We start from the raw sequence: 230686 nt of genomic DNA, 5'->3' as shown, positions 1-230686 counted from the left end.
TCTTGGCGTGCCGCTTCTCGCCTCATTTCTTGAGGGCGGCCTGGCGGAATTCGGCGAGAGTTGCGAGCTTTTCGCCGCCGACCGGCAGTGATGGCTCCCGCGACGTCGAGAATGCCGGACAGGACCTCGATACTAGAGCGAAAGCGACCATATTTACGTCATGCGGCGAAACAATTGAGGAGACGTCCATGAATCGCAGAATTTTTGCAACCGCTTTGGCTCTATCCCTCGCGGCCTTTTTCGCCCCTCGGTTGGCCTATGCGGAAGATCATCTGGGTGAAGCCATCACCCACACCAAACAGGCGATCAGCGAAGGCAAGCAGGGAAAGGCCGAGGCGCTGACGATGCATGCGGAAGAAGGCTTGAAGCACGCCAAGGCGTCCGAGGCCGAGAAGCCGAACGAGCATACCAAACAGGGCGTTTCGCATCTTGAAATGGCCATCGACCACGGCAAGCAGAAGCATGCCGACGTCGCGACGAAACACGCCGAAGAGGCGCTGACGCATCTCGAGGCCGCCAAGAAATAGGTCGCCAAGAAATAGGTCGCCTGACAAAACGAAAGAGCGGCCGCTGGCCGCTCTTTTTTGCGCCTGCATGACGCCCCGGCCGCAATGACAGCGCCGCCGGGATCGCCTATGGACGTCGTGGCGGACACGCCCGCCGACGGGCCATTTTGATGAAGCTTTCCTCCTCGCTGCTGCGCGCCAAATCCATCGAATCGCTGCAAGCCGAAGCCGACCAGCCGGGCGGATTCCGTCGCGTGCTGGGGGTCTGGCAACTCACCGGCATCGGCCTTGGCGGGCTCATCGGCGTCGGCATTTTCGTGCTGACCGGCGTGGTGGCGGCGACTCAGGCCGGCCCTGGCGTCGCCCTCTCCTTCCTGATCGCCGGCGTCGCGAGCGCCGCGGCGGCGCTCTCCTATGCCGAATTCGCCGGCATGATTCCCGTCGCCGGCAGCGCCTACACATATGCCTACGCCGTGCTGGGCGAACTCGCCGCCTGGATCATCGGCTGGGACCTTCTCCTCGAATACGCGCTGGTCGTCGCCGTGGTGGCGATCGGCTGGTCGGCCTATTTGCAGGCGCTGCTCGCGCAATTCGGCCTCGCGCTTCCTGAATGGGCGAGCGGCGCGCCGGGAACCGGCGCCGGCCGCGTCGTCGATCTTTTCGCCGCGCTCGGCGCGCTTGGCGTCGCCGGCCTGTTGACGCTGCGCGTGGAGCTTGGCGCGCGCTTCAACACCGCGATGGTGATCGTCAAAATCGCCGCGGCGCTGTTGGTGATCGTGGCGGGCATTCCCTATGTGCGCGTCGAGAACTGGTCGCCCTTTATGCCCTTCGGCTTTTCCGGCGTGGCGCAGGGCGCCGCGGTCGTGTTCTTCGCCGTGTTCGGCTACGACACGCTGACGACCGCCGCCGAAGAAGCCCGCGCGCCGCAGCGCGACGTGCCGCGCGCCGTCCTTCTGTCGCTTGTCGTGGCGCTGACGCTCTACATCGCCATGTCGCTCGTGCTCACCGGAATCGTGCGCTACGACACGCTCGACAATCCGGCGCCGGTCGCGACCGCTTTCGCGTCGCTCGGCCTGCCCTGGGTCGCTTTCGTCGTCTCGCTTGCGGCGGTCGCGGGCATCGCCAGCGTGATGCTCGCTTTTCTCCTCGCCTGCGCCCGCATCTGGTTCGCCATGAGCCGCGACGGTCTGCTCCCGGCCTGGTTCGCGAGGCTGCATCCGCGCTTTCAGACGCCCTACCGGCCGACGCTAATCGCCGGCGCGCTGACCGCGCTCGTCGCCGCGCTCTATCCGATCAAGGAAGTGGCGGAGCTGGTGAACATCGGCACGCTCTCCGCCTTCGTCGTCATCTGTTCGGCGATCATCGTGCTGCGCCGCACCCGCCCGGACGTGCCGCGCAGCTTTCGCGCGCCTTTCGTCCCCTTCACGCCGCTCGTCGGCATCGGCTTCTCGCTGTGGCTGTTGTCACGCCTGCCGACGGTGGCCTGGGAGCGCTTCGCGATCTGGATGGCGATCGGCCTCGCCATCTATTTTCTCTACAGCCGCCATCGCAGCCGGCTGGCGCAGGGCGTCAACGCGGCGCAAGACCGCAGGTAAATTTCGCATTGATGAGGCGCAAGCGCGCTTCCTTGCGCCATTCACGAAGGGTCACATTCAATTGGCCATCGTCGCCAGTTCCGCCGCTCGATCCCCCGATCGTATCGAGCCCTCGATCGTCGCCGGCAGGCCGGTATTCGTCCAGTCGCCGGCAAGCCAAAGATTGTCCCAGCGCGTCTTCGCATCGGGCCGGCGCTTCTCCTGCGCCGGCGTCGCGGCGAAGGTGGCGCGCTTCTCCTTCACGATCTGCCAGGGCGGCAGCGCCGCCGGCAGGCCGGTCGCAGCGGAGACCTCCGCCCAGATTTTTTGCGCAAGCGCGTCGCGCGACTCGTCGATCAGGCGGTCGGCGCCGCTGATCGTCACCGACAGGCGATCGTCGAAGGCGAAGAGCCATTCGGTGAGCGTGCCGATCATGCCAAGAAGCAGCGGCTGGCCCGGCGGCGGCGCGATCTTGAAATGCGCATTGAGGATCGCGCGAAAATCGTCCGGCGCGACGAGACCGGGGAGAAGCTCCTGCGCGATCCACGGCGGCGTCGCGAGGACAATCGCGTCGCCTTTTTCAAGCGTCACTTCCGCGTCGCCGAAACGCAGCGCAGCGACGCGAGACTCGTCGAGAGCGATGTCGCGCAGGCGCGCCCCGAAGCGCGGCTCGACGCCTTTGGCGCGAAGCGTGCGCAGCGCCGGCTCGATGAAGGCGTCGCCGAGGCCGCCTTTGGCGACCATGGGGCGGCAGGCGTCGCCGCCCGCCGCGAGCGTCTCTCGCAGCACGGCGCCTGCGAGCGTGGCGGACGCCTCTTCAGGCTCGGTGTTCAAAGCGGAAAGCAGAACCGGGCGCCAAAGCTTCTCCCACAGCGCGCCGTGGCAGCGCATGGTGTCGCCGATGGTCGCGCCGTCCTTCGCAAAGAGAAGCTTGCCGGCGCCGAGATAGTCGAGCGGCCCCGTGCCGGGGACGCGGCGGTTGGCGACAAACACCCACCAGGGAATGCGCGAGGCGTTCGGGCGCAGCGTCCAACGCTCAGCCGTGCGCGCGTCGAGAAAGTCGAAGGCGCATTCGCTGGGTCCAACGAGCGCCTCGCTCGCGCCGATGCGCTTCGCATAGTCGCGCGCGGCTTGATTGCCCGAGAGCAGCAAATGATTGCCGTTGTCGATCGTCAGGCCGAGCGACGCGTCGAAATAGGAGCGGCAGCGTCCGCCGGCCATGCGCGCGGCTTCGTAAAGCGCGACGCGGCGACCGGCGCCGGCAAGACGCAGCGCGCAGGCGAGCCCCGCGAGGCCCGCGCCGACGACATGAACCGTTTCGCTCACGTGAAGGCGTGTCGCAGGAAGGCGCTGACGAGCTTGAGACGCGACGCCCGCACCGGCGCGCGCGGCGCCGAAAAGCCGCGAGCGGCGAGATTGTCGAGGATCGAACGATAGCCGGCGGCCATGAGATAGGGCGCTTTCACCGCGCGCTTGGGCAGCCCCGCCATCACCAGATCCGCCTGGTCATAATGTTCGCGGGCGCGGCTGAGGACCGGCGTGCACACCTCTTCGAGCGAAGGATGCGACAGCACGGCGTGCGGCGCGAAGCTCATGACCCCCGCGGACTCAAGCGCCTCTCGTGGCAAATACAGCCGCCCCCGCGCGGCGTCCTCGTCGAGATCGCGCAAAATGTTGGTGAGCTGCAATGCGCGCCCGAGGTGGTAGGCGAGCAGTTTCGGCCCCGTCGGCAAATCGCATTCGGCGCCCGGCTCCTCCTCCGCGAGACCGAAAGCGCGCACCGACAGCCGTCCCACGGCGCTCGCGACTCGGTCGCAATAGAGCTCAAGCTTTTCCCAGTCGGGCGCGCAAATATCCTCCTCGACGTCCATGGCCATGCCTTCGATCACCGACTCGAAATCGGCGCGCTCCAGCCGGAAACGGCGGACGGGTTCGGAGAGAAAGCTGACGCGCGCGCGGATGCGGCCGGCGTAAAGCTCATCGAGGTCGGCGCGCCACTGGCCGAGCGCGGCGCGGCGCACGGCGCGGTCGCCCTCGTCGTCGGCGATGTCGTCAACGGCGCGACAGAAGGCGTAAATGGCGAACATCGCATCGCGGCGCGGCGGCTCGAGGATGCGCATCGCGAGATAGAAGGAGCTTCTGGTCGCGATAGCGCGCGTGCGCAGCGTCGTGGAATCGGCAAGCGCGTCCATGGTCATTGGCGCGCCCCTGGGCGCGTGCTCGGGAGGGTGCCGGAATCTGCGCGGCGCGGACGCGAAATGCGGCGAAGAAGCGCGCCCAGCGCGCCCGCCGCGCCTTTGAGCGCAAAGCTGAACTTGCCGTCGTGAACCTTGTCGCGAAGCGGGTCGGCGACCGCAAGGCGCGCAACGAGCTGTTCGGCCAATGTCTGGATGGCGCCGATCTCCATGGCGAGCCGCACGTCGTCGATCAGATCGGCGAAGGGACGCGACTGCGCGAGCAGACGCCCGGTCTTCTCGTTGAGGTCGCGGATCGTCGCCAGGAGCGGGGGCGACGCGCTTTCCTGCGCGAGCATCTCGACGGTCGCGCCATGCGCCGCGAGCGCGTCCTGCGGCAGATAGACCCGGTCGAGGTTGCGGTAGTCCTTGCCGCAATCCTGCAGGTGATTGATGATTTGCAGCGCCGCGCAGAGCGCGTCGTTGGCCGGCCAGACCCGGGCGGGGTTCTCGCCGTGAAGATCGCAGACGAAGCGTCCGACGGGCATGGCCGAATAGCGGCAGTAATCGATGAGATCGTCCCAGTCGCGGTAACGCGATTGCGTCACGTCGCGCTTGAAGGCGAGGATCAGATCGCGCGCATGCTGCGGATCGAGGCGGCGCTCCCGGCAGGTCTCGCGCAGGCGACGCGCCACCTCCGCATCCTCTCCGGCCTCTCCGATCAGGGCGGCGTCAAGCGCGTCCAGCAGATCGAGCTTCTCTTGCGCGGAAAGCGTCGGGTGGTCGGCGATGTCGTCGGCGGCGCGAACGAACTCATAGAACGCCAGAATCGGCGCGCGATGCCGCGGCGCAATCAGAAAGGAGGCGACAGGGAAATTCTCGTCGCGATGGGTCTTTCCCGAACTCGTCTGCGCAATATCCATATGACGCCGTCTTGCCGCTCCACGGCGCTGGCGCGCCCTATACCTCGATGTGGCGGTTCGCCTCGATCTCGCCGGGCGTTTCGAAGCGCTGCGCCGACTTTTGCGCGCGCGGCGCCTGATAGCGGCCTTTCCATTCGCCGCCGCGGCCGCTTAGGTGCCGCCAAGCCGATTCAACCGTAAACCACGTATAGCATGCCGCGACGCCTGGCAAAGCAAAGGCGCGCCACCGCGACAGGCCGTAAAAGCGCAGTGTCGGCATATAGGCCTGCGCCATCAGGAGCCATGAGACGAGCGCCGTCTCGCGCGCCGGCGATTCGCCGAACAGCGCCAGATAGGGCGGCGCTAGGTAGGCGGCCGCCATGCCGATGAGCGCGCCGGCGAGACGCCAGGGGGAATAGCTGAGCTGCGCGTAGGCGGACCGCACGACCATTCGCGAAATATCGGCAAGGCGCGGATAGGCGCGCAGGCTGTGGACGTCTTCGGTCAGACCCAGCCAGATCGGACCTTGCGCCTTCATCAGCGCGCCGAGCGCGCAATCGTCGATCAGCGCGCCGCGAATGGCCCGCAGGCCGCCTGCGGTCGCGAGCGCCTCAGGCCGCAGCAGCATGACCCCTCCCGCGGCGCCTGCCGCGGGGTGATCCGGATCATTGATGTTGCGGAACGGGTAAAGCTTCTGGAAATAGAAAATAAAGGCGGGAACGAACCAGCGCTCCGCGAGGCTTTCGCAGCGAAGCTTGACCATGAGCGAGGTCAGGACGGCGCCACGCGCCGTCGCGCCCGAAGCGAGGCGGGCGAGCACATGCGGCGAAAATTCGATGTCCGCGTCACAAAACAGCACGAAATCCGGGTCGATCGGCAAGCTCCGCACGTAATCGAACCCGCGCTGCATCGCCGCGAGCTTTCCCGTCCAGCCCGCATCTGGTCCGCGCGAGGAGAGAACCGTCAGGCGGCTCGAAGCGCCATTGGCGGCCGCGCAGCGCCGGGCCGCCTGGGCGGTGCCGTCGTCGCTCTCGTCATCAACGAGAACAACCTCAAAGCGGCCATGGAACTGTTGCGCGAACAGCGACGCCAGGCTTTTGTCGATGACATCGGCTTCGTTTCGAGCCGGAACGATCGCCACGACATGGGTCGCCGGGACCGCGGCGTGACCGCCCAGGTTCCGGTCATGTTCGGTCAGACGCCAGAACCCGCCGCGAAGCGCGATCAGATAGAGCCAAACGAACAGCCCGAGGGCGGAGATGACAATCGCGAGCATGGGCGAATCGGGGTAAGGATTCGGTAACACCCGAGTTTTAGCACTCACGCTCAAGGCAGGCCAGCGCGCCTTCCGATCCTTCCTATCGCCTTGTCCAGCCCGCCTCGGTCTTGACGTAGCCTCGCTTCACGGCGGCCCAGGCGATGCGGTGCGCCGTCTCTTCCTGCCGCGGGTCGCCGCGGTGGGCGTCGAAGGCGTGATTGAAGGCTTCGCGATAAATATCCTGCGCGTGCTCAGGAAGGATGTGCTGGAGATTTTCAGGCAGGTCGGCGTTGCTGGCGTAGGGCATGCCGCGACCTCCTGTCAGGCGCCGTCCATCTCGCAGCCGATCGCCTCGGCGGCCGCTGCGGGGTCGGCCGCCCGCGTGATCGGCCTTCCGACGACAATATAGTCCGCCGAGGCGGCGATCGCCTGTCGCGGCGTCATGACGCGCTTCTGCACTCTTATGTAGCTGATGCAAGGACGCCCCATTCAAGCGACTAGAAAGCTAAGAGCGGGGATATACGCCAGACAGCTTGCTATGTCGGCCCTGAGCAAGCTATATGCTCGCTCATACGATTCTAAAGGGGCCCCTTGATGACAATCGATAACAAGCAGAGCAAAGGCGGGAAGGCCCGCGCCGATAAACTGAGCCAAGAGGAACGCAGCAGGATCGCGGCCGAAGGCGGGAAGGCGCGGGCTCTTGCGGCAGCATCTCTGCCAAAAGTCGAATATCCTGGGGTGCTGGAACTCGGTGAGGCGAACATTCCTTGTGCAGTGTTAAGTGATGGGCGCCGAGTTCTTACGGAAAATGGAATTACATATGCGATCCTTGGCGAGCGCAGCGGCGCGTCAAAAAGGCTGAAACGCGCCTCTCAAGAGGCTGGGGGCCTTTTGCCGCTATTTATCGCTCCGAGCCAGCTAAAACCATTTATCGACAACGCCTTACTTGAAGGGCCTCTTCAGCCGATCCAGTACCAAGATGGCAAGCGGACTGTAATTGGCTACGACGCCCGCATTCTTCGTGCCGTTTGCGAAGTCTGGCTTCGGGCGCGCGAGGCGAAGGCCCTCCAAAAGCAGCAACTCGACAAAGCGCAGCGTGCCGAGACATTGATGCGTGCATTGGCCGATGTCGGCTTGATCGCGCTTGTTGATGAGGCCACAGGCTATCAGAAGTTTCGCGCACGCGATGAGCTCCAGAAGATCCTTGCAGCGTATATCTCACCAGAGCTTCTTCCTTGGGCCAAGCGCTTTCCAGATTCCTTTTACGAAGAGTTGCACAAGGTCCGGGGCTGGCAATACAAACCAGGCAGCAACGCTCGCAACGCGTACATCGGGAAGCTGACAAAGGCCTTGATTTACGACCCCCTGCCGCCCGGCGTTGTTCACGAGCTTGAGCGGCGCAACCCGTACGATCCAACAAAAAAACGTCGCAGGCACCTTCACCATCAATTGCTAACCAAGGAAGTCGGGCACCCGCACCTCGAGAAGCAAATTGTGTCAGTCACGACGCTATTGAGCGTGTCAGACACTTGGGAGGAGTTCGCGAAGCTTTTTACGAAAAAATTCCCGCCAGGCCCCGGCGACTTGTTCGGACTGCCACCCCCTAAAGAGGACGAAGGCTCAGACGCGCCCTGCGCTTGAGCCTCGTGGGGACGGCTGGCCGGGCAAGGAACGATTTGCAGCGTTTCCCCTGGGATTGCCCCCCACGACTCTACCCTTCTGGGTACCAGAGTCAGGTTCGGCGGCGCAGCCGCTAGATTATTCCTATCGGAACTTGGTTAGTGGCGTTGGTTATTGGCAGGGTTAGTCAGCCGCTAAAGCGCTTGCCATCTCGACCACGATCTCGTGCGCAGATTCGACGGGGTTTCTTGCTTTAGTGATAGGCCGACCGATCACTAGATAGTCTGCCCCAGATCGAACCGCTGCGAAAGGCGTCGCGATACGCTTTTGGTCGTCCAGAGACGCTCCGAGCGGGCGTATACCTGGGGTGACTACCATGAGCCTATCTTCAAATTCGTTCTTGAGTTTTTCAACTTCATGGGCAGATGCGATCACTCCATCCACACCAGCCTTGAAGGCATTTCGAGCGCGATGAACAACCAACTCCTCCACAGACATGGACGTAGGGAATCCCATCTCCTGAATATCTTTGGCGTCCATGCTAGTAAGCACAGTAACGGAAAGAATTTTCAGGTCGGAATTCCCGCGGCCTGCAACGGCGCTTTCTAGGATGCCGCTAACGCCGTGAACCGTGAGGAAATCCACCCCGAATTCAGCCGCCTGCGAAACAGCCCGCTTAATTGTTTCGCCGATGTCATAATATTTGTAATCTAGAAAGACCTTTTTTTTCAGATCTTTAAGCCAACGCGCGAATTGGTCGCCTCCAGCAAGTTGAAGCCCAAGCCCCACCTTGTAGAATTCGACTTCATCCCCAAGAGCTTCGACGAGTTCTCTTGCCGACTCTACGGTGTCAAAATCCAGAGCGACGATTAGGCGCCGACGAGCTTCTTGGAGTTGCTCATCTGCAACAAAATTCGTATCGGGTCGAATCAATTCGGCCACGGCTGACATCTCTTGCGCTCCAGGCGACCTGCCTCTCGGATTAAACGCGGGATACGCTGAATCCACGCGATTGTGGCTTGACGCGAGCGCTGCGAGGCAGATTCGAAGCCGAGTTCTGCATTAGCCAGAGTCATAAAGCAAGCATTTACTGCTTTGAAATTACGCGCTCAGACTAGCCTTTCTGCGATATCGTCCAAAGGAGACGCCCATCCTCGTCAGGAGTGCTGATGAGTAACCCACGGTCTCTTAACCCCCTTAGGGTTCCATAAAATGCACTCCGTAGCGTCTGCCAGAGCTTTCCGATCAGCCGGGTCTTGTCCACAATTTTATAATGTTTTTTCGATCGGTCGCTCCCGCGCCTTCACGCCTTACGCTTTCCGGCGAAGCCGGCGTAACCCGCCTTGCGATAGCGCCAGACGCGCGCGGGCGGAATGTTGAGCACGACCGGCGGCGATCCCTTCCCGACATAGGCGCCGTTGACGCCGTTGGCGTGCATGGGCATCGGCGATTTGGTCAGGCCATAAGTGAACTGGATGAAGAGCCCCTCGTCGCCCATCAGTTCGAAGGCCTGGTTCAACAGCTCGACCCGATCGCGCTCCGGCCGCACCAGGAGCGGCAGGCTGGAGACGACGGTGGCGATCTTCCCAGGCACCTTGCCGTCGAGAGTCGCCTTGAGGCCATAGGCGTCGCCTTGCACGATGTTGACGCCAGGAAAGCGTTCCGACAGCAGATGGCAGAAACGGCTCTCATATTCGACGAGGACGAGGCGCTCGGGCGCGATTCCGCGCGCGAGCAGCGCCTGAGTGACAGGACCGGTGCCGGGCCCGAGTTCGACGATGTGGCCCTCTCGATCCAGTTCGACGAAGCCAGCCATCGTCTTGGCGAGCGCGCGTCCGGACGGCGAAACGGCGCCGATGAGGCGCGGGTTTTCGATCCATTGACGGATGAAGCGCGCGTTATCGACGAGCCTCGCGCGCCCACTGGCTTTCTGCATTTTGTGCGGCAACGGAGCCCCTCCCGACCGGCGCGATGAAACGCGCAAACGGCCCCCGCGATCGGAGGGCCGTTGGGCCGATGATAGGAGAGGCGCGCGTCAAAAACAACGCGGCGTCATAGAACTCTCTGCCGCCTAACCGCCGAACAGATCCTTCATCCGCGCGAAAAAGCCTGTCTCTTCGGGATGCGTGTCGTGCGAAGACTCCTCCTCGAATTCAGCGAGGAGCTCTTTCTGGCGCTTGGTGAGCTTTTGCGGCGTCTCGACGCTGATCTGCACATGCAGGTCGCCTTGGTCGCGCCCGCGCAGCACCGGCATGCCCTTGCCCTTGGCCTTGAGCTGGCGTCCGGACTGCGCGCCCTCGGGAATTTTGAGCTTCACCTCGGAGCCGTCGAGCGCATGGACCTTGATCTCGCCGCCAAGCGCCGCACGCACCATCGAGATCGGCACGCGGCAATAGAGATCCGCTCCATCGCGCTGGAAGAACGGATGCGGCTTCACCGACAGGAAGATATAGAGGTCGCCGGGCGGACCGCCGCGGAGGCCCGCCTCGCCTTCGCCGGCGAGCCGGATGCGCGTGCCGTCCTCGACGCCCGGCGGCACATTGACGGACAGCGAGCGTTCGATCGTCTTGCGCCCGGCGCCGGCGCAAGCGGGGCAAGGATTTTCGATCGTCTCGCCGCGCCCCTGGCAGGTCGGACAGGTGCGCTCGATTGCGAAAAAGCCCTGCTGCGCGCGCACCCGTCCCATGCCGCCGCAGGTCGCGCAGGTCTTGGGCTTGGAGCCCTTTTTCGCGCCTGTTCCCGAGCAGGGCTCGCAGGTCGCCGAGGTCGGGATTTTCAGCGAGGCGGCCTTGCCGTGATAGGCCTCGTCGAGGGTGATCTCCATGTTGTAGCGCAGATCCGAGCCCCGCTCGCGGCCGCCCGAGCGGCTGCGCCGCCCCATCACGTCGCCGAACAGATCCTCGAAAATATCGGCCATGGAGGCGCCGAAGCCCTCGCCGGCGCCGAAGCCGCCGCCCTGCTCAAAGGCGGCATGGCCGAAACGGTCATAGGCGGCGCGCTTCTGCTGATCGCACAGACACTGATAGGCTTCGTTCAATTCCTTGAAACGCGCTTCCGCCTGTTTGTCGCCAGGGTGCCGATCGGGATGACACTGCATCGCCGCCTTACGGAAGGCGATCTTCAATTCGACTTCCGTGACCGTGCGGCTTACGCCCAGAACTTCGTAGTAGTCGCGTTTGGACATGCTTGATTTCTGATGGTGCGCGGCGGCGGGCCTGGCCGCGATCACATGAACGCAAGGGAACCCGGCGTATTCGCGCCGGGTTCCCGTTTCGCTACCGCATCGAAGCGGCTATGGCCAGTCCCGGCTTACTTCTTATCGTCGCCGACGTCCTTGAACTCCGCGTCGATCACGTCGTCCTTGGGCGCCTCCTCGGACGCGCCCGTCCCTGAGGCGTCCGCCTGCTGCGCCTTATACATCGCCTCGCCGAGCTTCATCGAGGCCTGACTCAATTCGTTCGTCCTGGCCTTGATCGCGTCCGCGTCGTCGCCCTCGACGGCGCTCTTCAGCGCGGCGATAGCGGCTTCGATGGCGCTCTTGTCCGCGGCCGAAACCTTGTCGCCGAATTCGGCGACGGATTTCTCCGCAGCGTGAACCGCGGCCTCGCCATGGTTCTTGGCGTCGACGAGTTCGCGGCGGATTTTGTCCTCCGCAGCGTGCTCCTCGGCGTCCTTGACCATTTTGTCGATGTCGGTGTCGCTGAGGCCGCCAGACGCCTGGATGCGGATCTGCTGTTCTTTGTTGGTCGCCTTGTCTTTCGCCGTGACGTTGACGATGCCGTTCGCGTCGATGTCGAAGGTCACTTCCACTTGCGGCATGCCACGCGGCGCCGGCGGAATGCCGACGAGGTCGAACTGGCCGAGCAGCTTGTTGTTCGCCGCCATCTCGCGTTCGCCCTGGAAGACCCGGATGGTGACGGCGGTCTGATTGTCTTCGGCCGTCGAGAACACCTGGCTCTTCTTGGTGGGGATCGTCGTGTTCCGGTCGATGAGGCGCGTGAACACGCCGCCGAGCGTCTCGATGCCCAGCGACAGCGGCGTCACGTCGAGCAGCAGCACGTCCTTCACGTCGCCCTGCAGCACGCCTGCCTGCACCGCGGCGCCGATGGCGACGACTTCGTCAGGGTTGACGCCCTTGTGCGGCTCCTTGCCGAAGAACTGCTTCACGACCTCCTGCACTTTGGGCATACGGGTCATGCCGCCCACAAGCACCACTTCGCCGATGTCGGCCGCCGACAGTCCGGCGTCCTTCAACGCCTTGCGGCAGGGCTCCACCGTGCGCTGAATAAGATCGTCGACGAGCGCTTCGAATTTCGCGCGCGTGAGCTTCAGCGTCAGATGTTTGGGGCCCGTAGCGTCGGCGGTGATGTACGGCAGATTGATTTCGGTCTGCGTCGCCGACGAAAGTTCGATCTTGGCCTTTTCGGCGGCCTCCTTGAGGCGCTGCAGAGCGAGCTTGTCCTTCGTGAGGTCGATGCCCTGCTCTTTCTTGAACTCGGCCGCGAGATATTCGACGAGGCGCATGTCGAAGTCTTCGCCGCCAAGGAACGTGTCGCCGTTCGTCGACTTCACCTCGAAGACGCCGTCGCCGATCTCCAGGATCGACACGTCGAACGTGCCGCCGCCGAGGTCATAAACCGCGATCGTGCCCGACTGCTTCTTGTCGAGGCCATAAGCGAGCGCCGCCGCCGTGGGCTCGTTGATGATGCGCAGCACTTCAAGGCCGGCGATCTTGCCGGCGTCCTTGGTGGCCTGGCGCTGAGCGTCGTTGAAGTAGGCGGGGACGGTGATGACGGCTTGGGTGACCGTCTGGCCGAGAAAGGCCTCGGCCGTCTCCTTCATCTTTTGCAGAATGAAGGCGGAAATCTGAGAGGGCGAATATTGCTTGCCCGAAGCCTCGACCCAGGCGTCGCCATTATTCGCCTTGACGATCTTATAGGGGACGAGACCCATGTCCTTCTTGGTCATCGGGTCGTCATAGGTGCGGCCGATCAGCCGCTTGATGGCGAAAAAGGTCTTGTCGGGATTCGTCACCGCCTGACGTTTGGCGGGTTGGCCGACGAGGCGCTCGCCGTCATCGGTGAAGGCGACAATCGAAGGCGTCGTCCGAGCGCCTTCGGCGTTTTCAATCACCTTGGGGCTCGACCCTTCCATGACGGCCACGCAGGAATTGGTCGTGCCGAGGTCGATGCCGATAATTTTGCCCATATCGTTTCCTTTCGCTGGTGAACGCCGGACCCCGAAGCGGTCCGGTTCAAAAGGCGAAGGACGGCGGCTCGCCATGAGCCCGCCGCGCGATCCTTCACGCTTAGCTCTCCCAAGATTGTGTTGCGCTCACCCGGCCGCAAGAGCAGGCCGCATATAGAAGAATCATTTCCATGCGACAAGGCGTCCGGTCTGCGCTGCGGCGCGTCCAGTAACGGACCAGGCCGGTTTAGCCAGCGCCTGGAACAAGATTTCGCTTCAACAAAATTTGTCTTGCCTGTTGACCAATTGCTGACGACTGACGATTATTGAAACTCGTCAGAAGAACTAGACGCGGCTCTGGCGTCAATGGACGGAGTTCAATGCTCAGCTATCGCTCGAGGCTTTATGCGCTCGCCGCAGTTCTCACTGCGGCGCTCGCCGGCTGTGACGGCAAGGGCGAACGGTCCGCCGAAGAGAGCGAGCGCTCCGAGCGGCCGGTGCTCGTCGCGCCGGCGCGCTACGCCGCGCAGTCGCAAGCGCGCGAATTTGTCGCCACCATTCGTCCCCGGGTCGAGTCCGACCAAGGTTTTCGCATCGGCGGGAAGGTGGTCAAACGCTTTGTCGAAGTTGGCCAGCGGGTGAAGGCTGGCGACCCGATCGCGGCGCTCGACGAGCAGGATCTGCGGCTGCAGAAGGAGCAGTCCGACGCCGAATTCGCCGCGGCGCGGGTGGCGCAAACTCAGGCCGTCGCCGATGAACGGCGCGCCGCCGAACTGCGCGCCAAGGGCTGGACCGCCCAGGCGGCGCTCGATCGCGCGCGCTCGGGCGGCGAGGAAGCGCGCGGGCGGTTCCGACGGGCCGAACGCGCGGTCGAACTCGCCCGCAACGCGCTGGACTACGCCATGCTGCGCGCCGGGGCGGACGGCGTCGTCACGCAAACGCTCGTCGATTCCGGGCAAGTGGTCGCGGCGGGGCAGCCTGCCGTGCGCATCGCCCATGCCGGCGAACTGGAAGCCGCCGTCTCCTTGCCGGAGGCGTTCGCCGCGGCGGCTGGAAAGGGCGAGGCGACCTTGACGCTCTGGTCGAAGCCCGGCGCGGTCTATCGCGCCAAGCTGCGCGAACTGAGCCCCGCCGCCGATCCGGTCACGCGCACTTTCGCGGCGCGCTTCTCTATCCTCAATCCCGATGCCGCCGTCGCGCTCGGAATGAGCGCGACGCTGCACATTTCCGCTTCGGATGCGCAGCCCGTCGTCAGCGTGCCGCTCTCGGCGATCTACAATCAGGGGACAGGCCCTTCCCTCTGGAAGGTTGACGGCGAAGGGAACTTGCAGCTCGTCCCGGTGACATTGGTGCGCCTCGAAGCCGACGCCGCGCTTGTCTCTGGCGGCGTCAAGGACGGCGACAACATCGTCGTTCTCGGCGTCCACAAGCTCGATCCCAATACAAAAGTCCGCGTGATCTCGCGGCAATCGCTTTGAGGGTCTGGCCATGGCTGGCGTAAACCTTTCGCGCTGGGCCGTCCAACGGCCGACGCTGATGCTGTTTCTGATGATCGCGATCAGTCTGACCGGCGTCTATTCATACATGCGGCTGGGACGCGCCGAGGATCCGTCATTCACCATCAAGGTCGCCGTCGTGACGGCCTCATGGCCAGGCGCGACAGCTACCGAGATACGCGATCAGGTCGCGGATCTGATGGAGAAGAAGCTTCAGGAGCTGCCCTTCCTCGACAAGATCGAGAGCTACACCAAGCCCGGCTTTCTGGCGATGCAGGTGACCTTCAAGGACACGACGCCGCCAAAGGACGTGCCGCAGCTCTTCTATCAGTTGCGCAAAAAGCTCGACGACATCGCGCCGACGCTGCCCGCCGGCGTGCGCGGCCCGCAAGTGAACGACGAATATGGCGACGTCGACACGGTGATGTATGCGGTGACAGGCGACGGCGCCGACTACCATGTCCTCGACAAGGTGGTCCAGACGCTGCGCCAACGACTGCTCGCCGTGCAGGACGTGATCAAAGTCGACGTCTATGGCGATCAGGGACGCCGCATCTTTGTCGAATTCAGCGAGGCGAAGCTCGCGAGCCTGGCGATCCAGCCTCAGGCCGTCTTCGATTCGCTCTCCAAGCAGAACGCCATCAACGACGCCGGCGTGTTCGAGACCTCGTCGAACCGCGTGCGGGTTCAGGTGACGAGCGATCTCAAGGGCGCCGACGCGATCGCCGCGATTCCGATCGAAGCGAATGGCAAGGTGATCCGCCTCGGCGACATCGCCAATGTCTACGCCGGCTTCGAAGACCCGCCGAGTTTTCTCGCGCGCTTCAAGGGCCAGCCGGCGATCGTCGTCGGCGTCGTTATGGGAAAAGGCGCCAACGTCCTCAAATTCGGCGAGAACGTCGGCGCAGCGGTCCAGGAGATACGCGACAAGACGCCGATCGGCATTGACATCGACCAGGTCGCCGATCAGCCGAAGGTCGTCGAGGAGGCGATCGGCGAATTCACGCGTTCGTTCCTCGAAGCTCTGGTGATCGTGCTCGGCGTGAGCTTTCTCTCGCTCGGCTTTCGGACCGGCATCGTCGTCGCGCTCTCCGTGCCTTTGGTGCTCGCCATCGTTTTTATCTTCATGGGGCCGCTCGGCATCGATCTCCAGCGCATCTCGCTTGGCGCGCTGATCATTGCGCTCGGTCTTCTTGTCGATGACGCGATCATCGCCGTCGAGATGATGATGGTGAAGATGGAGCAGGGCTTCAATCGGATCAAAGCTGCGACCTTCGCCTGGGAGTCGACGGCCTTTCCGATGCTCACGGGGACGCTCGTGACCGCTGCGGGCTTCCTGCCGGTCGGCTTCGCCAATTCCGGAGTGGGCGAATATACGGGTTCGATGTTCTGGGTGTTGCTCGTCGCGCTGATCGCCTCATGGTTTGTCGCGGTGATGTTCACGCCCTATCTCGGCGTGAAGCTTCTTCCCGATTTCGCCAAGCTGCATCCGCATCGCGATCCGGACGAGATCTACCGAACGCCCTTTTATCGCTGGCTCCGCGCCGTCGTCACCTGGGCGGTCGACTATCGCGGCGTGGTGATCGCAGGCGTCGTCGGCGTTTTCGCGCTCGCTGTTTTCGGCTTCTTCGTCGTGCCGAAGCAGTTCTTCCCCTATGCAGAGCGCCTGGAGCTCTTCCTCCAGTTGCGCCTTCCCGAAGGTTCGTCCATCGGCGCGTCGCTCGAGGCCGCGAAACAGGCCGAGGCGCTCCTCAAGGACGATCCGGACGCGGCCCTCTACACGAGCTATGTCGGACAGGGGCCGCCGCGGTTCTGGCTCGGCCTCAATCCGCAGCTCCCGAATGAAGCCTATTCCGAGATCGTCATCGTCGCCAAGGACATCGCGGCGCGCGAACGCTTGAAGAAGAAGCTGGAGACCGCCATCGCCAATGGCGCTTTGCCGCAGGCGCGCGCGCGCGTCGATCGCTTCTATTACGGGCCGCCGGTGGGATTTCCCGTGCAGTTTCGCGTGGTCGGCTCCGATCCCGCGACCGTCCGCGCCATCGCCTATCAGGTGCGCGACGTCATGCGCGGCGACGAGGGCGTCGACGATCCACATCTCAACTGGAACGAGCAGACGCCGCGCGTGCGGCTGGTCATCGATCAGGATCGCGCGCGGCTTCTCGGGCTGACGCCGCAGGATGTGTCGAACAGGCTGCGTCTGGCGATTTCCGGCGTGACGATCACGACATTGCGCGACGGGATCGATCAGGTCGAAGTGGTCGCGCGCGCCATTCCTCAGGAGCGCGGCGATCTCTCGAGGATCGGCGACATGGTGATCTATGCGCGCGACGGCAAGGCGGTGACGGTCTCTCAGGTCGCGAAGGTCGTCTACGACCACGAAGAGCCGATTTTCTGGCGGCGCAATCGCGACATGAGCATCACGGTGCGCTCCGGCGTCAAGGACGGCGTGCAGGCGCCGGATGCGACGATGCGCATCTGGCCGCAGCTTGCGCAGATTCGCGAGCATCTTCCGCCCGGCTATCGCATCGAAATGGGCGGCGCGATCGAGGAATCGAAAAAGGGCAACGCGTCGATCTTTGCGGTTTTTCCGCTCGTCGGCCTTGTCATGCTGACGATCGTAATGTTCCAGCTGCAGAACTTCACGCGCGTCGCCCTCGTAATGGTGAGCGCGCCGCTCGGCGTCATCGGCGCCTCGCTCGCGCTCAATGTCGCTCACGCGCCGTTCGGCTTCGTTGCGCTGCTTGGCCTCATCGCGCTCTCGGGCATGGATATGCGCAATTCGATCATTCTCGTCGATCAGGTGCGACAAGATCTCGAGCGCGGCGAGAAATATCGAGAGGCGATCATCGGCGCGACAATTCGGCGCGTGCGTCCCGTCGCGCTGACGGCGCTGGCTGCGATTCTCGCCATGATTCCATTGTCGGGCTCCGCCTTCTGGGGGCCGATGGCGCTGACCATCATGGGCGGGCTTTTTGTCGCCACTTTTCTCACCGTTCTGTTCCTGCCGGCGCTTTACGCGACATGGTTCCGCCGTCATCTTGGCGAGGGATTGGCCGAAGCCAAGGGCGCGCGGGCCCAGACTCTGGCCGACGGGCTTGCGAGGGGAGCGGCCGAATGAGCGTGATGGGGGCTAGCGCGCAGAACGCGCGCGAGACCGAGCAGCGCGCGAGAATCATCGCCACCGCAGAGCGGCTCTTCCGCGAGATCGGCTTCCAAAAGACCACGGTCGCCGATATCGCCCGCGAATTGCGGATGTCGCCGGCGAACGTCTATCGCTTCTTTGGCGCCAAGTCGGAAATCAACGGCGCAGTCGCTCGCCATCTGATGAACGAAGTCGAGCAGTCGGCGCAGAGCATCGCGCATGGGCCGGGTTCGGCGGAACAGCGGCTGCGCGCGCTCATCCTGTCCAATGAGGCGATGAACGCCGAGCGCTACGTCGCCGACCGCAAGCTCCACGACATGGTGGAAGCGGCGCTCGACGAGAATTGGCCGATCATCTCGGATCACATCGATCTTATCGACGCCGCGCTCGAGGACGTCATACGCTCGGGCATGGAGAGCGGCGAATTCGCTAAGGGGGATGCGCAGCTCGCGGCGCGGCTGGTGCATGCCGCCTGTATTCGCTACTGCCACCCGCGGCTGATGGTGGAATGCGCCGATCGCCCAACGCCGACCAGCGCGCAAATGGTCGAATTTTGCATTGCAGCGTTGCGCGCCGGCTTTTGCCCCAACCGATCGACGACATCGCGCTAATCGCGATTCGACCTATACCTTCGGCGCCAGCGACGTATAATGAACGGGCGGCGCTATTCGTTAGGATGCGACTTTGGGTCGCGGGAGCAACAGCGAAACAATCGGGCGGTCGATGAAGGTTACTCTGGTTCAGATGAATTCCGTTGGCGATAAGGCCTTGAACCTCGCCAACGCCCGCGCTTTGATCGAGCGCGCCGTGGTTCAGGAGCGTCCCGACTGGATCTGTCTTCCTGAGGTCTTCGATTTCATCGGCGGCTCGCGCGCCGAGAAGATGGCGGCCGCCGAGGAGCTGCCGGGCGGCCCCGCTTATGAAATGTGCCAGGCGCTCGCGCGAGAGCACAAGGTCTTCATACACGCCGGGTCCATTCTTGAAAAAGCGCCTGGCGAGGAGCGGTTGCACAACACCAGCGTCGCCTTCAACCGCGAGGGCGAGGAGGTGGCGCGCTACCGTAAGATCCACATGTTCGACATCACGGCGCCGGACGGCGCCAAATATCACGAGAGCGCCGCGTTTAAGCCGGGCGACTCCGTCGTCACCTATGATTGCGAGGGCGTCACCGTCGGCTGCGCGATCTGCTACGACCTTCGCTTTTCATATCTCTTCCAGGCGCTCGCGGATAAGGGCGCGGATATCGTCGCGCTGCCGGCGGCGTTCACGCTGGTCACCGGCAAGGACCATTGGGAAGTGCTGTGCCGCGCGCGCGCGATCGAAATGCAGGCCTATCTCTGCGCGCCGGCGCAGACGGGCGCGCATAAGGCCGGGCATGAGACGCGCTTTACGTACGGCAATTCTCTGATCGCCGACCCGTGGGGCCAAGTCGTCGCGAAAGCTTCCGAGGGGCCGGGCCTCGTATCGTCCTATGTGGACGTCGACCGCATTCGTAAAATACGCGCCATGATCCCGGTGGCGCAGCACAAGGTGAAATTGGCCGTTTGAGGGTTCCGCTATCGCCTGCGCGCAGGTCAGAGTTTGATCGTTTGGTCGGGACGTAGAACACGTGATCGCCCTTGCATATCGGTCGTTTATGCGTACTATGCGGCCACGGGCGCAGCGCCCATTTATTGCCATGTTGCGATTGCCAGAAGCTTCGAGGGGGAGTTGTGTTCAGCCCAGTCCCGACAGAACGATCATTGGGCGCTCTTTTCGCATGGTAAGGAGAACCGCTCCAGGCAGCACCCTAACGCGGGCGGCGCTGCGAGAGGCCGTCTATGGCTGCTGCCCATCGCTGTCCCGCTCCGAAGCCCGCAAGATCTTGGACGCGACTTTTGATGAGATCAGCGAAGCTTTGCTGCGCGGCGAATCCGTAAAATTGCGTTCCTTCGGGACTTTTAACGTGCGCGCCAAGCGTGAGCGCATCGGCCGCAATCCCAAAACCGGCGTCGAGGCCACGATAACATCGCGCCGAGTGTTGACCTTTAAGGCCTCGCCCGTGCTTGTCGCGCATGTCAATGGCGACGCGGTCATTCCTGAAGAGGACTGACTCCTCTATCATGGGGCTAGACGGCAATCGCCGGCGACGCGGTCGCGGCGAGCCGAGCGGCTTCTCACATCCAAGGTGAAAGATGCAGAAATTGAGCGTGGCGGTCGCGATCTTCGCGGCGCTTACTGCGCTGGTCGGCGTCCATAAGGGCGACTCCAGCCTATTCGTTCTCGTCGCCGCGACGGCGCTCTGCGCCTATACGACGTGGCGCGCCGCCGACATGTCGAGCTTCCTGAAAATCTTCGCGTACATCTTCTCAACCGAGACGATCGTCTTCGGGCTCATCGGCCTGGCGCAGGCGGAAGGCCTGTGGCCCGAGTCTTTGAAAGACTATGCGCCGCCCGAAACCATGCCGCTCACCGTGGCGGTGTTCTCGATCATTGTCTACGCGATCTCGCACATTCCAGTCGTGCGGGAGATGACGCGCATCGCCGATCTCTACTTCAGTTCGCGCGACCGTGGCGAAGGGCGCGTGTGGCCATTCCAACCCTTTGCGGCGCGAGAGAGCGCGATCGCCATCGCCATGGTGGTCGTCTTGGTGCTGCTCAATCAGGGCCAGGTCGGCATCACCGTGCGCCTGTCCTTCTTCAATCGCGACTGGTTCAACGCCATTCAGGAGAAAAACGCCGGGGAATTCTGGCGGCAGCTTCTTTACGTGTTCACGCCATGGGCGTTCGTTTACGTCGCCTCGGTGATCATCGAATTCGTTCTGCAGTCGATGCTGATCATCCGCTGGCGTCGCTGGCTGACGGAACACTATGTCGAGCGCTGGCTCGGCGCGCATACGCATTACGGTATGGCGCTCGCCGGGAGCGGCGCTGACAATCCGGACCAGCGCATCGCCGAAGACGTCAATCGCTTCATCAGCGGCGGGGAGGAAGGCTATGGCGTCTACTCCTATTCGATCCTGCTGATCGCCACCTTGAGTTCGCTTGTCTCCTTCGCCTATGTGCTGTGGGATTTGTCCGGCAATTATCCGCTGCCCGGAACTGACATTTATATTCCCGGTTTCCTGTTCTGGGTTGTGCTGCTCTATGCGGCGGTGGGAACGCTGGTGACGCATCTTATCGGCCGCTCTCTCACCGGGCTCTATTTCGATCGGCAGAGACGCGAGGCGGATTTCCGCTTTTCCCTGGCGCGAATGCGCGAATACAGCGAGCAGATCGCCCTGCTTGGCGGCGAGCCCGCCGAGCGCGGTTCGCTGCTGCGGCGGTTCGCCGGCATTATCGTCAACTATCTGGCGATCGTGCAGAAGCGCAAGCAGCTGATGGCGTTCACCTCGACGTACGGACAGCTGTCGCCGATCATTCCTTACGTGATCACGGCGCCGTTCTATTTCGCCGGGCGCATTCAGCTCGGCGTCATGACGCAGACGGCGAGCGCCTTCGGGCGGGTGGAGAGCGCACTGACCTTCTTCATCAACTACTACACCTCGCTCGCCAATTTTAAGTCCGTGCTCGACCGGCTGACATCCTTCGACCACGCGATCGACACGGCGCGTGGCCAGATGTCTGCGACGCAGATCGTATCTCCGACCGACGGCGCTGATATTCGCCTGCGCGGTCTGACGCTTGCTTTGCCCGACGGACGCCAAATCGTGACGGTCGACGACCTGACGCTCGCCGCCGGCCAGTCGGCGCTGCTTACCGGCCCATCGGGTTCCGGCAAGTCGACGCTGTTTCGCGCCATCGCCGGCATCTGGCCTTACGCTTCGGGCGAGGCGCTGACGCCGCGCGGCGCGAAGGTGATGCTGGCGCCGCAGCGGCCCTACATCCCCATGGGCGCGCTCGCCGATGCGATCGTCTATCCGGGCCACGTCGGCGACTACTCGCGCGCTGAAGTGCAGGAGGCGCTGCGCGCGGCGCGGCTTGCGCCTTTCGTCGAGCGCCTCGACGAGGAAAACAACTGGGGTCAGCGGCTTTCAGGCGGCGAGCAGCAGCGCGTCGCAATCGCCCGCGCGCTTCTCGCCAAGCCGGATTGGCTTTTCCTCGACGAAGCCACGTCGGCTCTCGACGAGCAGCTCGAAGAAGACATCTACGCCATGATGCGCGAGCGGCTGCCCGGCACGACGATCGTCTCGATCGGCCACCGGTCGACTCTGCACGCCTTCCATGATCGAGACATCGTCATGGAGCCGGCGCCCGGCGGCGTCTTCAGCCCGCGCGACAAGGTGCACGCGTGACGAAAGAGTCGGGACGCGAAGGCGGGCGATCGCTCAAGACGCGGGTCAAGACCGCGCGCAAGCGGTCGCTCTCCTCGACGCTCTGGCTGGAGCGCCAGCTCAATGATCCTTATGTCGCGCGCGCCAAGCGCGAGGGCTACCGCTCACGCGCCGCCTATAAGCTCATCGAGATGGATGATCGCTATCATCTCTTTAAGCCGGGCGGCCGCATCGTCGATCTTGGCGCCGCTCCCGGCGGCTGGTCACAGGTCGCCGCCGCGCATGTGAAGGCGAAAGAGGGGAAGGGCAAAGTCGTCGCGGTCGATCTGCTCGACATGGAGCCGGTCGACGGCGTCGAATTCGCGGTGAAGGATTTCAACGATCCCGATGCGCCGGAATTCATCAAGAACATGCTCGGCGGCGCCGCCGATGGCGTGATGTCGGACATGGCCGCGAACGCCACTGGCCACAGGGCGACCGATCATCTGCGCATCGTGGCTCTCGCCGAGCTTGCCGCTGATTTCGCGTGCGACGTTTTGGCGGAAGGCGGCTTCTTCATCGCGAAGGTGCTGCAAGGCGGAACCGAAGGCCAGCTGCTCACACGCCTCAAGCGCGATTTCGCGACGGTGCGGCACGTCAAGCCGGCGGCGAGCCGCGCCGGTTCGGCCGAGCTCTATGTGCTGGCGACAGGCTTTCGCGGGCGACACGGCGACTAGGCGATGCGCTTAAGCGCCATGCGCTTGCGCATAGGCGTCGACCTCGGCGATCCTCTCTTGCTTTTCGTCGTCAGAAAGAAATGACGCCGAGAAACTGTTTTTCGCGAGCTGCGTCAGTTCGGCTGTTCCTAATGTGAAAGCCTGCTGAACCGCGCGGTAGTTCTCGTTCACATAGCCGCCAAAATAGGCCGGATCGTCCGAGTTGACGGTCACGACGACGCCTGCTTCGAAGAGCCGCTGAATCGGATGCGCGCGCATATCGGGATAGACGCAGAGGCGTATATTCGACAGCGGGCAGACGGTCAGCGGAACCCGCTCGCGCGCGAGCCGCTGAACTAGGGCCGCGTCATCGATCGCGTGAACGCCGTGATCGATGCGCTCGACCTTCAAGCGATCCAGAGCTTCGGAGACATAGGCGGCGGGTCCCTCTTCGCCCGCATGGGCCACGGCGCGCAGACCAAGCGAACGGGCGCGCTCATAGACCTCGGTAAACTTGCCCGGCGGATTTCCGGCTTCTGCGGAATCCAGTCCGACACCGGTGATGCGATCGAGCCAGGGACGCGCCGCTTCGAGCGTGGCCATGGCGTCAGCCTCGTCGAGATCGCGCAGAAAGCACATGATGAGTCGCGACGTCGGCCCGCCCTCGCGCGCGGCGTCGTTCAGAGCTGCGCTCAATCCCTCCACGACCGGGCCGAAGGGAACGCCGCGACGCATATGCGCTTGCGGATCGAAGAAGATTTCGACGTGGCGGATGTTCTCTCCGCGGGCGCGGTCGAGATATGCACGCGCCAGATCGTAGAAGTCTCGCTCGGTCAAAAGCGCCTGCGTCGCCTGATAATAAAGATCGAGAAAATCCGCGAGGTTTTGAAAATCGTATAAGCGGCGCATCGCCTCGACCGAAGCGTACGGGAGCTTGACGCCATTGCGCTCGGCGAGCGCGAAGGCCGTTTCGGGCTCGAGCGTCCCCTCGATATGAAGGTGAAGCTCCGCCTTCGGGAGTCCGGCGATAAAGTCTTGGGCTGCGCTCGACATAAGGTCCTCGTTTCAGTCGATTTGGCGCTCGCGATCCTCATCGACAAGAGCTCTTCGCCGTCGATCCCCCTGAGGTTACACGCGTTTTCGGCGCCCGGTCAGGTCGTCGCCCGCATTGGGCGCGAGCGGCAGGAAGCTCATCACCGAAAGCGTCGAGATCAGCGCCACGACAATGAAAGCCGGCGTGAAATCCGCCGCCTGCAGCGCGCCGCCGCCGCGCAGCGCGCGCGTCGCCTCCAGCGCCGCCGCGCCAATCGCGACGCCTGTCGACAGCGACAACTGCTGCGCGACGGAGGCGAAGCTCGTGGCGCGGCTCATGGCGTCCTGATCGACGTCGGCGTAGGCGATGGCGTTGAGCGCCGTAAACTCGAGCGAGCGGAAGAAGCCGCCAACGAGCAGCACGCCCATGATGACCAAGTGCGGCGTCGCCGCCGAAAAGGTGGCGTTGAAGGCGAGAAAGCCGGCGGAGATAAGCGCATTGACGATCAGCACCCGCCGAAAGCTGAAAATCCGCAGGATCGGCTGAGCGGTCGTCTTCATCGCCATCGCGCCGGCCGCCGAAACGAAGGTCAGAAGTCCCGCTTCATAAGCGGAGAGTCCGAAGCCCGCTTGCAGCAGCAGCGGCAGCAGGAAAGGCGTGGCGCCAAGTCCGATGCGAAACAGAAAGCCGCCGAAGACCGCCGCGCGGAACGTCGGGATCTTCAAGAGATCGAGGTCGACGATCGGATAGGGCGTGCGTTTGGCGTGGCGCGTATAAGCGAAGAGCGCCCCTGCCCCGAGCGCGACGATCAAAACCACGACCGGCGCCGGCGCGAAGCCGCGCCCCGCGATGGTAAAGCCGAAGACGAGGCAGGAGAGGCCGACGCCTGAAAGGATCGCGCCGGCGATGTCGAGCGGCGGCGTCCATTCTTCGCGCATGTCTGGAATAAAGCGCGTGACCAGCATGACGCCGAGCGCGCCGATCGGGACATTGATCCAGAAGATGTAGCGCCAGTGAAAATAGGTCGCGATGAAGCCGCCGATCGGCGGACCGATCATCGGGCCCATGAGCGCCGGAATGGTGAGATAGGCCATGGCGCGCACAAGTTCATGGCGCGGCGCGGTGCGCAGCAGCACGAGGCGTCCGACCGGCGTCATCATCGCGCCGCCGAGGCCTTGCACGATCCGAAACGTCACGATCGCGGCGAGCGAATTGGACAGGCCGCAGAGAATGGAGCCGAAGGTGAAGACGATGATCGCCGCGCGAAAGACGCGCCGCGCGCCAAAGCGATCCGCCGCCCAGCCCGAAAGCGGAATGAAGACCGCGAGCGATAAAAGATAGGACGTCAGCGCGAGTTTCAGCGCCACGGGATCTTCGTGAAGATCGGCGGCCATCGCCGGCAACGCCGTCGCGAGCACGGTGCCGTCGAGCTGCTCCATGAAGAGCGCGGTGGCGATGATCAGCGGCGTGACGAAATAGGACAATGCGCTCAGCCCGCTTTTGAAAGTGTCGCGTCAATCCTGACGCCTGTGGACGGACTTCGCGTCAAATGAGCTTCAGCCCTCTGAAGCTCGCATGGCCATGACGGCCAACAATGAGGTGGTCGTGGACCGTGATGTCGAACGGCTGCGCGATGGCGGCGATGTCCTTCGTCATGCGTATGTCCGCGGCCGACGGCGTCGGATCTCCGGATGGATGGTTATGCGCCAGGATGAGCGCGCTCGCGCCAAGCTCCAGCGCACGTCTGACGATTTCGCGCGGATAGACGGGCGTATGGTCGATGGTGCCGACGCCCTGCACCTCGTCGGCGATCAGCGCGTTGCGCTTGTCGAGGAACAGGATGCGAAACTCCTCCCGCTCGGCGAAAGCCATCGCCGTCCGGCAATAGTCGAGCACCTCCATGAATGAGGAAAGCACAGGACGCTTCTGCAAGGCGCCGCGCGCCAGGCGTTTCGCCGCAGCCTCGACGAGCTTGATTTCGACGATCGCCGCTTCGCTGAGACCGCCGACTTCGCGAAGCCGCTCCGGCCGCGCCGCGACGGTCTCGGCGAAGGAGCCAAAGCGCGTGATCAAGGCCTTTGCGAGCGGCTTCACGTCGCGGCGCGCGATGGCGCGAAACAACAGCAGCTCAAGCATTTCGTAATCGGCGAGCGCTGCTTCGCCTGCATCCATGAAGCGATCGCGCAGACGCTGTCGGTGACCGTGGAAATGAGGCGCAGAATCGCGCAGGCCTGAGCCGTCGCTTGTCGCGGCGTCAGCCGCCTTCTTCATGCGTCGGCGCGCGCGGCAGAGGGATTGTCGAGCCCCGCCGGCGATTTGGTGAAGACTTCCACGCCCGTTTCGGTGACGCCGACCGAATGTTCGAACTGCGCGGAAAGCGAGCGGTCGCGGGTGACGGCCGTCCAGCCGTCCGACAGGATTTTCACCTGCGACCGGCCGAGATTGATCATCGGCTCAATGGTGAAGAACATGCCCGGCCGCAGCTCGACGCCCTCGCCCTTCACGCCATAGTGCAGAATATTCGGCTCATCGTGGAATACGCGCCCGAGCCCGTGGCCGCAAAAATCGCGCACGACCGAACAGCGCTCGCTTTCGGCATAGTGCTGAATCGCCGCGCCGATGTCGCCGGTCGTCGCGCCAGGCTTCACGGCGGCGACGCCCCGCTCAAGCGCCTCATAGGTCACGTCGATCAGCCGCTGCGCCCGCCGCGGGATTTCGCCGACGGCGAACATGCGGCTGGCGTCGCCGTGCCAGCCGTCGAGGATGAACGTCACGTCGATATTGACGATGTCGCCTTCGCGCAGCGGCTTGCTGTCCGGCACGCCATGGCAGACGACATGATTGATCGAGGTGCAGATCGACTTCCGGTAGCCGCGATAGTCGAGCGGCGCGGGATAAGCGCCATGCGCCATGGCGAAGTCGAAAACCAGATCGTCGAGCGCCTGCGTCGTCACGCCCGGCTGGACATGTTCGACCAGCATGTCCAGCGCCTCCGCCGTCAGCTTGCCAGCGGCGCGCATGCCCCCGAAATCATTAGGACCGTGCAGCTTGATCTGTCCGCTTTTGCGCGCGGCGGGCGCGAGATGAGATTCGATAAAGGTCATGTAACGTGGCGGCTCGGCTTTCCTGGGCGAAGGGTATGCTCGACAAGGTAATGGTTTGAGGCGGCAAAGCAAGGCTGGCGAGCCGAACTGCAATTGCCGCAGCAAGGCCTTCTCAGCCCTGGTCGGGGCCTTGCCGATAACGAGGCGGCGCCAGGGCTGGCGTTCGCGGCCGCCATGGTCATAATCGGCGACAGGGAGGCCGGTAATGGCGCAAGAAACGGCGGGCGACAGGCCGGCAAGCGCGGCGGTTCTCGTGATCGGCGATGAAATATTGTCCGGCCGCACGCAGGATGTGAACACAAGCTATATCGCGAATTATCTGGCGCAGATCGGCGTCGATCTTCGCGAGGCGCGAATCGTGCCCGACGAGACGGAGGCGATCGTCGAGGCGCTGAATGCGCTGCGCGCCCGCTACACCTATGTCTTCACGACCGGCGGCATTGGTCCCACCCACGACGACATCACCGCCGATGCGGTCGCCCGCGCCTTTGGCGTCGACATCGGCGAGGATCCGCGCGCCATAGCGCTGCTTCGGGAGCGCTTTTCGGAAGGCGAGCTGAATCCGGCGCGCCGGCGGATGGCGCGCATTCCAAAAGGCGCGGAGCTGATTTTCAACGCCATTTCCAAGGCGCCGGGATTCTGGATCGGCAATGTCATCGTTATGGCCGGCGTGCCGATGATCATGCAGAATATGATGGACGTGGTCGGCCCGCGGCTCGCGGCCGGCCCGCCGGTGCTCGTCGAGACGGTCGAGGCGTACGGCGTTCCGGAAGGCGCCTACGCCGAGGGTTTGGAAGCGATCGCGCGCGGCCATGAGGGCGTGAGCGTTGGCTCCTATCCGTCCTTTACGAGCGCGGGATTCAGGAATCAGATTGTGCTGCGCAGTCGCGACGCGGCGCTCTTGGCCCGCGCGACGGCGGCGGCCCGTGCGATGATCGCATCGCTAGCGAAGGAAACCGCGCGCTGACGGCGTGACCGGGGGAGGCTTGAAGCTGATGTACGGGTCCGACAAGATCTTTCCGGTCTCCTGGGACATTTTTCACCGCGACGCGCGCGCGCTCGCCTGGCGTCTCGCTTCTATCGGCGGATTCTCGGCGATTGTGGCGGTGACGCGCGGCGGTCTGGTGCCCGCGGCGATCGTGGCGCGCGAGCTCGGCATAAGGGTCATCGAAACCATCTGCGTCGCCAGCTATCACGAGGAAACCGAGCGCGGCGAGATCCAGGTGCTCAAGCCTCTGACCGACACGATTCTGGCGCGGCCAAGCTCTGAAGTGCTCATCATCGACGATCTCGTCGACACCGGCGCCACGGCGAAAGCCGTGCGGGACACGCTGGCGAACGCGCATTTCGCCACTGTCTACGCCAAGCCGCAGGGCCTGCCGATGGTCGACACCTTCGTCACCGAAGTCTCGCAGGACACCTGGATCTTCTTCCCCTGGGACACGGGCCTGTCGTTTCAGGCGCCGATCGGCGCGCCGAACGCCAAGCCCGAGGGCCGGCGACGACGGCGCATATAATCCGCTTGGCGGCGTCGGGTCCGCGCCCCTATAAACGAGCGCTCCGCGGGCGTGGCGAAACTGGTAGACGCAACGGACTTAAAATCCGTAGGGCCGCAAGGCCTGTGCCGGTTCGATTCCGGCCGCCCGCACCAGAAAAATGCTTATGCGATCGTTGTCTTTTCGCCTCGCGCGTCGCCGAGTCGCAGGGTTTCGCTGGTCCGTAACTTGCTATCGCCTGTCAATGTTGAATCTTGAAGGCGATCACGATGGCGTTCACCGCGATCTGTAACACCGGCGCCGTGAGCGAAGGCGGCATGGGCCTCTTTCACGCCGGCAAAAAGAGCGTGCTTCTGGTCTGGCCGACCGGCGGCGAACTCAAGGCCTATCGCGGGCGCTGTCCGCATGCGGACATGCCGCTGAGCGAGGCGACCTTCAACGGGCAGACCGTCACCTGCCCGCACCACCAATGGGGGTTCGACAGCACAAGCGGCAAATGCGTGACGCATCTCGTCCGCAATGCGCTCCACCCCTATGCGCTTCGCGTCGAGGGCGACGAGATTCAGGTCGACGTCGGACCGGTCAAGCCCGCGCGCACGCCCGCGCACGCGTGATTGCAAACTGCAGTCGCGCGCACAGACTTTCGCTCAGGTAACAGACTTGCGCTCAGGTAGACGCAGCGGACTTAATCCGTAGCGCCGCAAGTCCCGCGCCCGTCAGGTCGCGCGGCCAGCGAGCAGGCGCAGCTTTGCGCCTGCCCCGCGTCGGATTTACGCAGCCTTTTTTTGCAGCTCGGCAATATAAGCCGTCGCTTTTTCAACGAGCGCGGCGATCCGCTTCTGCACGACCGGCAGATTCTCCTTCGCCTTGAGAAGTGCCGACTGCAGCTCGCCCATAGCCTTTGTCGTCAGTGGATGCGTCTTCAGCTTCGTCCACTCGGCGCGCAGATCAAGATTCGCCAGCCCGGCAAGCGTCTTCTCGGTCAGCGGATGCGCCTTCACCGCCTCGACCTTGGCCTGAAGATCAATCGTTGAGAGATAGGCCAGCGCCGCCTTCGAACTTTCCTCGGCATGCTTGCGCGCGACGGGAAGAAATTCGACGAATTTCACGGCGCCGCGCTTCGTCTCGCGCAGGGCGATCTCCGTCAGAACATTGGCCTTCAGGAGAGCGTAGAGTCTGGCGTTCAGCTTGCGCAGCTCTCCTTCGAGCCGCAGGATCGTAAACTCCTGCTGCCTGAGCTGGTTGACGGCGCCCTCATGCAGCGAATTGACGCGCTGCAGCTCCGTCCTGACGCGTTGCAGCTCGGCGTCGAGCTGATTCATATGATCCCTGATGGAGTCGACCATCGGGAAAGAAAACTTGCCGGCCTCGAGGTCGGCCAGTGCGCGTTCGCCTTCCGTGTTCGTAGCCATGCTCACTCCTCTCGCTCCGTTCAAACGACCATCGGCGGCCGATGGTTAAGACTTCGTTTCGCCCGGCAAAACATTGGCGGTTTTTTCAGTCGACCGATCGTCGCGGCGCTAAGGCGCGGCCTACACCCGCCGCGACAGCGAGCGCAGAAAACCCTGCATCTCGTCCGTAAGATCGGTCTCGATCGCCGGGGCCATCTTCAGCAGCATATTGGCGATGAAAGCCTGGTCATTGCGCGTTTCGGCGAGGCATTCCTGCAACACCGGCACGCTGTCCTCGATATGGGCCATGAAGGCGACGCCCTTCTCTAGCGTCTCGGTCCATTTGGCGCGCGTCCACAACGCCAGCGGATAGACGATCTCGTTCACGAAATTCGATTTGCGCGCCTTTTCGAAGAAACGCAGGCCGGCGTTCCAGTTCTCGCGCGCGCGCATAGGCGGCGGCGGGATGTCGCCTGCAAGCATTTTCTGCGCGGCCTGCCCGACATGATCTTCAAGGCTCATCGGCGAGGCGATGGGCGAACGAAAGCTCCACAGCGCCGTCGACCCTGGATACTCGGGGCCGAGCTGCTCGGTGAGCGCCGCGTCGATCTTTTCAACGGCGGCCTTGTCGCCCTTCAGCGCCGCCGCCATGCAAAAGGCGAAGAGCGCGTCTCCCCCGTAGTTCACCGCCGCCGCGCCTTTGATCTGCTGCGGCGTCAGCTTCGGCGTCGCGCCGTCGGCGGGGACCTCGACGTCGCCAGCGCGCAGCGCCGTGATAAAACTCGTGATCTCGAGCCACGGCAGGTAATTCGCGATGAAAGCGTCGGGATCGCCGTGGACGATCGCGAGATTGAGCGGTTGCTTACGTTTTTGCAGTTCCGCCATATCGGTCATAGAGCGCCTTTCATTCTTCGGCGAGCAGCACGCCGGTGAGGCAGACGTCGCCCTCGTCGACGACGAGTTTGATCGGCGTCAGCCGTTGGCCCTGACAGGGGCCGATGAAGCAGTGGCCGGTGTCGATGTCGAACTGCGCATGATGCCTGCCGCATTCGAGGAAATTGCCTTCCTCGTCCATGAACTGGCCAGGATTGACGTCGAGCCGCTCGCCTTCATGCGGGCAGGCGTTCTCGAAGCCATAGAAGTTGTTGCCCTTGCGCGTAATCAGGATCGGATAGGGGGCGGCGTCGCCGCTCGCCTCGGCGCGCATCAGGACGAATCCCGTGGCCTCGGAGTCCTCGATCTCGTCTGTCCGACAAATCACATAGAGTTCGTCCATCGGCTCACCTTTCGGACAAAGTCGCACGCCGCACCGGCGCCAGGCGCCCTCACCCGCCCCTGTAGCAATCGATGAGCCAGACGCGGCTTGACGATATAGTCATTTCACTATAGCTCACGCTGATCGGCGCGAAATGGGCGTCAACCACATTTCCCGAACCCGAAATGACCGAAGACTCTCCCGCCGCCAAGGCGGCGCCCGACGACCACCTCCTCAAGGCGCAGCTCGTTCGCAAGATCGAAGCGCTGCTCAAGGAGCGCGGGTTGAAGCAGGTGCAAGCCGCGAAACTCTTCGGCGTGAAGCAGCCGGACGTGTCGAAGCTGCTGCACGGCGATTTCCGGCAGTTTTCGCTGGAACGGCTCATGCGATTTCTCGTCGCCTTGGGGCAGGACGTCGAGATCGTCGTGAAGCCGCATCATGAGACGGCCAAATCCGCGACGCTGAGCATCGCGTGACCGCACATACAAAGGAATTGTAATGAACGTCGCCGCGCGTATTGACGCTAATTTCGCCGCCGTTTCCACCGAGGCGCTGGAGACGAGCATTCAAAACGCCAAGCGCGCGCTTCTGTCGCTCGGCAAAGGCGATGGACATTTCTGCTTCGAGCTCGAAGCCGACACCAGCCTTTCGGCTGAATATGTGCTGATGCGCCATTTCCGCGCCGAGCCAGTCGACGCCGAACTCGAGCGCAAGATCGCGGTTTATCTGCGCCGCTGTCAGGGCGATCACGGCGGCTGGCCGCTCTATCAAGACGGGCCTTTCCACATCAGCTCCAGCGTGAAAGCCTATTTCGCGCTCAAGATGATCGGCGACGATGTCGATGCGCCGCATATGGCGCGCGCGCGCGCGGCGATCCTCGCCTATGGCGGCGCCGCCAAGAGCAATGTGTTTACGCGCGCGCTGCTGGCGCTTTACGGCGAAATTCCATGGCGCGGCGTGCCGGTGATGCCGGTCGAAATCATGCTGCTGCCGAAGTGGTTCCCCTTCCACCTCGACAAGATTTCCTATTGGGGCCGCACCGTTCTCGTGCCGATGCTGGTGCTGATGACGAAAAAGCCCCGGGCCAAGAACCCGAGGAACATTCACATCGCCGAACTCTTCACGACGCCGCCGGAAGAGGTGAAGGTGTGGCCGAAGGGCGAACACCAGACCTGGCCTTGGGCGAATATTTTCGGAAAGATCGACAAGCTTCTGCGTCTGATCGAGCCGCATATGCCCAACGGCCCGCGCGAGCGCGCGATCGAACTTGCCATGAACTGGACGACCGAGCGCCTCAACGGCGTCGACGGACTGGGCGGCATCTTTCCGTCCATGGTCAACAGCCTGCTGATGTATGACGTGCTCGGCGTGCCGGACGCCGACGAGCGTAAGAAACAGGCGCGTGAGGCGATCGAACGGCTGCTCGTCGTGCAGGACGCGGAAACCTATTGCCAGCCCTGCGTTTCGCCGGTGTGGGACACCTGTCTGACCGCCCACACGCTGCTTGAGACGGGCGACGAAGACGCGCGCGAACAGGCGCGCCAGGCCTGCGAATGGCTCGCGCCCTTGCAGGTGCTCGACGTCAAGGGCGACTGGGCGGCGCAGCGGCCCGACCTTCGGCCCGGCGGCTGGGCGTTTCAATACGCCAACGCCTATTACCCGGACGTCGACGACACGGCCGTCGTCGTGACGGCGATGGATCGCCTCACGGCGAATGACGCGTCGCGTCCCTATGACGAACGCATCGCCCGCGCCAAGGAATGGATCATCGGCATGCAGTCGAAGAACGGCGGCTGGGGCGCCTTCGACGCCGACAACACATGCCATTATCTGAATCATATTCCCTTCGCCGATCACGGCGCGCTGCTCGATCCGCCGACGGCGGACGTTTCGGCGCGCTGCGTGTCCATGCTGGCGCAGCTCGGCGATACGATCGACTCGAGCGAATGTCTCAAGCGCGGCGTCGATTATCTGCTCAAAGAACAGGAAAAGGACGGCAGTTGGTTCGGCCGCTGGGGCGCGAATTACATTTACGGGACTTGGTCGACGCTGTGCGCGCTCAACGCCGTCGGCCTGCCGCATGACCATGACGCTTACCGTCGCGCCGTCGCCTGGCTTGTGGCGATCCAGAACGAAGATGGCGGCTGGGGCGAAGACCTCGCGAGCTACAAGCTCGACTACAAGGGCTATGAAAAATCCCCCTCGACGGCCTCGCAAACCGCCTGGGCGCTGCTCGGGCTGATGGCGGCGGGCGACGTCGACCATCCGGCGGTCGCGCGGGGTATCGCCTATCTGCAATCGACGCAGAACGACGCCGGCCTATGGAATGAGGCGCGATTTACCGCGACGGGTTTTCCGCGCGTCTTCTATCTGCGCTATCATGGCTATGGAAAATTTTTCCCGCTCTGGGCGCTCGCGCGCTATCGCAATATGAGGCGCGCCAACAGCAAGCGCGTGCAGGTCGGGCTCTAAAAACATTCTTTCAATGACGCTGATACGGCCTCGGCCGGAGGAGCCATGGCGCGCGCGACTGGCCGTAGAAAAACCGCCGAACTGAGCGCCCTCGCGCCGATTCTCGTCATCGTCGGCATGAAGCGCGAGGCCGCCTGCGCCGCCGGCGAAGGCGTCACGACGCTGTGCAGCGGCGCGAATGTCGGGCGCCTGCGGCAAGCGCTCGATGCGCTTGGCGGAACTGATTTTTCCGCCGTCGTCAGCTTCGGACTCGCGGGCGGACTGGATTACGCGCTGCGGCCGGGCCATGTCGTCGTGGCCGACGCCATCGTCGGCGGCGACGCGCGGCGCGACACCCATCCGCGTCTCTCGTCAGTGCTGATGAAAGGCGCCGCGGCCGCCGGCTGCAAGGTTACGCCGGGGCCCATCATCGGCGTTGACCAGCCAGCGATGAACCCGGGCGCCAAGGCGGCGCTGCGCGAAGGCGCGCAAGCTGTCGCGGTCGACATGGAATCGCATCTTGCCGAAGAATTCGCGCGGCGGCGCGACATTCCTTTCGTCGCGCTGCGCGCGATCAGCGATCCGGCGGCGCGCGCGCTGCCGCCGCTCGTCGCCAAAGCGCTGACGCCTGAAGGCGACATTCACGCCCTCGGCGTCGCCCGCGAACTGATCCGCGGGCCGCATCAACTTGGCGGCATGATTCGGGCGGGCCTCGACTCCCGCGCCGCCTTCGTCTCGCTAAGCCGCTGTGGACCGTTGCTCGGCCCGCTGCTGCGCCTCGTGCTCGCGGATCTCTGAAAGCCTGGCGATATTTTCGTCATAGACATATTCGGCCGGGCGCTGATTCTCCAGCGAGACGTCAGGCGCCATCGGCCCCTCGGTGCGCACCCCAAAGAGCGCGACGGCGGCCGCCCGCCAGGGCCGGCGAACCGAATCGGCGACGGCGGTCGCCTCAAAGCCGGAGTGCACCATGCAGTCGGCGCATTTCTCGTAATTGCCGACGCCGTAGGCGTCCCAGTCGGTCTCCTCCATCAGCTGCTTGAACGTCGGCACATAGCCTTCGCCGAGCAGATAGCAGGGACGCTGCCAGCCAAACACCGTGCGCAGCGGCATCCCCCAGGGGGTGCAGCGATAGCTCACATTGCCGGCCAGGAAATTCATGAACAGCGTCGACTGGGTGAGTCCCCAGGCTTTCCCGCCCCGGCCGCGACGCAGAATGGCGCGGAACAATTCCTTGGTGCGGGTGCGATTGAGGAAGTGAGTCTGATCCGGCGCCCGCTCATAAGCGTAACCCGGGGAAAGCGTCATCCCGTCGACGCCGAGCGCCGTCGTCGCGTCGAGGAATTTCGCGACGCGCTCCGGATCGGCGTCGGAAAAGAAGGTGCTGTTGGTGGTGACGCGGAAGCCCTTGGACTTGGCGAGTTTGAGCGCCTCGACGGCGCGCTCATAGACCCCGTCCTGGCAGACCGCGCGGTCGTGCATCTCCTTGTCGCCATCGAGATGGATCGACCAGGTGAAATAGGGGCTCGGCTTGAAGTGGTCGATTTTTTTGGCGAGCAGCAGAGCATTGGTGCAGACGATCGCGAATTTACGCCGCGCGACGATGCCTTCGACAATCTCCGGCAAATCCTTGTGCAAAAGCGGCTCGCCGCCGGCGACCACCACCACCGGCGCGCCACATTCGTCCACCGAGCGCAGCGCGTCCTCGACCGAAAGCCGCTTGTTGAGGATATGATCGGGGTAATCGATCTTGCCGCAGCCGGCGCAGGCCAGATTGCAGCGGAACAGCGGCTCCATCATGAGCACGAGCGGATAACGCCGCACGCCCGTGAGGTGCTGCTTGACGAGATACGCGCCGATTTTTGCGATATAGCGGAACGGAATGGCCACGGCTGACCCCTTGATGACTTGACGGGTTCAAGGCCCGTCAGCGCGAGTCGCGGCCGAACGGCCCAGCCGCAGACAATAATCTCGCCGTCTAGCACGAATCGTTCAGGAAGGGGAAGCGGGGCGCCGCGCCGCACCAACCCAGGTCCGATAAGCGGCGCGCATCCGCCGGGAGCGCCGCCGACACGCTGCGCCGCAGCGGCGGTCCGCCCTTGCGCCGAGGCGCAAATCCGTCTCAATTCGCCGTCAACGTCACCAACCCGACATTGCTTTTTCTAAGGGAGCGGACATGCGCAGCCGGCTGGTTCCAGCGTCGAGAGCGTCCGCGCGATGACCGTCTCTGCGCAGCAGGCGCGCGTCGTCGACGCCTCGGCCCCGCAGCGGCGCTTCGGTCTTTTCGACGCTCTGATTTCGCCGCTGTCGCGCCTGTGGAGCGGCGATCTCAACCTCGGCCGTGTCGGAATGGCCGCCGCCCTGCCCGTTCTGGGCTGGGTCTTCTACACAACCTCGTCCGGCATGATCGACATCATGCAGCGAGAGCCCGGAGACGTGATCGGGATCGCGGGCACGCTGATCGCGACGACCGCCGTCCTCACCATGCTCGCTGCGACATCCTGGTCGCTCGGCGTCGATCTGGCGGCGCTGATCGCGCGGCGGCGCATGGCCCGCGAACGCATGATCATCAAGACCGGCGTGACGGCGCTGGTCTTCGCCTTCGTCTTCTCGATCTCCGCCTTTTTTTCATTCACCTACTACTACAACAACATCTTCAAGCTCTCCTCCCGCAAGATCGTCGCCGAGCTGCAGCCGATGGAGCTTGCGACGGAAGTTCTGCTGCCGGCGACGAAAGACATCGCCGCCGCTTACGAAGCGGCCTCGGCGCGCATCGCCGCGACGCCCAGCTACAAGGCCTATCTCGATTCGATCGACGGCCTTATAAACACCGCGCGCCAGGCCGGGCCGGCCCTGCGCGACGCCATTCGTAAGCGGCAGGAGGCGCAGCAGGCGGTCATCGCGCAGGCCGCGAGCCAGGCCGCGCTGGAAATGGAAAGCGCGCAAGCGGCGACGCGTCAGCTCGAGGATGCGCGACGCGACATCGAAGCGCTTGAGCGCAGCATCGCCGAGCTCGACGTCATCATTAAAGCGAAGCAGGACGAGATGACGTCGATGGCCGCCGCCGCGCGTCAGGAAGAACAGCTCGCCGTCGACGCCGCGCACGGACTCGATGGGCTGGGCGCGACCTGCGGTCCCAATTGCCGCGCGCATCAGGAGAAGGCGGCCGAAGCGATGCGACGCGTGTCGGCGCTCAGGCAGACGCTCGCGGGCCCCGCGAACGAACGCGCCAACGCGGTGAAGCGGCGCGACGCGCTCAACGCTCAGACGATCACGCTAAAGCAGAAGGCCGAGACCGCGAGCGCCGCTTCCGGCAAGCCGATGCCGAAGGGCGAAGCCGCGCTCGATCTTGACGCGACGTTGCGCGATCTCGCCGCGCTGCGCGACCAGCTGCGCCTCGAGCCGACATGGCGCGCCGTGCGCGAAGCGAAGCCCCTATGCGAACCGATTCTCGCGGCGGCTCGGCAATCCAATGCGCTGCCGGGAAGCGTGCCGCCCGACTTCACCTGCGAACCGCAGGGGGAGGCGCGCGATCTGCTCTCGGCGCGCGACGACACGATCGCCGCGCGCGCGGCCTTTGATAAAAAATGCGGGCTGGAAGCCGGGCTGCGCGACGAACTCTCAGCGATTGTCGCCAAGATCCGCTCGGCGCCGGCGTCTGACAGGGGCGCCGCGGCAAACGGCTTCAACGACGCCAAAACCCTCGTCGACGCCTGCGTCGTCTCCGGCAAGGCGGCTGGGCTGACAGACGACGAGGTGCGCGAGCTTTTGAAAAAAAGCGACGCCTATCTGCGCACGCACAGTTCCGAGCGCAATAAATTCGAACTGGCGCGCGAAGCCTTCTGGAGCTTCACCCCCGATTCGACGATGGCGATCGGCGTCGCGATGGCGCAGGACGCCTTTCTGTTCATCATGAAATTCCTGTCGGAGATTTTCAAACGCGGCTATGAGGCGCGCGAGCGGCGTCAGTTCGCAGCGCCGATCGATCTTTCCGACGACGAGGAGCAGCCCGTCGACATCCGTGCGATGAAAGCAGTGCTACGCGCGGCGCGGCCGGTTCACGGCGACATGAGCGAGATCGACCCTGACGCCGAAGCAATGTCGGCGCTGCCGCCCAATGTGCGCGACAATATCATGGCCATCCTCAATCGACTCGTGCGCGACGAAATCGCTCACGTCGACCGCAAAGGCGCCTATCTCGTCGACAATATCACCGTCGGGCAGATTGAGGCGCGGCTGTTCGCGGCGCTGAAGCCGCGCTCCGCCCGCGCCTTGCATTACGCTGCCGACGGCGTCATCGCCAGCGGCCCCCGCGCCTATTACGCGGACGCCGCCGCCGCGAACCTGCCACGGCGGCGCTCCGGCGCGCTCGAACGCTATCTGATCGCTGAACCGAGTCCGATGGACAGGCGTGCGCCCGGTTAGGCGGCGACGGGAGTTGCGCGCGCTGCCGCGCGTAGCGACGGAAGGTAGCGCAGGCAAAGACCCTGCGGCGCGTGAAGCAGACCGGAAACGACGCTGATCTCGCGCCAGCGGGGATAGCTCGACGGCAAAAACTGCAGCGCGAGGCCGACGGCTCCGAGAAACTCGGTTTCGCTCGCAAAATCGTCGGCGCCAAAGGTCAGCGTCGCGTCTTTGCCCGTTTCGGCGCCCCGCGCCAGAAATTCGAGCGTTGGCGTCGCCCAATGGGTCGCTTTCAGCGCATCTTCGAGCGCGCTCCAAACGTCCCGCGGATCGATGAAGCGAACGAGGTAACGCGCCGGCGCGGCGTTGTAGCGCGTCGCCTCGTCTTCGGTCACCAGATCCGGTAGCGCGTCGAGCTCGGAGTCCGCCATGGCGAGCAGCGCCGCCGGATGTTGGCGCCAGTCCGCCGCGCTCACGCTCCATACGGCGCTCTGCTGATAGAGGCGTCCATGGCCGCTTTCGCCGTCTTCGGGCCGGAAGCGGGCGCGCAGAAAAATCGCGCGCCGAGAATTGGGCTCCGGGGCGACCCGCGCGATGAAGGAGCCGCGTCGTCGAGACGCAGGATCGACAAGATCGGGCTCGAAGCGGCGAAGCGCCATCAGACGCGGCGGCGAAAGCAGCCGGTCGTCGGCCGGCTGCAGATTGCAACTGCGCAAGGTCACGCCATAGCCCGCGGTCGCCGGCACGCGCAGCGTCGCGCCAAAAGCGAGCTTCCCATAATGCAGCCTTTCGAGAGAGATCTCGGCCGTTTCGTCGCCATTCGGCGCAGCTATGCGCATCGCGCGTCCTTTCGCGCGGGAAATCCGCGCGATCACCCTATGCGCAGAGCCTTAAGCAAGAATTGACGAAAATTCGCTTTAGAGCAGGTCCCGAAAAAGTTGAGAGACTTTTTCGATGAGGACCTGCTCCAATATTTTGATTTGAGCGATTCCTTATCGATCACATGATTCCATGTGACCGGAATGCGCTTCAGGCGATCTCCTCGATGCGCGCGTCGAGCTGCGCATAGGAGAAGGTGAAGGCGCTGTCGAGGCCAAGCGCGGCGTATAGAAACGGCTCGGCGGTGAGAAACGGCCGCCAATATTCATTATAGGCGCGGGCGCCTTCGAGGCCCGCGCGACGAAACCGGCGCTCGCCAGGCTGATGCGGATCGATGTTGGGATTCTGAAAGCGCTTGACGAAGCCATAGGCCGAGCAGACCGTGAAGCGCACCGATGCGCCGCCGTTCGGCGCCTCCAGAGCCCGCAGCCGATCCAGCCATTGTGCCGCGCGCAGCGATTTGCGCAAGGCGTGCAGCGCCACCGCCGGATCGCAGGCATAGGTGAAGGCGCTCGGCCCGAGGCGCGCGAACAAGCGCTCATATTGAGAGAAAACGACGACGAGCCGCTTGAGCTTTTTCTCAGGCGCCAGCGCCAATCGGTCGATGAGGCGCGCGAGATTGCCCGACCAGCCGGAATCCTCGAGCCGCACCAGCGGCAGCACGATCACGATCGCGTCCGCCTCAAGCATCTGCCTGGCGAGCTTGGCTTTGACGTCATTGAGAATGGCGACTTCGGCGCCGTCCGGCGGCACGGCGATCTCCCCCGCCGAGTCGATGATCTCCAGGAGCCAGGGACCCCGGAGCACCGCCGCCGGCGGGGCTTCTCCGTTGACCGTCAGGCGGAAGCGATATTCGTAGGTGTCGAGCGTGTCGGTGGCGAGGCCGCCCTCGGCGAATTCGCGCCGCAGCCGCTCATAGTCGCCCTGTTCGACCGACAGCAGATTGGCTTTCTTCGGCTCAGCGCTCTCGGCGAAATATTCCGCCTCGGTGATGGGCTGCAGCGCGGGGCGCAGGCGCGGCGAATAGCCAAAGGCGCTTTGCGCGACGCAGTCGACGAGCGAGGCGAGCAGCGACGACTTGCCGCCCTTCTTGGGGCCGATCAGACAAATCGAAAGTCTTTCGGTCATTCACGCCTTCAACTCGTTGGAACCAGCCTCTAGCGCGACAATACAGGCGGCTGGCGCCCAGCGAAAGGTGACGCGCGCGCCCCGGCCGTGGTAAGCGCGCGCATGCTTGAAGGCCTTCCCCCCAATAACGCCAGCCACATGCTGCGCCTCGATTGCGACGAAAAACGCGCCCGCGCCGTCGCCGACCTCATCGTCGAAACCTTCGAGCCGACACAGACCGCCGCCGCCGCCTTCGAGGTGGATGACGGCCCCCAATGGTCCGTCGAGGTCTATTTCGCGACCGCGCCCGACGAAGGGCAGATCCTTGCCCTGATCGAGGCCGCCGCCGACGCCGAAACGGCGCGGGCGGCGCGCTTTTCGACAATCGCCGAGCAGGACTGGGTGGAGAACGCTCTTGCCGGATTGGCCCCCGTCCGCGCCGGCCGCGTGCTGGTGCATGGCGCTCATGATCGGAGCCGGCGGCGCGCGAACGACATCGGCGTCGAGATCGAGGCGGCGCTCGCTTTCGGCACCGGCCATCACGGCACGACGCTGGGTTGCCTTAGAGCGCTCGAGAGAACCGCCAAGCGCCGGCGCCCACGCCGCATTCTTGATGTCGGAACCGGCACCGGCGTTCTGGCGATCGCCGCCGCGCGGCTCTTTCACCAGCGCGTCGCCTGCGGCGATATCGATCCCGTCGCCGTGGCGACAGCCTCGGCCAACGCCCGCGCCAATGGCGCCGGGGCCGATGTTCGCCCGGTCGTCGCGACCGGGCTCCGCCACGCGTCGCTGCAAGGCCAATACGATCTGATCTTCGCCAACATCCTGGCGAAGCCTCTGCGCCTGCTTGCGCCGGAGATCGCCGGCGCCGCGACGGCTGACGCGGAGCTGGTGCTTTCGGGACTGCTGGCGCGCGACGTGCGCGGCGTGCTCGACGCCTACCGCGCCCAGGGCTTTTTCCTGGCCGAGCGGGGCGACATCGACGGCTGGGCGACTCTGGTGTTGAGGCGCGGCGGGGCGTCCTGCTCACCCTCCCTGCCCTTTCCCCTTTAAAGCGGGAGAGGGATGGGGTGGGGAAAGGCGCGCGCAAAGCATTGCCCTGTGGCAGGCGCGCGACTAGCTTTGCTCCATGTTCGAAGCAAAATTCCAGACATTCGTCGACGACGCCATGCGCGGCGACAGTGCGGCGCGCCTCACGGCGCTGCGCACTGAGCTGAAACGGCAAGGACTCGACGGCTTTCTCGTTCCGCGCGCCGACGTCCATCAAAACGAATATGTGCCCAAATGCGCGGAGCGCCTCGCCTGGCTGACAGGCTTCACCGGTTCGGCCGGCTTCGCCGTCGTGCTGGAGAAAGAGGCCGCGCTCTTCGTCGATGGCCGCTATGTCATTCAGGTGCGCGGCGAGATCGACGCGAAGCTCTTCAAGCCGCTCGACATCGCCGAAACGACGCCCGCCGTCTGGCTCGGCGGACAGGCGCGCGAAGGCGCGCGCATCGGTTATGACCCCTGGGTGCACACCAGCGCGCAGATCGAACGCTTCGGGAAAATTCTCGCGGAAAAGAAGATCGAACTCGTTCCGCTCGACGCCAATCCGATCGATGCGCTTTGGATTGACCGGCCGGCCGAGCCGATAGGCGCGGTGGCGATTCATCCGGCGCGTTACGCCGGCGAGAGCGCCGGCGCGAAGATCAAGAAGCTGCGCGCCGCGCTGAAAGATGCGGACGCGGCGTTGATGTCCGATCCGCATGCGATCTGCTGGGCGTTCAACATTCGCGGCGCCGATGTGGCGCATACGCCGATCGCGCTGTGCTTCGCGCTGCTGCCGAAGGACGGCGCGCCTGCGCTCTATGTCGACGAGGCGAAGCTCGCGCCGAAGGTGCGCGCGGCGCTTGAAAAATTTCTGACGCTGAAGACGCCTGAAAGCCTCATCGAGGATCTCGTGCAGTTCGGCAAGAGCGGCGCGAGCATTCTCTTTGATTCCGCGACGGCGCCGGCGAAACTCGTCGAAACCTTGCGCGCGGCCGGCGGCAAGCCGCGTCTCGCCGACGATCCGGCGACGCTGCCGAAAGCGATCAAGAATGAAAGGGAGCTTGAGGGCGCACGCGAAGCTCATATCCGCGACGGCGCGGCGCTGACGCGATTCCTCGCCTGGTTCTCCGAAGCCGCGCCGAAGGGCGGATTGACGGAAATCTCCGCGGCGGAAGCGCTCGAAACCTTCCGCCGCGAGAACGGCGACCTGCGCGACATCTCCTTTCCGACGATCTCGGCGTTCGGCGAACATGCGGCGATCCCGCATTATCGGGTGACGGAAACGAGCAATCTCAAGATCGGTCGCGGCGTCTATCTCGTCGATTCCGGCGCGCAATATCTCGACGGCACGACCGACGTGACGCGCACCGTGGTCGTCGGCCCGGCGTCGAAACAATTGCGCGAACATTTCACGCGCGTGCTCAAAGGCCACATCGCCATCGCCCGCGCCGTCTTTCCCAAGGGCGTCTCGGGCGCGCAATTGGATGCTTTCGCACGCCGCGCGCTGTGGGAGGCAGGGCTCGACTTCGATCATGGGACGGGCCACGGCGTCGGCGCTTACCTCTCGGTGCATGAAGGGCCGCAGCGCATCTCGAAGCTCGGGACGACGCCCCTGCAGCCGGGCATGATCCTCTCGAACGAGCCCGGCTACTACCGCGCCGGCGAATATGGAATCAGGCTCGAAAATCTCGTCATCGTCGAAAGGCGCGAGATCAAAGGCGCGGAACGTCAGATGTATGGTTTCGAGACCATCACGCTTGCGCCTTTCGATTTGAATTGCGTCGAACCAAAATTGCTGTCGCCGGAAGAAATCATCTGGCTCAACGCCTATCACGCCCGGGTGCGCAAAATCCTATCGCCGCTTGTGGACGCAAAGACACGCAAATGGCTGCGAGAGGCGACGACGTCGATATGATGAATCTCGAAACGGATGACGTTGATCTGTTGATCCTCAGACTCCGCTCGCTCGGAGGAAAATGTCATGAGCGCTGGCGCAGAATCGACTCGGAACGAACCCATCGCGGCATTGGCCGGCGAGGCCTTCGCTAAAGCCGTCACGACGCTGGCTCGCGGACGCATGCTGACGCCCTTCGGCGTGGCGCGGTCCGACGACGGCGTCGCCCAGCCGCAACAATTCGTCGTGAGCGAGGCAGGCAAGATCGATGTCGCCGAAAGCGTCGAGGCCGCGCTGCAATGGCTGGAGGACGAGGCGCCAAACGCCGACGTCTGCCTGATTATCCTCGACGGGTATTTCAGCAGTGATGACGGCCGCATCGACGCGGTGGTCGGCCGCGCTCTGTCGCTGAAGCGACAGTTGATGGTCGAGATCGCGCTGCCTTACGAGAGCGCCGAAGACGAGGAAGGTCTCGAGTTTTCAGACCCGCAATATCGCTTTTCCGGCGTCGCCGAAGACGGCGTGGAGATCGAAACGGTCGACGTCGACGCCGACGCTTTCGACGCGGTGTTTCGCAGCGCGTTCGCGAAACACGCGCCGGCCTAGAGCAGGTTCCGAAAACGTTGACAGACTTTTTCGGGAGAGAACCTGCTCGGACGTTTTGATTTTGAGCGATTCCTTATCGATCACATGATTCCATGTGATCGGGAGGCGCTCTTGCTGCGTCATCAAATCATCACATAAACGTCACGCAACCTCTACCCCAACGTCACCGAAACGCAGCCTCCGCGTCGCGAAACCGAAGCGTGCGTCGCGTAGCGTTGCGTCATGGCGTTCACATCGGACCAGCTGGCGAAGCTGACGCGAGACGCGTCATCAGAGCCGCAAGCAGACATCGGCGTCGCCGCCACTTGGGGCCAACGTCTCCTCGACCTTGATCTCGCGGCGGTTCATCTTTTCTCACGAACGGCGCGCTCCGCGATCGGCAGATTCCTCGCCGTCGCGATCAGCAAGCTCGGCAATGGTTGGATCTATCTGATCCTCGCGCCCATCGTCCTCGTCGGCCTCGGTTGGCATGGGCTGCATGTCGCGGCGCTGGCGGGATTGAACGCCGCGCTGCTGCATATGCTCTATCCGATCATCAAGCGTCGCTTCGGCCGCAGGCGTCCGTTCCATGTCGACGCGCGGCTGCCGTCGCTGTTGAAGACGCTCGACGATCACTCCTTCCCCAGCGGCCACGCCATGACGCTCACCGGCGTGCTCGCGCCCATCGTCATCGCCTGGCCGGCGACGACGCTATCGGCCGGCCTTCTTCTGCTGTCGATGGCCTGGTCGCGAATCGCGACGGCGCACCACTATCCGAGCGACGTCGCGGCCGGCGTCGCGCTCGGCGCCGGCCTCTCCTACCCGCTCGCGCGCGGCATTCTCGCCTATTGGTGAGCGTCGAGCAGGTTCCGAAAAAGTTGACAGACTTTTTCGATGAGAACCTGCTCCAACATTCCTTATTTGAGCGATTCCTTATCGATCACATGTTCCATGTGATCGGGAAGCGCTCTAAGCCGCCTGCGGCAGGGTGATGGCAGGCGCGGCGGCGGGAACGACGCGTCCGCGCGCGGCCGATAGCGCGCCGTCGACAAGCTCCACTCCGAGAAAGCGCGCGCGCTCGACCGGGCCCGGCATCGTCAGCCGCTCGGTGAATCGCCGCTCGAAACCGAAGCGCGCATAATAAGGGGCGTCGCCGACGAGCAGCACGGCGCGATGGCCGAAGTCGGCCGCGCGCACGAGCGACTCGCGAATCAACGCGCCGCCGACGCCGAGCGAACGCGAACGCGCCGCGACGGCGAGCGGACCCAGCAGCAGCGCCGCACGCCCGCCGGCGAGAACCGGCCAAAGCCGCAGCGTGCCGATGAGCGCGCCGACGCCGTCGGTCGCGACCAGCGCGAGGCCCGGCGCCGGCGCCGATCCGTCGCGCAGCCGCTGGCAGGTCTTCAAGAACCGCACGGGACCGAAGGCGTCGTCGAGCAAAGCTTCGCGCGCGGCAAGGTCGCTCGGCGCTTCATCGCGAATCTCGAACGGCGCAAGGTCGACAAGCGCTGCCGGCGCGACGCGCGACGCGTGGACGTGATTGGGGGATGCAAGTTCAAAGGCCATCTTTTCCTCCCTTAAGAAGGACAAGCGACCCTCGCGCCTGGCGCATGACGCGCCCGCCGAACGGGACTGACAGTAGTGTGAGGCGAATCCTTCTCCCGCTTGCGGGAGAAGGATTGAGGGCCCTCACCCGTCACGCGTTCCGCGTGACACCCTCTCCCGAACTGAAGTCGGCTGTCGCCGACTTCAGCGCTATCTGTGCAAACCGGGAACACCCGGTTTGCAGCGGGAGTGGGTGAGCGCCGGCTCAGATCACATGCGTCTCGAGCGGCGGGAAGCCGTTGAAGCCCACGGCGGAATAGGTCGTCGTATAGGCCCCGGTTCCTTCGATCAGCACTTTCGCGCCGATCTCGAGCGAGATCGGCAGCTGATAGGGCTGCTTCTCGTAGAGCACGTCGACGCTGTCGCAGCTTGGACCCGCGACGACGCAGGGACTCGTCGGCGCGCCGTCCGCCGGCGTGCGGATCGGATAGCGGATCATCTCGTCGGTCGTCTCGGCGAGGCCGTTGAACTTGCCGATGTCGAGATAGACCCAGCGAATCTCGCTGTCCTCCTCCGACTTCTTCGAGATCAGCACGACTTCCGCTTCGATCAGCCCGGCGTTGCCAACCATGCCGCGGCCTGGCTCGATGATCGTCTCCGGAATGCGGTTGCCGAAATGCTTCGACAGCGCGCGGAAGATCGCGGCGCCATATTGCTTCACCGCCGGCACGTTCTTGAGATATTTCGTCGGGAAGCCGCCGCCGAGATTGACCATCTGCAGATTGATTCCGCGCTCCGCGAGTTCGCGGAAGATCTCCGACGCCGACTTCAGCGCGGCGTCCCACATGCGCGGATTGGTCTGCTGCGAGCCGACATGGAAGGAAACGCCATAGGCGTTGAGCCCGAGGCGATGCGCATGTTCGAGCACGCCCGTCGCCATCTCGGGGACGCAGCCGAACTTGCGCGACAAAGGCCATTCGGCGCCCGAGCCGTCGCAAAGAATGCGGCAGAACACTTTGGAGCCGGGCGCGACGCGCGCGATCTTTTCGACTTCCGCCTCGCAGTCGACCGCAAAGAGCCGCACGCCGAGCGCATAGGCGCGCGCGACGTCACGCTCCTTCTTGATCGTATTGCCGAAGCTGATGCGATCCGGCGTCGCGCCGGCGGCGAGGACCTGCTCGATCTCGACGACGGACGCCGTGTCGAAGCACGAGCCGAGCGAGGCGAGGAGCGAGAGCACTTCCGGCGCCGGATTGGCTTTCACGGCATAGAAGACGCGCGTATCCGGCAACGCCTTGGCGAAGCCGACATAGTTTTCGCGCACGACGTCGAGATCGACGACGAGGCAAGGTCCGTTGTCGCGCCCATTGCGTCGGCGCTCGGCGAGGAAATCGAGAATACGGTCGGTCATTGTGGCCCCCTTGCGCGGCGAACCGCGCCCAGATCGTTGAGCGTCAACGGACACGCCGCTCCGTTCGCCCGCGCGCGATGGAGACGCGACGAACGTTGGGTTTAGCTGTCCAAGGCCACGCGAGCGCAAGCGCTCACACGGCTGGTTGATGCGCCGTTGACTGGACCGATGCGAAATGATGCACGCCTGAGCGCGCACGCTTCCGCGGGTACAGCCATCGATTGGAAGGGGAGAATCCCGATCCGCACGCCCGGCAAGAAAGACAAGCCTCTTCGGTACGCCGACCTTTGGAGGGTCGACAGAGACGAAAAAGCCCGGTCCGTCGTTGCTTTAAGTCGCGATCCTCCGCAGAGACGGAGTTCGCCGGTTCGCCTCCGGCTGCCGGTTTTACGCTGGCGGTTGACCGGCCTCTTGTCCGGATCCCCGCCTACCGACACACGACCACAGGCACGTGCGATTTGGGCAAGGACTTAGATACGCGCTTTTGCCGCTGTGACAAGCGGTTTTTGCCCCATGCGATTATTTTTTCAGCGGGTGATGCATCTTGGTCGCGCGAGCCCACGTTGAGCCGCCGGCTTCTTGCGCAAGCGAGACGATGGGGCTAGAGCAGCAGTCAAATAGTGAAGGCAAGACCTTGGTTCGGACGCGGGAATGACGCGAATAACACGGCGCCAATTCGCCGGGGCGCTCTCTGCAATAGGCGCGCAATTTGCCCTCAAAGTCCCGGCGCTGGCGGCCTCAGACGTTCCCAAGCCGCGGTTCGGCTTTGAGAACGTCGTGCAGCGGGCGCACGACCTGGCGCTGGCGCCCTTCGACGCTGTGGTTCCGCCGCGTCTGCCGGATCCCTTCGACGCTTTGGACTTCGACACATGGCGAGGGATTCGCTTCAAGCGCGAGCATGATATTTTTGCGGGCGCGGACGGCGGCTTCCGGCTAGAGACGTTCCATCTCGGCTTTCTCTATCGTCGCCCGATGACGGTGAATATGATCCGCGACGGCATCGCGACGCCGATTCCCTATTCGCCGGCGCTCTTCGACTATGGTCGCCTCAAGGTCGAAAAGGCTCCCCCGGTCAACACCGGCTTCGCCGGCTTTCGCCTGCATTTCCCGGTCAACGAGCCTCATGTTCACGACGAGGTGATCTCCTTCCTCGGCGCGAGCTATTTCCGCTTTCTCGGCCGCGATCAGAAATATGGGCTTTCCGCGCGAGCGCTTTGCGTCGAGACCGGCTCCGAGCATGAGAGCTTTCCGTTCTTCCGCGAATTCTGGATCGAAACGCCGGAGAAGGGCAGCAATCACGCGACGCTCTATGCGCTGCTCGACGGCGAGGCTGCGACAGGAGCCTTCAGATTCGATCTCTTCGCTGGACAGGAGAGCGCGCTCGAAATCCAGGCGACGCTTTTTCCGCGGCGTGCGGGGATGAAGCTTGGCCTCGCGCCGCTCACGTCGATGTATCTGACCGGCGAAAACGACCGGGATGTGCGCGACGGCTTTCGCACGGAATTGCACGATTCCGACGGGCTCTTGATCCGCACCGGCGCCGGCGAATGGCTGTGGCGTCCGCTCACCAATCCGCCGCGAACGCGGATCTCGTCCTTTCTCGACAACAACAATCGCGGCTTTGGGCTGCTGCAGCGCGACAGAACGTTCGAATCCTATCAGGATCTTGATCTCGCCTATGAAAACCGCCCGAGCTATTTCGTCGAGCCTATCGGCGACTGGGGCGAAGGCCGCGTCGAACTGCTCGAACTGCCGACGCGTGACGAAACCAACGACAATATCGTCGCGAGCTGGACGCCGGCAAAGTCGCCTGAGCCCGGCGCGCCCTTCGTTTACGCCTATCGTATCACCGCCGGGCTCGACATGCCGCAGCTCGCGCCCAACGGCATGGTCGTCAACACCTTCGAGGCGCCGGCGCGGGCGCTTGGCTCGGCCGAACCTCTTGATCCCGACGCACATCGTTTCATCGTCGATTTCGCCGGCGGCGATCTCGCCTATTACGTGGTCGATCCGGGTCAGGTCGAAGCGGTGGCGACAACGAACGCCGGGCGCGTGTTGCGCGCCAGCGTCGTGGCCAACGCGCATATCGGCGGACTGCGGGCGCTCTTCGACGTTTCGGTGCAACCGGGCCAGACCGCCGATCTTCGGCTGTTTTTACGCGCGCACGGGCGGACGCTGACCGAGACCTGGACCTATCCGTGGACAGCCCCGGCGGCGTAACGCTCAGTCGTCCATGCTCTTGAGCCGCGTGGGGTCGAACGCCTCGACGTCGCGCAACAATTCAACGAAAGCCGTCGCCCAATAATCCGCCACCGCTTCGCCTTTCTCGGCGCTGGCTTTGGACGCGTCGCCCATGGCGCCCGCAGGCGAGAGGTCCTGCGCCATCCAGCCGAACCCCGCGGGGCGGTCGGCGCGCAACCAGGCGAAATCGCGCTCGAAGTCGAGCGTCGCCGGCGGGAAGTTCTTGGCGCGCGCCATGTCGACGAGTTCCGGCCGGAAAGCGAGCATGAGCGACGTTTCGATTTCGCCGCCATGAATCCCGTGGCGCAGCTCCCCCGCAGAGAACAGTCCATCCGGATAGCCGAAACGCGCCCAGGAGACGATGACCGCCAGCGCGCCGAAACGGGCGCGCAGATCAAGCGCCGCCTGCGAAATGAGCGCGGAATTGCCGCCATGCGAATTGAGAATCACCAGCTTTCTCACGCCGGTGCGCAGGACGCCCTCTGCGATCTCGAGGAGGACGCGCGACGCGGTCTCATTCGTCAGCGTCAGCGTGCCGGGGAAGTCGCGATGCTCGGTCGACACGCCGACGCTCTGGATCGGCAGAAAAACCGCTTCGAGGTCTTCGGGCAAGCGCGCCGCGACACGCTCGACGCATCCCTCCATGATCATCGCGTCGACGCCAAGCGGCAGATGCGGCCCGTGCTGCTCCACCGCAGCGATCGGCAGAACGGCGATGACGCGCGACATGTCATGCGCGCGCATGTCGCGCATCGAGAGCTCGGACCAGAAGGGCGACTGGAGCATGGCGCGCAGCATATGCGTCTTGCCTCCCGAGGGGAATGCGGCGCGCCCAACGGAACGCCTTAATGTTCGTCAGAGTCCCGTCAGTTTCATGAAGAGCTTTTGAGCCATCTCGGCGACAGGATATTTGAACAAGAAGAGTGGCGGCATCGGCAGCAGCGCAGCGGCGAGAATGATCGCCAGCAGGCGAATGCTGACAGGCGCCAGGCGCATATTTCGCACAACGCCGACGCTATTGCCGAGATCGGCAAGCGATTGCAGGTCCGGCGTCCCCAGCAAAGGCTCTCGGTCAGGAGACGCTTCACCAAACCATTTGCGCTCGAAATCCTCGACGTATCGCGCGGCAAGCACAGTGTAGTCGCGCAGTCCCCGTTCTCTGCATTCCATTAGCTTGAAGGCGAAGAAACAGGGCGGACCGAGAAACAGCACGATGTCGATGATCACAATGATGGCCGTCGCCAGATAGATCGGGTCAAACGACGCGCCGGCCGACATTTCTTCGGCGAAACCGGCGGCGACAAGCAGAGAGATGGCGAACGCCAGAGGCGCCAGATGGGTTTGGACGACTTCGAGATATCCGAGGCCCCCAACCCCGTCGGGATGCGTCGGCGTCAGGTGAAGCTCCATTCGAGCCAAGCGCCACAGGAATCGCCACCAGATCGCGAGCCGCCAAACCCAGCGAAACGCCAGAAAGCGAAAGAGCGGCAGACAGACCATCCAGTACCACAAGCCCGCAAGCGGCATGAGGGCCAAGGCTCGGCCTGATTCGGGCGACGCGGTCTTTCCAGACAGATGAAGCTGCGCCGCGAAAAGAAACATCAGCACTGTCGCCGCGAGCGAGGTCGCATCCGGAATCCAGGAATTGCTCCAGCGGGCGAGGCTTCGAACTTCAGCCTGTAAGGCTGGTAGAGTAGTTCTCGACGCCACGCCGGAACGCAGAAGGGTCGAGAGAAACTCCCTCGCTTGCCGATCAAACGTGGTTTCGCAAAAGAACAGCAGCGGAATGACCGCCAGCAACCGAATGTGCCCGCCGATGACCGAGAGCGTAAAGAACTTTCCGCGATCGCCTTCAAGCGCCGCCAAGGCGACGAGGACGATCCAGGGGACCAGCCCGAGGGCGATCCCCAGGGGGAGCGTATTCGGCCCCGGACGGACGAGGCCGAGTCGCCTTCCCAGCCTCTGAAGGGGGCCGCCAAGAAGCGAGAATTCGCTGAGCAGGTCGTCGGCGTTTTGCGGGCTGGCGGCGGATTGGCTCATGCACCCCTTCCGATGGTAAGCGCTGGGTTCGTTCGGGCGACGTCTTGCCGCTTTTGCCGGCGACAACGACATACTACCGCAAGCGACTTCGCGCGAATGCCGTTCCGACGATGCGCCCGCCTTCCGAACGGGCGCGCATGGAGCGCGCGAGACAAGGACCGACGCTCATGGCGAATAACCCCTTCACCCGACGCGAGACGCTGCGGCTCGCCGCCGTCGCGGCGCTTATCCCCGGATGGGCGCGCGCCGAAGGCGCGACGAAGGTCGTGATGCATAAGAGCCCGACCTGCGGATGCTGCGGCGCGTGGAGCGCGCGCATGCGCCAGGCCGGCTATGTCGTCGAGGAGATCGTCGAAGCCGATATGCCATCGGTGAAGAAGCGCCTCGGCGTGCCTGAGCCGCTGTCCTCCTGCCACACGGCCGAGATCGACGGCTACATCGTCGAGGGCCATGTTCCCCCGCAGGCGGTCGCGCGGCTCTTGAAGGAGCGGCCGAAAGCCGTCGGCCTCGCCGCCCCCGGCATGCCGGCCGGATCGCCGGGCATGGAGGGCGGCGCAGCGGAGGTCTACAGGCTGTATTTGTTCGACGCTTCCGGATCGCGCCCATTTGGCGACTGGCGGGGCGATAAGCCCGTCTGATCGGGCGCGGACGGCGCGATCGATTGATCCTGCGAAAGGCCGAGATAGCGGGCGGCGCCGCGGCCGGCCGCCAGTCCGGTGGCGAAGGCCGCCTGCAACAGGTAGCCGCCGGTCGGCGCGTCATAGTCGAGCATCTCGCCGGCGACAAAAACGCCCGGCAGCTTCTTGAGCATCAAATTTTCGTCGAGCTCGTCGAAGGAGACGCCGCCGGCGGTCGAGATGGCGCGCTCAAGACCGCCGACGCCCGTGACGGTGAGCGGCGCATTCTTGATGAGCCCGGCGAGCGTTTCCGCATCGCGCGGCAGGCCCTCCCCGCGCCCCTCGCGCAAGAGCCCGATCTCGACTTTCGAGAACCCGGCCTTGCGCAGAAAATTTGCATGCGACTGTTTCTGCGGGCGACGCGACAGCTTGCGCGTCAGGCATTCGAGGCTGGTGTCGGGCCGCAGATCGATCGACAGCGTCGTCGGGCCGTGTTTTTGCGTGACGTCGCGCAGCTGCGAGGAGAGCGCGTAAACCGGGCCGCCTTCGAGTCCGGCGCGCGTGACGACGACATCGCCGCGCGCCGTAGACGCGCCATGGCGCAGCAACGCCGTCTTGATCGGCTGGCCTTCGAAATCGTCGCGAAAGATCGCGCTCCACTCGATCAGGGCGCCGCTGTTGGCGGCGGCGAGCGGCGTAACGCGCACGCCCTGCGCGCCAAGCCGCGCCGCCCAGGCGCCGTCGGAGCCGAGCCGCGGCCAGGACGCGCCGCCGAGCGCCAGGACCAGGGCGTCGACCTTGCGGGTGAATTCGCCATCCGGGCCGATCAGGCGCAGCGCGCCCGATTCGGCGAAACCCGCGAAGTCATGGCGGGTCACGATCGTGACGCCAAGCCGCGACAGCCGCCGCAGCCAGGCGCGCAGCAGCGGCGAGGCCTTGAAACTTGCCGGAAAAACCCGGCCGCTGGAGCCGACGAAGGTCGTCTCGCCAAGCTCGGCGCAGAAGTCGCGCAGCGCCTGCGGCGTCCAGGCGCGGATGAACGGCGCAATTCTCGCGGCCGCCGCGCCATAGCGGGAGATGAAGCGCTCCAGGCCTTCGCTATGGGTGATGTTGAGCCCGCCCCGCCCCGCCATCAGGAATTTGCGCGCGGGGCTCGCTTTGTGCTCATAGATAACGACGCGCGCGCCGGCGCGCGCGAGCGCATCGGCGGCGAAAAGGCCGGCGGGGCCCGCGCCGATGACGGCGCAGAACGGAGCCTCGGCGTCGCTAATGGAAGAGCCTCCCTTGGGCGGCGTTTTTCGGTGCGCATAATGGCGAAGGTTCACGCCTCCGCTCGCGCCACGCCCGCGTTTCGGTGGCTCTCATATCATGTGCGCGTCGGCGCGCGGAAAAAAAGCTGAAATGACAGTCAAGGCTCTGCCTCAAATTGACGCATCCGCCGAGCGCTTCGAATTTCTCGTTGCGCCGCAGCATGCCGGCGCCCGGCTCGACCGCTTTCTCGCCGAACAGCCGGAGATCGTCGCCGCGCATCTGTCGCGCAGCCGCATCAAAGGGCTGATCGAGGACAACCGCGCGACCCTTGCCGGCGAGACGGCGCGCGATCCGGCCAAGAAGCTCGGCGCCGGAGATCACGTCACGCTCGACGTGCCGCCGGCGACTCCGGCCGAGCCGCAGGGCGAAGATATCGCGCTCGCCATCGTCTATGAGGACGAACATCTCCTCGTCATCGACAAGCCGGCCGGCCTCGTCGTGCATCCGGCGAGCGCGCATGAGAGCGGCACGCTGGTCAATGCGCTGATCGCGCATTGCGGCGACAGCCTTTCCGGCGTCGGCGGGGTGAAGAAGCCCGGCATCGTGCATCGCATCGACAAGAATACGAGCGGCCTGTTGGTCGTCGCCAAGACCGACGCCGCGCATCATGGCCTCTCGCGCCTCTTCGCCGACCACGGCCGCAAACTGTCGCTGACGCGCGAATATTTCGCCTTCGTCTGGGGCGTTCCCGACCGCGCGCATGGAACGGTCGACGCGCCGCTCGGCCGCCATTCGACGCAGCGCGAAAAGATGGCGGTGGTGCCGGAAGCGCGCGGCCGCGAAGCGATCACGCATTGGGAGAAGGTCGAAGATTACGGCGTCGCGGCGCTCATGCGGTGCCAGCTGGAGACCGGCCGCACGCATCAGATCCGCGTGCATATGGCGCATATCGGCCATCCGCTGATCGGCGACAAAACTTATGGCGCGGGATTTAAAACCAAGGTCGCGAAACTGACGCCCGCCGCGCGCGAGATCGTCGAGCGTTTGGACCGCCAGGCGCTGCACGCCGCGACGCTCGGGTTCGAGCATCCGGTGACGAAAGAGGAAATGATGTTTGAAAGCGAACTGCCGGAGGATTTGGCCGAGTTAAGGGAAGCGTTGCGTGAGCAGTGACGCGTCATTATCGTTCGGGCTATTTTTTGGGGAGCGCGTGATCCGTTGTCGAAAACACACGGCGCATATGGTTGATCGAGATTCTGCGGCAAAGCGGATTGGTCTGGCGATCATCGCCGCGATAGCATGCGCCTACGCGGCGGCTGGAGCAGGCGTTTCCGACGCGCCGTCTGTGGGGGCGATTTGCGGAGCGGCTGGATTTTCGATTGTGAGCGCCAAATACGGCGTGCCGAGTTTATCCCAGGATATCGCCAAAGAGGATTTGTGGGCCGCCGGTTTGATGGCCGCGATCGCGTTTGTTTTTCGGACCGACAGCCTCGATCTGCCTGACACAACGCGAGCTGCAATCGTTGCTGCAATGGTCGTCGCCGGAGCGACGGAAATTGTAAAGGGAGCAGGCGTGTTGGCCGGTTTCCACGCGCTGATGGCGACAGCCGTCGTTGCCGTCCTTTGCAGCGTCTTCGGCGGAGGAATTGGCGCTTTAGGCGGCAACGATCTTTTGATCGGCGCAGGCACTGGATTTGTCGTCGCCGTAATAGGCCTGAGCCCGATCGCTGCTTACATTGGCGCAATTCTGGGAGCGTCACTTCGCATCGGAGCGGACAATGGCTTTCAAGCCATTGCGCATCTCTTCCGCTAGGCGGAACTATTGTTTCTGCGAACTTGAGTTGAACGAGCTCTCTGGAATTACGCCTGAATACAACTGAGGAGAGCGGCAGGAGTTTCATCTTCCTGAGATGTCGCCGTCGCGGAAGTCGGAACAGTCGCGCAAGCAGACGCTGCTTGCTCAGGCACGCCGCCCAGCGCTACCATTCAGCGGGTTTTTATTATTGGAGGCGTCGCCTTGCGCAAATTTGCTCGTCCCTTCTTGCTTTGCTCGTCATTGTCGCTCGTCGCCTCAGGCGCGACGGCGGATACGCCTGCATCGGGAACTTTCGTCGCCCGTCAGTCCTGTCCCGCGCTTCAATCGATCAGAACCGGCGCCAATCCGGGCAATGTCAGCGTCGAGCCGAATGGGCATTATTCCATTTTCGCCAAGAACAAGCCGAATGCGACGCATTATCTCATCGATGTCCCCGACGCTCAGCCGGGGCGCCGGTGGGTCGCGGTCGGATGCGGCGAGGCGACGCTCGCTGAGGGCGGCGGCCAGCCGGGGAGCGGCGGCGAAGAAGCCTCCGGCGGGCAAGAGCCTGACGGCGGCCCCGCGGCGCAAAAGCCGGATTACATCCTCGCCGTGAGCTGGCAGCCGGCCTTTTGCGAAGGCAAGCCCGACAAGACGGAATGCGAAACGCAAAGACCCGACCGGTTCGACGCGACGCATTTCACGCTGCATGGGCTCTGGCCCAAAAAACAATATTGCAACGTCGATCGCCACATCGTCGCCGCCGATAAGGACAACAGATGGAACGGCCTGCCCGAGCCCGAACTCTCCGACGCGACAAGGCATGCGCTTTCAGAAGTCATGCCGGGAACGATGTCGCTGCTCGAACGGCATGAGTGGATCAAACATGGCACGTGCTTTCCGGGAAGCGCGGCGGAAATCTATTTTTCACGGATGCTCGCGCTGATATCTCAGCTGAACAGCTCCAAGGTTCAGGGGCTTTTCGCGGCGCATATCGGCGAGGAAGTCACGCGCGACCAACTCAAGGCGGCGTTCAATGAGACGTTCGGCGACGGCGCCGCGGATCGCGTGCGCGTCAGCTGCAAGCGAGACGGCGGCCGCAATCTCATCGTCGAGATGACCATCGGATTGGTGGGCGACGTCAAACCGGACAGCAAACTCGCCGATCTCATCGCCGCCGCGCCGGCGACGGACCCCGGCTGCCCAAGCGGGGTGGTCGATGCAGTGGGGTTGCAGTAGGCGGGGCTAGGAAAGCTTTGGACCCGAGCATCCGGCTCTCGCTCAGTACGCCGTAATGCCCGCGCTTGTCGCGGGCATCCACTTGGCTCACAGCGCGACCTCGTCCTTCCAAAAAGTTACTTGACTAACATGAAAAAGACGGCCCAACTTTTTGCAAAAGTTAAGGCCGTTGATGTCTGATTCTATTGAAGCACTCAGAACCGTTATATCTGGCGCGAAAGCTCTAATCGTTTGCGGCGCAGGGGTAAGCAGGGCCGTCACTGGGGGAGCCGCGCCCGGCTGGAAAAGCCTCATTGAGAGTGCGATCGATTCGGCTCCCAAAGAACCTGGAGAAGATTGGAGCGAACATTGCCGACAGGGACTGAAGCGGAAAGATCCTGACGCTTGGCTCACCTCAGCCGATATGGCTCAAAGAAAATTGGGAGGCTTCTCGAACAATAGCTATCGCGCTTGGCTGATGAAAAATGTCGGCGAGCTACAGGCGAGTGAACCCGCTCTACTCGACGCAATTATCGCACTGAACTGCCGTCTCGCGACAACCAATTACGATGGCCTGCTTTGCACGAAGAAAGGGGTGCAGCCCAAGACCTGGCGTAATCCCGACTCGGTCGCCGAAATTTTGACGGGAAAATCCCAGAATGTTTGGCATATCCATGGATATTGGGATGACCCAGAGTCCGTAATCTTTTCGACGGCTGATTACGATCGGGTGGGACGTAGTGATCGTACGCAATTTCTTCAGCAGCAAGCCGCCTTCGCCGATACGCTTATCTTCATAGGCTGCTCTGCGAGTGGCCTTGCGGATCAAAATGTCGGGCGTCTGTTAAATTGGTTCGGTTCGTCGTGGGGCGGGTTAGACAAGAAACACTTTGCATTAGTCACCGACGACGAGGTGGAAACGCCGGACTGGCCAGACAACGTCACTTTAGTTCCTTATGGGCCAAAGCACGAAAAACTGCCGGAATTCCTCCGAAGTTTAGCTCCCGAAAACTCGGAACCTCAAACCTCAGCGACCAAAGTCAACCGCATCGATTTGGCAATCCCCAATCCGCATCCGGTCGGACGTCGCGACGAAATCAACAGGGTCGTCACAGCCGCGACAGAAGGCCGTCCATGCCTCATCACCGGTGGGCCGGGTATGGGAAAATCAACGGTTGCGGTCGCCGCGAGTTATGATGAGAGGCTAATCAAAAAGTTTGGCGAAAGACGCGTGTTCGTCAATCTCGAAAATCGCACGGACCCTCTTGATATACTCATTCTTTTTGCCGCTGAACTCGGACTGAGTCCGGAACCGACACAGAGCGCCACTCTTGCGGCCATTCGCTACTCATGTGGACAGGAATCGACCTTCGCAATCTTGGACAATGTTGAAGGTTTGATCGAAGCCAATGAGCCCGAGGCCAGGCGCATTTTAGGTTTGCTGAGAGACACGACCGGCGTCTCCTTTGTTGTCACCAGTCGTGAAAGCCTGCCCGCTCTCGCGGATTGGGAAAAGATTGATGATTTACCGCCGCTAGCTCTCAATGAAAGCCGCGATCTTTTTTGCAAGATCGCGACGAACGTTCAGAAAGACGACCAGCACCTCGAATCGCTCTTGATCGCACTCGACGGTCACGCGCTTTCGCTCACGATCATGGCAAGCCGTGTGGATAGCGATCTTACGCTCGGTCCAATGCTCAGGCGATGGGAACAGGAGAAAGCCGAGTTGTTACGCCAGCCGGGCGCACAAGAAAATCGCCACAACTCGGTCGTGGCGTCGTTACGCGTTTCGCTCACTTCCCGGCATATGACTGTAATAGCCAAGCGGCTCCTAGCCGTTCTTGGCTTCCTCCCCGATGGCATCCCTGCAGGCGGGTTGAAAGCCTTTCTCGGCCAAGAAGATCGCCGGATCAAAGCGACCGAATCGGACGCGGCCAACGAAGTTCTACGCCGTCTGCGGCTCGTCGCGCCCCGAGCGGACGGCGCGATCAAGCTGCTTAATCCACTACGTGAAGCCGTGAGCATCGAAAGGCCGCTAAAAGGAGAGGAGCTTCAAAGAGTTGTAAGGGCGATAATAAAACTAACTGGAAAAGGTAAGTATTTCGGAACGGCAAAGTGGCCGGCGGCAGAGGCCGAACTACTGCCGCATCTACGAAATTTTACGCCGGTCCTCCTCCAAGCTGCTCGCGATCAGCCGATTCGAGAGGTTCGGCAAGCGATTGAGTCAGCCCGACAGCTTTCCATGGGGGAGCGGCGCTTTGACCCGTCGACGTTTCTTAAGCTGGCGTCGGTGCTGCAACGGCGCAATGCGAATGAGTCCAAGAACGCAGTTGCTCACGCATTTCATGCCGCGGGCTCTCTGGCGCTTTGTCGCGAAGATATGAATACCGCCCACACTCTTCTCGAAGAGGCGCGCGACATCTTTCTCCAGACCGGCGACCGGCTCGGGCAGGCAAACACGCATAGTTTGCTTGGCGATCTGGCGCTCAGACGCGACGATCTGGACGCCGCTCAAAACTCTTTCGAAGAGGCGCGCGACATCTACAATAAGATTGGCGACCGGCTCGGGCAGGCGAATACGGTTCGAAGGCTGGGCGATCTGGCGCTAAGACGCAACAATCTGGACGCCGCTCAAACCTCTCTCGAAGACGCGCACGACATCTACCATAAGATTGGCGACCGGCTCGGGCAGGCGAATACGCTTAGATCGCTGGGCGATCTGGCGCTAAGACGCAACAATCTGGACGCCGCTCAAACCTCTCTCGAAGACGCGCGCGACATCTACCATAAGATTGGCGACCGGCTCGGGCAGGCGAATACGCTTAGATCGCTGGGCGATCTGGCGCTAAGACGCGACGATCTGGATACGGCCCAAACTTATCTCCAGGAGGCGCGCGATATCGGCCTCCAGATCGGCGATCGGATTGGGAGGACGAATGCGCTTCAATCACTGGGCGATCTGGCGCTAAGACGCGACGATCTGGACGCCGCCCAAACCTATCTCCGGGAGGCGCGCGATATCTCCCGGAAGATTGCCACAAGACTGCTTGAGACAAACGCGAACTATTCGATCGGGCAAGTCGAAATGAGACGAGACGCCACTCGCTCCGAAAGAACTTTTACTCAGGTGTTGCAGTCATATGAGTCGCTTGGCGAGCAATGGGGCATCGCCCACAGCCACTTGCGCCTTGCGCAAATCGCCGCTTTTCGGGGCGACCGCTCTCGTCTGCCTGAAGCGGTCAACAAAATACTAGAGCTCGAAGCGAGCCATCCAACCAAACTGGCGGCGCCAGGTTGGCGGGCGTTTTGCGCCAGCCTAACCGAAGTTGACGAAGCTAAGCGCGCGTCCTTGCGCGATGAAGCTCGGCGCGCTTGGACCGAAATCGGAGATATTGGTCTGATCAAGAATTACCTCGACTTCGAAATCGAGGTTCCCGATCATACCAACGCAGAAGACTGACTGAGCCCCCTCACTCCACCAGCGCGGCCTTGCCCTTCGCCTTCTTGCGGTCGTTGGGGTCGAGAAACACCTTGCGCAGGCGGATCGACTTCGGCGTCACTTCCACCCTCTCGTCGTCCTCGATATAGGCCAGCGCCTTCTCCAGCGTCATCTGGATCGGCGGCGTCAGGCGCACCGCCTCGTCCTTCGATTGGGTGCGGATGTTGGTGAGCTGCTTGCCCTTGAGCACATTGATCTCGAGATCATTGTCGCGCGTATGCTCGCCGACGATCATGCCCTTGTATACCTTCCAGCCCGGCTCGATCATCATCGGGCCGCGATCTTCCAGCTTCCACATGGCGTAGGCGACGGCCTCGCCGGAATCATTGCTGATCAGCACGCCGTTGCGGCGGCCCTGAATCTCGCCCTTGTAGGGCGCATATTCATGGAACAGGCGGTTCATGATCGCCGTGCCGCGCGTGTCGGTGAGAAGTTCGCCCTGATAGCCGATGAGGCCGCGCGTCGGCGCATGGAAGACGAGACGCAGGCGATTGCCGCCCGACGGGCGCATCTCGATCATCTCGGCCTTGCGCTCGTTCATCTTCTGCACGACGACGCCGCTATGCTCCTCGTCGACGTCGATGACGACCTCTTCGATCGGCTCGAGGATCTCGCCGTTCTCATCCTTCTTGAAGACGACCTTGGGGCGCGAGACGCCAAGCTCGAAGCCCTCGCGGCGCATGGTCTCGATCAGAATGCCGAGCTGCAATTCGCCGCGGCCCGAGACGATATAGGCGTCGCCTGCCGGCGCGTCCTCGACGCGCAGCGCGACATTGCCTTCGGCCTCCTTGAAGAGGCGCGCGCGGATCATGCGGCTCGTCACCTTGTCGCCTTCCGTGCCCGCGAGCGGGCTGTCATTGACGAGGAAGGTCATGGAGAGCGTCGGCGGATCGATCGGCTGCGCCTGCAGCGGCTCGTTGACTTCCAGCGCGCAGAGCGTGTCGGCGACGTTGAATTTTTCAAGGCCGGCGATGGCGACGATGTCGCCGGCCTCCGCCTCGTCGATCGGCTGGCGCTCGATGCCGCGGAAGGCGAGAATTTTCGACACGCGGCCCTGCTCGACGATCTTGCCGGTGCGGTCGAGCACCTTCACCGCCTGATTGGGCTTCACGCTGCCGGCGAAGACGCGGCCGGTGATGATGCGGCCGAGATAGGGATTGGCCTCGAGCAGCGTGCCGAGCATGCGGAAGCCACCGTCCTCGACGGTGGGCGCCGGCACATGTTTGACGACGAGATCGAAGAGCGGCGCCATGCCGTCCTGCGGGCCGGTCGGCTCCTCGGCCATCCAACCCTGCTTGGCGGAGCCGTATATGATCGGAAAGTCGAGCTGCTCGTCGGTCGCGTCGAGCGCGGCGAAGAGATCGAACACCTCGTTGACGACTTCCGAGACGCGGGCGTCGGGCTTGTCGACCTTGTTGACGCAGACGATCGGCTTCAGGCCAATCTTGAGCGCCTTGCCGACGACGAATTTCGTCTGCGGCATCGGGCCTTCGGCGGCGTCGACGAGCACGATGGCGCCATCGACCATCGACAGGATGCGCTCCACCTCGCCGCCGAAATCAGCGTGGCCGGGCGTGTCGACGATGTTGATGCGCACGTCTTTCCAGGTGATGGACGTGGCCTTCGCCATGATGGTGATGCCGCGCTCTTTTTCGAGGTCGTTCGAATCCATCACGCGTTCGGCGACGCGCTGGTTCTCGCGGAACGCGCCCGACTGCTGGAGCAGGCGGTCGACGAGCGTGGTCTTGCCATGGTCGACGTGGGCGATGATGGCGATGTTGCGCAGCTGCATGTTCAAAGGCCGGCCAGGTAAAACAGCCGCCTCTGCGGCCGCTCGAGAGCGGCCGGGAACTAGAGACGCTGGCTGTTGTTGCGATGCAGCGTCTCATACCTCAAGGCGGGGGAATTTGGAAGCGGAGCCGGCCTGGGCGATCCCGCCCAGGGCCAGACGCCGCCCGAACCGCGGGCTACCGCGCCGGGCATTGCTCCCGGCAGCGCCGCCAGGCGGGGATGCACTGCGACCCCAGGCCGCCATCGGCGAGACAGGCGTCCCGCTCGGCGTTGCATTCCCGCAGGCACTGCTCCCGCGGCGTCGGCTCTGGCGGCGGGGGCGGCGGAGGCCGTGGCGCGGTGAAGGTGGTGAGATCTCCGAGCTCTTGCTCGATCATGCTCATCGGGCTGAAGACAAAGGAGCTGCCATCGTCCGGTCCTCCCCACAAAATGCCGTGCAGGCTCGCCTGACTGCCGGTCGGCAGGATGGAGAAGACGGGCGAGCCGCTGTCGCCATTGTCCGTCAGCTTGTTCGTCCCGCTCACCCGGCCGACGCGGCTCTGGCACAGCAGCCTGACGTCGGTGTCCGCGACATTGACGTCGATGCAGGTCGCGCGCACGTCGCCGAAGGCCCAGCCCGTCGTGCGGCCGACCTTGTTGAGCCTCATGCCCACCACGGAGTCCGGCGTCTCGCTGACGATCAGAAATGTGCTCGGAGAGCCGTTGATCGTCAGCGAGCCGGTATTGTTCGTCGTTCGCGCGATTTCGAAGCGCCCGCGGTCGATGCGATAATCGGCGTAGGCGCTGTCGCTGAAGCGGCATTTCTTGCCCGATGGGCACACGCCGCCGGTGAAGTATCGCGGATCGCTATCCTCATCGCCGATCTTATTGCCGGAAAGCAGCGGATCGTTCGGCTGATGAAAATCGTCGTCATTGCTGACGCCGCGATTCTTGGTGCAGTGAGAATTAGTCACGAAGCCGTCGCGTCCGTTGCGCACGACATTGAAGCCCAGCGTGCAGAGCTTAAAGGCGAAAACGCCGGTGTCGATTTCGATCTGAACGCCGGCGGGCACCGGCCGACGTTTATCGCGCAACGAGGCGTGAAAACGGATCGGCTGCGTTTCTTCGATGATCAGCGCTTCGAACGGAACGCCGAGCGATTTCGCCAGAGCTTCGAATCTTTGTCGCGACGGATCGCCGACGACGCCGATGGTCACGCGATTGCGGCGTTCGTCGAGATCGACGAAGACGATCTCCTGGCCGTCGAGCGCCGGGCTGAAGCTTTTCTTCCATTTGGCGAGTTCGACGACGTCGTAGTCGCCTTTGATGATGTTCGGTTCTTGAGCGCGGCCTTTGGCGGCGGCGTTTTGCGCCAGGAAATCCGCGCCGAGCACGCTGGCGATGGCCGACGTGACCTGCGACCGCGCAGATTTCATCGCGTCCGCGCTGCGTAGTTCGGGGGCGTTTTTCATATAGACCTGCAGCGCGCCCTTCTCGTCGAAATACATCCCGCCGAAGCCAGGCGCCTGCTCGCCAATTTTCACGAGCTTGTCGTCGAAGGTGGAGACGGGCGTGGCCGGCGCTGCGGGCGCTTCGCTCTGCTGCGCCATGGCGGCTGTCGCGATCGTCACGGCGATCGCCACGATAGATTTCAGCAATAATTTAAGGCCCATCGCGCCCTCCATGAAATCATGCGCGGCGTGCGAGCGCGCATCGCTCGCGTTCGCCGCCAAATGGCGCCAAATATGGACGTCATTGCCAGCGTAGGACGTTTGCGCCAGCGTCGCGTCGTTTATTCGAATGAGAACTAGGGCGCCGTGCCGCGCTCGGCCACTGGCGTCCACAGCACCTGCTCGATGCGCGCCGCTCCCGTCGCGAGCATCACCAGCCGGTCGAAGCCCAGCGCGACGCCGCAGGCCGGCGGCATCTCAGCCAGAGCGGCGAGAAAATCCTCGTCGATCGGATAGGTCTCGCCGTAGATGCGGCGCTTCTCCTGCATCTGCGCCTCGAAGCGCCGGCGTTGCTCCGCCGCGTCGGTCAGTTCGGCGAAGCCGTTGGCGAGCTCGACGCCGCAGACATAGAGTTCGAAGCGATCGGCGAAGTGCGGATCATCGGCGTTGGCGCGGGCCAGCGCCGCCTCGCTCACCGGATAATCCGTCAGGATCGTCGGCCGCTCGCGACCGAGCATAGGCTCGATCTTTTCGGACATGATCTTGCTGAACAGATCCGACCAGTTGTCGTCCTCGACGACGCGTATGCCGTCCCGCGCGGCGGCGCGCGCGAGTCCGTCACGGTCATTGAGCAGCGGTTCCAAATCAATGCTGGCGTGGGTCGCAAAGGCGTCGCAGACGCTGATGATCTGCGGTTCTTCGAAGGGATCGCAAACGCTGCCCATCCTGGCGAAATCCGTCGCGCCCGCCGCCCGCGCCGCGCTCGCCAGCAGTCCAGCGCAATCCTCCATCAGCCGCAGCGTCGGCGCCTCAGCGCGATACCACTCCAGCATGGTGAATTCCGGATGGTGCAGGGCGGAGCGCTCACGATTGCGGAACACATGCGCAAGGGTGAAAATCCGCTCCTCGCCCGCCGCGAGCAGCTTCTTGCAGGAAAATTCCGGCGAAGTATGGAGATAAAACCGGCTCCGCTCGCCGGCCGAGCCGATCAACTCCGTCGCGAAGGCCGAAAGATGCGTTTCATTGCCGCCGGATAGCTGAAGCGCGGCCGTTTCGACCTCGGCGAAGCCTTCCGCGGCGAAGAAGCGGCGGGTGGCGGCGGCGATCGCCGCCCGCGCCTTGAGAAAGGGCTTGCGGTCGGCATAAACATCCCGAGCCCACCAAGGCGACGCGCGCGTCATAAGGTCTCCCGCGAGGCGGGGCCCCGGATTGCCGGCGCGCCCGAAATATGGTCTGACCGCCGTTCATAAACCAGGCCGGCAATAAGGGATACGGACGTGAAAGTCATCGCCAGTTCGATTCGCAAAGGCAATATCATCGAGAGAGATGACGGGCAGCTTTACGTCGTCCTGACCGCCGAAAGTTTTTTCCCCGGCAAGGGCACGCCGACGACGCAGATCGACATGCGCCGCCTCTCGGACGGCGTCAAAACTTCGGACCGCTACAAGACGACCGAACAGGTCGAGCGCGCCTTCGTCGAGGATCAGGATTTCAGCTATCTCTACAATGACGGCGACGGCTATCACTTCATGAATCAGGCGAGCTATGAGCAGATCATCGTGCCCACCGATGTGATCGGCGATCAGGCGCAGTGGCTGCAGGAGGGCATGGTCTGCATCCTGTCGATGTTCAACGGCGTCGCCGTTGGCATTCAGTTGCCGCCGCGCGTGACGCTGGAGATCATGGAGACAGAGCCGGCGATGAAAGGCCAGACCGCATCCTCATCCTATAAGCCGGCGAAGCTCGCCAATGGCGCGCGCGTGATGGTCCCGCCGCATATTCAGCCGGGCACGCGCGTCGTGATCCAGACCGAGGACGGCGCCTATGTCGAGCGCGCCAAGGATTGAGGGGGCGTATCCCTCCCCTCGACGGGGAGGGTGGTTCGCGTGGCGAACCAGGTGGGGTGAAAAGCTCCCCCACCCGCGCCGCTTTGCGGCGCGACCTCCCCGCAAGGGGGAGGTATGCGCCCCCTACCCCAGAAATTCGCGCAGCTTCTTCTCCACGCCGGATTTATCCTTCAGCTCGCATTCCCAGACCGTGACCGCGCGCCAGCCGATCGCCGCGAGCGCCGCCTGATGCGCCGCGTCGCGCGCGACGTTTCGCGCGATCTTGGTGCGCCAATAGTCGGCGTTGGCCTTAGGGCTGCGCGCGCCGCGAGGGCACTCATGCCCGTGCCAGAAGCAGCCATGGACGAAGATCGCCAGCTTGCGGCCGATGAAGGCGATATCCGGATTGCCGGGAACGTCTTTGCGATGCAGCCGATAGCCCGGCGCGAAACGCCTCAACATCGTCCGCACGGCGATTTCAGGAGCGGTGTCGCGCCCCTTCACCGCCCGCATGATGGCGGAGCGTTGGGCGGGTGTTTCTTTGACGGTCACGCGCAATGCCCCCTCCCCAGCCCTCCCCCGCTGCGCTTCGCTTGCGGGAGAGGGGGCAGAGACCGCCCGTCATAAAGGTTGGGGCTCGCGCGGCAGCGCTGATCGGGATGGTTCCCTCTTCCGCGCAGCGGGGGAGGGTTAGGGAGGGGGCTCAAGCCGCCTCCTGTACGGCGCATGTATTCAGCAACGGCCCTAACAGGCTCGCCGCGAGATGGCGCACGACCGGAACGACGACGCCGTCGCCAGTCAGATGATAGGCGTCGCCATAGGTCGCGGGGAGCAAATAATCTTCCGGCAGGCCCATCAGCCGCGCGGTCTCGCGCGCGGACATCAGCCGCGAACGCACCTTGCCCTTATTGACCACCAGCACATATTGCCGGCTCGAGCCGCCGGCCGGCGTGCGCAAGCAACCGGCGATCTCGTCAAAGCGCGCCTCGGCGCGCTGGATTTTTTCGCCGGAGTGATAGCGCGTGCGACGATAAAGCGTTCCGACCATTTTGCGCCCGGCGCGTTTCGCCTCGACGATTTTCGCGAGATTGACGTCGCTCATCATGGCGATGAGCGCATTTGTCTCGCTTACGCTATGCCACGCCACATCCGTCGGAGCGTCTTCAATCGCGTCGATCAGCGCTGTATTGCGCAGCGGCGGCGCCGGCAAATTCCACCAGAGCCAGTTGTCGCGTTGCCGCTTCGGCAGGCGTTCATGCGCCGCGACAAGCGCGCGGGTGTGAAACGGCGCGTTTGCACTCTTCCTCATCAACGCAGAAGGAACCGCGACATCCTCGCGCGCGGCGATGATGAACAGCCGCGGGCGGGACTGCGGCACGAACAGCGCCGCGTCGATGACCAGCGCGCCAAACCTGTAGCCCTCTTTCGCCAGCGCCTCGCAGATTTTAGTAAAATCCTTGCCGCCATGCGAGGTCAGCGCGCCGCAGACGTTTTCGAGCACGATGACCGACGGCGCACGGCCCTCATTGCGGAGCCCCTTCATCAAATCCCAGAACGGCCAGAACGTCCCGGATCTTTCGCCCTTCAGTCCCGCGCCGGCGCCGGCGAGCGACAGGTCCTGACAGGGGAAGGACGCCCAGACGAGATCGGCGCGGCCTGGCAACTGCCCTGTGGATAACTCGCGCACGTCGCCGACGTGCAGCGCCTCGCCGCCCCAATTGGCGCGGTAGCTCTCCGCCTTTTTGCGATCGAAGTCATTGGCGAAAAGGCAGCGCCAGCCGTCGCCGAGACCGGCGCGGGCCATGCCGCCGCCGGCGAAGAATTCATAATAGGCAGGCCTATGGTCCATGCGCGATTCGCTCCAGGTGCAGCGTATCCGCCTGGCGCCGGCGCCGCGACTGAAAAGAAGGGTGACGGCTTTGCGAACGCGAAACCGAGAACACTGTCACATAGGTTTTATGCTTCTGTGATTGGGAAAACTCCCGACCTGCTGGCTGGGTCAACCGGGGCGACAGCTTCGCGCAGGCGCTGCCTGACGCATGTGCGCCTGCTCAGCGATGATGGAGTAAATAATGAAAAAGTTCCTGCCTCTCTTAGCGCTGATTTTATCGCCAGCCTTTGCTCACGCGGAGGAGGCCTTCGACTGCAATAAGAAGTTCGACGGCGAAGTCGAATGCAAGGTCAAGAAGGACAAGGTCGCGGTTAAAGCCGTGGCGATCGACGGCGGCGAATGCGCCGCGCCGACCTCCTCGAAGGTCTACGGAAAGGCCATGAAGAAGGGCGACAAGTTCAAGCTGCCCGGCGCGCTTGAGTGCTTTTACGTCAGCGGATTCACCATCACGACGACGGACGGCAAGACCCAAAAATTTTACGCCTTCTAAAAGGCGATCCGCCTGAGCGCGCCGCCGCTCAGGTGGCCACGACCATCACATGCACGGTGGGCTTCTTGCCCCAGACGGACGATACGGCGCCGCGTACGGCGCGCTCGATCGCCTTTGAAACGGCGTCGGCGTCGCGGCGCCGCGGACGCGACAGTCCCTCGAAAGCCGCAAAGAGCGCCTCGTCAATGACTTCGCCCATCTCCTCGCCGAATTTGCCGCGTTTCGGCACCCCAGCGAAGACGACGTCCGGATCGCCGACGAGCTCGCCCTTGCGGTCGACCGCCAGCGCGATGGAAATGACGCCGGTGACAGAGAGGCGCAAGCGGTCACGCACGGCCCCGTCGTCTTCGGTCAGGACGACGTCGCCATCCTTCATCAGACGGCCGTGTGGGGCCTTCCCGATGATGCCCGGCGCGCCCGGCGCCAACCGTACGATATCGCCATTACGCGCCGAGACGACCTGAGACACGCCATGTGACTTGGCGAAGGCTGCATGCGCCGTGAGATGATGCGCTTCGCCATGCGCCGGCACGGCGATCTGCGGCCGGATCCATTCGTACATTTGCGTGACTTCGCCGCGACGCGGATGGCCTGAACAATGCACGAGGTGGTCGTGATCGGTGATGACCTCGACGCCGATGTCGCATAGAGCGTTGATGACGCGAAAGACGTCGCGCGCATTTCCCGGTATCACGCGCGAAGAGAAGATCACCCGATCGCCCGCGACAAGCTTGATCGCCGGATGTTCGTTCACCGCCGCCCGGGCCATGGCGGCGCGGTACTCGCCCTGGCTTCCGGTCGCGATGACGACGGTCTTGTCGCGCGGCAAGGTCGGCAGCAATTCCGGCGCGTGAAATCCGGGCAGCCCGTCGAGATAGCCGCAGTCTCGCGCGACCTGGATGGCGCGATCCATCGCCCTCCCCGCCACGACGACGGTGCGCCCGCAGGCCTGCGCCGCTTCGCCGATGCCGCGCAGCCGCGCAATATTGGACGCGAAGGTCGTGACCAGCACCCGGCCCGGCGCTTCGGCGATCAGCGTGCGCAACGTGCGCGCGACATCGGCCTCCGAAAAACTGTCGCCCTCGCGCAGGATGTTGGTCGAGTCGCAGATGAGCGCCGTGACGCCCTCGTCGCCAAGCGCGCGGAGCCTCGCCTCGTCGATGCGCGTTCCAACGCCGGGCTGCGGATCAATCTTCCAGTCGCCGGTGTGGAGCAGCAGGCCGAGCGGCGTGCGGATCGCGAGCGCATTCGCTTCCGGAATCGAATGCGCGACCGCGACATATTCGACCTCGAATGGATCGAGATCGAGCTTTGCGCCGGCATGCGTCAGGGAAATGTCGATCTTCGGCGCGCCAGGTTCGTTCAACCGCCGCACTTCCAAGAGGCCCGCCGCAAAGGGGGTGGCGAACACCCTGCATTTGAGCCGCGGCCATAAGGTCGCGAGCCCGCCGATATGATCCTCATGCGCATGGGTGATGCAAATGCCGACGAGATCGCGCGCGATCTTCTCGACGAAGGCGATGTCGGCGAAGACGAGGTCGACGCCGGGAGCCTCCGGCCCCGGAAAGCCCAGGCCGCAGTCGACCATCAGCCATTTGCGCGCTTTCGGCGGCCCGTAGCCGTAGAGCGCCATGTTCATGCCGATTTCGCCCAAGCCGCCGAGCGGCACGAAGACGAGGTCTGCGTCCGGCGTCGTCATGCGACGCCTCCCGCCGTAGTCTGTCGCGGGCCGAGCGACACGTCGCCCGCCTCGATGACACGCTCGCCGTCTCGCGTCGCCAATACGAGCCGGCCGATCGCGTCGATGGTCGCGAGGCGCCCCTCGACGGTCTCGCGCGGCAGCTCAACGCGGATTTGGGCGCCGAGGTAGGCGGCGTCCGCCAGCCAAGCGTCTCGGATGCGGGCGAAGCCTTCGCCGCCCCGCCAAAGATCAAGCGTGTCGACGAGCGCGTCGGACAGATGCGTGAAGAGCGTCGCAGCGTCTGGCGCGTTCGTCCCGATCGACGCCAGCGCGCGTGCTTCAAAGGGCAGATCGCGCGGCGCCTCGGCGCAGTTGACGCCAAGGCCGATGATCGCGACGAAGGCGCGCGGCGCGCGCGCATCGCCTGTCGGCACGCCGACATTCTCAAGCAGAATCCCGCCGAGCTTGGCGCCCTCGAGCAGAAGATCATTGGGCCATTTCAGCGCGAAGCGGCCGGCGCCGCCTGTCGCGGCGCGCAAGCCGCGCATGGCCGCGACGCCCGCCACGAAGCCGAGCTGCGGCGCGACGGCGGCGTCGCCGAAATCGCCAAGAACAAGGCTCGCATGAAGATTGCCCGGAGGCGAAATCCAGTCGCGTCCGAGACGGCCATGCCCGCGCGTCTGCCGCGCGGCGACCACCCATAAAGGTCCTCGCTCGCCCGCCTCGATCAGACGTCGGGCTTCGTCATTGGTCGAATCGACGCTCTCCAGCGCGAGGAGGCGCACGCCGTGGGCGCGCGCCAATGATCCCAACTCCACGCGCGAATTACCTCCCTAGAAAAGCGACTTCGCCGCCGCCGCCGCCGCATCCATGACTGGGGAGGGATAGACCCAAAAGCCAAGCAGCGCCAGCGTGGAGGCGCCAAGCACCGCGCGCAGCGCCATCGGCGCTCGGTCGAAGGCCGGCGCCGGTTCATCAAAATACATGACCTTGACGACCCGCAGATAATAATAGGCGGCGACCGCGCTCGCCAGGACGCCGATGACCGCGAGGCCGAAGAGGCCAGCGTCGACCGCGGCGAGGAGCACGTAATATTTGGCGAAAAAGCCCGCGAGCGGCGGAACGCCGGCAAGCGAGAACATCAGCATCGCCAGGAAGAAGGCCATCCAGCTATTGGTGCGCGACAGGCCGGCGAGGTCGGAGACGTTCTCGACATATCTGCCTTCGACGCGCATCGCGAGAATGGCGGCGAAGGTCCCGAGCGTCATGATCAGATAGATCGTGAGGTAGATCGCGACGCCGCGCACGCCCGCCTCGTCGCCGGCAGCCAGTCCGATCAGCGCAAAGCCCATATGGCCGATCGAGGAATAGGCCATCAGCCGCTTGATGTTCTCCTGTCCGATGGCGGCGAAAGAGCCCAGCAGCATCGAAGCGATGGCAATGAAGATGATGATCTGGCGCCATTGGTCTTTCACGCCGGGAAAGGCGGTAATGACAATGCGCACGGTGATCGCCACCGCCGCCATTTTGGCGGCTGAAGCGAAGAACGCGGTGACCGGCGTCGGCGCGCCCTGATAGACGTCGGGCGTCCACATATGGAACGGCGCCGCCGACATTTTGAAGGCGAGCGCGGCCAGGACGAAGACCAGCCCGAAGATCACGCCAATCGGCGCGGAGGTCGAAACAACCGCCGCGATCCCGGCGAAAGACACCGTTCCGGAGAAGCCGTAGAGCAGCGACGCGCCGTAAAGCATCATGCCGGAAGAGAGCGCGCCGAGGACGAAATATTTCAGCCCGGCCTCCGACGATCGCCCGTCGTCGCGCGCGAAGGCGGCCATGACATAGAGCGCCAGCGACATCAGCTCGAGGCCGAGATAGAGCGCGATGAGGTTATCGGCCGAAATCAGCAGCAACATGCCCAGCGTCGAGAGCATGATGAGCACCGGATACTCGAATTTTTCCAGCCCGTTGCGTTGCAGCCAGTCGACGGACAGCAGAATCGACACGATCGCGCCGATGAGCGTCAGCGCTTTCATGAAGCGCGAGAACCCGTCGTCGATATAGGCGCCGTCGAAGATGCTTGTGTCGGGCGTGCTCGACAGAGCAATCGCGACCAAGGCGAGGCCCAGAATGCCGACGGCCATTTCGTCGACGAGGCCAAAACCGCGCTCGCCGCGCCATGCGCCGATCAGGATGAGAACCATCACGCCGACGGCGAGAATGGTCTCAGGAAGAAAATGATGCGCGAGTTGAACGAAGAAGGGCATCGTCAGCGATCCGTCATTGGCCAGCCGCCGCGAGCTTAATCGCGTCGATGAGCGCCGTATGGGTCTGGATGAGATTGTCGACCGACGCCTGCGTCGCGCTCAGAATGGCCTGCGGCTGCACGCCGTAGTAAATCGTGAGCAGGACAAGCGGCGTGAAGATCGCAATCTCGCGCGGCGTCAGATCGGCGATGTTCTTGAGGCTGGCCTTGTCCAAGACCCCGAAGATCACGCGGCGGTAGAGATAGAGGGCGTAAGCTGCAGACAGAACGACGCCGCTCGTCGCGATCAGCGCGACCCAGCTATTCGCCTGGAAGGCGCCGGTCAGCGACAGGAACTCGCCGATGAAGCCCGTCGTTCCCGGCAGGCCGACATTCGCCATGGTGAACAGCATGAACACGAAGGCGTAGATCGGCATGCGGTTGACGAGGCCGCCATAGGCGGAGATCTCGCGCGTATGCATGCGGTCGTAGATCACGCCGACGCAAAGGAACAGCGCGCCGGAGACTAAACCGTGCGAAATCATCTGGAAGATGGCGCCCTGCATGCCTTGAGCATTGAGCGTGAAGAGGCCCATCGTGACGAAGCCCATATGCGCGACGGACGAATAGGCGATGAGCTTCTTGATGTCTTCCTGAACGAGCGCGACGAGCGAGGTGTAGACGATCGCGATCACGGACAGCGCGTAGATGAGCGGCGCGAAATTGGTCGAAGCGTCGGGAAACATCGGCAGTGAGAAGCGGATGAAGCCGTAGCCGCCCATCTTCAGCAGAATCGCCGCAAGGATGACGGAGCCGGCCGTCGGCGCCTCGACATGCGCGTCAGGCAGCCAGGTGTGCACCGGCCACATCGGCACCTTCACCGCGAAGGAGGCGAAGAAGGCGAGCCACAGCCAGGTCTGCATCTCCTTGGGGAAGTCGGTATGCAGCAGCACGGTGATGTCGGTCGTGCCGGCCTTGCCATACATGGCGAGGATCGCGACCAGCATGAGGAGCGAGCCGACAAGCGTGTAGAGAAAGAATTTGAAGCTCGCGTAGACGCGCCGCTTGCCGCCCCAGATTCCGATGATGAGAAACATCGGGATGAGGCCGCCCTCGAAGAAGAGATAGAACAGCACGATGTCGAGCGCGCAGAAGACGCCGATCATCAGCGTCTCAAGCACGAGGAAGGCGATCATATATTCCTTCACGCGCTTCTGGATCGAGTCCCAGGAGGAGAGAATGGCGAAGGGCATCAGGAAGGTCGTCAGCAGAACGAAGGGCATCGAAAAGCCATCGACGCCCATCTTGTAGACGAGGCCCGATCCGAGCCAGTTTTTCTGCTCGACGAACTGAAACGCCGCGCTTGTCGTGTCGAAGCCGGACCAGATGACAAGCGACAACGCGAAGGTCGCGAGCGTCGTCGCCAGCGTCGCCCATCGGATATTGCGCAGGCTCGCTTCATCATCGCCCTTCTGCGTCAGCAGGAAGGCGACGCCGACCAGCGGCAGAAAGGTGACGCCGGAGAGAATGCCGAAACCAAACATCAGCGCAGCCCCCCGGCGATGAAGTAAGTGACGACCGCCGCGACGCCGATGAGCATGGCGAAGGCGTAGTGATAGACGTAGCCAGTCTGCAAGCGCACGGCGAGCCTGGCGCCATCGGCGACTCGCGCCGCCACCCCGTCAGGCCCGAGGCCATCGATAATCGCGCCGTCGCCGCCCTTCCAAAACAGTCGGCCAAGAGCGAAGGCGGGCCGAACGAACAGGAAGTCGTAGAGCTCGTCGAAATACCATTTGTTGAGCAGGAACCGGTAAAGCCGCGGGAAGGTCCTCGCCAGCGCCTGCGCGGTTCCCGGCTTCAGCACATAGAAATAGAGCGCAACGGCGAAACCCAAAGCCATCACCACGGTCGGCGCAAGACCGACGCCGAGCGCCACGTCATGGAACTGATGGATGATGTGATTGTCGCGGCCGGTGAAGAGAGCGCCTTTCCAGAATTCATCGTAATCATGGCCGATGAAGTATTTGCCGAAGACGATGCCCGCGCCGAGAGCGCCGAGACCGAGCACCGCCAGCGGCGCCAGCATGACAATCGGCGACTCGTGCGGCGCGTGATGGCCATGGTCGTGGCCATGGCCATGGTCGTGCGAATGATCCTGATGCGTTTGATCACCATCCGCATGGACTAATTCCGCCGCCGTCGGCTCCTCATCCGCATGGTCCGTCTGAACGGCATGGTCCTTACGGGCTCCAAAGAAGGTCATGAACACCAGCCGCCAGGAATAAAATGAAGTCAGGCCGGCGGCGACCACGGTCGCGACAAAGGCGAACATCGCGACGTGATGATGTTCGCCCGCGGCGTAGGCTGCTTCGATGATCGCGTCCTTGGAATAGAAACCGGCGGTGAACGGGAAGCCCGTGAGCGCGAGCGTGCCGATGATCATCATCGCGAAGGTGAAGGGAATGTCCTTACGCAACCCGCCCATGTTGCGCATGTCCTGCTCGTGATGCATGGCATGAATCACGGAGCCCGCGCCCAGGAAGAGCAGCGCCTTGAAGAAGGCGTGGGTGAAAAGATGATAGACGCCGATGCTATAAGCGCCGACGCCTTCCGCAACGAACATATAGCCGAGCTGCGAGCAGGTCGAATAGGCGATGACGCGCTTGATGTCGTTTTGCACGAGGCCGACCGTCGCGGCGAAAATGGCCGTGACCGCCCCGACCAGCGTCACGAATTCGAGAGTCGCGGGCGCATATTCGAAAATCGGCGAAAGGCGCGCCACCATGAAGACGCCGGCGGTCACCATCGTCGCGGCGTGAATGAGCGCCGAGACGGGCGTCGGGCCCTCCATCGCATCCGGCAGCCAGGTGTGCAGCAGGAATTGCGCCGACTTGCCCATCGCGCCGATGAACAGCAGGAAAGTGGCGAGCGTCAACGCGTCGACATCCATGCCGAAGACATGGATCGTCTTGCCGGCAAGCCCCGGGACGGCGGCGAAGACCTCTTCAAAGCCCAGCGACTTCGTCAGCTGGAAGACGAGGAAAATCCCGAGCGCGAAGCCAAAATCGCCGACGCGGTTGACGACAAAGGCCTTGATCGCGGCGGCGTTCGCCGAGGGCTTTTGATACCAGAAGCCGATGAGCAGGTAGGACGCGAGTCCGACGCCCTCCCAGCCAAAGAACATCTGCACGAGATTGTCGGCCGTCACCAGCATCAGCATGGCGAAAGTGAACAGCGACAAATAAGCGAAGAAGCGCGGGCGATCCGGATCCTCGTGCATGTAGCCGATGGAATAGAGATGCACGAGGCTCGACACCGTGTTGACGACGACGAGCATCACCGCCGTCAGCGTGTCGACCCGCAGCGCCCAGTCGACCTTGAGGTCGCCCACGGTCATCCAATTGCCGATGATCGGCGCATAGCCGTGATCGTGGCCGAGCGCGACGTCGAAGAAGACGATCCACGACAACACGGCGCAGATCATCAAGAAGCCCGTCGTGACCAGCTCCGAGGCGCGCACCCCGATCCAAGGTCCGAGCGCGCCTGCGATCAGAAAGCCGACAAGCGGAAGAAAGACGATGGCGTAAATCATCGCTGGGGTCAGCCCTTCAAGGAATTGATGTCTTCGACGGCGATCGTGCCGCGGTTGCGATAGAAGGTAACGAGAATCGCGAGGCCGATCGCCGCCTCCGCCGCCGCCACGGTGAGCACGAAGAGCGCGAACACCTGACCCGTCAAATCGGCAAGCGACTGCGAGAAGGCGACGAAGTTCAGATTGACCGCAAGCAGGATCAGCTCAACCGACATGAGAATGACGATGATGTTCTTGCGGTTGAGGATGATGCCGGCGACGCCGAGCGTGAACAGGACCGCCGCGACGACGAGGTAATGCGTAAGGCCGATGGTCAGCATGATGTCCTCGTTAGACGCCGGTCCGAAACGGAACTTTCTTGATCTCGATCACATTTTCGCGCGTGCGCGCGTTCTGCTCGGCGATCTTCTGCCGCTTGATGTTGGGCTTGTGATGCAGCGTCAGCACGATGGCGCCGATCATGGCGGTGAGCAGCACAAGCGCGGACGCCTGAAAGAAGATCACATATTTCGTATAGAGGATTTGGCCGAGCGCCGCGGTGTTGCTCATTTGCGGAATGATCGGATTGGCGGCGGCGTCTGCCGCCGAAGGCGCCGAACTCCAGCCGAGCGCCACGAAACCCAATTCCGCAAGGACGACGACGCCAACCCCGACGCCGACCGGAAGATATTTGGCGAACCCCTGCTTCAGCTCGGCGAAATCGACGTCGAGCATCATGACGACGAACAGGAACAGCACCGCGACCGCGCCGACATAGACGACGATCAGGATCATCGCCAGGAACTCCGCGCCGGCGAGCAGAAACAGCCCCGCGCCATTGCAGAAGGCGAGGATGAGAAAGAGCACCGAGTGCACCGGATTGCGCGCGAAGATCACGACGCCGGCCGAGGCGATCATGATCGTGGCGAATAGGTAGAAAAATACGGCCTGCACGTTCTTCGTCCTTACTGCGCCGATGCGGCGTGTTCGTTCGCGTCTCTTCGTGTTACCTGTACTGCGCGTCCATCGCGATGTTGCGCGCGATCTCGCGCTCCCAGCGGTCGCCGTTATCGAGCAGACGCTCCTTGTTGTAGTAGAGCTCCTCGCGCGTCTCGACCGAGAATTCCGAATTGGGCCCCTCGACGATGGCGTCGACCGGGCAAGCCTCCTGGCAGTAGCCGCAATAGATGCATTTGACCATGTCGATGTCGTAGCGCGTCGTGCGGCGGGTGCCGTCGTTACGGCGCGGTCCGGCTTCGATGGTGATCGCCTGCGCAGGACAGATCGCCTCGCACAGCTTGCAGGCGATGCACCGCTCCTCGCCATTGGGGTAGCGGCGCAGCGCATGCTCGCCGCGGTAGCGCGGCGACTGCGGATTCTTTTCGTGCGGATAGTTGATCGTCGCCTTCGGCTTGAAGAAGTAGCGCATCGACAGCAGAAATGCGCCGACGAACTCGGTGAGGAAGAGCGACTTGGCGGCTTGATCGAGTTTCATGACGGCCTCAACTGCCTGCCGGTCCCGCCGGCCAGAACTGCAGCACGGCGGCGACGATGACGACCATGGCGAGGGAGATCGGCAGAAAGACTTTCCAGCCCAAACGCATCAGCTGATCGTAGCGATAGCGCGGCACGAAAGCCTTCACCATGGCGAAGAAGAAGAAGAAGAAGCTCACCTTCAGCGTGAACCAGATCACGCCCGGCACATAGGTGAACGGCGCGATTTTGATCGGCGGCAGCCAGCCGCCGAAGAACAGGATCGTCAGCAGCGCGCACATGGTGACGATCGCCACATATTCGGCGAGCATGAACAGAACGTAGGGCGTCGCGGAATATTCGATCATGAAGCCGGCGACGAGCTCAGACTCCGCCTCCACGAGATCGAACGGCGGACGATTGGTCTCGGCGAGCGCCGAAACGAAGAAGACGACGAACATCGGGAACAGGCGCAGCCAATACCAGCCGGCCATGCCGTAGGACGTATCCTGCGCGTTGACGATGTCGGTCAGATTGAGCGAACCGGCGCAGAGCAGCACCGTGATGATGACGAAGCCGATCGAGACTTCGTAGGAGACCATCTGCGCCGCCGAGCGGAGCGCGGACAGAAACGGATATTTCGAGTTCGACGCCCAACCGCCCATGATGACGCCATAGACGCCCAGCGACGACAGCGCGAAAATGTAAAGGATCCCGACATTGATGTCGCCGACCGCCCAGCCGTCGGCGACAGGAATGACGGCCCAGGCGGCGATCGAGAGCGTCGCCATGATGAAGGGCGCGAACAGGAAAACGCCCTTGTTGGCGACGTCCGGGATCACCGGCTCCTTGAGCGCGAACTTGAGGAAGTCCGCGAAGCTCTGCAGCAGACCCCAGGGTCCGACGACATTCGGTCCGCGGCGCAACTGCACCGCCGCCCAGATCTTGCGGTCGGCGAGGATCACATAGGCCACATAGATGAGCAACGCGACCGCCAGCAAAACGCTCTTCACGAGCGCGAGAACAAGCGGATACGCGATGAAGAAATCCGAAATGGCGCTCGCCCAACCGTCGCTCACGTCCAAAGCTCCTATTCCGCCGCCTGAGCAAGCCGGCCCTGCGCCAGCGCCGAACATTCCGCCATGACCGCCGAGGCGCGGGCGATCGGATTTGTGAAGAAGAAGTTTTGGATCGCCGGCGCGAAGGAATCCTTCATCGCCACGGCCGGATGGTTGGCGAGAGCGACGACCTGCGCGTGATCGCCCAGCGCAATCTCATCCAGTTCCGCGAAGTGCGGGTGGGATTCGACGAGCAGCCGGCGCAATGCCGCAAGCGAATCGAAGGGCAGCGGAGCTCCGAGCGCGCCGGAAAGCGCACGCAGCACCGCCCAGTCCTCGCGCGCTTCCCCCGGGGGAAACACCACGCGGAAGGCGCGCTGCACGCGGCCTTCCGTATTGACGTAAAGCCCGGACTTTTCCGTATAGGCGGCGCCGGGCAGGATCACGTCGGCGCGATGCGCGCCGCGATCGCCATGCGTGCCGATGTAAACCACGAAGGCGCCGGGTTCGATGGCGATTTCGTCGGCGCCGAGGTTGAAGATGAGATCCAGCGCGCCGGCCTTCGCCATGGCGCGCGCATCCAACCCGCCGGCGCCCGGCGTGAAGCCGAGATCGAGCGCGCCGACGCGCGCGGCGGCCGTATGCAGGACCGAGAAGCCGTTCCAGCCGTCGCCGAGACCGCCGAGCCTTTGCGCGGCCTGAGCGGCGAGCGTGAGCGCCGCCTCGCCGTCGTCGCGCGCCAGAGCGCCCTGCCCGACGATGATCAGCAGCTTCTCAGTCGGCTTTGCGGAGCGGATGAACTGCAGAAGCGATTCCGGCCCGGCCCCGAGATAGTCGTAGTCGTAGGTGAGGTCGGCGCGCTCGCCGACAAGCGAGATCTTGAAGTCGCCTCTGAGCCAGCGCTTGCGGAGTCGCGCGTTGAGAACAGGCGCTTCCTTGCGCGGATTGGCGCCGATGATGAGCGCGGCGCCCGCCTGCTCGATTCCCGCGACCGTCGCGTTGAAGAGATAAGAGGCCCGGCCGAACTTCGGATCGAGTTTGGCGCCCTCCTGGCGGCAATCGAGATTGGGCGTTCCAAGCTGCTCCGCGAGAAGCTTCAGCGCGAAGGTCTCTTCGACCCCGGCGAGATCGCCGACAAGCGCGCCAATGCGCGATGCGGACGTCGCCTTGGTTTTGGCGGCGACGGCGGCGAGCGCCTCCTGCCAGGAGGCCGGACGCAGCCGGCCGTTCTCGCGGATATAGGGGCGATCAAGGCGCTGCGTCTTCAGACCGTCGACGATCTGGCGCGTCTTGTCGGAAATCCACTCCTCGTTCACGAGGTCGTTGATGCGCGGCAGAATGCGCATGACTTCACGGCCGCGCGAGTCGACGCGGATCGCCGAGCCAAGCGCATCCATCACGTCGATTGTCTCGGTCTTCTGATATTCCCAAGGACGCCCACGGAAGCTTTGCGGCTTCGGCAGCAGCGCGCCGACGGGACAGAGATCCGCGACATTGCCCTGCAGTTCGGAGGTCATCGCGCTTTCGAGATAGGTGGTGATCTCCATATCTTCGCCGCGGCCGATCGCGCCCATGTCGCCCGTGCCGGCGACCTCCGCCGTGAAGCGGACGCAACGCGTGCAATGGATGCAGCGGTTCATCTCGGTCTTGACCAGGACGCCGATATATTTGTCCTCGACCGCGCGCTTATTTTCATGAAAACGCGAGCTGTCGACGCCAAAGACCAGCGCCTGATCCTGCAGATCGCATTCGCCGCCCTGATCGCAGATCGGGCAATCCAGCGGATGATTGATCAGCAGGAACTCCATCACGCCTTCGCGCGCCTTCTTCACCATCGGCGACTTGGTGAGGACTTCCGGCGGCGCGCCATTCGGACCGGGGCGCAGATCCTTCACCGACATGGCGCAGGAGGCCTGCGGCTTCGGCGGCCCGCCCTTCACCTCGACGAGGCACATGCGGCAGTTGCCGGCGATCGACAGGCGCTCGTGATAACAAAAGCGCGGAATCTCGGCGCCGGCCTGCTCGCACGCCTGCAGCAGGGTGAAATCCCCGGGCACGTCCACTTCGACGCCATCGACGAGAATCTTGGTCACTTCGCTCTCTCCGAAGTCTCGATGGGTTCGATCATCACTCGGCCGCCACGCGGATCGGATCGGGATGCGGATTGGCCGCATATTGATCGATGCGATGTTCGATCACGTCGCGGAAATGCGTGATGAGCCCCTGGATCGGCCAGGCCGCGGCGTCGCCGAGCGCGCAGATCGTGTGGCCTTCGATCTGCTTTGACACATCGAACAGCATGTCGATTTCTTTTTTATGCGCGCGGCCTTCGACCATGCGCTGCACGACGCGCCACATCCAGCCGGTGCCCTCGCGGCAGGGCGTGCACTGGCCGCAGCTCTCGTGCTTGTAGAAATAGGCGAGGCGCGCGATGGCGCGGATGATGTCGGTCGACTTGTCCATGACGATCACCGCCGCCGTGCCGAGGCCGGACTTCAACGCCACGAGGCTGTCGAAATCCATCGGGCAGTCGACGATCTCATGCGATGGCACGCAGCGGACCGACGAGCCGCCGGGAATGACCGCGAGCAGATTGTCCCAGCCGCCGCGCACGCCCCCGCAATGAGTCTCGATCAATTCGCGGAACGAGATCGACATCGCCTCTTCGACGTTGCACGGCCGATTGACGTGGCCGGAAATCGAAAAGAGCTTGGTGCCCGTGTTGTTGGGCCTGCCGATGCCGGAAAACCAGGCTGCGCCGCGGCGCAGGATGGTCGGCGCGACAGCGATCGACTCGACGTTATTGACCGTCGTCGGGCAGCCATAGAGGCCGACATTGGCCGGGAACGGCGGCTTTAAGCGCGGCATGCCCTTCTTGCCCTCGAGGCTTTCGAGCAGCGCGGTCTCCTCGCCGCAAATATAAGCGCCCGCGCCGTGATGGACGTAGAGGTCGAACGGATATCCGTGGACGTTGTCCTTGCCGATCAGCCGCGCATCATAGGCTTCGTCAACGGCCTTCTGGAGCGCGATGCGCTCGGCGATGAACTCGCCGCGAATGTAAATGTAACAGGCATGCGCGCCCATGGCGAAGCTCGCGATGAGCGCGCCTTCGACCAGCGTATGCGGATCGTTGCGCATGATCTCGCGATCCTTGCACGTGCCGGGCTCCGACTCGTCGGCGTTGATGACGAGATAATGCGGCCGCTTGGGATCAATTTCCTTCGGCATGAAGGACCATTTGAGGCCCGTCGAAAATCCGGCGCCGCCGCGCCCGCGCAGACCCGACGCCTTGATCTCATTGATGATCGAGTCGCGACCCTTGTCGAGCAGCGCCTTGGTGTTGTCCCACTGGCCGCGCTTTCGCGCGCCCGCAAGCGATCTGTCGCCCAGGCCATAAAGATTGGTGAAGATACGATCTGCGTCGGAAAGCATGGTTTTTCCTCTTCCCTCCGCTACTTCGCGCCGTCGCCGTAAAGCGAGGTCAGACTCGTCAGCTTGCCGACCGGCTCCGAAGAGACGCGCCCGATTTGCGAGCCGATCTTCACCGGGCGACCCGCGGCGAGATTGTCGAGAAGCTTCTCGAAATTCTCGGCGGTCAGATCCTCGTAATAGTCGTCGTTGATCTGCACCATCGGCGCGTTGCAGCACGCGCCGAGGCATTCGACCTCGAGCCAGGAAAACAGCCCGTCGTCAGTCACGCGCCGCTGAGGACCGACCCGGCGATGCAGCACCGCGATAAGGTCGTCAGAGCCGGCAAGCAGGCACGGCGTCGTGCCGCAAAGCTGGATGAAATATTTGCCGACGGGCTCGAGGTTGAACATCGAATAGAAGGTCGCGATTTCGAGCACGCGAATTTTCGCCATGCCGAGCGCGTCCGCGACTTTTTCGATCGCCGCCTGCGACAACCAATTGTCATGCTGCTTTTGCGCCTGCCACAGCGCCGGCACGACCATCGAGGCCTGTCGGCCATCGGGATATTTGGCGATCTGCTTCTCAAGCCACGCCTTGTTTTCGGGCGTGAATTCGAAGCTCTCAGTCTGTTTTTCGGCGAGACGACGGACGGACATTAGCGATCGACCTCCCCGAACACGATGTCGAGCGAACCCAGAATCGCCGAGACGTCGGCGAGCATGTGGTTCTTGCAGAGAAAATCCATGGCGGACAAATGCGCGAAGCCCGGCGCGCGAATCTTGCAGCGATAGGGCTTGTCGCCGCCGTCGGAGACGAGATAGACGCCGAATTCGCCCTTTGGCGCTTCGACCGCGGCGTAGACTTCGCCCTCCGGCACGTGGAAGCCTTCGGTGAAGAGCTTGAAGTGATGGATCAAGGCTTCCATCGAGCGCTTCATCTCGCCGCGCGAGGGCGGCGTGATCTTGTGATTGGGCGCCATCACCGGGCCGCGGTTTTCGGCGCGCATCAGCTTTTCGACGCATTGTTTCATGATCGAGGTCGACTGCCGCATCTCCTCCATGCGGATCACGGCGCGGTCGTAGCAATCGCCATGCTTGCCGACCGGGATGTCGAACTCCATCTCCTCGTAGCATTCGTAAGGCTGCGCTTTGCGCAGATCCCAGGCGGCGCCCGAGCCGCGCACCATCACCCCCGAGAAGCCCCATTTCCAGGCGTCTTCGAGAGAGATGACGCCGATGTCGACGTTGCGCTGCTTGAAGATGCGGTTGCCGATGAAGAGTTCATCGAGATCTTCGACGACCTTGAGGAACGGATCGCAAAAGGCGCCGATATCCTCGACGAGCTGGTCGGGCAGGTCGCGCGCGACGCCGCCGGGCCGGAAATAATTGGCGTGCATGCGCGCGCCCGAGGCGCGCTCGTAGAACACCATCAGCTTCTCGCGCTCTTCATAGCCCCACAACGGCGGGGTGAGCGCGCCGACGTCCATCGCCTGCGAAGTGACGTTGAGCAGATGCGACAAGAGGCGGCCGATTTCGGCGTAAAGCACGCGAATGAGCTGACCGCGGCGCGGAACTTCGACGCCGAGCAGACGCTCGATGGCGAGGCAGAAGGCGTGCTCCTGGTTCATCGGCGCGCAATAGTCGAGCCGATCGAAGTAAGGCACGTTCTGCAGATAGGTCCGCGACTCCATCAGCTTTTCGGTGCCGCGATGCAGGAAGCCCACATGCGGGTCGACGCGCTCGACGACCTCGCCGTCGAGCTCGAGGATCAGGCGCAGCACGCCATGCGCCGCCGGATGCTGCGGGCCGAAGTTGATGTTGAAGTTACGCAGGCCCTGCGATTCGGGCTTCGCTGGCGCGGGGGTTTGATCGTTCATCTCGACGCGCTCACTTGCTCGCCTTCTCGTCGCCGGGAAGGTCGTAATGCACGCCTTCCCACGGCGAGAGGAATTCGAAGTTGCGGTATTCCTGGCTGAGCCGCACCGGCTCATAAACGACGCGCTTCTGCTCGTCGTCGTAGCGCACCTCGACAAAGCCGGTCATCGGGAAGTCCTTGCGCAGCGGATGACCGTCGAAGCCGTAGTCGGTCATGATGCGGCGCAGATCGGGGTGGCCGGAAAAGATCACGCCGAAGAGATCGTAAGTCTCGCGCTCAAACCAGTCGGCGCCGGGATAGAGCGTGACGAGCGAGGCGACAGGCGTTTCTTCCGACGCCGGCGTCTTGATGCGGATACGTCGGTTGTATTTGGGCGAGAGCAGATGCGCGACGACCTCGAAACGCTCCGCCCGCTGCGGGTAATCCGCCGCCGTCACGTCGATGAAACACACGAAGAGGCAGTCGGGACTGTCGCGCAGATGGGCGGCGACCTCGAGCCAACGCTCGCGCACGACGGTCAGCGTAAGTTCGCCATAGGCGACCTTCACATCCGTCACCGCGCCGAGCAAGGCGCCGCTGATTTTAGCGCCGAGAGCTTCCAACTCAGCCGACATTCTAAATTCCTTGGCCTGTCGCTATTCCCTCTTCCTTCGAGACGGCGGCTGCGCCGCCTCCTCAGGATGAGCGAATTGCTTGACCCGACCTCATCCTGAGGAGCCCGCGCGAACGGGCGTCTCGAAGGACGAGGGCGGACAACTCCTCAGTTTCGCGTCGTTAGCGCTCGATCGTGCCCGTGCGCCGGATTTTCTTCTGCAACAGCAGCATGCCGTAGACGAGCGCCTCCGCCGAAGGCGGGCATCCCGGCACATAGATGTCGACCGGAATGATGCGATCGCAGCCGCGCACCACTGAATAGGAATAGTGATAGTAGCCGCCGCCGTTGGCGCAGGAGCCCATTGAGATCACGTAGCGCGGCTCCGGCATCTGGTCGTAGACCTTGCGCATCGCCGGCGCCATTTTGTTCGTCAGCGTGCCGGCGATAATGATGCAGTCGGACTGGCGCGGGCTTGCGCGCGGCGCAAAACCGAAGCGCTCCAGATCATAGCGCGGCATCGCCGCCTGGATCATCTCGACGGCGCAGCAGGCGAGACCGAACGTCATCCACATCAGCGAGCCGGTGCGCGCCCAATTGATGACGTCGTCCGTCGCGGTGACGAAAAATCCCTTGTCGGCGAGTTCGTCGTTGAGATGCAGAAAGAACGGGTCGTCCGAGCCGACAGGCTTGCCGGTGCGCGGATCGATCAGTCCCTTGGGCTGCGGCGCGATCAGAGTCTGGCGCACGCCTTCCTTCTCGATCAGTCCCATTCCAGAGCTCCCTTGCGCCACTCGTAGACGAAGCCGACGGTGAGCACGCCAAGGAAGGCCATCATCGACCAGAAGCCGAAGGCGCCCGCTTCCTTGAAGGCCACCGCCCAGGGAAAGAGAAAGGCCACTTCAAGATCGAAGACGATGAAAAGCAGAGAGACGAGATAGAAGCGCACGTCGAATTTCATGCGCGCGTCATTGAAGGGATTGAAGCCGCATTCATAGGCGGAGAGCTTTTCGGGGTCCGGCGCCTTGAACGCAAGCAGGAAGGGCGCAACGAGCAATGCGCCGGCAATCACAGCCGATAGGGCGATGAAGATCACCAGCGGCAGATATTGTTCGAGCAGCGGCATGAGTCTGGTCCGACTTCGGCGGGGCGAGGGCCGGTCGCGGGAGCGTTTCCTTGGCGTTATTCCTTAGAACGACTCCAGGCCGCGCGTTCCGTAACAAAGGCCATTGTGCAAAGCAAGAGAGGAAGCGCCCCGTCGGCAAATTGGCCGCAGCCTTTTGACGAGGCGCCTCTATATTGCGCTTCAGTCAGTTAGGAGTGGAATGGCGCGACACGGTCGCCGCGGCCTCGAACTCCTGAAGGCGCGCGGACCGTCTGGCCATCGCTTCGGCGTCTTCGCCCCAGGCGCGCATCTGCCAGTCTTCATCGACGTTGGCCGCCTCCCAGGCCTTGCCGGCGTCTATTTCGTGTCGGGCGGCTGCAAGCGCAAGGACCGCGGAGCCTGATAGCGTCGTCATGACGTGCAGCGCCGCGAGCCTGAGCGGGGCGCCGGCGCCCTCGCCCACATAATCGCGCACGGCGCGCGCGAAAGCGTCGAGCGCCGCCTGCGGCTGTTCGATGAACATGACGCCTTCGGCGAGCGCGAGCTTGGCGCCAAGCCTCTCGCGCGCGAAGGCGACGAGCGGGTCCCAGGCCGAAGATTGCGCCGCCGCCAGGCTCTCTGGCTCTCCAGCGCGGTAGCAGATGAGGTCGGAGGCGGCATATTTGACGATCTCGGCTTCGACCTCGGCCATTTGCGCCGCCACGCCGTCGAACGCGGTGTTCATCAGCTTGGTAAGCGGCATCGTCGCCGGATCGATCGTCTCGCCCTGGTTCGCCCATTCGGCGGCGATCGCTTCCGCCAGCGGCTGTGAGGGCGCGACCAGCCTACGCTTTGCAGGCGTGTTGACTGGCCGACCGTCCAGGAAAATCCCGTAGCCGCCCTCGGCGGGCGCCGCGACCGCCTCCTTGTAGAAGCGCTTCGGCAAGGGGCGCGCCGGTTCGCGCGCGGCCTTCACCGGATCGCGCTCCTCCGGGGAGACGAAAAAATCGGCGTCGAGGCCGGTCGGCTCCTTTGACATTTATCATCCTTGCCTGAGGGAAACGCCGTCCGCCGGGCTTTTCCCGGCCCCTTTAAGCGTCTGGCGCGTCCTCGATCGGGTCATGACGCTTCACGTCGAAGCCGAAAAGGTCCCAGCTCTGCTGCATATGATCGGGCAGCGGCGCGGTCACGTCCAGAATTCCGCCCCTCGGATGCGGCAACACAAGGCGGCGGGCGAGGAGGTGAAGCTTGCGCTCGAGCCCCTCCGGCACGGCGCGCAGAGGGTCGCGACGGCGGACCTCGTCCTCGGGGCGATGGCCATATTTGGGGTCGCCGAAAATCGGATGGCCGATCGCCTCCGCATGGGCGCGCAGCTGATGCGTCCGTCCGGTGAGCGGCTTCATCGACAGCCAGGCGCAGCGCGGCGCAACCTTGTCGACGATCGCATAATAGGTCAGCGAGTGCTGCGCGTCGGCCTCGCCATGTTTGGCGACGCGCATTTTCTCGAGGTCTCTTGCGCCGCCTCTGGATTTTTCCATGCCGGCGCCTTTCGCCAGATAGAGCGAGATCCGGCCCTGCGACGGCTTCGGCACGCCTTCGACAAGCGCCCAATAGATCTTCTTGGCCTGCCGCGAGCGGAAAATCTCGCCGAGGTCGGCGGCCATCCGCCGGTTCTTGGCGACGAGCAGCACGCCGGAGGTGTCGCGGTCGAGGCGATGCACGAGCACGGGCCGCGTGTCGCCCCTGGCGAGCGATTCCAGCATCCCGTCAATATGGTGCGTCTGACCTGAGCCGCCCTGCGTCGCCAGCCCATAGGGCTTGTTGAGGACGAGCAAATCCTTGTCCTCAAAGAGCGTCATGTCGGCCAGCGCCAGCGCGTCCTTGGGGTCGGCGCGCTTGACCGCCGGCGCCGCGGGCGCCTCGATCTTCAAAGGCGGCACCCGAACCTTTTGCCCCTCTTCGAGCCGCGTCGAGGTTTCGACGCGCTTGCCGTCGACCCGCACTTCGCCTTTGCGGCAGATCTTGGCGAGATGGGACAAAGCGAGCCCGGGATAACGACGCTTGAACCAGCGGTCGAGGCGCATCCCCGCCTCGTCCTCGGTGACGAGGGCGGTGGAGACGCCGCCCGCGGCGGCGGGCGGCTGCGAATCTGGACTGAGGAACATGGCCGCCTTATCCGCCAAAGCCGCCTCTGTGTCGATCACGATAGGGCGGCGCCGCTCGGCGATCCAGGCGCCACACAAAGCCGCACCCGCTCCGCCACGGCTTGAAGCGCGTTGTTCCACGCGCCTATGATGCCGAACGATTTTAGGCGCATCGGCGGCGGAGCGCTTCGCAAGTGAATAAGACGACAAAAAGTTCGATCGTGGGCGCGCAATTGGAAAAGCGACCCCCGCTCAGGCCCCGTTGGCTGCATCCCGTCGCAACCGCGTCGGTCGTCGGGATATTTTTCGCGTTCTTCGCTTCAGGCGTTTACTGGCCCCAATCTCTGGTCGTCGACCTCGGCGGCATAAATGCAGACCTCATCCCCGAAGGCGTTTCGCTCGAGGCGGGAGATCCGGCGCCCGAAGGAGATTCGCTGGACGATCCGTTGCCGATTGAAACGGCCTCCCTCACCGAGGAAGGGATGGACGAACTCATCTCCGACGAGCCGCCGCCGCCGCTGATCATGGAGCCCGATGTGGCGCCGACGCCCGCCAAAAAAGAAAAGGCCGAGAAGAAAGATAAGGTCGAGAAGCCGAAGAAAGCGGAGAAAAACGTCCGCGATCGCCGAGCGGCCGCAACCGATGGACGAGGCGCGGCTGAAAACGCCCGGCGCTACGGGCGACCCGGAGGCTCCGGCGTAGGATCGGGATCGGCGCGCGTCGCCGGCCGTTTCGGATTGCCAGGAGGCAGCGGCGACGCTTCGGGCGCCTCGCAGGCGACCTGTCTTGCTCAAATCTACGCTTCAATTCGCGGACATACGCCCGCCGTGACGAGCCTTGGCCCCGGAACGGTCAATGTCACCTTCTATGTGAATTCCGGCGGCGGCATCTCGGGTATTTCCGCGTCTGGCGGAAGCCCCGCGCATGCGGCGCTGGCGCGCCGAATCGTCGCCTCTTCGCGCGGGCCAAGCAGCTGCGGAGCCGTGTTCGCGCGGCAGGGAATCACGTTTCAATAAGCTTAACGCCGCGAGCTCAGGAGAGCGCTGCAATGGATTTTGCGCCGATGTCACTTGCGCCGATGTCGCCCCTCGGCATGTTCATTTATGCCGGACCCGTCAGCAAACTGGTGATGGCGCTGCTTCTCGCCGCGGCGGTCTGGACCTGGGTGCTCATCATCGACGGAGTCTTTGTTCTGCGGCGTCTTTCCAAGGCGCTGGATCGCGTGCGGGCCGGCGGCGACATTGGCGTCCTTTGGCCGATCGCCGAAGCCGCGCGCCAAGCGTCGCAAGCTGAATTGCCCAACGAATCCATTCACCAAAAGCGCGAACGAATCCTGCAGCAGATGAACCGCGCCGCGCGCGAATTCATGCTCGACGCCGAAGGCGGGCTCCCGGTTCTGGCCATCGTCGCCTCGGCGGGCCCCTTTGTCGGCCTGTTCGGCACGGTTTGGGGCATTATGTCGAGCTTCTCGGGGATCGCGCAGACTCAAGACACGAGTCTTGCGGTCGTCGCCCCGGGCATCGCCGATGCGCTCGCCGCGACGGCCTATGGGCTCGCCGCCGCGATTCCGGCCGCCATTGGCTATAACCGCATGGGCATGGCGTTCGGCAGTCTCAAAGAGAGAATAAGCCGCTATATCATGACCTATGCGACGTCGATCGCTTAAAGCAGGTTCCGAAAAAATTGACCGACTTTTCGATGAGAAACTGCTCCAACATTTCGGTTTTGAGCGATTCCCTATCGATCACATGATTCCATCTGATCGATAAGCGCTCTAGCGGCGAAGACGCGCGCGCCATCTTGGCCGGCGAGACGTCCTCATCTAGAGTCGCAGCGTTTTCTGTTTTAGCGAGGGCCAGGATGAGCGATCGGTCGACCGAGCAGGCGGCGCTCGAAAGAGCCAATCTTGACGCCCGAATCGCCTTCGTTGCCGCGAGCTTTCTGCTGGCTTACGCCTTTGCGGCGCTTCTCGACCGCGTCGGCGCGCCGGAGCGCTTTGTCGGCGCGGCGCCGCCCTATTTCACCATCCTCGGCCTCGCTACGCTCGGCTTCCTTCTGCATTCGATGCGCGCGTCGGTCTATTACACCGCCGGCCGCGGACTGCCGGCCGCCTATGCAGGCTTCGCCAACGCCGCCATCGTGATCGCCCTGATGCTGCCTTTCGGCGCACGGCTGGCGGGAGGCAGCTGGGCTGTAGGCGCCGTCGCCGGCGTCTTCATCGGTCTCGCCGCGGCGGGTCTTTATGTCGGCCCACTGCTGCGCAAAACCGGCGTTTTTTCGATTTCCGAGCTTCTTTGCGCACGTTTTGCAAGCGCCGCGACCCGCGTCGGCTTCATCGGCGCGGTGGCGCTGTCTTCGACGCTGCTTGCCGCCGCCGGCGGCCTGATTGCGGTGAATGCGCTTGTCGAGCACACCGGCGCCAACCGAGGCTTCGCGGCATTTTTGATCGCCGCGGCCAGCCTGATCATTGCCGGTCCTGGCGGACTTTCAGGCGTCATGTGGGCTGCGGCCGCCGCCGCTGGCGTGGCGACGCTGGGCTTTGGCTGGCCGATCGCCGCGCTCAGTCTCCATGACGCGCTGCCGAGCGGTCTGATCTTTGGCGGCGGCGCCTCCGCGGAGGCCGCGAGACTGCTGGAGAGCTGGGGGGTGACGCCGACGCCGATGGGCCTGCCGGTGGAATTCGTCACGACGATCGCCGTGGCGCTCGGGATCGCGACGCTCGCGCCGGTGCTCGCGGCCTCGGTGGCGACCGCCGACGGGCGCAGCGCGCGGCGCGCCGGGATCTCCGCCCTCTTCTGGAGCGTCGTCATCGCGCTGCTGGCGGCGGCGGCCATCGCCGCTTCGGCGCTGTCGCTCGCCCGGGCCACGGCTGGACAGCCGCCGGAACGTCTGCCGCAAGCAATCTATCAGGCGAGCGAACGTGGGCTTCTCAGCGTTTGCGGCTATTACGTGCGCGGGCCGTCGGAGGCTCAGCGCGCCTGCGCGGCAAAGGGATATGCGCCCGGCGCGCCGCTCGCCGCGGAGGAGATTCGACCGATCGACGGCGACTTTCTGCTCGGCGCGCTGCCGCAGGCGGCGGAGCTCGGCGCGGCGTCTTCGGGGCTTATCGCCTCGGCGCTTGTCGCCCTCGGGCTGGCGCTCGCCACGGCGGGCCTGCAGGCCTGCGCGACAGCCTTTGGCCATGACGCGCTCTATCGGCTGCGCGGCGAGATCGACCTAACGAGCCGGCGTCTCGCCGTCAACCGCGTCACGCTCGTGGTCGTGTCAACTCTTGCTTACGTGACGGCCGTCACCGGAGTCTTCACGCCGGGCGCGCTCGTGGCGGCGGCGCTCGCAGTATCGGCCGCCTGCCTCGCGCCGCCTCTCGCCCTGGCCTTTTGGGCGCGGGCGGGCGATCGCGAAGCGCTCGTCGCGCTGTGCGGCGGCGCGGTGGGCCTATTCACCGCCTTGGCCGTAGCGGGATCGCCCAGTCGTATCGAAATTTATGCGCTCTGCGCGCTTGCGGGCATAACGCTTGGCGGCGCGCTTGGACTGTTGTCAGGACTGACCTCGAGAAGCGACAAGCCCGCGGCGCGCGCCTTCATCACCCGCATGTTGCGCGGCGACGCCCAAATGCTCCAGCCCGACAAAGGCGCCTAAGGCTTTGTGCTGAAGAAATCCTCGCCTGGCGTGATCGTGCCGAGGACGATCGGCGTGTCCTTGCCGCAGACGAAATCGCGGGCGTGTCTGTCGGCGATCTCGCGCGCCAGTTCATTGGCGTTTGGATTGGCGAGCGCATCGACGTAGCCGAGGTGGCAGACGTCGCCCGGCGGCAGGCGCGTGACGACCAAGGCGCGGCCTCGGACCTCACGGTTCTCCATGTCGGCGGCGCGTTTCACATTCCAGCGCATGATCGTGGCGAAGGGCTTGCCATTGGCGAGCCGCCATTCGACGACGCCCTTATATAAGTCGTTGAAGGGCGCAAGCGTCTGTCCCGCCGCCGGTTCGTCCTTGGCCTTGGATCCGAAGCTGACATACATGCGCTGATCGCCTGCCCCGAGCCACATGGGCATGCCCGCATAGCCCTTGCAGCGCCAGTCGCCATAGTCCTCCACCGCCTTTCCAGGCCGGTGCGCGCAGTCGCGGCGCACGTCCAGCTTTGTGTAAGCGGAGGAGATGTCCTTAGCGGCGGCGGGCGCGACGCCGCACGCGACGACAAGCGGCAAACAATAGCGGGCGATGCGGTTCATTAAGGCTCTCGTCACGCGGCGCCGAGGCGACCCGGGCGTCTATCGGCGCAATCGTGAGCCGTTCGAGTCGCGCGCGCTTTGCACCAGCGCACACGGCCTAAGGAAGCGGCTTTCGGGGAACAAGATGCATGACGCGCGCAAGCCGCCGCTCGGTGAGAAACGCCAAACTGAACAGCTGCAGGAAGTTTTCCGCCTCGATCAGCTCGAGGCCGATGGATTTCGGCGTCAGAACCTTTCGCGTGCGAAAGAGAATGTCCCAGATCGAAAGGACGATTCCATAATTGCCGTCGTGCTCGCTGCGCAGCGTCGAGTGATGGGCGCGGTGCAGAGACGGCGTGATGATGAAATAGGACAAAATCTTCTCTCCGGGAATCGCGATGTTGGCGTGGTGGAACAGCACGAAGAACATGCGCACAACCTCGCATACCACCACGACATGCGCGGGCGCGCCGATGACAATGGCGCAGATGCATTTCACGACGACTTCCAGCAACTGATCGAAGACATGGAAACGCAGCCCAGTCGTGACGTGAAAGCTCTTATCGCTGTGATGGATCTTATGAAACAGCCAGAGCGCTTCCGACCTATGCCCGAGATAATGCCACGCATATACCGCCAGATCGAACAACACGAAGCTTGCAATCCATTTCGACGGCGCGTCGGGCAGGCTCGATAGCAGGCCATAGTTCGAATAGTTCGAAGCGACGACGAGCAGGCTGGAAACGGACAAGACATTCATGATGACGTTGTTGATCAGGAAAGCAGAAGTGTTGGTGGAGAATGACGCCTTCAGACCAGCGCCCGCGAATTTCTTGTAAGGACGGAATTTTTCGACGACGAGCAGGAGCGCGAAAAGACAGAATGCGGCGATAAACAACTGGTTCTCGATATGTGGCGGAGCGCTCATCGCCGACCTCGCTGGTTTGGGATGGGCCGTTTTCAGGCGTGCGGCAAAGCGGCCCGGTCTATGTAATGGGCGCCCTAGACGCCTCAAGGGACCCTCAATCTTCGCCAATTTGCCGCCGTTTTTTGACGGCGCGGGGGAAGTCGCCTGAATCGCCCTTGTCAGTCGCTCGATAACGCTTAGCTCGTCTGAGGGAGCCCATCATCTTTCAGCAAGGGCGTCGCATGTTGGGACTTAACGTAAACCTCAAAGGATTGAGCCCGCCCCGTCCTCCAGCCGTCGGCGGCGTTGCAAGAACCGTGATTTCACGGCCGCGCGATTTTGCTTTCGACTTCGTCGCCCGCGATTTTTTCGCGAATTATCAGCGATGGTGTCCGCAAGTGGTGGAGTTGGAGCCGAATGGAAGCGCGCCCGTGCGCGTCGGGACGACGGCGCGTCAAGTCACGATGGAGCGGGGCATACGCAGCGAGAGCACATTCGAGATCGTGAACCTCGAACGCCCGCGCCTTTTCGCGATAGAAGGAATTTCCGAACCCTTCTCGTCCTCCTACGAATTCGAGTGCGAGTCGCAAGGGACCACGCTGATTTTCACCTTCGAATTGCGCGAGATCGAGTTTTCGATGCGACCCTTCGTCAAATTGATTCGCGCCGCATTGCAGGACGGCGCAGAGCAGATCGTCGAGAACCTTCGGGCGCTTATCGAAACCGGCGCGACTTCAGCCCAACCCGCCGGCGCGTCACGATCAAACTGAGGTCAGCGAAAAATGTTCGTCGTTCAGAAAGATGATGGGATCATCCCGAAGATTTTGACGCAGATTCTCGATTCATGCGTCAACGGCGTCACGCTGGCGGACCCGGATCAACCCGACGCGCCGATCATCTATGCGAACAAGGCCTTCGAAAGCATGACCGGCTATGGCCAGGACGATATCATCGGCCGCAACTGCCGTTTTCTGCAAGGCGATGACCGGGATCAGGAGGGACTCGCGCCGCTGCGGGAGGCCATGCGCAAGCATGAACACATTGAAGTGACGCTGCGCAACTATCGGAAAAATGGCGAGTTGTTCTTCAATAAACTCAATATCACGCCGCTGCTCGATAGTCGCGGCGCGGTGATCTACTACCTCGGCGTCCAATATGACGTGACCGAGCTTGTCCGCGCGGAAGTGGAAATCAACAGGCTGGGCCAGCGACTGAAGGCGCTGGAGAAGGCGTAAGACCTCTATCCATCTCCTGCATTTCTGCTATAACGCCTCGGCACGCCCCGGTCCGCCGGGGCGGCTCCGTTTTCGCGCGACCCTGCTGGACGACATCCCGGCCTTGGCCGCGGAGCGCGGATCACCTCCAAAGACAAGGACAATCCGATGTCGATCACGGCGGAGCGCAAGCAGTCGCTCATCAAGGAATATTCCACCAAGGCGAACGACACGGGCTCGCCAGAGGTGCAGGTGGCGATTCTCACCGAGAGAATCACCAATCTGACCGAACACTTCAAGACCCATGCGAAAGACAATCACTCGCGTCGCGGGCTCCTGAAGCTCGTTTCCCAGCGCCGCCAGCTCCTTGACTATGTTAAGGTGCGGGACGAACCGCGCTACAAGAGCCTGATCGAGCGGCTCGGCATCCGCCGCTAACCAGCTGAGCGAAAGCGGCGCGCCGATGCGCCGCTTTCCCCAAGATGGGCGTCCAGAGGGACGCTCGCCACGACCAACGCGTAAAGTCATGGCAGGATCGCCGGACGCTGCGTCGACGCTTTACGAAACACCGCTGCCGCAGCTTCTCGCCGTCTTGCTCATGACGAACCGCAGGTTCATCAGAGAAAGACCAGCATGTTCCAAGTTCACCGCGAAGAACTCGATTGGGCCGGGCGCACGCTCGTGCTCGAGACCGGCAAGGTCGCCCGCCAGGCCGACGGCGCCGTGATGGCGAGTTGGGGCGAGACGACAGTGCTCGCGACCGTCGTTTCGGCCAAGGCGCCAAAACCCAGCCAGGACTTTTTCCCGCTCACCGTCAATTATCAGGAAAAAGCCTTCGCCGCCGGCCGCATCCCGGGAGGCTATTTCAAGCGCGAGGGCCGTCCCTCGGAGCGCGAGACGCTGATCTCCCGCCTCATCGACCGCCCCATTCGCCCGCTCTTCCCCGACGGATATCGCAATGATACGCAGGTCATCGCGACCGTTCTTTCGCACGACCTCGAAAACGATCCCGACATTCTCGCCCTGGTCGCGGCGTCAGCGGCGCTGACGCTTTCCGGCGTTCCTTTCATGGGACCGGTTGGCGGCGCGCGCGTCGGCTGCATCAATGGTCAGCTCAAACTCAATCCGACGATCGAGGAGATGAAGCTCTCCGAGCTCGATCTCATCGTCGCCGGCACGCAGGACGCCGTGCTGATGGTCGAGTCGGAAGCCAAGGAGCTCTCCGAGGAGACCATGCTGGAAGCGGTCATGCTGGGCCACCGCGGCTTCCAGCCGGTGATCGACGCCATCATCCGCCTTGCCGAGCGCGCCGCGAAGGACCCGCGCGACCTCGTCATCGCCGACACGACGGACGTCGCGAACGCCGTCGCCCAGATCGCCGAAGCCGAACTGCGCGAAGCCTACAAGAACACCGTCAAGCAGGAGCGTTACGCCGCCGTCGACGCCGTGAAGGCGAAGGTGACCGCCGCGCTCTTCCCGGAAGGCGGCGAGGCCAAGTTCACCAAGGAAGAAGTCGGCGCGGCCTTCAAGGAGCTTCAGGCCAAGGTCGTCCGCTGGAACATTCTCGACACGGGCATCCGCATCGACGGCCGCGACGTCAAGACCGTGCGCCCGATCGTCGCCGAGGTCGGCGTTCTCCCGCGCACGCATGGCTCGGCGCTCTTCACCCGCGGCGAGACTCAGGCGCTTGTCGTCGCGACTCTCGGAACGGGCGAAGACGAGCAATATGTCGATTCGCTCGAGGGCACCTACAAGGAGCGCTTCCTGCTCCATTACAACTTCCCCCCCTACAGCGTCGGCGAGACCGGCCGCATGGGTTCGCCCGGCCGTCGCGAAATCGGCCATGGCAAGCTCGCCTGGCGCGCGCTCAGGCCGATGCTGCCGGCGGTCGCTGAGTTCCCCTACACGCTGCGCGTCGTCTCCGAGATCACCGAGTCGAATGGCTCGTCCTCGATGGCGACGGTCTGCGGCACGTCTTTGGCGCTCATGGACGCCGGCGTGCCGATTAAGGCGCCGACGGCCGGCATCGCCATGGGCCTCATCCTCGAAGGCGAACGCTTCGCCGTGCTCTCGGATATTCTGGGCGACGAGGATCATCTCGGCGACATGGACTTCAAGGTTGCGGGCACGTCCAATGGCGTGACCTCGCTGCAGATGGACATCAAGATCGCCGGCATCACCGAGGAAATCATGAAGGTCGCGCTCGCTCAGGCGAGGGACGGCCGACTGCATATTCTCGGCGAAATGGCGAAGGCGATCACGAGTTCGCGCGCCGAACTCGGCGAATTCGCGCCGCGCATCGAGACGATGAAGATCCCCACCGACAAGATCCGCGACGTGATCGGCTCGGGCGGCAAGGTCATCCGCGAGATCGTCGAGAAGACCGGCGCCAAGATCAACATCGAGGACGACGGCACGGTGAAGGTCGCCTCCTCGGACGGCAACTCCATCAAGGCGGCGATCAACTGGATCAAGTCCATCGCCTCTGATCCCGAGGTCGGCTTGATCTACGAGGGTACGGTGGTGAAAACCGCGGACTTTGGCGCCTTCGTCAACTTCTTCGGCGCCAAGGACGGGCTCGTTCACATCTCGCAGCTCTCCAAGCAGCGCGTGAACAAGACGACCGACGTCGTGAAGGAAGGCGACCGCGTGAAGGTCAAACTCCTCGGCTTCGACGACCGCGGCAAGGTCCGCCTCTCGATGCGCGTCGTCGATCAGGAGACCGGCGAAGACCTCGAGGCCAAGGAAAAGGCCGAAGCCGTCGCGGCGAACGGCGGAGAATAGGACCTTTACCGGGCGGCTTCTCGAAGCCGCCCGTTTTCTTGGCGGAAACGGCCGAACGAATTCATGAATGTTATTTACGCGGCCGCCTTGGACCGCGCAGATGTCGGGCCTCCTTGCCAAGCCCGCGGCGCGCCCTGTCTATAGGGTGGAACGCAGCGACAGGGGCGGACATGAACGAGGAGCTGGAAGCGGCGGCGCTCGTCGAGCAGGATCAGAACCTTTCAATAGACGTTTTTGTCCTCGCCAGGCTTGCAGTCACGCTTGCGTTTCTCTCCGCCGCGATTCTGATTTCTGCGCCATTTCTGCCGGCGCTCACCTGGGCGCTCGTGCTCGCGGTTGTGTTCATTGCGCCGCATCGCGTGCTGGAGCGCTACTTGCCGCCCTCCCTTGCCGCCGCCGTCTCCATGCTGATTGTCGGGCTCGTCATCGTTGGACCGCTGCTGCTCGTGATCGAACGGCTCGTCAGCGAGGCCGCCGCTGGCGTCGATTACGTTCAGAAAACGGTGCAGCAAGGCGACTGGCAAACAATGCTCGACGCCCATCCTTGGCTCGGCCGCTTCCAAAGCTGGATCGCACGCAGATTCGATCTGCAAGCGACGTTCTCGCAGCTGGGGGCCTTTGTCACCAACATGACGGCGAACTTTCTGCGCGCGTCTACCGGTCAGATCATCACCACTCTCCTCGCTTTCTACCTCCTCTTCTTTTTCCTGCGCGACCGCGCCGTGGCGCTGCAGACGCTCGCGCGATTGTCGCCCTTCTCGAACATCGAAACAGGCAGGATCATCGTGCGCGTGCGCGATACGATCAATGCAATCCTCTTTGGCACGCTGGCGGTGTCGGCGCTGCAAGGCCTGCTTGGCGGACTCATGTTCTGGGTGCTGGATTTCAATTCGCCGGTGCTGTGGGGGTTGATCATGGGGCTTGTCTCGATCGTGCCAGTGCTCGGCTCTTTCGTCATTTGGATTCCGGCGACGATTTACCTTTTGATCGAGGACCGCTGGGTTGAAGCCATCATTCTCGGGCTGTGGGGCGGCGTCGTGATCTCCAGCATCGACAATCTGGTTCGGCCGCTGCTCATCGGCGACAGCATGCGGCTCCATACGGTGCCCGCGTTCATCGCCATGCTGGGCGGCCTTCAGTTGTTCGGCGCTTCGGGCATCGTCCTTGGCCCGATCGTTATGGCGCTCAGCCCGTTGCTGCTGGAATTCTGGAGACGTCGCGTCGGACCCGATCAGCCGGCTTAGCCTCAGCCTGCGCGAACTACGTCAGGGCGCATGCGAGGGCATCGGCCAGCGCCGATTCATCGGCTTCGAGCACGCTGGCGTTCTGCGTATAGATCAGAAAGCAGCGCAGCCGCTTGCCGGGAAAGAGCGGCGCGATCGCGGCGCGATAGAGCGCAAGCTGGCGCAAATGCGCGTCTTCGAGCTTGGCGCGCGGCCGTCCCGTCTTGAACTCGGCGATGAGCGCCTCGGTCGCCGTTTCGGCGAGCCGGTCGATGCGGCCCGCGACGACGGCGCCGTTTTCGAGCGTCGCGACGATGTCGACTTCAGGAGTCGAGTCTGGGCTAAAGAGCGGCGCAAGACGCGGATCGGCGAGAACCGCGAGCGCCGACTGCGCCAGCGCCTCTCGCCTATCCTCGTCCAGAAAGCCGCCACGCGCCGCAAGGAAGCGCCGCGCCGCGCTTTGCCGATGGTCCGGCGCGCAGGCCGGCAGATGCTGCAGCAGCGCATGGACGAGACGGCCGTGCAGCAGACGTTCCGCTTCGCCTCGACGCGCAGCGACTCCATCCGCGCCAATGGCGATGAGGTCTGCGCCGGCGAGCGCGCTTGAGGGACGCAGCGGGGGCGCCGGCGCGACTTCGGGCCGCGCCTTGGTCGTGGCGAAGGCCGGAACGTCCACGGCGGCGGCCTGCGGCGCTCTTCTCGGAAGGTCGAAGCGCGACGGAACCGCGCCGCGGCGCAGAATCGTCGATGTCGCATCGAGGGGGTCGGGCACAGCCTCGCAGCTCGGTTCGAGCGCGTTGCGAATGGCGTCGTACCAGCAGCCGTCAGCGCGCCCGCTCACGCCATGAGCGCCGCAAATGTAAAGCCGCTCCTCCGCGCGCGTCAGCGCGACATAGAGCAGGCGCTGGCTTTCCTCGCGCTCGCCGCGCCGATGCGCCTCGCGCGCCTGGTCGAGGGCGATCGGGTCGCTGTCTTTGCCGATCGACCAGAGGAGAACCGCATCGCCATCCTCGCCGAGCGCATAGAGCTTCGGATCGTGCTTGCCGGCGGACGCCCCGCAGGTGTCCGGCAAAAACACGATCTTCGCTTCCAGACCCTTCGCCGCATGAGCGGTCATCACCCGCACGGCGCCGCCGGCAGATTCCATATCGCGCTTGATGGAAAGATCGAGCGACTCGGCCATCGCCAGGAAGGCGGTCAGCGATGGCGGCTGTTCGCGCTCGAAACTGGCGGCGAGCTTTAAAAATTCGTCGATCGCGTCCTCGGCTTCGCCGCCCAGTCTCGCCATGAGCCTCGCGCGTCCGCCGTCAGTCCCAAGAACGCTGCTGTAAAAATCGAACGGCGCCATGGCCGCAGCATCGCGTCGCAAGCGTCGAAGCCGCGCCGCGGCCTCCCGGCAACGCGCGTCTTCGGACTGCTCAAGCGCTTCGATCAGTGAAGCGGGACGGCTTGGCGCGAGCGCGATGAGATCGTCGTCGTCGAAGCCAAAGAATGGCGACTTCAGGACGCTCGCCAGCGTCAGATCGTCTTGCGGCAACAGCGCGGCGCGACCAAGCGCGACGAGATCATGGACGGCGATGTGGTCGGCGAGGTTGAGCCGGTCGGCGCCGGCGACGGGAACATGTTCGCTTTTCAGAGCGCGAATGATCGCCTCGAAGAGCGGACCCCGCCTGCGCACCAGAACCAATATGTCGCCGGGTTCGACAGGGCGCAGCGCGCCGCCGTCTTCGACGCATTCGCCGGTCTCGGGCGCAAGCAGCGCCCTGACCTTGCGCGCCACTCTTTCCGCCAGACGCTCATTGGGGTCGCTCGCGTCGACATAGTCGAGCGGCAGGCGCCAATCGCTTGGGTCCTGCGCTTTTTCCGCTCCGATCGGCTCCCAGATTTCGATGAGCGCCGCGACGTCGGATTTCCAAGCGTCGTGCCTTGGCGCCGGCTCCTGCGGATCGCAGCACAGACCGAGGCGATTCTCTTCAATCGCGAAAATGTCGTCGACCGCTTGCAGCACGCCGGGCGAAGAACGGAAAGATTGCGTGAGCCTCACCTCTTCGAAACGGCGTTCGACGCCTTCAAATCTTCGGCGAAACTCGCGCCGCATCTCGTCGAATCTTTCAGGCTCCGCGCCTTGAAAGGAAAAGATCGATTGCTTTTCGTCGCCAACCGCAAAAAAACTGCGCGGCGGACCGCCCCTCGCTTGGCGCGCGCTGACGCCTGCGCAAAATTCGTCAGCGATCGCCGCCAATATGTCCCACTGCGCCGGACTCGTATCCTGCGCCTCATCGAGCAAAATGTGGTCAATCTGCGCGTCGAGCTTATAGAGCACCCAGGAGGGGCTCGAACGATGAAGCAGGCGGCGCGCCCCCTCGATCAGATCGTCATAGTCGAGTAGTCCCCGACGTCTTTTGGCATGCTCATATTCGCCAAGAATGGCGTCGCCGAGAACATGCAGCGCCAGCGAGCGTTCGGCGGCGGCCGCGGCCTTGCGCTTTTCGATGAGCGTGACGAGTCTGTCGCGCTCAGCCTCCATGCGCGCAAGAAGCTGTGGCTCGGATTTGGCGAGACCGCTGGTGACGATTCTTGTCTTGCCGATCCCGCGCGGCTCGCCGTCTTTCTTGAAGAAGGCTGCGAGATAGCTCGCGATACAGTCTGGATGCGGCGCAAGCGCAAAAGCAGAGTCGAGTGAATCGGCGAGCTTGCCGTCGTTGATTGAACCACCGCGCAGCATTTTGGAGAGCGTCGGCCACGCGGACAGCGGCTCGCCGTCCTCGATGATCGCCGCGTCGATGCGCGCCAGCGTTTCATCTGTCGTCAAACCAAGCGCGGCAAAGACACGCGCCTCGTAATCGTCCTGCTCGCGCATGCGCGCGATCTTTTGACGGTGATGCAGCAATTCTTCGCAGAGCGCGTCGAATCCCGCAGCCGTCGTCTCGCGGGCGACAAGCTCCAGCGCTTTTCGCAGCGATCCATTGTCTTGCGTGGCGGCGTCGAGCGCGCGCCGGCGCGCCGCATCCATCAGTTCGGCGCGCTCCAGGTCGTCGACGACGCGGAAGGATGCCGGAACATTGGCTTCGAAAGGAAAGATATGCAGCAGCTTTTCGCAGAAGGCGTGGATGGTCTGGATCTTGAGGCCGCCGGGCGTTTCGACGGCGCGCGCGAAAAGCCGCCGGGCGAAGTCAAGATCAATGCGCGACTCGACTGTCGCGCCCATCTGAGCGATTTCATTGGCCAGCGTCGCATCGTCGAGCGTCGCCCAGCGCGCGAGCGCCTCGAAAACGCGCGAGCCCATATTGGCGGCGGCCGCCTTCGTATAGGTGAGGCAGAGAATCTGCGACGGCCGCGCGCCGGCAAGCAGCAGCCGCAAAACGCGCTGTGCGAGCACATGCGTTTTCCCGGACCCGGCATGCGCCGAAACCCAGGCCGACGTGAACGGATCTGACGCCGTTTGCTGGCGTCGAATCGTCAAGGCGCCGACGGGACGCTCGCTCATGCCGCCTCTCCGCCGCCGCGCATCCATTCCTTGACGCGCGCCAGATGGTCGTAGTCGCCGATATCGCTCATAAAAGCCGGATGCGGCCGCGACGCATAGGGCGTCAATTCACTGGAAAACTGCGACAGCAGCTCTTCGAGCTGCGCGCGATGCGCCGTGACGACGTCGGCGAAGAGCGTGTCTTTCCATTCGAGCCAGTGAGTCTCGCCGCCCTTTCGCAATCCGATATAGGCGGCGCCGGAAACCGGCCGCGGGCCGATTTTTTCGAAAGCCCCGGCTTCGATCATCGCCGCCTCCAAGGTCAGCTGCGGCGACCAGCCGGCCTTTACCTGTTTCTTGGACGGCGGCGCGCCCGTCTTGTAGTCGAAGACATATGCGTGGCCCTCGCGGTCCACCTCGATGCGATCGGCGATCGCGGTCAGGCGAAAGATCGTTCCGTCGATAAGCGTGAGCGCGATCTCGCCGCGCGTTTCGACATGGATGTCGCCGTCCAAAGCGCGCCGCTCCTGTTCGAAGCTGAACGCATGATCGAGCCCCGCTTCGATGCGCGGCCATTGGAAACTCACGAAGGCCGGATCGGTCATGAAGCCATCGAGTTTCTCGCGCGCGAGATCGCGGAGAACGTCGCGGGCGTCATGCGCAAGAGCGCCGCGCGGATGGCGCGCGACGAAGGCCGCAAGCGCTTCATGTATCGCGACGCCGATTTCGCGCGCGCCGGCCTCCGCGCCGATCGGCGGCAGCGGCGCAAGTTTGAGAATATATTCGGCGAAGATGGCGTAAGGATCGCGCCGCAAGCGCTCGACGCGGGTGACGCTCAAGCGTTGCGGGCGCAGCGCCGCGGGCGGTCGCGGCTGCGGCCGTTCGATCGCAATCGTCTTTTCCGGACGATCGAGCGCCTCGGCGATCGCGAGCATCGCGTCGCCGCGTTTCCTGCAGTCGTCGAACGCGTCGCCGGCGAGCGCCGATAGGCGCGCGATGAAGCGGGAAGGAACGGTCGGCGCGCCATTACGCTTGATCGCGCGGCTCAGCACGACGCGCTCTGCGCCCAAAGCCATGATGAAGTCATGCGCGCTTTGACCGATGCGTCGCTCCGGCGCCATCAGGCCGAGTTGCGCGCGCATCGAGCGGTTGAGAAAGGCGCCGGTGTCCGTCTGCGGCGGCCATACGCCTTCGTCCAATCCGGCGAGCAGAACGAGGTCGGCCTCGATGAGCCGCGCTTCCAAAGGGCCGAGGATTTTCAGGCGCGGATGGGCGCGTCGTGGACCGCGCAGCATCGTCTCGGCGGCGACACGGTCGAACAAAGCCGCATAGTTTTGCGCGTCAAAGCCTGCCGGCGCCTCAGCGTGCGCGAGCCGGTCGAGAAGTTCGAACAGCGTCGACGCGCCATCTTCATCAGCGTCGTCGGCGCCGGCGATCACCGCTTCAAGCGCGCTGCTGTGCGCGCCCGCGCGGTCCGACAGCGAGGATGTCGGCGTCAGCGCGGCGAAGGGCGAGAAAGCGTCGTCAATACGCGTGAGCGCATCTTCGATCGCGCGCCACTCGTCGTCGCTGATGCGGCGCGCCGCCGGATGCGCATGCGGCGCGCGCGCCAATTCGCGCGCCGGCGGCACACGCGCCGCCCAGCCGCCGTCAGGCTGCGCGAATGTCCGCAGCACGCCAATCTCGACTGGCGACGCGAGCGATGCGACATGCGCGCGCGAAAGTCCGAGCGCGGTCAGCGGATGGGCGAGCAGCGCGGCGACGTTCACGGCGCCGGCGCGATCCGATCCGATCGTCGCGACGAGCCGCGCCAGCGCGCCGATGGATGTCCTTGCGAGCGGCATGCCGCCCGAATCGTCGATCTCAATGTCGAAGCGTCGCAACTCGGCGGCGACGCGCCGCGCAATGAGCCGGTCCGGCGTGACGAGCGCCGCCGTTCGGCCGGGCGTCTCCAGCGCCTCGCGCATGAAGAGCGCAAGCGCCAAAGCTTCAAGGCGCTCGTCGGGCGCTTCCAGCGCCATGACGCCGTCGAGCGCCTGTGCGAAGCCGCCGCTCTGCGCAGCCTGATAGGCGCGCCATGCCGACGTCGCGTCAGCAGGCGCCATCGCTTGCGAGACAAACGCGCGGCGCGCGTCGAGCGCCGGGGTCAAGCGCGCGAGTTCCCGCGGCTCGTCGCGCGCCGCGCCCATGGCGGCGAGCAAGCGCTTCAACATCATCTGCGGATGGGTAAAGGCTGGTTCTCCGCCTCTCTCGGTCTGACCCACGCCCGTCCAAGCGTCCGCGCTCATGATCTGATCGAGGCCCGGCAGGACCACGGCGCCATTTTCGAGCCCGGCGATGGCGGCGAGCAGCCGCGCGGTCGTCGGCTGCGCGCCGGTCGAGCCGAGCGCGATCACCGGCGCGGTTGGCGGCGTGCGGGCGAGTTCCGCGATCCGCGCCTCAATCAGGCGTTTCTGGTAAGCGCTGGCGTCGATTCGTCCGCGGTCCGCGAGGATTTGCGGCCATTCGCGCAAGGCGATCTGCAGAAATTTCGTCGTGATCGCCCAGAAATCGTTGTAGGCGTCATCGCTCAAAGTATCGAACGCGTCGACCGAAACATCTTCGATGTGCAATTCGTCGATGAGGGCGCCGAGTTCGGCGGCCAGCGCATAGGCGGCCGACGGCGTCGATGCGACGAGCAGCGGCTCGCTCTCATGCAGGCTGGGCGCACCGCTTGCATCGACCGAGATGAGCGCGCGCCCAATCGCTTGCGCCCATTGCAGGATCAGCTGCGACAGCAGCAGGCGTCGCTCCAGCTCTTCGATCGGCGCGGCGAGGGGCGCGTCAGCCTCGACGTCAAAATCTCCGACGAACAGAGCGGCATTCTCGCGCTCCTCCAGAGCGCCAAGCGGCAGAATGCGCGGCAGCAGAGTCGCGCGCCGATCCAGCGCCTGTGCGAATTCGGCCGCGAGCGCCCGCGCGGCGCGTTGCGTCGGCACATAAATCGTGGCGCGCGCCATCGTCAGCGGCGGCGTGTCGCGCGAGAGGCCGGAAACGATCTCGCCGTCGAGCAGGGCCGAAACGAACGTCTTCAGAAACGGCGCGCCAGGCGCAATGGTGAAAAGATTGCGGCGACGAGCGAGCATCGCGCTCAGCCCCGGCGCATGGCGATCGCACGCTCGGCGTCTGCAATCGCTGCGACCGTGCCGACGTGAAGCCAAAGACCGCTGGAGACGACGCCATAGAGCCGCCCCTTGCGCGCGGCCTCGAAAAAGAAGGGCGCGAGCTTGAAAACGTCATCCGCGACGCCAGCGAAGAGCTGCGGCTTCATGAGGCCCACGCCGGTATACACATAAGGTTTCGCCCCATCGCGGCGAATAATGCGCCCTTCAGCGTCAAGATCGAAATCGCCGTCCCAATCGACTCCGACGCTTCCCGATGTCGGCGCGAGCAGCAGCGCCGCATCCATCATGTCGGGGTCGAAGGCGTCCGCAAGCGCCAGAACATTTGAGCGTCCCGCGTCGATCCAGAACGCGTCGGTGTTGCAAACGAAAAATGGAGCGTCTCCGATCAGGGGAAGCGCTTTCTTGATACCGCCGCCTTGATCCAGCAGCAGCGTGCGTTCGTCAGAAATGACGACTCGCGGACGGACGCGGCTCGCGAGATGCGTTTCAATCTGATCGGCGAGATGATGGACGTTGACGATGGCCAGTTCGACGCCCGCGTTTTCGAACTCATCGAGCGCCCGATCGATCAGCGTGCGGCCGGCGACGGAAACAAGCGGCTTCGGCGTCTTTTCAGTGATCGGCCGCATGCGCGCGCCAAGTCCGGCGGCGAACACCATGGCGACGCTCGGCGCAGGCGCGCGCGCTCGCTTCTCAGGCGTCGCGAAACAAGCCGGGGATGTTGGCCTCATACCACGCCCTGATGTCGGCCAGCGCCGGATGGCGGAGGCTCTTTTTGAGATAGGATTCAACGCGCGGAAGATGCGCGAGATATTGCGGCTTGCCGTCGCGCTGATCCAGCCGCGCGAAAATCCCCAGGATCTTTGTCGCGCGCTGCGCCGCCAGGATCGCATAAGCCCTGGCGAAAGCGGCCATGTCGAATGCGGCGTCGGCGTCGCGCCGCAGTTTGGCGTAATGGGCGAGGAGCTTCAACTCCAAATCGTCGGGCACGTCGACGCGGGCGTCCTGCCCCAGCGACGCAACGTCATAGGCGGGATGGCCGAGCACACAGTCCTGGAAATCGAGGACGCCGATCCGCGCCAGACCATTCCGCTGCGCCAGCCACAAAAGATTGGGAGAGTGATAGTCTCTCAGAGTCCATGTCGGCGTCCAAGTCGGCGCGGCGCCGGCGACATCAACGAGCGCCTGGCGCCAAAGATTGAGAAAGATGGCCTTGGCGCCGGACGAGACCGACGCCTTCTGGCGCGTGAGATACCAGTCGGCGAGCAATTCCACTTCGATCAGCAATGCGTCGAGGTCATAGGGCGGGATGTGGTAATCGCCGTCGCCTTCGACCGCGATCACATCCGGCAGGCGCTGCGCATGAAGATAGGCGAGCGCGCCCGCCGCTTCGAGATAGCGCTCGACGATCGGGCCGCTCCCGTCGACGACGCCCTCGCCGCCAAGATCCTCGATGATCAGCAAGCCGGCGTCGACATCTTTGGCGTAGACTTCGGGCGCGGAAAGGCCCACTCCGCGCAGCCCTTGAGACATGGCGACGAAAGGAACGACATTTTCGGCGAGGCGCGCGATCGCGCTATAGGATTTGCCGAAGCGGATCGGCGGTCCGTCCGGCCGCGCCGGCGAGATCATCAGGATCGCGCGCTGTCCATTTTCCTTTTCAAGCCGCTCATAGGCGCGCGTCGAAGCGTCGCCCTGCAGGAAATGGCGCTTGGCGTGCGCCCAGCCCGCCTTTCGCAGAAGTTCGCGCAGCGCCTTGAAGGACGCGAGGCGCGAAACGAAGCCGCCATAGCCGGAAATGGTGAACCGACGCGCCTCGCGATTGTCGCCGTCGACGAAACTCAGTCGCACTTCGAGACGATCGGGCGAGAGCGCTTCGCGCGCACGTTCGGCCCATTCGACGAGCACGATCGCGTCGTCGGTCGCCTCCTCCCAGCCTAGTCCCTCGAGCTCCGCCGTGTTCTCCAGCCGATAGAAGTCGGCGTGGACGACGCGATTGCCTGCGCCCTCGTAGACTTGCATCAGCGTGAAGGTCGGGCTCGGCGCCTCGAGCCGCGGGTCTTCGACCAAAGCGCGGATCATCGCGCGTGCGAACGTGGTCTTGCCGGCGCCGAGATCGCCCGAAAGCATGACGGCGTCGCCGTTGCGAACGAGCGTCGAAAGTTCCTGCGCGAGTTCGATCGTCTCGGCTTCGCTGGCGACATCGAGGCGCCAGACCGATTTCGGCGCTGCCTCCTCGCTCATTCCGCGCCTCCAGCGCTCGCCGCCAGGAGATGCGCCTCTTCATGCGCGGCATGCGCCGGAAAGATGCAGGTTACGGCCGTGCCTTCGCCAGGGGCGGAATCGATGAAGACTTTGCCGCCGTGCAGCTCCATCAAGGCGCGCACGATGGAAAGGCCGAGCCCGACGCCGCGGTGGCGGGAACCGGCGGTGTGCGACTCAAAGCGATCGAAGATGCGTTCAAGAATTTCCGGCGAAATGCCACGGCCGCGATCGGTGACTTTGAAGACGATTTCGGTCTCGCGCCGCAACACGGCAAGCGTCACCGTCTGCCCCGGACGGGAAAATCCGATGGCGTTCGAAAGAAGATTGAACAGGATCTGGCGCACGCGCTTGGCGTCGCCGCGGAACGTTCCGACGTCGTCCATGGCGACGATCTGCACGTCGATTGAATTTTCGGCGAGTCGATCCTGCACGCCTTCGATCGCGGCGCGCATCGTCGCCTCGACGTCGACCTCGGATACTTCAAGCTCCAGCGCGTCTTCGTCGATGGTCGCCAGATCGAGAATATCGTCGACGATGGCGAGCAGCGCCGCGGAGGATTTGTTGACATAGCCAAGATATTCGCGCTGGCGCGGATTGAGCGGGCCGGTTGAATCCTCTCCGAGGAGATGCACGAAGCCGTTGATGTTGTTGAGCGGCGAGCGCAACTCGTAACTGACGTGATGGATGAAGTCATTGCGCAGCTTTTCGGCGGCGAGCAGCGCCTTGTTGCGGTCAGTCAATGCGCGCTCGACATTCACGTCGGCGGAAACGTCGACGAAGGTGAGGAGCGCCGCGCCGTCGAGCAGTGATTGCGCCGTACAGTCCAAGACGACGCCATCGCTGCGTTCGATGCGCCGGGTGAAGCCTTCGCGCAGCTCATTGAGACCGGTGACGAAGCCTTGCAACTCCGCCCATGTCTCCTCTGTGGCGTGCAGCGCGCGACATCTCGCGGCGAGCGCGTCGAAGCGCGGGCGTTGCGTGAGCTCCTCGGGGTCGAGCCGCCACAAACACGCGAAGGCGGGATTGCTGAACTTCAAACGCCCGTCGGAACCGAAAACCGCCACGCCCTCGTGCAGCGTCTCGAGCGTTTCGCTCTGCATGCGGGCAAGCGCGTTGAACCGCGTCTGGAGATCGTAAGCCTTGGTGGTGTCGTCATAAAGATAGGTGACGCCGCCTTTGGGGTTCGGATGCGCGACGACGTCGATGATGCGGCCATCCGGCAGATGCCACGTGTGACGTATGGGCTCCGGCGAGCGATAGGCTTCGAACAGCCGCTCCTTCCATGCCCTGTAATCCGATTCGACGGGCACGCGCTGCTCGGCGCGGAGACGGTCGAGAATCTGTCCGTCGGTCGGCCGTTGTTCAAGGAACCTGGGGTCAAGCTGCCACAGCTTGGCGTAAGCGTCGTTGCTGTAAATGAGGCGCCGCGCGCGATCGAAGCTCGCGACCGCCGTCGGCAGCTGATCGAGCGTGCGCACATGCGATTGCATCTGCTGCTCAAGATCGGCGCGCACCGTCTCTACTTCATGACGATCGATGGCGAGGGCGGCGGCGGCGCCCGACGCGGAGGCCTGCGTGACGTCGAGCCGATGACGCTCGCCCGCCACGACGGCGTTGACGCGCTCGCGCCAGACGCTGTTCTTGGCGCGCGCCGCCTCGGCGGCGATGCGGGCCGACTCGTCGAGCAACTCCAGTTTGCGGGCGAGGGCGTCCTCGGGATTCTTCGCTTCGACCGCCTGCGCATAAGCGTCGTTGACGAAGACGAGTTCGCCCGCGTCGTCGCGTATCCAAAATGGCGCGGGCAGCGCCTGGAGCATCGCGCGCAGACCGGAGAGTTCCGATTGCGCCGAGGCGTAGCGCTCGCGAAGGCCGATCAGCTCCAACCGATCGCCGGAGACTTCACGGATGCGCAACACGACGCTGCCGCCAACCGCTCGGCCGTCGGCGTCAAAATGCCGACCGGCGACGCCGGCAAGCGCCAAGCGGAAGCTTTCGCCGCTCTTGCGCAGACGGTCGACGGCGCTTTCGAGCGCCTGAGCGTCTTTCGGCGCAAGCCAGGCGCCAAAGCCCAATATGCGGCGCGGCGCGGCGACAGCCCCGGTCATGATCAGCGATGAAGAATGAATATCGGGCTCGGCGTCGGGCGCCGTCCAGGCGACGAAGATCTGCGGCTCGGAGGCGAGAAAGGTTTTCGCCCGGCCGAGCTGGGCGCGGGCGTCGTCGAGTTCGACGCTCAAGGCGGCTTCGCGGCGACGCCAGGCGGCGCGCTCGCGCACATGCGTCGCAACGATGGCCGCGGCGAAAATCGCCAGTCCGCCGCTAAAAGCAAAGCTGACGATTTGCGGATCAATCGCCAGATCCTCGAGGAAACCCGCCGCGCGGGCCGGCGTCGCCTCGAGCCATAGAAGCAAAGACCCGAGGGAAGCGCCGGCAAAGGGAGGAGCGCCAGAGTGGTTGATCGCACGCCGCCGTCTCGTCATTGCGAGAACGACTCTGCTGGCAAGCGATCGAATAGGCGCGTCATGAGAACCGGTCTCCACGATCAATTGCGGGTGCTCATCACAACAACGCCGTAAACGGTTCTTGCAAACGCGGACGCAGCCTGCCGAGCGCAGGATGCGGATAGGCTCCGACGACAGGAAGACGGAGGGCTCCGTCGGTGGCCCGCCGCGCCGCACACGAATCAACCCCAATCTAAAGCGCAATTGCTCAAAACGGAATCGGCGTTTCGGCCATAAGCCGGGCCATCTCGCAAGACGGCCTCGCTCCAGGCAAGGAGCGAGGCCGCACGCAAATCTACGAAAACCTGAACTGCGTTCAGTACCGGTAATGTTCCGGCTTGAACGGGCCGTTCTTCGGCAGGTTCAGATATTTGGCCTGCTCGTCGGTCATCTGCGTCAGCTTGACGCCGATCTTGTCGAGATGCAGCGAGGCGACCTTCTCGTCGAGGTGCTTGGGCAGCGTGTAGACGCCGACCGGATACTGGCCCTGCTTCGTCCACAGCTCGATCTGCGCCAGCGTCTGATTGGTGAAGGACGCCGACATCACGAAGGAGGGATGACCCGTCGCGCAGCCCAGGTTCACGAGGCGACCTTCGGCGAGCAGCAGGATGCGCTTGCCGTCCGCGAACTCGATCTCGTCGACCTGCGGCTTCACATTGTGCCACTTCAGGTTCTTCAGGCCGGCGACCTGAATCTCCGAGTCGAAATGGCCGATGTTGCAGACGATGGCGCGGTCCTTCATGGCGCGCATATGGTCGACGGTGATGACGTCGACATTGCCCGTCGCCGTGCAGAAGATGTCGCCGCGCGGCGCGGCGTCTTCCATCGTCGTGACTTCATAACCTTCCATCGCCGCCTGCAGCGCGCAGATCGGATCGATTTCGGTGACGAGCACGCGGCAACCGGCGTTGCGCAGCGAAGCGGCCGAGCCTTTGCCCACGTCGCCATAGCCGGCGATGACCGCGACCTTGCCGGCCATCATCACGTCGGTCGCGCGGCGCACGCCATCGACGAGCGACTCGCGGCAGCCATAGAGATTGTCGAATTTCGACTTGGTGACCGAGTCGTTGACGTTGATCGCCGGCCAGAGGAGCTTGCCCTCCTTGTGCATGACATAGAGGCGATGCACGCCCGTCGTCGTCTCTTCGGTGACGCCTTTGATCGCCTCGGCGTTGCGCTTGTAGAAGCCCGGATTGGCCTTCAGGCGCTTCTTGATCGAGGCGTAGAGAACCTCTTCTTCTTCATTCGAGGCCGTTTCGAGGAAGGCGACGTCGCCCTGCTCGGCGCGCAGGCCCAGATGAATGAGGAGCGTGGCGTCGCCGCCGTCGTCGAGGATCATGTTCGGGCAGCCGCCGTCGCCCCATTCGAAGATCTTGTGGGTGTAGTCCCAATAGTCTTCGAGGCTCTCGCCCTTCTTGGCGAAGACCGGCGTGCCGGTCGCGGCGATGGCGGCGGCGGCGTGGTCCTGCGTCGAATAGATGTTGCAGGAGGCCCAGCGCACGTCGGCGCCGAGCGCCTTCAAGGTCTCGATCAGCACGGCCGTCTGGATGGTCATGTGCAGCGAGCCGGCGACGCGCGCGCCTTTCAGCGGCTGCGACGGGCCATATTCGGCGCGGGTCGCCATCAGGCCGGGCATTTCCGTCTCGGCGATGGCAATTTCCTTGCGGCCCCATTCCGCCAGCGAAAGGTCGGTGACGGCGAAATCGTTAAAGTGATGTGCGGTCATGCGAAATCCTTCTGTTTCTCGTGCGGCTCGTCGGCTGTCATTCCCGACGCTTCGCATCGCGAAGCGAGGGGGTATCCGAGCAAAGCCGGCGTCTTCTCGGCTCTGGATTCCCGGTCAGGCCTGCGGCTGGCCAGGGACGACACGCCGAGCGAATGGCTCAACCGAATACGCGCCGCTGGATTACGCCAGCGGCTCGGAGCGAGCCTATAGCAGGGGTGGGCGAGGAAAGCAATAAAGATATAAAGATGCGTTTATGTCAATTCCGGAGCGCCGGCGCCGGCGCCGTGACCTCCTCGGCGATGACCCTGAAGCTCGCAAGCGTGCACGGGCCAAACGAGGTCACCATCGCGACGTCGGTCGCATCTCGCCCGCGCGCAATCAGGATGCGCCCAATTCGCGGCGTGTTGTGGCGGGCGTCGAATGTGTGCCAGCGGCCACCCAGATAGACTTCGAACCAGGCGCTGAAATCCATCGCGGATTCGTCGGGCGGCACGCCGATGTCCCCAAGATAGCCGGTGCAGTACCGCGCTGGAATATTCATGCAGCGGCATAAGGCGACGGCGAGATGGGCGAAGTCGCGGCACACGCCGCGTCGATCCGTATTGGCGTCCCATGCCGTTCTTGTGGGGCTCGCATGGTCGTAATCGAACCCGATGCGATCGTGGACATAGTCACAGATCGCCTGCGCCAGCGGCCAACCCTTCGGAACCTGACCGAAAAGCGACCACGCCAAATCCGACAGGCGATCGGTCTCGCAATAGCGGCTGCCGAGCAGATAAATCAGAACCTCCACCGGCAGGTCTTCGAGCGCATGCTGCTCGGCCTGCGCGGCGATTGGATCGGGTTCGCCATTGTCCTGCACAAGAAAGTCCGAGGACATTGTCAGCCGGCCCACAGGTGCGCGGATGACGTGGCAGAAATTGCCGAAACTGTCGTGATAGGTGTTGGCGGGGATGGGCGGATCGAGGCGCATACGATCCGCGGTCAGCACGTCAGCGAGGCGTGACGGATGGACGCTCAGCGTCAGAATCATCGGCGTCGGCTGCGGGCAGTCATAGGTGATTTCGTAGCCGGCGCGAATCTTCATCGGGAAAGCCTCCTCTGCTCGAACAAGCGGAGCCGTCGCAACAGTCGGGCATTATCCTCCCGCGCTCATGAGAGCGCCGCATTCGGCGTCCGCAGCAGCGGCGACTTTGACGGCGACCTTCATGGCGAGATGGTCGGACGCCGTCCCGATCCATGTTCCTTGCAGCGGAATCGCTTTCCTTGGCTCATCCACGACCGCGATGCGCACCAAGTTCCGATTCCCGAACATGCCGCTCGATGGATCGAAGTCAACCCAGCCAGGGCCGGCGATGTAGGCCTGGACCCAGGCATGGGTGTTGCCCCCGATGTCGTCGTCGTCATCATGATCGTCAAGATGCAGATATCCGGAAACGAATCGCGCGGCGATTCCAAGCGCGCGCAGCGCCGCGATCATCAGCGTCGCAAGGTCGCGACAACTTCCACTCGCGAGCTCCAAAGTCTGGACCGGGTCCTGCACGCCCTTCTCATGTCGCGCCACATGCTTGAAGGTCCGGTTGATGGTCTGCGTCATATCGACGAGAAGCTTGTGGGTGTCGGCCGAGCCGTCCTCACGCAGGAACGTAGCGGCCCAGCGATCGAGCCGGGGATGCTGCGACTGTGGCGCGAGGAAGCGCGCGAGATCGCGGCTCTCTTCCTCGCCGTAGGCAAACGGATGGCTCCGCGCAAAGTCCTCAATATCGGCTTCTTTGAAGTCGGTTGGCGCGTGACGGAGACGCATAGTGCTTTCGACGCGAAGCTCTGAGGCGCGTTCCTCGAAACGGGCCGTCGCGACATGATTGCCGAAAATATCCTGCGTCCAGGAGATTTGGCTCGGCGCGGGCGTAATTTCGAGTTCGGACTCGAGCACGATTTGGTCGTCGTCGTCGCGCGGACGCAGCATCATCCGGTGCTCGCCGAACGCGACAGGCTGCGCATAATGGTAAGTCGTGACGTGTCGGACGGTGAGAATCGGCATTGCGGTCCCGCGCTGATCCGAGTTGCGGATAATGCAAGTTCCGATAACAGGCAATTTCCACGCCAGGAACAGGACTCGTTTATCGCTTTGCGCCGTCGCCGCTCCAACGAAGAGAACGCCCATGACTGGAACGCCATACAGACTGTTGGCGGTCGACGAACCGGCGCCGATCACGGTGCACAATGAAAACGGCCGCTCGCCGCTGCTGATCGTGGTCGATCACGCAGGCAATTCCCTCCCGCGCGCGCTCGGCCGGCTCGGCGTTCCGGAAAGCGAATTGGCGCGCCACATCGCCTGGGACATCGGCATAGCCGCGGTTTCGCGCTTCGTCGCGGATGCGCTCGACGCCACTTTGGTGCAGCAGAACTATTCGCGCCTGGTCATCGACTGCAACCGCGCGCCGGGGTCACAGACATCCATCCCCGAAATCAGCGAGTTTACCCCGATCCCTGGAAACGTCGGTTTGAGCGAAGGCCAGAAGGACGCGCGGCTGCGCGAGATTTTTCAGCCCTATCATGATCGGATCAAAGCCGAGCTTGATCGGCGATGGCGGGAGGGCCGGCCGGCGGCGTTGATCGCGATGCATAGTTTTACGCCGGTCTACATGGGCGCGGCGCGGCCCTGGCATGCCGGCGTGCTGTACAATCGCGACGCGCGTTTCGCCGATCTGCTGATCGCTTCGCTCAGGCGCGAAGACGGACTCGTCGTCGGCGATAACGAGCCTTATAGCGTGACCGATGAGACGGATTACACCATTCCGGTGCATGGCGAGCGACGCGGCCTGCTACACGTCGAAGTCGAGATCCGCCAGGACCTGATCGCCAACGACAGCGAACAGCGCGCGTGGGGTTCGCTGCTCGCGCGTTTGCTGCCGCAGGCGTATCAAGAGCTGACAACGGCGTCGTCTCTGCGGCCCTAGAATTGGCGTTGTATAGAGGAAGGTAGTTGTGCCGGATCCGAGGGGGCAGATCGCCTTCAGGTTAAGGGCTTCCGATTAATCCGCCTTGGGAATGCCTAACCGGATGGCGAACGTATCCTGTTCCTTAAATTCAAGCCTGTACTTCAGTCACTGCTAACATTTGATTTTTTCAATATTTTCCTTTTAGGAACAATCCTGGTGGGTAGGAGTTTACCTGCCTTCAAGGAGCATACATCATGCCCCACAATCCGCCGGACAACAGGCGGAAGCTGGACACTTCCGCCCAGAAAGCGCAGTCCGATGCTCTTGAGAAGGTCGGCAAGCTTCTGCGAGCCAAGTTCGACAAAATCCTCACGGAGCCGCTGCCCGAGGGAATAGCTGATCTGCTCGTCGAGCTGCACGCCAGCAGACGAACCTGAATAAGCTCTGACGGCGCCAAACCGTTCTGAGAATGCTCACGGGTCGCCGAACTGAACTATGCGAGACGCGGACTGAAAGTCGTATGACTAATCGCCACGGTCAGTCCTTTCGGACCGCTTGTTGTTTCGATCTGCGCCTTGATTTGTTGTGTCAGCGCTTTCACGAGCGTGCTGCCTAGGCCCTCAGAGGGAGGCGCGACGCCATTCTCTTTTTGCTTGCCGACGCCGTTATCCGACACCGTGAGCCGCCAGTCGGCCCCGGAGGTCTCGTATCTGACGAGAATTTCCGCCTCGGGACGATTCTCAGGAAAGGCATATCACCGCGTTGATAACCGTCTCCGTCACGATCAAGCCGATACTGACCGCTTCCGTCGGAGGAATCATGGCGTGGTCGAAGGCATATTTGAGGGATATCTTTTTCTCCTCGCCAATCACCGAGGCCGAAAGACCATCGCATAGCGTCGTCAGATAGGGAACAACTTCGACCAGCTCCGATCGGCCGGCAGTATCAATATGCCTCTGCAACGTCGCCACCGACATCACGCGGGAATAGGCCTCCTCGAGATGGCGCCGCGCCTCTTCGGACGTCGTGATGCGGGTCTTCATCATGAGAATGTTCGCAATGATTTGCAAACTGTTGAAAATGCGGTGCTGCATTTCCAGCAGCAGCACTTCTTTCTCGCGAAGCAGCCTCCGGGTTTCGTTGTGAAGGGACTCTTTCTCTTTCTCAATTTTGCGCCGATCGGTCTCGTCTGCGAAAGAGAGCAAAATAGCTTTGTGAGTGTTGCCGACAAAGAAGACTTCTCGCGCGCTCACAATCAGGGCGCGCCGCCCGACGCGCGGAAAGACGGCGTCGATTTCAAAGTCTTCCGCGGCGGCGTGCTCAGGCAAGACCTTATTTAATAGCGAAACCAGGCGCGGGATTTTGAAACAGCCGTGCAAGATTTCATAAACGGAACGTCCGATGACGTCTTCGGGCCGCGCCTCAAAAACATGGAGAAAAGATCGGCTCGCCGCGGTTACGCCGAAATGGCAGTCAAGCACCAGCAAAGGGTCGCGCACAGTGTCCACGATCGCCTGCGCGAGCACTGCGCTATATTGGGGATCTAAGGGTTCGGTCGTGATATCGAAAAGCCTTGGAGTGCTTCAAAAGCGGCAGGGAACGCCGTTAGGAGCGAGACCCTGCGGGAAATGGAGCGAATTAGCAACGGGCGCTTCGTAAGGGGAGCGATCGTTTGGCCTGCTGCGAAACTCGGACCTCATTGAGAAGCAGCGGTGATTCAATCTTAACTTGAAAATGTTGCGGCCCTGTTCTTTGCGCGGGCCGCGGCGCCGCCGGCGGGTGGACTGGAGCTCAGGCCCTTACCTACGCCGGCAGCATCACCACCTTGGTCTTGACCGGGGTTCGGGCGTAAAGGTCGAGCATGTCCTGACTGAGGAGGCCAGTACAGCCGCTCGTGATGCCCTGCCCGAGCGTATCGGGGTCGCTGGTGCTGTAGATCGTGTAGACCGTGTAGACGCCGTTTTTATAGAGATACAGCACGCGGGCGCCGAGCGGATTCTCCAGACCTCCCGGCATGCCGCCGGCATATTTGCGCGCCTCCGGCTGGCGCGCGATCATCTCCTTGGGCGGCGTCCAAGTGGGCCACTCGGCCTTGCGCCCGACATAAACTTCACCGCTCCACAGGAACCCGGGGCGACTGACATTGGCGCCATAGCGGGTGGCCATCCCGTCGCCTTCGATGCGGTAAAGATGGAATTTGCCAGGATCGACGATGATCGTGCCGGGCGCTTCCTTGCTGTCGTAGCGCACTTTCTGGCGAAAATATCTCGGATCGACCCTGCTGATGTCGACCGCCGGGATCGCGAATTTGTCGTTGGGCACCGGCCCGTAAAGCTTCGCCGCTTCGGCGCGCATCATGTCGTCGGAAGACACGCAACCGGCGAGCCCGGCCGCGCCGAGACCGGCGGCGGAGCCGACCAGAAACGACCGGCGGTTGAGACGCCCCGACCGAAGCCCAAGCGGAGCTTCCTCGTTTCTTTCGCCGGCATCGGCGATCCCATCGTCCATGATCATAATTTTGGAGTTCCCATGTCCTGTTGCCGACCAGAGAATGCTCCGGCCTAAACCCGCCGAACGTCTTTGCTGAGCCGAGACCTTGCCATCACTTGCTTTTCGGAATGTAAAGAATGTCGCCTTTGCCCGGCAATTTCGGTCATTTCGTGGCGCCGATCGCCAATGGCGATGGGCAGTCGTTTGAGCGCTCAGCAATACAGCTGGATTGTCACTGGGTTAGTCTGTTCAGGCTGATCGCGCGACGACGCTCGCCCTTTCCGAGCAATCCGACTTGCGATCGAAGGCCGGCGGCATTGTGCTGTCGCCCCACTTACTCAGCGGCTCGTTGTGGAATGCCCAGAACAATCAGTTCTGCTCGTAATGACCACGACGAGGGGGAGTGGGCCAGGTGCGCAGTTCTTCGCACACTGCAGTCATTTCCATGACCCTGCCCACGTTGGCGTCGATCAGCTCTTCTTTGTAAATGCGAGTTCCATTTGGGCTTCGATGGCTCAAGTTAGCGACCATCTTTAATTCGCGATTCCGACGATGCACGCCTTGCCAAGAGAGTTCGCGCTCTCTGCTTGTATCCAAGATGTCATATTGTGCGCGGCGTTCAATGGCGGCGCCCTTTTTTTGGCGGTGTCGCACCGTCCATTTGTCACCTGTGATCGAAATATCAATCGATGTCGTATCTCCCGTGGATGCCGGTAAACAACGCAGAGCGAGCGCGAAATTACGTGGAGGAATTTCTGCCGCGCCTGTCTGAGGCATACGGCTCACCTTGTTCCCGTCTTCAACGGCAGCCTCGACATTACCCCGGGACGTTGCAGATGGCGGCGCCCTTGGATCGGGGCTCGACCTTGAAGGTGTTTGGGCGGTTGCGTCAGAAGGCGACGACGGGTCCTTTGCGGTCATCTCCGAGATCGATGACGTCCCGCGACTTGATGCGCTCGGCGCCGACGTTCCGGATGATGCAAGAGTTCTTTGCGCCGTATGTTTTTGGTCCTGGACGGACCGGGAGTTCATCTTATTCTGAGGAGCACGGGTAAGAAAGATTGAAATGATCATGACAGATACCAGCGCCGCCATCGTATAAAATAGAATAGTAAGGCTCTGCAGCGGACGAACGGCGTCTGCGAAAGCCGCTTCCCGAGGAACCTCCTCGCACGAACTTGCTGGATGCAGAAAAACCCGTTCAGAGGCTTCTTTGGGCAAGCTTAGAATTTTATCGATTTTTGCGAGGTCACGATGGTGTAGCAAAATAACGTTGTTCGTTCGTGCGAGTTCCTGGGCGGCGGGAGTATAACTGTTATTGCTTACGACAATTCCATAATCAGCCACTTCATGAGCTCGGGCTGCAACGACCTCTTGTACTGCTTTGTTTCCGACGGGAGATCGGTAAAGTTTGCATTGAACCGCAAGCCGAATTCCCGATTTTTGAGCGATCACGTCGACGCCTTGATCACGGCTGGCCGTCGTCACCCGCGCGTCCCAACCACTGCGCTTAAGTTCTTCGGCACAGTAATGCTCGTATTCTATGGGCGTCATCTCATCTCGAAACGCCTGATGACGTGGTTCGAGCTCTGTTTTCGCAGCAACCCTGCTCTCAACATAATCAGTTAGCTCGGGCGCTCGCTCAGCCGCAACAAAGCGGTCATAATCGCTGTCCAGTCCCAGGAACAAGTTATTCGAAATAAAGTAATCTATCTCCTTTAACCATTTTTCCGGCCTCAAATTGCCGTATGGATCGAGCTGCAATAATTGAGACCTCCTTCGCGCTAGCGCCTCAATGTTGCTTTCAACAACTTCTTTTAGCGTACTATCCACACGTCTCACGGCGCGCGAATACTTCACGTAATCCGTAATACAAACGGTGATAATCCCCAGTCCGGCTATCGCTAGAAGACCCGCTATGATCTTACTGAAGTCGCTTGGCCAACCCGCCCAAGCCACAAGTCCTGCGATCGGTATGAGGACCAGACCAGAGCCATCGTTTTTCTTTTTCTTCGCCATCGCCGATAAATTTGTTCGTTGGCGGACTTAACCGCAGCATCGCGAGAGATCTTAATCGTCTCCGCGCAAAAATACATGGCCAAGCCTCAGCGTGACGTTTGGATCCATGTCGAATTATCTGCAAACTTTTCCCCGTTCTAGAAGGCGACGGAGCGTTCCGCTTCAAGGGTTTTCTTCCCCGCCCCTGCTCTCTACGGATTTGCAACGCAGCTCCCGTCCCGCTAGCTTCGCCGCCCATGTTCTCAGCGCTCAAAAACTTCATCAATGAACTCACCGGCGAGGCGGAGCGTCCAAAGGCCTTTGAGGCCGCGGACTATCAGCTCGCCGCCGCCGCGCTTCTCGTCCATATCGCCTCGGTCGACGGGCAATTCGACGACAAGGAGAAGGCCCGTATCCGGCAGCTCGTCGAGGCGCGCTTCAACCTCCAGGGGGACGAGGCGGCCGAATTGATCGACGCCGCGCAGGCGAGCGAGCGCGACGCCGTCGACCTCTATCGCTTCACCAGCGTTCTGAAGCGCCGGCTCGATGAGGACGGGCGCCGCCAGATCATCGGCATGCTCTGGGACATGGCGCATGCCGATGGCGCGGTGCATGAATTCGAGGAGAACGTCGTCTGGCGCGTCGCCGAATTGCTCGGCGTCTCGACCCGCGAACGCGTCGAGCTGCGCCGCGAGTTCCGCGAGGCCGCCGTCCCTGCGCCGACCGGCCCCTGGTCGCCGAGCAAGGGTGATGGCCAGTGACGCGCCCCGTCGCGGTCATCACCGGCGCGTCCGACGGCATTGGCGCGGCGCTTGCCCGCATCTTCGCCGCCAACGGCCATGAACTTGCGATCGTCGCCCGTCGCGGCGACCGGCTGGAGGCGCTGGCCGACGAAATCGCCGCCGATGGCGCCGTCCGCCCGCTCCCCATCGAACTCGATCTCACGACTGAGGGTGCAGTAGATTCGCTCTCGGAACGTTTGGGCGCGGCGGGCCTCACGCCGCGCTTCCTGGTCAACAACGCCGGATTTGGCCTCATGGGCCGCGCCATCGAGCTCGACGCCGCCGAGCAGCTCGCGATCGTCGATCTCAACCTGCGCGTGCTCACCGCGCTGACCTTGCGCTTTCTGCCGGCGATCGTCGCGGCGAAGGGCGGCGTGCTCAACGTCGCCTCGGTGGCGGCCTTCATGCCGGGACCGGGCTTTGCGGTCTATTACGCTACCAAGGCCTATGTGCGCTCCTTCAGCGAAGCGCTATCGCAGGAATTGAAGCCGCTGGGCGTGAAGGTCGCGTGCCTGTGTCCTGGTCCGGTGCAGACCGGCTTCCAGGAGCGCGCCGGGATGGATCTCTCCGGCTTCATGACGGCGATCAAGCCGGCGATGCTGCCGTCGGCGGAAGTCGCGCGCCAGGGCTATGAGGGCCTCATGGCCGGCAAGCGCGTCATCGTGCCGGGCCTCGTCAACCGGATGTTCGTTTGGGCTGCGGCGGCGACGCCGCGGGCGCTGCTGCTGCCGCTGCTCGCGTCCGCTCAGCAGCGGCGCTGATCCACGCTCGCGAGATCTGTCAGACAAAGATAAAAGAAAATATTTATATGTATTACCTACCCAATCTTAATGATATCGACTGCCGACTTCAGCGGGTCTGTGGGAACGGTGAAAAATCCCTGGAATGGCCGATCGAGCTCCACCAGCAGAAAGATTGCCCCGGACACGCATAAGGAGGCCGTAACAAGCCCAAGCGCCGCAGTCCAATGATGGTGCGAAATGACGCCGAAATTAAAGAAAACCGTCACGAGCAGAGCGATCAGGAATATGACCACCTCCAGCGGTATATTGGCGTTCAAGTCGTTATATATTTTCCATCTTATGCCGGAAATTTCTTGCGTTAAATTGAGCGCGGCCGTCTTCGCCCATGATTTTTTCTCATCTTTCGCATCTAAATTGAGCACTGCTTCGCGAAATGAATCGATCTTGGCTTTTTTTAAAGCCTCCTTTTGATCGATGTTATTGCCGCTCGCGACTTGCAACAGATCAATCTGACCTTGCACAGTGCGCATGATTTTTGTTCTCGCTTCGTTAGCTTCGTCGCCAAACAAATCCAAGACGCGATGCAACAAAACAACCTTGGACGCTTGCGTTCTGACCTCGTCAACCTTCTTATCAAAATTGTTTTTTGCCGTTACCAATAAAAAGCCGAGACATACCGCAAGCAGTGAAGCAATCATATTTCTCACTGCTTTGAACTGATCCCTTGATATTCCATCAAGCCAGCTCTCTTTCAGCCGTAGTGTAATGGAAAATCCAAATATACCTGCAAGCAATGTCGCAAAAAAAGTGACTATAGCTATATCAACGCTATTCACGAGCATTTCCTCCGCAGGATCCTACCCGGCAAGGACGCCCTTGCAAACTTCGCGTAGCCTGAGCGATCTCCGACCGCCTGGAATGAATAAGGCCCGCACGACTGTTCGAAAACAAAAAAAGCGAGCCTCGCGGCCCGCTTTCATTTCCTCACCCGTCGGAGCGATTATTCCTCGACGGATTTCGGCTTCAGCACCTGACGGCCGCGATACATGCCGGACTTGAGGTCGACGTGATGTGGCCGGCGGAGCTCGCCGGAATCCTTGTCTTCGATATAGGTCGGCGCCTTGAGGGCGTCGGCGGAGCGACGGAATCCCCGCTTCATCGGCGAGGTTTTTCTCTTCGGAACGGCCATTTATTCTCTCTCTAAATGGAAGGCCGCGGACGGGAGCGCCGCGCGGCGGAAACTGGCGTTGCGCCTATACGCGAAATCTCGCCCGATGGCTACCCCAGCGAGGGCTTTTACCAGGGCGTCGGGCGCTGCGGCTTTCCCCTATTGGACGGCGGCCGGCGGGACGGGAGCGCTCGCCGCCTTGTCATAGGCGTTCTTTTCGCCGCCCGACAGCATCGCCGGATCTTCCTCGATGAGCTGCTTGCCGCCGCGATCGTCGGCGGGCCGCGCCGCGACCGGCGACGCCGCCAGGCCGGTCTGATGCGCGAGCCAGCTTCGCCAGTGATCGGCAGAGCCATTGAACGTGTTTTGGTCGACCGCGCCGGTGATGCCCGGCACGCGCCCGTCCGAGCGATACTGCCAAAAAGTCCATTTGCGGTCGCCGTAACGCACCTGTGGGTGATATTTCGTCGAACGCACCCAGATCGGATATTCGGACAGCGCGTCGGAGTGCAGGATCGCCTGATAGAAGTCGACCGAGGAATAGATGATCGGCTTCTTGCCGTAATGGCGCTCCATCTGCGTGAGCATGTCCTTCATGTCGCGCAACACTTCCTCGCGATAGAGCGTGCGTTTGCAGGTTCCCGACGTCGGCGTCGCCTCGACATCGAGCACCGGCGGCAGCGCGTCGGGCTCATTCGGCACGACGCTGGCGAAATTGCCAATCTCTTCATGCGGCCGGCGGCACCAGTAAACGAAGTGATAGGCGCCGCGCGGCACGCCGGCGGCCTTCGCCGCGGCCCAATTGTAGGCGAACTTCGAGTCGACCCGGTCGCCGCCCTCCGTGGCCTTGATGAAGGCGAAGGAGACGCCAGAGTCCTTGACCTGTTCCCAGTCGATATTCCCCTGATATTTCGACACGTCGATGCCGTGGACGGCGAATTCGGCGCTGCGCGTCGCCGGGAATTTATGGAGATCGTTCTCCGGCACGGCGTAGGCGAGAAAGCTCGGGTCGCGCTTGGGATTGATCAGCGGCGCGCTGGTCTGGAACCGCGGCCGGCGCGAAAAGCTGGGATCATAGGAGCTGCCGCAGCCCGTGAGCGTCGCCGCGAATGCAGCGCACACGAGGGCCGAGGAAAGCAGGGAAAAACATTTCAACGAGCGCATTTCTCCAAATTATCTCCGCAGGCGGTAACGGAGCGTAAACGCCCCAAGCGCCTCAGCCCAAATGGAACCACATACTGGCGATTGTAAGGAACGCCCCGTAGCCGACCACGTCGGTGATGGTCGTCACGAAAGGCCCCGACGCAACGGCAGGATCGAACTTCAGCTTGTCGAACGCAAGCGGCACAACGATGCCGCCAAGTGCGCCAGCGACCAGATTCGTGAACATCGCCATGGCGATAACAGGCCCAAGCCCAACATTATTGAACCAGTTGGCGGCGACGATGCCGGTCACCAGGCCAAAGGCCGCGCCATTGACCGCGCCGATGGCGAGCTCCCTGAAAATAATCCGCATGGCGTTGGCGCGAGTCAGCTCGCGGGTGGCGAGCGCCCGAACGGCGACGGTCATGGTCTGGGTCGCGGAATTCCCGCCCTGTCCCGCGACGATCGGTCCCAGCACCGCCAGCGCCACCATTTGCTCCAGCTGCAACTGAAAGTGCTTGAGCACGCTGGAGGTGATGAAGGCGGTCAGCATATTGACAGAGAGCCAAGTGAAGCGGCTCCGCGCGATCCACCAGAAATTGTCGGTCAGCTCTTCTTCGGGGTTCACGCCGCCCAGCGCCAGGATTTCGTCCGAGGCCTGCTCCTGGATGACGTCGACGATGTCGTCGATGGTGAGAACGCCGACGAGCCGTTCGGATTCATCGACAACCGGCACGGAGACGAGATTGTAGCGCTCGAAGAGCCGCGCCGCCTCGGCGCCGTCCTCGGTCGCATTCACCCGCCGCCGATCCTCCTGCATGATTTCGTCGAGCCGCGCGCTCGGCTTGGCCCGCACCAGAGCGTCGAGGAAAACGGTCCCGAGCAAACGGTAGCCGGGATCGACGACGAAAACTTCAAAAAAGCTCTCCGGCAGATTCTCTTCACCGCATTCTCGAAAAAAATCGAGCACGCGCCCCGCCGTCCAGAAGGGGGGCGCCGCGACAAGAGTCGTCTGCATCAGGCGCCCGGCGGAATCCTCGGGATAGTCCAGCGAGCGACGCAGGACGATCCGCTCTTGCGCCGGGAGCGCGTCGAGGACCTCCGCCTGTTCTTTCGGCTGCAGACCTTCGAGAATGGCGACGGCGTCGTCGCTTTCGAGGTCGCGCACGCCTTCAACGAGGGTCTCGACCGGGAGTTCGTCGAGGATTTCCTCGCGAGTCGCTTCGCCGACCTCCATCAGGGCCGTAAAGTCGAAGTCCGCGCCCATCAGTTCGACAAGTCGCGGTCGCGCTTCGTGGCTTAAGCGCTCAAGCAGGGCGCCAAGGTCCGCCTCATGGAGGTCGCCGACGAGTTCGTGAACGCGCTCGGAGTCGCCCAGCGCAATCGCGCCTTCGACGTCGAGAACGAATTCCCGGCTGAGAGACGCCTCTCCGCCGTCGCGGAAGTCCTCGGCGGCGGTCGCCGTATCTTCATGATCGAGCGGCATTGGCGGTCCCGCGCTATATTATGGTCGCGCTCTTAACCCGAGGGCGCGAGAAATCAAACCGGCAAGCCGCCATGACCGCCATTTTTCCATTGCTGAAAAGATCTAAAGCGACAGTCGACGCTCCCCTCCAGCGGTTCGCGCTCTTGCTGCTGGGGGTTTTATCCGCCGCCAGCGTTTCTAACGCCCCGCGCGACGCCGCCGCCGTGGAACGGACCTGCGGACCCGACGCGCTTGGCGTGTCGCGAATCATCGAAGTCGACCGCTCCAAGGGAACGGCGGTCGGCCTGCAAAGCTATCCGCGCACGCTCGATTTGCGTGACCATGAAGTGGTGCTGACGTTCGATGACGGACCGGCGTCTCCCACGCCGCAAGTGCTCGACGCGCTCGCCAAGGAATGCGCGCGCGTAACGTTTTTTCTGATCGGCCGGAATGCGGAAAGCCTGCCCGCTCTGGTGAAGCGCGCCGCCGCGGACGGCCACACCATCGCTCACCATTCCTTCAGCCATCCTGACAAGACCCTAAGGCTGATGAGCGAGGAGGCCGCCAAGGCCGACATCGACAAGGGGATCGCCGCCGTGAACAAGGCGCTCGGCGCGACGGCCGCGCCCTTCTTCCGCTTTCCCGGTTTTGCTGATACGCCCGCGCTCGTCGCCGACCTCACGGCGCGCGGCTACACGATCTTCGGCTCGGATTTGTGGGCCTCGGACTGGTCGCATATGACGCCCAAGGCCGAACTCGACCTGGTGCTGTCGCGGCTTGAAAAGAACCGCAAAGGCATCGTGCTCTTCCACGATTCGCAGGGGATCACCGCGCAGATGCTGCCGGAATTTCTGCGCGAACTGAAAAAGCGCGGCTATTCGCTTGTCCACATGGTTCCCGGCGACGCGCCGACCCCGATCGTCGCCGCCGGTCCGGATTGGACCTCCACGACAGAGCCGATCATCGCCAAAACGCTTGGGCCAAAGGCCAAGCAGGCGCCGCAGGCGCATGATCATGAACATGGCGCGCAAGAGCCGCCGAAATCCGGCGAGCCTTAGCGCAATGTGATCGGGAAGCGCGTTCTAAGGCTGCGCGAGGCGCCGCTTAGCCGCGATCGCAGATATACGTGCTCTTTGAACCCCAGCAGGATCCGCTCTTGTAAACATTTCCGAGATTTTTGCCGCCGAGCGCCGCAGACCAGCTTTTTCCCCTGGCCGGAGAAAGCGTCAGCGTCTGACCGGAATATTGGAAGATCACCGCGCCGCCTTTTCGCGAGATCTGACAGACGCCGCTGTTGAGCACGCGTCCCGAAATTCTGACGTAGCATTTGCCGGTTCGCGCTTCGGAGGGGGGCGGCTCCTGTTCACCCGCGACGTTCGCCGCCGCTGACGCCTCATCTTCCGCCCCCCGGCGCGCCGCTTTGCGCTTTCCCGCGATGCCGTCGCTAAGAAATTCCGGCTCGAGTTCGAGGTTCGCGATGGATGACGCGAGCGGGTTCGACGCTTGGGCGCCCGGCGCCAATTCTACGCCGTCCTGCGTGGGTGCGGCGCGTTCTGGCGTCGCTGTCGGCTCCACCGGTCCGGCGATGATCGAAGGCGGCTGTTCATGCGATCGCAAATTGGCGGCCGGCGCCCCCGGATGCGCTTGGCGCGGCGCGGGAGGCGCTATTTTTTGAGGCGCCATTGAATCTGCGGGATCGCCATTTTGCGGAAGCTCGCCCCAGAAGGCGGAGCCGACGACGATGGCGGTGCCGACGACGACAAGCGCCGCGGCGCCAATGTAGAAGAAGCGCTCGACCCTTTCGAAGTTGCGCTCGGACGCCGTTGCGTAGGACTGGCGCGAACCCGCCGGCCGCGGCGACGCCATGCGCCTGTCGCCTTCGATATCGCGCCAGGCATAGCGGGCGCGCGTCTCGATAGTGTCGGCCTTTGGCGGCGGCCTGCGGTCTCTTAACGACACAGCCATGCTTCCCTCTCCGGGCGCCGTCGAACCAAAAGAGCGGCGTCGAACGCCTCGCGTCTGCGAAAAAGGCGCGCAGCGCGCTCATTTGCGAAGATCGAGCAGGCGGCTTGCACTGACCAAGCGCCAGCGCAACCATATTGCCTCGGGGAATGTGGCTGATGTTTGCCCGCTGCGGCGCCGTAATGGGCCGCGCGAACTCGGGGCGCTTTTATGGCGCTAACCTTGGTGCGGCCGAGAGGACTCGAACCTCCACTGGTTGCCCAACTAGCACCTCAAGCTAGCGCGTCTACCAATTCCGCCACGGCCGCAAGGACGCTCCGCTTAACGCGAAGCGCCGGCGCGCTGCGTCTAACAAATCGGCTCCCAGATGACAAGCGGCGAACGCGTAATCCGCCCGCTCTTCGCTCGTAGCGACGCGCCTTACATTTGCGGCGCGCCGATCGCCTTGGCGGGACGAATTTCTCTTTGTGACTTTCAGGCGTTCGCAAGCACTTCACGAAGGGTATGCCCGACTTGATCCTTAATGACGCAGATGGTGGCCTTTTGATCATCATAGAAGACATCGCGCATCATTGTTTGCCCATAGGCGTCCGCGAGAGCCGCCGTCTTTACACGACGTTTCGTCGCATTTAGAGAAAGGCGTTGGCCGGTAGCGTCGATTGCGAAAAACTCGAACAAGTAAACCATTGCGTTCTCCTACTTTGCGCTAATCATTGCACGCAGTTGCGACCGGCGCGTGAATGAACAGGGGGATAGAATTGAAGCTGAGCCGCGACCAGGCATCCAATTCAACGCGCTGGTTACGGTCGCTATTCGGGAAATTCTTGCCCTTATACAGAGGCTGCTCGCGAAACGCTCTAGGCGTGAAGCAATCGCCGAGATTCAGTTTCGCCGGAATGCGCGTCTCGGCGCGCTTGATGGGGTTAGTTCGGCCGAATGACTGAAACGCCTTGTCCGCCTTCTCCCCACTCCCTAGACGCCGTCATGCGTCTGCGCCCTGGCGCGCCGCCGGTGGAATGGCGCGTCAGCGACGATCTCGTGCCCTATGAGGAGGCGGTGGCCTTTATGGAGGCGCGCGCCGCGGCGATCGCTTCCGGCGAGGCGCGCGAATGCGTCTGGCTGCTGGAACATCCGCCGATCTACACCGGCGGCTCCTCGGCGAAAGAGCAGGATCTGCTCGAGGCGCGCTTTCCCGTCTATCGCACCGGACGCGGCGGGCAGTTTACCTATCACGGGCCCAAGCAGCGCGTCGCTTACGTCATGCTCGATCTTTCGCGACGCCAACGCGACGTGCGCGCCTTCGTCTGCGCGCTTGAATCATGGATCATCGCGACGCTCGCCGATTTCGGCGTCACGGGCGAGCGGCGCGCCGGGCGCGTCGGCGTCTGGGTCGAGCGGCCGGAGAAGGCCAAAGGACGGGGCGGCGAAATGGCGGAAGACAAGATCGCCGCCATCGGCGTGCGCCTGCGGCAATGGGTGAGCTTCCACGGCGTCGCGCTCAATGTCGCGCCGGATCTGACGCATTTTTCCGGCATCGCGCCCTGCGGCGTGCGCGAGTCGCATCTTGGCGTCACGAGCCTTGCGGACCTCGGCGCCATTGCGGACATGCCTGCCGTCGACGCCGCGCTGCGCAGGAATTTCGAGGCGATCTTCGGCCCAGCCGAGGACTCTTAAGGCGCGGTGGGAACGCACGCCTCGCGCGCCGCAAGCGCGGCGAACAGCGCATCGTCTTCATTGACGCCGGCGTTGCCCGTCGTCAGCAGCTTCTCGCCATAGAAGATCGAATTGGCGCCGGCGACGAGGCAGAGAATTTGCGCTTCGCGCGACAGCGACGACCGGCCGGCCGAGAGCCGCACCCGCGCCTTCGGCATGACAATGCGCGTCGTGGCGATCATGCGCACGAGATCGAGCGGGTCGATCTGCGCGCGCCCCGCGAGCGGCGTGCCCTCAACGGCGACCAGCGCGTTGATCGGCACGCTTTCCGGATGCGGATCGAAAGACGCCAGCGTCTGCAACATGCCGGCGCGGTCTTTCACGCTTTCGCCCATGCCGATAATGCCGCCGCAGCACATCTCGAGACCCGCGCCGCGCACGGCCTTGAGCGTGTCGAGGCGGTCCTGATAGGTGCGGGTGGTGATGATCTCGTTGTAGAATTCAGGGCCGGTGTCGAGATTATGGTTGTAGGCGGTGAGTCCGGCGTCGACGAGGCGCTTCGCTTGCGACTCGTTGATCATGCCGAGCGTGACGCAGGCCTCCATGCCGAGCGCGCGCACGCCGCGCACCATGTCGAGCACGGCGTCAAAACGCTTGCCCTCGGGCGCCGAGCGCCAGGCGGCGCCCATGCAGAAGCGATCGGCGCCGGCCTCTCTGGCGGTCTTTGCGGCGCCGAGGACCTCCGCCGTCTCCAAGAGATCGACGCGGTCGAGCTTCACTTCGCGATGATGCGCCGATTGCGGGCAATAGGAGCAGTCTTCCGGACAGCCGCCGGTCTTGATCGACAGCAGCGCCGCCTTCTGAACGTCATTGACGTCGTGAAAGCGGCGATGAACGGCGTTCGCCTGCGCGACGAGATCGAGCAGCGGCTGATCATGAATGGCGACGATCTCTTCGACGCCCCAGTCATAGCGTATGGAGAAGTCCGTGGGCGCGTTCACGCCGGACCTCCGGCGTCGCGGCTTTGCGAACGATGCTGGGAGCGCGCGGCGAGTCTGCGCTGCGGCGCCTCCTTCTCGGACGTGTCTTCGGTGCGCGTCACGCTCTTGCGCCCGCCGCGCAGAGCGGCATAAGCGACGAAAAGCGCCATCGCGACGTCGAACGCCGCATTGGCGACGACGAAGGGCGCGGGGGCGAATTGCGCGGCGGCGCCGATATAGTGAAAGTAAATCGCATACAGCGGATGCAGCGCGAAGCCCGCGACGACCCACCACGGCGAGCCAATGATCGACATGCCGGCGAGCGTGCCGAAAACGGCGACGCCGGTCATTTCGACGCCGACCCAGGGGCCGGACTCTTCAGCGCGAAAGGCGAAGCCGACGTAGAGGAAGCACAGCGCGATCAGCGCATAGGCGGCGATCCGCTGGACGGCCGCGCCCGACCATTTGCAGAACGCGAGGAGGCCCAAGGCAAAGACCAGGCCGACCCCGGCAAAGATAAGAATTTCGGTTGTATCGAGCATGGCTTTGACCATTAGCGCCGCAAATTGCGGAGATTAGGCGGATCGCATCGTCGCCGACGTCTATAAGCGGCAGAGCCGCCTCGAACAAGTGCCGCGGTCTCGGGCGCTACGGCAAGCGCATCCGCTCTTGTCAAACTGTCCCGCTTGACGCAGTTTCGGCGTTGGAAGTTGCGGTTCCTGTTGGCGGCGAGGCTCCCGTGCAAAAAACCATATTGATTGCGCTACTATGCGCGATGAGCGGCGCTACGCCTGCGCTCGCCGTGAACACCTGGGCAGGCAGCACGGCCGACGATATGGCGGTCGAGCAGGACGCCTGCGCCCCCGACGCTTACCGCTTCTGCGGCGGCAACACCGTCTTCATTTTCGAGATGGAAAATTGTCTCAAGCGGTATATGCCGTACCTGTCTCGATCGTGCCGAAAGCAGCTCTCTCCCACCGATTTTCGTAAATATCACGGCGAAGAGCCGGATTTCTTCGGCTTTTAGAAGCCGCGCGCGACGGTTGAAAAACGCGCCGGACGCCAGACGCGTCGAAAAGGCGTCCGAAGCCTGCTATAGCTGCCTGGACGCGCCCTGAGGCGCGGAAAGTTTCAAAGGTCGCGATAGTATGCAGCTTGAAGCGCAGGCGCAGGAAAAGCTCGTTACGACCGCTCCGGCGGCGGGCGCCGATCCGGAAGCCTTGAAGGGCGACGAATCCCTCATTGACGACATTCGCCTTCTCGGGCGCCTGCTCGGCGACGCCGTTCGCGAACATGAGGGCCCTACGGCGTTCGAGCGCATCGAGACGATCCGGCGGCTCTCCGTCGCCGCCAGCCGCAACGGGGACGCCGAAGCCGACAGGAATCTCGACGCGTTGCTGCGCGCGCTGACGGCGGAAGAGGCGCGCACCGTGATCCGCGCCTTCAGCTATTTCTCGCATCTTGCCAATATCGCCGAAGACCTGCATCCGCTGCAGCAGCGCGCCCGCGCCCAGGCGAGCGGCGCCTTCACCGGCGCGCCGAGCCTCGCCACGACCTTCGCGCGTCTGCGCAAGGCCGCCGTCGGCGCCGGCAAGATCGCCCAGGCGCTCGCGCGCGGCTGGATTTCGCCGGTGCTGACCGCGCATCCGACGGAAGTGCGCCGCAAGAGCCTGCTCGACGCCGAACACGCGATCTTCAAACTGCTCGCCGCGCGCGAACATATGCGCGGCAAGGCCGAGCGCGCGCAAAACGAGATGCAGCTTCGCGCCCGCGTCTCACAGCTCTGGCAGACTGAGCTGTTGCGTCATTCGCGTTTGACCGTGCGCGACGAAATCGAGAATACGCTGAGCTATTATCGCAGCACCTTTTTGCGCGAGATCCCGCGCCTTTACGCCGACATCGAACAACGTCTCGAAGGACTGCGGGTGCCGCCGTTCCTGCGCATGGGCGCGTGGGTCGGCGGCGACCGCGACGGCAATCCGAATGTGACGGCGGAGTCGCTCTCGACCGCCCTGCGCATGCAATGCGAAACGGCGCTGCGCTTCTATCTCGTCGAAGTGCATGAACTCGGCGCCGAGCTTTCGATTTCGCGGCGTTACGCCGGGTGCACGAAGGCGTTAGAAGCGCTTGCGGCCCGCTCGGGCGACGACAATCCGCATCGCGACGACGAGCCCTATCGCCGCGCCCTCATCGGCGTCTATTCGCGCCTCGCCGGCACACTGGAGAAGCTGACCGGCGGCCAGGCGGCGCGCCACGCCGTGGCGCCGGGCGAGCCCTACGCCAATTCATGGGCGCTGCTCGCCGATCTCGTCACCATCGATGAATCGCTGCGCGTGCATCACAGCGAGGTCATCGCCACGCAGCGGCTCGAGCCGCTGATCCGCGCCGTCGAAGTCTTCGGCTTTCACCTTGCGACGCTCGATTTGCGGCAAAGCTCCGACCGGCACGAAGAGACCATCGCCGAGCTTCTCGGCGTCGCCCGCGTCGTCGACGATTACGCCGCGCTCCCGGAAGCCGAAAAGCAGCAGCTGCTGCTGAGGCTGCTCGGCGATCCGCGGCCGACGCGCCTGCCGGGCGTAACATACAGCGACCGCGCCACGAGCGAATTGACGATCATGGAACGCGCGCGGGAGATGCGCCGGCTCTACGGCGACGAGGCGATCCGCCATTACATCATCAGCCACACCGAAACAGTCAGCGACCTCCTTGAAGTTCTGCTGCTGCAAAAAGAATGCGGCCTGATGCGGGGCACGCTCGATCCGCGCGACACTCAGGCCGTCGTCGCCGATCTCATCATCGTGCCGCTCTTTGAAACCATCGAGGATCTGCGCAACGCCGCGCCGATCATGCAGGATTTTTACGCTCTGCCCGGCATCCTCAAGCTCGTCGTCAATTCCGGCGGGCAGCAGGACGTCATGCTCGGCTACTCCGACTCCAATAAGGACGGCGGCATCCTAACCAGCATCTGGGAGCTCTACCGCGCCTCGACCGCGCTTGCGGAATTTTTCGGCCCACTGCCGAACGTCGCCCTGCGGCTTTTCCACGGACGCGGCGGAACCGTCGGACGCGGGGGCGGGCCGAGCTACGACGCCATTCTCGCGCAGCCGCCCGGCACGGTGAACGGGCAGATCCGCCTCACCGAGCAGGGCGAAGTCATCGCGGCGAAATACGCCAATCCGCAGATCGGCCACGTCAACTTGGAATTGCTCGTCGCGGCCACGCTGGAGGCGACGCTGCTCTCCGCGCACAAGACTCCGGCGCCGGAGTTCCTGGAAGCCGCCGAAGAATTGTCGCAGGCCGGCATGGCCGCCTATCGCGGCCTTGTCTATGGCACCGAAGGCTTCGTCGATTTCTTCTTTTCGTCGACGCCGATTTCGGAAATCGCCTCGCTCAACATCGGCTCGCGTCCGGCCTCGCGCAAACCGTCGCGCCGCATCGAGGATCTGCGCGCCATCCCGTGGAGCTTTTCCTGGGCGCAGGCGCGCGTCGCGCTGCCGGGCTGGTACGGCTTTGGTTCGGCGATCGCGCATTTCATCGAAGTGGACGAGAAAGCGCGGCTCGCCCTGCTGCGCCGGATGAGCGAAGAATGGCCGTTCTTTCGCGCGCTGCTGTCAAACATCGACATGATCCTGTCCAAGACCGACATGTCGATCGCGCATCATTACGCCGGACTTGTCGAGGACAAGGCGCTTGCCGCGCGCATATTCGGCATGATCGAGGCCGAGCATGCGCGCGCGAATGACGCGCTCGAAAAACTTCTCGGCTCCAAGGAGCGGCTTGCCGACAATCCGACGCTCGCACGCTCGCTGAGGCACCGCTTCCCCTATATCGCGCCGCTGAACTATCTGCAGGTCGAATTGATCCGCCGTCATCGCGCAGGCGAGCGCGGCGACGACATTCGCGAAGGGATCCTGATGTCGATCAACGGCATTGCGGCGGGGTTGCGGAACACGGGTTAACCCAGTCGCGCAGAGCGCTACGGAGCCGTTCGGGATATCCCGCAATGGCGTTAAGCGGACAGGAATCCCTCAATCTGCGCGCAAAATTGCTCTGGCGCTTCGTCGGCGACGAAGTGGCCGCTGTCGTCCACGATCACAGACCTCAAATTCATCGCCTGGGGTCGGAGCGCGTCCGCGAGTCTTTCGCCAACGCCGTGTCGCCCCGCGATCGCCAACACCGGCATGTCGAGCTTGCGGCCCTTCAAGGATACAGCCGCGGCGGCGTCATCTTTGAGCGCCCGGTAATAGTTGAATCCCGCCGTCATGCCGCCCTCTGAGGCGTAATGTTTGGCGAACTCCGCGATCGCGGCGTCTGGGACCGCGTCCTTCTTGTGGGACCAGGCGCGGATCTGCGCCGCGATATAATCGCGCTCACGCCCCTTGGTCAGCATTTCCGGAAACTCGGGCGCCATGTGAAATCCGTAATGCCAGGCGCCGCCGCGCAACGAGTCCATGTTCTCCGTGCCCGGAACTAGGCAATCCACCAGAACGAGCTTTTCGACATGCTCAGGGTGAAGATGGGCGAGCATGAAGGCGGCTTTCCCGCCCATATCGTGGCCAATGACATGGGCGCGCCCTCCCGCGGTCTGGTCGATGAGGTCGCGAACGTCGCCCGCGATGGTTTGCTTGTCATATCCCGCGGCGGTGCGTTCGGACAGGCCGAGGCCGCGCAGATCGGGGGCGATCAGTGTAAACCGCCAGCAGAGGCGCTCCATCGTGGAGCGCCACGCAAACCAGGTTTGCGGCCAACCGTGAAGCAAGACCACGTTAGGGCCGGCGCCGACGCGCACATAATGCAGCTTGACGCCATTGACGCGCGCGAAGAGGCTCTCGCCGCCATTGAGCGCCAGCGCGCCGTCTTGGTAATCCGCCGCGGCTCGCGAACTCGTCTCACCTGTCGTCGGCGAAGCGGTGGCGGCTGCGCCGGCAGCCAGAGTCGACGCTCCGAGAAGAAAGGCGCGGCGTTCCATGCTCATGATCTGTGTTTCCCGTGCATAGGGCAATGGAGAGGATTCTGTCCCGGCAACCTCAAGAGTGCCCGGCATGCGCAACATTTCAAAGTCGTCGACCGTCGCGTGCGACGGCGCTCGGTCGAGCTTTTGACGGTCGCCCTTTTTCATTCTTGGCGGTCAGATGAATGCTACGGTTTTTCGGTGTTCCAGTCGGCAGCGAGAATTTCTAGAATGGGGCCGCCCGCCCGTAAAGCGGATCGAGTATGCAATAAAGATGGCGACGGAACGCCTGGAGCGCGCCGCGAACCGTGGTATAGGCCCGATAGCGCATCGTCAGACGCAAGCATCGCGTCAGCCGCAGGATTTCTAAGCGCGCGGCGCCGAGAATGTCATGCTGGATCATAGAAGGATTGAGCGTCATGAGCACAGGTAATCCATTCAATGACATCAGCCTCGAAGAGCTGAAAGCGGGCCTTGCAACAGGGCGGGTCTTGCTTGTCGACGTGCGAGAGGCTGACGAATATGCGGCGGGCCACATCGCCGGCGCGCTGTTCAATCCGCTGTCGAAATTCGATCCGAGCCAACTGCCGGTCGCCGGCGAGGGCCAGCAAGTGATCATCTATTGCCGCTCCGGCAAGCGCTCGGTGTCGGCGATGGAGCAGGCGCGGCTCCTGGGACGTCGCGACGCCAACACGCATTTTGGCGGCGGCATCCTCGCCTGGCTCAGCGCCGGCGAACCTGTCGTCCAGGGCATGTAAAAAGCTGCGCCCGGACGGCGGCGCAGCTTCATCGCAGGCTCGCGAGATAGCGCGACAGGGCGAGCAGTTCGCTTTCGCTGAAGATGTCAAAGGCCGGCATCAGATTGCCGGGCTTGATGTCTTGATTGTGCTTGATCCATCGCGCGATGGAGGCTTCGTCCGTCGCGAGGATCGCGGCGCCGATCGAGATCCTGCCGCCCACATGTGTTAGATCGGGTCCGAGCCGGCCGGCCGCAGGAGTTCCGCGAATTGTGTGGCACGCGCCGCAGCCGCGCGAAAGAAACAGCGCCTTGCCTTCTCGAGTCTCCCGCGTTGTGGGCTCCTGTGCAGGCTGAACCTCCCGCAATCGCCATTCGTCATATTCATTTAGCGGCATCGCCACGACGTTGAACGCCATCAGCGCATGCGCCCCGCCGCAATATTCCGCGCATTGGCCCCTGCTCACGCCAGCTGTCTCGGCGCTCAACGTCAGCGCGGTCTTGCGGCCGGGAATCATATCGAGCTTGCCGGCCAATTTCGGCGCCCAGAAACTATGGATGACATTGTCGCTGGAGAGTTCGATTTTGACCGCCTGGCCCACTGGGATTCGCAACTCATTGGCGCTTTCGACCGCGGAGCCGGCGTCGTCGCGATAGACGACGCGCCACCACCAGCGCTCGCCCGCCACCTCTAGTCTAACTGGACTCGCCGCCATCTTTCCCGGCCCCGCGCCGAGCATAACCAGTCCGTAGACGAGGAGCGCGGTGAGCGTGACGACGGGGAAGATCAATCCGCCGGCAAGCACGACAGTGTCCCCGGTCAGGAAGGCTCGTCGGCGCGCCGGCGCAAATAGCGCGATCGCCGTCACGAGAATGACCACGAGCATGATTGCGCCGCTCCCCGCGACCATGACCCAGAAGAGTTGCGCGATATGTTGGGCCTGCGGCCCGGTCGGCGCGAGCGTCGATTGAACGCCCTCGCATCCCGCGAGCAGCAGGCACGCTGGAGCGGCGCGCGCGATGCGCAAGGATCGCTGTCTATCGCGCACGGCGGCCTCCACGGCGAGGCGGTGGGATGGGCCGATCGGGCCTTTCGGCGGGCGTCTCAATGCTGGCGAAAAACGCGGCGACGTCTCGCGCCTGCGCGTCGGTCAGACGCGACGCGATCGTCCCCATGATCGCTCCATATCCGGACTTTCTGCGCAGCCCGCGTTTCCACAGTTCGATTTGGCCGACGATATAGGGCGCGAATTGACCGTCGAGCTTTGGAAAGGACGGCGCGCGTGTTTCGCCGTGGCAAACCAGACAGGGCGGGACGCCCGACTCCGCGACGCCCTGAGTCGCAATTTCTTTGCCGCGCGCGATTTGATCGGCGTTCGACTCTATCGGCGGCGCGCTTGAAGAGAGGTTCGGCGCGCCGGCGTAATAGGCGCTCAGCGCCGTGATCGCGGCGTCGTCCAGCGCCACGGCGATCGGCTCCATGATTCCGCTCGGCCTCAGACCGCTGGCGAAATCACGCAGCGCGCGTTCAACATAGGCCTGCGTCTGCCCGGCGAGGCGGGGCACGAGCGCGCTTCTGGGCTGCCCATCGCCGCGATGACAACGCACGCATCGGGTCAGCGCCTCCATCGTCATGCCATTCCGGGCGATCTCAGCGCCGTCATTCGGCCGCGGCTCAGGGTCGCCGATGGCGAACAGCCGATATTGGCTCGCGCTCATCTGCGGAAGGGCGCGTAGAAAAGCGACAACGGCCCACACTTCGTCGTCGCGTTGCGGCGCGACCCACGCCGGCATTCCAGTGAATTTCAGACCATGCTTGACGATCCAGAACAGCTGCTCTGTCGACCAGCTGGATGCAGCGCGGTCGAGTTCAGGCGGCTCTGGGAGCATGCGATCAACGATCGGGTCGCTGCGCCCCCCCGGGGCGCCGTGGCAAGGCGCGCAGCCTCCGTCGAAATGGCCGGCGCCGAGGATCACCAGATTTTTATCATCGAGCGTCGGCGGCGTTATGGAGGCGCTGTGCGTCGCAACGGAACGGCGCAATCCAAATTCCAGGAACCAGCGTGTGAGCGGCCAATGCGACTGGCTGGCTGCGACGTTGTAGAGACCCGACCACGCGAAGAACAGGACTGCCAAAGCTAGAACGAGGGCGACCCCGAAGCCGGCGAGTAGAGTTTTACCGGCGACCGCCACCTGGCGTCACCGCCGCGCAGCGCCGGGGCATCGGGGGCGAGCTGCGTTTGACTGTTCGCTTCTCTCCATACCGATCTCCCCACTTGACGCGAGCTTGGCAGCGTCGCCGACGCAGTAGCGTCCCAAGAGAGATAGGGTTGGAACACGAAGCGAGCAGCTCGCACGCGCAGGCCTCGCCAAATGGCCTCAAGAGGCCGTCGCGGCAGAAAGCGTTCCTCGTTTGGCGAACCCATGGCCACTGTCGAGCTGAAGGAATAAGTTCCAATTTTAAGGCCTAGAGCGCGGCTCGCGAAAAAGTGGGAACCGGTTTGTCGCGTAGAGCGCGCTCTAAACTTTGCGAGTCGATCACGTGATCTGCATTTGGGCGATTCCGCCCAAATGCAGCGTGATCTAGCAGCGACTTTCCGGGACATGCGCATGATCGACCAATATCGAACAATCAGCAGGCAATATTCGGCAGCGCGGAAGGATGACCATACGAATTTCCTTGAAACGCCAACCGTCCAATCGGTTCTCGGCGATGTTTCAGGCGCGCGCGCCATCGACTACGCATGCGGGACTGGTCATTATTCCCGGCTTCTCAAAAGACTTGGCGCAAATAATGTGCTCGGCGTGGATCTGTCGTCCGCGATGATTGAAGCCGCGCGGCATGAAGAGGTCCAAAATCCACTTGGCGTCACCTACGAAGTCGGCGACGCCGCGACGATGGCCGTTTTTGGTTCATTCGACATTGCTACCGCAGCCTTTCTGTTCAACTACGCCGAGGACGAGCAGACGCTTGCGCAAATGTTCAGGTCTGTAGCGGCGAATGTGATTCCCGACGGCAGATTGGTCGCCGTCGTGCCCAATCCGGACTTCGTCAACGGTCGCGAGGATACGCTTCCTTATGGGTTTTTTCTCGAGGAGATCGGGGAAGGTCCCATGCGCCTGCGCGTGCGGATGACCTTTGTCGGCGAAGAAAAATTCTGGATCGAATTCACCCAGTGGAGCCGTCGCGCTTACGAGGACGCGCTGGCGCAGGCGGGGTTTGTTGACGCCGAATGGACGCGGTTCGCCGTGTCTAAGGAAGGTATTGAGCGTTACGGGCAAAACTTCTGGGACGCAATTCTCGCCAATCCGAAAAGCGTCGTGTTGAGCGCAAGGAAAAAGCCCGCGTGACCACGGCCTCGGCCAGAATAAAGTGAGACGCGATGCTTCTCGTCGATACGGCGGATCAAAACGCTATCCTGAACGCGCTGAAATTTCCAGGCGTGCAGGGGTTCACCACCAATCCGGCGCTGATGGCCCGCGCGGCCGGCGCGGAAGCTTTATCGTTGGATGAATACGTCGCCGCCGCGCGCAAGCTCTGCGGAATGTCCGCCGACATTGGCGCGATTCAGCAGCTGATGATTCAGGCGGTTGGAAGCGCAGACGACGCGCTGACGCAAGCGGCATGCTATGTCGACGACCTGAAAGCCGCGCGCGAGAAAAAGCTCTGGATCAAACTTGCGCCGACGGCGACGAGCCTCGCGTGCTGCCGGGCGCTGAAAGACATAGGGTGCGCATCTCTGGCGACGGCGGTGTTCACGGCGGCGCAGGCCTATGTCGCAATGGAGGCGGGCGCGGATGGCGTCGCCGTATATCTCGGCAGGCTCATGCGGCATGAAAGAGATTGGGAGAAGCAGCTCGAAAGCGTCGCCGCGATCGTCAAGAGCGCCGAACGGACCTTGCTGCTTGCGAGTTTCCCTGATCGACAGACCGTCGAAGTTGGACTTCGATATAGCCGCGACATCACGGCGCCGCCGTCTGTTCTCGACGACTTGCTGACGTCTTCACTGTCGCAGAATGCAATCAAGGCGTTTGACGAGAAGGTCGCATCGGAGCGCTGAAGAGCGGGCTAGGCCCGGAAATTTTTAGGAAGCAAGAATGCAAATGCGCGCAAAGGATCGTGACGTCTCGCGCCGGAAGCTTCTGATCGGCTGCGCGCTCGGCGCGCTCACGCCCTGCATTGCGGATCGGACGGGACTTGCGGAGGCTTCCGATCTCGAAAACTTTCTACGCCTCAGCGCCGAGCTAACTGGACGCACGCATCTTCCGGTCGATTCGGCTCGGATTTATCTGCAGAGTCTTGGACTCGATCGCGGCGCATTGCGCAGCATGGACCCTCTCCAAGATAAAGACTCGGACGGCCTTGCGCGAAGAATTGTGGCGGACTGGTATTCCGGTCAAACCGTCGACTCTGGACGCATGATTTGCGTCGATTACACGGGGGCACTCATGTGGGATGCAATTGGCTTTGCCGGGCCAAGAGGCATTCCCAGAGATGACGGTGCCGGCTGGGCGCTCGCGCCAGTCGGGAAGTGAAGCCTCACATGGATTTTCACGCCGACGTAGTGGTCATTGGCTCTGGCGTCGCCGGGGCGTTGGTCGCCTCTCGCGTCGCGCGCAAAGGCGCGACAGTCATTATTATGGAGGCCGGCCCTCGCGTCGACCGCGCCGCCTCGGTGAGACGGTTCCAGAGCGCTTCTGCAAAGACGCCCGAGTCGGCCTATGAGCAGGACGCGTTCGCGCCGCACCCGGAGTCAGACAAGCCCTATGCGTTCTACGCGCAGAAAGGGCCTCGCCCGTTCAACTCGACCTATTTGCGCCAGGTCGGCGGCACGACATGGCACTGGCTGGGCACCGCCGTTCGACTGGTTCCCGCCGATTTCGAGATGAAATCGCGCTTCGGCCTCGCCGTTGACTGGCCGATCTCCTATGCCGATCTCGAACCATGGTATTGCGCGGCGGAACAGCAGCTCGAAGTCGCCGGAGACAATGACGACGATCTGGGCTCGCCACGCTCCGCGCCCTACCCGTTTCCGCCGATCGCCCAGAGTTTTCTTGATCTCGCATGGCGCGACGCTTTGCAGGAGTCCGACTATAAGGTCCGCCCAACGCCGCAGGCGCGACTCTCGAAACCGTCCGGCGACCGACCGGCCTGTCACGGCAGCGCCAGCTGCATTCCCATCTGTCCGATCCAAGCGAAATATGACGCGACCATTCACGTCGCGCGCGCAGAGTCTTTCGGCGCACAGCTGCTGACGGAGACCTGCGCCAATTTCGTCGAATGCCGCCCGGACGGGCGCGTCGAAGCGGTCAGGTTCGTGCGCTCGGACGGATCGTCGGGACGCGTGTTCGCGCGCGTCGTCTGCGTCGCCGCCAACGGCGTCGAGACGCCGCGACTTCTGCTGACCTCGGCCTCCGAGTCCTTTCCTGGCGGCGTCGCCAATCGCTCTGATCAGCTCGGCCGAAATCTGATGGATCATCCGATCCAGCTCAGCTGGGCCCTCACGCGTCAACCCGTCTGGCCTTATCGGGGACCTGGGGCGACATCGGGGATCGAGAATTTCCGAGAACTGAAAGACCGCGGCGCAAATTCGGCTTTGCGATTCGAATTTGGCAATGAAGGGTGGAATTGGCCGACCGGAGCGCCTGAATCGACGGCGCGCGAACTGGCGCTCAGCGGCCTGCGCGGGAAGGCGCTCGACACGGCGCTCAGAGACCAGACGTCGCGTCACATTCGCGTGGCCGCATTGACGGAGCAACTCCCTCTGGCGAGCAACAGGGTGACGTTGGATCGGACGCAAATCGAAAGGACTGGTCTGCCGCGCCCGGCGATCTTCTTTCAACTCGACCGCTACACCGACCGCGCCCTTGCCGCCGCCCAACATCTGCATGAAGACATGTTTGCGAAGATCGGCGTGGAAGCCTTTTGGCACAAGGACGACGCCCAAGGCGCCGGCCATATCATGGGCACGGCGCGCATGGGCGAAGACGCGGCGACGTCGGTCGTCGACAAAAACCTGCGCGCGCACGCGCACCGCAATCTTTTTCTGGTTGGCGCCGCCGTGTTCCCGACCGGCGGAACCGCCAACCCGACGCTCACCATCGCCGCGCTCGCCCTGCGCGCCGCCGACGCCGTTCTTTCATCCTTGAAGGAATAGTCGCCCCGCGGGAGCTGCCTCCTATGAAGCGCGCGCCTTGAAGGCGACGCCCATGGAGTCGGCGGCATAAATCGCGTCCATGAGAGTCGCGGCGGTCACCTCAAAGGGTTCATTATGCGCGCTCTCGCCGGCGGCGACGGCGCGCTCGGCGATCGCCCGCGCCGTCTCGCGCGACAGATTTTCGAGTCCGAGTTCGGCAAGCGTCACAGGCAAGCCGACCGAGAGGCAAAATCCCATTGCCTCATCGACCGTCGAACGCGGCCGTCCTTCCAGAACAAGCTGCACCAGCGTGCCGAAGGCGACCTTTTCGCCATGCAGCCGATCATGCGTTTCCGGCGCGGCCGTCAGTCCATTGTGGACCGAATGCGCCACCGCAAGGCCGCCCGACTCGAACCCGAGGCCGGAGAGCAGCGTGTTCGCTTCGATGATGCGCTCAAGAGCGGGCGTGATCGACCCGGCCCGCGCCGCGGCGACGGCGGCTATCCCGTCATTGAGGAGCGTTTGGTAGCAGAGCTCGGCGATGGCGGCGGCGGCGATCGTGCTCAGTCCGCCAGCGACGTTCTTGCGATGCGCGCGGATGGTGGCGTCCGCTTCGAAAAAAGTGGCGAGCGCGTCGCCCATGCCCGAGATCAGCAGGCGCACCGGCGCGCGCGCGATGACCGTGCTGTCGACAAGCACGAGATCGGGGTTGCGCCGGTAAAAGAGGCATTTCTCGAATACCCCGTCCTCGCTGTAGACGACCGAAAGCGCGCTGCAGGGCGCGTCGCTCGACGCCGTCGTTGGACAGCAGGCGACGGGAAGCTCAAGTTCCGCGGCGACGGCGCGGGCGGCGTCCAATGTCTTGCCGCCGCCGGCGCCGACGATCGACGAGGCCGAGACCCGGCGCGCCTCTTCGCTCCCGCGGGAAATCTCCGCAAAGGAGCATTCCCCGCCGAAATCGAGAATCGCATAGTCGAGTCCGGCGGCTGGGAACGTCTCGCGCCAAACCGGCTCCAGCGCCTTGCGCGCAGTCGGACTCGCGATGATCAGCGCCTTTCCCGCAATGCCGAGCCGCGAAAGCTCCGATGCGAGCGACATGGTCGCATCGCGGCCCTGAACATATCTCGCGGGAGCGCAGAAAACCTTCAACATACGGGAGATCCGATCTGATGCGTGAGGGTTGCGATTTGAGAGCAAATACGACCGCAACGCAACGCATCGGCTTGAGATCAGCCATCTTCGGGGTGATTACAGCAGCTTACCCGGGCGCTGCGCTCAAGAGGCCCACAAAAAAGGGCCGGCCCCACCGGCCGGCCCCGATCACTTCGAAAAGCTAAGCGTTTTTTGCAGCGTTCGGATCATCGCGCGTCTCGTTGAAACGCGCAGTGCGCCCGCGCACGGTGCGTGCGGCGCGATTCATGTCCGAAGCGTCCGCCAAGCCGACGTCTCGTCGCCTCGATGGTCGCTCGGTCTCCTTCGCAAGCCGCTGCGACGAATGTCGGCAGCAGATTGAGTAAATTTGCCGCTTGAAATCAGGGCGCACACGTTCCTCAATCACAAGCGCTCAGATGAGCAAGAAGGGACACAAAAAGTGTGCAGCATTCCGGAAGACATTTTTACCGAGCCTGAGTTCTCCCCTGATACGCTGGCTAATCTGGGTCCGTTGCGCCGCTTGGCGGGCGTGTGGCAATCCGATCGAGGCGTGGACGTCAATCCCAAGGCCGAAGGGCCAGAAAGACGCGCGTATCGCGAGCATATAAGGATGGATCCGATCGATCCGCAGACGAACGGGCCGCAGCTCCTCTATGGATTGCGCTATCACATCCATATCAACACGCCGGAGGAGGCGATCACCTTTCACGACCAGGTGGGGTACTGGCTCTGGGAGCCGGCCACGGGCCTGATTATGCAGACCATCGCGATCCCGCGCGGACAAGTTGTGCTGGCGGGTGGAACGGCGAAGCCCGACGACGCGCGCATTTCCGTCGAGGCGCGGCGCGGCGATACCCGCTTCGGCATTTGCTCGACGACCTTCCTGGAAGAGGCGTTTCGCACCGACTATTACCGCATCGACATCGCCTTCAACGACGATGGCAGCTGGACCTATGTGACGCGAACGGATCTCGCCCTACGCGGCGCAACGCCAGCGTTCAACCACCACGACACAAATACGCTGCGCCGGATCGCGCCTCCGGCGCCAAATCCGCTCGTCGGCCTGCTGAAGGACAGCAAAGTGAGTTAGCTCTGAATTCTCGAAAACGTCATGTCGCCCCCGATGTTAGTCCACCCCGAGTCGCCAGAACTTTCGGCGCAATCGGGAGGTCGCTGGCGTTTTGCCATAATAGAACGAACTATTCGATAAATTGAAATTGAGAGATAATCGCATTCGCCTAAATATAGTGCCGTTGGCATATTGTGGCAATTGCAGTCGTGTCTTCCCGACCCCGGTCGCGACGTCGAACACCCCGGACCATGACGCCATGCTCCTGGCGCCGCCGGAAGCGCAAAAGAGCCTGCGCTCCGCGACCATGCCATTTGTTGAGCCATGTTGCGACGTTGAGGTCGTCGCAGATCGAGCAACTGTGGGAGGGAATGAAAGCCACTCTTGAAGTGGGTTGTGACCTCTTGAAGGAACAAGAAAAGGCAGCTTTGGATTGGCGAGGCAGCGAATGTGGTCTGAACTGCGTGGATTGAAAGACGAGATCGATTTTGGCACCCCGCCACGAGATGGATCGCCCGTAACGCTTGATATTGACGACGTGACCGTCACGGTTCCGGCCGGCAGTTCAATCATGCTTGCCGCCGCAAAAGCGGGCCGCGCAATCCCGAAACTCTGCGCCACCGATATGCTCGAGCCCTTTGGCAGCTGTCGCGTCTGTCTCGTAGAGATCGAAGGCCGCGGCGGGTTCCCGGCTAGCTGCACCACGCCGGTGGTCGAGGGCATGAAGGTCAAGACATCGAAAACCGCGCTCGTTCAGCGCGTCGATAGGCGAGCGGAAAAACTGGGAGCGCAGCGATAATGATGGCGCCAAATTGATCACCCTAGATCAAAAAATCATAGAAGTGCGCGCGCCAGAGCGCATTGCGGCTAGATATGCGCTGCGACCCGTCTGCACCACCCGCACTCCTGCAAGGTCGAGTGCCTGAACCATAAATGTTGAGAATTGTGACGGGGAGGACGCCAGCTCCCTCCGCGGGCGCAATGCCCGGCTGCTCGATTTTGCGCCGTTACGTTAATGACAATGGCGCCTGCCTCGGCGCCGTTCAAGGCGGAAATGTGAAGCGCGTTAAACTGGCTCCCGTTCACCCGGGCTTGGTCAGCTCGCCCCCGCTGTGCGGGGAACGCAAGAGCAGCTAAGACGAGGAGTGGGCCGAGCCCGTCCGGCTGCGTCTCGGATCATGAGCTTCCGCATCAACGAATGATTGGAGATCGCTCCCAGAAAATTGAGTGGGTCGTCGATTGGACTTGACTTAGCCCGGATTTCTCACAGAGCTTGGGCTTATAGGGTTCATGAACGTCATCGTCATGGCTTCCTTCCGCCGCTCGACCAAGGAGGCCGAGCGTGCGCTCGGATGCGCAGAGAGGACAAATGATTAACTCCGTCATCGCATGTGCGCTCATGATGAAGCTTTCTATGACGACGAAGTTGGAAATGGCCCGGCTCTTTCCAGAAGTGGCCAGCTACTGCATGACACATCCTTCCGGGAAGGTTCGCGTCTCCTACCGGTTCGAGGGTTCGCCAAGATCATCACGGTCCGGCGGCCGTCGTTGAGCTACGCGCAGCATGTACAAGCCGAAAACAGGTGTAGCTTCACCATACCCCGCAGCTGTTAATTTGGTGGTATCCGTGCATCGCATCAAAAAAGTCAATTCGCATCGAACAAGCTTCCAGTGACGGGCAAAACCGCGCTAGAGATTTTGGAACACGGTCATTGCGGCTTGACCCCCGTCGAACGCCCAAACGCGGCTTTTGCGACCGTTCGTTTGAATTTGCACCATAGCCCTCAAACTTGCTGAAACCACTTTTCTTAGCATTCGCTACTTTCGAGTTACGCCTAGCGAGATTCGTCGATTTTTTGTCCGTCCCTCCTCAGTGTCATTGGTTGCGACCGGATGGCTTTCGCCATAACCTTTCGTGTTGAGGCGTGAAGCGTCCACGCCCATTCTCGTCAACTCGCGCATCACCGAGTCTGCGCGCGCTTTTGACAATCTCTTATTTGCGCTCCGGGCGCCGACGCTGTCCGTATAACCGCCAATCACGGATATGACGTTCGGATAGGCCGCCAGGATGTCTGCGATGTTTTTTAACTGATCCTGAAATGCGGCTTGCGGTTTTGCTTTGCCCGTCTCGAATTGGAGGCGGTCGAAGTCGAACCAGGTCACTCCTTCTATCTTCGCTTCACGCTCGAGAAACGCGAGCAGATTTGCCTCCATGCCGGAGCTCGGAACATTTAGTATGAGACCGCTGGGCAGCTTCCTGCTTAAAAGTTTAGGAGACCCGCCAGCCGCCGTTCTCGTGCTGATCTCCTGTTCTCGGCCGCTTGGCTGGGCTTCCTCCACGGCGGATTTCGTTTCCTTGGACGGAGTGGGAGCGCCTTGTTGCGCGGGCGGGGCTTCAATCCTCTCTACTCGAGACGACCCAGTCTCTCGCGGCGTGATGAGCTTTGGCGCATAAGCGATAAGAAGCCAGCCAAATGAAATCGCCATCGCCGCGGCTGCCGTCCATCCGACACAGGCCCTCACGTTCACGCGACCTTGTACGAATATCCGACGGAGCCAACGAACTCCGTTAAGTCCTGCGCCGCGCCAAACGTATTTGAGCGCTTCAAGCAGCACCAACACGATCACGCCGGCGCCGAGCGTGACTGACAGGTCGTCCAGGTGTAGGGGCCCGAAGCGGAAGAGAGCGCTAATGGGGGGCGAAAGGAGCGTCAGAGTCAGCATCGCCACGACGGCAAGGAGTACCCACGCAAGCGCCGTGTTTGGTCGACGTAGCGCTGTTAGCAGCGATGCGCTGAAGGTGCGGTTGACAAAGATTAGGCCGACGATCGCGAGGACCAATGAGAAGAAAGTTAACGCGCGCACTTCCGTCTCTGGCATGCCCCGCTTCAGCGCGATGAGGAAAATGCCGGCGACAAGCGCGAATGCGAACGCTCCTTGTAGAAGGCCCCACGCGATCACGGGACCGGAGAATAGAGGCTCGTCAGTGGGACGTGGCGGGCGGCGCATCACATCGTCTTCCTCGATCTCGGCTTCGAAGACGAGCGAACAGACCGGATCGATCACCATTTCCAGAAATGCGATGTGCATCGGCCCAAATAGCAGCGGCAGGCCAAACAACAGCGGCAATATCGCCAATCCCGCGATGGGCACATGCACCGCGAAGATGAAACCTGTCGCCTTTCGCAGATTGTCGTAGATTCTGCGGCCAAGCCGGATCGCCTTGACGATCGAACCGAAATCGTCATCGAGAAGGACGATTGAGGAGGCCTCCCGCGCCACGTCCGTTCCGCGTCCGCCCATGGCAATGCCAATGTGCGCGGCCTTGAGAGAGGGGGCGTCATTCACGCCGTCTCCCGTCATGGCGACGATCTCGCCGTTTGCTTTGAGCGCATTCACAATTCGGAGCTTCTGATCAGGCAGGATTCGCGCAAATATGTTCGCTGTCCGCATGCGCTGCGCGAGCTGTGGCTCGCTCTCGCTTTCGAGTGTCTGTCCTGTCACGACTTCGTCGGTATTTAGACCCGCCTGGCGAGCGATGGCCTTCGCCGTCGCTGGGTAGTCGCCCGTGATCATGATCACCCTGATGCCTGCCGACCGACACTCGCTCACGGCGGCTGGAACGGCCGAGCGTAACGGGTCGGCGAGTCCGACGAGCCCCAAAAATTCGAACGTGAAGTCTCGCTGGGAGTCCGGCAATGCTTTCTGCGCGAAGGATGCGCTGGCCACTCCCAGAACGCGCTGTCCCTCGGCAGCCATGCCCTCAACGGACCGCTTCACTGCAGCAAACTCCGTCTCGTTCAATCGGCAGAGGGTAGCGATGGCTTCCGGCGCGCCTTTGGCCGCGACAACGAATTCCGGCGTGGCGTCGCTTTGCCAGACCTGTGACATCGCAAGGAGATCGGAACGAAGACCGTAGGTCTGCAAAAGTTTCCAATCTGGACCAAGCAGAGTTCCGGTCTTGGGCAAATGGATCCGGCCGAAATCGTGAAACGCTTTTTCCATCGGATCGAATGGATCAGGCGCGCTGGCGAGAATTCCGAACTGGACCAGATGATCGAAGCTTGCAGGCATTGAGCGGGATATCTGGCCGGCTCGTAATGCCTCGCCGCCCTTGAGGCGTAGTTCGGCAATCGACATCTGGTTCTCGGTCAGGGTGCCGGTCTTATCAGTGCACAAGACCGTCGCCGAACCCAGAGATTCGATGGCCGCGGCGCGACGGGTCAATACGCGCGCCCGCGAAATCCGCCATGCCCCCATCGCCATGAATACGGTGAGCACGACGGGAAACTCTTCGGGCAGCATCGACATGCCGAGCGCGATGCCCGCGAGCACCGCATCGAGCCATCCTCCGCGCAACAGGCCGTAGAGCAACACCGCCAACACGCTTACGGCGCCTCCCGCGAGAGCAAACACCCCCACAAGACGCCGTGTCTGCGCCAGCAGACGCGGCGGCTCAGTTTCGAGCGTGCTGAGCGATTGGCCAATTTTGCCGATTTCGCTAAGTGCGCCGGTCGCGATCACCTCGCCGATTCCGGCTCCGCGCACCACCAGCGAGCCGGAAAACACATATGGCAGGTCGTCGCCCCCCGGTCGGCGGCTTCCGAGAGGCGCATCGGCGCGAGAGATCTTGCGAACGGGCGCCGACTCTCCCGTCAACAGCGATTCGTCGATCTGTAGGTCCTGGCATTCGCTGAGCGCCGCGTCGGCGGGAACCCGGTCGCCTTCGCTGAGCACGACGACATCGCCACGCACGACTTCGCGCCCAGCGATTCTCTTACGTACGCCGTCACGAATAACCAGCGCGCGCGGACTCGTAAGATCGCGCAGCGCTTCGAGGACGCGCTCGGTGCGGGTCTCTTGCACCGCCGTGATGACGACCGACATCGTTGCGAAGACGAGGAGAATCAATGCTTCCTTCAAATCCCCCAGCAGCAAGTAGATCAGGCCGCCGCCGATGAGCAGCGCGAGCATCGGCTCGCGCAGGACCTCGAGAACGATTCGCAACGGCGTGCGCCGTTGCGGCCGCGGCAGCTCGTTGTACCCCTCGCTCTTCAGCCTGGCCTGCGCGTTTGCTTCACTGAGGCCGGGAGCCGAGTGGAGGGCTGAGGAAGCATCTGGCACTAAAACCCTCCCGAGCGTTCGCTGACCCGCATTTTAAAACCCGCCATGCGTTAGCCGACTGCGACGGGACGATGATCGCAATGCCGAGCAGGCGTCACAAGCCCGAGAATCGTCGCCAAGTTGCGACAGGCGGATGTATCGACCTCACAACGACAAGTCGCGGACGCTGTTCGCGCGATCGGCGTGACCGAGGGGACTTACTGCAGAGTCGATCGTGGCCTCGTTCAGTCCAACCTGCGCCTGATCATAGGCGTTTTTCGCACTATCCAGGGCGTCTCGAGAAATCACCTTGGTCGGGGCGAGTCTCTGGCGCATTGTCACATTAGGCGCTTACCGTTGCTGACGTCCCGCTCGTATCGGCCAAGATGACCAAACTCAGCTGTGCCCTGAGCTTGCGCGACGTGGAAGATCTGTTGCTGAACGGGGCGTCGCGGTTTCCTACGAGACCGTGCGACGATGGGATGTGTCCAATGCCTCGACGCGTATCCACGTCAGTGGGGGTGGGAGGAGGTGTCGCTTCCGCGATCTAGATTCGTGCGAACCGACAAAGTGGCCTGCCAAGGATTGGATGAGGGACCACGTCTCCGATGCGTCACGCCTCGTTATAATAAGCGGCGCTTTTCGCAAGGCGATCCGCGCGTTGAACGCAATTAAATGACCAGCGCACTCGCGCCGGACAGATCAAGCGTTTGGCATATCCATTCTGCTAAGTCGAACGGAACGAAGTGGTGAGCGCGTCCGATCTTTCGAGTTGAGCCCTTTTGCCGAAGCGCATCGGTGCCTCACGAATTCCTGTTGCCAAAACTCAACGCAAATGCGAAATTTTGAAACAGGTTTGAGGAAAGCTCTTCATTAGGCGAGAGCCGAGGGCTGACCCAAGCGCGCGTCACCAAATATCGACGAAAATGCAATGAGTTTTGGACATTGCCGTAAATTTACCGGGAGACTGCGGTGCTAACGCTCATAATTGGAATCCTTATTATCGTCGTCCTTGGGGCGATCTTGTTTTGGGTGATCGATAAATTCTGTCCCGATGCGCGGCTAGCACAGCTACTCAAGCTGCTAGTGGTGCTAGTCTGTTTGGGAGCGATCATAGCCCGGGTGCTTCCGCTACTTGGGTCTCCTTCATTTCTATAGCAGCATCAAGTAAACGAAAATCCCGAAGGGCTAAGGAACTTCCTGGATGGAATTCCCCTTGAAACGCCATGTTCAGCGGGTGGATTGCCCGCAGTGCATTCGCGCTCGGGTCGCCGAAAGGCCGCAACGAAGCCGAAGCTATCACAGCGTCACTTTAGAGCAGCGAGCGCAGGATTAGCGGGGCTCCGAAACCCCTGGCAGCATACGTCTCAGAGTGCGATCGCGGAAAACGAAGTGGTGGACCAACGCTGCTCCAGCATGGATCGTGGCGAGGATGATAAGTCCATTCGCTAGAGTTTCATGAATTTCCTTCATGTCGTGTGCAAACGGTTTGTTCTTCGTCCACGGCGATGCGATATCGAAAATGCCAAGCACGGAAAGCGCGTCGCCATCCGCAAATTGCGTCGCGACGCCAACGGCGACAACCGCCGCAAGCAGCGCGTAAAGCGCAAGGTGGACGATTTTGGCGGCCAAATCGCCCGATCTCCCCAGCGGCGTCGGTTCTGGAGACGGCGGCGCGTTGATTAGACGCCAGCCGACACGAAAGATCAAAAGGATGGCGATCAGCTCTCCCGCAGAAACATGGATTAATTCCCCGAGATCGCGGGCTCTCCCACGTGGCAGATCTTCACCCACGGTCCCGAGCACCCATGCGACGCCAACAAGAAGCACGGAAAACCAATGAACGATTTGGACGGCTGCGCCGTAGCCTCCCAGAGAATTGCGCCACTGCATTGAGGGCCTCACTGTATTTTCCGCGGATCTGTATCAATACGACATAATTCTTCACTTCGGCGAATTTCAGTCGAACGCCGAGAAGCGATGCGGCAAATTGTATCGGCCGATTGTCATGGATCCACATTGGTCGCTTCCCACGCCGCAGTTGGCGCGCGCAATGAGGCAGCCAGCTCCGCCACGCATAACAAGCCTACGACGATCAACATGATGGCCATATAGTCGAAATCAGTTGGCGACGAATTCCCGGCCGTAATACCGCGTAAGGTCACATGCTCAGGGCGCTGATTTTACTGTCGTGAAAGTTTTCGAAAGGGGCCACAATTGAAATCTGATTTACACCGAGGCCTCGACAACTTCACATTTGGGCCTAGTTGATCCTCTCGGGACGCAGAAGCAGCGCGCGGCACACCTGCATTGGGGCGGACTCGACTCTGTGTTTCTCAAAATCTGTGTTTCTAAAAAAGGGATGTCGAAATGTGTAAGAGTGTGAAATCGGTCCTGGCCGCGTTATGCGGGATGACCGCGCTGGCGGCTCTACCGACGGAAGTTTTGGCTGGCCCCATGAGCGCCACGAGTCCAACGAGCGTTGGACTAACGACGTCGTTCGAACAAGCTTACTATCGGGGCTATCGCCGCGGTTATTATCGCCGAGGCTACGGCATTCCGGGCGCCGCGGTTGGCGCAGCGGCTGGCGTCGCGGGCGCCGCGGCCGGCGTTTTGGGCGCGGGAATCGCGGGCGCAACGGGCTACGGCTATCCCGGCTACGGCTATGGCGGCAGTTCGTGCTGGCAGTGGGACCCCGTCGCTGGTTGGGTGTGGGCCTGCCAATAAAGCGCGCGCCTTATTCCTGTGCCGCAATTCGACGCGAGGCCGCAACAGCTATCGGCTTCGCGTTGAACCCAGTGGGGGCGACTTCGGTGGGATTAAGGACGCTGAGCGTGCCCTACTCCTTTCGATTGCGGTTGCATCGACAAAATGTTGTCACAGCGACAGTGATGCCCTCGGCAGGTTCTCAGCCTTTGGACTCTGATCCAGCGCTAACCTGTCCGTCCAATTTATATGGATTGCTCCTGGTGATGCCGTAATGCGCGACGTTTTTCTGCCAACGCCTTGCCGACCTTATTCTGAATTGGCGAGACCTATGCAGGCCTTGGGCTAAACGTCGCATGCGCGAGCGACACAACGAGTCCGTGGGGACTGTTCGCCATTTCTATTTGCGCCTTGATCTGTTGTGCGAGCGCCTTCACAAGCGTGCTGCCCAAGCCGTCAGAAGGGGCAGCTGTATTGTATCCTTCCGGCCTGCCCACGCCATTATCGGACACCGTGAGCTGCCAGTTGGAGCCGGATGTCTCGTATTTGACGAGGATCTCCGCGTCGGGGCGGCTTTGCGGAAATGCATATTTCACGGAGTTGATAACCAGCTCGGTCACGATCAGGCCAAGACTCACTGCTTCCGTCGAGGGAATGAGAGCGCGGTCGAAGGCATATTTCAGGGATATTTGTTTCTCCTCGCCGATCATAGAGGCCGCGAGGCCGTCGCATAGCGTGGTCAAATAGGGAGCGACTTCGACGAGTTCAGTGCGGCCTGCCGTGTCGATGTGCCGCTGCAATGTCGCCACCGACATAACGCGGGAGTAGGCGTCCTGCAGGTGTCGGCGCGCTTCTTCCGAGGTCGTGACCCGAGTCTTCATCATGATGATGTTCGCGATGATTTGCAAACTATTGAAAATGCGATGCTGCATTTCCAGGAGCAGCACTTCCTTCTCCCGTAGCAGCGTCCTGGTTTCATTGAAAAGAGACTCCTTCTCCTTCTCTATGAAACGTCGATGGGTCACATCTACGAAGGAGAGCAAAATAGCTTTGTGAGCGTTGCTGGTGAAGAACACTTCTCGCGCGTTCACGATCACGACGCGCTGTCCGATGCGAGGAAACTCGGCATCTATCTCAAAATCTTCGGCGACGGCGTGCTCGGGCAGGATTTTATCTAAGAGCGAAGCTAGGCGCGCTATATTGAAACTGCCGTCTAAAATCTCATAAACGGGACGTCCAATAATCTCTTCGGGGCTGACCTCAAAATTATGGAAAAAGGACCGGCTAGCTACGGTAACGCTGAGATGACAATTAAGCACGAGCAGAGGATCGCGGACCGTGTCGACGACCGCCTGGGCAAGCACCGGCGCGTATTGCGGATCTAAAGGTTCGACTGTGATTTCGAAATATCCTTCCTGGCGCTTTTTAATACGCGCAATTGGTACGAAAAAATCTTGGTCCAATTTGGCTCAGGCGCGTTGGCCTAAGGCCGGCGCGAAATTCCGACTGCGTCGCTGCTACACTCACACCACAAACGCGGGTGTCTAGAGCGGTCGCGGGTCGAGGCCCCTCCTATAATTTTTCTTTCCTACGCTAGGAATATAGCAATTCCAACGCTCCGAGTCATGTCGCCGTGCCCGGTGGTCGAGAAACGCGGCCAATGCCGACAGTCGAAGCGTCCAAAACTCTTATGGTCTGCATAACACGTTAAAAATCGGCCGCCCGCGGACAACTAAGATCGTGACCGTCATGGCCTCATGATAACAGGCGTACCGACGCTTACGCGATCGAACAGATCAATCACATCCTCATTCAACATGCGGATGCAGCCGTAGGAGACGGCGGAGCCGATCGACGCGCGCATCCTTTTGGTCGTCCCGTGAATCGCCACCTGGAAGCGGCTGAGGGTAAGAGCGCGAGCGCCCATGGGATTGTTCGGCGCACCGCCGCGAATGAGGTCCGGCAATTCCGGATGGTCGCGTTTTACAATCCATGGCGGAGCCCAGTCGGGATTGACGTATTTACCGATAATCGTGGCGGAGCCGGACCATTCCTCGCTGCTCTTGGGCACGGCGATCGGATAGCGAATTGCGACGCCTTCATCCTCAACGAAAAAAAGTTTGCGGCGGCGCGCGTCGATGACAATCGTGCCCGGCTCGACGGATGACGAAAAGGCCACCATATCCCGAGCGGCGCTGACCGACGGCAAGGCGGCGGCGCCAACGACGAGCGCCACGCCGACGATGAGTGTGCGCAACAAGCGAGCGAAACGTTCCGTAAGTGCCGGAGCGCGTATTTGAGACGATAAGCTACTCATGGCGTCTTTTTCTGAAGGTTAGAGGCAGCCGAGCGATTGCGTCGCCGCAAATATGGCGATGGTGGCGGGCGCTTTCCGGTCGACCTACGTTATTTGCTTGGCCAGAAGACCGGCTTTAACGCTTCATGCGGCTGAAGGCCCAGTTGGACAAGCGTTCCGATCAAGATGAGCGTTCCCGTTAAGACGAGGGCTCCCGCCACGACCAACGCCGTAGCGACGAGCGCGCTTATGAAAGGCCCAAGAGGATGCGGTCTGGGCTCAGACGCCTTGGTCTTTCGAGCTCTGATCGGCTTCGAAAGACCTGCAGTATTGATGGACCTGAAAAACCATATCTTGCCCACTTCCGTCGCCACGATATAGCCGAGGACGATAGCGACGACGGCGCTTATCTCCATCGCCGAGAGCGGCACGAAGCCGAACACCGAACTCAGCGCCCCGAGGAAGGGGATGGCGAAGGTCGCGGCCGCTACCGCAAGCGTTGACCACAACAGCAACTGACTCGGGCTGCTTCGAAAAGCCGGCTTATGGGTTCGCAGGACGAGGACGACCGCGAGTTCGGTCAGCAGCGAAATCATAAACCATGCGGTCTGGAACGTCGCCTCGCCGGCGTGGAAAACCAGGAGCAGCACCGCGAAGGTCAACATATCAAAGGCCGAACTGATCAGGCCGAAGACAATCATGAACTTCTGGATCTCGCTGATGCTCCAGCGCTGCGGATGTGAGACCCGGTCTGCGTCGACATTGTCGCTGGATATCGCGATCGACGGCACGTCGGAGAGGAAGTTATTCAGCAGAATCTGCTTGGCGGCGAGCGGCAGGAACGGCAGCAGCGGCGCCGCCAGCGCCATGCTGACCATGTTCCCGAAATTCGCGCTGGTGGTGATCGAGATGTATTTTAGCGTGTTGGCGAAGGTCCGCCGACCATCCTCCACACCAGAGCGCAACACGTCCAGGTCGCGGTCGAGCAGGATGATGTCGGCGCTTTCGCGGGCGACGTCCACCGCCGTCTCGACCGAGATGCCAACATCGGCCGCATGCAGGGCCGGCGCATCATTGACGCCGTCGCCGAGATATCCGACCGAGTGACCCATCCGCTGCAGGGCGCGGACGATCCGCTCCTTCTGCTGGGGATCGATCTCGACAAAGAGGTCTGTCCGTGGCGCGAGATGCCACAAAGCCTCGTCCTTGAGTTTTACGAGCTTTTCGCCCGTGAGCATCGACGTTGCATCGAGTCCCACAGCCTTCGCCAGATGCGCCGTCACATAGCGGTTGTCGCCGCTGATCACCTTGATGCGGATGCCTAGCCGATTGAGATCGTCGATCGTGCGCCGCGCGTCCGCCTTGGGCGGGTCGTAAAAGACAAGGAAGCCACGAAAGGTCATCTCCCGTTCGTCGTCGCGGTCGTAGTCCGCCTTCACTGGAACCTTGCGGGTTGCAACGGCCAGAACACGGAAGCCTTCAGCGCTCTTGGCCTTGAAGACATTCTCGAGTTCCGCGCGCCGCTCGGCGTTCGCCGGAACCTCGACGCCATCGCGGTCCAAGGATGTGCATATGTCGAGCACGTTCGAAAACGCCCCCTTGGTGATGAACAGGCGCTGTGACGGCGCTCCATCCTCCGCCACGACGATGGTGAGTCGGCGACGCATGAAGTCGTAGGGGATTTCGTCGATCTTGGCGGCGCCACGGGTCGTTAGCCCAATGTCCTTGCCCGCAGTCACGATCGCTTCATCGAGCGGGTTTTCGATGCCGGTCTCGAAGGCGGCGTTGAGAAAGGCGAGCCGTCGCACCTCATCCGAAGGCTGGCTTCCGGCGTCGAGAACGTCGCGCAGAACAATGGCGCCTTCGGTCAATGTGCCCGTCTTGTCGGTGCATAGGATATCCATGCTGCCGAGGTTCTCGATGGCGTCGAGCCGGCGGACGATGACGCCGCGCTTGCTCATGGCCCGCGCGCCGGCCGAAAGGGTCACGCTGATGATCGCCGGCAAGAGCTCAGGCGACAGACCGACCGCGAGCGCCACGGCGAACAGCAGGGACTCGATCACCGGGCGGTGGAGCAACAAGTTCACAGTCAGCACGAAGAGAACGATGACAATCATCACGCGAACGAGGAGATAACCGAACTGCCGCACGCCGCGGGCGAAGTCGGTCTCGGGTTGGCGCGCCCCCAGCCGCGCCGCAATAGCGCCGAACTCGGTCCGGCGGCCGGTGCTCACGGCAAGGACCTTCGCCGTGCCGCTGCGCACCGAAGCGCCGAGAAAGACGGCATTGGTCCGTTCAGTGATTGGCGCGTCGGGGCGAACTATCCCGGCCCGCTTCTCGACCGGAAACGACTCGCCGGTCATGCTCGCCTCGCTGACGAGGAAATCCTGCGCCTCGATCACGAGCCCATCAGCTGGGATTAGATTGCCCGCCGAGAGAAGGATGTGGTCGCCGGGCACGATCGCGCTGACCGGCGCTGTCTGCTCCACCCCATCCCGCACCACGCGGCACGTCAGCGCCAGGCGCTTCTTCAGTTCCTCGACCGCGGTGGACGCCCGATATTCCTGAAAGAAGCTGAGGAGCGAACTGCCCAGGACGATCGCCAGGATGATGGCGGCGTCCACCCATTGCTGAAGCGCCAGCGAGATTGCGGCGGCGAACGCCAGGATGAGGACGAGCGGGCTTTGGAACTGACGCAGAAGGAGGCGAAGCGCGCTCAGGCGCGGCGCATCCTCGACGCTGTTGGGACCGACGCTTAAGAGCCGCGCAGCGGCGCGATCGGACGACAGCCCGTCTGGACCCGACTCCAAAGCTGCGGCCAGGTCGGAAGCATCATGGCTCCAGTAGGGAGTTTCGTTCGCGTCCCAGGTCACTCACGGTCCTATCTGCGATCGTTGTAGGCGAACGTCGCTAGTCTGCCTCTCGGCCTTGCTTCACGCGGAGCCAGACGGCGTCCATCAAAATGACATGAGAAAGACGATCACATAAGAGTTCGCAGCCAGACAGCGATAGTCTCACATGAGGGCGCCGATCGCGCCAAGATGCAGGGCCATCTATGCCGCCTTGCCGGTCATCCCAAGTTGAGCTTTAAGAACGAATATGAATAACGGCATTGTTCCAACCGCGGTCGATGCGCGGCTCCTGCGCCACTTTACGAACCTCTCCTTTGGCTTCTGGACCGGCCCGACGCGCCGCAAAGCGAAACTGTTCGTGGCAGGGCTCTTTGCCTGCCTGCTGCTCAATCTCGTCCCGGCCATCGCGGTCAACCGATGGAACAAGTTTTTCTTCGACGCCCTGCAGAATAAGGACCAGCGGCTGATCTTTCTCAGCATCGGCCTGATGCTGGCGCTGGCCTTCGCCTCTGCGTTGACAAGCGTCGCGCTGCTGCAGATGCGCATGCGTTTTCAGTTGCGCTGGCGGGAATGGCTGACTCAGACGCTCGTGCGGCGCTGGATGGAGCGCCGCCGCTTTTATCAGCTCAGCGTCCTTCGGCTCGTCGACAATCCGGAAGCGCGCATTGCCGAGGACGGGCGGATCGCTATCGAGCTCTTCGTCGACTTTGCGACGGGCGTCACGAATGCTCTGCTCATGGCGGTCTCGTTCGTCAGCGTGCTGTGGTTCATCGGCGGCTCGCTGACGATTGGGGGCGTGACGATCCCGGGCTATCTTGTGATCGCGGTCGTCAGCTATTCCGCCGCGACGTCCTTCGGCATGCTTCTTTTGGGTCGCCCACTCGTCGCGCGCGTCGAGGCGAAGGCGGCCGCAGAGGCCGACTTTCGTTTTGAACTTTCGCACACTCGCGAAAACGCCGAAACAATCGCGCTTATCGGCGGCGACGACGCCGAGCGGGAGCGGCATTATGCGAGATTCAGTCAGGTTGCGCTGCGCTGGGTTGCGGTGATTGGACGACAGGCGCGCATGCTCTTCCTGTCGAGCGGCAATAACGTGCTCGCGCCCGCCATACCGCTCATGCTGGGCGCGCCGAAATATCTCGCCGGCGAAATGTCGCTCGGCGATCTCATGCAGGCGGCCGCCGCCTTCATACAGGTGCAATTGGCGCTCAATTGGCTCGCCGACAATTCGCTGCGCCTCGCGGACTGGTTTGCCTCGGCTCGGCGCGTCGCCGCCCTTGACCTCTTCTTCGATGACCTCGACGAGCTCGCGATCGGAGCCGAGGAGAAGACGATTGATCTCGCCTTCAGCGACGACGACGCATTGCATCTTTGCGGGCTTTCCATCGCCCAGCATGACGGCGCGTTGATGCTCGCGGACACCGATGCGACGATCGGACGCGGCGAGAAGGTTCTCGTGAAGGGAGATCCTGGCGCCGGCAAGAGCACGCTGATCCGCGCCATGGCGGGGTTGTGGCCGTGGGGAAGCGGCCGCATTCTGCGTCCGAAGGATGCGCGCATCGCTTTCATGCCGCAGCAGCCGTATATGCCGCGAGGCACGCTGCGCGAGGCGCTCGACTATCCACGTGGCGACACGCCGCCCGACCCCGCGCGCGCGGCAAGAATCCTCGTCGCCTGCGGCTTGGCTCATCTCGTACCGCGCCTGGACGAGGAGCAGAGCTGGTCCGATGTGCTATCCGACGGCGAACAGCAACAGCTCGGCTTCGCGCGCACGCTGCTGAGGCCGCCAGACATCATCATCATGGACGAGCCCACCTCAGCGCTCGACGACCTCAGTCAGATGCGGCTGATGGAGCTGCTCTGCGAGGAAGCGCCAGGCTCGACCATCATCCACGCCGCGCGCCGCAATGTTGACAAGCGCTTCTACGACCGCGAGATACAGCTCCATGCGAGATCCCCATCATGAACCCGACCATTGCTGACTTTCGAAAGGGGTCATTATTCGGCGCGTTGCCGCTCCTTTCAATTTGAATGTCTTGAAAAGATATAGGATGTGGACCGGCGAAGCGGCCGTGATAAGCTTAAAAGTGAAATTCCCTGCGACGGAGATTGCTTAATGTCACTCTCAACATTGCTCATCATCCTCCTCATCATCGTTTTGCTCGGCGGTTTTAGTGGACGTTTTGGCGGCTACGGCTATGGGTACGGGCATGGCGGCGTCGGCGTGATCGGCCTCATCCTGATCGTTCTTGTCGTTCTCATGTTGCTTGGGCGGATTTAATCTGAGAATCGGAACTTCGGATGAGTCGTCTGCGACTGCACCCGGAAAACCATCTGGTCGGGCGTATCGGGTGGCTAAGAGCCGCAGTGCTCGGCGCCAATGACGGCATTGTTTCAACTGCGAGCTTGATCCTCGGCGTGGCCGCAGCCCATACGACTGAGGGCGGCGTCTTTATCGCTGGCGTCGCGGGACTGGTGGCTGGCGCCATGTCGATGGCCGCTGGCGAATATGTGTCCGTTAGTTCGCAATCCGATACCGAAAGGGCGGATCTCGCTCGGGAACGCAGCGAACTGACCGAGAGCGCCAAGGCCGAACTTGACGAGCTTGCCGAAATTTACGTCCAGCGCGGCGTCGATCCGGCTCTTGCGCGGCAGGTCGCCCAACAGTTGATGGCGAAAGACGCCCTGACCGCTCACGCGCGCGATGAACTGGGGATTTCGAAAATCACCACGGCGCGTCCTGTGCAAGCCGCACTGACATCGGCTGCAGCATTTTCTGTCGGCGCCGCCATGCCCTTACTCATGGTTCTGGTATCGCCTGCTGGCGATCTTGTTCCCATCGTTTCCGGCGCGTCTTTGTGTTTTCTCGCTCTTCTTGGCGCCATTGGCGCGAGAGCAGGCGGGGCGAATGTTTTGCGCGCCACAGCCCGAGTGACATTCTGGGGCGCCTTGGCGATGGCTATAACGGCCGGCATCGGGGAAATATTCGGCGCGGTTGTTTGAGCATTCTGACGGTAGAAGAAAAAAACGCCCGGTCATTCGCGAAACGCAGGGTCCTATCCCCGCCGTCACAAATCTTTGTGGCTGTGAAGAAAGCGGGCGATCTGCTCTTTCAGGTCCGCTGTCGGGAGCGGCTCGCCGACAGAAGCGGCGCTCGCGAAAAGTTCCCGCTGGACTTCCGTCGGTAGATTATTCCAGCGGCTGATGACCGCCGCTCCCAAGCACTGCAAAATGAGCGCTTCTTCTTCCTTGGCAAGATCAGCCCGCTTTTCCCGATCCGCATCGGTTCGACCGCCCTCGTTTTCCCATCTGGATAAGGCGCGGAGCAGCGGGTTATCCTTAATCGAAGTTTTTGGTTCCTTGGCCATCACGCATCACCCTGATGGATATCAACGCCCGCAGCCGAGGGATTATGCCGCCTTTTCGCCGTCTTCAACACCTGTGCATACTGGCATGGCCAATCCCAAGTTGATCGGCCACCTTGCCGCGACAGGCTCCGCTCCGGCCCTCAGCCCTCAGGGGCTGGTCAAACGACCAAATAAGAAAGGCGGCCTGTAGGGCCGCCTTTTTCACGCTCATGATGAGGTCAGGTTAAGCCTTGTCGACGAGCTTCTTCACGGCGTCCTTAGCCTTCCCGACGGCCTCCTGAGCTTCGCCCTTGAGCTCCTGCACGGCGCCTTCGAGCTCAAGGTTCGGATTGCCCACTGCTTGGCCGACCCCTTGCTTGACTGTCCCCGCAGCCTGATTTGCCGCACCCTTGATCTTGTCGGTTGTGCTCCCCATGGTCGGTCTCCTCAATTACGGTCGGCAACGCGGTATTCCGCATTGCGTCTCCCGATTTGTTAATAGCGTGATGATAGTCGATTACGGAAAAGCTCGGTAGCGCAATGATTGAGACATAAGGCCGCGCCAGCCTTTCGCCCTAGCTGCAAGCCTCAATCACGTCGCGTCGCTCGTGATGCTCATTTTCTCGCGCCCTTCAACAGGCGCGCTTTGCTGACGCGAAGAGATGCAGAATTCTGACGTTCAATTCGCATCGGCCAAGCTTTCGCTGCTCTAAACTCGATTGTCGTCGCCAATGGCGACACATGACTTTCGCGCTCGAGCACTCCGGCACAATATATTGCAAGCATTTGGCGTCGGACGTCGCGCCGATGCAAGCTCGAACCGTCGCCATTCGTCTGAGGCCGTCGATGCCTACGCGGATCGTCACGTTGCTGTGTCTTTTCGCTTTAGCGATCGGATCGACTTCGTTTGCGCAGGCGCAAACCGTGACCGGTCAGCGATTAACGCTTCCAAGAGCCCGCGACTGGACAGGCGATTTTTCTGCGATGTTGAAGCGAAGGACGCTTCGGATTCTTGTTCCTTACAGCAAGACCCTCTTTTTCATGGACCGCGGCCGTCAGATGGGCGTCATTGCGGAATTCGGTCGCGCACTCGAGGATTGGATCAATGCGCGACACAAATCCGAGACGCGTCGCTTCCATGTCACCTTCCTTCCCACGGCCCGCGATCGCCTCTTACAGGCGTTGAACGAGGGCAAAGGAGACGCCGTCGGAGCCAATTTGACAATTACGCCCGCGCGTCTGGCCGACGTCGACTTCGTCGATCCGTGGTTGAAGAACGTCAAGGAGATTGTCGTCACCGGCCCCACCTCGCCGAGGCTGGACACGATTGAGAGCCTCAGCGGACGCGAGATCCACGTGCGCCTTTCAAGCAGCTATGCGGACCATCTTGCGAGGCTAAGCGACACATTTGTGGCCAAAGGCCTGAAGCCGATTGTAAGCATCCCGATTGATGAGAACCTTGAGGATGAAGATCTGATCGAGATGGTGAACGCCGGACTGCTACCTTATGTTGTCGTCGACGATCACAAAGCCACAATATGGTCCCAGATCTTTCCCAGAGCGCTCCCACGCAACGACCTCGTCGTTAGCGAAGGCGGGGAGGTCGCATGGGCGATTCGTAAGAACAGCCCGGAGCTCAAGTCCGCGCTAAACGCATTCATCGGGGCGCATCGCGCGATCACCAGCTTCGGCGCCACGGTCCGGCGACGCTATTTCTCGGACAAGCGGATTGTGAAGAACGCTCTTGACGAGAGCGAGGCCAGAAAATTTGCCGCTGTTATCGACCTCTTTCGCCGTTACGGCGCGCAATACAATTTCGACTATCTGATGATCGTCGCTCAAGCCTATCAGGAATCTCACCTCGACCAGTCCCGACGCGGCTCGGCTGGCGCGGTGGGCCTCATGCAAATCAAGCCCTCGACCGCGGCCGGCGCACCCATCGGAATCACTGGGGTCGATCGTGACCCAGATCGCAACGTTCACGCCGGGGTCGCCTATCTCCGCTATCTTGCCGATACGTATGTTTCGGATCCTGCGATTGATCCGGTGAATCGGACGTTGATGAGCTTCGCCGCCTACAATGCCGGCCCTGGCACCTTGCGCAAGTTCCGCGCTGTCGCGCAGCAGGCGGGTCTCGATCCGAACGTCTGGTTCAATAATGTCGAGGTGGGCGCGGCTAAAGTGTCGGGGCTCACGCCCGTTCAATACGCCAGCAACATCTATAAATATTACATATCCTACCGGCTCGCCGCCCAGCGTCTCGAAGCGGGCGGAAAAGCTCGGGAGGGCATGGGCGCCGCGAAATGATGACACTTTGAGCGATGTGTCGCGAACTGAACTCTCAGCTCGAAACATTGATCTGAGCCGACGCCACATTCCCTCGAGCCAAGCTCCGCGAGACATTCGGCGATGATTGAGCGAGGAGAACAGATATGTCCTTTCGGGCTGACAACGATGCATACGAGGCGTGGCTTCGTAACCAATGCCAGGTGGTGGAAGCAGACCTTGAGCATAAACACGAGAAGATGAAGAAGGACGCCTTCACCTTCCTTCGCGCCACATTCTTCCGATGGGCGAAGACAATTGAGAAAATTTGCTCCGATCTAAGTGATGCGCCAGCCGTTCTTAGCGTTGGTGATACTCATGTCGAAAACTTCGGGACGTGGCGCGACGCCGAAGGTCGTTTGGTGTGGGGCGTGAATGATTTCGATGAGGCGGCGGTCATTCCATATCCCCTTGACCTTGTCCGACTTGCGACAAGCGTGCGGCTCGCTCCGGGCGTGGCGTTCAGCAACCACGACGCCGCCAGCGCGATTGCCGCTGGGTACCGAAAGGGTCTGAACCAACCGAGGCCAACGCTGCTCGATGAGAATGCAGGCTGGATGCTGCCGTTCGTGGCCTGCACCGACGAAGAGCGTGAAGAATTCTGGGGCGAGGTCAGGAAGTATCCGGCGGCTATCCCGCCGGATGAGGTCAAGAGCGCTCTTCGTTCGAGTCTTCCCACGGGTGCCGTCGTCGAGAGGTTCGCGTCTCGTAGAAAGGGCAGCGGAGGGTTGGGGCGACGACGCTTCGTGGCGGTCGCGGACTGGCGCGGCGGGAGCGTCATACGGGAGGCGAAGGCGCTGGCGCCGTCCGCGTGGCAGTGGGCCCACGGCGGAGACGCGCGCCCGCCTTCTTTTATCGATCTAGCCACGGGAAAATATCGATCGCCTGATCCCTTCCTTCATATCTATGACGGTTTCATCTTACGGCGGATTGCGGCCGATTCCCGAAAGATTGACCTCGGCGACAACGCAGGCGCTAAGTTGAACCTCCAATTGCTCGAGGCCATGGGCTTCGACCTCGGCGCAATCCACGCCGCCAGCGAAGAGCAAACGCCAGCCATTCGCAATGATCTCGACGCGCGTCCGGTCGATTGGCTGCACGGCGCTGCTAAAGTTGCAACCGAAAGGGTGAAAGAGGACTATGCCGGATGGGCAAAGCTGATCCCGTCAATGATTGCCGCTTTCCGCGACTTCCTTAATGTGGACCATAACGCAAAGTAGAGCGATGAAGGACGAACACGTCCGCGCGCGACATCAAATCCTTGACCTGAATTTTTTGCGCTCCTGTCTGCCGAGAGTTCGCGGTGGCCGCAGTCAGGTTGGGGCCCAGCCGATGCTCGAGGCAGCAGGCAAAAAGGGGCGATCGGTTTGCCGCGCACAACCTTGAGCGGCTACTCCGTCGTCTTGCCATCGAAGTGCTCGTCACCAGCTTCGGCCTCCGCCTTAGTGGCGCGGACGACGCCGTCCCGGTGATCCGGCGGGCCATAGATCGTATAGAGCTTCAAAGGCTTTTCACCCGTGTTTATGACGTTGTGGCGCGCGCCTGCGGGCACGACGATCGCATCGTCGCTCTTAATCTTCGTACGGACTCCGTCAATCAGAACTTCGCCCTTGCCTTTTTCGACCCGGAAAAACTGGTCGTGGTCCGAGTGGACTTCCTCTCCGATTTCCTCCCCGGGTTTTAGAGCCATCAGCACTAATTGAAGGTGCTTGCCCGTATAGAGAACGCGTCGGAAGTCCTTGTTCTCCTCGGTCAGTTCCTCAATGTCTTCGACAAAGCCCTTCATGGCGATATCCTCACTGGTGATGGGCGGCTAAGCAGCATCAAGATTAGCCGGTTGATATGACAAAGCCAGCGTCACGCGCATTAATTCGCCGCGAATAGTTTTAATAATACGCTTAATGGCCATGGCGGGTGGACGAGCGTACATCAAGGTCAACCGTTGACGAAGCTATCTTTACCTCGAATCGAACTCCCCTCGGCGCTAGACTGGATACGGTCACAACTCAGCTGTTCGTTCGGAAGGACTTTGAAGCAATTTCACACTGTAACGCCAAAAACCATCTCGGTTACAACAACCGCGCCTATCCGAGCGCGGCCAAACCGGTGAAAAAAGGCGGGCGAGTTGTCGCGCTTCGCCTGGAGGCCATCGAGAAGGTTCCTGGAAAATCTAAATTCGGTTTTTCGCTGCTGGGGCGCGATCCGGTGATGGGGTCGCGCCCAGGCCAACGGCTAATCCTTGCCGCACGATCGGTCATAACGCCAGGAGGCGCGTTATTAAATTCAAACATGATCCGCGGCGGGCGCCTACCTCACGCCTAAAACCAACGTCCTCGGCCGTACCAACCGCCTCCGCCAAGCAGGAGAACAACAATAATAATGAGGAGCAGCGTCTGAATATCCATGATGTCCATTCCTTCAGTGCGATGGCGGCTTTGGCTTGTCGGCAATATCTGTCGAGCCCATCATATGGAGACGCCGACGGACAAAAAAAGAAGTCGGTGAATTTCGTAACAATAATATGTCGGCGAATTATTGACCACAAACGTCAGCAACACTCCTTCAGCAGCGCCAAAAAGCGACGAAAGCAATTTGCAGCTGCTCAATCCAATGATGGGTGTCGAGGTCGTCCGTCATCAAACACGAATCAAGTCGATTGCTTTTGCACGTCATGGATCAGATGACTGAGAGACGGCTCGTCTAGGTCGTGCAGAACGTCTGCCAGTCTCTCATCGTCAGCCCGCCCCGGAGCGAATCCGGCCCCATAGGTCTGACGCAATGTGGATATGAGCGTATTGCCATGTTTCTTGCTGATTCTGCCGTTCTTGTCTCGATGGCGGCCGTCGAGTCCCGGTTGCTTTGTCATGACCGTTTCCTCGGGTGGATGGGAAAATGCGTCATCACGACTCATCGGGGAATTGATTTTTTCAAGAACGGCCGCGGGCTCTTCGACAGGCGCCGCGCCCCCCGCGGCTTCGGCCTCCGCTTCCGCCTTTGCCTCGGCGTAGAGATCTTCGGCGGCTTCGGCGATTTCGCCGCCCCGTATCCGCGCCTCGTGCATTGCCGCCAGCGCTGCTTTCAGCGCGGCTTTCGCGGCCGGACGTGCGCGTCGCGCGATGTGCGGGCCCAATAGCGCGACGCCCGCCGCGCCTACGACAGCTCCGAGCGCCATGCGCGCCAACGGTGACGACATGATCGTTTCTCCTCTCGAACCCTCGCGGATAATGCAGGTTTAGTGAATTTTGGCGCAACCGCACTGAAGTTTAATCCATCTTGGCTCGCTTGCGCGCGCGGGAAATGTCGGCGGCGGCGTGAAGTTCCTTTCGCTGGAATGCGATTCATCGACGCGATCCGCGTCCATGCTCAAGATGACGAAGCAAAGCGTTGATGACGAGGCGATCTCGGAAGTGCGGCGCCCGGAAGAATTTCCTTGATGCGTATCAGATAGTCGACTCGTCGCACGCCTTCCGGAGGGGTGCGCCATAACTCCCGACGACCTGGGCTAGGAGACATGTGAACCAGCACTCGAGCGATTGCAGCTGGGCGAGCACATGTCGTACGAACAGATCGCTTAGGTAGGAATGACCAAGTGGATTGACTTCGCTTCGCCAAACTTTGGCCATGGCACTTTAATGCCGGCTGCCTCCAGGAACATCTGCGCCACATAAAGAACTATGAACACCCCGACCAGAACGACGAGCACGTTAACAACTGTCCGAAATGGCTCCGCGAGAGGAATGACACGGAGCAAGGTTGTCGCGGCCCACCAAAAAACCCCGATGACGATGACGAGAAAGATGAGTCCTATCAATGTTTCGATCATTGTCATGTCTCCAACAAGCCGACACTGCCCAAATGGCGGCCGACCTTGCGAAAAATATGGGCCTATCTGGCGTTTCGGACAAGGCCGAGCTTTCCAATGATCCGTTGGCGACGACTTGGCGTGTCATGGCCACCTCTGGACCGCTCTGCTCGATTAGGAGCGCTGTGAGATGCTCCCCCGCCAATTTTCTGCCAACGCCTCGCCGATCCTATTTTCAATCGGTGAAGGCTGTGCGACGCCAGTTCGAGCCGTCTAAAATCTTGTAAACCGAACGTCCGATGACCTCTTCGGGAGTGAACGCAAAATTACGGAAAAAGGACCGGCTAGCTGCGCTACAGCGAGATGACTTAAGCAGGAGCAGAGGAATCCCGGACCGTGTCGACGAGCGCCTGGGCGAGTATGAGCGTATTACGATCTAAAGGTTGATCCGCCTCGCACAAAGAAATTCCTGACCGTCATGGCCTCATGATTACCGGAGCACCGACACTTTCGCGATCAAAGAGATCAATCACCTCGTTCAACATGCGGATGCAGCGGTAGGAGGCGGCAGCGCCGATTGATGCGCGCATCCTTCTGGTCGTCCCGGAGCGCAGGAAGAAGCGCTTTCCGAGTGTGTGGCGACACCTCGGCCCTCGGTCCGGACGCGCCAAACTGGGCCAAGATCACCGCTCATATTGAAGGCGAGGTCGCGGGCTTGGCCACCTGCGCTGCGCGTCTGCTTGACCAAAGCCTCGGCAGGACGGCTCTGGATTAAAACTTCACGCCATTCGGCGCGGATTCGGACGGCTATTTGATTTTTGATTGTAGTGGTGCGACGCCGCGCCGGCGCCGTCGGACATTTCCGATCCGTCAGATCACGACGAAGCGATCTACTTTGTCATGAGAAGAGGCGAAGGCTGGTGCGGCCGCACGCGACAGCTTCGCAAAACGTGGGAAAAGATCAGGGCCGATCTTCGTTTGTGCATGCGCCAATGAACCAGAGGACGATCGATTCCGAAACGCGAGAGGCGCTCCTCAAGGCGATTACACGTTCACACGGATGGATGGAGATGATCCTCTCGGGTAAGCCCGCATCATTCGAAGAGATCGCCTCGAGCGAAGGTCTCGCCGAACGTCATGTCCGGCGCTTGGCCGTCCTGGCGTTCCTGTCGCCAAAAGTCATTCAGGCGATCGCCGACGGCGCTGCTCCCTCGGGTGTGACAGTCTCCAGCCTGACACAGGCTCTGCCCCATGCTTGGGCGGATCAAGAGCGACTGCTCGGCCTCGGCTAAAATCCCCAATCACGATCTTGTCCGATTGTGACCCACGAGTACCGTCTCGTGCCTCCGGTGCGTTTCGATCCCGGAGCGGTGACACAGGAAGAACCATCCGGGTTCGCTAGCCGAACGGCGTCGAAGCGAACCAGTCTGCGCGCAAAGCGAAACCCGTCTCAGGTGGCGTCCGTTGAAAAATCCCGGACATTGGAATATCGCCGACTGAGACTGTGGCCGGAATCACGCCATTGAGACCGGGATTTCCGACTCAGGAAAGTCTCTGAGCCGCCGCTCCTAACGCAAACGCCCCGAAACCCCGGCCCTTATTCCAAAGTCCGCGTCCGGTCTGAACTTCCAGGAATGCCTGGCTGACGACGCAGTCTCCTGCGAACCCGTCTCGCCTCACTCCCCTCCCTGACTACGGGAAAATCAGGGAGGTTTTCAAAAATTCAGGCTTCACCCCCATCGTCTGTGACGAAACCCACGTGATTTCAGTGTCCTGACGCCGATTCCCTGCTGCAAAAAAGGGAGGCATGTAGCCAGGAACACGGGACGCGGGCCTTTTATCAGGCGAATTTCTTGTCGTTAACCGGGATCGGATTGTCCCTAGCCGGGATTCGATTGCCATTATCTGGATTTCGGTTGCCGTTGAGCGGGATGACCGCGCCAATAGGCGGGATATGCGAGTCGCTATCTGGAATGGCGGCGCCGTAAGGCGGATGGATGTTGTCGGACTGCGACAACGCCTTGCGTATTGCGAATCGAACGGGATGATTCGGGATTTCGAGCCCGTCCCCAGGGTCTGAATTGGCCCTCGACCGACCTCTTGAGCGGGGTGCTTGCTATGCGGGGCGTCCCAACCCGATCGAGGCGGCATTGCGCTCGAAGCAACGCCAGTATTTTGCAAGCATTCGGACGAGTATAAATCGCCCTCTGAAACGCGCCGGTTCTTAAACGGCCCTTAAAGGGGCATTGAAGGGCCTTTGAAAGCCCCTCCTCCGCTGCGAAATTTTGTTGCTACAGCAATAGCCTTTGTAGGGTAAATCTATACGTGGAATACCATTAAATCGGTGTTTAAAGGCGCTTTCCCCAAGCTTATCCCCATTCCGAATATTGACGACTGGAATCTCTCTGTGAAAGCCTTTGCATAATTCGATCGGCTCGTTGCGCGAAGCGCTCAAGCCGTTCCCACCGAAATTGCTGTTGAGGCAGACCATGAACACCACTCCGCCCGCCATCGAATTACGGCCCGTCCCCTCCCTCAAGGCTTATGCAAACAACGCGCGGCGTCATTCGAAGAAACAGATCCGGCAAATTGCGGAGAGCATTCGCCGCTTCGGCTTCACTAATCCGGTCCTGATCAGGGACGACGGCGGCATTATCGCTGGCCATGGCAGGGTTTTGGCGGCGCAGGAGTTGGGTCTCGAAACGGTCCCGACGTTGAAGTTGTCGCATCTCACGCCCGAGGAAGTGCGCGCCTATGTCATTGCGGACAATAAGCTCGCCCTTAACGCCGGCTGGGATATGGAAATGCTGGCGATCGAGTTTCAGGCGCTGATCGATACGGAGTTCGACCTCTCGTTCACCGGCTTCTCTTTGGCGGAGATCGATCTCACCTTCGATCAGGCGCGGGAGGCTTCGGTCGAGACGCCGGATGGGCTCGACGTCATCCCAGATTTACCCGAAGCAGCTGTAACACGCTTGGGCGATCTCTGGATCCTGGGAAAACACCGGCTGCTGTGCGGCGACGCGAGGGAGAAGCGTGATTACTTCGTTCTGCTTGGCGCAGAGAAAGCCGATCTGATCTTCACGGATCCGCCCTACAACGTCGAGATCGACGGCAATGTCACCGGCCTCGGACGCCACAGCCACCGGGAATTCGCCATGGCCTCGGGCGAGATGTCTCGCGAGGCTTTCACCGAGTTCCTGACCATAACCCTCTCCAACGCGGCTTCAGTATGCAAGGACGGGGCGATCGCGTTCGCCTGCATGGACTGGCGGCACATCCGTGAAATGACGGAAGCAGGCGAAGCCGCCTTCACCGACTTCAAGAACCTCTGCATCTGGAACAAAACCAATGGCGGCATGGGCAGCTTCTACCGCTCCAAACACGAATTGATCTTCGTCTACAAAGTCGGGACCGCTCCCCACACCAACAACTTTGGGCTCGGCGAAACGGGACGCTATCGCACGAATGTGTGGGACTACCCCGGCGTGAGCAGTCTTGGATCAGGTCGTTCCGAGGCGTTGTCGATGCATCCGACGGTCAAACCAGTGGCCCTCGTGGCCGACGCCATCAAGGACTGCTCTCGGCGCGGGGAGATCGTCCTGGACATCTTCGGGGGCTCCGGCTCGACCCTGATGGCGGCGGAGACATGCGGACGACGAGCAAAGCTTATCGAATATGACCCTCTCTATTGCGACGTCATCGTTTCTCGCTGGGAGAGACTGACCGGCAAGTCGGCCGTCCACGCCGAAACGACCCGACGCTTCGAAGACATTGCGGCCGAGCGATTGCCGACCGCTCGATCGGCAGGAATGGCGCGCATGGCGTCTCGAACGAGGCGAGATCGGCAGGGCCGGAAGCGTAGAGCGCTCGTCGACTGAGTTCGATCGCGTCCCGACCCCAATTGATAAACCGCTCCTTGCCCGAGAATCATGACTCATGACAAAGCGTCGCGCCAACAAATCTTCGACCGAAGATGCCTCTGAGCAGTCGGAACGCTTATTTTCCGACGAAATGGTGGATCGTTTGAAGAGCGCGATTACATTTGGCGAGCCGATTCCAACCCTGCCAAAAACAACGCGTTTCCAAAAAGGGCAATCAGGCAATCCAAAAGGAAGGCCGAAGAAAACGTCAAGCTCTCCGTTTCATCCCCGGATTGAGCCGCTTCCCATACAGGAATTGATCCTGAAAGAGGCCGAGCGCGGCGTCACCATCCGTGAGGGCGATAGCGTCTCTGTCATTCCAGCGAAACAGGCTCTTATTCGCGCGTTGCAGAATGCGGCCCTAAAAGGCAACCCTCACGCGCAGAGAACCTGGCTCCTCCTGCATGAGCGGATCGAACGAGAGAAGGCGATCGAGATCAAGGCTGAGAATGAACTTTGGGAGGTCTATCAGCAGCAATGTCGGGAAGAAATCAGGGAAGCTGAATCAAAGGGCGAGGCGCCACCGCTGCATCTTCCACACCCAGACGACATTATCATCCGATATGGGAAGCCGCCTCTCTTCAGAGGACCCATATGTGAGACGGAACTCACGGATATGGAAGAACGCATCAAACTGATGGACGCCTTCATCATGCAAATTGCCGTCAATGAGCGATGCGCTTTGCCAGAAAATATAGAGGCAGGACTCCGATGCGCCGACGCTGCGACAATATTCGTGGCGCTCCTGAACGGGACGCTGCCAAAGCGGCTCCAACTGAGCGATACCGACTTTACGATCAGGCTTATGTATTTTCAGAATATCCCGAAGCGCACACTCCTTAAATCGACCCGCGCAGCATGGAGCGCCGCCGGCCTTCATGTCCCGCGTGGCAAAATATTCCCCAGGCTCGAAATTGCTCGTGCGATCGTCGAAGGGTTCAAGGGCGCCAATGAGGCTGAAGAAAATTGAAGAGATTCGTTTCTCTGGAGATCGAATAGAGTCGTGCCGTCTGATATTAGTTCGCATGATCAATAGCACTCGCGCATCTTTTTGGACGTAAGCGGCACCACAGTGCGACGATTTTTTTTCAGAGAGCGGCGACATTCCTTTGGCCCTCTCCGAGGGAAAAATGTTTTGTTAGTCGCAAGATTCGTCGAGCAGAATTTCGTATTCAACGGTACTCCGTAGCCGGTGCTTCCTGTCCAAGGGAACGACGCACGCCCTGGCCTCATCGAAGTAGAACACCGTCCAGCCCGGTAATTCGGCCTTGACGGCGCGAGCAATGGCGAGGCCTTCGGCGGAAAAATTCGTCCAGTCGCTTTCTCGGTAGGGCCGGCCTTCTTCTTCGACCGCATCCTCGATCGCCTCGTAGTGCGCCTGCCAGCGGCGAAGCCGCTCGACGAGCGCGGGTGAGATCGGCAAATCCTCGGCCCCACAGGAATTTCCCTCGATGTCCCACACGCCATCGCAAGAATAGTCGGCCATAACGCGAACCCAGCGATGGCGGTTAAGCAAGTCTTCGTAGATGTCGCTCATGTGCGTCCTCTGTCTTTTCATCGCACCCGTCAGAATTATACTGTTATATACAGTAATTGATAGAATTACAATTACGATAGCTCAGCTGGAAACTCTGCGAGAGCTTAAACTATGTAGTATTAACTACCATGAGCCAGCTTCGCACCCGACTGTTACACAACTTAGTGGCGACGTTTACTTGCAGAGTATATTGTATAGTCGTAGTATTGTGGCGGCGCGCCACGTCGATCAAGACGGGTAATATGTCGCTATGTCGCTATGAAGCTTTGTCCATACCTGCGCCATTGCCCGGTCGCTTCTGGCGAACGTCATGTCGCCCCCGTTTGGTAGGTCCACCCCGAGTCGCCAGAACGTCCATAATTTTCGGCGAAATCCGGATGGTCGCTGGCGTTTGCCATAATAGAACGAGCTATTCGACAAATTGAAATTGAGAGATGTTCGCGTTCGACTAAATATAGCGCCGTTGGCATATTTTCGGCGATGGCAGTTTTGCCTCGCCGACCCGATCCCGATCGCGACGTCGCAGGGCTTGGGACCCTGACGCCATGCTCCTGGCCCTGCCGGAAGCACTAAAGGCGCTGAGCTCTGCGACCATGCCAGCTGGTTGCGTCATGTTGCGACGTTGAGGTCGTCGCAGATCGAGCAACTGTGCGAGGGAAGGAAAACCCACTCTTGAAGTGGGTTGTGACCTCTTGAAGGAACAAGAAAAGGCAGCTTTGGATTGGCGAGGCAGCGAATGTGGTCTGAACTGCGTGGATTGAAAGACGAGATCGATTTTGGCACCCCGCCACGAGATGGATCGCCCGTAACGCTTGATATTGACGACGTTACCGTCACGGTTTCCGCCGGCAGTTCGGTCATGCTTGCCGCCGCGAAAGCGGGCCGCGCAATCCCGAAACTCTGCGCCTCCGATATGCTCGAGCCCTTTGGCAGCTGTCGCGTCTGTCTCGTAGAGATCGAAGGCCGCGGCGGGTTCCCGGCTAGCTGCACCACGCCGGTGGTCGAGGGTATGAAGGTCAAGACCCAGACCGAAACGCTGCAGCGCCTGCGCAAGGGCGTTCTGGAGCTTTACCTTTCCGACTTCCCCGAAAGCGAGATGGTGGAGGGGTGGAGCGAACTCCACGAAACGCTGAAGGCCGAAGGCGTCGCATCCCATCCATACGGCAAGGGCGGCGCCAATCACTTCGACGCGCCCGTCGACGCCTCCAACCCCTACTTCCTGTTCGATCCCGCCAAGTGCATCGTCTGCAGCCGATGCGTGCGCGCCTGCGCCGAGGTGCAGGGGACCTTCGCGATCACGATCGCCGGCCGCAGCTTCGAATCCAAAGTCGTCGCAAGCCAGGATCAGCCGTTCTTCGAATCCGAATGCGTGAGTTGCGGCGCCTGCGTGCAGGCCTGCCCGAGCCATGCGCTGGTCGAGAAGAGCCTCTTCGAGGGAGAGTACAAACATGCCGAACCCGCTGAAGCCTGAGAAATCGGTCGTCACGACCTGCGCCTATTGCGGCGTCGGCTGCGGCTTCAAGGCCGAGACTCGCGCGGGCAAGATCGTGCGCATGACGCCATGGAAAGAAGGCAAGGCGAACCATGGCCACAGCTGCATCAAGGGCCGATTCGCCTACGACTATTACATTGCGCCGGACCGCGTCCGCACGCCGCTGATCCGCGCCTCGATCGACGACCCCTGGAAGCCCGCGAGCTGGCAGGAGGCGTTTGACTACGCGGCGAGCGCGTTCAGGCGCATCCAGGCCAAATACGGCGTTAAGTCGGTTGGCGCCGTCTCCAGCTCGCGCTGCACGAATGAGGAAATCTTCCTCGTTCAGAAATTCGCGCGCGCTGTGCTCGGCAACAACAATATCGACAACTGCGCCCGCATCTGCCACTCGCCGACGCAGTTCGGCCTGACCAACACGATCGGCGCGGGCGCGGCGAGCCAGCACTTCGATTCTATCCTTCAGGCCGACGTCATCATGGTTGTCGGCGCCAATCCGACTGAGGGCCATCCAGTCTTCGGCTCGCTGATGAAGCGGCGCATCCGCCAGGGCGCGAAGCTCATCGTCATCGACCCGCGCAAGACCGAGACCGTGGAATCCGCCCATTGCAAGGCCGACGTCCATCTTGCGATCCGTCCCGGCACCAATGTCGCGATCCTCGACAGCATCGCGCATGTCGTGGTGCGCGAGAAGCTCTACAATGAAGAATTTGTGCGCGCGCGCTGCGAAGTGAAGGAATTCGAGAACTGGAAGGCGCTGGTCGGCTCCAACAAATATGCGCCTGAAATCATCGGCCCTATCGCCGGCGTCGATTCGGAAGACATCCGCAAGGCCGCGAGAATCTACGCCAGCGGCCCCAACAGCGCCATCTATTATGGCCTCGGCGTCACCGAACATTCGCAGGGCTCGACGGGCGTGATGTGCCTCGGCAATCTCGGCCTCTCCTGCGGCATGCTGGGACGCGAGGGCGTGGGCGTCAATCCGCTACGGGGTCAGGGCAATGTGCAGGGGGGAAGCTGTCTCGGCAGCTGGCCGCATGTGTTCAGCGGCTACCGCTTCGTGACGGATTACGCCACCCGCTCGAGCTTTGAAGCGGAATGGGGCGTGACCCTCGACGCCGAGCCCGGCCTGCGCCTGCCCAACATGCTCGACGCCGCCGTCGCGGGGTCCTTCAAGGGCATGTACATCATGGGCGAGGATCCGGTGCAGAGCGATCCGAACCAGCACCACGTCATCACCGCGATGAAGAACATGGAATGCGTCGTGCTCCATGATCTCTTCCTCAATGAGACGTCGAAATACGCCCATATTTTCTTCCCCGGCTCATCGTCGCTGGAGAAAGACGGCACATTCACCAATGCGGAACGCCGCGTCTCGCGCGTGCGCAAGGTGATCGAGCCGCTGGCCGGCCTTCAGGACTGGGAGATCACGGTAAAGCTCATGAACGCCATGGGCTACAACGTCGCCTACAACAATCCCGGAGAGGTTCTCGACGAGATTGCGCGGCTGTCGCCCAACTACCGCGGCATAAGTTTCGCGCTGATCGACCGCGTCGGCTCCGCGCAATGGCCCTGCAACGAGGACGCGCCCGAGGGCACTGAAGTGCTCCACATTGGGAAGTTCCCGCGCGCCAACGGGCTTGGCGCCTTCATGCTCACCGAATATGTGCCAACAGCGGAGCGCACCAACGATAAATATCCGCTGCTGCTGACAACGGGCCGCATTCTCTCACAATATAATGTCGGAACGCAGACGCGGCGCACGCCGAATTCCATGTGGCATCCCGAAGACGTGCTCGAAATCAACGAACAGGACGCCATGGCGCGCGGCCTGAAGAGCGGCGACTGGGTGAAGCTGTCGAGCCGCTTCGGCCAGACCGAGCTGCGCGCGAAGATTTCCGAGCGCGTGAATCCGGGCGTTGTCTACACAACGTTCCACCACGCGAAGTCGAAGGCCAACGCCGTCACATCGGATCTCTCCGACTGGGCGACGAACTGCCCCGAATACAAGGTCACGGCGGTCGATGTCGTTCGCACCAACGGCCGCGCCGCCGCCAGCGTGCAGGAGGCGGAAAGGCCGCGTATCGAGGAACTGGAGCCGGTGGAATGCGCATGACGCAGTCGTTTTCGCCGGGCGTCGACATTCCTGTCATGGCGCTCGATCGCATCGTTCTGATGGCCAATCAGATCGGCGATTTCTTCGCGCCCTATCCGCCGGAAAGGCGTGCGGAAGGCATCAGGAATCATCTGCGGACCTACTGGGATCCGAGGATGCGCGCCGAATTGCTGGCGCTGATCGAGACGGGGGGCGCGGGCCTCGCGCCCCATGTCGTCGAAGGCGCGAAACTGCTGCTGAACGAGACCCATTCCAAGCCCGGCTATTATGGACCGCCGAAGGCTTGACCGAAGCGGCGGCTCATAGAGAATTTTTTACCTGCCCCATAACTCCATTGCCGCGAATAGAAAGGGCGGGCCTCACCCATCCTTTCTTATTCTTTCACGATGCGCGTCGAAGGTGGGATTGAGCCTGGATCTTGTGGTCTGCCGACGATTTGATCCATCCGAACGAGCGAAGCGATTGGCGAGAGGTCAAATTGGCTACGGATTCACGCGTCAACAGCAACCGGCGGTGGAAACTCGCTACCGGGATATGTGAAAACCGGCGTGTGCAACTTGAGTGCGCACGATAATGGTCGCCCTGTTCGTCACCTCCAGCGGGACAGGAATCGGAAAGACATATCTGACCGCAGCCTTGACCAGATATTTCCGGGACAATGGACGAAAGGTCGAGGCCTACAAGCCGGTCATCAGCGGTTTCGATTCTGCTGTTCCCGAAGAAAGCGACACAGGAATTTTGCTTTCCGCGATGGCTCGTCCGGTGACTGCGGATGAAATCGATCGTATTTCGCCGTGGCGTTTCACGGCGCCGCTATCTCCGCATATCGCGGCACGCATGGAGGGTCGACAGATCGAGTTCGAGGCGCTCGTCGAGTACTCGCGGAGCAAGGCGACCTCCGCCGATGTGGTGCTGATCGAAGGCGTCGGCGGTATAATGGCGCCGCTGGATGACCAACACACGGTCCTTGATTGGATGGCGCAGATCGGCGTGCCGGCTCTCCTTGTCGTCGGAAGCTATCTTGGCGCCATAAGCCACACCTTGAGCGCATTGAAGGCTCTCGACGTCTACGGCGTCGAGATCTGCGCGGTCATAGTGGATGAATCGCCGGACAGCTCCGTGCCGTTCGATGATGCAGTCGCGTCTATCCGACAGTTTGCTCCTCGGTCCAAGGTCGTCGCCTTGCGCTATCAGGAGAACCGAACCGCGACGCCGCCCGCCATTGGGGACCTGGTGAAGCTGCTGTGATTGATCGCGATGCCGAGGTCCTTTGGTCATCAACCATGTTCAACTGCCATGTCCGGTTTTAGAGACCCGGCGATGATTAAGACGGCGACCGGCGCGGCGACCAGATTGGTCATCCGACAGCCGGACGATTGGCACGTGCATCTGCGTGACGGCGCCATGCTGAGGACGGTGGTCAACGAAACAGCCCGGCAATTCGCGCGGGCTATCGTTATGCCGAACCTCATTCCGCCGGTGACGACGGTTGCCGCTGCAGAGGCGTACCGCTCGCGCGTTCAGGCGGCGCTCGCGCCCGGTCTCGCGTTCACGCCGCTCATGACCGCGTACCTCACCGACACGATCGATCCCGGCGAAATCGAGAGGGGCTTCGGATCGGGCGTATTCACGGCGGTCAAGCTCTATCCGGCGCACGCGACCACCAATGCCGCGCACGGCGTGACCGACATCGAGCGCATTTTTCCTGTCCTCGAATTGATGCAAAGAATTGGGATGCCATTGCTGGTGCACGGCGAGGTCGCCGACCATCGCGTCGACGTTTTCGATCGCGAGGCTGTTTTCATCGAGCGCGTGCTTGCGAAACTACTCGCGGCGTTTCCGGCGCTGCGAGTGGTGTTGGAGCACATAACGACCGAGGAGGCGGTCGCGTTCGTCGAGACCGCCGGGCCGAACCTCGGCGCGACGATCACGCCGCATCACCTGGTCATCAATCGAAACGCGTTGTTCGAAGGCGGTATCCGCCCGCACCTATACTGTCTTCCGGTCGCCAAGCGAGAACGGCATCGACTGGCGCTGCGCCGCGCGGCGACGTCGGGCAATCCGAAGTTTTTCTTAGGCACGGACTCAGCGCCGCACGCGGTCGGCGAGAAGGAATCCGACTGCGGATGCGCCGGCATTTTCAACGCTCCCGTGGCGTTGGAAACCTACGCGGCGGTTTTCGAGGAGGAAGGCGCGCTGGAGAGACTGGAAGCCTTCGCCGCTGAACATGGCCCCCGCTTCTACGGTCTTCCCCTCAACACGGGCGCCATCGTCCTCGAACAGACACCCAGAAGAGTGCCCTCAACCATGGTTGTCGCCAACACTCGCATCATACCGTTTCAGGCGAACGCTACCCTCGCCTGGACGTTCCGCGGCCGATCCATCGGCGGTTACTAGCATGGCCGAATCGCGCCATCCCTACGCGGCTCGAACGGCTGTGATCGCCACGATGCACCGCAAGGAGGAGGCCGTGGCGCCCGCGCTCATGTCTGCGCTCGGCTTAATCGTCACTTCAACGCCTGGATTAGATACTGATCAACTTGGCACGTTTTCTGGAGAGATTCCGCGCAATGGCACGATGCTCGACGTTGCCCTGCGCAAAGCGCGTCTGGGCATGAGCGCCGCAGGTGTGCCGCTTGGGCTTGCGAGTGAAGGCTCATTTGGTCCGCATCCAGCCATTCCGTATATTCCTGCGGGCATGGAGCTCCTGGTTTTTGTAAATGACGAGAGGGGGATTGTTGTCACCGAAAGCTTAATCACGGAGAAAACGAATTATGATCATCTGGTCATTTCGCCCGGCGAAGCGTCCGACGCGTTTCTGCAAAAGGTCGGTTATCCGACCCATGGGCTGATCGTGCGGCCGAACGAAGGTGAGGTGGCGTCTGCTCTCGCTAAGGGCATTGTCGACCCCGACCGCTTAAGGCGCGCCATTGAAACAGCCGCCGCTGTATCATCGGATGGGCGAGCGCGTATTGAGACCGACATGCGCGCCCACTTCAACCCGACGCGGATGAGGAGTCTTGCCATATTGGCCGAACGCCTGGCGCAGCGCTTGGCGCGGCAATGCCCGGCCTGCGGCGCGCCGGGTTTTGGTCGGACCGGATCTCGCGCCGGCTTGCTCTGCGAAGCCTGCGGCACGCCCACTGAGTTGGTCGTTGCTGAGATATTAGGGTGTCCCGCATGCGATTATACGGAAGAGCGCCTTCGAGGAGCTGGATTGCAGCGCGCGCCGGCTCAGCACTGCCCTTTGTGCAACCCATGATGCATTGTGAGAATACCTAACTCCCGGATCTTCTGTTGACACTGACCCAGTGTCACTTTCCGCGCAGGATTCTCCGTGAGGCGAAGAGCAAGCTTCGCCGGTGACGCCGGTCACGCGCCGTTTCAGAACGAGGATCTGTGGTCTTGCGAGACCGATTCTATTGACGGACCATCTTCAACCTCATGACTTCGCATCTTCGCACAGAGGCGCCCGCGCGTGCTGCATCCGCAGAAGATCGAACTTTCTCTTCACCGAATGGAGCGTCTTAGCGAGACTGGGGCCGGTTACAAAGCGAGTTATTTTTGAAACAAATGCTTACAGATTTTGAATTTTTGCAACGTTGGAAATCCGCCTAGACTGGCAAAGACATGAAATCCTTTACGCGCTCGGACGCCAAAGTAATGGTTGGAATGAATCGCGAATAGCAAAAGAGCGGACATCGCTACGAAGGATGCAAGCCAAATGAAGAGCGTTTGCGACGGGCTTGCGCAACATATGTTGAATCTCAGGAGATTTCGGCGGTCGTAATCTTGTCCGTGCGATCTTCGCTACGAAATGCATAAGGACAATATTTGGTGGAACATATTTTCGACGGGCTTGAACGGCGGCGCGCGTCCGCGAGGCTTGGCGGCGGCCAAAAGCGCATCGAAGCGCAGCACGCCCGCGGCAAGCTCACGGCGCGAGAGAGAATCGAACTGCTGCTCGATCACGGCTCGTTCGAAGAATTCGACATGTTCGTCGCCCATCGCTGCACCGATTTCGGCATGGATCAGGGCGAGAAAATCTCCGGCGACGGCGTCGTCACCGGTTGGGGGACGGTCAACGGCCGCGCCGTCTTCGTCTTCGCCAAGGACTTCACCGTCTTCGGCGGCTCTCTGTCGGAGACTCACGCGCAAAANATCACCAAGCTGCAGGANATGGCGCTGAAAAATCGCGCCCCGATCATCGGCCTGTTCGACGCAGGCGGCGCGCGCATTCAGGAAGGCGTCGCGGCGCTCGGCGGCTATGGCGAAGTCTTCCAGCGCAACGTGATGGCCTCCGGCGTCATTCCGCAAATCTCGGTGATCATGGGCCCTTGCGCCGGCGGCGACGTGTACTCGCCGGCGATGACCGACTTCATCTTCATGGTGCGCGACACGAGCTATATGTTCGTGACCGGGCCCGATGTCGTGAAGACGGTGACAAATGAGACCGTCACGGCGGAAGAGCTCGGCGGCGCTTCGGTGCATACGACCAAAAGCTCGATCGCCGATCGCGCATACGACAACGACGTCGAAACGCTCCTGCAGATGCGCAGGCTGATCGATTTCCTGCCCTCCTCCAACCAGGAGGAGCCGCCGGAATGGCCCGCTTTCGACGAGGTGGACCGGCTCGACGAATCGCTCGACACAATTGTTCCGGATAATCCGAACAAGCCGTACGACATCAAGGAGCTCATCCATAAGATTGTCGACGAGGCTGACTTCTTCGAGATACAAGATGCCCATGCGCGCAATATCGTGATCGGCTTCGGCCGCATCGAAGGGCGCACGGTCGGTTTCGTCGCCAATCAGCCTCTCGTGCTCGCCGGCGTGCTCGACATCGACGCCTCCAAGAAGGCGGCGCGTTTCGTGCGTTTTTGCGACTGCTTCAACATTCCGATCGTCACCTTTGTCGACGTGCCGGGATTTCTACCCGGCACGGCGCAGGAATATGGCGGCCTGATCAAGCATGGCGCGAAACTGCTGTTCGCATACGCCGAAGCGACGGTGCCGAAAGTGACGGTCATCACGCGCAAGGCGTTTGGCGGCGCCTATGCCGTCATGTCCTCGAAACATCTGCGCGGCGACGTCAACTACGCCTGGCCGTCGGCGCAGATCGCCGTCATGGGCGCAAAGGGCGCCGTCGAAATCATCTTTCGCGCCGACATTCGCGACGAAGATAAGATGTCCTGCCGTATCAGAGAGTATGAACAGCAATTTCTGTCGCCTTTTGCGGCTGCAGAAAGAGGTTACGTCGACGCGGTGATTGCGCCGCGCGACACGCGAAAGCGAATTGCTCGCTCACTCGCTCTGCTCCGTGGAAAGGTTTTTGAAAAGCCGAGGAAGAAGCATGATAACATCCCGCTATAGCATCTGTTCTGGCTGGAGTATCTTGAGTTGTGACGCCGAGCAAATGCTCTTAGCCACATGGCTTGATCACTTCGGCGGAGATTGCCATCCTGCGAGACGCGCGGCCATCTCACGCAAGGTGGGCGGATCGCTAGGCGCCCGCCCGGAATTTGCGGAACCATACAAATGGAAAACGAGTTCGTCATTATGAAATAGATTATTCGATAAAGAGAAATTTAAACAAGGTTTGCGCGCGTCTAGTATAGGCGAATAACTGTTACGTCGAGGGGAATTTGTCTCTTTTTCCGAGTCGGGCAGCGACATCTTCGTGGTCGGCGTCACGCATGACGCGGTGCTGATGAGTCAGGAAACCGGCGGCATGACGCTGCGCAGGGCAAGCGCGCCGACGGACGCGCCGAGCGTGGCGCAGGCGATCGGCGCCATCATGGCGGAAGTTTCGGAGGGCGCATGGCGCTGACAGTTTTGCGCGGCGGCCATGTCGTCGATCCGGCGACCGGCCAGGACGCGATCGGCGACGTGTGGTTCGAGGACGGCCGCATCGTCGAGCGCCCCGAAGGCCGCAGCGCCGACAAGGGGATCGACGTCTCCGGCCATATCGTCATGGCCGGCGCGATCGACATCCATTCGCACATCGCCGGCGGCAATGTGAACACGGCGCGACTGCTGCTGCCGGAGCTGCATCGCGCGATTCGCGCGCGGCTCGCCGACACGCCGCTGTCGACGGCCAAATGGTCGAGCTACGAGACCGGCCGTCTCTATGCGCAGATGGGCTTCACCACGGTCGTCGAGCCGGCGATGGCGCCGCATCACGCGCTGCAGACCCATCTCGAATTCAACGACGTGCCGATCATCGACAAGGGCGCGCTCACCGTGCTCGGCAACGACGACTTTCTGCTCGGCATGTTGCGCGACGGCGAGACGGACGGCGCGATCAATGACTATGTCGCGCAGACCGTCGAGAACACCCGTTCGCTCGGACTGAAGTGCATCAATCCCGGCGGGGTCGAGGCCTTCAAGGAGAACATGCGCGCCTTCGGACTGGACGACGTCGTGCCGTTTTACGGGCTGACGTCGCGCCAGATTTTCCAGGCGCTGCAGAAGTCGACTCAGGCGGTGGGCATCGCGCATCCGCTGCATCTGCACATGAACAATCTCGGCCTTGCCGGCAATATCGACACGGCGCTCGCGACGATCGACGCGGCGCAGGGTCTGCCGCTCCATCTCGCGCATGTGCAGTTCTACGCCTATGGCAAGGAAGGCAAGAACGGCTTCTCGTCGGCCGGCGCGCTCTTCGCCGAGAAGATCAACGCGAATCCAAATGTTTCCGTCGACGTCGGCCAGGTGATGTTCTCGGACACGGTGACGATTTCGTCCGACGTTCTGAAACAGTTTAACAGCCTGCCCGGCGCGATCCCGAAGAAGGGCGCGATCTTCGACGGCGACGCCAATGGCGGCGGCATCGTGCCCTACGTCTATAAGATTTCAAATTACTACAACGCCATTCAATGGGCGGCGGGCCTCGAGCTCTTCCTGCTCATTGAAAATCCTGAGCAGGTGTTCTTCACCACCGACCATCCGAACGGCGGTCCGTTCACGACCTATCCGGAGCTCTTCGCGCTGCTGATGAGCGCCGATCTTCGCGCGCAGCATCTTGCGCGCCTTCCGGCCGAGGTGCTGGAGCACACGACGCTGCCGTCGATTTCGCGCGAATACACGCTTTACGAAATCGCCCAGATGAGCCGCTCCGGCGCCGCGAAGCTCTTTGGCTTTGTCGATCGCGGCCGGCTCGGTCCCGGCGCCGTCGCCGACATCGCCGTTTATAAGCCCGGACGCGACGTCGCCGGCATGTTCCGGCGCGCGGCCCTCGTGTTCAAGGATGGCGCTCTCGTCGTGCGCGATGGCCAAGTCTCGCATTACGCGCGCGGCAAGACGCTGCATATTCGCCCGCGCTACGATGGGCAGATCACGAAGCGTCTCGATTCCTATTACGACGAGCTTTACGGCCTGCCGCGCAGCATTTTCGACATGCCCGACGCGGCGCTGCCGCACAAGGACGCCTTTGCGGAGGTTCCATGCCGGATATAATTCGCAACGGCGTGACGATAGACGACAATTTCGCCGAAGCCTTCCCCATGAGCGGGACGGGCTGCGGGTGATGCTATGGACTACGGCGGCACTCGTGGGACAGCGCGTGGAGACAAGGATGCGCTCGTAATCAACGAGGGCTTATCGGTCGCCACACGTGAGAGCCCGATAGGACCTTAGAAGTGAATGAAGAGGATGCTGCTCCGATGGGACAGTTCGACAAGTGCCTTCTGCTCTTGGTTCGATCTGACAATGATATTCCCCGCGCTTGCAAGGAAGCTGGAGAGTTTCTGGCATTTCGAGACGCGCGGTTCCCGACAATTCATGAGGAGCACTACGAGGAGTTTGTCGGAATATGGGTCGACCCCTTGGTGGTTGATTCACCCCCCGAGTTGTTGGGCCGCACCTCGGCATATGGCCATCGTGCATTCCGGAGCCGCGGGTCCTTTGGTTCGAGCGGAGTATGGCTTTTGTGTTGGTTAGATGCTGCACATGGAAGCACTTCAACGGATCTCGGGGCTTTACGTGAATCGTTGGTGTTAGCCTTGGTTGAACAGCAGACGCTTCACCATTTTCCAACTACTCCGCAGTTCGCGCCAATCTTTAATTCGGCTGACGGGTGGCCGCATATTTGTTTTCAGACGGAGCGGCTACGCGTATTGTTTGCAGACGTTATTGGCGAGCCCCTCACATGGAACCGAACGACAGGAGTTCTGGGGCGTGTGAGCGAATTTGAGCGGGCAGAGGCTGGTAGCGACGCTGCCGATCTGAATTGAACTCTATAAATCGATCGTGTTTTCCGCGGTCAGACGAGTCCGCCTAATCAAACGTCATCGATAGGAGTTCCGAATGAGAATAAGAGAAATGTCGGCGGTGGCCGTCGTGCTTGCCGGACTCTTCCTCCCGCTGGAGCCCGCGTCGGCGCGCGACCACTTTGAGTTCGGAAATCCGCGCGCTCATTCCGGCGCTCATGGAATCAAGAGCCATCGCCACAATGGCGCCTGGATCGGTAACGACCGAGGACATTGGGGCGCAGACCGCGGCCGCCGTTGGGGCCATAGTCACGATTACTTCAGCCCGCGAGGACATGGCGGCCATCATTGGGGCTGGTGAGGCGCGACGCGGACCCAGACCGTTCGCCGCCGAATATCTCGCCGGCGATCATGTTTCTTGCAAATATCTCACACTCAGCGATCGCGGCAGCATCCCAGGTGCTGCTAGAAGTAGCCTTCCCGTTTCTTTTGCTCGAGCGAACCGCCGTCCTCGCCGTCGCTGATGCGCCCCTGCCGCTCAGACCATTTCGAACGCAATGTTTCTTCGACGACGGTTTCGATATCGGCCGCTTCGGACTCGAAGGCGCCGGTGACCGGCCAGCAACCGAGTGTCCGAAAGCGGACTGTCTTCATCACGACCTGCTCGCCAGACTGGAATCGCATTCTGCTTTCGTCGTCAACGACGACGAACGAACCCTTTCTCTCGACGACCGGCCGCGGCGACGCGAAATAGAGCGGCGCCAGTTCGATCTTGTGCATCAGCACGTAATCCCACAAATCCGCCTCGGTCCAGTTTGACAGCGGAAACACCCGGGCCGATTGCCCTTTGCCGAGGCGTAAATTGAACTGACGCCAGAACTCGGGCCGCTGCTGGCGCGGATCCCAGACGTGCTTGTCGCTGCGCACTGAAACGATCCGTTCCTTTGCCCGCGACCGCTCTTCGTCGCGCCGCGCGCCGCCGAAAATCACATCAAATTTTCCGTGATCAAGCGCCGCCTTCAGCGGCTCGGTGCGCATGAGCAGCGTATATCGGTCGCCATAATCAAACGGGTTTATGCCGGCGGCGCGCCCGTCTTCGTTCGCATGCGCAATCAGCGTGAAGCCATGCGTTCGCGCGAAGGAATCGCGAAAGTCGATGAGGGATTGGAATTCCCATGTCGAGTCGATATGAAGCAGCGGAAATGGCGGCTTCCCCGGATAAAAGGCGCGAAGCGCCAGATGCGCCAGAACGGTTGAATCCTTGCCCGCCGAGAACAGCATCACCGGCCGCTCGGCTTCCGCCGCTGCTTCCCGAAGAATGTGGATGGACTCCGACTCGAGCCAGGAAAGGTGAGAGAGTTTATCCTCCAAAACAGAGCCTTTCGCGCCGCCCTCAGCGGAGCTCCGCGCGGTCGGGCGCGAAGGGATCCGCCATTTAGGCTCTATCGCCGACAGTCGCCGATCATGCTGCTTCGGAGACGCTTGCGCCTTCGCGCGCCGCGGCGATCGTCTCGCTGAAGGTCTTAAGCCCAGGCATCGGCGCCATCACGAGCGCCGCCATGTTTCCCGGCGCATGTTCGTTGCGCCACATCTTCATGTGCGCCTGGGGTATGCTCGCCCACGAGAAGACTTCGGACATGCAGGGATCGACACGACGGTCCAGCACGAACTGGTTGGCGGCGCTCGCCTGCTTCAGATGCGCGAAATGCGAGCCCTGAATGCGCTTCTGACGCATCCAGACGTAGCGCGCGTCGAACGTTATATTGAAGCCCGTCGTGCCGGCGCAGAACACCACCATCCCGCCGCGCTTCACAACCAGCGCCGAGACTGGAAAGGTCGCCTCGCCCGGATGTTCGAAGACGATGTCAACGTCCTTTGCGCCGGTAAATTCCCAGATGGTCTTGCCGAATCTACGCGCTTCTAAGGTCCAGTCGTGGAATTCCGGCGAATTGACCTTCGGCAGCTGTCCCCAGCAGTTGAAATCCTTGCGGTTAATGACGCCCCTGGCGCCGAGCGACATCACATAGTCGCGCTTCGACTCATCCGAGATGATCCCAATCGCATTGGCACCGACCGCCGCGCAAATCTGCACGGCGAAAACGCCAAGGCCGCCCGAGGCGCCCCAGACGAGAACATTGTCGCCGGGCTTGAGCTCATGCGGCGTATGGCCGAAGAGCATGCGATAGGCGGTGGCGAGCGTTAAAGTGTAGCAGGCCGACTCCTCCCAAGTCAGGTGCTTGGGCCGCTCCATGAGCTGTCGGTCCTGCGCGCGGCAGAACTGGGCGAAGGACCCGTCCGGCGTCTGATAACCCCAAATCCTTTGCGACGTCGAATACATCGGGTCGCCGCCATTGCACGCCTCGTCGTCGCCATCATCCTGATTGCAGTGGATGATGACCTCGTCGCCGACCTTCCAGCGCTTCACCTTGGAGCCCACCGCCCAGACGATGCCGGATGCATCGGAGCCGGCGATGTGATGGAGGCTGTTGTGTCCGTCGAACATGGACACAGGCTCGCCGAGCGAGGCCCAGATTCCATTGTAGTTGACGCCGGCCGCCATCACGAGCACGAGCACATCGTGACTGTCGAGCTCCCAGGTCGGCACGACCTCCATCTGCATGGCGGTTTCCGGCGGACCCTGACGCTCGCGTCGGATGGCCCAGGCGTACATCTTCTTCGGCACATGTCCGAGCGGCGGGAATTCACCAATTTCATAGAGATCCTTGAGCATCATTTCTCCTCAATCCAACTGTCAGAAAAGACTATGAATACTTCGAGTATGTGAAAAATTCGAAGTTCAGAACGAATCGTTCGAAGAAAGAGAACGGAAGGAGCGAACTGGCCGCCGTCGCCCGATGGCGGCGGATCGTCTGATGCGATCAGAGGAGCAGGAAGTCGACGAAATGGCCGAACCAGCCTTTTTAGACCGACCGATGTCGGCCCCATCCAATCGAGGGCGAGACTGTCGCTGCTGCGGCGCAAAAAAATTTCGATTGATGGAGCAAGTCGTTCCGATCATAGATTGATTTATGAGCTTTCTGAACTACCATCACCTTCGATACTTCTGGGCAATCGCAAATGAAGGCGGCCTGACGCGCGCCGCGAAATTGCTGAACGTATCGCCCTCGTCGCTGTCGGTTCAACTGAAGTCGTTAGAGGAGCAGCTCGGTCAGCCGCTTTTCGAGCGAGATGGCCGCAGGCTTCGCCTGACCGAAGCGGGGCGCATCGCCTTCGACTATGCCAAGGTGGTCTTCAAGTCCGGCGACGAGCTGCTGAGCACATTCAAGAGCATGAGTCTCGGCCATCGTCAGATGCTGCGCATCGGCTCCGTCGCCACGCTGTCCCGCAACTTCCAGATCGAGTTTCTCAAGCCGCTGATCGACCGCGAGGATGTGGAACTGGTCGTGAAGTCGGGGGCGCTCGGAGAGCTTCTCCCCCAGATGGAAACGCATGCGCTCGATCTCGTGCTCGCCAATCAGCCGGCGACCATGGAGCTGAATTCAGAATGGCGGAATCTGCTTATCGCCGAGCAGGCGGTCAGCATCATCGGTCATCCCGAGCTGCTGAGAAAAGGAAGAGGCAGAGGCGCTTCTTTTCGATTTCCGTACGATCTCGAAAGAGTGCCAATTGTTCTCCCCGGGCGCGGAGAGGCGATCAGGATCGCTTTCGATCGCATCGTTGACGAAGCGGGCATAAAGCCGATCGTGCTTGCCGAAGTCGACGACATGGCGATGCTGCGTCTGATCGTCAGAGAGAGCCATAGCGTTACGCTGGCGCCGCCGGTCGTGGTTAAGGACGAACTCGCGTCCGGCGCGTTGGTCGAGCTTTGTCGCCTCGGTCAAATCACGGAGTCCTTTTACGCCATTACCCGAAGCCGCCGCTTCGAGCACCCGCTGTTGAAAGAGCTCCTCGGCGTCGAGCGACAGCGATCGTCAAGGGAGTAGCTCGCGGGCGTCGATGCCCCCGATAATCTGCGCGATGGCGGGATTCCTTATTTTCCTTTGAGTTGTCACCGCGTAGATTCTCTCTTCCACGCCATGGATCGCGCCGATAACTTCCAGCCCATAGCGCTGGCGGACTTCCTGCCGCGCGTCAGTCGGCGCGAAAGTCAGTGCGTCGCAACTCGCGGCGACGCTCTTTCGCAGTTCGCTATTCCCGATTTCCGACTTGATGTCCGGTTCAATTCCTTGAATTTGGAGCCAATGATCCAGCGATTGTCGCAGCGAGCTTTTCTGAATTGGCAATACCACGGGCGCGCGGTGAAGCGACTGCGGAAAGCCCTTGCTATGGCTCTTCACTTTGGCCGCCGGGCCGAACAGCGAGATTTCGAGGGTCGCAAGGAGGTGGCTGGACGTGGCGTTGGGATCGGAACACACCGGGGGCGCGGTCAGGATCGCAAGATCGTAGGCGCGCAGTCGCAAATCCTGCAGCACGCGTTCCGCGTCACTACTGGCGCAGCAGAGCGTCGGCGGATGCTGAGCATTCAGTGCGCGCGACAGCAGTCGCAGCGCGATCGACATATCGACGCCGTCGCAGACGCCGACCTTAAGATTGCGGCTCGGTTCCCCCGACGCGCCTTTCAGCCATTTAGTCAGTTCGTCGCCGACGCTGAATATTTCATGCGCATAATTGAAGACGAGCCAGCCGTGCTCGGTTAGATCGAGTTTCCGGCCCTCCCGCTTGAACACCTTCGAGCCGATCGCCTTCTCGAACAGGGCGAGCTGACCGCTGATCGTGGGTTGCGCGAGGTTCAACGCTTCACAGGCGCTTTTGATCGAGCCCGTCTTCGCGACCATCCAGAAGTAATACAGGTGCTGATAGTTGAGCCGGTCCAATATGAAAGCCTAGGGTCTGTTTCTCGAATCTCATACAGCGCTGGCATGGGAGGGAAAATTTCGCATTTGCGAACCTGCCGTTCGCTTTTGTTAAAGGACTGTGACAACGTCGGCCCGAGCCAGAATCCGACCTCGTTTTCCACAAGATCTACTCGCGGGAGGTCGTTTAGAAGGATCCTTCCCCACGCGCGCACAGGCGCGAAAGTATCGAAAAAGGCAATGTTACGTTTGGTTTTTCGAATTTGTTGCGCGGTAGGCTTTTTGCTAACGAAGAAAGCCGTCGGCGGAAACACCTTGTGTGGAAGTGAATCGTTCATCTGAGTCAATCGTGCGACAAGTTGTGCTGGCCGTCACGGATGCGCTCGCGAACCTCGAGCCGCATTTTCGCAAACGGCGGCCAGCATGATCGTATCATTCGATAGGCTGGTTGGCGGCAAGCTGCTTCTGTTTCTTGGCGCGCTGGGGATTGGATACGTCGACGTTTTGTCGAATGTCTCCGGCCATAGCGTGCTGACGCCATACTCAGCCGGATCGCTTGAAGGCGTTACGCCGAGCTTCGCCGCTTGGGGAACAACCTTCTATCTCATCGGGGTTGCGCTCGGCGTGCCATTCGCGAGGATCCTTTCCGGTCGTTTCGGCGAGTATCGCGTGCTGACGTTCGGCTATTTCTTCTACGCGATCGCGTCGCTGATTTGCGTCTCGAGCGAAAGCGTATTTATGTACGCCCCAACGCGGTTTGCTTTCGGGGTCTTCGGCGGCTTCCTTGCGGTCGTCAGTCAGTCGGCGGCGCTCGGCGAACTGCCGGAAAAACAGTACAGGATCGGCCTCGGCTACTGGGCCGCGCTCGGCATATTGCCTTATACGCTGGCGGTGTTTCTCGGCGGCTTCTGGGCCGAGTATTTTTCCTGGCGTTGGCTGTTCTACGCCAACGCCACGCTGGGCGTTCTCATCTCGGCGATCATTGGCGCGCTGCTCTATGGCCGCGAATATAAGCGCAAGATCGTGCGCTTCGACGCCGTGGGTTATGTGCTGCTCGTGATCACCTTGATCGCCATGCAGATGATGCTGAGCCTGGGCAATGATTTCGATTGGTTCGGCTCGTCACTGCTGTCGGTCGCGCTGATCACCGTCATGTTCTCTCTACCTCTCTTCATCATCTGGGAATGGGGCGAACGCCACCCGATCGTCGATGTGCGGCTCTTTTCGCGCTCGAGTTACGCCATTGGCGTCCTCAGCGGCTTCCTCGGCTTTTTTGTCATACAGGGGCTAATGTCGCTGCTGTCGGTGCAGATGCAGCTTTTGCTCGGCTACACGTCCTCGCTCGCAGGCCATGTCTATCTGGCGATGATGGTCGCGGGCCTGCCGCTCGCGGGCTTCATGTACGAGATTTCGAAGAAGCTCGATGTGCGCTTCGTGATCTGCATGATGTGCGTGTGCTCGTCGGTCGTGCTCACCTGGCTCGGGCTCTTCGACAAGAACGCTTCATACGATAAGCTCGCTATACCGGTTGTTTTCCTGGGCTTTTGTGTCGCCGCGCTATCGGCGCCGACGTCGACCCTCGCTACGTACGGGTTATCAGGACCCGCGTATAAGCGGGCGGCGGAAGAGTTCCTGCTGTTTCGTCTCGTCGGCGGCGCTTTTGGCATCGCGTTTCAGAGCGTCGTCTACTTCCGCCGCACGCCGTGGCATCAACTCAACCTGTCCGAATATCTCGGCGGCCGTCGCTACGCCTCGCTGGACACGCTGGCGGCGTTGACGCAGCAGCTTCAGTCGCTGGGCCTGTCTGAATCGGTCACGCGTCGCGTGATTGCGCGCGCCATCCGCCAACAAGCGGGCATTCTTGCCATGGATGACGCATTTCTGCTCGGCGCCGTCACTATGTTCCTGCTTGGCGGTGTCGTCTGGTTTGCCAAACTCCAAAAATATCCAGCAAAGCTGGCGGGCGGCTCGGCGCCTCCGCCCCATCAGACGATGGCGGCGGAGCATTGATGGTTCTCGTTCGTAAAATGCGTTGGCTCGCAGCCAAACTCGGGCGCGCGACCCGCGTCAGCGTCGCCGCGGTCTCCTGTGCTTTGCTCGCAGCGTGCTTGCCCATCGACAGAGCGGACCGCTCACAATTCATCGAGCAGCCCGCGATGACCCGCACGCTCTCGAAAGCGGGCCTTCCCGTCGTAGAGGGCGAGACGGCCTGGCCGCGGGAGGAGTGGTGGCGCGCCTTCCGCAGCGCCGAACTCGACGCGGTCATCAACAAAGCGCTTTCCGACAATCAGAATTACCGTAAGGCGCAAAACGCGCTGCGAGAGGCCGACGCCGCCATTCGTATTTTTGGCGCCCGTCTCTTGCCAGAAGTCAATTCAACTTTCGGCATGCGGCAGTCGCGCAATCCGCTGCATGGCGTCGTCGCTTCCTACAATCCGGAGCAAGGCGGTCTGGAAAAGACCATGGCCTTCATCAATCCGCTGGCGCTGACCTGGGAGCTGGATTTCTGGCAGAAGAATCGCGCGCTACTCGACGCCGCGATCGGCGAGGCGGCGGCGCAGGCGGGCGAGACGGAGCAGAGCCGGCTTTTACTGACGACGGGAGTCGCGCGAGCCTATTTGCGCGGCTACGCGCTGACACAGCAGTCGGGCCTCGCAACCATGTTGGTGAAAATGCGCCGAGAGCTGCGCGCGCTTGCCGATACCCGCTACCAGACCGGGCTTGATACGCTCGATGGCGTTCAGATCGCGCGCACGAATGAAGAGGTCGCCGTGCGGCGCGAGGCGACGGTCAAGGCGGCGATCACGCTGCAGCTCGACGCGCTTGCGCGGCTAATGGGCGAAGGGCCTGACGCGGGCCTCACGGTTCTCAACGGGCGCAGCAGCGTCGTGCCGGCGCAGCCCGCATTGCCGAAAGCTCTGCCAATCGAATTGTTGCGGCGACGTCCCGATCTCGCGGCCGCGCTCGCGCGGGCCGAGGCGTGGGCGGCGCGCGTTCACGCCGCGAAAACTCTGTTTCTCCCCTCCGTCGATCTTGCATTTGGCGGCGGTTTCGAAGCCTCCGTCACTTCGACAAAGATTAGCAAGCTCGCGGGTTTTCTCTTCAATCCTTCCGCGCTCGGCTATGTCGCCGCCCCGACCATTCGCCTCCCCGTCTTCCAGGGCGGTCGGCTGAGCGGCAATCTTGAAGTGCAGCGCGCGGAATATGATCAGGCGGTCGACGCCTATAATGACACGCTGCTGCAGGCCGCGCAGCAGGTCGCTGATGCGATCGCCAATCTCAGGCGTGCGCGCTCGGAATTCGATGCGCAAAGCCGCTTCGTTCGGGCGCGCCAAACCGAACTGGCGTTGTCGAAGGTCCGGCTGCGCGACGGCCTGCGCGACCAGCGAGAAATCCTGCAGGAACGCGCCGACCTGCTGGACGCGATTTTTGCCCAGCGCGGGCTCGAAGGCGACCGGCTGATCGCCGCTGTCGATCTTTATCAGGCGCTTGGAGGCGGCTTTGCAGGCGGGCCGGGGCCGGACTATCCGAAGCCCGCGCCCGAGACCGATCCAATCACGCCCGTCGTCGAGGGAATCCAGTCGCTGACCGGCGGCTGAGACGAGATTGCGCGGGAGTACAATGTTGATGTGGCAAGCGGTGGTGTGATCAGTCCATGTCTCTGTCGAGAAAAAGCATCCGCGCGAGAAGGTCCTTTCTTCTTAAAGTCGTCTTCCTGGCAATTGCGGTCGCCGCGTTCCTAGCGCTGTTCAAATGGCTCACTTATGACCGTGACCGCGTCACGACGGACAACGCCTTTGTGACTGGCAACATCATTCCAGTGATGGCGGACGCTACGGGCGTCGTCGCCGCTGTGAATGCCGAAGAAACACAGCTCGTCAAAAAGGGCGATGTGCTGGTTCGGCTCGACGCCCAGCGCGCGCGCGCGGTGTTGGGACAAGCCGAGGCGGAACTCGGTCGCGCCGTGCGCGCCCTCGGCGCGCTTTTCGCCAGTCGGCAGCAGGTATGCCAGAAACTTGCCTCCCGTACGGCGACGCGCGAACGGACGCGGCACGATCTCGCCCGTTATCGGTCGGCCGCGCCGAGCGGCGCCGCCTCGCGCCAGATTCTGCAGAACACCGAGGACCAGCTCGCGGCGCAGGAAGCCGATTGGCGCGAGACGCGCGCCGAGCTGCAGGCGTTCGATGCGCGCCTCGTCAATGCGACGCGCGTCAGCCATCCCGATATCGAGGCGGCGAGGGCGCGCTTCAACGACGCCTATGTCGAAACGCTGCGCCAGAGCATTCGCGCGCCGGCGACGGGCTATGTCGCCAAGCGCCGCGTTCAGGTCGGCTTCCGCGTCAAGCCCGGCGACCAGATCATGAATATCGTGCCGCTGGACCATCTCTGGGTCGAGGCCAATCTCTGGGAGAACCGTCTCGAGAGCATTAGGCCGGGGCAGAAGGCGGAGATCATTGTCGATCTCTACGGGAGCAAGCGAACCTATCATGGCCTCGTCGAAGGCGTCGTGCCCGGCTCGGGCAGCGTGTTCGCCACGCTGCCACCAGACAACGCCACCGGCAACTTCATCCGCATCGTGCAGCGCATCCCGGTGCGCATCGCGATCGACCCAGAAGAGCTGAAAAAGCAGCCGCTACGGCCGGGGCTTTCGACGATCACGACAATCGACGTTAACAGCACGCCCGCGTCGCCCAATGACTCGATCGTCAAGACGGCGACGAGCGAATATACGACCGAAGTATTCGACAAGGATCTGGCTGAAGCAAGGGCGCGCGCCGAAGCCGTGATCAAGAACAATTTGCTTGACGCGCCGGACGCGGCGGAAGCCTGCGCCGTCGCGGTGAAATGAGTCGCAGCGGCGCCGCCCTTTGCGCTAAACGGACCCGGCGGGGTCTCGGGTCCGATCGTTGCCTTGCGGGCGTCGGAGCAAGCTGAATGGAGCGAAAGCAATACCTTCAGAACATTCTGCTCGGCCTGCTTTCCGGGCCGCTGCTTGCCGCGCTGATCCTTCTCGTTCCGATGGGGATTCTGACGGGCCTGTCGGTCGTCCTCGATCCGTCGCTCGCAATGTACGAATTCGTGCCGGAAGAGGTGCTTCTCGTCCCCTTCATTCTTCTCGCCGTTCTCATCTCAGCGGCCAACGTCCGCCTTGCCGTCGTCATGTCCCGCGACACGAAAGCCGGTCGCATCATCAAAGTGAGGACCGACCGCTATGTCGATGATCCAAGCGGCGCGCAGAATATTCACGGCCATCGCGGCCGCGCGTTTGCTGATGAACTGAAGCATTTCATCGCGAGGCGCGAAGATAAGGCTGTCTCGCTGAGCAAGCCGATCGGCGAGGATTACGGCTGGGGTTTCTGGCTTCGGGAGAAAGCCTTTTCCCCCGTCTGGGTCGCCATCGCGCATACCGGCAACCCTAAAGACGACGAAAGCGTAGAGGAATTTATCGTCGCCATCACGCTGGAGCCGCCCATCCTGCCATGGCGACGTCTGCGCTATAAGCCCGATTTCGCGCTGAGAGACGAGATCGAGCAGCGCGTGACGGAATTTCTCGCCGAGAAAAATATACCCTTCGCGATCGAGTGGGAAGACTGGGTTGATCCCGAGCCTCATCCGCAACCGCCGCCGAGATTTTGACCGCCGGTGTTCGTCGTTTTGGCGCGGTTGGGAATGATCGTCGTTTGAGCAAATGGCGCGGACCAAGGACGACGGGAAGCACGCGATCTTGCCTGTGGCAGGCCCGGCGGACTACGCCGGAATGCCTGTGACTCAAGCCCGTGAGTCTGACGGCAAAATGCGCCGCGACGGATCCGAGGTTGTTCGAGCGTTGCAGTCGAACGACGACAGTTCTCCGCCGCAGCGCGGCGCGGCGATAGTCGCTTCGGCATTTGCTCGACGACCTTCCTGGAAGAGGCGTTTCGCACCGACTACTACCGCATCGACATCGCCTTCAACGACGATGGCGGCTGGACCTATGTGACGCGAACGGATCTCGCCCCAGGCGGCGCAACGCCAGCGTTCAACCACCACGACACAAATACGCTGCGCCGGATCGCGCCTCCGGCGCCAAATCCGCTCGTCGGCCTGCTGAAGGACAGCAAAGTGAGTTAGAAGGGCGCCCCAGCGCTGGGGTGCCATTCTATTTGAGAGGAAAACGGGCGGCGTACTGCGCCCGTTCCGTTATTAGGCGGTCTTCTTCGCCAACGCAGCTTGCTTGCTGCCCAGATGTTTCTGCTCGTTGAGGACTTCGCTCACCCTCCCGCTGTTTATGCGGTAGTCGATCGCGATACCCATGCGGTCCTCTCCATTCCAGTATCGGAGCCACACGTCCACGGCCTCGTCGAAGGTGAACTTCGTCTTCCTGTCATTCATGTATTGACGTTTCCTATAGGGCCACGCCAAGCAGTTGTTGACGAATCGTCACTGAGACTTATCATCCCCATCTCTGGAGCGCTGTTAGGCGGGCCGGTTGCAGAACACGAGGACGCTGTTGCCTTTTAGGGAGGGGGCAGCTTCCTCGTGAGTCGCGCTTCTTTGCACAACTCCAAGGAATCTCTGTGATTCAGGCGACGTCGTCAACGGTGACGGCTTCGTTGTGGATATCTGTCCACTTTATCCACCGCACGAAGATCGCCAGCCGAGACTATCCCGAGACTGAAAAATCTGCCGTCTCTTGCAAGTGCTTAAAACGCTTGGCTGGGGCGGGAGGATTCGAACCTCCGTATGGCGGAATCAAAATCCGCTGCCTTACCACTTGGCGACGCCCCAATGCGCAGGTGAGGCGATAGCGCGCCCTGCCGCGACAATCAACTGCCGGGCGGCGCGGCGAAGCCTCACACGCGTTTCAGTCGACCCGCTCTCGCTGTGCCTGTCATTTCCCGGCAGGCCAGAAGCCTGACCGGGAATCCAGAGCCGATTCCTGAGCGCTGGTTTTGTTCTGGATTCCCGATCGCGCTTCGTTCGTCGAGAATGACGGGCGCAGTTCAGGCGGAAATTCGATCACACCGCAATCGCGCCGGCGCTCGCCGCGGCGCGCCGCAGCGCCGCAATATTGTCGGCATAGCAGAGCTGCCCGCCGCGGAAAGCGGCCGAACCTGCGACGAGAACGTCGCCGCCGGCTTCGACGATCTGCGGCGCCGTCAGCGGCGTCACGCCGCCGTCGACCTCGAGACGGATCGCGCGCCGTCCGATCATCTCGCGGATGGCGCGGATTTTGTCGAGCTGCGAGGGGATGAAGCTCTGGCCGCCGAAGCCAGGATTGACGCTCATCACCAGGATGAGATCGATATCGTCGAGCACATATTGCAGCGCGCTCTCATGCGTCGCCGGATTGAGCGACACGCCGGCCTTCTTGCCGAGCGCCCGGATCGCCTGCAGCGAGCGATGCAGATGCGGACCGTTCTCGGCGTGGACGGTGATGACGTCGGCGCCCGCTTCGGCGAAAGCGGCGATATAGGGGTCGACCGGCGAAATCATCAGATGCACGTCGAGCGTCAGGGTCGTCACCGGCCGCAGCGCCGCGATGACGCCAGGCCCGAAGGTGATGTTAGGCACGAAATGCCCGTCCATAACGTCGAGGTGGATCCAGTCGGCGCCGGCGTCGGCCATCGCGCGCGTCTCCTCTCCCAGCCGCGCGAAGTCGGCCGAAAGAATCGAGGGCGCGATGACGACGCCGGTCATGACGCTACTCGGCCGCCTTCTTGCCGGCGAACTGCGGATCGAGCGCGCCGCTGGCGTAGCGCTTGGCCATTTCGGAGAGCGGGATCGGCTTGATCTTCGAGGCTTGGCCGGCAGTGCCGAACTCCTCGTAGCGCTGCTTGCAGACGGCGCGCATCGCCTCCATCGCAGGCTTCAAATATTTGCGCGGGTCGAACTCGCCCTTGTTCTTGCCGAGAACGTCGCGGATCGCCGCGGTCATGGCGATTCGGTTGTCGGTGTCGATGTTGATCTTGCGCACGCCATATTTGATGCCGCGCTGAATCTCGGCGACCGGCACGCCCCAGGTCTGCGGCATCTCTCCGCCCGCGGCGTTGAAGGCGTCCTGCAAATCCTGCGGCACCGACGACGAGCCATGCATCACGAGATGCGTGCTGGGCAGGCGGCGGTGGATTTCCTCGACGACCTTCATCGCCAGGATGGCGCCGTCGGGCTTGCGCGAGAATTTGTAGGCGCCGTGCGAGGTGCCCATCGCGATCGCCAGCGCGTCGACCTTGGTGCGGGCGACGAAATCCTCGGCCTGCGCCGGATCGGTCAGAAGCTGGTCGTGCGAGAGCTTGCCTTCGGCGCCGTGCCCGTCTTCCTTTTCGCCCATGCCGCTTTCGAGCGAACCGAGCACGCCGAGTTCGCCTTCGACGGAGGCGCCGACCCAATGCGCCATGTCGACGACGCTGCGGGTGACGCGCACATTGTAATCGTAATCGGCGGGGGTCTTGCCGTCCGCCTTGAGCGAGCCGTCCATCATCACCGAGGTGAAGCCGAAGCGGATGGCGCTGGCGCAGGTCGCCTCTGCGTTGCCGTGGTCGAGATGCATGACGAGCGGAATGTCCGGCCAGATCGCGGCGAGCGCCTCGATCATCTTGGCGAGCATGATGTCGTTGGCGTAGCTGCGCGCGCCACGCGAGGCCTGGATGATGACGGGCGCTTCGACCGCCGCCGCCGCCTCCATCACGGCGAGCCCCTGCTCCATATTGTTGATGTTGAACGCCGGAACGCCGTAATCGTGCTCGGCGGCGTGATCGAGCAGTTGCCGCAGGGTGATCAGAGCCATTGTCGCGTCCTTTATTCCCGTTTTGGCCGACTCCGCGCCCGCGCCGTCGCTTCGCGGATGGCCTATCGCATTACCCAGTTGCCGGAGTCTGGATGAGCCGGCGCTGTTGCGGATTTATCACGTCCGGTCAAAATCCGCGCAACTTTGTGATGGTCGATGGTTTCTATATGGGCGCGGCGCTCAAAAAGTCTTTTTTCGCTGCTGTTCGTGATCCGTTTGTATGGGGAGCTGATTTCATAATCTGCGGCAACACTCAAGGAAAGGTTTGCTGCATAGAGAGGCCACGTCATGAATAAATCCATTTTAGCAACGGCCGCGCTCGCAGCGTCGGCCGCAACGGCGCTTGCCGCCGACCTCCCCTCCCTGAAGGCGCCGCCGCCCGTTTATGTTCCGCCGCCCGTCATCTGGACCGGCTTCTATGTCGGCCTCAACGCCGGCTATAACTTCTCAAACAATAACAATAATTTGGTGACGTCAGCTCCGCTGCTGCCCGGCGCCGGCATCTTCACCTGGGCGTTGAGCGCGAACGCTGTTCTGCCAGCGCAAAACAATGGATTCATCGGCGGGGGGCAGGCGGGCTACAATTGGCAATTCGCGCGCAATTTTCTCGTCGGTGTGGAGGCCGACATTCAAGGCGTCGCCGCCAGCGGCGGCTCTAAGACGGCTTTGACGGCCGCGCCCTTCGCGGCCACGGTATTCTTCACCGCCTATGATGCGCGTCGGAATCTTGACTATCTGGGAACTGTTCGCGGCAGAGTCGGCTTCCTCTTCACGCCCACGCTGTTGATCTACGGCACTGGCGGTCTCGCCTATGGCGGCATTCGGAACGACCTCGGCCTCTTCCAGTTTTCAACGACCGCCCCCTTCGGCGTCGGCGCGAGCAGCTCCAGCGACACGCTCGTCGGTTGGACCGCGGGCGGCGGCCTCGAGTGGATGTTCTGGCCGAACTGGAGCGCGAAAGTCGAGTATCTCTATTACGATCTCGGCCGCGTGACGAATGCGTTCGCGCTCATCCGCGTCCCGCCCGGAATCGGCCTTTACGCCGCGACGCAGTCGGCCGACCGGTTCAACGGCAATATCGTGCGCGCGGGGATAAATTACCACTTCAACTGGGGCGCGGCGCCGATCCTGGCGTCTTACTGACGGACCGAAGGCAATCTGCCTTCGACGAGCGGAGCCTCGCCTGTTTCGGCGAGGCTCTTTGCCGAGGCGCCTTCGCCCTTCTATTTCGAAGCGGTTTCCAGAATCGCTTTGGCGGCCGCCGCCACGGCCTCGGGCGTTATCCCGAAATGCTTATACAGCTCGCCAGCCGGCCCGCTTGCGCCAAAGCCGCTCATGCCGATGAAGGCGCCGCGCTCGCCGATCCAGCGGTCCCAACCGAGCCGAACCGCCGCCTCGACAGCAACGCGCGGGGCGCCGCCCAGCACTTCGGCGCGATAGGCCTCAGGCTGAGCCTCGAACAGTTCCCAGCAAGGCATGGAGACCACGGCGGCCTTCAGTCCTTGCGTGTCCAGAATGTCGGCGGCCGCGAGGGCGATTTCAACCTCGGATCCCGTGGCGAGCAGCGTCACGTCGCGCTTTCCGGCAGCTCCACGCAGCACATAGGCGCCTTTCGCGGAAAGGTTTTCGCCAATGGGCCGCTCCAGCGTCGGCAGGTTCTGTCGCGACAGGCTCAAGACTGACGGCGTGTGGCGGCTGGCCAGCGCCAGCTCCCAGCATTCGGCGGTCTCGATGGCGTCGGCCGGGCGGAAGACATTGAGGTTCGGCATGGCCCGCAACGCCGCCAGATGTTCGACCGGCTGATGCGTCGGCCCGTCCTCGCCAAGGCCGATCGAATCATGGGTGAGCACATAGATGACGCGCAGGCCCATGAGCGCCGAAAGGCGGATCGCGCCGCGGGCGTAATCGGAGAACACCAGGAAGGTGCCGCCGTAGGGCGCGAAGCCGCCATGCAGCGCGATCCCGTTCATCGCCGCCGCCATGCCGAATTCGCGCACGCCGTAGTGGATGTAGCGGCCGGAAAAATCGTCCGGCGCGACCTCGCCCATGCCCTTGGTGATGGTGAAGTTCGAATGCGTCAGGTCGGCCGAGCCGCCGATCGTCGCCTGCGTCGAGGCGTTGATGACGCCGAGCGCCATTTCCGAGGATTTGCGCGTGGCGAGTTTCGGCTTTTCGGCGGCGAGCGTCGCGCGAAACTCAGCGAGCGGCTTGGCGATTTCCGCCGCGACGTCGGCTTTCATGAAAGCGTCGAAGGCGGCGCCTTTGGGCGACGCGGCGCGTCGCGCCTCCCAGGCTTCACGCGTCTTTGCGCCGCGACGTCCCGCCGCGCGCCAGGCCTCCAGCACGTCGTCGGGCAGTTCGAAGGGCGCATGCGGCCAGGCGAGCGCCTCTCGCGCCCCGTCGATCTCCGCCGCGCCGAGCGGCGATCCGTGGCAGCTTTCCTTGCCCTGCTTGGTCGGCGCGCCATAGCCGATCAGCGTGCGGCAGCCAATGAGCGAAGGCCGCGGATCGGCCTGCGCGGCGGCGATCGCCTGCGCCACCGCCTCGGGATCGTGGCCGTCGACATGGGCGACATGCCAGCCGGCGGCGGCGAAACGCGCGATCTGGTCCGTCGAGGTCGCAAGGCTCGTCGGGCCGTCGATGGAGATCGAGTTGTCGTCCCAGAAGAGGATGAGCTTTGAGAGCTTCAGATGCCCGGCGAGGTCGATCGCCTCATGGCTGACGCCTTCCATCAGGCAGCCGTCGCCCGCGATCACATAGGTGAAATGATCGACGAGATCGTCGCCGAAGCGCGCCGCCGAGAGGCGCTCGGCAATCGCCATGCCGACCGCGGTCGCGAGTCCCTGACCGAGCGGACCGGTGGTGGTCTCGATGCCGGCGGCATGGCCATATTCGGGATGGCCCGCCGTCGGCGAACCGAGCTGGCGGAAGTTTTCGAGCTCCTTGCGGCCCATGCCCGGATAGCCGAGGAGATAGAGCAGCGCGTAGAGCAGCATCGACCCGTGGCCGGCGGACAGCACGAAACGGTCGCGGTCCGGCCAGTCGGGCCGAGCGGCGTCGAACTTCATGAAGCGCTGGAACAGCACGGCCGCGACGTCGGCCATGCCCATGGGCATGCCGGGATGGCCGGATTTCGCCTTTTCGACCGCGTCCATCGCCAAGGCGCGAATGGCGTTGGCGTAGCGCGCCGGATCGGATTTTGCGCCGGCCGCCGAAGTTTCCTTGGCCGCCGTCAATATAGTGTCGTTCACGTCACGCCTTTCCTGCGTCTGACCAGTTCGAGGATCCTCGGAGTAAGGATCAGCTGCATCGCGAGATCAAGCTTATTGCCCGGAATTACGATGGAATTGGCGCGCGACATCCAGCTTCCGGCGATCATCGACACGAGGTAGGGGAAGTCCACCCCTCGCGGATCGCGAAATCGAATGACGACGATCGATTCGTCGGGCGTCGGAATCGACCGGGCGACGAAAGGATTGGAGGTGTCGACCGTCGGCGCGCGCTGGAAATTTATGTCGGTTTCCGAGAACTGGGGACAGATATAATGCACGTAATCATGCATGCGGCGCAGAATCGTCTCGGTGACGGCCTCGGTCGTATAACCGCGCGAATGCCGATCGCGATGCAGCTTCTGCGTCCATTCGAGATTGATGACCGGCACGACGCCTATCTTGAGATCCGCGTAGCGCGCGACATTGACGTCGTCGGTGACGACCGCGCCGTGCAAGCCCTCATAGAACAGCACGTCGGTATTGGCCGGCAGTTCCTCCCAATCGGTGAACGTGCCAGGCGGCACGCCGAGCCGAGCCGCCTCGTTTTCATCATGCGCGTAATGGCGGTAGCGGCCGGAGCCCGTCTCGCCATATTCGCGAAAGAGCGTCTCGAGCTGGGGCAGCAGATTGGCGTGAGGGCCAAAATGGCTGAAATTTTGGTTCCCCGCCGCATGCGCCTCGGTGAGCTTCGCCTTCATCTCCCCGCGATCGTAGCGATGGAAACTGTCGCCCTCGACATAGGCGACCTCGATGCGCTCGCGGCGGAAAATCTGTTCGAACGTCGCCTTGACGGAACTCGTGCCGGCGCCGGACGAGCCGGTGATGGAGATGATCGGATGTCTGACCGACATGGGCGCGCGACCCGGACCCTTCGAGCAAGGCGAACTGGGCGGCCTGCGGCGGGCCGGCCGACCGCGGGGGCTCCGCCGGCTTGTCGCACGGCGCGCGGGCAAAGGAAAGGCTCCGCTCCGCGACCTGCGCGGGTGAGCCGCCGCTGCGAAGCAACAACCGTGGTGACGCAAGCCCCCTGACGCGCCGGGATTCGCAGCCTTGACTTGCGCGGGGACGCCGACCTATATCGCAAATTCTTCCAGACCGCTTAAGCGGCTCGGGGCGGAGTAGCTCAGTCGGCTAGAGCAGAGGAATCATAATCCTTGTGTCGGGGGTTCGAGTCCCTCCTCCGCTACCACCTTTCCCCACATCGGCATGTCGGGGCAGAATCGCGAATGACGCCGGAGCGCCCCAGGTGGAGGCCGGCGATCCTCTCCGGTTTCAGGCTCCTCTTCCGACCCGCCAATCCGCGGAACGTTCTTCACCAGCACGACGCTCCGCAGGTAAGTAATCGCGGTCTAGGAGTTGGAGCTCGCAACCGAAGTCGGCGTGAGCGAAGCCAGCGCTGCGCCGATCGTCTCTACTGGCGTAGGGGTGGAAAAAGCGGATGAGCGGAGATATCAGCCCTTCCGCCTTCTTCAAGGCCGCGTCGAATGCCTTCAGCGAGACGATAGGCTCGCGCGGGGCGCGCCCGGAGCTTGTCGCGCTGCTCTGCGCGCAAGCTTTTGACAGCTTCACGCAGAACGTCGCCATTCAGGCGACAGGCGCGCCAGCGCTCGCCTGTCAGGGAGAATGCGCAGCCTGTTGCCGCCTTCGCGTCGTCGCGACGGCGCCGGAAATATTCCTGCTCGCGCGCTTCATTTCCGTCAACGCCGCCGCCTTTCGGGAGCGCGGCATAATGCTCGGTAAGCGCATCGCCGACGCCGATCAGGCCGTTGGCGGCCTGTCCGAGGAACAGTGGCTGACCGCCCAGCATGCCTGCCCGCTGATCGAAGGCGAATTATGCCTCGCCTATAAAATTCGGCCGCTTGCGTGCCGCGGTCATGCGGCCTTCGACAAGGCGTTATGCCTTGCGGCGGTAAGAGGCGAAGCCGTTGAAGCGCCGATCTCCACGCCGCATCTCGTTGTCCGCAGCCTCGTTCAGAACGCCCTGATGGCGGCGCTGCGGCGCGCCGGTCTGGCGTGGGGACTCTATGAGGTCAACAGAGCGCTCAACTGCGCGCTCTCCGCGCCGAATGCCCTCGAACAATGGATGTCAGGCGAAGACCCCTTGACGGACGCTCGCATTCCCGACTTCGACCTTATCGAAGCAGCGGCGATTTTGGACGCCGCCGCCACCGCGTAGAGCGAGGATTGCGCACATCGACTTGAGGGAGAGCCTTCAGTGCGGCGGCATCCAGATCCAGACCGGAGGCGGCCCGGGAAATCGGACATCTTTTGCGATCGTAGCGTCGTCGACATTGTCCGGTTTCAGATAGACATAATAATTGTCGACGCGCTGAAATAACTCATTGGTGGGTGTGCTCTCGGGACTGACAAGCATGTTGTTGCTGAAGCGCACATGCATGTAGTGCGGCAATAATTCGGTGAATTTCGTGAGGCGGGCTTCAAAGATGAAGCGGTAGAGCTGCCGCCTAGTGACTTTCAGCACGGCGGCGTTCGCGTCGTCGATCGGCGTGAGCGGCGCTTCCTGCCAGCCGACCCCAACCTGCACGAAACCCTGCACGCTCGGCGACATGACGTAAATGGGTTGTTCGGCTTTTGTGTTCTCGAGATAAATCGTCACGTCATAGCGGCCGTCGCCAAGCTGCGTAATCGACGCGATGTCGCTCTGGAGGGTGGACGTCGCAAGTTCTTCGAGGGCGGCGAGTCTCTGCCGACCGACGTCAAGTTCGTACTGCTGATAGCGCGCCACGCCATAATTTGCGGCAGACGCTAAGACGAACAACAGCGCCGCGGCAGCGAAGATGCGTCCCGCTGTCGCCCACAGCGTCTTGCCGAGTTTTTCGAAATCGCGAGCGCCGTCTGCATCGGCGCTGATCGGCGCGGCAGTTTTTAGCGCGGTCGGTTCGGCGCGCCGGATCGGCGCAGCGACGAAGGCGCGCGGTTCGTCGCTCGGAAGGAGAATCCCTTGCCGCATCTCGAACATGCGATCAGCGCGTTGCGCCAGCGCATGGTTGTGCGTGACGAGCGCCATGGCGAAATTTTCTTCTCGTCGCAAATTGTCGAGCAGCGCGAATATCTCTTCTTCCGTCTTCTCGTCGAGGTCGCTTGTCGGTTCGTCCCCGAGAAGCAATTGCGGTTCATTGATCAAAGCCCGAGCGATGACGACGCGACGCCGTTCGCCGCCGGACATCTGTCCGGGGAAGGCTGCCATCCGATCGCTCAGGCCGACGCGGGCGAGAAGGCCTTGCGCGCGCGCATAGACGTATTCCGGCGTCACGTTGTCACCGAGTAGCGCCGGCAAGGCGACGTTGTCGATGGTCCGAAGATTCGGGAGGAGGCTCGGGAACTGAAAGACGAAACCGATCCGCTCTCGCCTGACATCGGCAAGCTGCGCCTCGGGAAGATCCCAGATCTCGTCCCCCGCCAGTTGAACCCTGCCTGCGGTCGGCGCCGTCAGCCCGCCGACCATGGCGAGCAGCGTCGATTTACCGGAGCCAGATCGTCCGACGATCGAAACGAACTCGCCTGCGCCAACGATCAAATCGGCAGAGATTACCGCGTCCACGCCAGGATCGCCGCCGTAATGCTTCCGCAAACCCGTGGCGGAAAGAATCATCGCGCGCTTTCCATCTGGATCATCGCGTAGGGTTCAAGACGCCGTGTCCGCCAAGCGGCGACGAAAGCCCCTCCGACCCCGATCGCGACGCCGCAGAGCGCGGCGGCGCCCGCGGCGATCCATATGACTCCGGCAGGCGGGGCCTCGAAGGGCACGCCGAGAGACGAGAAATAAAAGCCGAGAGAACGGGCAAAAACGAAAATCAGCGAGAAACCCGCGCCGATGCCTAACAGGCCGCCAAAGCCTGTGATGAGCCCCGCCTCGATCAGGGTGATGGATATGATCTGCGCCGGCCGCGCGCCCATGGCCCGCAGCACGCCGATTTCGCGATAGCGCTCCTGGACGATGGCGGAAAACAACAGCGACACGAGAAAGAATATCGCCAGCATCAGCAAGCCTGCAAAAATCGCCACGCCCCAGAAGAGACTGCCAAGCGATTGGCGCGCGGCGGTGAAGATCGGATTGCCCGTGACGATTTTGATTGCCGGAATCTGTCCAATGGCGAAACGCGCTTGCTCCGCCGAGGCGCCGGGCGACAGTTGCAGGAGAAATGCAGAGACACGATCCTGCGCGATTGACGGAAGGCATTCGGCCCGTCCTGCGGCGTGATCATGATGCGTCGCATCGCCCCCTTCCGAAGGCGAAGACGACGGCGGAGGAACAGAGACGTTTGCGGCGCGCGCCCGGATCGCGGCGGCGACAAGTTCGCCGAGCGCGGAAAAGGTGATGAAATAGGACTCGTCAAAGGGGCCCACGCCCGTTCGACCCAATCGTCCCATCACGACCAGCGACCGACCGCAAATCGTCAGGGCTTCGCCGGTCTTCAGCGCGACCCGCTCCCCAACAAGCAGGCCCCCCATGGCCGCCACGGGTCTCTCCCCCGCGGGCAGCCAAGATTCGACGGTGAAATCGGTCGCCTGATCATAGGCGATCAAATTGATCGCGCGTCCTTCGACGCTCGCGCGGATGAGACGCTGCGCGGCGACCTTCGCCACGCCGGGAACGGCTCTGAGCTTGTCGCCCAGAGCAGCATCCAGATCGAGATCGGTCGGCTGTATCGTGAGCAACGTGCTGGTGATGTTCACCAAGGCGCCATGCGGCACGACAAGGAGATCGGCGCCCATTCGCGAAAAGGTCGTCAAGATTCCTTCCCGCAACGACCAGCCGGTGACGAAGCCGGAGAAGACAACCCCGACGGCGATCATCACCGCCAGGCCGAGCAACAGGCTCCGCAGCAGCCGACGTCCGACGTTCTGAGCGCCGAGCCGCACCAGCAGGAAGCGCGAGCGATGGCGTTTCGTCATGAGTGGAACCGTTATCTGCAGTGCGATGCGGCCTGGCGTGCGAGGCGGGGCCGCGTCGTTGAGTAGCCGCGATCGTTTGAGAGGCTGGTCGCCGAGCGCAAGCGAACCGTCTTTGCGGGTTCGCCGATCCCGTCAGACCGTGGTGCAGCGGCTGTGGATCAGTTCTTCGTTGTTCCGCGGAACAATGACGCAGTCGTGGTGACCGCCAAAGTTCGGGATATAGCCAACGGGCTCCAGCGTATCCTGCGTGAAGATGAAGGTTCCTCCTTCGAGCCGCTGGAACCCGCTGAAGATCGCGAGCACATATTTGCCGTCATAGGTGACATGCATGGTCTGCAGGTCAACGCCCACATTCTCGAAGCGCTTGATTGTCGTCCACGTATTAGTGTCGACGACAACGATGGCGCTTTTCGCCGGCTTGCGATGCAGCTCGGAGACAAACATCTTTGAGCCGTCCATCGAATAGGTGATATGGAACGGGCTCGGCGTCGAGCCGACCCAATGCGAATCCTTGAACTCGGTGACCCGCTTCCAGTTGCGCGGATCGCGGTCCGAACAATCGAACACGCCCATGCTGTTTTGTCGGGTGTTGTTCGTCATGGTGAACCATTTGCCGTGCGGCCCAAAACCGCATTCGTGTCCCGACGACACGACATTATCCAGCTTGATGTCCCAAATGCCGTCGGCGATTTTCTTGACCGGAATGCTTTCCTTGGTCGTGCCGTCCGGAGAAGAAATACACGCAACGGGCTCCATTGTCGTGCGGTCGATGACGACGCCGACGGCGAACATGCGAAGCGTCACCAGCGAGAGCGGATGGATCGGATGGTGGACGCAATTATCGGCGCCAGTCAGCGTCTTCACCGAGTCGCCCGGAAGCTGTCCCGAATAGGCGAGATACTCGCCCATGGGCACCATCTCCCAATCGAGCTTGTTTCCCTTGACGCCGCGATAATCATAGACCCCGGTGTCGGGCGCCTTTAAGAGACGGGAAACGCGAACGGTTCCTCCCTTGAACCAATTGTCCTCGAGCACGCCGTCCGGCTCGTTTCCACGCCAGTCGAAACGGAATGCGTCGATCACCGTTGTCTTCTGATTTCCGGTCGCGCGATTGAAGAAGGCGACCACATCCTTTTGCCCGTCCGCGACCGTGAAGCCCGACGCATCCGGGAAGATGACGGTGTGCACGCCAAGTCCGATCCCGGTGGTCTCGGCGACATTCTCGAGCAAATTCATCTGCTGCCCGTCGAAGCCCACGCGATAGATCTGATTGCCCTGACCCCACAAAGGATCGAGCATTCCATGTTCCCGGATCTGCGTGGGGATGCCATAAATCAGGACGTTCTGCCCACCCTGGGTCGAGTTTACGAACTCGAAGCCTTTGCGCGGGTCGGCCGAAGGAAAGGCCGCGAGATGATGGGCGATGGGGCAGCTGTCGCCATAATTCCAATATTCGATCCAGGCCATTGTCTTGCCGGTCGCAAGATCCTGCACCTGAGCGCCCCCGCCGAGCTTCGTCGGGGTGAGCCAGACGTAGTCGCCGAGCGTCGCAAGACGCGGCGCATTCGCCTCCGCCGCCGACGCTGAGTCTCCCATCAAGCCAGAGAACAGCCCTGTCGCATTGGCGGATTTGCCGCCGAAAATGGTCCCGATGATTCCGGCGGCGCCAGCGCGCAGCACCTCTCTACGTTCCACCCGGCCACGCTGATTGAGAGGCCGCACACCCTGCGGCGCGACGAGTTCCGACACCACTTTTTCCGACGGGAAGTTTTGAGCGGTAGACATCGGTCTCTCCCTAAGCAGCGAGCTCGATCCAATCCATTGGATCGAGAAGTGAGAAATTGTCTGCGATATAGTTCTTCGCCCGGCAAGCACTTTTGTGGATGCGCAAGATTCGCTTGAGCGAGGCGGTCGCGCTTATGACTCTCCTCACGAGCTACGCCCGGGGACAATAATCAGATCTGTCGCCGGCGACCCAGGCGGCGGAGACCGAAATATCCTTTGGATCGAACGCCGCCATGTCGGCGCGATATCCCGGCGCGAGGCGGCCGAGCGAGCGTCCGAGACCTAGAAAATCGGCAGGGTGGCAAGAGGCGCAGCGCAGCGCCCGCTCCAGAGGAAGTCCCAAAAGCCGAACACAGTTGCGCACCGCGCTCGCCATTTCGATCGACGATCCTGCAAGCGCGCCCTCCTGCGTGCGGCAACTGCCGTCGCCAACAGTGATCCGCCGACCAAGGAGATCGAACTCTGCTTTCGTCCCGCCGACCGGCGGCATGGCGTCGCTCACCAGCATGGGACGCCCGACGCCGCGCATCGCCAATCCCAGCATGGCCGGGGCGACGTGCTCGCCGTCGACGATGAGCCCGTAAGAGGCGTCGGGCGACTCGAGCGCCGCTGCGACAGGTCCGGGCTCGCGCGCGGAAAGCGGACGCATCGCGTTGAACAAATGCGTGAAGCCGGTCAGGCCCTCGGCCATTGCGGCGCGGGTTTGCTCATACGTCGCCATCGAATGACCGAGCGAGACCTTCGCTCCCGCAGCGACAAGTTCGGCGATGAAGCCGTCGGGCGCCTCCTCGGGCGCGAGCGTCACGAGCAGGACGCCTCCGCGGAATGATTGAAGCATTTTGCGATGATGGACTTGCGGGCGGCGGATAAACTCTCGCCGATGAACGCCCGGCTTTTCCGGCGACAAAAAAGGGCCTTCGAGATGAATGCCGAGAATGCCGGGCTCGCGCGCCATGACTGCGCTGACGGCGTCAAGCGCCGCAGCCATCGCCTCATCGCTGTCAGTGATGAGCGTCGGCAAAAGCGACGTCACGCCGAACTTGCGATGCGCCTGCGCTATCTTCGCCAGAGCGGCGGGCGTCGGATCGGCGTTGAAAAGGACGTCGCCTCCGCCGTTGACCTGAGTGTCGATAAAGCCCGGCGCGAGCCATGCGCCTTGAGGGACGTTGTAAACTTCAATCGAAGATGGGAGATCCGATCGCGGCGTCAGCGCCGCGATCCGTGTGTCTTCGATTACGACGGCGAAGTCGTCATGCCTTTTTTCGCCGTCGAAGACGACGTCCGCGGCCACCGCGCGCTGAGAGCAGCCGTTCATCGGGTGCGCGTGATCTTGCGCAGGTGGCGGGGCTGGTCGGCGTTCTTTCCGCGCATCGCGGCCAAGCGGACGACCATGGCGTAGAAGCTCTGGATCAGACAGATCGCGTCGGTTTCGGGATGTTCAGGGGGCAATGCTGGAAGCCGGTCCGGGGTCTGCTCCTCCGAGGAGGTGATGAAGACCGCCGCGCCCTTGGCCTTAAGATCCGCGGCGAGCTGGGTCATGCCCGCGGCGGCGGCGTCAGTCGGCGCAAACATGAGCAGGGGATAGTCGGGCGCCACCAGAGCGACCGGGCCGTGGAGGAATTCGGCCGACGAAAAGCATTCCGCGTGGAGATCCGAGGTTTCTTTCAGTTTCAGGGCGGCCTCGCGCGCGATGGCGAGCGTCGGACCGCGTCCGATCGTGACGAGACTCTCCGCGCCTGCGATCTTCTCCAGGACGCCGCGCCAGTCGAGATCGCCGGCGGCGGCGAGGCGATCCGGCAATGCCGTCAGCGCGCGCGCGAGCGGCTTGTCCTCGGACCAAACGGCGACCAGTCGGGCGAGCGCCGCCACCGATGCGATGAAGGTTTTGGTCGCGGGAATGCTCAGTTCCGGGCCCGCCGCCATCGGCAACACGAATTCGCAAGCCTGCGCCAGCCCGCTCGCCGGGTCATTTGTGATGCAGGCGGTCACGGCGCCGCAAGCGCGCGCCGCAGCCGCCTGTTCGATGATGTCGCTGCTTTCGCCCGACTGTGAAATCGCGAGAAAGAGCTGGTCAGCGAGGCGCAGAGGCTGATGATAGATCGTCGTGATGCTGGGCGCGGCAGGCGCCACCACGACGCCGAGGTATCGCTCGATGAGATGCTTGCCGAAGGTCGCTGCGTGCGCCGAGCTGCCGCGCGCGCAGGTGACGACGACTTGAGGCGGCTTGAGCCGTAACCGATCCGCCAGGACAGGGAGAACTTCGGCGAGCCCGTCACTCTGCCGTCGCACGGCCGCCGGAGCCTCTCGCATATCGGAAATCATCTGCGCGTCGAGGACGGTCATTGGTTTAGGCTTCCGGTCAAACCCATCAGCACAGAGATTGAGCCGGACGCGCGGGAAAGCAAGTTCCAGCGCAGCTCCCGCGTCGGAGCCGGCGTCATAAGATGGCTCATAGGAAGCTTCGCTTGAACTCTTCCCGCCATTTGGCCATATGCGGCTTATCACCTGGAATTGCGCCGATGTGCCCGACGGAGACCGAACGCCAAAGTCCGCGCTATGCCAAGATCGACGTCTGGGAACCGGCCGAGATCCTGGATTCCATGATCGAAGGGCAATTTTCCGCCGTCGCCGCCGTTCGCGCTGCGCGCCCTGCGATTGAGCGGGCGGCGCTTGCGATTGAGCGCCGGCTGCGCGGGCCCGGACGGCTCGTTTACGTCGGCGCCGGCACATCCGGCCGCTTGGCTGCTCAGGACGGGGCGGAGCTCATGCCGACCTTCGGCTGGCCGCAAGATCGACTTCTGCTCCTCATGGCGGGCGGACAGACCGCCCTGCTCCACGCTGTTGAAGGCGCCGAAGACCAGGACCATCAGGCGGTCGACCTCGTTCAACGGCATGAGATTGGGGCGTCTGATGTGACCATCGCGGTGGCCGCAAGCGGCACGACGCCTTTTACGCTCGCCTGTTTGCGCGAGGCGAAGAACAGAGGCTCCTTGACAATCGGCGTCTCGAACAATCGCGGGACGCCGCTTCTCCAGGAGGCCGATCATGCGATTTTCCTCGAAACCGGCGCCGAACCGATCGCCGGCTCGACGCGGATGAAGGCGGGCACCGCCCAGCGAATCACGCTTATCCTGCTGTCGTCTCTCGTCATGATCCTGCTCGGGCGCGTCTACGACGGCCTCATGGTGGATGTGCAGGCTTCGAACAAGAAACTGGTCCGACGGAGCGAAAAGATCCTGTCGCGGCTGACCGGCCGCGGCGACGAGGAGATCCAAGAGGCCTTGCAGCGTGCCGGCGGGAGCGTGAAGCTCGCCTTTCTGTTGCTGCAGGGCTACGGGCTCGCCAAGGCGGCGGCGGCGCTGGATCAGGCAGAGGGTCATTTGCGGCGCGCCATGAGCTTGATGGTCGAGCGGCCGAAGGCGGAGGACCTTCGAGAGACCCAGCCTTATATTCGGGAAGATGTGACGCACGAGTAGGGTTTAATCGCGCGCCAGTTTGCGGCGCGCTCCTGCTTCACCCAAATTTGAGCTTCCGTATTCGTTTGATGGACGCTTCGGCGTGAGCCCGCATGGACGCATCCTGCGCGCAGGCCGAGAGCAGCCGACGGGCGAATTCCGCCGCCTGGTCCTGCTCGTCCTTCATATTGTTGCCAATGAGGATGAAATCCGCGCCGGCGTGAACCGCCTTCACGGAGGCCTCGCCCGTCGACATCAGCTTTTGCACGCCCTGCATTTGCAGATCGTCGGTCAGGATGCATGCCTCCGGCGCCCAGGCGCGCATTTTATCCACGGCGACGGCCGAGAGGCAGACGGGAGCGCCTCTCTCCCACTGGTTCACGATGCCATGGCTGAACAGGACCATCGGCACGCGGGAGATCAGCTCCTTGAACACGTTGACTTGCGCGTCGGTGAGGCAATCGGAAAGATCCATGACATGGTCATGGGGGTTCACCTTGGCGCCGCCGGTGCCGGGGAAGTGCTTCAAGCAAAGTTTCAAATTCACCGAACCAGCGACTTCCGCCAGCGCCTCCACGCATGCCGCGACAACCTTCGGGTCGCTCGAGTAGCTGCGCTGGACCGACCCCACATCCGGGCTGTCGGGATTGATGTCGAGGTCGACGACCGGCGACAGGTTCACATCGATGCCGATCTGTCGCATCTGCGCATAGGAGGGGCGTAAAACGGCCCGCCGCTCCGAGGCTGTCAATCGCCCGAACTGGCGGGCGCTGGGCAGCGGGAGGAAGCCCCGCTCTTCCTTCAATCGGCGGACCTTGCCGCCTTCCTGATCGATAAAAATGAGGGGGCGCGAAGGGAGAGCGTGAAGACTCTCGCAAAGCTCCTGAAGCTGAGCGGGGCTATAGACATTCCGCTCGTATTTCTGATCGGTACAGTCGTAGTCGAAAAGAATGACCCCGCCCAAGCCGAAGTTACGGGCAAAATCCTGCAGCCAGCCAGGGATGAGCGGGTCACGAAAGCCCAAGATGAATAGTTCGCCGATCGGGAGATCCATGAGCGTAAAATGGTAATCGTGAGAGGACTGTCAAAGCGGTCGATGACGCCATCCTTCTCAAGGATGCGCGGATCGGACGAGGCACGTCAAAGTCGGCGTCAGAATGGTTGCCGAGAATGGATGCGGTCGTGAAAACTGTTTCAGTCAAGCTCGCACAGCTGCGACCGACCCAGATGGCGGTCGGATATGAGGAGGTCGGCGCCAAGCGCGCGAAGTGGCGAGCCTTGTCGGCCGGGGGAAAACTCGGCTTTCTCGCGTCTCACCCTTTTCCAGCGGTATTCGGGCCCGGCGCGCAATGTTTCCTGATTGACGGTCACCACATGGCGCTCGCGCTTCTTCAGGAGCGAGTCGACCTGGTTTCAGTGCGTCAGATCGACGATCTGTCCAATCTCGATGCAAATCAGTTCTTTTTGGCGCTACGGAAACGCGGCTTAATTTGCTCCAGCGGCGCGCCGCAGACCCTTTCGGCGTTGCCGCGCGCGCTCCAGGACTTGGCGGACGATCCATTCCGGAGCCTCATAGCCCGACTGCGCCGGGACTGCGGATGCCCGAAGGATCATGCGCCTTTCGCCGAGTTTCGCTGGGCCGATTTCCTGCGCGTCCATCTCAAACTCGATTTACATCGAGGTGACCCAGCCCTCGCGATCAAAGCAGCCAAAAAGCTGATTCGCGAGGCGTGGTGCAAAGACCCATGCGCCGAATGCCGCTGCACGAAAGAAGCGGTTTCATAGGAGCCGACGGACAGGTCGATCAGGAGCGCTCGGGACGGGGAATGCGTCTCAGATCACGCGCTCCCCCCCTGTTTAAGCGCTCGCCTTCGGCTTGCGCCCGCGCTTGGCCGGAGCAGCCTTGTCGCGGGATTGACCGAGCCCCATGCTCTTCGCCAGGTCCGAGCGCCGCGCCGCATAATTCGCCGCGACCATGGGATAGTCGGCGGGCAAGCCCCACTTGGCGCGATACTCCTCCGGCGTCATCCCCAGCGTCGCGAGATGCCGCTTGAGCGATTTGAACCGCTTGCCGTCATCCAGACAAATCAGATGGTCCGCCGTAACCGACTTGCGGATGGAGACGGCGGGCGTGGGTTGCTCGGCTGGCGAAGCCGGCGTCGCCGGCGCGCCCGTCGCGAGGCGGCGCAACGTCGCGTCCACGGACAAGATCAGAGCCGGAAGCTCCGAAACGGGAAGCGAATTGCGAGAGACGAAGGCCGCCACGATTTCGGCGGCGAGCTCTGTCGTATTCGGCTGATCTGTATTTGATGTCACGGAAAATCCTCAAAGCGGTCGTACCCGCCCTCGATACGCGGACATTGGCTCCGCGTCGATAGGCGCCTTGTTCTACTTGCGCCGCGAATACCGCGGCTCCGAACTCTGGGCGACGGGGTCTATCCGATCGTCGACCTGCTTACCCGATGTCACGCTAGGCTATAGGCGCTCGTCAGCGGAGTTGAGGCGTCTCCAGAGCTGCGGAGTCGCAGCGCAATCTCTTCCAAAATATGGAGCGCCAGCCAAAGGCCTCCTCCCAAAAAACTCAAAGCGCTAAAGGGCGCAGCAGCCAGCGCCCCTTAGAATTGATTCTTGAGAGCCCGTCTGAAAGTCGCCAACCAGGTCTCAAGTGTTTCACCTGGAAGAGTTGAGTCCTCGGGGTGCTTTGCATTGGCTAAAGAAGAGAGATCACTTACCGGCGATAGCGCCCAGTAGCCTGCCCGCCAGCCCGGCAACCGCCATATGGGCCACGGTGTCCGTAAACGCCACATCCCCCATAAGCTTTCTCGATCGGAGCCTGAACCGCAGCATTTACCGAGGCTGCCGGCATGGCGTTCGATGCTGTAGACGCTAAAGCAAAACCAAGACCAAGTGTAGCCACAGTCACCAAAATCCGAAAGTGTGCCATAAGTTCTCCTGTAGTTATCGGCGACACGCTATCTCTTAATTCGCAATTGCGCCACGCGTTTCGCGCGCTCTCAGCCGCCAAGATATTTTTTTCGTAAACGGTCTATCAGGCCGGTCTCCCAGGCGAGCATCACCTGTTTCGAGAGCTTCAGACGGATTGGGCTCCCAGACTTCAGAGCGAACCCATACTTTTCGTGTCTTACGACCTTGCCTACGGCGATCACGGGTAAATCGGGATGCTGATGTAGGTGATAAACGAGGGAAGGCTGGTCGCCGACGATCGCATCCACGCGATTTTCCGCTAGCGCCTTGACGAGAGCGCCGAGGGTGCTGAATCCCCGGCCGGACAGTCCCGCCTTCGTGACATACATGTTCGCTACGCTCCCGCTGAGCGTGCCAACAATCTTGCCTTTAAGATCCGTTAAATCCTCGATCCTGCCTTTGTCTGCGACCCACATGCGCCGTTCCAGAGAGTTTACAGTCATGACGCTGGTGATCGACGACGTTATGTAAGCCACAACGCCCGCGCCCATGACGAGCCAGATACCAGCGATCATCGTCCCGTAACTTCCGAACACCAGCTTGTGATTTGTTTTCCCCGAGGTCAGCACCGAGAGGACGTGATAAAAACTTTCGGAAAAGCCCTGTTTCCACTCCGTCGGAAACTCGGGGTCCAGGCGCCTGTCCAGCGCCGTAAGGAGAAAAGAAGCGACGATCACGCCGAGCCCCATCCAAAGATACACTCTAAGATGGCCATTCTCCTCAAGCTGCTCGAAGAAACTCCAGAAACCAGCCGGGGGCGCTTGATGAATCATCATCTGCAAGCCCGCATCGAACCAGGGCTGGGAAAAATCCATTCGCTCCATCCGCTCGGCGTTTATCGTCAACTCGGTGACCGCAACGTCGGATTTTCCCGTGGTTACTGAATCGAGAAGCTCTTGGAGGGTTGATGCTTCCCGATATTCGTAATCCAAGCCCATGCGTTTGGCGCTCTCCTCCCACAGGTCGATCGCAAATCCAGTAAATCCCTGGTCAGTCTTCATTACGAACGGAGGACTTTCCAACACCACAACCTGCATCTTTTTCGCCGGAGGGGCGCTGGTTTCCGGGCATGCGGGCGTGGACACAACGATGGCCAAAGAGGCTAAGGTCGCGGACAGTAATAGCTTGATTTTGGTCATCATTCCGGCCGGAGGCTGGCTCTCTGAAGCTTGAGTGTCGCGTCGCGCTTGGGGATTTATAGCTTGTCGAAGCGGTCTCGCCAAAGACCAACGCCCGAGGCGCAGATGTCGGTTCTGCGCCCGCCCTGCCTCGGCCGCGGGACGGGAATGACGGCGGGCGGACGCCCGGCGGGCATGTTCGCGCCCCGGCGGCGCGCTTCGATCAGCCGTTAAGCTGCAAGCGTCGCGCCGCCGTCAACGACAAGATCCTGAAGCGTGATGTGGCTGGCGAGATCCGACGCAAGAAATACGACGGCGCTTGCGATCTCCTCTGGAGCGGCGATCTTTCCCAGCGGAATTCCCAGTTTGAACGATTCAAGGTCTCCGGCGATCACTTGCTGCTCTGCGTCTGCCGAACGCCACATGGACCGCTGCATGGCGGTGTCAGTGGAGCCAGGGGAAACAAGATTGCACCTCACGCCATAAGGCGCGAGCTCCAAGCCCACGCAGTGCGTCAGGCTGGTCAGCGCCGCCTTCGAGGCGCAATAGGCGCTCATCAGCATGCGCGGCGTATGCGCGGCGTTGGAGCCGACGCTGACGATGGCGCCCGAGCGCTGCCGTTTGAACTGCGGGATGGTCTGCTGAAACAGGTGGAAGGGGCCGGACGCGTTGACGTCCATACACGCGGCCCAATCATCAAGGCTCAGCTCTTCCGCCAAACCAAGACGCAGCACGCCCGCGGCGCTGACCAACACATCCAATCTCGGACGCTCTTTCAGCAAGGCTCGGCAGGTCTCTTGTACCTGATCGCGCGCGCTGACGTCGAGGCGCATTGTCGCGAAAGGATAGCTCGAGGCCGCAAACGTCTTGTCCAGCCCGACAACGTCGGCGCCGAGCGCGGCGAATTGGGCGGCTGTCTCATAGCCAATTCCCTGGCCGGCGCCCGTGACCCAGATCCGCTTTCCTGAAAAATCCATGCGCACCCGCCGAGACGTCACGCGGAGACGACAGCGGCGAGCCGGCGATCGATGATGTCCCACCAGCCATTCAAGGTCGGCTTTTTCGCCAACTCGTCAAAACCCACATTTATGCCGAGCTTGCGCCATTCCGTGACCAGCATCATGACTCGCACCGAGTCGAGGCCGTAATCGATAAGGTTTTCGTCGGGGTCGAATTCTGATTCCTCGACGTCGAGCGCCGACAAGAGCTGCTTCTTGAGGTCTTCTCTGGTCAGCGGCGCAGAATGCGTGTTTCGCGCGGCGAGCACGTCATCGACGCCGACCACCATGCCGCAGCGTCCGGCGACATAATTCAAAGTCATGAGATGATCGTCGAGGGAGAAATCGCCGATAGCGTCGGCGATCATAAAAGGCTTAATGTCATGCATGAAGGCGTCGAGCGCCGTCGTCAGACAACCGATGTGGCCGTAGACGCCGCAGATCGCGAGTTGATCTCTGCCCATGTCCTTCATCATCTCGGCCAGGGACGAACGCTTGAAGGCGCTGTAGCGCCACTTCGTCAGCACGGTCTCCCCTGCATCCGGCAATAGAGGCTCAACAATTTTGCGTCTGTGCGGTTGGGCGTTCAGACCAGATCCCCACATATCATTCAGCAATCCGCGATCTTCGTGGCTCTGTTCAATGGGCTGAGCCGTATAGATCACCGGGGCGCCGTGGGCCCTGAAAAAGGCGCGCAGCCTTCGAATATTTGAGATGAGCTGATCGACGAGTGGACTTTCCTCGCCGTAGAAGCCGACGAAATAGTCTTGCATGTCGTGGATCAGCAGCGCCGCGCGCTCGGGCGCAAAACTCCAATTGACTTTGTTTATTCGGAAGGAGTCCGGGCCCGGCATTGCGTAGGATGCAAGGGACTGTATGGCCATGGTCAATTCCTGTTTGCGTTTAGGCGTTGAGCTTTGCCTGGATGTCGTCGCGCAGCGTTTGCTTGTCGACCTTCCCAAAGGCGGTAAGCGGCATTTGATCGACGAACTCAAAACGGTCAGGGACTTTGAATTCAGCGACACCCTGGCTGCGAAGGTGCTTGCGCAAGGCGATCGGCCTTAGCGCCGCGTCGCTCGTGACAATGTAAGCGCAACTTTTCTCCCCCATAACGGCGTCAGGCATGGAAATAAGAGCCGCGTGGACCACAGCTTCGTGCTGAAGCAGCACATTCTCGATCTCTTCAGCGGGAATCTTCTCGCCGCCCCGGTTGATCTGATCCTTCTTGCGGCCCTCGACTTTCACATCGCCGTCCGCCGTCATCACGACGAGATCGCCTGTGCGATAGAAACCATCTTCATCGAAAGCGCGGGCGTTGTATTCGGGACAGCGATAGTACCCCCGGATCGTGTAGGGACCGCGAGTCAGCAGCTCTCCGACTTCGCCCGCGGCGACCTCTTCGCCATCTGCATCGACGACTTTCAGCTCATCATCGGGACTCATCGGCCGGCCTTGAGTCGTGAAAATGCGCTCGGGCGCATCATCGAGACGCGTGTAGTTGACGAGCCCCTCCGCCATGCCGAAAACCTGCTGCAGCCGACAGCCGAATACGGCGACAATTCGGCGGGCGACCGTTTCGCTCAGTCGCGCGCCGCCGACCTGCATCACTGTGAGATTCGGCGCTTGGCGAGAGTCGTTGGCGGCGGCCGCGTCAAGCCATAACGTAGCGATTGTCGGAACGATGGCCGTGAAGTTCACCTTGTGACGGCGAATGAGATCGAAGCAGAGATCCGCGCTCGGATTTCGCGCCATCACCACTGTTCCGCCGACGTGAAAGACGCCGAGCGCGCCGGGCGAACTGAGCGGATAATTATGCGGCGCGGGTAGCGCGCACAGGTAGCGGCTCTCCGCCGTCAGACCGCAGATTTCCGCACTTCTCCGGACGCTGTAGAAGTAATCGTCATGGGTGCGTGGAATGAGCTTGGGAACGCCGGTGCTGCCTCCCGACAATTGGAAAAACGCCACCTGATCGGCCGCAGACGGGCGCGGTTCGTCCTCCGCGCCGTCTGAGTCACATTCCCACAGCGACTCAAGGTTTTCAGCATATCCAGTACGTCCGTGGATCGCGATGACGCTTAACGCCGGCGCGAAGCTCCGCAAGCCTGTGACATAGACGCCATCCGCGAAGAGACGATGTTCGGCGGACGCGATGAGAAGCCTGGGCTGAAGCTGCTGCGCATAGGCCGTCATCTCCTGCCTATCGTGGCTGAACAGCGCATTGACCGGCGCCACTCCCATTTTGAGCAGCGCAAAAAAGACGATGTAAAACTCGGCGACGTTGGGAAGTTGAACGAGCGCCGTATCGCCCTGCTCTATTCCGCGCCGCATGAGGCTAGACGCAAGTCGCGAGGACTTAGCGTCCAACTCAGCGTAAGTGAGATGTCGCTCGCCGCAAATGAGCGCGGCCGCGTCAGGATGAGGATGGCAGGCGCGCTGCAAAATCTGGGTCAGCGGCTCGCCGCGCCAATAACCCTTGTCGCGGTATCTGCGGGCGAAGGCGTCGGGCCAGGGCGTGAACTCTATCGGCATGCGGGGCGCTCCCCCGTTTCTATTCCGAAGGCGCGCAGCATCGTGCCTAACTTGGCTTCAGTTTCCGCCCATTCGGATTCTGGATCAGAAGCTTCGACGATACCGGCGCCGGCAAAGAGTCGGATGGCTTTGTCGTGAACCGTTCCGCACCTTATCGCCACCGCCCATTCGCCATTACCCTCTGAATCGCACCATCCGACGGCGCCGCTGAAAACGCCGCGGTCGAATGGCTCGAGGGCGCCAATCAACGACCGCGACTCAGCGGTTGGATAGCCGCAGACCGCTGGCGTCGGATGCAGACGGCAAGCAAGTTGAAGCGCCGAGGTGTGGTGGTTCGCCAGCTCGCCGGTGATCAATGTCGAGAGATGCCACATCGTCGACGTGTTCATGAGCGCTGGCTCAGTGGGCGTCGTTAGAGCTTTGCATACGGGCTCCAGCGCTTCCTGTATTTCATCCACAACAAGCCTGTGCTCGAAATTGTCCTTGTTCGACTGCAACAGCTTGCGGCTCGCCAGCCGATCCTCTTCCGGGTCCGATCTGCGTTTGGCCGAACCGGCCAAGGGATTGGAGCGAATGGCGGCGCCGTCCTTTCGGATCAGGAGCTCAGGACTTGCGCCAAGCAATATCGCCCCATCGCCCAAAGGCGCCTTGAAATGATAGCCGCTGGGATTTTGCTTCACCAAGGCGTTCAAGATCGCTGTGACGTCGACCGGTCGCGCGAGTTCGATTTCAAGGATGCGGGATAGAACCGCTTTCGACATTTTACCGGCGCGAAAGCTTGTGATAGCGCGCGTGACGGCGTCTTTGAATGCGTCCTTGTCGGGGAGGCTACGCATGCCGAGCACCGTGGGCGCCCGCTCCAAGCCTGGCTCCTCGACCATCAGCGACTCTCTTGCGAAATCCGTATAACTCATCGGCACGAACAATGAGCAGGGCTGCCTTATGTCGAAAGGAATGGCGCCCGCAACGATGGGATTCGCCTGTCCGGCCTGCCGCGCCCGATTGATTGCGCCCTGCACGGCCGTCTGCAGGAAACTGTCCGAATGCGCCGCGCCGCACGCCGAAAGGCAAATTCTCTCGGCAACGCCGAATGCCTTGATGCTTCGGTGCGGCGAAGTGAACACAAAGCTGGGATTGGCTTCAATGGTCGAAGCTGAAGGAGCAAGATTAATCGCATTCATGTCGCACCTCTATCGCTATCGATTTCGTTCTTCATCAAAAAGCGTCGTTTACATGCGCGGCGTGCACATCAAGCTTTCTCGGTCTTCGAGAGTTGAGGCTGCGGCCGTTCGCTCGTTTCGGCGCTCGTCGAAGGCAAATCCTCGCTCCTCTTTGACGAGGCGAGACGAAGGGAACGAAATCCGATCGCCATCGCCCCGCTCGAAAGAAGCGCGACAAGGCTGAAAATGAGAATGGCTGACGTCAGCGGAAAAACACGAGTCAGGCCTCCAAGCGCAAGCGCGCCAAAGGCGTCGCCGGTGACCGCCTGGGCGGCCCATAGACCATTGACCCGGCCCAACAAATGTTCCGGCGTGTGGCGTTGGACAAGAGTGAACTGCAGAAGCGATGCGATCGAGCTCAAATAGCCAAAGCCCGCGAGCGCCACAAAGGCGACGACAGGATCGCTGATAAATCCGAGCGACCCGAGCGCGACGAAAGCCGCCGCGCCGCTTGCGAACAGTAGCGCTCCGGAACGCGCAAAGCCGCCGAGCCAACCGCCCGTTAAGGCGGCCGCCGTCGCACCAAGCGGCGCAGCGGCATACATCATCCCCACCGCCGACGGCCCGACGCGGTATACGTCCTCGGCAAGCGCCGGCAAGAGAATGCGAACGCCGCCGCCGAGACTAACAAGCGCGCCCACTGCGACGACGGCGCCGACGAGCCTGTTAACGAAAAGATAGCCTACGCCGGCCCCAAGCGCACGTAGGGGGTGCTGCGGTTCGCGTCTGGCGGGAGGCATCGGCGGAAGCCGCATGAGCTGAGCGACGGTCAGCAGCGCGCCGATCGCGGCTGCGAGATAATTCCAGCCCACGCCGAAAGACGCAATCACCAGCCCGCCGATCGCCGGAGAGAGGATTCCGCCCATGCGGACCGTCAGCATGTTGAACTGGCCGGCAGCGCCAAGATTTTCGCGGCCGACGAGAAAAGGCGTGGCGGCGAGCAGCGCAGTAACGCCAAGCGCGCTGAAAAATCCGTCCCACAACGCCAACGCATAGATCGCCAGCACTGATGGCGACGAGCTGAAGCCATTGACGGCGAGCGCGGCGAAGCCAATGCCGCACACCGACCGCGCAAAAAGGATGAGCTTGCGTCTATCCCACCGATCGGCGAGCACCCCGCCCGCCAACAGCCCGGCGAAGGCGCCGCCGCCGCCGAGCGCCATGGATATTCCGACCTGCATAGGCGAGCCGGTCAATTCCTGGATTTGAACTGGGACCGCCACTGTCAGCATGCCCAGCGAAAACACCGACAGGGTTCGCGCAATGACGACGGTGCGAAATGCTGCATTGTCGCGCAGCAGGCTGAGGTCCAACAGCAGAGTAGATTTGTTCTTGACGACGGCGCCCGCCGGATCACGAGATGAACCCGACGACACGGCATGGCCTTCGTTGCGTGTCTTTTGCGACGCTTCTGCGGAGGGCTGAGTGTCCATCCCTAGCTCCTCGCCTCTATGTCGCGCAGCAAGTCGTTGAGGATTGGCCCCAAAGCCTGCAGGGAGCGCGGAGAGACTATGTCCGTGTGGGCGCAGTCCAGGTCGACGACGTTGAGCTGGCCCACATAGGGACGCCAGGTCTCCTGGACGTCCATTCCCGGCGGCAAGGTCCGCCTCGCTACGAATAGCGTTGCCGCTCCGGGATAGCGCGCCGTCCTCGCCGTGGAGAGTAGACGCACTGAATCTTCATAGTTCTTCATGATGTTGCCGAACATCTCGGCCTTTTCCTTCGCCAGGGCCGAGTCGAGAGCGTCTTTGGAGGCGTTCATGAACAGCGCGCGCTCCGTCTCGATCTCGCGCTCTTCGTCTTCCGTCGGCGGTCTGCTCCAGTCCTGGATTTCTGGCGGATAGGTGTCGAGAAGTCCGAGAAAGTCGACCACGTCGCCTTCTTCGACGAGTCGCACAGCAATCGCCTGCGCCACCACGCCGCCAAGCGAATAGCCGAGCAGCCGGTAAGGCCCACGAGGCTGAATTCTGCGGATCGTTTCGAGATGTCTCTTGCAGACCTCATCCATCGTATCGCAGACGGCGATGACTCCGTTCGGCCGCGGCGACTGGAGGCCGATCACGGGGCAGTCGCTTTGGAGATAGCGGGTGAGGACGCTGAACTGCCACGAAAAGCCGGAAGCTGGATGAATGCAGATCAGCGGCGCATCGGCGCCCGAGCGCAGATGCAGAACTTCGCCGAAGCCCGCCTTGCGCTCTTCGCCCGCTTGTTCGTCGAAAAGCGCGCGCGCAAGCCGCTCAACGCTCGAATTGACGATGACTTCGCCGACGGAGACAGGCGTCTTGAATTCCGTCTCCAACGCCGCGGCGAGCTGCATGGCGAGCAAGGAATGTCCGCCGAGTGCAAAGAAGTCGTCGTCGGCGTTGACCGCATCGACGCCGAGAACGCGCGCGAATATTTCTGCAAGAGTCGTCTCAATTCCCGGAAGCGGCTTGCGGCCTTGGCGAGGAAGCGCGCTTCCCGGCGCCGGCAACGCCTTCCTGTCCAGTTTGCCGCTGGCGTTCAGCGGAAATTCCTTCAGGCAGACGACAGCCGTCGGAGTCATATGGCCGGGGAGACGACGTAAAAGCGCGCCGCGCAACGCCTCGCCGTCGAGTTCCGCATCCATTGATGGAACGACATAGCCGATCAGTTGACGCTCATCGGCGCCGCCGCCGACGCGTTCGCCCGTCGCTCTTGCTATGACCGCGGCCTGCGCGACGCCGGGTTGCTCCAGCAGCACGCTTTCGATTTCGCCGAGTTCGATCCGTTGACCGCGGATCTTGATCTGGTCGTCGCCTCGACCAAGGTATTCGACGGTTCCGTTCGCGAGCCAGCGGACGATATCGCCTGTGCGATACATTCTCTCGCCGTCCGCAAAAGGATCGGCGACGAAACGACTGGCCGTGAGCGACGGGCGGCCGAGGTAACCATCGGCAAGTTGGACGCCAGAAAGATAAAGTTCGCCAGCGACTCCGACCGGCGTCGGCCGCAGCCAACCGTCGAGAACCCGCAAGGCTGTGTTCCACACAGGTCTCCCGATGGGAACGCTGGCCGCCTCAGCAGCGTCTTCTGCGCCTACTCCGCAGGCCTGTTGATAGGTGACGTCGACAGCGGCCTCTGTCGGACCGTAGAGATTATGCAGCGGCGCGCTGAACAGTGTCTCGTATGACCGCACCAATTCCTTTGACAGCGCTTCGCCGCTGCAGAAGACGAGACGCAAACTGCTGGAGTCCGCCGCATGGCCGGACTCGGATTTGGCCGTCGCGACGAAGGTCGCGAGCATTGACGGAACGAAATGGATCACGCTGACCCGGTGGTCCTCAATGAGCCGAAGCAGCTCGCGTGGATCGCGATGCGCTTCGGGCGGCGCGACGACGAGACGCGCGCCCGTTATCAGCGGCCAAAAGAACTCCCATACCGATACATCGAAGCTGCTTGGCGTCTTCTGCAAAATGACGTCGTCGGCGCTCAATCGGTACTCGTGCTGCATCCAGCGCAAACGATTGACGATGGCTTTGTGGGAGACCGTCACGCCCTTAGGCCGACCGGTCGAGCCAGAGGTATAGATGACATAGGCCGCATCTTCGGGGCTTGGGGAACGGGCCTCGGTCTTCACCGCGTCTTCGTTCGGACCATCCAACAGCTCATCATAGACGAGCGATGCGCCCAATCGCTCGAAGCGATCCTGCAGCTCAGACGTGGTGACGATGAGGCGAGGTCGGGCGTCCTGCACCATGTACGCAAGACGTTCTTCCGGATAGCTGGTGTCGAGCGGCAGATAGGCGGCGCCCGCTTCTTGCGCGGCAATCAGCGCGATGACGAGTCGAACAGAACGCGGCAGCGCAATCGCGACGATGTCGCCGGCCGTGACGCCGGTGGCCACGAAGTTGCGTCCGAGCGCCGTCACTTGCCGCCGAACCTCGCGGTAGGACAGCGCATGCTCGCCGTCGACCAGCGCTATGGAGTCCGGCGTGCACTGCGCCTGATCCGCCAGCAGTTCGCACAGGGTGCTCGGATGATTCGCCACCTTCGTCGTGTTGACGCGCGCGAGCAGATCACGCTCGTCGGTGAGCAAAACGTGCATCGCAGAGAGCGGCGCGTCGGGTCGGTCGACGATCTGTTCGAGCAGTTTCGTCACACGGCGGGCAATGCGCTCCGGCTCCTTGACGCCTTCGCGATATTCGAGCCGCAGCTCCAGTTCGCGGCCCGGCAGAACCATCAGCGTCAAAGGATAATGCGTATAGCCGCGATTGCGGGCGCCGACGCATCGCAGACCGCCGAAGTCCGCCGCGAACAGATTCGTGTCTTCCGGATAATTCTCCACCACGAGCAATGTGTCGAACAGGTTTGAAACGCCGCACAGCCTTTGGATTTCACCAAGCCCAACGCCGTCATGCTCCAGCAGGCGAATTTGTCGTTGCTGGACATTGGCAAGCTGCTCGAGCAGCGGCTGATCCGGGCGCAGCCGCAAGCGGACCGGCAGCGTGTTGGTGAAAAGTCCGATGTGGGATTCGACGCCTTCGATCGCCTCGGAACGGCCCGACATTGGCGACCCGAAGACGACGTCGTTGCGGCCCGTCATTGTTGCAAGGAAAGCGCCCCATACGCCCTGCATCAACGTGTTGAGCGTCAGCCCGCGGCTGCGGCGCAGCGCCTCGAGCTCTTCCAGGAATCCGGGCCGAAGATTAAGCGGCAGCTCATGAATAGCGTCCAAGCGCTTCGTGTCTTCAAACAGCAATGTCGGCGCAACGCCCTGCAGCGCCTCTCGCCAGGCGAGACGCGCCGGGACCGGGTCACGGCTGGCGAGGCGACGCACGACCGTTTGATAATCGGGAGTGAGAGGCGGCAGCGCATGACCCGCATAGGCGCCGAGCAGCTCTCGCAGCATGATCGTTGAAGACCAGCCGTCGCCGATCAAATGATGCGAGCAGATGAGCAGTACATGCCTGTCGGCGGCAAGGCGCACGAGCGTCGCCTGCGCCATCATCCGCTCCTGCGCCTCCACCCCAAGAAACTCTTGATCGAGCTCCGCCCGCTCGAGACGATCGAGTTCGGCGAACTGCTGCTCTTCATCGCATGCGTCGAGATTGCAACGCTTCCACGGCCAGTGACGTAGACTGGAACCCTCATCGAGCAGCGGAAGGATTTGCAGCGCCGCGCCCTCTTGAACGTCGAAGATGGCGGCCAGCTGGGGGTGACGGCGGAGCAGCGTCTCCAGCGCATCCTTGAGCCTTTCGACATCAAGCGGCCCTTCGAAATCAAAGCGGGAGATAGCGTTGTAACGGCTGGCTTGCTCGCCGAGCCGGGCGTGGAACAGCAGTCCTTCTTGTAACGGCAAGGCAGGCAACACGGCGGCGATTGGGCCGTAACGCTCCCGCAACGCGTCTAGCTCTGACTCGCTGATTTCGTTGGTCTCAAGAGTTTCGGCGGGCGCCACGTCAGACTTCGACTCGAGCGCCTTCGCCATACGCGCGACGCTGCGGCACTCGAAGATGTCTCGCGGCCGCAACAAGGCGCCGCGCCGACGCAGCGCCGCACAAAGGCTTATCGCGGAAATACTGTCGCCGCCGAGAAAGAAGAAGTCGTCATCGGCGCCGACGTGGTCCACGCGCAAGATGCCCGCGATAAGTTCGGCCAGCATTGCTTCGGGTCCAGGAAGCGGCTGACGACTTTCTGATTGAGCCGCTTCGGACGGATCGGGCAAAGCCTTCCGATCGAGCTTGCCGTTGGCGCTCAGTGGAAATTCTTCCAAAACCACGATCGCAACAGGCGTCATATAGGCAGGAAGGCGCGTGCTCAGCGCCGCGCGCAGCGCGTCGCCGTAGAGTTCGCCGCCACGCGTCGCGGGCGTGACATAGCCGATGAGCTGTCGAGCGTCAGAAGCAAGCGCCGACGCATGCCCGCAGCCGAAAATGCGCGCGATAACCGCCGCTCGCCCAACGCCCGGCTGATCCCGCAGAGCGCTTTCGATCTCGCCGAGCTCGATTCGCTGGCCGCGAATCTTAAGCTGATCGTCCCTACGACCGAGATAATCGACCGTTCCGTCAGGCAGCCAGCGCGCGATGTCGCCGGTGCGATACATGCGCTCGCCATCGGCTTCGGGGTCGGCGACGAACCGGCTTGCGGTCAGCGAAGCGCGGCGCCAATAGCCCTGCGCAAGCTGCGACCCCGCCAGATAGAGATCGCCGGCGACGCCGATCGGCGCGGGGCGCAAGCGCGCGTCCAATATGCGCAAGCCCGTGTTCCACAAAGGGCGCCCGATCGGCACGCCCGGTCCCCGCGCCGACGCGAGCGCCTGTCCGAATGCAGGTTGATAGGTCACCTCGACCGTCGCTTCTGTCGGTCCATAAACATTATGCAGAGGGGCGTGAAAAAGCATCTCGAAAGCTTCAGCGAGTTCCTTCGACAGGGCCTCGCCAATACAGAACACTGCGCGCACGCTCACAGCGTCACGCGCGGCGTTCGCCGTCGCCCGAACGCCGGCGACAAAGGCGGCAAGCAGCGACGGCACGAAATTCATCGTCGTGACCTGATAGTCGCGGATGACCTGCAGCAGGGCTTCGGGATCACGGTCCACGTCTTCCGGCGCCATCACGAGACGCGCGCCGCATGTCAGGGGCCAGAAGAACTCGCCGACCGAGACATCGAAGCTGCAGGGCGTCTTCTGCAGAACCACGTCGTCGGCGTTTAGCGAATATTCGTCTTGAAGCCAGCAAAGGAGATTGACGACCGCACCGTGAGAGACAACGACGCCCTTCGGCTTTCCGGTGCTGCCTGACGTGTAGATGATATAGGCGGGGTGGCCCAGCGTGAGCGTCGTCTTTGGCGCTGAGGGATGTTCTTCGACACCGGGCGCAAGCTCATCGAAGATCAGAACCGGTCCCATACTTTCGAACCGGCTACGCAGAGTCTCGGTGGTGATGATCACGCGCGGCGCTGCGTCCTCGGCCATATAAGCCAGTCGCTCGTCGGGATAATTGATGTCGAGGGGCAGGTAGGCGGCGCCCGTTTCAAGCACCGCCATGATCGCAAGACTTAAGTGAACAGTCCGGGGAAGCGCGATCGCGACATGATCCTCGGCGATTACCCCCGCATCTGCAAGCATCTGCGCAAATCGAGAGACCTGGCGCCGAACCTCTCGATAAGTCAACGTGTGGTCTGCATCAACGAGCGCTATAGCGTCTGGCGTCTTTGCCGCCTGGGCGGCCAGCATGTCGCATAATGTCAGTCGTGGAACATCTTTCGCCGTGTCGTTCGCCGACCCGATCAGCGCGCGCTCGCCTTCGGTCAGGAGCGGCGCCGCGCCGATTGCGAGCTTGGGATCTTCCGCGAGGCGCTCCACGAGACAGGCGAGCCTCTCCGCGTGCAGTTCCAGATCCTGCTCGTCGTAGCGATCGCAATTCGCGACGAGATCAATCGTCAACCTGCCGTCGTCGACATAAAGATCGACTTCCATGTCTTCGACCGGCCCCGACGCCAGCTGATGCGTCACGCCCGCGACGCCATGGAAATCGAGCCGATAATCGAACATCTTGAGATTGAGCATCGGCCCGTAGAGAGAGCGATCCGAGCCGACCAGCCCGAGATCTCGCCGCAGCTGTTCGGCTTCGTACCGTTGGCGTCGGCGCACCGCCTTCAATTCCGAGGCAAGCGCTGTCGCCGCCTCCGACAGCACCATCGATGGCGCCACGCTCAGCTGTACAGGCAGGACGTTGACGACAGGACCTGCGGCGAAGAGCGCGATGGATCCCATGCGTCGCATGAAGGGCATGCCGACGGTCAACCGCGTCGCGCCGCTCATCCGATGCAGATATGCGAAGACGGCCGCCATCGCCATTTCGACGCCGGAGACGCGAACTGCGGCGCCTTGCGTCTCGAACGCTGTCATAACATCTGGCGGAAGAGATATTCTCCGCCGCAGCGCCAACGACACATCCGTAGCCTGAGAGGCCTTCGCGCTCGGCTGCGACAATGCGATCGGAGTGGGCAGTTTTTTGGCGTGGTCCAACCAAAACAACCGGTCTGCTTCCTGCGCCTTCGAGCCCTCATAGGACTGGTATTCTTCGACGACCTCGGCGAAGGAGGTGAAAGGCGAATCCCCTAAAGGCTTGCCGCGCCTTAGCGCCGTGTAAATATCGGCTATGCGCCGCGCGATGGCGGTAAAGCTGAAGCCGTCGACCATCAAATGGTGGTATCGCTGATACCAGAACCAACGCTCGCCATTCGATGTTTCACCGAGACGAATCAGCGCGTGCCGATAGAGCAACGCGTCGCCATCCAGTGGCAGATCCGCCGCCAGATCGGCGCGCATGAAGGCAAGCGCTGCAGCCTCCGGATCGGGTTCTACGCTGACGTCAACGACATCCGGATCAGGCGACTCTCCAGCGTTTCGGCGTTGAGGAATGATTTGCGAGAGCCGGCCCTCGGACTCGATAAATCGGGCGTGAATTGTATCGGCCTCGGAAAGTCCGATGCGAATGGCGAGGCGTAGAGATTCAAGATCGACGTCGCCATTTAGCTCCACATATTGCGCAACAATGAAGGCGTTTCGCGTCGGCGAAACCTGATCGCCCATCCAGATGCCGGGCTGCGCGGCAATGAGCGGGAGTTCAAGCGCGATCGGCAAGGAAGGTCGCAAAGGCGGAGCCAGAAGCACTTGTCGTTCCCCTCAAAAGATAGGCTGTTTACGAAATCATTCGATCAGCGCGGACGGGAAGCCTCACGAAGAGATTTCGGGCGCATGTCCGTCCAATGCTCATCGACAAATTTTACGCAGTCGCTGCGATCGCTCGGACCGAAGAGTCGTCGCCAGCCCGCGGGCTCCGGGGCGAATGTTGGCCAGAGACTGTGTTGTCCCTGGGAATTCACCAGAACGAGAAACGTAAGGCTTTCGTCGTCGAATGGATTTGCCTGCGCGTCGTTCACACATTCACTCCGTCGCGTTTGTAATGGCCAGTCTTGAAGCGTCCGAGCGAGACGCCGTAACGCCCGTGGGCGCTGCACGATGGTCGGCGAGCAGAAGAGACAGTCCGTCGATCAATCCGCCGCGCCAGCAGAGCGGATCGTGCCCGCCCGAATAGACGCGATAGTGGGCGTCGTGCCCTGCGTCGATGAGAGTCCGGTGAACGCGGTCGCTGGCGACGCGAATGACTTTCTCAAAGCTTCCAGCCTCAAGAAAGACGCGAAGACGGGAAACGTCGCTCTTGCTGCTCTCGATCAAATCCGCGACGACATCTCGCGCATGGCTGCGCGTGTCAGGAACGTGCGGGCGTAGCTCCTCCCCCCCATAACTTCCCGGCCACCAAAACGAGCCAGACTGGCTGAGCACGCAACCGAAGCATTCTGGCGCGCGAAGTCCTGCGAAAAGCGCCGCGAGTCCGCCAAAGCTCTGTCCCGCTATGACGGTCTTGCTCGGATCGTGGCCGCACGGCGCGACGCTAGCCACGATTGGCAAAAGCTCCTGCTGAACGGCCTCTAGAAAGGCTTCGTCACACGCGAGTTCACGACGACGCATGTTTGCGTTGAGCGAGTCGATGAGCACATAGACGCTGGGCGGGAGCAAGTCGGCTTGTGTGGCATGATCCAAGGCCGAGAAGACCGGCATGGCTTCGGCCCAATATTGGCCGTCCAGGAGCACGACGAGAGGAAGCTTTCCTCCTTTAGGCGTCGCGCCAGTGCGATAAATCCAAACACGGCGACTGTTACGCAGCTGAGCGCTGTTCCATTCCATTTGATGCAGGCGACTTTGATCGGCTGCTGCGCGGTTTTTACGGTCGACGTCTCGCCACGCCGTTTGGAATGGCGCTTGCGGAAGATGCGCCGCGGATAACGGCTGTCCGCTCAGACCGACATAGCCAAGGTTGGGGTTCAACGGATCGGTCCGCGCGAACTTCAGCGCCGAGCGCCACCACTCTCTAAGTGTGATCTCGCCGTCAGCGCCGCGGGCGCCATGGAGATGGTTGTCATCGAGAGGAATGAAGCAGTAGCTTCCGCGCCATTCAGCCTCTACCTCGAAGGACCAATGCCAGACATCCGTTCCGGCGATCCGCTCTAAAGAGGCGGGCTCATTGCTATGATGATCAGTGACTGAGCAGATATCGATATAAACGGATAGAGTCCTTGAGGCCGTCGCATCGCCTTCGGGGTCTCGCCACAAGAACAATACGCGCGCCCGGTCCCCGCCTATCGCCTGGACAACTGGGCAGCCTTCGATGGCGATCCGACGCCACCAGCGATCGGAGCCCACGTCTTGGCCGAAGCGCGCTTCCAACAATTGCTCGCAGGGCGTCGTCATCGCGTCGCCTCCTGTAATTGCCGGTGTGACGCCGCCCAGACGCTGTCGGCGGGCCCATATTCCACGCGATGAGCTGCAGAGCGCGCCATCCAGACGAAACATAAGGCGGCGGAAAGCGCGACGAGGTCGACGCCGAGCGCGGCCATGCTCGCCGAACCTTGCATGCCGAGCGCAGGCGACGCCCAACTGAACAGTGAGGTGAAAGGAATTGCAGCGGCGGCTATCGCGGCAAGCCAGAGAAGTTCAACGCTGGCCGCGGCCGCTCCCCTGAGAAACGACCAAAGCACGCTCGCAAGGAACACGGCGTAATAAACGCCATTGTGCCACACATCGATGTTCGCGACGCGGCCGTTCAACCATTTCGCCGCCACGATCGTGATGGAGATCGCGCAGATCGCGCCGAGACAAACGCCGACCGTCGCGGCGGACATCAGCCGCGTCGATGTCTTCTGATTTACGGGCCCGCCGTTTCGCCGTTCAGTTCGCCGGCGAGACTCAATCCAAAGCAAATTGCCGGAATAGAAAAGGAAGGCGCCCGCGATGCCGAGAAGGAAGTAGCAGACGCGCACGATATCGCCGCCGAAGGTAGCGAAATGCAGGGCGAAGAACGTCGCCACGACGCCCGTCCAAGTTCCCTCTCTGCCCGGCAGATAGTCCGTGTTGGCGATCTCGCCGGTAACCGGACTGATGACCGCAAACCCCTTTCCTCGCGTCATATAGCGGGCGTCATAACCCCAAACCTGAACCGAGGCGCCGCGAAGTCCAGCGTTTCGGTAACGCATCTCGGCGGGGACGAAACTCGGCGACGCCGCCTTCACCCGCTCAAGGAGCGTGTTGACGGGCAGCATCGGCGCGGGTCGCTCGTCCTTTTTGATCGAGTTGAAGGGGTTGCTCGCGGCCATGACTGACTTCAGACGGCCGTCATAGACGACGTAGTCGAGCGCGTCGTACAGGGGTTCGTGCAGGCAGAAAACGACCGCGCTCAGCGCGATGACGATGTGGAACGGCAGGCTGACGACGCCCACGACATTATGCGCGTCGAGCCACATGCGTTTGAGATTGGCGCCGATTCGCAGCGCGAAGAGATCCTTAACGAGCGAAGGCAGAACGATGATCAAGCCCGACACAAGCGCGACGGCATAGACGGCGCTCACGACGCCCATGATGGTCTCGCCGATGTCATTGGCGCCTGGAATGCCCGCGGTTCGGTGAATGTTGTCGACAAAGTCGGCAAGACTCGAGCGATATGACTGCGCCAGGCGCAAGTCACCTCCGGAAGAAAGTTCCGCCGACCATGGCGTCCTGTCGTCCTTGCCTTTTCGCCATGTGAGGCGCGCCCAAAGATCTTCGGTATCGGTCAGATAAAGTGTGAATTCCTTCGCGGCGTCAGGACGAACGGCAAGCGTGTGCGCGATCAATTCATCCGATCGGGCAAGAGCGGTGAGGCGGACTGGAGCGGGGGATGAAACCCAGCGCGCGAGGGGCTCGGCGAACACCGTGATGGAGCCGGCGTAGAAGGCGATGAACATAAACATCCCGGCGGTGATGCCTGTCCAAGTATGAACAACCTTATAGAGTCGAACAACGTCGCTGCGCATCGTGCGTTGTCCCAATTAGCGAAGGAAAGAGCGGCAGGCGAATAGGCCGGCGTATGCCAGTAGATTTACGCCACCCAGCCAGAGCCAGGCGCGCATACCGCTCGAAAAGAAGAAACACAGACTCAGCGTCGTCAGCCAGATCGGCGCGATAAGCCACATCACGAGCTGAAATTTATTCGGAGTTGCGAGTCCGCCGGGAGTGAGCCACGCAAAGAGACCCGCAAGCCCGATCGCGAGGCTGAAGCCTAGAATGGCGCCGGCCGAGGTTTTGCTGACCCAATCGCGTCGGATCTGACTCATAGCGCGTTCCTGATGAAGGTTCGCAGCGCTCCTAGGGCTGGGAAGACGATGAACAGAAGCATGATAAAAACGAGCGCCGCGAAAATCGCGGTCGAAAGCTGAACCACCTGACTCCACAGAAACGCGCCGAGAAGCAGCAGCGCCGCGCCAGCGAGGCCGCTCCACAACCCAGGCAGCGGCCGCGACAGCCAGCGCTGATTCTGCGCGCCGAGATAGAGGCTGGCGGCGCCCGCCGCGATGGCCGCGCAGGCCGCGAATTGAATAGCTGCGGGCGAGAGGATCATCGTCCGCTCCTATCCTTAGAAGTTGAAGGTCGCCGACAGAAGGACGGTGCGCGGCGCATCGAGCGTGGCGAAACCGTCGTTAAACGCTCCAGACCAGTAGCTGTGGTTGAACAGATTGTTCACATTCGCCCGCAGCGTCATGTCTGTGCCGTAGATCTTCGTAGTGTAGCGAGCGCCTGCGTCGAAGCGCGCCCATTCAGGAATTCGGTAATAGTTCAACGAGTCGACATAGAGGGCGCTCGTATAGATGACGCGGCCTTCCACGGTCACCCCGACCAGATAGGGAAGGTCCCATTCGCCATAAAAGTTCGCCTGCCATCTTGGTATGCCGAAGGCGTTCTTTCCGGTGGTCTTTCCGTCAGCGCTCTGCGTGATGACGCCGACCATATAGGTGACGCCGCCCAGCACGCGGACGCCGGGAATCGGCTCGCCGAAGACGTTCCACTCTATGCCCTGGTTGCGCTGCCGGACCGGCTTGTAACTGAGCAGGCCTCCGCTCGTCACGGTCGAAAGAGTGGGTTGCGTAATCTCGTAGAAGCTCAGCGTGTTCGCAAGAATGCCCAAATCCAGCTTCGCGCCAGTCTCGATCTGCTTGGAGACAAAGGGCGGAAACGACTCGTTGAAATTGGTTGCGAGCGGATTGGTGACTCGCAACCCCTGACTGAGGCCCTCGATATAGTTGGCGTAAAGCGACAGCCGATTGTCGAAAGGCTTCACGATCAACGCATAGGCCGGCGAGAGACGATGGCTATCATAGGAGTTGGTCTCCAAGCCGGTATTGGCTTGATAGGTCTTGGTCATCACGCGCTGACTGCGAAGCCCGCCGATAAACTGGATACGATCGTCGAACGCGGAAATAGTGTCGGCGAAGGCGAGGCTGGCGAGATAGTTCTCTCCGGTCTTTCGCGGATCGGTCTCGAAATACGGCCGACTGGGATTGAACGCCGTGTTCGGAACGACCGCCGGCGGCGGCGCCTGAGGCGGCACGACGGGCAGATAAATGTTCGATCTGTATGACCCGCTGAAGCCGAACTCCGAACTTTGGCTTAATTTCAGTGCCGAAGCGCTCAGCACGAATTGATGGCGCAGCGGGCCTGTGTCCAACTGGCCACGAATGCCGCCCTGCGTCGACAGCGTATTGGTGTAGCCGCGCAGATTGACGATTCGTGGTCCAGTAAAGTTACCGAGGAGATTGACGCTGGGGGCCTGGGTTCCATTGGTGAAGCCGAAGTTCCGGCTGTCCAAAAACCCGATCCCGGCGAAAACGGTGACATTTTCTGCAATATCGAGTTCGCCGCGCGCCATGACCGCCGCGTTCTCGAAGCGGGCGTTCGTACCGACAAACAGATTCTTGCTTGCGCTTGGCGCAGCCGCCGCTCCAATGCCAGTGAAGCTCGCGAAGAATGCGCTGCCGTTCTTGAAGATTTCCTGGCTGTGATAGGCGTCTATCGACAGCCTGACGCGCTCTTCGCGGAAATCGAGCGCCAGCGCATTCAGGCCACGCACTTTCCACTGCTCGTCGAGCGCCGTCCCGCCGCTGCGATAAACGCCGTTGTAGCGAACGCCGAACTGGTTATGGTCGCCACCGCGTCGCCCGACGTCGATATGCGTGCCGAACTGAGAACTAGATGTGTAATCCGTGCTGACGCTTGTGATTGGCGCGTCGCTGGCATGTTTGGTGACGAGATTGATCGAGCCGCCGACCGCGCCGAAGGGCGCCATCCCGTTGAGCAGCGCGCCCGGACCCTTGAGCACTTCGACGCGCTCCAGGAATTCGGTCGGCACATGGCCGTCGGGCGCGAGACCATACATGCCATTGAGCGCGAGCTCGCTGCCTAGCACGGGGAAGCCGCGAATTCTGAAATTCTCGCGAACGTGCCCCGCCGACGTTGCCATGCGGACCGACGGATCATTCTCCAGGACCTGCTGCAAGGTGCGCGCCTGCTGGTTCTCGATCAGCGCCGACGTGTAGCTCGTCATATTGAACGGCGTATCCA

Annotated in this window: 197 protein-coding genes, 4 tRNA genes and 5 pseudogenes (2 of these 206 cut by a window edge); 86 read left to right on the top strand and 120 right to left on the bottom strand. The window is 62.2% G+C overall.

What is annotated here, in order from left to right; translation table 11 throughout:
• The 3 genes from A3OO_RS0106765 to A3OO_RS0106755 all read left to right on the top strand — a co-directional run.
• A protein-coding gene (locus tag A3OO_RS0106765) for a DUF3775 domain-containing protein (RefSeq protein WP_018407077.1) crosses the window boundary here: on the top strand, positions 1 to 91 show its final stretch. The gene continues 311 nt to the left of window position 1, outside the view; only the last 91 of its 402 coding nucleotides appear in the window; the start codon falls outside the window, past its left edge; its stop codon occupies positions 89 to 91.
• 97 nt (positions 92 to 188) lie between these two features.
• Positions 189 to 527, top strand: a complete 339-nt coding sequence (smbP, locus tag A3OO_RS0106760) for a small metal-binding protein SmbP (protein ID WP_018407076.1) — start codon at positions 189 to 191, stop codon at positions 525 to 527.
• 149 nt (positions 528 to 676) lie between these two features.
• Positions 677 to 2101, top strand: a complete 1425-nt coding sequence (locus A3OO_RS0106755) for an amino acid permease (protein WP_018407075.1) — start codon at positions 677 to 679, stop codon at positions 2099 to 2101.
• Between the two features lie 57 nt (positions 2102 to 2158).
• Here A3OO_RS0106755 and hpnE read toward each other — a convergent pair whose 3' ends face one another.
• The 6 genes and pseudogenes from hpnE to A3OO_RS22895 form a co-directional block, all read right to left on the bottom strand.
• Positions 2159 to 3406, bottom strand: a complete 1248-nt coding sequence (gene hpnE / locus A3OO_RS0106750; RefSeq protein ID WP_018407074.1) for a hydroxysqualene dehydroxylase HpnE — start codon at positions 3404 to 3406, stop codon at positions 2159 to 2161.
• Positions 3403 to 4278, bottom strand: a complete 876-nt coding sequence (gene hpnD, locus A3OO_RS0106745) for a presqualene diphosphate synthase HpnD (RefSeq protein ID WP_018407073.1) — start codon at positions 4276 to 4278, stop codon at positions 3403 to 3405. Before hpnD ends, hpnE begins: the two co-directional genes overlap by 4 nt.
• Entirely contained in the window at positions 4275 to 5177 is a 903-nt protein-coding gene (gene hpnC, locus A3OO_RS0106740; RefSeq protein ID WP_018407072.1) for a squalene synthase HpnC, read from the bottom strand. Before hpnC ends, hpnD begins: the two co-directional genes overlap by 4 nt.
• A 37-nt stretch (positions 5178 to 5214) precedes the next feature.
• The gene (locus tag A3OO_RS21270) at positions 5215 to 6432 is read right to left on the bottom strand and encodes a glycosyltransferase (protein WP_018407071.1); all 1218 of its coding nucleotides are present in this window, start codon (positions 6430 to 6432) and stop codon (positions 5215 to 5217) included.
• Positions 6433 to 6514: 82 nt separating this feature from the next.
• A complete protein-coding gene (locus A3OO_RS0106730) occupies positions 6515 to 6721 on the bottom strand; it encodes a ChaB family protein (protein ID WP_018407070.1) in 207 nt (68 codons plus the stop codon).
• A gap of 14 nt (positions 6722 to 6735) precedes the next feature.
• Positions 6736 to 6897, bottom strand: a pseudogene (locus A3OO_RS22895) (orotidine 5'-phosphate decarboxylase / HUMPS family protein); the annotation flags it as partial.
• 111 nt (positions 6898 to 7008) lie between these two features.
• Here A3OO_RS22895 and A3OO_RS0106720 point away from each other — a divergent pair.
• Positions 7009 to 8055 (top strand): P63C domain-containing protein, encoded by a 1047-nt coding sequence (locus A3OO_RS0106720; RefSeq protein WP_018407068.1) that lies wholly within the window; start codon positions 7009 to 7011, stop codon positions 8053 to 8055.
• A 162-nt stretch (positions 8056 to 8217) separates the two neighbouring features.
• On the opposite strand, the gene pyrF is transcribed toward A3OO_RS0106720, so the two are convergent.
• The 4 genes from pyrF to dnaK form a co-directional block, all read right to left on the bottom strand.
• Entirely contained in the window at positions 8218 to 8985 is a 768-nt protein-coding gene (gene pyrF / locus A3OO_RS0106715) for an orotidine-5'-phosphate decarboxylase (protein ID WP_018407067.1), read from the bottom strand.
• Between the two features lie 352 nt (positions 8986 to 9337).
• Entirely contained in the window at positions 9338 to 9982 is a 645-nt protein-coding gene (locus tag A3OO_RS21265) for a class I SAM-dependent methyltransferase (RefSeq protein WP_245257121.1), read from the bottom strand.
• Positions 9983 to 10105: 123 nt separating this feature from the next.
• A complete protein-coding gene (gene dnaJ, locus A3OO_RS0106705; RefSeq protein ID WP_026222749.1) occupies positions 10106 to 11218 on the bottom strand; it encodes a molecular chaperone DnaJ in 1113 nt (370 codons plus the stop codon).
• Between the two features lie 125 nt (positions 11219 to 11343).
• Positions 11344 to 13242, bottom strand: a complete 1899-nt coding sequence (gene dnaK / locus A3OO_RS0106700) for a molecular chaperone DnaK (RefSeq protein ID WP_018407064.1) — start codon at positions 13240 to 13242, stop codon at positions 11344 to 11346.
• Between the two features lie 359 nt (positions 13243 to 13601).
• On the opposite strand from dnaK, the gene A3OO_RS0106695 reads away from it, so the two are divergent.
• The 7 genes from A3OO_RS0106695 (at position 13602) to A3OO_RS0106665 (ending at position 22831) form a co-directional block, all read left to right on the top strand.
• A complete protein-coding gene (locus A3OO_RS0106695; protein WP_018407063.1) occupies positions 13602 to 14699 on the top strand; it encodes an efflux RND transporter periplasmic adaptor subunit in 1098 nt (365 codons plus the stop codon).
• 10 nt (positions 14700 to 14709) lie between these two features.
• On the top strand, positions 14710 to 17838 hold the full coding sequence (locus tag A3OO_RS0106690; protein WP_018407062.1) for an efflux RND transporter permease subunit: 3129 nt from the start codon (positions 14710 to 14712) through the stop codon (positions 17836 to 17838).
• Positions 17835 to 18473 carry a TetR/AcrR family transcriptional regulator gene (locus A3OO_RS0106685; protein WP_018407061.1) on the top strand — a complete coding sequence of 213 codons (639 nt, stop codon included), beginning with the start codon at positions 17835 to 17837 and terminating at the stop codon, positions 18471 to 18473. Before A3OO_RS0106690 ends, A3OO_RS0106685 begins: the two co-directional genes overlap by 4 nt.
• A gap of 112 nt (positions 18474 to 18585) precedes the next feature.
• Entirely contained in the window at positions 18586 to 19410 is an 825-nt protein-coding gene (locus tag A3OO_RS0106680) for a carbon-nitrogen hydrolase family protein (protein ID WP_018407060.1), read from the top strand.
• Between the two features lie 211 nt (positions 19411 to 19621).
• Positions 19622 to 19954, top strand: a complete 333-nt coding sequence (locus A3OO_RS0106675) for an integration host factor subunit alpha (protein WP_018407059.1) — start codon at positions 19622 to 19624, stop codon at positions 19952 to 19954.
• Positions 19955 to 20036: 82 nt separating this feature from the next.
• A complete protein-coding gene (locus A3OO_RS0106670) occupies positions 20037 to 22136 on the top strand; it encodes an ABC transporter ATP-binding protein/permease (protein WP_018407058.1) in 2100 nt (699 codons plus the stop codon).
• On the top strand, positions 22133 to 22831 hold the full coding sequence (locus A3OO_RS0106665) for an RlmE family RNA methyltransferase (protein WP_018407057.1): 699 nt from the start codon (positions 22133 to 22135) through the stop codon (positions 22829 to 22831). Before A3OO_RS0106670 ends, A3OO_RS0106665 begins: the two co-directional genes overlap by 4 nt.
• A 9-nt stretch (positions 22832 to 22840) precedes the next feature.
• Here A3OO_RS0106665 and A3OO_RS0106660 read toward each other — a convergent pair whose 3' ends face one another.
• From A3OO_RS0106660 to map, 4 genes are all read right to left on the bottom strand, one after another.
• Positions 22841 to 23863 (bottom strand): adenosine deaminase, encoded by a 1023-nt coding sequence (locus A3OO_RS0106660; RefSeq protein ID WP_018407056.1) that lies wholly within the window; start codon positions 23861 to 23863, stop codon positions 22841 to 22843.
• A gap of 75 nt (positions 23864 to 23938) precedes the next feature.
• Positions 23939 to 25327, bottom strand: a complete 1389-nt coding sequence (locus A3OO_RS0106655) for a DHA2 family efflux MFS transporter permease subunit (protein WP_018407055.1) — start codon at positions 25325 to 25327, stop codon at positions 23939 to 23941.
• A 61-nt stretch (positions 25328 to 25388) separates the two neighbouring features.
• Positions 25389 to 26114: a RadC family protein gene (gene radC, locus A3OO_RS0106650; protein WP_018407054.1), complete on the bottom strand. Its 726-nt coding sequence runs from the start codon at positions 26112 to 26114 to the stop codon at positions 25389 to 25391.
• Positions 26111 to 26947 carry a type I methionyl aminopeptidase gene (gene map, locus A3OO_RS0106645; RefSeq protein ID WP_018407053.1) on the bottom strand — a complete coding sequence of 279 codons (837 nt, stop codon included), beginning with the start codon at positions 26945 to 26947 and terminating at the stop codon, positions 26111 to 26113. The genes radC and map overlap by 4 nt, the downstream gene beginning before the upstream one ends.
• A 205-nt stretch (positions 26948 to 27152) precedes the next feature.
• Between map and A3OO_RS0106640 the strand changes: the two genes are divergently transcribed.
• From A3OO_RS0106640 to A3OO_RS0106625, 4 genes are all read left to right on the top strand, one after another.
• Positions 27153 to 27914 (top strand): competence/damage-inducible protein A, encoded by a 762-nt coding sequence (locus A3OO_RS0106640; protein ID WP_018407052.1) that lies wholly within the window; start codon positions 27153 to 27155, stop codon positions 27912 to 27914.
• A gap of 28 nt (positions 27915 to 27942) precedes the next feature.
• The gene (gene gpt, locus A3OO_RS0106635) at positions 27943 to 28464 is read left to right on the top strand and encodes a xanthine phosphoribosyltransferase (RefSeq protein ID WP_018407051.1); all 522 of its coding nucleotides are present in this window, start codon (positions 27943 to 27945) and stop codon (positions 28462 to 28464) included.
• Positions 28465 to 28509: 45 nt separating this feature from the next.
• Positions 28510 to 28598: transfer RNA gene (locus A3OO_RS0106630), tRNA-Leu, on the top strand.
• A 114-nt stretch (positions 28599 to 28712) separates the two neighbouring features.
• On the top strand, positions 28713 to 29057 hold the full coding sequence (locus tag A3OO_RS0106625; protein WP_026222748.1) for a Rieske (2Fe-2S) protein: 345 nt from the start codon (positions 28713 to 28715) through the stop codon (positions 29055 to 29057).
• A 156-nt stretch (positions 29058 to 29213) separates the two neighbouring features.
• Here the strand turns inward: A3OO_RS0106625 and A3OO_RS0106620 are convergent, their stop codons facing one another.
• The 3 genes from A3OO_RS0106620 to A3OO_RS0106610 form a co-directional block, all read right to left on the bottom strand.
• The gene (locus A3OO_RS0106620) at positions 29214 to 29855 is read right to left on the bottom strand and encodes a hypothetical protein (protein ID WP_018407049.1); all 642 of its coding nucleotides are present in this window, start codon (positions 29853 to 29855) and stop codon (positions 29214 to 29216) included.
• 120 nt (positions 29856 to 29975) lie between these two features.
• Positions 29976 to 30728 carry a hypothetical protein gene (locus A3OO_RS0106615; RefSeq protein WP_018407048.1) on the bottom strand — a complete coding sequence of 251 codons (753 nt, stop codon included), beginning with the start codon at positions 30726 to 30728 and terminating at the stop codon, positions 29976 to 29978.
• A 10-nt stretch (positions 30729 to 30738) separates the two neighbouring features.
• Positions 30739 to 31110 carry a Rieske (2Fe-2S) protein gene (locus tag A3OO_RS0106610; RefSeq protein WP_018407047.1) on the bottom strand — a complete coding sequence of 124 codons (372 nt, stop codon included), beginning with the start codon at positions 31108 to 31110 and terminating at the stop codon, positions 30739 to 30741.
• A gap of 164 nt (positions 31111 to 31274) precedes the next feature.
• Between A3OO_RS0106610 and A3OO_RS0106605 the strand changes: the two genes are divergently transcribed.
• Genes A3OO_RS0106605 through A3OO_RS0106595 form a run of 3 tightly spaced genes read left to right on the top strand, consistent with a single transcriptional unit; the run spans position 31275 to position 34338 of the window.
• A complete protein-coding gene (locus A3OO_RS0106605; protein WP_018407046.1) occupies positions 31275 to 31565 on the top strand; it encodes a helix-turn-helix domain-containing protein in 291 nt (96 codons plus the stop codon).
• A 22-nt stretch (positions 31566 to 31587) separates the two neighbouring features.
• Positions 31588 to 33561 carry a squalene--hopene cyclase gene (gene shc, locus A3OO_RS0106600; RefSeq protein WP_018407045.1) on the top strand — a complete coding sequence of 658 codons (1974 nt, stop codon included), beginning with the start codon at positions 31588 to 31590 and terminating at the stop codon, positions 33559 to 33561.
• A gap of 45 nt (positions 33562 to 33606) precedes the next feature.
• A complete protein-coding gene (locus tag A3OO_RS0106595) occupies positions 33607 to 34338 on the top strand; it encodes a phosphorylase family protein (RefSeq protein WP_018407044.1) in 732 nt (243 codons plus the stop codon).
• On the opposite strand, the gene hpnH is transcribed toward A3OO_RS0106595, so the two are convergent.
• The gene (gene hpnH / locus A3OO_RS0106590) at positions 34279 to 35430 is read right to left on the bottom strand and encodes an adenosyl-hopene transferase HpnH (RefSeq protein WP_018407043.1); all 1152 of its coding nucleotides are present in this window, start codon (positions 35428 to 35430) and stop codon (positions 34279 to 34281) included. The genes A3OO_RS0106595 and hpnH overlap by 60 nt on opposite strands.
• Positions 35431 to 35757: 327 nt before the next feature.
• On the opposite strand from hpnH, the gene A3OO_RS0106585 reads away from it, so the two are divergent.
• A complete protein-coding gene (locus A3OO_RS0106585; RefSeq protein WP_020561382.1) occupies positions 35758 to 37965 on the top strand; it encodes a coiled-coil domain-containing protein in 2208 nt (735 codons plus the stop codon).
• On the opposite strand, the gene A3OO_RS0106580 is transcribed toward A3OO_RS0106585, so the two are convergent.
• Together A3OO_RS0106580 and A3OO_RS0106575 are read right to left on the bottom strand one after the other, a co-directional pair.
• The gene (locus A3OO_RS0106580) at positions 37962 to 38783 is read right to left on the bottom strand and encodes a hypothetical protein (RefSeq protein ID WP_051080386.1); all 822 of its coding nucleotides are present in this window, start codon (positions 38781 to 38783) and stop codon (positions 37962 to 37964) included. The two genes, A3OO_RS0106585 and A3OO_RS0106580, sit on opposite strands and share 4 nt — an antisense overlap.
• 190 nt (positions 38784 to 38973) lie before the next feature.
• Complete coding sequence (locus A3OO_RS0106575; protein ID WP_018407041.1) at positions 38974 to 39951, bottom strand: hypothetical protein; 978 nt, start codon at positions 39949 to 39951, stop codon at positions 38974 to 38976.
• 102 nt (positions 39952 to 40053) lie between these two features.
• On the opposite strand from A3OO_RS0106575, the gene A3OO_RS0106570 reads away from it, so the two are divergent.
• The 4 genes from A3OO_RS0106570 (at position 40054) to A3OO_RS0106550 (ending at position 44293) form a co-directional block, all read left to right on the top strand.
• The gene (locus A3OO_RS0106570; protein WP_026222746.1) at positions 40054 to 40983 is read left to right on the top strand and encodes a 50S ribosomal protein L11 methyltransferase; all 930 of its coding nucleotides are present in this window, start codon (positions 40054 to 40056) and stop codon (positions 40981 to 40983) included.
• Positions 40984 to 41059: 76 nt separating this feature from the next.
• Positions 41060 to 42874: an aminopeptidase P family protein gene (locus tag A3OO_RS0106565; RefSeq protein ID WP_018407038.1), complete on the top strand. Its 1815-nt coding sequence runs from the start codon at positions 41060 to 41062 to the stop codon at positions 42872 to 42874.
• Between the two features lie 66 nt (positions 42875 to 42940).
• Positions 42941 to 43459 carry a hypothetical protein gene (locus tag A3OO_RS0106555; protein WP_051080342.1) on the top strand — a complete coding sequence of 173 codons (519 nt, stop codon included), beginning with the start codon at positions 42941 to 42943 and terminating at the stop codon, positions 43457 to 43459.
• A 222-nt stretch (positions 43460 to 43681) separates the two neighbouring features.
• On the top strand, positions 43682 to 44293 hold the full coding sequence (locus A3OO_RS0106550) for a phosphatase PAP2 family protein (RefSeq protein ID WP_018407035.1): 612 nt from the start codon (positions 43682 to 43684) through the stop codon (positions 44291 to 44293).
• Between the two features lie 114 nt (positions 44294 to 44407).
• Here A3OO_RS0106550 and A3OO_RS0106540 read toward each other — a convergent pair whose 3' ends face one another.
• Complete coding sequence (locus tag A3OO_RS0106540; RefSeq protein WP_018407034.1) at positions 44408 to 45004, bottom strand: GNAT family N-acetyltransferase; 597 nt, start codon at positions 45002 to 45004, stop codon at positions 44408 to 44410.
• 244 nt (positions 45005 to 45248) lie between these two features.
• Complete coding sequence (locus tag A3OO_RS0106535; protein WP_018407033.1) at positions 45249 to 46394, bottom strand: type III PLP-dependent enzyme; 1146 nt, start codon at positions 46392 to 46394, stop codon at positions 45249 to 45251.
• Between the two features lie 651 nt (positions 46395 to 47045).
• Here A3OO_RS0106535 and A3OO_RS0106530 point away from each other — a divergent pair.
• The gene (locus tag A3OO_RS0106530) at positions 47046 to 48614 is read left to right on the top strand and encodes an OpgD/OpgG family glucan biosynthesis protein (RefSeq protein ID WP_018407032.1); all 1569 of its coding nucleotides are present in this window, start codon (positions 47046 to 47048) and stop codon (positions 48612 to 48614) included.
• 3 nt (positions 48615 to 48617) lie between these two features.
• On the opposite strand, the gene A3OO_RS0106525 is transcribed toward A3OO_RS0106530, so the two are convergent.
• Together A3OO_RS0106525 and A3OO_RS0106520 are read right to left on the bottom strand one after the other, a co-directional pair.
• Positions 48618 to 49433 carry a creatininase family protein gene (locus A3OO_RS0106525; RefSeq protein ID WP_018407031.1) on the bottom strand — a complete coding sequence of 272 codons (816 nt, stop codon included), beginning with the start codon at positions 49431 to 49433 and terminating at the stop codon, positions 48618 to 48620.
• Between the two features lie 57 nt (positions 49434 to 49490).
• The gene (locus A3OO_RS0106520) at positions 49491 to 50675 is read right to left on the bottom strand and encodes a hypothetical protein (RefSeq protein WP_018407030.1); all 1185 of its coding nucleotides are present in this window, start codon (positions 50673 to 50675) and stop codon (positions 49491 to 49493) included.
• Positions 50676 to 50842: 167 nt separating this feature from the next.
• Here A3OO_RS0106520 and A3OO_RS0106515 point away from each other — a divergent pair, with 167 nt between their 5' ends.
• On the top strand, positions 50843 to 51313 hold the full coding sequence (locus A3OO_RS0106515; protein WP_026222744.1) for a DUF411 domain-containing protein: 471 nt from the start codon (positions 50843 to 50845) through the stop codon (positions 51311 to 51313).
• On the opposite strand, the gene A3OO_RS0106510 is transcribed toward A3OO_RS0106515, so the two are convergent.
• Complete coding sequence (locus tag A3OO_RS0106510; protein ID WP_018407028.1) at positions 51241 to 52617, bottom strand: BaiN/RdsA family NAD(P)/FAD-dependent oxidoreductase; 1377 nt, start codon at positions 52615 to 52617, stop codon at positions 51241 to 51243. The genes A3OO_RS0106515 and A3OO_RS0106510 overlap by 73 nt on opposite strands.
• Before the next feature lie 76 nt (positions 52618 to 52693).
• Between A3OO_RS0106510 and A3OO_RS0106505 the strand changes: the two genes are divergently transcribed.
• The 4 genes from A3OO_RS0106505 to A3OO_RS0106490 all read left to right on the top strand — a co-directional run bounded on the left by A3OO_RS0106505 (position 52694) and on the right by A3OO_RS0106490 (position 59016).
• Positions 52694 to 53716, top strand: a complete 1023-nt coding sequence (locus A3OO_RS0106505) for an RluA family pseudouridine synthase (protein WP_040573678.1) — start codon at positions 52694 to 52696, stop codon at positions 53714 to 53716.
• Positions 53706 to 54356: a hypothetical protein gene (locus tag A3OO_RS0106500; protein ID WP_156824773.1), complete on the top strand. Its 651-nt coding sequence runs from the start codon at positions 53706 to 53708 to the stop codon at positions 54354 to 54356. The genes A3OO_RS0106505 and A3OO_RS0106500 overlap by 11 nt, the downstream gene beginning before the upstream one ends.
• A gap of 204 nt (positions 54357 to 54560) precedes the next feature.
• Positions 54561 to 55577, top strand: coding sequence for a ribonuclease T2 family protein (locus A3OO_RS0106495; protein ID WP_026222743.1), 1017 nt, complete (start codon positions 54561 to 54563; stop codon positions 55575 to 55577).
• Positions 55578 to 55749: 172 nt separating this feature from the next.
• Complete coding sequence (locus A3OO_RS0106490; RefSeq protein ID WP_083909740.1) at positions 55750 to 59016, top strand: tetratricopeptide repeat protein; 3267 nt, start codon at positions 55750 to 55752, stop codon at positions 59014 to 59016.
• Between the two features lie 10 nt (positions 59017 to 59026).
• Here A3OO_RS0106490 and typA read toward each other — a convergent pair whose 3' ends face one another.
• From typA to epmA, 3 genes are all read right to left on the bottom strand, one after another.
• A complete protein-coding gene (gene typA, locus A3OO_RS0106485; RefSeq protein ID WP_018407023.1) occupies positions 59027 to 60847 on the bottom strand; it encodes a translational GTPase TypA in 1821 nt (606 codons plus the stop codon).
• Between the two features lie 175 nt (positions 60848 to 61022).
• The gene (locus A3OO_RS0106480) at positions 61023 to 62498 is read right to left on the bottom strand and encodes a chymotrypsin family serine protease (protein ID WP_198008767.1); all 1476 of its coding nucleotides are present in this window, start codon (positions 62496 to 62498) and stop codon (positions 61023 to 61025) included.
• Between the two features lie 134 nt (positions 62499 to 62632).
• Positions 62633 to 63676 (bottom strand): EF-P lysine aminoacylase EpmA, encoded by a 1044-nt coding sequence (epmA, locus tag A3OO_RS0106475; protein ID WP_018407022.1) that lies wholly within the window; start codon positions 63674 to 63676, stop codon positions 62633 to 62635.
• 96 nt (positions 63677 to 63772) lie between these two features.
• Here epmA and efp point away from each other — a divergent pair, with 96 nt between their 5' ends.
• Positions 63773 to 64342: an elongation factor P gene (gene efp / locus A3OO_RS0106470; RefSeq protein WP_018407021.1), complete on the top strand. Its 570-nt coding sequence runs from the start codon at positions 63773 to 63775 to the stop codon at positions 64340 to 64342.
• 123 nt (positions 64343 to 64465) lie between these two features.
• On the opposite strand, the gene A3OO_RS0106465 is transcribed toward efp, so the two are convergent.
• The gene (locus A3OO_RS0106465; protein ID WP_018407020.1) at positions 64466 to 64879 is read right to left on the bottom strand and encodes a very short patch repair endonuclease; all 414 of its coding nucleotides are present in this window, start codon (positions 64877 to 64879) and stop codon (positions 64466 to 64468) included.
• Positions 64880 to 65024: 145 nt separating this feature from the next.
• Positions 65025 to 66170 (bottom strand): DNA cytosine methyltransferase, encoded by a 1146-nt coding sequence (locus A3OO_RS0106460; RefSeq protein WP_018407019.1) that lies wholly within the window; start codon positions 66168 to 66170, stop codon positions 65025 to 65027.
• Positions 66171 to 66393: 223 nt separating this feature from the next.
• On the opposite strand from A3OO_RS0106460, the gene A3OO_RS0106455 reads away from it, so the two are divergent.
• Positions 66394 to 66702, top strand: a complete 309-nt coding sequence (locus tag A3OO_RS0106455) for a hypothetical protein (RefSeq protein WP_018407018.1) — start codon at positions 66394 to 66396, stop codon at positions 66700 to 66702.
• Between the two features lie 28 nt (positions 66703 to 66730).
• Here the strand turns inward: A3OO_RS0106455 and A3OO_RS0106450 are convergent, their stop codons facing one another.
• The 18 genes from A3OO_RS0106450 to A3OO_RS0106365 all read right to left on the bottom strand — a co-directional run bounded on the left by A3OO_RS0106450 (position 66731) and on the right by A3OO_RS0106365 (position 85857).
• A complete protein-coding gene (locus tag A3OO_RS0106450; RefSeq protein ID WP_018407017.1) occupies positions 66731 to 68401 on the bottom strand; it encodes a ribonuclease J in 1671 nt (556 codons plus the stop codon).
• A complete protein-coding gene (locus A3OO_RS21260) occupies positions 68398 to 69186 on the bottom strand; it encodes a biotin--[acetyl-CoA-carboxylase] ligase (protein WP_018407016.1) in 789 nt (262 codons plus the stop codon). The genes A3OO_RS0106450 and A3OO_RS21260 overlap by 4 nt, the downstream gene beginning before the upstream one ends.
• A gap of 30 nt (positions 69187 to 69216) precedes the next feature.
• A complete protein-coding gene (gene nuoN / locus A3OO_RS0106440) occupies positions 69217 to 70650 on the bottom strand; it encodes an NADH-quinone oxidoreductase subunit NuoN (RefSeq protein WP_018407015.1) in 1434 nt (477 codons plus the stop codon).
• Positions 70651 to 70663: 13 nt separating this feature from the next.
• The gene (locus A3OO_RS0106435) at positions 70664 to 72172 is read right to left on the bottom strand and encodes an NADH-quinone oxidoreductase subunit M (RefSeq protein ID WP_018407014.1); all 1509 of its coding nucleotides are present in this window, start codon (positions 72170 to 72172) and stop codon (positions 70664 to 70666) included.
• Positions 72172 to 74220 (bottom strand): NADH-quinone oxidoreductase subunit L, encoded by a 2049-nt coding sequence (gene nuoL / locus A3OO_RS0106430; protein WP_018407013.1) that lies wholly within the window; start codon positions 74218 to 74220, stop codon positions 72172 to 72174. Before nuoL ends, A3OO_RS0106435 begins: the two co-directional genes overlap by 1 nt.
• Before the next feature lie 8 nt (positions 74221 to 74228).
• Positions 74229 to 74540 carry an NADH-quinone oxidoreductase subunit NuoK gene (gene nuoK, locus A3OO_RS0106425; RefSeq protein WP_018407012.1) on the bottom strand — a complete coding sequence of 104 codons (312 nt, stop codon included), beginning with the start codon at positions 74538 to 74540 and terminating at the stop codon, positions 74229 to 74231.
• 10 nt (positions 74541 to 74550) lie between these two features.
• The gene (locus A3OO_RS0106420; RefSeq protein ID WP_018407011.1) at positions 74551 to 75153 is read right to left on the bottom strand and encodes an NADH-quinone oxidoreductase subunit J; all 603 of its coding nucleotides are present in this window, start codon (positions 75151 to 75153) and stop codon (positions 74551 to 74553) included.
• Positions 75154 to 75205: 52 nt separating this feature from the next.
• Positions 75206 to 75694, bottom strand: coding sequence for an NADH-quinone oxidoreductase subunit NuoI (gene nuoI, locus A3OO_RS0106415; RefSeq protein WP_018407010.1), 489 nt, complete (start codon positions 75692 to 75694; stop codon positions 75206 to 75208).
• A gap of 7 nt (positions 75695 to 75701) precedes the next feature.
• Positions 75702 to 76751 carry an NADH-quinone oxidoreductase subunit NuoH gene (gene nuoH, locus A3OO_RS0106410; protein WP_370646324.1) on the bottom strand — a complete coding sequence of 350 codons (1050 nt, stop codon included), beginning with the start codon at positions 76749 to 76751 and terminating at the stop codon, positions 75702 to 75704.
• An 11-nt stretch (positions 76752 to 76762) separates the two neighbouring features.
• Positions 76763 to 78823: an NADH-quinone oxidoreductase subunit NuoG gene (gene nuoG / locus A3OO_RS0106405; RefSeq protein WP_018407008.1), complete on the bottom strand. Its 2061-nt coding sequence runs from the start codon at positions 78821 to 78823 to the stop codon at positions 76763 to 76765.
• A 34-nt stretch (positions 78824 to 78857) separates the two neighbouring features.
• A complete protein-coding gene (gene nuoF, locus A3OO_RS0106400; RefSeq protein WP_018407007.1) occupies positions 78858 to 80162 on the bottom strand; it encodes an NADH-quinone oxidoreductase subunit NuoF in 1305 nt (434 codons plus the stop codon).
• A gap of 20 nt (positions 80163 to 80182) precedes the next feature.
• Complete coding sequence (gene nuoE / locus A3OO_RS0106395) at positions 80183 to 80797, bottom strand: NADH-quinone oxidoreductase subunit NuoE (protein WP_018407006.1); 615 nt, start codon at positions 80795 to 80797, stop codon at positions 80183 to 80185.
• Complete coding sequence (locus tag A3OO_RS0106390; RefSeq protein ID WP_018407005.1) at positions 80797 to 82017, bottom strand: NADH-quinone oxidoreductase subunit D; 1221 nt, start codon at positions 82015 to 82017, stop codon at positions 80797 to 80799. Before A3OO_RS0106390 ends, nuoE begins: the two co-directional genes overlap by 1 nt.
• Positions 82018 to 82027: 10 nt before the next feature.
• Entirely contained in the window at positions 82028 to 82630 is a 603-nt protein-coding gene (locus A3OO_RS0106385) for an NADH-quinone oxidoreductase subunit C (protein WP_018407004.1), read from the bottom strand.
• A gap of 160 nt (positions 82631 to 82790) precedes the next feature.
• Entirely contained in the window at positions 82791 to 83381 is a 591-nt protein-coding gene (locus tag A3OO_RS0106380) for a NuoB/complex I 20 kDa subunit family protein (RefSeq protein WP_018407003.1), read from the bottom strand.
• Positions 83372 to 83734 (bottom strand): NADH-quinone oxidoreductase subunit A, encoded by a 363-nt coding sequence (locus A3OO_RS0106375; RefSeq protein WP_014891230.1) that lies wholly within the window; start codon positions 83732 to 83734, stop codon positions 83372 to 83374. The genes A3OO_RS0106380 and A3OO_RS0106375 overlap by 10 nt, the downstream gene beginning before the upstream one ends.
• A gap of 184 nt (positions 83735 to 83918) precedes the next feature.
• Entirely contained in the window at positions 83919 to 84731 is an 813-nt protein-coding gene (locus tag A3OO_RS0106370; RefSeq protein ID WP_018407002.1) for an ATP12 family chaperone protein, read from the bottom strand.
• 52 nt (positions 84732 to 84783) lie between these two features.
• A complete protein-coding gene (locus A3OO_RS0106365) occupies positions 84784 to 85857 on the bottom strand; it encodes an RluA family pseudouridine synthase (protein ID WP_156824906.1) in 1074 nt (357 codons plus the stop codon).
• A gap of 173 nt (positions 85858 to 86030) precedes the next feature.
• Between A3OO_RS0106365 and A3OO_RS0106360 the strand changes: the two genes are divergently transcribed.
• The 3 genes from A3OO_RS0106360 to A3OO_RS0106345 all read left to right on the top strand — a co-directional run bounded on the left by A3OO_RS0106360 (position 86031) and on the right by A3OO_RS0106345 (position 89475).
• Positions 86031 to 86852 carry a hypothetical protein gene (locus A3OO_RS0106360; protein WP_018407000.1) on the top strand — a complete coding sequence of 274 codons (822 nt, stop codon included), beginning with the start codon at positions 86031 to 86033 and terminating at the stop codon, positions 86850 to 86852.
• A gap of 32 nt (positions 86853 to 86884) precedes the next feature.
• Positions 86885 to 87502, top strand: a complete 618-nt coding sequence (locus A3OO_RS0106355) for a MotA/TolQ/ExbB proton channel family protein (RefSeq protein WP_018406999.1) — start codon at positions 86885 to 86887, stop codon at positions 87500 to 87502.
• A gap of 194 nt (positions 87503 to 87696) precedes the next feature.
• On the top strand, positions 87697 to 89475 hold the full coding sequence (locus A3OO_RS0106345) for an SLC5/6 family protein (RefSeq protein WP_018406998.1): 1779 nt from the start codon (positions 87697 to 87699) through the stop codon (positions 89473 to 89475).
• Here the strand turns inward: A3OO_RS0106345 and A3OO_RS21255 are convergent.
• Positions 89472 to 90065, bottom strand: a complete 594-nt coding sequence (locus A3OO_RS21255) for a hypothetical protein (protein WP_018406997.1) — start codon at positions 90063 to 90065, stop codon at positions 89472 to 89474. The genes A3OO_RS0106345 and A3OO_RS21255 overlap by 4 nt on opposite strands.
• A gap of 97 nt (positions 90066 to 90162) precedes the next feature.
• Positions 90163 to 90972, bottom strand: coding sequence for a sterol desaturase family protein (locus A3OO_RS0106335; RefSeq protein ID WP_018406996.1), 810 nt, complete (start codon positions 90970 to 90972; stop codon positions 90163 to 90165).
• A gap of 221 nt (positions 90973 to 91193) precedes the next feature.
• Between A3OO_RS0106335 and A3OO_RS0106330 the strand changes: the two genes are divergently transcribed.
• The 5 genes from A3OO_RS0106330 to A3OO_RS0106310 all read left to right on the top strand — a co-directional run bounded on the left by A3OO_RS0106330 (position 91194) and on the right by A3OO_RS0106310 (position 96193).
• Entirely contained in the window at positions 91194 to 91721 is a 528-nt protein-coding gene (locus tag A3OO_RS0106330; RefSeq protein ID WP_026222739.1) for an SRPBCC family protein, read from the top strand.
• A 12-nt stretch (positions 91722 to 91733) separates the two neighbouring features.
• Positions 91734 to 92186 (top strand): PAS domain-containing protein, encoded by a 453-nt coding sequence (locus tag A3OO_RS0106325; protein WP_018406994.1) that lies wholly within the window; start codon positions 91734 to 91736, stop codon positions 92184 to 92186.
• A 147-nt stretch (positions 92187 to 92333) separates the two neighbouring features.
• The gene (gene rpsO, locus A3OO_RS0106320; protein ID WP_018406993.1) at positions 92334 to 92603 is read left to right on the top strand and encodes a 30S ribosomal protein S15; all 270 of its coding nucleotides are present in this window, start codon (positions 92334 to 92336) and stop codon (positions 92601 to 92603) included.
• A 195-nt stretch (positions 92604 to 92798) separates the two neighbouring features.
• Positions 92799 to 94949, top strand: a complete 2151-nt coding sequence (gene pnp / locus A3OO_RS0106315) for a polyribonucleotide nucleotidyltransferase (RefSeq protein ID WP_018406992.1) — start codon at positions 92799 to 92801, stop codon at positions 94947 to 94949.
• Positions 94950 to 95119: 170 nt separating this feature from the next.
• The gene (locus A3OO_RS0106310) at positions 95120 to 96193 is read left to right on the top strand and encodes an AI-2E family transporter (RefSeq protein ID WP_018406991.1); all 1074 of its coding nucleotides are present in this window, start codon (positions 95120 to 95122) and stop codon (positions 96191 to 96193) included.
• Between the two features lie 16 nt (positions 96194 to 96209).
• Here A3OO_RS0106310 and addA read toward each other — a convergent pair whose 3' ends face one another.
• From addA to A3OO_RS0106270, 8 genes are all read right to left on the bottom strand, one after another.
• Positions 96210 to 99659 carry a double-strand break repair helicase AddA gene (addA, locus tag A3OO_RS0106305; protein WP_040573676.1) on the bottom strand — a complete coding sequence of 1150 codons (3450 nt, stop codon included), beginning with the start codon at positions 99657 to 99659 and terminating at the stop codon, positions 96210 to 96212.
• Complete coding sequence (addB, locus tag A3OO_RS0106300; RefSeq protein ID WP_018406989.1) at positions 99656 to 102763, bottom strand: double-strand break repair protein AddB; 3108 nt, start codon at positions 102761 to 102763, stop codon at positions 99656 to 99658. Before addB ends, addA begins: the two co-directional genes overlap by 4 nt.
• A 5-nt stretch (positions 102764 to 102768) precedes the next feature.
• Positions 102769 to 103461, bottom strand: a complete 693-nt coding sequence (locus A3OO_RS0106295; RefSeq protein ID WP_018406988.1) for a nucleotidyltransferase family protein — start codon at positions 103459 to 103461, stop codon at positions 102769 to 102771.
• A 34-nt stretch (positions 103462 to 103495) separates the two neighbouring features.
• Entirely contained in the window at positions 103496 to 105046 is a 1551-nt protein-coding gene (locus A3OO_RS0106290; RefSeq protein ID WP_018406987.1) for a bifunctional tRNA (adenosine(37)-N6)-threonylcarbamoyltransferase complex ATPase subunit type 1 TsaE/phosphotransferase, read from the bottom strand.
• Positions 105043 to 107547, bottom strand: a complete 2505-nt coding sequence (locus A3OO_RS0106285) for a PAS domain-containing sensor histidine kinase (RefSeq protein ID WP_026222737.1) — start codon at positions 107545 to 107547, stop codon at positions 105043 to 105045. Before A3OO_RS0106285 ends, A3OO_RS0106290 begins: the two co-directional genes overlap by 4 nt.
• Before the next feature lie 337 nt (positions 107548 to 107884).
• The gene (gene ahcY / locus A3OO_RS0106280) at positions 107885 to 109294 is read right to left on the bottom strand and encodes an adenosylhomocysteinase (protein WP_018406985.1); all 1410 of its coding nucleotides are present in this window, start codon (positions 109292 to 109294) and stop codon (positions 107885 to 107887) included.
• Positions 109295 to 109550: 256 nt separating this feature from the next.
• Positions 109551 to 110381, bottom strand: a complete 831-nt coding sequence (locus A3OO_RS0106275; RefSeq protein WP_018406984.1) for a transglutaminase-like domain-containing protein — start codon at positions 110379 to 110381, stop codon at positions 109551 to 109553.
• A 51-nt stretch (positions 110382 to 110432) separates the two neighbouring features.
• Complete coding sequence (locus A3OO_RS0106270; protein WP_026222736.1) at positions 110433 to 111335, bottom strand: transglutaminase family protein; 903 nt, start codon at positions 111333 to 111335, stop codon at positions 110433 to 110435.
• 121 nt (positions 111336 to 111456) lie between these two features.
• Here A3OO_RS0106270 and A3OO_RS0106265 point away from each other — a divergent pair, with 121 nt between their 5' ends.
• Together A3OO_RS0106265 and A3OO_RS21250 are read left to right on the top strand one after the other, a co-directional pair.
• Positions 111457 to 112254 carry an N-formylglutamate amidohydrolase gene (locus tag A3OO_RS0106265; RefSeq protein WP_018406982.1) on the top strand — a complete coding sequence of 266 codons (798 nt, stop codon included), beginning with the start codon at positions 111457 to 111459 and terminating at the stop codon, positions 112252 to 112254.
• A gap of 236 nt (positions 112255 to 112490) precedes the next feature.
• A complete protein-coding gene (locus A3OO_RS21250; protein ID WP_018406981.1) occupies positions 112491 to 112673 on the top strand; it encodes a hypothetical protein in 183 nt (60 codons plus the stop codon).
• Positions 112674 to 112729: 56 nt separating this feature from the next.
• Here the strand turns inward: A3OO_RS21250 and A3OO_RS23950 are convergent, their stop codons facing one another.
• The 4 genes from A3OO_RS23950 to A3OO_RS22885 form a co-directional block, all read right to left on the bottom strand.
• Positions 112730 to 112912, bottom strand: a complete 183-nt coding sequence (locus tag A3OO_RS23950) for a hypothetical protein (protein WP_083909739.1) — start codon at positions 112910 to 112912, stop codon at positions 112730 to 112732.
• A 64-nt stretch (positions 112913 to 112976) separates the two neighbouring features.
• Positions 112977 to 113762, bottom strand: coding sequence for a histidine kinase dimerization/phosphoacceptor domain -containing protein (locus A3OO_RS21245; protein ID WP_198008765.1), 786 nt, complete (start codon positions 113760 to 113762; stop codon positions 112977 to 112979).
• A 277-nt stretch (positions 113763 to 114039) separates the two neighbouring features.
• Entirely contained in the window at positions 114040 to 114750 is a 711-nt protein-coding gene (locus A3OO_RS0106250; RefSeq protein WP_018406980.1) for a L,D-transpeptidase, read from the bottom strand.
• Positions 114751 to 115095: 345 nt separating this feature from the next.
• Positions 115096 to 116745, bottom strand: coding sequence for a restriction endonuclease (locus A3OO_RS22885; protein WP_083909737.1), 1650 nt, complete (start codon positions 116743 to 116745; stop codon positions 115096 to 115098).
• Positions 116746 to 116981: 236 nt separating this feature from the next.
• Between A3OO_RS22885 and A3OO_RS0106240 the strand changes: the two genes are divergently transcribed.
• Positions 116982 to 117485, top strand: a complete 504-nt coding sequence (locus tag A3OO_RS0106240; protein ID WP_018406978.1) for a tellurite resistance TerB family protein — start codon at positions 116982 to 116984, stop codon at positions 117483 to 117485.
• Positions 117482 to 118267 (top strand): SDR family NAD(P)-dependent oxidoreductase, encoded by a 786-nt coding sequence (locus A3OO_RS0106235; RefSeq protein WP_018406977.1) that lies wholly within the window; start codon positions 117482 to 117484, stop codon positions 118265 to 118267. The genes A3OO_RS0106240 and A3OO_RS0106235 overlap by 4 nt, the downstream gene beginning before the upstream one ends.
• Positions 118268 to 118323: 56 nt before the next feature.
• Here the strand turns inward: A3OO_RS0106235 and A3OO_RS0106230 are convergent, their stop codons facing one another.
• From A3OO_RS0106230 to mgtE, 4 genes are all read right to left on the bottom strand, one after another.
• Positions 118324 to 119091 (bottom strand): bestrophin-like domain, encoded by a 768-nt coding sequence (locus A3OO_RS0106230; protein ID WP_245257120.1) that lies wholly within the window; start codon positions 119089 to 119091, stop codon positions 118324 to 118326.
• A 158-nt stretch (positions 119092 to 119249) separates the two neighbouring features.
• Positions 119250 to 119438: a 50S ribosomal protein L32 gene (gene rpmF, locus A3OO_RS0106225; RefSeq protein WP_014891260.1), complete on the bottom strand. Its 189-nt coding sequence runs from the start codon at positions 119436 to 119438 to the stop codon at positions 119250 to 119252.
• Between the two features lie 138 nt (positions 119439 to 119576).
• Positions 119577 to 120581, bottom strand: a complete 1005-nt coding sequence (locus A3OO_RS0106220; protein WP_018406975.1) for a glycoside hydrolase family 25 protein — start codon at positions 120579 to 120581, stop codon at positions 119577 to 119579.
• A gap of 52 nt (positions 120582 to 120633) precedes the next feature.
• A complete protein-coding gene (gene mgtE / locus A3OO_RS0106215; RefSeq protein WP_018406974.1) occupies positions 120634 to 122046 on the bottom strand; it encodes a magnesium transporter in 1413 nt (470 codons plus the stop codon).
• 71 nt (positions 122047 to 122117) lie between these two features.
• On the opposite strand from mgtE, the gene A3OO_RS0106210 reads away from it, so the two are divergent.
• Positions 122118 to 123083 (top strand): polysaccharide deacetylase family protein, encoded by a 966-nt coding sequence (locus tag A3OO_RS0106210; protein WP_245257119.1) that lies wholly within the window; start codon positions 122118 to 122120, stop codon positions 123081 to 123083.
• 46 nt (positions 123084 to 123129) lie between these two features.
• Here A3OO_RS0106210 and A3OO_RS0106205 read toward each other — a convergent pair whose 3' ends face one another.
• The 3 genes from A3OO_RS0106205 to A3OO_RS0106195 all read right to left on the bottom strand — a co-directional run bounded on the left by A3OO_RS0106205 (position 123130) and on the right by A3OO_RS0106195 (position 124674).
• Positions 123130 to 123990 carry a hypothetical protein gene (locus tag A3OO_RS0106205; protein WP_018406972.1) on the bottom strand — a complete coding sequence of 287 codons (861 nt, stop codon included), beginning with the start codon at positions 123988 to 123990 and terminating at the stop codon, positions 123130 to 123132.
• Between the two features lie 220 nt (positions 123991 to 124210).
• A tRNA-Leu gene (locus tag A3OO_RS0106200) sits at positions 124211 to 124295 on the bottom strand.
• Between the two features lie 166 nt (positions 124296 to 124461).
• Positions 124462 to 124674, bottom strand: a complete 213-nt coding sequence (locus tag A3OO_RS0106195) for a hypothetical protein (protein WP_018406971.1) — start codon at positions 124672 to 124674, stop codon at positions 124462 to 124464.
• A 249-nt stretch (positions 124675 to 124923) separates the two neighbouring features.
• Between A3OO_RS0106195 and lipB the strand changes: the two genes are divergently transcribed.
• A complete protein-coding gene (lipB, locus tag A3OO_RS0106185) occupies positions 124924 to 125661 on the top strand; it encodes a lipoyl(octanoyl) transferase LipB (RefSeq protein WP_040573358.1) in 738 nt (245 codons plus the stop codon).
• Here the strand turns inward: lipB and bioB are convergent.
• Together bioB and A3OO_RS0106175 are read right to left on the bottom strand one after the other, a co-directional pair.
• Positions 125658 to 126641 carry a biotin synthase BioB gene (gene bioB, locus A3OO_RS0106180; RefSeq protein ID WP_018406968.1) on the bottom strand — a complete coding sequence of 328 codons (984 nt, stop codon included), beginning with the start codon at positions 126639 to 126641 and terminating at the stop codon, positions 125658 to 125660. The two genes, lipB and bioB, sit on opposite strands and share 4 nt — an antisense overlap.
• Complete coding sequence (locus A3OO_RS0106175; protein ID WP_018406967.1) at positions 126638 to 127174, bottom strand: hypothetical protein; 537 nt, start codon at positions 127172 to 127174, stop codon at positions 126638 to 126640. Before A3OO_RS0106175 ends, bioB begins: the two co-directional genes overlap by 4 nt.
• Before the next feature lie 149 nt (positions 127175 to 127323).
• On the opposite strand from A3OO_RS0106175, the gene A3OO_RS0106170 reads away from it, so the two are divergent.
• Together A3OO_RS0106170 and ppc are read left to right on the top strand one after the other, a co-directional pair.
• On the top strand, positions 127324 to 127647 hold the full coding sequence (locus tag A3OO_RS0106170) for a hypothetical protein (protein WP_156824770.1): 324 nt from the start codon (positions 127324 to 127326) through the stop codon (positions 127645 to 127647).
• 121 nt (positions 127648 to 127768) lie between these two features.
• Positions 127769 to 130579: a phosphoenolpyruvate carboxylase gene (gene ppc / locus A3OO_RS0106165; RefSeq protein WP_018406965.1), complete on the top strand. Its 2811-nt coding sequence runs from the start codon at positions 127769 to 127771 to the stop codon at positions 130577 to 130579.
• A gap of 50 nt (positions 130580 to 130629) precedes the next feature.
• On the opposite strand, the gene A3OO_RS0106160 is transcribed toward ppc, so the two are convergent.
• On the bottom strand, positions 130630 to 131595 hold the full coding sequence (locus A3OO_RS0106160) for an alpha/beta fold hydrolase (RefSeq protein ID WP_026222735.1): 966 nt from the start codon (positions 131593 to 131595) through the stop codon (positions 130630 to 130632).
• A gap of 202 nt (positions 131596 to 131797) precedes the next feature.
• Positions 131798 to 131992 carry a hypothetical protein gene (locus tag A3OO_RS0106155; protein ID WP_018406963.1) on the bottom strand — a complete coding sequence of 65 codons (195 nt, stop codon included), beginning with the start codon at positions 131990 to 131992 and terminating at the stop codon, positions 131798 to 131800.
• Between A3OO_RS0106155 and A3OO_RS0106150 the strand changes: the two genes are divergently transcribed.
• Complete coding sequence (locus A3OO_RS0106150) at positions 131991 to 132329, top strand: rhodanese-like domain-containing protein (protein WP_018406962.1); 339 nt, start codon at positions 131991 to 131993, stop codon at positions 132327 to 132329. The genes A3OO_RS0106155 and A3OO_RS0106150 overlap by 2 nt on opposite strands.
• Positions 132330 to 132357: 28 nt before the next feature.
• Here the strand turns inward: A3OO_RS0106150 and A3OO_RS0106145 are convergent, their stop codons facing one another.
• Together A3OO_RS0106145 and A3OO_RS0106140 are read right to left on the bottom strand one after the other, a co-directional pair.
• Entirely contained in the window at positions 132358 to 133335 is a 978-nt protein-coding gene (locus A3OO_RS0106145; protein WP_026222734.1) for a cytochrome c oxidase subunit II, read from the bottom strand.
• A 10-nt stretch (positions 133336 to 133345) separates the two neighbouring features.
• Positions 133346 to 134500 (bottom strand): c-type cytochrome, encoded by a 1155-nt coding sequence (locus A3OO_RS0106140; protein WP_026222733.1) that lies wholly within the window; start codon positions 134498 to 134500, stop codon positions 133346 to 133348.
• Positions 134501 to 134878: 378 nt separating this feature from the next.
• On the opposite strand from A3OO_RS0106140, the gene A3OO_RS0106135 reads away from it, so the two are divergent.
• Genes A3OO_RS0106135 through A3OO_RS0106120 form a run of 4 tightly spaced genes read left to right on the top strand, consistent with a single transcriptional unit; the run spans position 134879 to position 138465 of the window.
• On the top strand, positions 134879 to 135658 hold the full coding sequence (locus tag A3OO_RS0106135) for a class I SAM-dependent methyltransferase (protein WP_245257118.1): 780 nt from the start codon (positions 134879 to 134881) through the stop codon (positions 135656 to 135658).
• Between the two features lie 32 nt (positions 135659 to 135690).
• Complete coding sequence (locus tag A3OO_RS0106130; protein ID WP_018406958.1) at positions 135691 to 136368, top strand: transaldolase family protein; 678 nt, start codon at positions 135691 to 135693, stop codon at positions 136366 to 136368.
• Positions 136369 to 136405: 37 nt separating this feature from the next.
• A complete protein-coding gene (locus tag A3OO_RS0106125; RefSeq protein WP_018406957.1) occupies positions 136406 to 136843 on the top strand; it encodes a hypothetical protein in 438 nt (145 codons plus the stop codon).
• Positions 136844 to 136851: 8 nt separating this feature from the next.
• Positions 136852 to 138465, top strand: a complete 1614-nt coding sequence (locus tag A3OO_RS0106120) for a GMC family oxidoreductase (protein ID WP_018406956.1) — start codon at positions 136852 to 136854, stop codon at positions 138463 to 138465.
• 21 nt (positions 138466 to 138486) lie between these two features.
• Here A3OO_RS0106120 and A3OO_RS0106115 read toward each other — a convergent pair whose 3' ends face one another.
• On the bottom strand, positions 138487 to 139596 hold the full coding sequence (locus tag A3OO_RS0106115; RefSeq protein ID WP_018406955.1) for a glycerol dehydrogenase: 1110 nt from the start codon (positions 139594 to 139596) through the stop codon (positions 138487 to 138489).
• A gap of 439 nt (positions 139597 to 140035) precedes the next feature.
• Between A3OO_RS0106115 and A3OO_RS0106105 the strand changes: the two genes are divergently transcribed.
• The gene (locus tag A3OO_RS0106105) at positions 140036 to 140686 is read left to right on the top strand and encodes an FABP family protein (protein WP_026222732.1); all 651 of its coding nucleotides are present in this window, start codon (positions 140036 to 140038) and stop codon (positions 140684 to 140686) included.
• A gap of 427 nt (positions 140687 to 141113) precedes the next feature.
• A pseudogene (locus A3OO_RS21240) lies at positions 141114 to 141422 on the top strand (2Fe-2S iron-sulfur cluster-binding protein); the annotation flags it as partial.
• Positions 141423 to 142483: 1061 nt separating this feature from the next.
• On the opposite strand, the pseudogene A3OO_RS24220 reads toward A3OO_RS21240, so the two are convergent.
• From A3OO_RS24220 to A3OO_RS0106085, 3 genes and pseudogenes are all read right to left on the bottom strand, one after another.
• Positions 142484 to 142786, bottom strand: a pseudogene (locus A3OO_RS24220) (OmpA family protein); the annotation flags it as partial.
• Between the two features lie 462 nt (positions 142787 to 143248).
• A pseudogene (locus A3OO_RS21235) lies at positions 143249 to 145789 on the bottom strand (cation-translocating P-type ATPase); the annotation flags it as partial.
• A gap of 1311 nt (positions 145790 to 147100) precedes the next feature.
• A complete protein-coding gene (locus A3OO_RS0106085) occupies positions 147101 to 147661 on the bottom strand; it encodes a cytochrome b (protein ID WP_018406949.1) in 561 nt (186 codons plus the stop codon).
• A gap of 564 nt (positions 147662 to 148225) precedes the next feature.
• Between A3OO_RS0106085 and A3OO_RS21230 the strand changes: the two genes are divergently transcribed.
• Positions 148226 to 148495, top strand: a complete 270-nt coding sequence (locus tag A3OO_RS21230; protein ID WP_156824768.1) for a hypothetical protein — start codon at positions 148226 to 148228, stop codon at positions 148493 to 148495.
• Between the two features lie 308 nt (positions 148496 to 148803).
• Here the strand turns inward: A3OO_RS21230 and A3OO_RS0106075 are convergent, their stop codons facing one another.
• From A3OO_RS0106075 to mgtA, 3 genes are all read right to left on the bottom strand, one after another.
• Entirely contained in the window at positions 148804 to 149937 is a 1134-nt protein-coding gene (locus A3OO_RS0106075) for a sensor histidine kinase (RefSeq protein ID WP_018406947.1), read from the bottom strand.
• A gap of 284 nt (positions 149938 to 150221) precedes the next feature.
• A complete protein-coding gene (locus tag A3OO_RS0106070) occupies positions 150222 to 150734 on the bottom strand; it encodes a L,D-transpeptidase (protein ID WP_018406946.1) in 513 nt (170 codons plus the stop codon).
• A gap of 146 nt (positions 150735 to 150880) precedes the next feature.
• Complete coding sequence (mgtA, locus tag A3OO_RS0106065) at positions 150881 to 153643, bottom strand: magnesium-translocating P-type ATPase (RefSeq protein WP_018406945.1); 2763 nt, start codon at positions 153641 to 153643, stop codon at positions 150881 to 150883.
• A gap of 226 nt (positions 153644 to 153869) precedes the next feature.
• On the opposite strand from mgtA, the gene A3OO_RS0106060 reads away from it, so the two are divergent.
• The 3 genes from A3OO_RS0106060 to A3OO_RS0106050 all read left to right on the top strand — a co-directional run bounded on the left by A3OO_RS0106060 (position 153870) and on the right by A3OO_RS0106050 (position 156625).
• Complete coding sequence (locus A3OO_RS0106060) at positions 153870 to 155588, top strand: ABC transporter ATP-binding protein/permease (RefSeq protein WP_018406944.1); 1719 nt, start codon at positions 153870 to 153872, stop codon at positions 155586 to 155588.
• Positions 155589 to 155738: 150 nt separating this feature from the next.
• A complete protein-coding gene (locus tag A3OO_RS22880; protein WP_083909734.1) occupies positions 155739 to 155903 on the top strand; it encodes a DUF3309 family protein in 165 nt (54 codons plus the stop codon).
• A gap of 20 nt (positions 155904 to 155923) precedes the next feature.
• Positions 155924 to 156625: a VIT1/CCC1 transporter family protein gene (locus tag A3OO_RS0106050; protein WP_026222731.1), complete on the top strand. Its 702-nt coding sequence runs from the start codon at positions 155924 to 155926 to the stop codon at positions 156623 to 156625.
• 65 nt (positions 156626 to 156690) lie between these two features.
• Here A3OO_RS0106050 and A3OO_RS21225 read toward each other — a convergent pair whose 3' ends face one another.
• Together A3OO_RS21225 and A3OO_RS0106040 are read right to left on the bottom strand one after the other, a co-directional pair.
• Positions 156691 to 156990, bottom strand: a complete 300-nt coding sequence (locus A3OO_RS21225; protein WP_018406941.1) for a hypothetical protein — start codon at positions 156988 to 156990, stop codon at positions 156691 to 156693.
• Positions 156991 to 157213: 223 nt separating this feature from the next.
• The gene (locus A3OO_RS0106040) at positions 157214 to 157405 is read right to left on the bottom strand and encodes a CsbD family protein (RefSeq protein WP_018406940.1); all 192 of its coding nucleotides are present in this window, start codon (positions 157403 to 157405) and stop codon (positions 157214 to 157216) included.
• 548 nt (positions 157406 to 157953) lie between these two features.
• Between A3OO_RS0106040 and A3OO_RS0106035 the strand changes: the two genes are divergently transcribed.
• Complete coding sequence (locus A3OO_RS0106035; RefSeq protein ID WP_245257116.1) at positions 157954 to 159276, top strand: MltF family protein; 1323 nt, start codon at positions 157954 to 157956, stop codon at positions 159274 to 159276.
• A 125-nt stretch (positions 159277 to 159401) separates the two neighbouring features.
• Positions 159402 to 160514 (top strand): DUF2252 family protein, encoded by a 1113-nt coding sequence (locus A3OO_RS0106030; protein ID WP_018406938.1) that lies wholly within the window; start codon positions 159402 to 159404, stop codon positions 160512 to 160514.
• A gap of 170 nt (positions 160515 to 160684) precedes the next feature.
• Here A3OO_RS0106030 and A3OO_RS0106025 read toward each other — a convergent pair whose 3' ends face one another.
• Entirely contained in the window at positions 160685 to 161080 is a 396-nt protein-coding gene (locus A3OO_RS0106025; protein WP_018406937.1) for a cupin domain-containing protein, read from the bottom strand.
• Positions 161081 to 161208: 128 nt separating this feature from the next.
• On the opposite strand from A3OO_RS0106025, the gene A3OO_RS23510 reads away from it, so the two are divergent.
• Positions 161209 to 161616 carry a hypothetical protein gene (locus A3OO_RS23510; RefSeq protein ID WP_156824767.1) on the top strand — a complete coding sequence of 136 codons (408 nt, stop codon included), beginning with the start codon at positions 161209 to 161211 and terminating at the stop codon, positions 161614 to 161616.
• Between the two features lie 325 nt (positions 161617 to 161941).
• Here A3OO_RS23510 and A3OO_RS21220 read toward each other — a convergent pair whose 3' ends face one another.
• From A3OO_RS21220 to A3OO_RS24210, 3 genes and pseudogenes are all read right to left on the bottom strand, one after another.
• The gene (locus tag A3OO_RS21220; RefSeq protein ID WP_040573664.1) at positions 161942 to 162160 is read right to left on the bottom strand and encodes a hypothetical protein; all 219 of its coding nucleotides are present in this window, start codon (positions 162158 to 162160) and stop codon (positions 161942 to 161944) included.
• A 705-nt stretch (positions 162161 to 162865) separates the two neighbouring features.
• A complete protein-coding gene (locus A3OO_RS0106005) occupies positions 162866 to 163117 on the bottom strand; it encodes a hypothetical protein (protein ID WP_245257115.1) in 252 nt (83 codons plus the stop codon).
• 455 nt (positions 163118 to 163572) lie between these two features.
• Positions 163573 to 163701 (bottom strand): annotated as a pseudogene (locus tag A3OO_RS24210) (L,D-transpeptidase); the annotation flags it as partial.
• 387 nt (positions 163702 to 164088) lie between these two features.
• Between A3OO_RS24210 and A3OO_RS0105995 the strand changes: the two are divergent.
• From A3OO_RS0105995 to A3OO_RS0105980, 3 genes are all read left to right on the top strand, one after another.
• A complete protein-coding gene (locus tag A3OO_RS0105995; protein WP_018406932.1) occupies positions 164089 to 164388 on the top strand; it encodes a hypothetical protein in 300 nt (99 codons plus the stop codon).
• Positions 164389 to 165585: 1197 nt separating this feature from the next.
• The gene (locus tag A3OO_RS0105985) at positions 165586 to 166977 is read left to right on the top strand and encodes a site-specific DNA-methyltransferase (protein ID WP_083909796.1); all 1392 of its coding nucleotides are present in this window, start codon (positions 165586 to 165588) and stop codon (positions 166975 to 166977) included.
• Positions 166978 to 167035: 58 nt separating this feature from the next.
• Positions 167036 to 167989 (top strand): DUF5681 domain-containing protein, encoded by a 954-nt coding sequence (locus A3OO_RS0105980; protein WP_018406929.1) that lies wholly within the window; start codon positions 167036 to 167038, stop codon positions 167987 to 167989.
• Between the two features lie 168 nt (positions 167990 to 168157).
• Here A3OO_RS0105980 and A3OO_RS0105975 read toward each other — a convergent pair whose 3' ends face one another.
• Positions 168158 to 168556, bottom strand: coding sequence for a hypothetical protein (locus A3OO_RS0105975; protein ID WP_018406928.1), 399 nt, complete (start codon positions 168554 to 168556; stop codon positions 168158 to 168160).
• 736 nt (positions 168557 to 169292) lie between these two features.
• Between A3OO_RS0105975 and A3OO_RS24775 the strand changes: the two genes are divergently transcribed.
• The 11 genes from A3OO_RS24775 to A3OO_RS23490 all read left to right on the top strand — a co-directional run bounded on the left by A3OO_RS24775 (position 169293) and on the right by A3OO_RS23490 (position 180732).
• Entirely contained in the window at positions 169293 to 170027 is a 735-nt protein-coding gene (locus A3OO_RS24775) for a 2Fe-2S iron-sulfur cluster-binding protein (RefSeq protein WP_083909733.1), read from the top strand.
• Positions 170005 to 172161, top strand: coding sequence for a formate dehydrogenase subunit alpha (gene fdhF, locus A3OO_RS0105965; RefSeq protein WP_018406926.1), 2157 nt, complete (start codon positions 170005 to 170007; stop codon positions 172159 to 172161). The genes A3OO_RS24775 and fdhF overlap by 23 nt, the downstream gene beginning before the upstream one ends.
• Entirely contained in the window at positions 172158 to 172448 is a 291-nt protein-coding gene (locus A3OO_RS0105960) for a formate dehydrogenase subunit delta (RefSeq protein ID WP_245257114.1), read from the top strand. Before fdhF ends, A3OO_RS0105960 begins: the two co-directional genes overlap by 4 nt.
• A gap of 286 nt (positions 172449 to 172734) precedes the next feature.
• On the top strand, positions 172735 to 173409 hold the full coding sequence (gene bioD, locus A3OO_RS21210; RefSeq protein ID WP_018406924.1) for a dethiobiotin synthase: 675 nt from the start codon (positions 172735 to 172737) through the stop codon (positions 173407 to 173409).
• Positions 173410 to 173481: 72 nt separating this feature from the next.
• The gene (gene pyrC, locus A3OO_RS0105950) at positions 173482 to 174558 is read left to right on the top strand and encodes a dihydroorotase (protein ID WP_018406923.1); all 1077 of its coding nucleotides are present in this window, start codon (positions 173482 to 173484) and stop codon (positions 174556 to 174558) included.
• 1 nt (position 174559) lies between these two features.
• Entirely contained in the window at positions 174560 to 175423 is an 864-nt protein-coding gene (locus A3OO_RS0105945) for a DUF6671 family protein (protein ID WP_018406922.1), read from the top strand.
• A gap of 575 nt (positions 175424 to 175998) precedes the next feature.
• Positions 175999 to 177534 carry an acyl-CoA carboxylase subunit beta gene (locus tag A3OO_RS0105940; protein ID WP_018406921.1) on the top strand — a complete coding sequence of 512 codons (1536 nt, stop codon included), beginning with the start codon at positions 175999 to 176001 and terminating at the stop codon, positions 177532 to 177534.
• A gap of 307 nt (positions 177535 to 177841) precedes the next feature.
• The gene (locus A3OO_RS23500) at positions 177842 to 177991 is read left to right on the top strand and encodes a hypothetical protein (RefSeq protein WP_018406920.1); all 150 of its coding nucleotides are present in this window, start codon (positions 177842 to 177844) and stop codon (positions 177989 to 177991) included.
• On the top strand, positions 177982 to 179619 hold the full coding sequence (locus tag A3OO_RS0105930; protein ID WP_018406919.1) for a formylmethanofuran dehydrogenase subunit A: 1638 nt from the start codon (positions 177982 to 177984) through the stop codon (positions 179617 to 179619). The genes A3OO_RS23500 and A3OO_RS0105930 overlap by 10 nt, the downstream gene beginning before the upstream one ends.
• Before the next feature lie 182 nt (positions 179620 to 179801).
• Positions 179802 to 180395: a hypothetical protein gene (locus A3OO_RS23495; protein ID WP_156824766.1), complete on the top strand. Its 594-nt coding sequence runs from the start codon at positions 179802 to 179804 to the stop codon at positions 180393 to 180395.
• A 73-nt stretch (positions 180396 to 180468) separates the two neighbouring features.
• Positions 180469 to 180732 carry a hypothetical protein gene (locus tag A3OO_RS23490; protein WP_156824765.1) on the top strand — a complete coding sequence of 88 codons (264 nt, stop codon included), beginning with the start codon at positions 180469 to 180471 and terminating at the stop codon, positions 180730 to 180732.
• 104 nt (positions 180733 to 180836) lie between these two features.
• Here A3OO_RS23490 and cysD read toward each other — a convergent pair whose 3' ends face one another.
• Positions 180837 to 181799 (bottom strand): sulfate adenylyltransferase subunit CysD, encoded by a 963-nt coding sequence (cysD, locus tag A3OO_RS0105915; RefSeq protein ID WP_051080341.1) that lies wholly within the window; start codon positions 181797 to 181799, stop codon positions 180837 to 180839.
• A 34-nt stretch (positions 181800 to 181833) separates the two neighbouring features.
• The gene (ccrA, locus tag A3OO_RS21205; protein WP_018406914.1) at positions 181834 to 183105 is read right to left on the bottom strand and encodes a crotonyl-CoA carboxylase/reductase; all 1272 of its coding nucleotides are present in this window, start codon (positions 183103 to 183105) and stop codon (positions 181834 to 181836) included.
• A gap of 295 nt (positions 183106 to 183400) precedes the next feature.
• Between ccrA and A3OO_RS0105905 the strand changes: the two genes are divergently transcribed.
• Positions 183401 to 184315 carry a LysR family transcriptional regulator gene (locus A3OO_RS0105905; protein ID WP_018406913.1) on the top strand — a complete coding sequence of 305 codons (915 nt, stop codon included), beginning with the start codon at positions 183401 to 183403 and terminating at the stop codon, positions 184313 to 184315.
• Here A3OO_RS0105905 and A3OO_RS0105900 read toward each other — a convergent pair.
• Positions 184304 to 185206, bottom strand: coding sequence for a LysR family transcriptional regulator (locus A3OO_RS0105900; protein ID WP_018406912.1), 903 nt, complete (start codon positions 185204 to 185206; stop codon positions 184304 to 184306). The genes A3OO_RS0105905 and A3OO_RS0105900 overlap by 12 nt on opposite strands.
• Positions 185207 to 185608: 402 nt before the next feature.
• On the opposite strand from A3OO_RS0105900, the gene A3OO_RS0105895 reads away from it, so the two are divergent.
• The 5 genes from A3OO_RS0105895 to A3OO_RS24530 all read left to right on the top strand — a co-directional run bounded on the left by A3OO_RS0105895 (position 185609) and on the right by A3OO_RS24530 (position 191296).
• Complete coding sequence (locus tag A3OO_RS0105895; protein ID WP_018406911.1) at positions 185609 to 187195, top strand: MFS transporter; 1587 nt, start codon at positions 185609 to 185611, stop codon at positions 187193 to 187195.
• Complete coding sequence (locus A3OO_RS0105890) at positions 187195 to 188784, top strand: efflux transporter outer membrane subunit (protein ID WP_018406910.1); 1590 nt, start codon at positions 187195 to 187197, stop codon at positions 188782 to 188784. Before A3OO_RS0105895 ends, A3OO_RS0105890 begins: the two co-directional genes overlap by 1 nt.
• Positions 188785 to 188840: 56 nt before the next feature.
• The gene (locus A3OO_RS0105885; protein WP_018406909.1) at positions 188841 to 190034 is read left to right on the top strand and encodes an HlyD family secretion protein; all 1194 of its coding nucleotides are present in this window, start codon (positions 188841 to 188843) and stop codon (positions 190032 to 190034) included.
• A gap of 86 nt (positions 190035 to 190120) precedes the next feature.
• Entirely contained in the window at positions 190121 to 190822 is a 702-nt protein-coding gene (locus A3OO_RS0105880) for a hypothetical protein (protein ID WP_018406908.1), read from the top strand.
• A gap of 339 nt (positions 190823 to 191161) precedes the next feature.
• The gene (locus A3OO_RS24530; RefSeq protein ID WP_018406907.1) at positions 191162 to 191296 is read left to right on the top strand and encodes a hypothetical protein; all 135 of its coding nucleotides are present in this window, start codon (positions 191162 to 191164) and stop codon (positions 191294 to 191296) included.
• A gap of 72 nt (positions 191297 to 191368) precedes the next feature.
• On the opposite strand, the gene A3OO_RS0105870 is transcribed toward A3OO_RS24530, so the two are convergent.
• The 5 genes from A3OO_RS0105870 to A3OO_RS23485 all read right to left on the bottom strand — a co-directional run bounded on the left by A3OO_RS0105870 (position 191369) and on the right by A3OO_RS23485 (position 194242).
• Positions 191369 to 191557, bottom strand: a complete 189-nt coding sequence (locus A3OO_RS0105870) for a hypothetical protein (protein ID WP_026222729.1) — start codon at positions 191555 to 191557, stop codon at positions 191369 to 191371.
• Between the two features lie 321 nt (positions 191558 to 191878).
• A tRNA-Gln gene (locus tag A3OO_RS0105865) sits at positions 191879 to 191953 on the bottom strand.
• Positions 191954 to 192184: 231 nt separating this feature from the next.
• A complete protein-coding gene (rpe, locus tag A3OO_RS0105860; protein WP_018406905.1) occupies positions 192185 to 192865 on the bottom strand; it encodes a ribulose-phosphate 3-epimerase in 681 nt (226 codons plus the stop codon).
• A 4-nt stretch (positions 192866 to 192869) separates the two neighbouring features.
• The gene (gene fba, locus A3OO_RS0105855) at positions 192870 to 193952 is read right to left on the bottom strand and encodes a class II fructose-bisphosphate aldolase (protein WP_018406904.1); all 1083 of its coding nucleotides are present in this window, start codon (positions 193950 to 193952) and stop codon (positions 192870 to 192872) included.
• A 62-nt stretch (positions 193953 to 194014) separates the two neighbouring features.
• Positions 194015 to 194242: a hypothetical protein gene (locus tag A3OO_RS23485; protein ID WP_156824763.1), complete on the bottom strand. Its 228-nt coding sequence runs from the start codon at positions 194240 to 194242 to the stop codon at positions 194015 to 194017.
• On the opposite strand from A3OO_RS23485, the gene A3OO_RS0105850 reads away from it, so the two are divergent.
• On the top strand, positions 194241 to 195095 hold the full coding sequence (locus tag A3OO_RS0105850) for an outer membrane protein (RefSeq protein ID WP_018406903.1): 855 nt from the start codon (positions 194241 to 194243) through the stop codon (positions 195093 to 195095). The two genes, A3OO_RS23485 and A3OO_RS0105850, sit on opposite strands and share 2 nt — an antisense overlap.
• Positions 195096 to 195175: 80 nt before the next feature.
• Here A3OO_RS0105850 and tkt read toward each other — a convergent pair whose 3' ends face one another.
• Together tkt and A3OO_RS0105840 are read right to left on the bottom strand one after the other, a co-directional pair.
• The gene (tkt, locus tag A3OO_RS0105845; RefSeq protein ID WP_018406902.1) at positions 195176 to 197188 is read right to left on the bottom strand and encodes a transketolase; all 2013 of its coding nucleotides are present in this window, start codon (positions 197186 to 197188) and stop codon (positions 195176 to 195178) included.
• 11 nt (positions 197189 to 197199) lie between these two features.
• Entirely contained in the window at positions 197200 to 198075 is an 876-nt protein-coding gene (locus tag A3OO_RS0105840) for a phosphoribulokinase (protein WP_018406901.1), read from the bottom strand.
• A gap of 261 nt (positions 198076 to 198336) precedes the next feature.
• Here A3OO_RS0105840 and A3OO_RS0105830 point away from each other — a divergent pair.
• Together A3OO_RS0105830 and A3OO_RS0105825 are read left to right on the top strand one after the other, a co-directional pair.
• Positions 198337 to 198413, top strand: a tRNA-Met gene (locus A3OO_RS0105830).
• 249 nt (positions 198414 to 198662) lie between these two features.
• Entirely contained in the window at positions 198663 to 199400 is a 738-nt protein-coding gene (locus A3OO_RS0105825) for a YkgJ family cysteine cluster protein (RefSeq protein ID WP_018406899.1), read from the top strand.
• Positions 199401 to 199436: 36 nt separating this feature from the next.
• On the opposite strand, the gene A3OO_RS0105820 is transcribed toward A3OO_RS0105825, so the two are convergent.
• The 5 genes from A3OO_RS0105820 to A3OO_RS0105800 all read right to left on the bottom strand — a co-directional run bounded on the left by A3OO_RS0105820 (position 199437) and on the right by A3OO_RS0105800 (position 206269).
• On the bottom strand, positions 199437 to 200837 hold the full coding sequence (locus tag A3OO_RS0105820; RefSeq protein ID WP_018406898.1) for an ABC transporter ATP-binding protein: 1401 nt from the start codon (positions 200835 to 200837) through the stop codon (positions 199437 to 199439).
• Positions 200834 to 202141 (bottom strand): ABC transporter permease, encoded by a 1308-nt coding sequence (locus A3OO_RS0105815; RefSeq protein ID WP_018406897.1) that lies wholly within the window; start codon positions 202139 to 202141, stop codon positions 200834 to 200836. The genes A3OO_RS0105820 and A3OO_RS0105815 overlap by 4 nt, the downstream gene beginning before the upstream one ends.
• A gap of 132 nt (positions 202142 to 202273) precedes the next feature.
• Positions 202274 to 203926, bottom strand: coding sequence for a hypothetical protein (locus A3OO_RS0105810; protein WP_026222727.1), 1653 nt, complete (start codon positions 203924 to 203926; stop codon positions 202274 to 202276).
• 151 nt (positions 203927 to 204077) lie between these two features.
• Positions 204078 to 205241 carry an N-acetylglucosamine-6-phosphate deacetylase gene (nagA, locus tag A3OO_RS0105805; protein ID WP_018406895.1) on the bottom strand — a complete coding sequence of 388 codons (1164 nt, stop codon included), beginning with the start codon at positions 205239 to 205241 and terminating at the stop codon, positions 204078 to 204080.
• Positions 205238 to 206269 carry an SIS domain-containing protein gene (locus tag A3OO_RS0105800; protein ID WP_018406894.1) on the bottom strand — a complete coding sequence of 344 codons (1032 nt, stop codon included), beginning with the start codon at positions 206267 to 206269 and terminating at the stop codon, positions 205238 to 205240. Before A3OO_RS0105800 ends, nagA begins: the two co-directional genes overlap by 4 nt.
• 176 nt (positions 206270 to 206445) lie before the next feature.
• Here A3OO_RS0105800 and A3OO_RS0105795 point away from each other — a divergent pair, with 176 nt between their 5' ends.
• Positions 206446 to 207402, top strand: coding sequence for an N-acetylmuramic acid 6-phosphate etherase (locus A3OO_RS0105795; RefSeq protein WP_018406893.1), 957 nt, complete (start codon positions 206446 to 206448; stop codon positions 207400 to 207402).
• Positions 207403 to 207439: 37 nt separating this feature from the next.
• Here A3OO_RS0105795 and A3OO_RS0105790 read toward each other — a convergent pair whose 3' ends face one another.
• Positions 207440 to 208435, bottom strand: coding sequence for a glycoside hydrolase family 3 N-terminal domain-containing protein (locus tag A3OO_RS0105790; protein WP_018406892.1), 996 nt, complete (start codon positions 208433 to 208435; stop codon positions 207440 to 207442).
• A gap of 128 nt (positions 208436 to 208563) precedes the next feature.
• Between A3OO_RS0105790 and A3OO_RS0105785 the strand changes: the two genes are divergently transcribed.
• Complete coding sequence (locus A3OO_RS0105785; RefSeq protein WP_245257113.1) at positions 208564 to 209166, top strand: ParB-like protein; 603 nt, start codon at positions 208564 to 208566, stop codon at positions 209164 to 209166.
• Positions 209167 to 209238: 72 nt separating this feature from the next.
• On the opposite strand, the gene A3OO_RS0105780 is transcribed toward A3OO_RS0105785, so the two are convergent.
• The 15 genes from A3OO_RS0105780 to A3OO_RS0105705 form a co-directional block, all read right to left on the bottom strand.
• Positions 209239 to 209697: a Ros/MucR family transcriptional regulator gene (locus tag A3OO_RS0105780; protein ID WP_018406890.1), complete on the bottom strand. Its 459-nt coding sequence runs from the start codon at positions 209695 to 209697 to the stop codon at positions 209239 to 209241.
• A 412-nt stretch (positions 209698 to 210109) separates the two neighbouring features.
• Positions 210110 to 210247, bottom strand: coding sequence for a GCG_CRPN prefix-to-repeats domain-containing protein (locus tag A3OO_RS24770; RefSeq protein WP_425338973.1), 138 nt, complete (start codon positions 210245 to 210247; stop codon positions 210110 to 210112).
• Between the two features lie 148 nt (positions 210248 to 210395).
• The gene (locus A3OO_RS0105770; protein ID WP_018406888.1) at positions 210396 to 211508 is read right to left on the bottom strand and encodes a transporter substrate-binding domain-containing protein; all 1113 of its coding nucleotides are present in this window, start codon (positions 211506 to 211508) and stop codon (positions 210396 to 210398) included.
• Positions 211509 to 211714: 206 nt separating this feature from the next.
• On the bottom strand, positions 211715 to 212461 hold the full coding sequence (dhbA, locus tag A3OO_RS0105760; RefSeq protein ID WP_018406886.1) for a 2,3-dihydro-2,3-dihydroxybenzoate dehydrogenase: 747 nt from the start codon (positions 212459 to 212461) through the stop codon (positions 211715 to 211717).
• A 17-nt stretch (positions 212462 to 212478) separates the two neighbouring features.
• Positions 212479 to 213366, bottom strand: coding sequence for an isochorismatase family protein (locus A3OO_RS0105755; RefSeq protein WP_026222726.1), 888 nt, complete (start codon positions 213364 to 213366; stop codon positions 212479 to 212481).
• A gap of 19 nt (positions 213367 to 213385) precedes the next feature.
• Positions 213386 to 215011, bottom strand: a complete 1626-nt coding sequence (locus A3OO_RS0105750) for a (2,3-dihydroxybenzoyl)adenylate synthase (RefSeq protein WP_018406884.1) — start codon at positions 215009 to 215011, stop codon at positions 213386 to 213388.
• Positions 215002 to 216192, bottom strand: a complete 1191-nt coding sequence (locus A3OO_RS0105745; RefSeq protein WP_018406883.1) for an isochorismate synthase — start codon at positions 216190 to 216192, stop codon at positions 215002 to 215004. The genes A3OO_RS0105750 and A3OO_RS0105745 overlap by 10 nt, the downstream gene beginning before the upstream one ends.
• A 68-nt stretch (positions 216193 to 216260) precedes the next feature.
• Positions 216261 to 217664 carry an enterobactin transporter EntS gene (entS, locus tag A3OO_RS0105740; protein ID WP_018406882.1) on the bottom strand — a complete coding sequence of 468 codons (1404 nt, stop codon included), beginning with the start codon at positions 217662 to 217664 and terminating at the stop codon, positions 216261 to 216263.
• 2 nt (positions 217665 to 217666) lie between these two features.
• A complete protein-coding gene (locus A3OO_RS0105735; protein WP_018406881.1) occupies positions 217667 to 224839 on the bottom strand; it encodes a non-ribosomal peptide synthetase in 7173 nt (2390 codons plus the stop codon).
• A 74-nt stretch (positions 224840 to 224913) separates the two neighbouring features.
• The gene (locus A3OO_RS0105730) at positions 224914 to 225138 is read right to left on the bottom strand and encodes an MbtH family protein (protein WP_018406880.1); all 225 of its coding nucleotides are present in this window, start codon (positions 225136 to 225138) and stop codon (positions 224914 to 224916) included.
• Positions 225139 to 225142: 4 nt separating this feature from the next.
• Positions 225143 to 226507 (bottom strand): enterochelin esterase, encoded by a 1365-nt coding sequence (fes, locus tag A3OO_RS0105725; protein WP_018406879.1) that lies wholly within the window; start codon positions 226505 to 226507, stop codon positions 225143 to 225145.
• The gene (locus tag A3OO_RS0105720) at positions 226504 to 228105 is read right to left on the bottom strand and encodes a PepSY-associated TM helix domain-containing protein (protein ID WP_040573651.1); all 1602 of its coding nucleotides are present in this window, start codon (positions 228103 to 228105) and stop codon (positions 226504 to 226506) included. Before A3OO_RS0105720 ends, fes begins: the two co-directional genes overlap by 4 nt.
• 15 nt (positions 228106 to 228120) lie before the next feature.
• Positions 228121 to 228405 carry a hypothetical protein gene (locus A3OO_RS0105715; RefSeq protein WP_018406877.1) on the bottom strand — a complete coding sequence of 95 codons (285 nt, stop codon included), beginning with the start codon at positions 228403 to 228405 and terminating at the stop codon, positions 228121 to 228123.
• Positions 228402 to 228689 carry a hypothetical protein gene (locus A3OO_RS0105710; RefSeq protein ID WP_018406876.1) on the bottom strand — a complete coding sequence of 96 codons (288 nt, stop codon included), beginning with the start codon at positions 228687 to 228689 and terminating at the stop codon, positions 228402 to 228404. The genes A3OO_RS0105715 and A3OO_RS0105710 overlap by 4 nt, the downstream gene beginning before the upstream one ends.
• A gap of 15 nt (positions 228690 to 228704) precedes the next feature.
• Positions 228705 to 230686 carry the 3' portion of a TonB-dependent receptor gene (locus tag A3OO_RS0105705; RefSeq protein ID WP_245257112.1) on the bottom strand. 184 nt of this gene lie beyond the right edge of the window, so only the last 1982 of its 2166 coding nucleotides appear in the window; the start codon falls outside the window, past its right edge; its stop codon occupies positions 228705 to 228707.

The organism is Methylocystis rosea SV97, assembly GCF_000372845.1.
Lineage (GTDB): Bacteria > Pseudomonadota > Alphaproteobacteria > Rhizobiales > Beijerinckiaceae > Methylocystis > Methylocystis rosea.
Note: the sequence above shows the minus strand (reverse complement) of the source record. Positions and strands in the feature narration are given on the sequence as shown.

Excerpts from the sequence above, each read along its gene's own strand:
- A3OO_RS21220 (WP_040573664.1), bottom strand. The coding sequence starts at position 162,160 with ATGACAAAGCAACCGGGACTCGACGGCCGCCATCGAGACAAGAACGGC.
- A3OO_RS0106585 (WP_020561382.1), top strand. The coding sequence starts at position 35,758 with ATGACCGTCTCTGCGCAGCAGGCGCGCGTCGTCGACGCCTCGGCCCCG.
- nuoK (WP_018407012.1), bottom strand. The coding sequence starts at position 74,540 with ATGCTGACCATCGGCCTTACGCATTACCTCGTCGTCGCGGCGGTCCTG.
- A3OO_RS0106220 (WP_018406975.1), bottom strand. The coding sequence starts at position 120,581 with ATGCGCTCGTTGAAATGTTTTTCCCTGCTTTCCTCGGCCCTCGTGTGC.
- addB (WP_018406989.1), bottom strand. The coding sequence starts at position 102,763 with ATGCTCGCTCGTCGCCGCAATCTTTTCACCATTGCGCCTGGCGCGCCG.
- pnp (WP_018406992.1), top strand. The coding sequence starts at position 92,799 with ATGTTCCAAGTTCACCGCGAAGAACTCGATTGGGCCGGGCGCACGCTC.
- gpt (WP_018407051.1), top strand. The coding sequence starts at position 27,943 with ATGTACGGGTCCGACAAGATCTTTCCGGTCTCCTGGGACATTTTTCAC.
- A3OO_RS0106640 (WP_018407052.1), top strand. The coding sequence starts at position 27,153 with ATGGCGCAAGAAACGGCGGGCGACAGGCCGGCAAGCGCGGCGGTTCTC.
- fes (WP_018406879.1), bottom strand. The coding sequence starts at position 226,507 with ATGACGACGCCCTGCGAGCAATTGTTGGAAGCGCGCTTCGGCCAAGAC.
- A3OO_RS0105870 (WP_026222729.1), bottom strand. The coding sequence starts at position 191,557 with ATGAATGACAGGAAGACGAAGTTCACCTTCGACGAGGCCGTGGACGTG.
- A3OO_RS0106290 (WP_018406987.1), bottom strand. The coding sequence starts at position 105,046 with ATGAGCGAGGAGGCAGCGCCGAAATCGGTCTGGCGCCTCGATGTCGCC.
- A3OO_RS0106490 (WP_083909740.1), top strand. The coding sequence starts at position 55,750 with ATGTCTGATTCTATTGAAGCACTCAGAACCGTTATATCTGGCGCGAAA.
- shc (WP_018407045.1), top strand. The coding sequence starts at position 31,588 with ATGAACGTCGCCGCGCGTATTGACGCTAATTTCGCCGCCGTTTCCACC.
- A3OO_RS0106240 (WP_018406978.1), top strand. The coding sequence starts at position 116,982 with ATGTTCTCAGCGCTCAAAAACTTCATCAATGAACTCACCGGCGAGGCG.
- A3OO_RS0106160 (WP_026222735.1), bottom strand. The coding sequence starts at position 131,595 with ATGAGCATGGAACGCCGCGCCTTTCTTCTCGGAGCGTCGACTCTGGCT.
- A3OO_RS0106085 (WP_018406949.1), bottom strand. The coding sequence starts at position 147,661 with ATGCAGTGGCGCAATTCTCTGGGAGGCTACGGCGCAGCCGTCCAAATC.
- dnaK (WP_018407064.1), bottom strand. The coding sequence starts at position 13,242 with ATGGGCAAAATTATCGGCATCGACCTCGGCACGACCAATTCCTGCGTG.
- A3OO_RS0105995 (WP_018406932.1), top strand. The coding sequence starts at position 164,089 with ATGAACCAGAGGACGATCGATTCCGAAACGCGAGAGGCGCTCCTCAAG.
- A3OO_RS0105815 (WP_018406897.1), bottom strand. The coding sequence starts at position 202,141 with ATGACGAAACGCCATCGCTCGCGCTTCCTGCTGGTGCGGCTCGGCGCT.
- A3OO_RS0106575 (WP_018407041.1), bottom strand. The coding sequence starts at position 39,951 with ATGACCGAAAGACTTTCGATTTGTCTGATCGGCCCCAAGAAGGGCGGC.
- A3OO_RS0106730 (WP_018407070.1), bottom strand. The coding sequence starts at position 6,721 with ATGCCCTACGCCAGCAACGCCGACCTGCCTGAAAATCTCCAGCACATC.
- A3OO_RS0106380 (WP_018407003.1), bottom strand. The coding sequence starts at position 83,381 with ATGGGACTGATCGAGAAGGAAGGCGTGCGCCAGACTCTGATCGCGCCG.
- A3OO_RS0106030 (WP_018406938.1), top strand. The coding sequence starts at position 159,402 with ATGTCCTTTCGGGCTGACAACGATGCATACGAGGCGTGGCTTCGTAAC.
- A3OO_RS0105750 (WP_018406884.1), bottom strand. The coding sequence starts at position 215,011 with ATGCCGATAGAGTTCACGCCCTGGCCCGACGCCTTCGCCCGCAGATAC.
- A3OO_RS0106210 (WP_245257119.1), top strand. The coding sequence starts at position 122,118 with ATGACCGCCATTTTTCCATTGCTGAAAAGATCTAAAGCGACAGTCGAC.
- nuoL (WP_018407013.1), bottom strand. The coding sequence starts at position 74,220 with ATGATTTACGCCATCGTCTTTCTTCCGCTTGTCGGCTTTCTGATCGCA.
- A3OO_RS0106375 (WP_014891230.1), bottom strand. The coding sequence starts at position 83,734 with ATGCCGCTGCTCGAACAATATCTGCCGCTGGTGATCTTCATCGCCCTA.
- A3OO_RS22880 (WP_083909734.1), top strand. The coding sequence starts at position 155,739 with ATGTCACTCTCAACATTGCTCATCATCCTCCTCATCATCGTTTTGCTC.
- map (WP_018407053.1), bottom strand. The coding sequence starts at position 26,947 with ATGACCTTTATCGAATCTCATCTCGCGCCCGCCGCGCGCAAAAGCGGA.
- smbP (WP_018407076.1), top strand. The coding sequence starts at position 189 with ATGAATCGCAGAATTTTTGCAACCGCTTTGGCTCTATCCCTCGCGGCC.
- A3OO_RS0106345 (WP_018406998.1), top strand. The coding sequence starts at position 87,697 with ATGAGCGATCGGTCGACCGAGCAGGCGGCGCTCGAAAGAGCCAATCTT.
- A3OO_RS0106755 (WP_018407075.1), top strand. The coding sequence starts at position 677 with ATGAAGCTTTCCTCCTCGCTGCTGCGCGCCAAATCCATCGAATCGCTG.
- A3OO_RS0105895 (WP_018406911.1), top strand. The coding sequence starts at position 185,609 with ATGATCGTATCATTCGATAGGCTGGTTGGCGGCAAGCTGCTTCTGTTT.
- A3OO_RS0106310 (WP_018406991.1), top strand. The coding sequence starts at position 95,120 with ATGAACGAGGAGCTGGAAGCGGCGGCGCTCGTCGAGCAGGATCAGAAC.
- A3OO_RS23485 (WP_156824763.1), bottom strand. The coding sequence starts at position 194,242 with ATGACGTGGCCTCTCTATGCAGCAAACCTTTCCTTGAGTGTTGCCGCA.
- bioD (WP_018406924.1), top strand. The coding sequence starts at position 172,735 with ATGGTCGCCCTGTTCGTCACCTCCAGCGGGACAGGAATCGGAAAGACA.
- A3OO_RS0105790 (WP_018406892.1), bottom strand. The coding sequence starts at position 208,435 with ATGGATCTCCCGATCGGCGAACTATTCATCTTGGGCTTTCGTGACCCG.
- A3OO_RS0106335 (WP_018406996.1), bottom strand. The coding sequence starts at position 90,972 with ATGAGCGCTCCGCCACATATCGAGAACCAGTTGTTTATCGCCGCATTC.
- hpnD (WP_018407073.1), bottom strand. The coding sequence starts at position 4,278 with ATGACCATGGACGCGCTTGCCGATTCCACGACGCTGCGCACGCGCGCT.
- addA (WP_040573676.1), bottom strand. The coding sequence starts at position 99,659 with ATGAGCGAGCGTCCCGTCGGCGCCTTGACGATTCGACGCCAGCAAACG.
- pyrF (WP_018407067.1), bottom strand. The coding sequence starts at position 8,985 with ATGTCAGCCGTGGCCGAATTGATTCGACCCGATACGAATTTTGTTGCA.
- A3OO_RS0106675 (WP_018407059.1), top strand. The coding sequence starts at position 19,622 with ATGGTAAGGAGAACCGCTCCAGGCAGCACCCTAACGCGGGCGGCGCTG.
- A3OO_RS0105795 (WP_018406893.1), top strand. The coding sequence starts at position 206,446 with ATGTGCCCGACGGAGACCGAACGCCAAAGTCCGCGCTATGCCAAGATC.
- A3OO_RS0106270 (WP_026222736.1), bottom strand. The coding sequence starts at position 111,335 with ATGCCGATTCTCACCGTCCGACACGTCACGACTTACCATTATGCGCAG.
- A3OO_RS0105985 (WP_083909796.1), top strand. The coding sequence starts at position 165,586 with ATGAACACCACTCCGCCCGCCATCGAATTACGGCCCGTCCCCTCCCTC.
- A3OO_RS0105960 (WP_245257114.1), top strand. The coding sequence starts at position 172,158 with ATGACGCAGTCGTTTTCGCCGGGCGTCGACATTCCTGTCATGGCGCTC.
- A3OO_RS0106695 (WP_018407063.1), top strand. The coding sequence starts at position 13,602 with ATGCTCAGCTATCGCTCGAGGCTTTATGCGCTCGCCGCAGTTCTCACT.
- typA (WP_018407023.1), bottom strand. The coding sequence starts at position 60,847 with ATGCAGCTGCGCAACATCGCCATCATCGCCCACGTCGACCATGGCAAG.
- A3OO_RS0106450 (WP_018407017.1), bottom strand. The coding sequence starts at position 68,401 with ATGACGACGCCGGACGCAGACCTCGTCTTCGTGCCGCTCGGCGGCTTG.
- nuoF (WP_018407007.1), bottom strand. The coding sequence starts at position 80,162 with ATGCTTTCCGACGCAGATCGTATCTTCACCAATCTTTATGGCCTGGGC.
- A3OO_RS0105905 (WP_018406913.1), top strand. The coding sequence starts at position 183,401 with ATGAGCTTTCTGAACTACCATCACCTTCGATACTTCTGGGCAATCGCA.
- A3OO_RS0105930 (WP_018406919.1), top strand. The coding sequence starts at position 177,982 with ATGGCGCTGACAGTTTTGCGCGGCGGCCATGTCGTCGATCCGGCGACC.
- nuoE (WP_018407006.1), bottom strand. The coding sequence starts at position 80,797 with ATGTCCGTCCGTCGTCTCGCCGAAAAACAGACTGAGAGCTTCGAATTC.
- A3OO_RS0106565 (WP_018407038.1), top strand. The coding sequence starts at position 41,060 with ATGTTCGAAGCAAAATTCCAGACATTCGTCGACGACGCCATGCGCGGC.
- A3OO_RS24770 (WP_425338973.1), bottom strand. The coding sequence starts at position 210,247 with ATGCCGGCAGCCTCGGTAAATGCTGCGGTTCAGGCTCCGATCGAGAAA.
- fba (WP_018406904.1), bottom strand. The coding sequence starts at position 193,952 with ATGGCTCTGATCACCCTGCGGCAACTGCTCGATCACGCCGCCGAGCAC.
- A3OO_RS0106595 (WP_018407044.1), top strand. The coding sequence starts at position 33,607 with ATGGCGCGCGCGACTGGCCGTAGAAAAACCGCCGAACTGAGCGCCCTC.
- ccrA (WP_018406914.1), bottom strand. The coding sequence starts at position 183,105 with ATGATGCTCAAGGATCTCTATGAAATTGGTGAATTCCCGCCGCTCGGA.
- A3OO_RS0106135 (WP_245257118.1), top strand. The coding sequence starts at position 134,879 with ATGCAGCGTGATCTAGCAGCGACTTTCCGGGACATGCGCATGATCGAC.
- A3OO_RS0106230 (WP_245257120.1), bottom strand. The coding sequence starts at position 119,091 with ATGCTCGTGAATAGCGTTGATATAGCTATAGTCACTTTTTTTGCGACA.
- A3OO_RS0106435 (WP_018407014.1), bottom strand. The coding sequence starts at position 72,172 with ATGTTTGGTTTCGGCATTCTCTCCGGCGTCACCTTTCTGCCGCTGGTC.
- A3OO_RS0105820 (WP_018406898.1), bottom strand. The coding sequence starts at position 200,837 with ATGATTCTTTCCGCCACGGGTTTGCGGAAGCATTACGGCGGCGATCCT.
- A3OO_RS0105745 (WP_018406883.1), bottom strand. The coding sequence starts at position 216,192 with ATGAATGCGATTAATCTTGCTCCTTCAGCTTCGACCATTGAAGCCAAT.
- A3OO_RS0106550 (WP_018407035.1), top strand. The coding sequence starts at position 43,682 with ATGGCGTTCACATCGGACCAGCTGGCGAAGCTGACGCGAGACGCGTCA.
- A3OO_RS0106605 (WP_018407046.1), top strand. The coding sequence starts at position 31,275 with ATGACCGAAGACTCTCCCGCCGCCAAGGCGGCGCCCGACGACCACCTC.
- epmA (WP_018407022.1), bottom strand. The coding sequence starts at position 63,676 with ATGACGCGCGCGTCGCCTTGGTGGGCTCGGGATGTTTATGCCGACCGC.
- A3OO_RS0105770 (WP_018406888.1), bottom strand. The coding sequence starts at position 211,508 with ATGATGACCAAAATCAAGCTATTACTGTCCGCGACCTTAGCCTCTTTG.
- A3OO_RS0106540 (WP_018407034.1), bottom strand. The coding sequence starts at position 45,004 with ATGGCCTTTGAACTTGCATCCCCCAATCACGTCCACGCGTCGCGCGTC.
- A3OO_RS0106205 (WP_018406972.1), bottom strand. The coding sequence starts at position 123,990 with ATGGCTGTGTCGTTAAGAGACCGCAGGCCGCCGCCAAAGGCCGACACT.
- dnaJ (WP_026222749.1), bottom strand. The coding sequence starts at position 11,218 with ATGTCCAAACGCGACTACTACGAAGTTCTGGGCGTAAGCCGCACGGTC.
- A3OO_RS0106515 (WP_026222744.1), top strand. The coding sequence starts at position 50,843 with ATGGCGAATAACCCCTTCACCCGACGCGAGACGCTGCGGCTCGCCGCC.
- rpmF (WP_014891260.1), bottom strand. The coding sequence starts at position 119,438 with ATGGCCGTTCCGAAGAGAAAAACCTCGCCGATGAAGCGGGGATTCCGT.
- A3OO_RS0106460 (WP_018407019.1), bottom strand. The coding sequence starts at position 66,170 with ATGGACCATAGGCCTGCCTATTATGAATTCTTCGCCGGCGGCGGCATG.
- A3OO_RS0106330 (WP_026222739.1), top strand. The coding sequence starts at position 91,194 with ATGTTGGGACTTAACGTAAACCTCAAAGGATTGAGCCCGCCCCGTCCT.
- A3OO_RS0106150 (WP_018406962.1), top strand. The coding sequence starts at position 131,991 with ATGAGCACAGGTAATCCATTCAATGACATCAGCCTCGAAGAGCTGAAA.
- A3OO_RS0106625 (WP_026222748.1), top strand. The coding sequence starts at position 28,713 with ATGGCGTTCACCGCGATCTGTAACACCGGCGCCGTGAGCGAAGGCGGC.
- A3OO_RS0106660 (WP_018407056.1), bottom strand. The coding sequence starts at position 23,863 with ATGTCGAGCGCAGCCCAAGACTTTATCGCCGGACTCCCGAAGGCGGAG.
- A3OO_RS0105945 (WP_018406922.1), top strand. The coding sequence starts at position 174,560 with ATGGCCGAATCGCGCCATCCCTACGCGGCTCGAACGGCTGTGATCGCC.
- A3OO_RS21270 (WP_018407071.1), bottom strand. The coding sequence starts at position 6,432 with ATGCTCGCGATTGTCATCTCCGCCCTCGGGCTGTTCGTTTGGCTCTAT.
- A3OO_RS0106005 (WP_245257115.1), bottom strand. The coding sequence starts at position 163,117 with ATGATCGAAACATTGATAGGACTCATCTTTCTCGTCATCGTCATCGGG.
- A3OO_RS0106670 (WP_018407058.1), top strand. The coding sequence starts at position 20,037 with ATGCAGAAATTGAGCGTGGCGGTCGCGATCTTCGCGGCGCTTACTGCG.
- A3OO_RS0106265 (WP_018406982.1), top strand. The coding sequence starts at position 111,457 with ATGACTGGAACGCCATACAGACTGTTGGCGGTCGACGAACCGGCGCCG.
- A3OO_RS0106720 (WP_018407068.1), top strand. The coding sequence starts at position 7,009 with ATGACAATCGATAACAAGCAGAGCAAAGGCGGGAAGGCCCGCGCCGAT.
- A3OO_RS0105710 (WP_018406876.1), bottom strand. The coding sequence starts at position 228,689 with ATGATCCTCTCGCCCGCAGCTATTCAATTCGCGGCCTGCGCGGCCATC.
- A3OO_RS0106130 (WP_018406958.1), top strand. The coding sequence starts at position 135,691 with ATGCTTCTCGTCGATACGGCGGATCAAAACGCTATCCTGAACGCGCTG.
- A3OO_RS0106615 (WP_018407048.1), bottom strand. The coding sequence starts at position 30,728 with ATGACCGATATGGCGGAACTGCAAAAACGTAAGCAACCGCTCAATCTC.
- A3OO_RS0106035 (WP_245257116.1), top strand. The coding sequence starts at position 157,954 with ATGTTGAAGCGAAGGACGCTTCGGATTCTTGTTCCTTACAGCAAGACC.
- nuoN (WP_018407015.1), bottom strand. The coding sequence starts at position 70,650 with ATGCCCTTCTTCGTTCAACTCGCGCATCATTTTCTTCCTGAGACCATT.
- A3OO_RS21250 (WP_018406981.1), top strand. The coding sequence starts at position 112,491 with ATGCCCCACAATCCGCCGGACAACAGGCGGAAGCTGGACACTTCCGCC.
- A3OO_RS22885 (WP_083909737.1), bottom strand. The coding sequence starts at position 116,745 with ATGGCGAAGAAAAAGAAAAACGATGGCTCTGGTCTGGTCCTCATACCG.
- A3OO_RS0106040 (WP_018406940.1), bottom strand. The coding sequence starts at position 157,405 with ATGGGGAGCACAACCGACAAGATCAAGGGTGCGGCAAATCAGGCTGCG.
- lipB (WP_040573358.1), top strand. The coding sequence starts at position 124,924 with ATGACTGAAACGCCTTGTCCGCCTTCTCCCCACTCCCTAGACGCCGTC.
- A3OO_RS0106195 (WP_018406971.1), bottom strand. The coding sequence starts at position 124,674 with ATGGTTTACTTGTTCGAGTTTTTCGCAATCGACGCTACCGGCCAACGC.
- A3OO_RS0106355 (WP_018406999.1), top strand. The coding sequence starts at position 86,885 with ATGGATTTTGCGCCGATGTCACTTGCGCCGATGTCGCCCCTCGGCATG.
- A3OO_RS0106530 (WP_018407032.1), top strand. The coding sequence starts at position 47,046 with ATGACGCGAATAACACGGCGCCAATTCGCCGGGGCGCTCTCTGCAATA.
- A3OO_RS0105800 (WP_018406894.1), bottom strand. The coding sequence starts at position 206,269 with ATGACCGTCCTCGACGCGCAGATGATTTCCGATATGCGAGAGGCTCCG.
- A3OO_RS21255 (WP_018406997.1), bottom strand. The coding sequence starts at position 90,065 with ATGAACCGCATCGCCCGCTATTGTTTGCCGCTTGTCGTCGCGTGCGGC.
- A3OO_RS0105850 (WP_018406903.1), top strand. The coding sequence starts at position 194,241 with ATGAATAAATCCATTTTAGCAACGGCCGCGCTCGCAGCGTCGGCCGCA.
- entS (WP_018406882.1), bottom strand. The coding sequence starts at position 217,664 with ATGGACACTCAGCCCTCCGCAGAAGCGTCGCAAAAGACACGCAACGAA.
- A3OO_RS0106275 (WP_018406984.1), bottom strand. The coding sequence starts at position 110,381 with ATGAAGATTCGCGCCGGCTACGAAATCACCTATGACTGCCCGCAGCCG.
- fdhF (WP_018406926.1), top strand. The coding sequence starts at position 170,005 with ATGCCGAACCCGCTGAAGCCTGAGAAATCGGTCGTCACGACCTGCGCC.
- A3OO_RS21230 (WP_156824768.1), top strand. The coding sequence starts at position 148,226 with ATGAGCGCCACGAGTCCAACGAGCGTTGGACTAACGACGTCGTTCGAA.
- A3OO_RS0106385 (WP_018407004.1), bottom strand. The coding sequence starts at position 82,630 with ATGTCGGCTGAGTTGGAAGCTCTCGGCGCTAAAATCAGCGGCGCCTTG.
- hpnC (WP_018407072.1), bottom strand. The coding sequence starts at position 5,177 with ATGGATATTGCGCAGACGAGTTCGGGAAAGACCCATCGCGACGAGAAT.
- A3OO_RS0105880 (WP_018406908.1), top strand. The coding sequence starts at position 190,121 with ATGGAGCGAAAGCAATACCTTCAGAACATTCTGCTCGGCCTGCTTTCC.
- A3OO_RS0105885 (WP_018406909.1), top strand. The coding sequence starts at position 188,841 with ATGTCTCTGTCGAGAAAAAGCATCCGCGCGAGAAGGTCCTTTCTTCTT.
- A3OO_RS0106370 (WP_018407002.1), bottom strand. The coding sequence starts at position 84,731 with ATGTCAAAGGAGCCGACCGGCCTCGACGCCGATTTTTTCGTCTCCCCG.
- A3OO_RS0106690 (WP_018407062.1), top strand. The coding sequence starts at position 14,710 with ATGGCTGGCGTAAACCTTTCGCGCTGGGCCGTCCAACGGCCGACGCTG.
- A3OO_RS0106680 (WP_018407060.1), top strand. The coding sequence starts at position 18,586 with ATGAAGGTTACTCTGGTTCAGATGAATTCCGTTGGCGATAAGGCCTTG.
- A3OO_RS0106295 (WP_018406988.1), bottom strand. The coding sequence starts at position 103,461 with ATGGTGTTCGCCGCCGGACTTGGCGCGCGCATGCGGCCGATCACTGAA.
- A3OO_RS0106115 (WP_018406955.1), bottom strand. The coding sequence starts at position 139,596 with ATGTTGAAGGTTTTCTGCGCTCCCGCGAGATATGTTCAGGGCCGCGAT.
- A3OO_RS0105755 (WP_026222726.1), bottom strand. The coding sequence starts at position 213,366 with ATGGCCATACAGTCCCTTGCATCCTACGCAATGCCGGGCCCGGACTCC.
- A3OO_RS0106325 (WP_018406994.1), top strand. The coding sequence starts at position 91,734 with ATGTTCGTCGTTCAGAAAGATGATGGGATCATCCCGAAGATTTTGACG.
- ppc (WP_018406965.1), top strand. The coding sequence starts at position 127,769 with ATGCAGCTTGAAGCGCAGGCGCAGGAAAAGCTCGTTACGACCGCTCCG.
- dhbA (WP_018406886.1), bottom strand. The coding sequence starts at position 212,461 with ATGGATTTTTCAGGAAAGCGGATCTGGGTCACGGGCGCCGGCCAGGGA.
- radC (WP_018407054.1), bottom strand. The coding sequence starts at position 26,114 with ATGAAGAAGGCGGCTGACGCCGCGACAAGCGACGGCTCAGGCCTGCGC.
- A3OO_RS0106570 (WP_026222746.1), top strand. The coding sequence starts at position 40,054 with ATGCTTGAAGGCCTTCCCCCCAATAACGCCAGCCACATGCTGCGCCTC.
- A3OO_RS0106525 (WP_018407031.1), bottom strand. The coding sequence starts at position 49,433 with ATGCTGCGCGCCATGCTCCAGTCGCCCTTCTGGTCCGAGCTCTCGATG.
- A3OO_RS0106050 (WP_026222731.1), top strand. The coding sequence starts at position 155,924 with ATGAGTCGTCTGCGACTGCACCCGGAAAACCATCTGGTCGGGCGTATC.
- A3OO_RS0106580 (WP_051080386.1), bottom strand. The coding sequence starts at position 38,783 with ATGCGCATAGCTGCGCCGAATGGCGACGAAACGGCCGAGATCTCTCTC.
- A3OO_RS0106480 (WP_198008767.1), bottom strand. The coding sequence starts at position 62,498 with ATGGGCCTTAAATTATTGCTGAAATCTATCGTGGCGATCGCCGTGACG.
- A3OO_RS0105980 (WP_018406929.1), top strand. The coding sequence starts at position 167,036 with ATGACAAAGCGTCGCGCCAACAAATCTTCGACCGAAGATGCCTCTGAG.
- A3OO_RS0106060 (WP_018406944.1), top strand. The coding sequence starts at position 153,870 with ATGAATAACGGCATTGTTCCAACCGCGGTCGATGCGCGGCTCCTGCGC.
- A3OO_RS0106250 (WP_018406980.1), bottom strand. The coding sequence starts at position 114,750 with ATGATCATGGACGATGGGATCGCCGATGCCGGCGAAAGAAACGAGGAA.
- A3OO_RS0106505 (WP_040573678.1), top strand. The coding sequence starts at position 52,694 with ATGACAGTCAAGGCTCTGCCTCAAATTGACGCATCCGCCGAGCGCTTC.
- A3OO_RS0106390 (WP_018407005.1), bottom strand. The coding sequence starts at position 82,017 with ATGAACGATCAAACCCCCGCGCCAGCGAAGCCCGAATCGCAGGGCCTG.
- A3OO_RS24775 (WP_083909733.1), top strand. The coding sequence starts at position 169,293 with ATGTGGTCTGAACTGCGTGGATTGAAAGACGAGATCGATTTTGGCACC.
- A3OO_RS0105975 (WP_018406928.1), bottom strand. The coding sequence starts at position 168,556 with ATGAGCGACATCTACGAAGACTTGCTTAACCGCCATCGCTGGGTTCGC.
- A3OO_RS0106365 (WP_156824906.1), bottom strand. The coding sequence starts at position 85,857 with ATGTTCCTCAGTCCAGATTCGCAGCCGCCCGCCGCCGCGGGCGGCGTC.
- A3OO_RS0106455 (WP_018407018.1), top strand. The coding sequence starts at position 66,394 with ATGAAAAAGTTCCTGCCTCTCTTAGCGCTGATTTTATCGCCAGCCTTT.
- A3OO_RS0106685 (WP_018407061.1), top strand. The coding sequence starts at position 17,835 with ATGAGCGTGATGGGGGCTAGCGCGCAGAACGCGCGCGAGACCGAGCAG.
- A3OO_RS0105810 (WP_026222727.1), bottom strand. The coding sequence starts at position 203,926 with ATGTCTACCGCTCAAAACTTCCCGTCGGAAAAAGTGGTGTCGGAACTC.
- A3OO_RS0106025 (WP_018406937.1), bottom strand. The coding sequence starts at position 161,080 with ATGAAGGGCTTTGTCGAAGACATTGAGGAACTGACCGAGGAGAACAAG.
- A3OO_RS0106120 (WP_018406956.1), top strand. The coding sequence starts at position 136,852 with ATGGATTTTCACGCCGACGTAGTGGTCATTGGCTCTGGCGTCGCCGGG.
- A3OO_RS23490 (WP_156824765.1), top strand. The coding sequence starts at position 180,469 with ATGAGAATAAGAGAAATGTCGGCGGTGGCCGTCGTGCTTGCCGGACTC.
- A3OO_RS0106535 (WP_018407033.1), bottom strand. The coding sequence starts at position 46,394 with ATGACCGACCGTATTCTCGATTTCCTCGCCGAGCGCCGACGCAATGGG.
- A3OO_RS0106555 (WP_051080342.1), top strand. The coding sequence starts at position 42,941 with ATGAGCGCTGGCGCAGAATCGACTCGGAACGAACCCATCGCGGCATTG.
- rpsO (WP_018406993.1), top strand. The coding sequence starts at position 92,334 with ATGTCGATCACGGCGGAGCGCAAGCAGTCGCTCATCAAGGAATATTCC.
- A3OO_RS0105720 (WP_040573651.1), bottom strand. The coding sequence starts at position 228,105 with ATGCGCAGCGACGTTGTTCGACTCTATAAGGTTGTTCATACTTGGACA.
- pyrC (WP_018406923.1), top strand. The coding sequence starts at position 173,482 with ATGATTAAGACGGCGACCGGCGCGGCGACCAGATTGGTCATCCGACAG.
- rpe (WP_018406905.1), bottom strand. The coding sequence starts at position 192,865 with ATGACCGGCGTCGTCATCGCGCCCTCGATTCTTTCGGCCGACTTCGCG.
- A3OO_RS0106520 (WP_018407030.1), bottom strand. The coding sequence starts at position 50,675 with ATGAGCCAATCCGCCGCCAGCCCGCAAAACGCCGACGACCTGCTCAGC.
- A3OO_RS0105840 (WP_018406901.1), bottom strand. The coding sequence starts at position 198,075 with ATGTCGGTCAGACATCCGATCATCTCCATCACCGGCTCGTCCGGCGCC.
- mgtE (WP_018406974.1), bottom strand. The coding sequence starts at position 122,046 with ATGCCGCTCGATCATGAAGATACGGCGACCGCCGCCGAGGACTTCCGC.
- A3OO_RS0105715 (WP_018406877.1), bottom strand. The coding sequence starts at position 228,405 with ATGAGTCAGATCCGACGCGATTGGGTCAGCAAAACCTCGGCCGGCGCC.
- nuoI (WP_018407010.1), bottom strand. The coding sequence starts at position 75,694 with ATGAAACTCGATCAAGCCGCCAAGTCGCTCTTCCTCACCGAGTTCGTC.
- A3OO_RS0106285 (WP_026222737.1), bottom strand. The coding sequence starts at position 107,547 with ATGACGAGACGGCGGCGTGCGATCAACCACTCTGGCGCTCCTCCCTTT.
- A3OO_RS21225 (WP_018406941.1), bottom strand. The coding sequence starts at position 156,990 with ATGGCCAAGGAACCAAAAACTTCGATTAAGGATAACCCGCTGCTCCGC.
- A3OO_RS0106125 (WP_018406957.1), top strand. The coding sequence starts at position 136,406 with ATGCAAATGCGCGCAAAGGATCGTGACGTCTCGCGCCGGAAGCTTCTG.
- A3OO_RS0106620 (WP_018407049.1), bottom strand. The coding sequence starts at position 29,855 with ATGGCTACGAACACGGAAGGCGAACGCGCACTGGCCGACCTCGAGGCC.
- A3OO_RS0106155 (WP_018406963.1), bottom strand. The coding sequence starts at position 131,992 with ATGACGCTCAATCCTTCTATGATCCAGCATGACATTCTCGGCGCCGCG.
- A3OO_RS0105890 (WP_018406910.1), top strand. The coding sequence starts at position 187,195 with ATGGTTCTCGTTCGTAAAATGCGTTGGCTCGCAGCCAAACTCGGGCGC.
- A3OO_RS0105825 (WP_018406899.1), top strand. The coding sequence starts at position 198,663 with ATGAGCGGAGATATCAGCCCTTCCGCCTTCTTCAAGGCCGCGTCGAAT.
- A3OO_RS0106175 (WP_018406967.1), bottom strand. The coding sequence starts at position 127,174 with ATGGTCAAAGCCATGCTCGATACAACCGAAATTCTTATCTTTGCCGGG.
- A3OO_RS0106610 (WP_018407047.1), bottom strand. The coding sequence starts at position 31,110 with ATGGACGAACTCTATGTGATTTGTCGGACAGACGAGATCGAGGACTCC.
- ahcY (WP_018406985.1), bottom strand. The coding sequence starts at position 109,294 with ATGACCGCACATCACTTTAACGATTTCGCCGTCACCGACCTTTCGCTG.
- nagA (WP_018406895.1), bottom strand. The coding sequence starts at position 205,241 with ATGAACGGCTGCTCTCAGCGCGCGGTGGCCGCGGACGTCGTCTTCGAC.